Below are 230,686 nucleotides of genomic sequence, written 5' to 3'. Positions count from 1 at the left end.
CCGGACCGTCTCGCAGGAGGCCATCGCCGCGATCATGTCGGCGACCCACGGCGACCCCTTCGCCGTCCTGGGCCCGCATGAGGTGTCGCCCGGTGTCTGGGAGGTGCGCGCGGTCCTTCCCGAGGCGAAATCCGCCACGCTGCTCGTGGGCGGAAACCGGGTGGCCTTCGAGCGCCGGCATTCCGAGGGGTTCTACGTCGCGCGCCTCGAGAGCCAGGGGCGTCCGCTCTACGAAATCGCGTCCCAGACCTGGGACGGCGTCGAGCACAAGCGCCACGACCCCTACGGCTTTGGCTCGTCGTTGCAACAGGCCGACATCGATGCCCTGCGCGAGGTCGGCAGCGACGTCACCTATCGCGTGCTCGGTGCACAGGCCCGTACCGTCGACGGCATCGAGGGGTTCCGCTTCGCGGTCTGGGCGCCCAATGCGCGCCGGGTCAGCGTCGTCGGCGACTTCAACGATTGGGACGGCCGGCGCCATCCCCTGCGCCTCTGGCAGAACGGCGGCGTCTGGGAGCTGTTCGTTCCGGGCCTGAAGGCCGGCGCCCATTACAAATACGAAATGAGTGGCCCCGACGGCGGGTTGCTGCCGCTCAAGGCCGATCCGGTCGCCTTCGCGGCGCAGCAACCGCCCGAGACCGCCTCTGTCCTCCAGGGCACCAGCGAGCCGGCCTGGAGCGACGAGGCCTGGATGACCACCCGCGGCGCCGTCGATCCGCGGCATGCGCCGATCTCGATCTACGAGGTCCACCTGGGCTCGTGGGCGCGGGTGGCCGAGGAGGGCAACCGCTTCCTCACCTACAAGGAACTCGGCGAGCGCCTGATCCCCTACGTCAAGGAGATGGGCTTCACGCATATCGAGATGCTGCCCATCACGGAGTTCCCGTTCGACGGGTCCTGGGGCTACCAGCCGGTGTCGCTGTTCGCACCCACCAGCCGCTTCGGCAGCCCGGACGACTTCGCAGCCTTCGTCGACACCGCCCACAAGGCCGGCATCGGCGTGATGCTCGATTGGGTGCCCGGCCATTTCCCCCTGGACGCCCACGGCCTGGGCCAGTTCGACGGGACGCATCTCTACGAGCATGCCGACCCGCGCCAGGGCTTCCACCAGGACTGGGGCACCTACATCTACAATTTCGGCCGGGTCGAGGTGGCGACCTTCCTCGCCGCCAATGCGCGCTTCTGGCTCGAGCACTATCACCTCGACGGCCTGCGCGTGGATGCCGTCGCCTCGATGCTCTACCTCGACTATTCGCGCCGGCAGGGCGAGTGGATCCCCAACCAGTACGGCGGCAACGAGAACCTCGACGCGATCCATTTCCTGCGCAAGACCAACGAGGCGACCTACGCCAACGCCCCGGGCACCATCACGATCGCCGAAGAATCGACCTCGTGGCCGGGCGTCTCGCACCCGACCTATACCGGTGGGCTCGGTTTCGGCTTCAAGTGGAACATGGGGTGGATGCACGATACCCTGAACTTCGTCTCGAAGGAGACCATCCACCGCCGCTACCACCACCACGACCTCACCTTCGGTCTCCTCTACGCCTTCAGCGAGAACTTCATCCTGCCGCTGTCCCACGACGAGGTTGTGCACGGCAAAGGTTCGTTGCTGGGCAAGATGCCGGGTGACCGCTGGCAGAAGTTCGCGAATTTGCGCGCCTACTTCGGCTTCATGTGGGGGCACCCGGGCAAGAAGCTGCTGTTCATGGGCGGCGAATTCGGCCAGGAGCGGGAGTGGAACCACAACCAGAGCCTGGACTGGCATCTGCTCGACGATTCCCTTCACGCCGGAGTCAAGGACCTCGTCCGCGACCTCAACCAGCTCTACCTGACCACCCCGGCTCTGCACGCCCGGGACACGGAAGCCGCCGGGTTCCAGTGGCTGGTGGCCGACGACCAGGACAACAGCGTCATCGCCTGGGCCCGGAAGGGCCGCGAGCCCGGCGAGGTCGCGGTGGTGGTGTCGAACTTCACGCCGATTCCACGGGACGGCTATCGCATTGGCGTGCCCGAAGCAGGCTTCTACCGCGAGGCGATCAACTCGGACGCGGGCCGCTACGGCGGCTCCAACATCGGCAACATGGGCGGCCTCCAAACGGAAGCCGTCGAAAGCCACGGCCAGCCGTACTCGCTCGTGCTGACGGCGCCGCCGCTGGCGACGACCATCTTCGTGCGCGAGGGGTAAAGACTGACGGCATTAGCCCGTCGTCGGATCGTCGAGGATCCGACGACGGGCTCGTGGCTGTCGCAACGGCGCCAAGTGGCTCGACGCGTCACACCATCCGTGTACGCAGGCTGGAACCGTTGCCCAGCGCGCGCGCGTACAGCGCCGAGTAGTCGACGGCGGCATGGTCCCAGCCGAAGGAACGGGACATGGCGCGCCGCCGCATGGCGTTGAGGCGCTTCTTGGCCCCGAAAGTGTCGAGAGCCCGACGCACCGCCGCGATGAAGGTCTTGGGCGAAGCGTCCCCGAAGGTGAAACCGGTCACTCCATCCTCGACCGTATCGGCAAGCCCGCCGGTGCGGTGCACGATCGGCAGCGAGCCGAACCGCTGGGCGTACATCTGGGCGAGGCCGCATGGCTCGAACCGCGACGGCATCAGCAGGAAGTCGCTGCCCGCGAACATCCTGCGCGCATCCTTCTCGTCGAACCCGACATGGACCCCGACCGCGGAGGGATGCCGCCGCGCGAGCTCGCGCAGCGCGTCCTCGAAGCGGCTCTCGCCCTGACCGATGACCACGAGTTGTCCGCCCTCGGCGACGATCGTCTCGGCCGCCGCCAGGCTGAGATCGATGCCCTTCTGGTGGACCAGCCGCGATACGATGGCGAAGAGTGGTCCGCGCGAGACGGCGAGGCCGAACTGACGGCGGACCATCTCGGCGTTGGCGCGTTTGCCGCGCCAGTCGTCGGCCTCGAACCGCGTCGCGAGATGCGGATCGGTGCGCGGATCCCAGCTCTCGTCGATACCGTTCAGGATGCCGGCGAGCCTGCCTTGCGCGGCGCGGGTGCGCAGCAGCCCGTCGAGGCCGCAGCCGGCCTCCGGCGTCATGATCTCGCGGGCGTAGGTTTGGCTGACCGTGGTGACCTGCGAGGCGTAGAACAGGCCGGCCTTGAGGAAGGACAGGTGGCCGTAGAACTCGACCCCGTCCATCTGGAAGGCGGCATCGGGGACGCCGAGGCGCCCGAGGGCTTCCCTGGCAAACAAGCCCTGGTAGGCCAGGTTGTGAATGGTCAGGACGCTCGGAACCCGGCGCCCGGCCCAGGACAGGTAGGCCGGGGCGAGGGCGGTCTGCCAGTCGTTGAGGTGCAGGAGATCGGCGCTCCAGGCCGGATCGGCGCCCCCGGCGATCTCGGCGGCGGCCAGGCTGAGCCGGCCGAACCGGAGGTCGTTGTCGCGAAAGTCGCCTTGGTCGTCGCCGTAGGGCGACCCGTCGCGCTGGTAGAGATCGGCGCTCAAGAGGACATAGACCTGCAGGCCGTCGCCGGTCTCGACGAGGCCGAGGTCGCAGGGGGGAATGCCGGCCCTGCCTTGCAGCCGCGCCACCACGGGAATGTGGTCGAACCGCTCCACCACCTGCCGGTAGCCGGGAATGAGCACACGGACGTCGTAGTGGCGGCGCAACGCGCGGGGCAGGGCCCCGGCCACTTCACCGAGCCCGCCCGTCTTGACGAAATCCGCCATCTCGGGCGTCGCGTAGAGGATGCGCGGCCGTAGCGAACGCCCGGTATCCCTCATGAGATCGGCCGCCCCGCCAGAATGGACGGCCTGCTTCAGCCCGGTGCGGTCGATGTCGTCCATCGCTGCCATACCGCTGCTTCGAGGCTGTGCGATCGTGATGGTGCCGGAAAGGATCGGGTTCGACATCGTCTGCCTTCGCGGCTCATCCATCATATCGCAATGCACAATCCAAGCCATCAAGGCGGTTAATGGATCATTGACGCGTTGCGCCGCAGCGACGATTGCATCGCCGCCGTAGAAGGTTGGGCGCAGCCGGGCCGCAGCGCGGCCATAGTTCCGTCTCGCTCCGAGGTCAGCGTGACGCCCGCACGATTCGGCCGACAGCGAGGCACGGGGTTTGCGAACGGCGCCAGCGAGCGGCGTCGCACCGCGACCGACGCCGGACCGACGAGGCGTCCACGCGGACCCACCATGCCGGTGCAAGCGTCCGGAACGATGAACAGCCAGGGGAGCGGGCCGGCTTTTTGGGCTTCCTGCACAGTCCGGCAGCGAAGAGAGGGAATGATACGTGCTGAACGATGTCCTGACCGTACCGGACCGTAGCCGCACCGCGGCCGATGCCGAGCCCGTGGCCGGCATGCCCAAAGCTCCGGCCTGGGCAACGCCCGCGCGGGCCGTCTCCGGCGATCCGGTCATCGATCTGCGCGAGGCGATCCTGGCCAAGCTCGCCTACGTCGTCGGCAAGATGCCGGACATCGCCCGCGAGCGCGATTGGTTCGCCGCCACGGCCCTGGCCCTGCGCGACCGCATCGTCGACGCCTGTATGGCGTCGAACAGCGAAGCGATCCCCAACAAGCGGGTCTACTACCTCTCCCTCGAATTCCTGATCGGGCGTCTTCTCTCGGACGCCATGAACAACCTCGGGCTCGTCGAGACCACGCGGGCGGCGCTCGCCGACCTCGGCATCTCCCTCGACACCGTCGAGGGGGCCGAGCCCGACGCGGCCCTGGGCAACGGCGGCCTCGGACGCCTGGCCGCCTGCTTCATGGAGAGCATGGCGAGCCTGTCGATCCCCGCCATCGGCTACGGCATCCGCTACGACCACGGCCTGTTCCGGCAATCCCTCGAGGACGGCTGGCAGAAGGAGGCACCGGAGACCTGGCTCGCCGAGGGCAACCCCTGGGAGTTCGCCCGGCCTGACGCCACCTACACCATCGGGTTCGGCGGCCACGTCACCATGTCGTCGATCGGCGAGGGCGTGATCCGCCGCCATTGGCAGCCGGCCGAGACCGTGCGGGCCGTGGCGCACGACGTGCCGGTGGTCGGCTGGCGCGGCTGCCACGTGAACACCCTGCGCCTGTGGAAGGCGGAGGCCGAGTCGCCGATCGACCTCGGCCGCTTCAACGGCGGCGATCACGTCGGCGCGGTGTCCGACCGGTCGCGGGTCGAGGCGATCTCGCGGGTGCTCTATCCCAGCGACTCGTCGGATTCCGGCCAGGAACTGCGGCTGCGCCAGGAATACTTCTTCACCTCCGCCTCGCTCCAGGACCTGGTGCGCCGCCATGTGGCCGAGCGTGGCGACCTGCGCTCGCTGCCCGACCACGCCGCGATCCAGCTCAACGACACCCACCCGGCGATCGCGGTGCCGGAGCTGATGCGCCTCCTCCTCGAGGACCACGGCTTCACGTGGGAGGACGCCTGGCACGTCACCACCAACACGCTGGGCTACACCAACCACACCCTCCTGCCGGAAGCCCTCGAGACCTGGCCGGTGGGCCTGATGGAGCGGCTGCTGCCGCGCCACATGCAGATCATCTACCTCATCAACTGGATGCATCTCGAGGAGCAGGGCAAGCACGGTCATTCCGACGCCGCCCATCTCGCCTCGGTGTCCCTGATCGAGGAGACCCACGGCAAGCGCGTGCGCATGGGCCATCTCGCCTTCCTGGGCGCCCGCCGGGTCAACGGCGTCTCGGCCCTGCACACCGACCTGATGCGCTCGACGGTGTTCAAGGACCTCCACGCCCTCGACACCGACAAGATCGTCAACAAGACGAACGGCATCACCTTCCGGCGCTGGCTGCACAACGCCAATCCGGAGTTGACCAAACTCGCCGTCGAGATCGTCGGCGACCGTGTGCTCGACGACCCGTCCGCCCTGATGGACCTCGCGGGCCATGCCGAGGATTCCACCTTCCAGTCCCGCTACGCCGCGATGCGGCTGGCCCGGAAGGAGGCGCTCGCCCGCGTCGTCGCCGACCGCACCGGCATCGTGATCGACCCGACCGCACTGTTCGACGTGCAGATCAAGCGCATCCACGAGTACAAGCGCCAGCTCCTCAACGTCATCGAGACGGTGGCGCTGTATCAGGCCATCAAGGCCGAACCGAACCGCGACTGGACGCCGAGGGTCAAGATGTTCGGCGGCAAGGCGGCGCCGAGCTACGTGCAGGCCAAGCTCATCATCAAGCTCGCCTGCGACGTCGCCAAGGTCGTCAACGACGATCCCGACGTCGCCGGCCGGCTCAAGGTGGCGTTCCTGCCGAACTATTCCGTGAGCCTCGCCGAAGCGATCATCCCCGCCGCCGACCTGTCCGAGCAGATCTCCACCGCCGGCATGGAGGCTTCGGGCACCGGCAACATGAAGCTCGCCCTCAACGGCGCCCTGACGATCGGGACCCTCGACGGCGCCAACATCGAGATTCGCGACCACGTCGGGGCGGACAACATCTTCATCTTCGGCCTCGACGCCGCCGGTGTCGCGGAGCGGATGACCGAGGTGAACTATCCGGCCAAGGCGATCGCCGCCTCGCCGCGTCTGGCCGCGGCCCTCGATCTCATCGGGTCGGGCGGCTTCTCGCCGGACGACCGCAGCCGCTTCCGGCCGCTGGTGGACGACCTGCGCCACAACGACCGCTACCTGCTCACCGTCGATTTCGACGACTATTGGCGGGTTCAACGCGAGATCGACGCCGCCTGGGGCGACCCGAAAGCGTGGTGGAAATCGGCGATCCTGAATACCTCGCGGATGGCGTGGTTCTCCTCCGACCGCTCGATGCGCGAATACGCCGAGGAGATCTGGCGCGTGAAGGTCGCCTGAAGCGAGGGATCCCGCCCTAACGAAAGAAGAAGGCCCGGCGCTCGAAAAGCGCCGGGCCTTCTCTTTCTTGGTCGGCAGGCCTCTGACTGCAGACCTTGGACTTACGGAGCGAGCAGGACGGGATAGCAGCGGGCGCCGGCCGCCGCGGCCAGGACTTCGACCGCACCCACCGTCGAGGCATCGCCGACCACGTGGACCACGTCGGTGGTGCGCAGGGGAGGCAGGTGCGCACTCAACGGGCCCGGGCGCACGTCCGGCGGGCGCTGGCGCGAACGGTCGGCCACCAGGACGATACGGCCGATGCCGGTGGCCCTCAGCCAGTCGAGGGAAGGGCGCATGTAGAGGTCGAGGGGGTCGCGAGCGCCGGCGACCAGCACCACGTCGCGCGCCGGCTCGATGTAGCGTGCCGCCCTGGCGATGGACCAGATCGGCGCGAAGCCGGTTTCTGCGGCGACCAGGACAAGACGGCCGCCGCCGGGGCGGTAGAAGCCGCGTCCGACCGGCCCCTTGATCTTCACGTCCGTGCCCCGGGGCACCGTCTCGCCGAGGGCCGAGGCGAGGCAGGCTTCGCCCGGGTGCAGGGACAGGTGGAAAACGAGTTCGTTGAGCTCCGCCGCGCCGTCGATCCGCAGGGTCGGACTGAGGGTCAGGGGCTCGTGGCCGTGGATCGTCACCACGACCTGATGGCCGGGCTGGATGTCGAGACGTCGCGTGACGGTCACCACCATCTCGACCACGTGCGGTCCGAGCGGACGGATGTCGGTGATCGTTCCGCTGCGCCGCACCGGCGCGCCGGCCTGCAGGGCAGGGGTGGCGCAGAGGGTCGGCGCCGTCCGCGGCAGGGAGGGGACGAGGCTCTCGGCCCGATGGCCACGGGGTTTCGCCCGGCGCGCCGCCGGCCCGCCGCCCTGGCCGAACGCCGCCGCTCCGTTCAGTCCGGAACCGATCATGCCCTCGGCCAAAGCCGCCTCCACCGGGGTCTCGCCGGTGGAGATGCGTACGGCCTTGCCGTTGACGACGAGCGAGCAGCGGGCGCTCATGGCCGTCTCCCGATGACGTGTAAGGGCGATGAAGCGTCAGCACGCACGGGAGGCCCGACCTCCTGTCGCCGCTCGCTGCGGTCGCAGGACGATGGGCGAAGCCCGGATATCCGGGCTCGCGCTACGTGTCCCCTCGTGGAGACGATCAACGCGGCTGGCGCAGAAGCTGATCGACCAGGATGGCCCAGCGATCGCGCACCAGGCGGACTTCCTCGCCGGTATTCCCGCGCGCGCTCATCTGCGAGCGCAATGTCTCGTTCTCGGTGCGCTCGGCCTTTAGGACCGCCTTCATCAGCGTGACCTCCGTCTGCAGCCGCATGACGTCGGAGGTGTCGACCTCGTCCGTCTCGTCATCGTCGCGATCGACTGCCGCTACGGCCACCATCGGGATGATGGTGGCGCCGACGGAACCGCTCGGCTCACGCAAGCGAAGCTGACGCGCCACGACCCGCCGGACGATGTCGGTCTCGGTCTCCGCCTGCACCTGCCACGCCGCTTGCGCCATCGCACCCGTCCCCCGTCCGGTATCCGGCCGCTCCGTGCAGCCGATCGAACCCGGAGATGACGATGCAAGATCATGGTTAAGGGAGGTTTAAGTACGGCCGCGATCCCGACCCCGATGTCCGCGCTCAGGCGGCTTCCGGTGCCGCCCCGACCAATTGGCGCGCCTGGAGCATCGACATCGGCTCGCCGAAGGCGAAGCCCTGCGCGTAGTCGCAGCCGAGTTCGGCCAGGGCCTGGGCGTCGGCTTCGCTCTCGGCACCCTCCGCGACGATGGCGAGGCCCAGTTCCTGGGCCATCTTCACGATGGATCGCAGGATCACGGTACGGCCCGTCGCGATCTGGCGCACGAAGGACCGGTCGATCTTGATGGTGTCGAAGGGGAACCGCTGCAGGTAGGACAGGGCCGAATAGCCGGTCCCGAAATCGTCGAGGGACAGGCCCGCGCCGAGGTCGTGGATGCGGGTGAGCATCTGGGCGGCGTATTCCGGGTTCTCCATCACCAGGCCCTCGGTGAGTTCGAGCTTGAGCGAACCCGGCAGTACGCCGGACCGGGCCAGCACCGTCTTAACGTCGTGCAGGAGGTCATGGCGCAGGAGCTGGCGCGAGGAGACGTTGACCGAGGCGAAGATCGGCGGGTCGACATCGAGGGAACGCTGCCAGGCGGCGAGTTCGAGGGCGGTCCGCTCCATCACGAAGTTGCCGAGGTTGACGATGAAGCCGGTCTCTTCCGCGATGGGGAGGAAGGTGGCGGGCGATAGCCGTCCGAGCTTGGGATGGTCCCAGCGCAGCAGGGCCTCGAATCCGGCCACCGTCCGATCTTCGAGGCGCACGATCGGCTGGAACAGGACCTTCATCTCGTTGCGGTCGAGGGAGCGGCGCAGATCGCCCTCCAGCAGCAGCCGGTCGCCGCGCTCATTGCGCATGGTCGCGCGGAACACCTCCGACCGGTCGCCGCCCTGGCGCTTGGCCTGGATCATGGCGATCTCGGCGTTCTTGAACACCTCCTCGCGCTTCTGGTTGCCGCCCGCCTCGTGGAGGGCGATGCCGACGGAGACGGTGAGGAAGATCTCGCGCTCGGCATAGGTGATCGGTGTGGCGATCGCCTTCCGGATCATCTCGGCGAACGCCAGGATCCGGTCCGGCTCCCGCTCCGAAAGCAGGATCAGGCCGAATTCGTCGCCGGCGATGCGCGCCAGGGTGTCCTGCGGCCGCAGGCGCCGCCCGAGCCGGCGCGACAACGTCAGCAGGATGGAATCGCCGGCCGAAAGGCCGATGGCGTCGTTGATCGCCTTGAAACCGTCGATGTCGAGCAGGATGATCGTCGGCTTCAGGCGCAGGTCCTGGCTGGCGAAGGCGAGGGCCGCGTCGAGCCGGTCGTGGAACAGTTCCCGGTTGGGCAGGCCCGTCAGGCTGTCGTGCACGGCGTCGTGCAGCAGGCGTTCCTCGGCGGCCTTCAGCTCCGTGACGTCGGCGATGGTGCCGACGATTCGCACGACCTCGCCGTCGCTGCCGATCACCGGACGGGCCTTGAGTCGGTACCAGTAGTAGGGGCCGACGTGCGAACGCAGACGGAAATCGTGCAGGATGCGGCCGCGGCGTTCTTCGATCACACCGTCGAGGGCGGCCGAATAGCGGTCGACGTCGAAGGGATGCAGCAGTCCCAGCCAGTTCGAGGCGGGGCCTTCGAGGGTGCCGCGCTTGAGGCCGAGCTGCGACTCGATCTCCGGACCGGCGAAGACCCGGTCGCCCGGCACGTCCCAGTCGAACACCACGTCGCCGGCCCCGGTCAGGGCCAGCGCCCGGCGCTCGGTGTCCGAGACCAGGGCGTGGGTGAGGCCGCCGCCCGCAAAGGCGTGCTGCATCACCGTGAAGCCGATCAACATGACGATGAGGACGAGGCCGCCGATCAGGGCCGGCTGGACGAGGTCGCTGCCGATCTGCCCCGTGATGGCGAAGCCCGCCGCCACCACCCAGATCAGCAGCAGGACCCAGGTCGGCACCAGCAGGATGGCGCGGTCGTAGCCGTTGTGGGCGGCCAGGTACACGATCAGGAGGAGGCCGACGCCGGCCACCGCGGCGATGGAGATGCGGGCGACGCCCGCCGCCACCGGCGGGTCGAACACGGCGAGACCCACGAGGCCCGCCAGGAAGGCGAGCCAGAAGAAGGCGACGTGGCTGTAGCGCACGTGCCACCGGCTGAGATTGAGATAGGCGAACAGGAACACGAGGAGGGTGGCGGCCAGCACCGCCTCTGCCGAGGCCCGGTAGACCCGTTCCGCGACCTCCGTGAGGGGAAACACCCTCTGCAGGAAGCCGAAGTCGATGCAGGCATAGGCGAGCACCGACCATGCCAGCGCCGCGGCGGCGGGGAAGATGATCGCCCCCTTCACCACGAAGATGATCGTGAGGAACAGCGCCAGTAGGCCCGCGATGCCGATGATGATGCCCTTGTAGAGCGTCAGACCGGTGGATTTCTTGCGGTAGGCTTCCTGGTCCCACAGGTAGACCTGCGGGATGTTCGGCCCCCTCAGCTCGGCGACGAAGGTCACGGTGGAGCCCGGGTCGACCGTGATCATGAACTGATCGGCCTCGGGGTTGTCCTCCCGGTCGGGCCTGATGCCCTGGCTCGCCGTGATCGCGGCGATGCGCGACCCGCCCAGGTCCGGCCAGATCACGCCCGACCCCACGAGCCGGAAGTGCGGCGCGACGAGGAGGCGGTCGATCTGTTCGTCGGTGTCGTTGGTGAGCGCGAACACCATCCAGTCCGGCCGCGCGCCGGTGTCGCGTGCCTTGACGACGATGCGCCGGACGATGCCGTCCTTGCCCGGGGCCGTCGAGATCTGGATCAGGTCGCCGTCCGAACGGTAGCGCTCGATCATCGGCGTCAGGTCGATGGCCGGCGCGTCGAGGGTCAGGCGCACGGCTTCCACGGCCGCGGCCGGGCGCGGCATGGCCATGGCGGTGAGGAAAGCCGTCAGGACAGCGGCCAGGACGAGGGTGGTTATACGCAACGGGCGAGTGTTCCGGCCGGAGGGCGCATCCCGGCATCTACGGCTCAGGTTGATCCAAGTCGTACCGATGGGGCAGGGCGCGGGCAAGGTGCGCGGCGACGGTGCGGGCCGAGACCCACCGCAACGTGACAAGGCCCGGCCACACGTTCGATTGCGCCGCTTTGCGGCCAAAACAAGCCGCCGGGCGCGAAAGCCACGGCATCGGCGGTGGGCGCCTCGCTTCGGCGTAACGTTCCGCCCGTCAGGCCGCCTGCAGCACCTGTCGCACGTGATCGAGCGACGGCAACGTCTTGATCGGTCCGATCGCCGCCAGGGTGGGGGCGCCCGAAAGGAGCTTGCGGCCGGCCGCACGAACGTCGTCGACGGTGACCGCGTCGACCTTGGCGATGACGTCCGCCGCCGGGATCACCCGGCCCCAGGCGAGGAGTTGGCGGGCGTTGCGCTCGATGCGCCCGCCGGGGGTCTCCAGGGCGGAGAGCAGCGCGACCTTCAGCTGCGCCTTGGCGCGGACGATCTCGACGGTGTCGAGGTCGCGCACCGCCTTGACCGTCTCGGCCAGGGTCACGTCCACGAGTTGCGCGAGATCGGAGCCGGACGTTCCGGCGCCGATGCCGAACAGGCCGCAATCGGAGAACGGCCAGTGGAAGGACTGGATCTCGTAGGCGAGGCCGCGGGTCTCGCGGACCTCGTGCCAGAGCCGCGAGGTCAGGCCGCCACCGAGGATCTGCGCGAACATGTGCAGGGCATAATAGCCGTCGTCCCGGAAGGAGAGGCCGGGCAGGCCGATCACCACGTTGGCCTGCTCGAGCTTCTTCTTCATGCGGCGCTCGCCGCCGCCGTAGACGCCCGGTACGGTCGGGGGTGCCTCTGTGGCCTTCAGACCTCCGAAGTGCCGCTGGGCCGCCGCGACGATGGCGTCGTGGCCGACCGCACCGGCGGCCGCCAGGACGATGCGGTCGGGCGTGTACTCGCGGGCGATGTAGCCCTCGATCGCGGTACGGTCGAAACTCTTGATGGTGCTGGGCGTGCCGATGATCGGGCGGCCGATCGGCTGGTCGGGGAAGGCGGCCTCGGTGAAGGCCTCGTAGACCACGTCGTCGGGCGTGTCCTCGATGGCGGCGTATTCCTGGAGGATCACGCCCTTCTCGCGGGCGAGTTCACCGGCGTCGAACAGCGAGTTCGTGAGGATGTCGCCGATGACGTCGAGGGCGACGCCGACATCCTCGCCCAGCACGCGGGCGCTGTAGCTCGTACCCTCGGCGCTGGTGGCCGCGTTGATGTCGCCACCGACGTCCTCGATCTCCTCGGCGATCCGCCGCGCGGTGCGGGTCGCGGTGCCCTTGAAGGCCATGTGCTCGATGAGGTGGGAGAGCCCGTGCTCGTCGGGCCGCTCGTGGCGCGAGCCAGCCCCGATCCAGACGCCCAGGGTGGCGGTCGCCACCCCCGGCATCGCCTCGGTCACCACCGTCAGCCCGTTGTCGAGCCGCGTGACCTTGAGGTCGGGAGAGGCGCCGTGCGTGGCGAAATGCTGGTTCATCGGGGTGATCTTTCCGGGCCGCGTCTCGACCCCGTTCCCATCCAAATGAGGGGGCGCCGCCGCATCATGGGGCCGCTTCCCTTCACGCGTCAGGCGCCCCGCGTGATGCGGGCATGCTCGCGCACGAAGCGCTCGACCGCGCCCTGGTCGTTGGCGACCCGCGAGAACAGCTCCTTGCGGTCCATGAGATCGGCCAGATGCGGCGGCAGGGCCGGGCGAAGTCCGCCGGTGGCCTGCGCCACCGCATCCGGGAACTTCGCCGGGTGGGCGGTGGCCAGGGCCACCACCGGAGTGCGCGGGTCCGTCTCCAGCAGGCGGCGCCCGGCATGGACGCCGATGGCGGTGTGCGGGTCGAGGATCTGCCCGGTCTCGGAGTGGGTGCGGGCGATCTCGGCCATCACCGCGTCCTCCGGCACGCAGGTCGCATCGAACTCGTCGCGCACGCTCGCCAGCACCGCCGGGTCGAGGCTGAACCCGCCCGACTGCTTGAGGCCTGCCATCAGGCGGCCCAGGCCGGAGGAATCGCGGCCCAGGGCCTCGAACAGCAGACGCTCGAAGTTCGACGAGATCTGGATGTCCATGGACGGCGAGGTGGTCGGCTGGACGCCGCGAACCTCGTAGGTGCCGTGTTCGAGGGTGCGCGCCAGGATGTCGTTGGCGTTGGTGCCGATCATCAGGCGGCCGATCGGCAGGCCCATGCGCTTGGCGACCCAGCCGGCCAGGATGTCGCCGAAGTTGCCGGTGGGCACCGCGAAGGACACCGGGCGGTGGGGGGCACCCAGGGCCACCGAGCTGGTGAAGTAATACACCGCCTGCGCCGCCACCCGCGCCCAATTGATGGAATTGACCCCCGACAGGCGGACCTCGTCGGCGAAGTCGCCATGCTGGAACATCGCTTTGACGATGTTCTGGCAATCGTCGAAATTGCCATCGATGGCGATGGCATGGACGTTGTCGGCGCCCACCGACGTCATCTGCCGGCGCTGGACCTCCGAGACGCGCCCCTCCGGAAACAGGATGAAGACGTCGACCCGGTCGAGCCCGCGGAACGCCTCGACCGCGGCGCTGCCGGTATCGCCCGAGGTGGCGCCGACGATGGTTGCGCGTGCGCCGCGCGCGCGCAGCACATGGTCCATCAACCGCCCGAGGAGCTGCATCGCCACGTCCTTGAACGCCAGCGTCGGCCCGTGGAAGAGTTCGAGCAGGAACAGGTTGTCGTCCAGCTGCACCAGCGGGCAGACCGCCTTGTGCCGGAAGGTGGCGTAGGATTCCTCGATCATCGCATCGAGGGCCGCATCCGCGATTTCCCCATCGATCAGCGGGCGCAACACCTGCTTGGCCGCATCGGCATAGGGCACGCCCGCCAGGGCCGCGATGGTCTCGCGCGAGAGCTGCGGCCAGGTTTGGGGCACGTAGAGGCCCCCGTCGCGGGCGAGGCCGGCGAGGAGCGCGTCAGAAAAGCTGAGGGGCGCCGCGGCGCCGCGGGTCGAAACGTGTAGCAAAGGGGCCTCCGGGAAGGCGCTCCGTCTACACGATGTGGGTGGGCGTGTCGAAAAGAGGTTTCGTGCGGCGGTCTCCGGCCGCTCGGCCGTTCCGCCATGCCATCTCAGGCATTACTACCCGGCGCCTTGACCAGGCGACAGCCGTTGATCCGCCATTCCCCGTCGGACTGCTTCTCGAGGGTGTAGAGCGCCATCCAGTCGACGCCGTCCTCGTCCTGCAGCTTCACGCCCAGCGCCATCCCGCCGTCGCCGGCGTCCTCGATCCGGTCCACGCTGAAGCTGCGGGCACGGGAGACCGCCGCGTAACCCTTCCTGACCATCGCCAGGAAGGTCTCGGGGGATGGGAACATCGTCTGGATCGCAGGCGCCGCCTGGGCGTAGGCGGTGGAGGCATCACCCTTCCGGAAGGCCTCGATCTGCCGCTCCACCGTGGCGCGGGCCTGGGATCGGGCGGCCTCGTCGGCGGAAGAAGCCGGGCCGGTGAGCAGGGCGAGGGCGGAATGTCCGAGGACAAAGGCAGCAGTAACGGCGCGCATCAGGACACTCCGCAGCAAGGTCGGCCATGACCCTCATTCCAGAGTAGCGCGGCCGACGCTTGAGACAAGCGCAAGACTCTGGACAAGCGCAAGACTCTGGACAAACCAAGTCTCTTGCCGAGCGGCCGAGAGCGGGACTTTTGCCGAGCGCCGTCCTGTCGCTCATACTGGGCGCGAAGCGCGCGCTTACGCCCCGGTCACCTCACGAAACCGCTTCCAGGCGAACACGCCGAACACGCCGATCAGGCAGCCCGCGATGCCGAACCACGTGAAGGCGTATTGGAGGTGGTTGTTCGGCAGGTCGACCCGCAACTGCCCGCCCTTGGGCCAGCCGCCCGGATTGGCGGTGGCGTCGGCCTCCACCAGGAAGGGCGGGACGTCCACCAGATCCTTGGCGGCGGCGATGCCGGCGATGTCGCGGTTGTACCACTCGCCCCGCGCCGGATCGGGCGCCGGGACGAACATCGTGCGCGGTTCCGACCCCCGCAGCATCCCCGTCACCGTCGTCTCGCCGGCGATCTGGCCCGCGGCCCGTCGTGCAGGATCCCTGAGATCGGTGGGGACGAAGCCGCGGTTGACCAGCACCGTTCCACCGTCGTTCCGCGCCAGGGGCGTCACCACATAGAAGCCCTGCAGCGCCCGGCCGGGCACCGCACCGGCTGCGAGCCCGTGGACCAGGGTCTCCTTGTCGTGGAGGAAGCGTCCGGCGACCCGCACCCGTCGAAATTCGTCAGCGGCGGGATCCCAGTCCTGAGGACGCGGCAGGCCGGCCGGCGGCTCGACCTGGGAGCGTGCGATGATCTGAGCGATCAACGCTTCCTTCTCCGCCTTGCGGCGCAGCTGCCAGACGCCGAGCCCGAGGAGGATCGCGAGAACCACGGCCGCCGAGATTCCCGGGATCAGGAGCGACCGCCACCCGCCCCGCGATGCCGCAGCCGTGGTCACCGAAAGCGCCCCTGCTCGGCCTTGTTCACGAACTGCAAGGCCGCCAGCACGCCTTTCAGCGGCCGTACCAGCAGGAGGCTGAGACCGATCGTGAGCCCGCCTCCAACGATCCCATGCACCCACATCGGTGGTTCGTAGGTCACCTCGAGCCACAGGGCGATGCCGACGACCACGAACCCGACGATCGACATGACGAAGAAGGCGGGGCCGTCACCCGCGTTGAAGGCGTCGTAGCTGAGGCCGCAGGCCTCGCAGGACGGCCGGAAGGTCAGGAAGCCGTCGAACATGTGGCCCTGTCCGCACCGCGGACAGCGGCCGCGCAGGCCGGTGGCGATCGGCTCGGGCGTCGTGCGGGGCTCGCTCAAAGCGGTAGTCTCCTCGGCCGCGGGATCGGGCCACTGGGATCCATATGGGGAGGCAAACGGGTGTCCGACGCGAAAAGGGCGGCTTTCGCCGCCCTTTTCCTGAATTCCAACCGTGGCGGCGATTGGCCGCCGGTTATCAGTGTGCCGAAGCGCCGGCACCCCAGACGTAAATCGATGCGAACAGGAACAGCCACACCACGTCGACGAAGTGCCAGTACCAGGCGGCGAACTCGAACCCGAGGTGCTGCTTGGTCGTCATCTGGCCGAGGTAGATCCGGTAGAGACAGATCGCCAGGAAGACCGTGCCGATGATGACGTGGGCGCCGTGGAAGCCCGTCGCCATGAAGAAGGTCGAGGAATAGATGCTGCCGGCGAAGCCGAAGTGGGCGTGGCTGTACTCGTAGGCCTGGCAGGCGGTGAACAGCACGCCGAGGATCACGGTCAGCCAAAGGCCGTACTTCACGCCCTTGCGGTCACCGTGAAGCAGGGCGTGGTGCGCCCAGGTGATGGTGGTGCCGGAGGTGAGAAGGATCAGCGTGTTGAGCAGCGGCAGGTGCCAGGGATCGAACGCCTCGATGCCCTTGGGCGGCCATGTGCCGCCGGTGAAGGCGAGGCGCGAGGCCTGGATCGGATCGGCGGTGTAGAGAGCCGCCTCGAAATAGGCCCAGAACCAGGCGGCGAAGAACATCACCTCGGAGGCGATGAACATGATCATGCCGTAGCGGTGGTGGAGCTGCACCACGCGGGTATGGTCGCCGGTGTTCGCCTCGTGGACCACGTCGCGCCACCAGGCAAGCATCGTGTAGAGGACGCCGAGCGTACCGGCACCGAAGATGTAGGGACCGACGGCCAGGGTGCCGATGGTGAGGCTCTTCATCCAGAAGACGGCGCCGAAAGCCATCAGGAAGCCCGAGAAGGCACCGATCAGCGGCCAAGGACTCGGGCTCAGGATATGGTAATCGTGATTCTTGGCGTGCGCCTCGGCCATCGAAACTACTCTCCTCGCCCCCGACCCTGTGCCGTCCCGGCATCGGGCTCTTGATCGTCTGAGGAACCGGACGACGCCCGGCTCCGCTGTTCGAACCCATAATGCGAGCGGCGCGACCTTGTCACGCCGAACCCGTCAGAAATTCGTCTTCGTCCCCGCCCCCGCGGGTGTCGCGATCGCAGCCGTGGGCTGACCGTTCTTCGACGCGAAGTAGGTGTAGGACAGCGTCATCTCGGTGAGATGGTCGGTGTTCGAATCCTTGCGCACGGCGGGATCGATATAAAACACCACCGGAAAATCCATCGTCTCGCCCGGCTGCAACGTCTGCTCGTTGAAGCAGAAGCACTGGATCTTGAAGAAATATCCCCCCATCAGCGCGGGCTGGACGTTGAAGGTCGCGATCCCGGTGGAAGGGGTGGAAGCGGTGTTCTTGACGCGGAAGAACACCGTCTTGGTCTCGCCGAGTTTCGCCGTGATCTCCCGGGTCTCGACTTGGAACTTCCACGGCAGCGAGGCGGCGACGTTGGTGTCGAACCGGACGAGCATGCTGTCGTCTTCGACGGCCGTCATCCCGACGCCGCGGCGGGGCGTTCCATCGAACCCGGTCGCTTTGCAGAACATGTCGTAGAGCGGCGCCGACGCGAAGGCGAGGCCGGTCATCGTCAGGACGAGGGCCAGACAGGCGAAGGCAGTGCGTGCGGCGCCCGTGTTCCTGGCCGCACCGTGGCGGTTGTCGCGGCCTGCATCCGACATACGGTCCATTCCTCAGATCGGTCGATTGAGAATCTGCGGTCCGAGCTTGGCGATCGTCAGGACATAGAAGATCAGGACGAGGGCGCCGAGAACGAAGGCGATGGCCATCGACCGCTTGCGGCGACGCTCGGCCTGCACGGCGTCGAGGGATTTGGGCACGACGTCGCCGCCGTCCGTCTCGCGGCTCACGTTAGGACCCCGCCGAGGGAAACACCACGGTAGAGGCCCAGGCCCTGTTCGGCCAGCAAGGCCGAGAACAGCAGGAACAGGTACAGGATCGAAAAGCCGAACATCCCGAGGGCTGCGCGCTTCTCGGCCTCGCCCTCGCGGTTGCGCATCACATGGACGCTGAAGGCGATCATGCCGAGGCCTCCGACAAGGCCGGTGATGCCATAGAGCAAGCCGCCGAAGCCCAGCGCCACCGGCGCCAGCCCCACCGGGAACAGGAGCAGGGAATATCCCACGATCTGGCGACGGGTGGAGGCCGGGCCGGCCACGTTGGGCATCATCGGGATACCGGCCTTGGCGTATTCGCCAGCCTTGATGAGCGCGAGCGCCCAAAAGTGCGGTGGCGTCCAGATGAAGATGATCAGGAACAGGACGATCGACTCGATCCCGACCGTACCGGAGACCGCCGCCTGGCCGATGATCGGGGGGAGGGCGCCCGCCGCGCCGCCGATCACGATGTTCTGTGGCGTCGCGCGCTTCAGCCACATCGAGTAGATCACGGCATAGAACACGATGGTGAAGGCGAGCAGCGCCGCGGCCAGCCAGTTGGCGGCGAGCCCGAGAATCATCACGGACCCCGCCGACAGCACGAGGCCGAAGGCCAGGGCCTCGCCGGGCTGGATGCGCCCGTCCGGGATCGGGCGCTTGGCGGTACGGGACATCACCGCGTCGATGTCGGCGTCCCACCACATGTTCAGGCACCCCGAGGCACCGGCACCGACCGCGATCATCAGAAGGGAGATGGTCGCCACCACCGGCTGGACGTGGACCTGCGAGACGACCATGCCGACGAGCGCCGTGAAGATGACCAGCACCATCACCCGCGGCTTGAGCAGCGCGAAAAAGTCGGAGACCTCGCCCTGGCCGGCGACCGACGGGAAGGTCTGCGGCTCGGCGCCAGCGGGAAAGCTGTTCGACAGGCTCGTCATGGCCACCATGCTTGGATTCGACGGTCGGAAGATCGGTCGCGCCGGTTGGCGTCGCCCCTTGCCGGATTTCCCCAAGGCGAAGGGGAGATCCGGGAAAGAGCGAGGACCGCCGGAGCGGTCCTCGCAACCCTTGTTCGAAGTCGGAAGAGCCTCAGTGGGCCGGCTCTTCGACGATGGTGGGCAGGGTCTCGAACTGGTGGAAGGGCGGGGGGGACGAGAGCGTCCACTCCAGTGTGGTCGCGCCGGGACCCCACGGATTGTCGGCAGCGCGGGTCTTCGAGCGGAAGGCGAGGACGACGCCGATGACGAACACCACCATGCCGAGGGCGAAGACGTGCCCGCCCCAGGTCGAGACCTTGTGCCAGCCGGCGAAGGCTTCCGGGTAGTCGGCGTAGCGCCGCGGCATGCCGGCGAGACCCAGGAAGTGCATCGGGAAGAACAGGATGTTCGCGCCGATGAAGGCCAGCCAGAAATGCAGCTTGCCGGCCCATTCCGGGATGACGTGACCGGTCATCTTCGGGAACCAGTAGTAGACACCGGCGAAGATGATGAACACCGCGCCAAGCGACAGCACGTAGTGGAAGTGCGCCACCACGTAGTAGGTGTCGTGCAGGTACTTATCGACGGCGGCATTCGCCAGGACCACGCCGGTGACCCCACCGACGGTGAACAGGAAGATGAAGCCCACGGCCCAGTGCATGGCGGCGGTGAAGCGGATCGAACCGCCCCACATGGTCGCGATCCAGGAGAAGATCTTCACGCCGGTCGGCACCGCGATGACCATGGTCGCGAAGACGAAGTACGACTGCGTCTGCAGGGACAGGCCGACGGTGTACATGTGGTGCGCCCACACGACGAACCCGACGACGCCGATGGCGACCATGGCGTAGGCCATGGCGAGGTAACCGAACACCGGCTTCTTCGAGAAGGTCGAGATGATGTGGGAGACGATGCCGAAGGCCGGCAGGATCATGATGTAGACTTCGGGGTGGCCGAAGAACCAGAACAGGTGCTGGTAGAGCACCGGATCACCACCACCGGCCGGATCGAAGAAGGTCGTGCCGAAGTTGCGGTCGGTGAGCAGCATCGTGATCGCGCCGGCGAGGACCGGGAGCGACAGGAGCAGCAGGAACGCGGTCACCAGCATCGACCAGGCGAACAACGGCATCTTGTGCAGGGTCATGCCCGGCGCGCGCATGTTCAGGATGGTGGTGATGAAGTTGATGGCGCCGAGGATCGAGCCGGCACCGGAGAGATGCAGCGCGAAGATCGCAAAATCGACGGACGGACCAGGGTGCCCGCTCGTGGAGAGCGGCGGGTACACCGTCCAGCCGGTGCCGGCACCGGCGGCGCCGGGGGCGCCTTCGACGAACAGCGAGCAGACCAGGCTGAGAAAGCCGGCCACCGTCAGCCAGAACGAGATGTTGTTCATGCGCGGAAACGCCATGTCCGGCGCGCCGATCATCAGGGGCACGAACCAGTTGCCGAACCCGCCGATCAGCGCGGGCATCACCATGAAGAACACCATGATGAGGCCGTGGCCGGTGACGAAGACGTTGTAGGTCTGCGGGTTGGCGAAATACTGAAGGCCGGGCTCTTCCATCTCCATGCGGATGCCGAAGGAGAGGAACGCGCCGATCATCCCCGCGCAGAACGCGAACAGGAGGTAGAGGGAGCCGATGTCCTTGTGGTTCGTCGACAGGAACCAGCGAGAGAAGAACGACGGCGTGTGAGATGCGTGGGCGTCGTGCCCGGTGTGTGCTGCGGCGGTAGCCATGCGATGCAGACCTTGGTTCAGGTGCCTGATGATCTCGTGTGGTTCTGGCGGTCCAGGACCCGGTTCAGCGCCGGGCGTCGGCGAACTTGGCGCCGTCGTCGATGGCAGCGAACTTCGTCTTTCCTTCGACGAGCCACTGCGCATAGGCCTCGTCGCTCACCACGCGGACGGTGATCGGCATGTAGGCGTGGCGTGTGCCGCAGAGCTCGGAGCACTGCCCGTGGAAGACGCCCTCGCGGTCGGCCTTGAACCAGAACTGGTTCAGGCGGCCCGGAACGGCGTCGATCTTGAAGCCGAACGACGGCATCGCCCAAGAGTGCATGACGTCGGCAGCGGTGACCTGGATCTTCACGATCTTGTTCACCGGCACGACCATCTCGTTGTCGACGTTCAGGAGCTTGGGAGCCTTCTCCTCGTCGAGGTTCGCGTCGAACTTGAAGCCGCCGCCGTTCTCCACCGCCGGATATTCGTAGGCCCAGTACCAGGCATGGCCGGTCACCTTGACGATCACGTCGGCCTTGGGATCGGAGAGCTGGGTCCGCAGCAGGCGGAACGACGGGATCGCCACCGCCACCAGGATCAGCACCGGGACGATCGTCCAGGCAACTTCGATCATGGTGTTGTGGGTGGTCTTCGACGGCGTCGGGTTGGCCTTCTCGTTGAAGCGGAAGACGCAATACAGGATCAGGCCCAGCACGAACAACGAGATGACGAAGGAGAGCCAATGAAGGCCGACCTCGAACGACAGGATCTCCCGCGCGTTCTCCGTCACGGGGATCTGCCGAGCCATCTGCCAGGGCTCGGGCTGACCGAGGCCGGCGGCGAGTCCCGACGACGACATTGCGAGGAGCGTGCCGAAGGCGCCGATCATCCCCATTGGAAGGTATTGCGTCCGCGTCCTGCGCATCTGCCTCTCGTGGCTCCGCTCGAATTTCATGGCCGGTGTCTCGGCCGGTCGCGCCCGCTTTAACGCCTGCTGCGCGATGCGCAATCCAGATGCCGCGAACGCCGCAACGGCTGCGTTGACCCGCAGCCTTGTTCTGTGTCGGCGTGTCAGACCACAATGGAGTTGACGGCGCAACCGCAACAGCGTCGCACAGGCGGGCCGAACGACCCTGTGGACAGTCCTCGGCGGTACTGGCCTCGTTCTGCGTTCGGGCTGCGAAAATCTCTCCGTTCGCACCCCACGACGTGCGAGGGACTGGCGCCACCGCCAACGCCGGTGGAGGAGACGCTTGGCTGAGGTGCTGCGCATCGTGACCGGTGCGGGCGCGGGCCAGGATGGCGTTGTCCGGGCGGGGCGGCGGAACGAGGAGCGGGTACCTGCGGTGATCGAGCGACTGGAATTCATCCTCGCGCTGGCGCGGGAGCGCCACTTCGGGCGGGCGGCCCAGTTCTGCAACGTCTCGCAGCAGACGCTCTCGGCCGGCGTCAAGCAACTGGAGGAGCGGCTCGGGGTGATGCTGGTCCAGCGCGGCTCGCGTTTCCAGGGGTTCACGCCCGAAGGCGACCGCGTGCTCGAATGGGCGCGGCGGATCGTGGCCGATGCCCGCGCCATGCGCCAGGAAGTCGCGAGCCTACGCCGCGGCCTCACCGGCATGCTCAGGCTCGCGGCGATCCCCACGGCGACGCCGGTGGTCGCCCTGTTGACCACGCCGTTCCGCGGCCGCCACCCCGACGTCTGCTTCTCCGTGCAATCGACGACCTCCACCGAGATCGGCCGCCTGATCGCCGACCGCGAGATCGATGCCGGCATCACCTACCTCGAGAACGAACCCCTGGGCCGCGTGACGACGGTCCCGCTCTACCGAGAACGCTACAAGCTTCTCACCGCGCTCGACGGCACCCATGGCGCCCGGGACGCCGTCACCTGGGACGAAGTCGGCCGCCTGCCCCTGTGCCTGCTGACGCCGGACATGCAGAATCGCCGGATCGTCGACGCGCACCTGAACCCGGACGGGCGGCCGACGGCGCCGCTGCTCGAATCGAACTCGATGATCGTGCTCCTCAGCCACGTGCGGACGGCGAAATGGGCCAGCGTGATGCCGGCGGTGCTCGCCGACAGCTTCAGGCTGGGCGACCGGGTGCGGGCCGTGCCCATCGTCGAGCCAGACGTCAGCCACGTCGTCGGTCTGGTCATGCCCGAGCAGGAGCCGATGACGCCGCTGTGCGCTTCCCTCCTGGTGGAGGCCCGCGCTGCCGCACCGACCATCGCGGATTCCATTGCTTCGCTCTGACTTTTTGCAGCGCAACATGAAGTTTTGACAAAAATGCCTTGTCGACCAACGGAACCGCGCGATTGATTCAGGAGTGGTGATATACGACTTAGAGCGAGACCAAACTGCAACGGGTTGGAACAATGGTGCCGCAAGAGCCCTGGAGCGCGACCCGCGCCGCGGGAATTATCGCCGAACACACCCACCTCGAAGGGGCGACGCTGCCGATCCTGCACGCGCTCCAAGAGACGTTCGGCTATGTCGACGAGGGCGCGGTGCCGCTGATCGCTGACGCGCTGAATCTGTCGCGGGCCGAGGTTCACGGCTGCATCACCTTCTACCACGACTTTCGCCGTCATCCCGCCGGGCGCCATCAGGTCAAGCTGTGTCGCGCCGAGGCGTGCCAGGCGATGGGGTCCGACGCCCTTCACGCCGAGATCCTCGGGCGCCTCGGCGTCGATTGGCACGGGACCACGTCCGACGGCCGCGTCACCGTCGAGCCGGTCTATTGCCTCGGCCTCTGTGCCAACGGCCCGGGCGCCCTCGTCGACGACCTGCCGGTGGCGCGCCTCACCGCCGATGGTCTCGAATCCGCCCTGACGGAGGTCGCCTCGTGAGCGTCACCCTTTACGTTCCCCGCGACGCCGTCGCCCTCGGGCTCGGGGCCAACCGCGTCGCCAAGGCCATCGCCGCCGGCGCCGAGCGGCGCGGCCTCGCGGTCGAGATCGTCCGCACCGGCTCGCGCGGCATGCTCTGGCTGGAGCCGATGGTCGAAGTGGCCACCCCGGACGGGCGCATCGCCTACGGGCCGGTGACGCCCGGCGACGTCGAGGCGCTGCTCGATGCCGGCCTCGCCGAAGGCGGCGCCCATCCGCTCCGCCTCGGCAGGCCCGAGGACATGCCCTATTTCGCCCGCCAGCACCGCCTGACCTTCCAGCGCTGCGGCGTGGTCGATCCGGTGTCCGTGCTCGATTACCGCGAGCACGGAGGCTACCGCGGCCTCGAAGCCGCGCTCAAGCTCGATGCCGAGGGTATCGTGGCCCAGGTGCGCGAGTCCGGCCTGCGCGGTCGCGGCGGCGCCGGCTTCCCGGCCGGCATCAAGTGGAACACCGTGATGCTCGCCAAGAGCGAGCAGAAATACGTCGTGTGCAATGCCGATGAGGGCGACTCCGGCACCTTCGCCGACCGGATGATGATGGAGGGTGACCCCTTCAACCTCATCGAGGGCATGACCATCGCGGCGATCGCCACTGGGGCGACGCGGGGCTACATCTACCTGCGCTCCGAATATCCGCAGGCCTTCGCGACGCTCAAGGAAGCGATCGCCAATGCCGAGAAGGCGGGCTTCCTGGGCGCCGATGTGATGGGCTCAGGTAAGGCGTTCCATCTCGAAGTCCGGCTGGGAGCGGGCGCCTACATCTGCGGCGAGGAGACTTCGCTGCTCGAGAGCCTCGAGGGCAAGCGCGGCATCGTCCGGGCCAAGCCCCCGATCCCCGCGCTAAAGGGCTTCCTCGGCCAGCCCACCCTCGTGAACAACGTGATGACGTTCACGGCCGTGCCCTACATCCTGGAGCACGGCGCCAAGTCCTATGCCGACTACGGCATGGGCCGGTCGCTGGGCACCCTGGCGATCCAGCTCGCCGGCAACATCAAGCACGGCGGCCTCATCGAATACGCCTTCGGCATCACGCTTCGCGAGATCATCGAGGATTTCGGCGGCGGTACGCAGAGCGGTCGTCCGGTTCGTGCGGTCCAGGTCGGCGGCCCGCTCGGCGCCTACTTCCCCGACCACCTCCTCGACACGCCCCTGGATTACGAGGCGATGGCCGCCAACAAGGGCCTCGTCGGCCACGGCGGCATCGTGGTGTTCGACGATACGGTCGACATGGCGAAGCAGGCCCGCTTCGCCTTCGAGTTCTGCGCCGTCGAATCCTGCGGCAAGTGCACCCCTTGCCGCATCGGCGCGACCCGCGGCGTCGAGACCATGGACAAGGTCATCGCCGGTACCGATACGAAGCGCAATCTGAGCATCATCGCCGACCTTTGCGACGTCATGACCGATGGGTCGCTCTGCGCCATGGGCGGGCTGACGCCCATGCCCGTCATGAGCGCGATCACCCATTTCCCCGAGGATTTCGAGCGTGGCGGACAGATGTCCGTCGCCGCCGAGTAAGGAGGCGCGACCCATGGCCCTCATCAAAGAGATCGACTACGGCACCCCGATCCGGGTTTCGGAGCAGACCGTCACCCTCACCATCGACGGCATGAGCGTCACCGTGCCCGCCGGCACGTCGGTGATGGCGGCATCGATGCACGCGGGAACGCAGATCCCGAAGCTCTGCGCCACCGATTCGCTGGAAGCCTTCGGCTCCTGTCGCCTGTGCATCGTGGAGATCGAGGGCCGCCGCGGCACGCCCGCCTCCTGCACCACCCCGGCCGAGAACGGCATGGTCGTCTCGACCCAGACGGACAAGCTCGCCAAGCTCCGCAAGGGCGTGATGGAGCTCTACATCTCCGATCACCCCCTCGACTGCCTGACCTGTGCGGCCAATGGCGACTGCGAGCTTCAGGACATGGCCGGCGCGGTGGGCCTGCGCGACGTGCGCTACGGCTACGACGGCGCCAACCACGTCAAGCCGACGTCGGACCAGTACCTGCCGAAGGACACGTCCAACCCGTATTTCACCTACGACCCGTCGAAGTGCATCGTCTGCAATCGTTGCGTGCGCGCGTGTGAGGAGGTGCAGGGCACCTTCGCGCTGACCATCGAGGGTCGCGGCTTCGACAGTCGCGTCGCCGCCGGTCCGACCAACTTCATGGAGTCCGAGTGCGTGTCCTGCGGCGCCTGCGTGCAGGCCTGCCCGACGGCGACGCTCCAGGAAAAGTCGATCATCGAGCACGGCCAGCCCGATCACTCCGAGATCACCACCTGTGCCTATTGCGGCGTCGGCTGCTCGTTCAAGGCCGAGATGCAGGGCACCCGCATCGTGCGCATGGTCCCCTACAAGGGCGGCAAGGCGAACGAGGGCCACAGCTGCGTCAAGGGCCGCTTCGCCTACGGCTACGCCACTCACGCGGACCGCATCACCAAACCGATGATCCGCGACAAGATCACCGACCCCTGGCAGGAGGTGACCTGGGAGGTCGCCATCGATCGGGCGGCGTCCGAGTTCAAGCGCATCCAGGCCAAGTACGGCAAGGATTCGGTCGGCGGCATCACCTCGTCGCGCTGCACCAACGAGGAGGCCTACCTCGTCCAGAAGCTCGTGCGCGCCGCCTTCGGCAACAACAACGTCGATACCTGCGCCCGCGTCTGCCATTCGCCCACGGGCTACGGCCTGATGTCGACGCTGGGCACTTCGGCCGGCACTCAGGACTTTGCCTCGGTGGCGCATTCCGATGTGATCCTGGTCATCGGTGCCAACCCCACCGACGGCCACCCGGTCTTCGCGTCGCGCATGAAGAAGCGCCTGCGCGAGGGTGCCAAGCTCATCGTCGCCGACCCGCGCAAGATCGACCTCGTGAAGTCGCCTCACATCGAGGCCGATTTCCACCTGCCCCTGAAGCCCGGCTCCAACGTCGCTTTCATCAACGCGATGGCGCACGTCATCGTCACGGAAGGACTCGTCGACGAGGCCTACGTTCGCGAGCGCTGCGATCTCGCCGATTTCGAATCCTGGGCCCGGTTCGTCGCCGACGAGCGGCATTCGCCCGAGGCGCAGGAGCGCTTCACCGGCATCGATCCGGCCGAGCTTCGCGGTGCCGCCCGCCTCTACGCCAAGGGTGGAGCCGCCGGCATCTACTACGGTCTCGGCGTCACCGAGCACAGCCAGGGCTCGACCATGGTGATGGGCATGGCCAACCTCGCCATGGCCACCGGCAACATCGGCATGCTGGGTGCCGGCGTGAACCCGCTGCGCGGCCAGAACAACGTCCAGGGCTCGTGCGACATGGGCTCGTTCCCGCACGAGCTTCCGGGCTACCGGCACGTGTCGGACGACGCCACCCGCGAAACCTTCGAGTCGCTCTGGGGCGTGTCCCTCGACAAGGACCCGGGCCTGCGCATCACCAACATGCTCGACGAGGCCGTCGATGGTTCCTTTAAGGGCATGTACATCCAGGGCGAGGACATTGCCCAGTCCGATCCCGATACGCACCATGTCACCGCTGGCCTGATGGCGATGGAGTGTATCGTCATTCAGGACATCTTCCTGAACGAGACCGCGAAATACGCCCACGTCTTCCTGCCGGGCGCCTCGTTCCTCGAGAAGGACGGCACCTTCACCAATGCCGAGCGCCGCATCTCCCGCGTCCGCAAGGTGATGCCGCCGCTGGCCGGCATCGGCGACTGGGAGGGCACGGTGCTGCTCTCCAATGCGCTGGGCTACCCGATGAACTACAGCCATCCGTCCGAGATCATGGACGAGATCGCCTCGCTGACCCCGAGCTTCTCCGGCGTCAGCTTCGACAAGCTCGACGAACTCGGCTCGATCCAGTGGCCGTGCAACGAGGCCGCCCCGCGCGGTACCCCGATGATGCACGTCGACCGCTTCGTTCGCGGCCTCGGCAAGTTCATGATCACCGAATACGTGCCGACCGAGGAGCGTACCGGGCCGCGCTTCCCGCTCATCCTCACCACCGGCCGTATCCTGTCGCAGTACAACGTCGGCGCCCAGACGCGCCGCACCGAGAACTCGCGCTGGCACGAGGAGGACGTGCTCGAGATCCATCCGTTCGACGCGGAGGTCCGCGGGATCGTCGATGGCGACCTCGTCGCCCTCGAGAGCCGGTCCGGCGACATCGCCCTCAAGGCGATCGTCTCCGAGCGGATGCAGCCGGGCGTGGTCTACACGACCTTCCACCATGCCAAGACCGGCGCCAACGTCATCACCACCGACTACTCGGACTGGGCCACCAACTGCCCCGAGTACAAGGTGACGGCGGTGCAGGTCCGGCGCACCAACCGGCCGTCGGATTGGCAGGCGAGGTTCTTCGAGGAGGACTTCTCGCTGACCCGGATCGCGACGCAGCTGAATGCCGCCGAATAGCGAGCCTTCGAACGCGGCGGCGGAGACGGTCCGCCGCGTTCCCACCCTGGTGGTGGCCTACGACGATCCGCAGGCGCGGGTCGGCGAGCGGCCCCTCGCGGTGGAGATGCCGGTCAACCTCGTCTACGGCAGCGTTCCCTACGCGGTCATGATGACGACGCCGGCCGATCTCGAGGACTTCGCCTATGGCTTCAGCCTGACCGAGGGCATCGTCGCGTCGTCGGACGAGATCCGAGGCGTCTCGGTGGAGGATGGCGAGGGTGGCCTGCGCCTTCTCGTCGACCTGGTTCCGGGGCGGTTGCGCGAACATCTCGCCCGCAAGCGCGCCATCAGCGGCAGGACCGGCTGCGGCGTCTGCGGCATCGACGATCTCGCCGCCCTTCCCAAGGCCGAGCCCCGGACAGGACGGGAGCAGACCGTGACGGTCGGAGCGGTGCAGCGGGCGTTGACGGCACTCGGCGAGGCGCAGGTGCTCAATCACGAAACCCGTGCCGTCCACGCCGCTGCCTGGGCCAACCGCGACGGTACGCTCGTCGCCGTTCGTGAGGACGTCGGGCGCCACAACGGGCTCGACAAGCTGATCGGCGCCCTGATCCGGACGAACACCGACCCCGCCGAGGGGTTCGTCGTGATCACGAGCCGTTGTTCGTTCGAGATGGTGGAGAAGACGGCCTCGTTCGGTGCGTCCGTGCTGGTGGCGATCTCGGCTCCGACGTCGCTCGCCATCGAGCGGGCCCGCCTTCACGATATGACCCTCTGCGCCATCGCGCGGTCGGATACCCTGACGCTGTTCACCGGCCGCGAACGGCTCGTCCTCGCGGAGCCGTCGGTGTCCGGCCAAGGCGTCGACCCCGTATCGGCGCTTTAACCGTCCCTCGATACCAGACCCGTCTCACGTCATCGAAAGCCCGAGCCATGAGCGCCCTCACCACCGACCAGAAGCTCGTCCGCATGGCGAACCAGATCGCCGGCTTCTTTCGTTCGTATCCCGATGAGGAGGCGGTGGCGGGCATCCACAAGCACATCGTGGCGTTCTGGACGCCGAAGATGCGCCACGCGCTGCACGCCTATGGCCCGAAGCCCGAGAGCGGCCTCGATCCGCTGGCATTGCAGGCGATCACGAGCGAGCCGGAAGGCGAAAGCCCCATCCGCGCCGCCACCCACGACCCGCAGCTCCAGGGAGCCGGCGCCAGCGACGCCGGCTGACGCGACTTTCGCGCACCGTCCTCATCGCGGAGCGATCCCGTCGATCGATGACGTCGGGGCGTCAGTCCTGGGTCGCAGGAGACTTGTCCCCGGCGCCGGGAACCACCGTCGCGCCGTCGATCACGCGGACCGGCCGCTTGGCGTCGGCGGGAGGGTCCTGCCAAGACGGGGCGCCAGACTTGGTGTCGCTCGTCGCGGGCGTGACACTTTGGGCCGGCGGCTGGACGGCGGCCGGCGTCGTGGGCGTAACGGCGGCAACCGGGGCCTCCGGCTTGGTGGCCGGAACCTCGGCGGGCCGTAGCGTCGGGGCCGGTGCCGCCGGCGTCGCGCGGACGGCCGGTGTCGTTCCGGCGGCATTGGGGCTGCGATCCCGCCCCCTGGCCTCGGTGGGCCGTGCCGGCGGGTTCAGGCGGCTGGTCCTGCGGGCAGGGTCAGCGTTGCGCCTGGCCGCATCGGGGTTGAGACCGAGCGCATTGGGATCGCCGGGTTCCACCCGCCTCGGTACGTCCGAGCGCAAGGGGACGCCGGGCAGGGGAGGGCCGAGATCGGCCCGCCTTTGCCGATCCGGGGTCCGCCCATAGGGGATATCGCCGGGGGGAATCGTCCGTTCGGCCTCGCGGCGGCGCGGCGCCACGTCCTCTTCCGTCCAACCGTAGGGACCCCGCGGCCGGTCGACGCGGAGCGGCGGCGGGACAAGCGGCTCCGACAGCCGGACGCGCCCGAGGACGGCCCCGTCGCGCGGGTCGAGGATCAGCCGTACTCGCCCGCCGTTCGGGCTTTCGGCCTCGACCACATAGGCGCGTCCGTCGAAGCGCGGCCGGGTGACGTCCGTGAAACCGCGGTCGTTGAGGCGCCAGACCACCGCGCGCGGCGGCATCACGTCGTCGAAAGGGTCGAAATACTGCGCGTGGGCCGAGCTTGCGCCGATCGTCACGGCGGCAACGAGCCCGAGCGCGAGGCAACGAAGAGGGGAAGATGAGCGCACAAGCGCCCTGCGACTCGTCGGCATGGGCTCGTTCATCCAATCATGGAAACCGGTGATCCGGAGGCCCGCTGTTGGCTCGGGTCCTCCGGCTCGGTCGGCGCGAGGTCCCGCGCCGCATTCCCGCCGTCTGTGCTCGGCGTGTCATGGTAGAGCGTCGGATTGGGGCAGCAATGCGGGACGATCCTGGCAACATCGCGCCACCGCTCCCGGGAGGAGGGAGGCAATCTTCCATACGCGCCCTTTCCGGCCTGCGGCGATGTCACGCCCATCCAGTGGAGACTTCGGGCCGGAAAAGCAGACGTCGCCCGCCTCGGAACCCTTGCTGGAATCGTGAAAATCTGTCATCCCGACGTTAGGACAGCATGGCTGTCCCATTTCGTCGTGAGCATCGTGGTCGAACCGCCCCATCCGACGATCGTTCGGAGTCCGGGCGAGACGTGGAGCCGGGCGCGTCAGCGGGACGGGTCGCGGCTCGCAGCGATGACCGGTACGGTGTCCGTCGGTATCGGATCGCATCCCGACCGGTGCCCGTCCGCGATCACGCGAAGATCGGTGCCGGACCACCCTGCCATCCGATGGTGGCAGGGCACGAAACATGCTCGTCGAGCGGGCAGACCTTTGACAGACGGGGGATGGTGAGCGTGACCGCATCTGCTGATTTCGGAACCCGCCAGGCGTCCATTCCCGCCACCCGCGACGGCGGCAAGCCGTTGACCGTCCGCGACGGCGCGCTTCCGCTCGCTCAGGGTCTCTACGATCCCGCCCGCGAGAAGGACGCCTGCGGTGTCGGCTTCGTCGCCGACATGCACGACCGGCGCAGCCATGGCATCGTCGCGCAGGGCCTGTTGATCCTGGAAAACCTCGACCATCGCGGTGCCGTCGGCGCCGACCCGAAGATGGGCGACGGTTGCGGCATCCTCACCCAGATCCCGCACGACTTCTTCAAGGCTGAATGCGAGGCCCTCGGCTTCGCGCTGCCGGAGCCCGGCCACTACGGCGTCGGCATGTTCTTCCTGCCCAAGGACGAGGACGGCCGCCGCATCGTCGAGGACATCGTGGCGCAGGTGCTCGCCGACGAGGGTCTGCCGCTGCTCGGCTGGCGCGACGTGCCGGTGGATTCCCAGGATCTCGGCGTGCGCGTCAAGGAGACCGAGCCGCATCACCGCCAGGTCTTCATCGGCCGCCCGGCTTCGGTGACGGAGGAGGATGCCTTCGAGCGCCGTCTGTTCACCGCCCGAAAGGTCATCTCGAGCAAGGTCTACGGGCTCAACGAGCCGCGGGTGAAAGCCTATTACCCGGTGTCGTTGTCGACCCGCACCATCGTCTACAAGGGCATGGTGTTGGTGACGCAGCTCGGCCGGTACTACCGCGACCTGCAGGACGAGCGCTTCGTCTCGGGCCTCGCTCTGGTCCACCAGCGCTTCGCCACCAACACCTTCCCCACCTGGCAGCTGTCGCACCCCTACCGGATGGTCGCCCACAACGGCGAGATCAACACGCTGCGCGGCAACGTCAACTGGATGGCCGCGCGCCAGGCGAGCGTCGATTCCGAGCTGTTCGGGAACGACATCTCGAAGCTGTGGCCGATCTCCTACGAGGGCCAGTCGGATACCGCCTGCTTCGACAACGCCCTCGAGTTCCTGGTGCAGGGCGGCTACTCGCTCGCCCACGCCATGATGATGCTGATCCCGGAGGCCTGGGCCGGCAATCCGCTCATGAACGACGAGCGCAAGGCGTTCTACGAGTACCACGCCGCCCTGATGGAGCCGTGGGACGGCCCGGCGGCCGTGTGCTTCACAGATGGACGCCAGATCGGCGCGACCCTCGACCGCAACGGCCTGCGTCCCGCGCGCTACCTCGTCACCGACGACGGCCTCGTCGTGCTCGCCTCCGAGATGGGCGTGCTGCCGATCCCCGACGAGAAGATTGTCGAGTCCTGGCGCCTGCAGCCGGGCAAGATGCTGCTGATCGACCTGCAGAAGGGCCGCATCGTCTCCGACGAGGAGATCAAGAGCGAGCTCGCCGCGGCGCATCCCTATGCGCAGTGGGTCAAGAACACCCAGATCGTTCTCGAAGACCTCAAGCCGGTCATTCCGCGCGCCTCGCGCTCCGACGTCTCGCTGCTCGATCGCCAGCAGGCGTTCGGCTACAGCCAGGAAGACCTCAAGCTCCTGATGGCGCCCATGGCCGTGACCGGCCAGGAGGCGGTGGGCTCGATGGGCACCGACACGCCGCTCTCGGCGCTCTCGGACAAGCCGAAGTCGCTCTACACCTACTTCAAGCAGAACTTCGCGCAGGTGACCAACCCGCCGATCGACCCGATCCGTGAGGAGGCCGTGATGAGCCTCGTCTCGTTCATCGGGCCGCGGCCGAACCTGCTCGACATGGAGGGCGCCTCCCGCAAGAAGCGCCTCGAAGTGCGCCAGCCGATCCTCACCAACGGCGATCTCGAGAAGATCCGTTCGATCAGCCATTTCGAGGACCGCTTCGACACCAAGACCCTCGACATCACCTTCCCGGCCGAAGCCGGGGCGGCCGCCATGGAGGGCGCCCTCGATCGCCTCTGCGACCGGGCCGAGGTGGCCGTGCGCGGCGGCTACAACATCATCATCCTGTCCGATCGCGGCCTCGGGCCCGATCGGATCGCGATCCCCGCGCTGCTGGCCACCGCGGCCGTCCACAACTACTTGATCCGCAAGGGGCTTCGGACCTCGGTCGGGCTCGTGGTGGAATCGGGCGAGCCGCGCGAGGTGCACCACTTCGCGTGCCTGGCCGGGTATGGCGCGGAAGCCATCAACCCCTACCTCGCCTTCGAGACGCTGATCGCGATGAAGGACGAGTTCCCGCCGGACCTCACCGACGACGAGATCGTCTACCGCTACATCAAGTCGATCGATAAGGGCCTGCTCAAGGTGATGTCCAAGATGGGCATCTCGACCTACCAGTCCTATTGCGGCGCGCAGATCTTCGATGCGATCGGCCTCAACTCGGCCTTCGTCGCCCGCGACTTCTTCGGCACCGCGACGACCATCGAGGGCATCGGCATGGCCGAGGTCGCCGAGGAAACCGCACGGCGCCACGCCGACGCCTTCGGCGACGCGCCCGTCTATCGCCACGCGCTCGATATCGGCGGCGAATACGCCTACCGCCTGCGCGGCGAGAGCCATACCTGGACGCCCGACAGCGTCGCCACGCTCCAGCACGCGGTGCGCCTCGGCCTTCCCGAGCGCTATCGCGAGTACGCCCGGCTCGTGAACGAGCAGGAGAACCACCTCAAGACGATCCGCGGCCTGTTCCGCATCCGCCAGGCGGCCGAGCTCGGCCGCGCGCCGGTCGACATCTCCGCCGTCGAGCCGGCGGCCGACATCGTCAAGCGGTTCGCCACCGGCGCCATGTCCTACGGGTCGATCTCGAAGGAGGCGCACGAGACGCTGGCGATCGCCGTCAACTCGTTCGGCGGTCGCTCGAACTCGGGCGAGGGCGGCGAGGAGGTCGAGCGCTTCAAGCCGATGGCGGACGGGCGCTCGCGCCGCTCGGCGATCAAGCAGGTGGCGTCGGGCCGCTTCGGTGTCACCACCGAGTACCTCGTCAACGCCGACATGATGCAGATCAAGGTGGCCCAGGGCGCCAAGCCCGGCGAGGGCGGCCAGCTGCCCGGCCACAAGGTCGACGCCAAGATCGCCAAGGTCCGCTACGCCACCCCCGGCGTCGGCCTGATCTCGCCGCCGCCGCACCACGACATCTACTCGATCGAGGATCTCGCCCAGCTGATCTTCGACTTGAAGAACGTCAATCCGGCCGCCGACGTCTCGGTCAAGCTCGTGTCGGAGGTGGGCGTCGGCACCGTGGCGACGGGTGTCGCCAAGGCGCGCGCCGACCACATCACCATCTCGGGCTTCGACGGCGGCACCGGTGCCGCACCGCTCACCTCGATCAAGCACGCCGGCGGGCCCTGGGAGACCGGACTCGCCGAGACGCAGCAGACGCTGGTGCTCAGCCACCTGCGCGGACGCGTCGTGCTCCAGGCGGACGGCGGCATCCGCACCGGGCGCGACGTGCTCGTGGCGGCACTGCTCGGCGCCGATCAGTTCGGCTTCTCCACCGCGCCGCTGATCGCGGCGGGCTGCATCATGATGCGCAAGTGCCACCTCAACACCTGCCCGGTGGGCGTCGCCACCCAGGACCCGGTGCTGCGCAAGCGGTTCAAGGGCACGCCCGAGCACGTGGTGAACTACTTCTTCTACGTGGCCGAGGAGTTGCGCGAGCTGATGGCCGGCATGGGCTTCACCAAGCTCGAAGACCTCATCGGCCGGGCGGACTTCCTCGATACCCTCGAGGTCATCGCGCATTGGAAAGCCAAGGGGCTCGACTTCTCGAAGCTGTTCCACCGCCCCGACGTCGGTCCCGAGGTGGCGATCCGGCACATGGAGAAGCAGAAGCACCCCATCGACGAGGTGCTCGACCGCCGCCTGATCGCCAAGGCCGGGCCGTCCCTCGAGTCCGGTGAGGCCGTGGTCATCGAGGACGTCATCCGGAACTCGGACCGCACGGCGGGCGCGATGCTCTCGGGTGCGGTGGCCAAGCTCTACGGCCACGAGGGCCTGCCCGACGACACCATCGTCGTGAACCTGTCCGGCACCGCCGGCCAGAGCTTCGGCGCCTGGCTCGCGGCCGGCGTCACCGTGAAGCTCACCGGGCACGCCAACGATTACGTCGGCAAGGGCCTGTCCGGCGGTAAGCTGATCATCCGGCCCTCCGACGCGTTGAAGGCGCCTGCCCATCACACCATCATGGCCGGCAACACCGTGCTGTACGGGGCGATCGCGGGCGAATGCTACATCCGGGGTTCCGCCGGCGAGCGGTTCGCCGTGCGCAACTCGGGCGCCATCGCGGTGGTCGAGGGCATGGGCGACCATGGCTGCGAGTACATGACCGGCGGCGTCGTGGTCTCGATCGGCGAGACCGGACGCAACTTCGCGGCGGGCATGTCGGGCGGCATCGCCTATGTGCTCGATGCCGACGGCTCGTTCGCGGCCCGCTGCAACCTGTCGATGGTCGATCTCGAACCGGTGGAGGAGGAGGACGACGTGATGCGGCGCTTCCATCAGGACGGCGACCTGGAGACCAAGGGCCGCGTCGACATCCTCGCAGACATGTCGGGCCACGACGAAGAGCGCCTGAGCCAGCTCATCACCAACCACCTGAAGTACACGGGAAGCCCGCGTGCCAAGGCGATCCTCGACGATTGGGCCGGCTACCGCACCAAGTTCGTCAAGGTGATGCCGGTGGAGTATCGTCGGGCCTTGCGCGAGATGGAGATGGCGCGGATGCCGGTGGCGGCGGAGTGATGTCGACCGGATCGTAGCTGGGCTCCCGGCGGGGAGGGCACCTACGATCCGGGCAGGTGCGATGGGACGGCGGTGGCATGCAGAGGCGGTCCCTCGCTTCCCACCGGGGTCCTTGCGGAAAGGGGGGGGGGCTCCTTGTGCCACCGGTGAAAGGGCGGCGAGGTACCCTTCATCGTCGACAGCGCGTTTGTCGCGCACGACCCAGGGATGCGGACGCCGGATTCGGTCTTACTTCGCGCCCGGAGATCCGGGGTTGGCTCACCGGTTGCACCGTTGACCTCCGGGCGGGGCGGACCGGCGCTGCCACTGACTTCACATCGGTGATGCGCCGATCATAGACGACACGGGCTACTTGAGCGGCGGCGGCCCTGCGCCCTGCCTCTCGACGGATCAGACAGACGCGCGAAAGACGGGCACGATGGGCAAGGTCACTGGGTTTCTCGAATTCGACCGGCAGGAGCAGAAGTACCAGCTCGCCGCCGACCGCGTTCGCCACTTCCGCGAGTTCACGCTGCCGCTCGACGAGCACGACCTGAAGAAGCAGGCGGCGCGCTGCATGGATTGCGGCATCCCCTTCTGCCACGGCGACACCGGCTGCCCGGTCCACAACCAGATTCCGGACTGGAACGAGCTCGTCTTCCAGACCGATTGGGAGGAGGCGGCGCGCAACCTGCACTCCACCAACAACTTCCCCGAATTCACGGGCCGCATCTGCCCGGCGCCCTGCGAGGAGGCATGCACGCTCAACCTCGAGAACCAGCCGGTCGCCATCAAGACGATCGAGCAGGCTATCGCCGATCGCGCCTGGAACATGGGCTGGGTCAAGCCCGAGCCCGCCGAGATCCGGACCGGCAGGAAGGTGGCGGTGATCGGCTCGGGCCCCGCCGGGATGGCGGCGGCCCAGCAGCTCGCCAGGGTCGGCCACGAAGTCCATGTGTTCGAGCGTGAGCCCAAGGCCGGCGGTCTGCTCCGCTACGGCATTCCCGACTTCAAGATGGAGAAGCGGCACATCGACCGGCGCGTGACGCAGATGGAAGCCGAGGGGGTCAGATTCCACTACGGCGTCAATGTCGGCGTGACCAAGCCCCTCGACGAACTCACCGCCGAGTTCGACGCGGTGCTCTTCGCCGGCGGTGCGGAGGATCCGCGCAATCCGCAGCTTCCCGGTCAAGAGCTCGCCGGGGTGCATTACGCGATGCCGTTCCTCGTCCAGTCGAACCGCCGCGTCGGTGCCGAGCCGATGCCGGGCAATGGCGAGCCGCCGATCCTGGCGGCGGGCAAGAACGTCGTCGTCATCGGCGGCGGCGACACCGCATCCGATTGCGTCGGCACCTCCTTCCGCCAGGGTGCCCTGTCGGTGACGCAGCTCGACATCCGGCCGCGTCCGCCGGAGCGCGAGGACAAGCTCAGCGTCTGGCCGTACTGGCCGACCAAGATGCGGACCTCGTCGAGTCAGGCCGAAGGCGCCGAGCGGGAATTCCAGGCGGCGACGCTGCGGCTCGAGGGCAAGAAGGGCAGGCTCACGGGTGTCGTCTGCACCCGCGTCGACGAGAAGCGCCAGCCGGTGCCGGGCGGCGAGTTCGTGCTTCCCGCCGATCTCGTATTCCTGGCGATCGGTTTTGCCGGGTCCGTCCGCAAGGGCCTGCTGGAGGAATCCGGCGTCGTGATGGACAAGCGCGGCAACGTCACCGCCAACGAGCGCGACTATCGGACCTCGCACGAAAAGATCTACGCCGCCGGCGACATGCGGCGCGGCCAGTCCCTCGTGGTCTGGGCGATCCGCGAGGGCCGTCAGGCAGCGCGCTCGATCGACGAGGCCCTGATGGGAGCCAGCGTCCTTCCCCGCTGAGGCCGCTTCAGCTCGGCGGCCAGCGGAAGTCGTCGGCCCGGCCGGGCTGGGGCGGCGGTGCCGCCCCGCGCTGGAGGGTGCGCTCCACCGTTCCGCTGGCATCGGGTTCGCGCGGCCTGCCGTTCATCAGGGCGCCGCCCGGGGAGATCTCGGCGCGGCTCAGCGGCACCACCGGCCCCGCCGCCGGCTTGACCGGCAGGGCGGGGATGCCGGGCGGTTCGGGCAGGCTCGGCAGCATCGCCGTGATCAGCTTGTCGATCGCGGCGGTGTCGTCGAGCTTGGGCGGGTCGGCGTTCAGGGCCGGGCCAGACGGTGTTGTCGCGATCGCGGCGGCGGGCTGCTCCGACAGCGGCGTGCCGGCTCCCATCATCCGCTTCAGTTCCACATCCGCGAAATGCGCCACCTTGCGGGAGCCCGCACCGGTGAAGTGGACTCCGTCGGCGGTGCGCAACTTGGCCGGCTGTCCCTCGAGGTCCGGGCCGGTCGCCGCGTAGCGGTTGCGCTCGTCGACGAAGCCCGGCCAGATATCGACGTAGGTTCCGCCCGCCCTTGCCACCCGCTCGCGATAGATGTCGTTGAGAGTGGTGAGGTCCTTGGTCAGGCTGTCGCTGCGCATCGGCGGCGTGCCGACCCAGATCAAGGGGATCTTGCGATCCGCGAACACCTTCACGAGGGCGTCGACCCGGTCACGGTAGATGTCCCGCCAACGCTCGCTCAGGACCTCGACGGTCTGGTCGCCCTCGCGAATCGGCTGGCGATCGTTGGCGCCCAGCATGACGAGGGCGTAGGCCGGCTTGGGCCCGGTCTTCAGATACTCCTCGGCGACCTTGGGCCAATCGACCACGTCCTTGCGCACGAGGCCGCTGTCGGCCTTCGAGCGATCGACGACCTCGACATCGGCATTGTCCTCGAAGACGTCGTCGAGGCCGCGACCGAGGTAGCTCGCCAGGGAATCGCCGAAGACGGCGAGCCGCGTGGTGGGCTCGACCTTGGGTGCGGTCGGCTTGGGTTGCGCCGCCACCGCTGGCGCCGGTCGGGGGCGTCGGGCCGCGGGTGAGGCCGGCGCACGCCGGTCGTCGCTGTAGGTGCTCGGGGGCGGGGCGCTACGCGGCCGGGTCGGCCGTGCCGACGGGACCGGCGCCGGCTGCGCCTGCTGCGGCCTGTCCTCCCAGGGCCAGAAGAACTGCCGGGGCGCCTCCTGCGGCTGAGGGGCATAGCGGCGTCCGGTCTGGCGGCCACCGCCGCCATAGCCCCCGTCGTCCCGGTAGTAATCAGGGGCGCGGCGTCGCGGCACGTCGTCGTAATCGCCCCATTGCGCGAGGGCCGGAGACACGATCCCCATGAAGCCCGTGGCCACGATCGCGCACAGGACGATGCGTCCGTGCCGATGGGCCGTGGTCGCGCGAAACGTCGTGGCTGTCATCGGCACGCGGTCCCATCGTCGCGGGTCCGTGGACGCGGCCCGACTTCGTCAGGGCGGCAGTATAGGCGGCATCCGGCGGGGCGGCGAATCCCTCGTGTGTCAGTGGGCTGCCTTCAGGTGCGCCAGCAGGCTCGCGCTCGCGTAGCCGTCGGCGACGAGGCCGGCGCTGATCTGATAGCGCCGCACCGCCTCGCGCAGCTTCGGCCCGGCCCGGCCGTCGGCATTGCCATCGTAGAAACCCTTCGCGGCGAGCGCCTCCTGCAGCGCCTGAAGGCCCGTCTTGTCGAGACGGGTCGCCGCATTCGGCCAGGGCGCCGACAGGGCAGGTCCGCCAGCCAGCCGGTCGGCGAGATGACCGATGGCGAGGGCGTAGGAATCGGAGGTGTTGTAGCCGCGGATGACCTCGAAATTGCCGGTGACGAGGAAGACCGGCCCCCCCGCACCGCCGGGCAGGAACAGGCTGGCCTCGCCGCTGCGCGGCAGGTCGCGGCCGTCGACGCGCCGGACGCCGCGGGCGCCGAAATCCGCCAGGTCGCCGCGATATCGCGCGAGATCGTACCCGGGCGGCAGCGTGACGGCGTAGCCCCAGGAGAGGGCGGGGTTCCAGCCGAGGCTGCGCAGGAAGGCGGCGATCGAGGCCAGCGCATCGGCGGGCGACGTCCAGATGTCGCGCCTGCCGTCGCCGTCGAAGTCGACGGCGTGCTTGAGGTAGTTCGAGGGCAGGAACTGCACCTGTCCCATGGCGCCCGCCCAGGAGCCTTTCATGGCTTGGGGGGTGATGTCGCCCTGTTCGAGGATGGCCAGCGCCGCCAGCAGTTCGTCTCGAAACAGGGTGCCACGGTGCTTCGCCTGCGCCAGGGTCGCGAGGGAGCGGACCACCGGCAGCGTCCCGCCGCTGGCGCCGAAATCCGATTCGACGCCCCAGATCGCCAGGATCACCCAGCGCGGCACGCCCGAGTCGGCTTCGATGCGCGCCAGCGCGGCGTCGAGCCGCGCCGCCTCGGCGCGCCCACGCGCGATCCGACCGGGCGAGACGGCGCCCACGAGATAGTCCCACACCGGGCGTCCGAACTCGCCCTGCGCCTTCGTCCGCGCGAGGACGGACGGGTCGGGTTCGCGCACGTCGGCGAAGGCCCTGTCGAAGGTCGCATCGGAGATGCCGCGGCTGCGGGCGTCCGGCCTCAGGGTATCGAGGAAAGCGCGGAACGCCAGGGCCCCGGCCTGCACCGACTCCGCGGGGGACGCGGGGGCCGCCTCGACGCGACCCGCCGCCATGACGGCGAGCGCGATCGCCAGGATCGGGGCGGACGGGCCGATCACGTCCGGTTACGCCTGGTCAGGGCGTCCTCCCAGGCCAGTGCCTGGGTGACGATGCCCGTGAGATCGTCGTGGCGCGGCCTCCAGCCGAGCCGGTCGCGGATCCGGTCCGCCCCGGCGACGATGCAGGCGGGATCGCCGGCCCGTCGCGGCGACAGGCGCACGGGGAAGTCGACGCCCGAGACGCGCCTGACCACGTCGATCACCTCCAGCACCGAATAGCCGCGCCCGTAGCCGCAATTGAGCGTCAGGCTCTCGCCGCCGGCCCTCAGGTGGTCGAGGGCGAGGCGATGGGCCTCCGCCAGGTCCGACACCTGGATGTAGTCGCGCAGGCACGATCCGTCCGGGGTCGGATAATCGGTGCCGAACACCTCGAGGTGCGAACGCTGCCCGAGGGCGGCCTGCGTCGCGACCTTGATGAGGTGGGTGGCGTTGGGCGTCGACTGTCCGGTGCGTCCGCGCGGGTCGGCGCCCGCGACGTTGAAGTAGCGCAGGATGACGTAGCTGAAGCCATGCGCCTTGGCCGCGTCTGCGATCATCCATTCGCTCATCAGCTTGGAGCGACCGTAGGGATTGATCGGCGAGGGACCGAGGTCTTCGGGCACCGGCACCGTCTCCGGCTCGCCGTAGACCGCGGCGGTGGAGGAGAAAATGACGTGTTTCACGCCCTGCGCGACCGCGGTCTCGATGAGGGCGCGGGTCTTGACGGTGTTGGCGAGGTAGTAGCCGAGCGGGTCGGCGACCGAATCCGGCACCACGATCCGTGCCGCGAAATGCGCCACCGCGTCGACGCCGTGGCGGCGGATCACGTCGGCGACCAGGGCCTGGTCGGCCACATCGCCCACCACCAGCCGCACTTCCGGCGGTAGCGCCCAGTCGAACCCGGTGGAAAGGTCGTCGAGGACGACGATGTCGTCATGGCCCGCGTCGATCAGCGCGAGGACCATGTGGCTGCCGATGTAGCCGGCGCCCCCCGTCACCAGAACCGCCATGTGGAACTGCCTTTCGATATCGCCGCGTGACCGCCCGGAGCGAGCCCTCCGCGACGAACCCGGGAAAGGGCAGGCGACTTATCCTGCCGGACAAGCGGACGTTATATCGAAAATGCACCACATCGTTTATGCCGCATGAGGGATCGTGATGGCAGGCAGGGCTGGTCCATCCGAGACGACACGTCCACCGTCCGCCTTTCCACCTCTCCGCACCGGGTTCCGCTCGATGAAACCGATTCGCAAGGCCGTCCTTCCTGTCGCGGGCCTCGGCACCCGCTTTCTTCCTGCGACGAAGGCCGTCCCCAAGGAGATGCTGACGGTGGTCGACCGGCCGGTCGTCCAGCACGTGGTCGACGAGGCGCGCGAAGCGGGCATCGAGCACTTCATATTCGTGACGGGCCGCAACAAGGCGGTGATCGAGGATCATTTCGACATCGCCTTCGAACTCGACCAGATGCTGCGCGAGCGCGGCAAACAGGCGGCCTACGAGGATTTGAAGCGCGACCTGCCCAAGGCCGGCCAGGTCAGCTTCACCCGCCAGCAGGCGCCGCTCGGCCTCGGCCACGCCGTCTGGTGCGCCCGCGAGATCGTCGGCGACGAGCCCTTCGCCGTTCTCCTCCCCGACATGCTCAGCCGCGGCTGCATGGGCCAGATGCTCGCCGCCTACGAGCGCCACGGCGGCAACGTGATCGCCGTCGAGGAGGTCGCCCCCGAGGAAACGCATCAATACGGCATCGTCGGCGTCGGGGAGACCTTCGGCCAGACCTTCGAGATCAACGGCATGGTCGAGAAGCCCAAGGCCGGCACCGCGCCCTCGAACTTCATCATTTCCGGCCGCTACATCCTCCAGCCCGAGATCTTCTCGATCCTGGAGCGTGGCGAGAAGGGGGCCGGTGGCGAGATCCAGCTCACCGACGCCATGATCGCCCTGTCCCAGCAGCAGAGTTTCTACGGCATGCATTACGAGGGGCGGACCTACGACACCGGCTCCAAGATCGGCTTTCTCGCCGCCAACATCGCCTACGCCCTCGAGCGACAGGATCTCGCCGGCCCGCTCAAGGCCGAGATCGCGCGGCTTCTGCGCGAAGACTGAGTGCGTCCCTGTGCGAGAGGAGTGCCGGACTCGCTGCCATGACCGGCACCCCGATGGGGGCCGGGCAGGCACGAGCCGAACGACCGACATCGTCCCGCTCGACCTCGATGGGGATCGCTGCGCTTAACGCGGCGGGGGCATGCGCACAGCGCAGCCGGAATGTGCGAAACGGCTCTTGTGTTTTGTGCGACGCAAATTAATTATTGCATTGCGAGATCGCGATGGCGTCGCGGTCTGGCAGCCCTTCTTGGGCGTTTCCTCCCTAGACTTCGGGCCGCTCTTCGGAGCGGCCTTTTTTGTTGGGCGCACGCCTTGTCGAGGCGATGTCCTGCTCCGGGCGCGCGCGAGGCGCTCGGCTCTCGTCCCGCCGGGACGCGGCCCTATTCGGCGGCGATGCGGCGAGGCGCGAGGTCCGTGATCTCGGCGGCCACCGCGACGACCATGCCCCGCAGTTGCCAGACGAGGTCGGAGAACCGGCCGGTCACCGCCAGCGACGCCTCGTTCATGTAGAGGCCCCGGTTGATCTCGATCTGGAGGGCATGACGGCCGATGCCGGGCTCGCCGTAGTGCTCGGTGATGAAACCGCCGGCATAGGGCTTGTTGCGAAGGACCTTGAAGCCGCAGGCGCGCAGGTGGTGCTCCACCAGCCCCGTGAGCAGGGGCGAGCAACTCGTGCCGAAGCGGTCGCCCAGCACGATGTCGGCCCGGCCGGCCTCCTCCCGCCCGAGGCTCGACGAGGGCATCGAGTGGCAATCGATCAGGATGGCATGGCCGAACTGCCGCGCGGTGCGCTGGATCAGGCCGCGCAGGGTGCGGTGATAGGGCTTGTAGAGGCCTTCGATGCGGGCGATCGCCTCCTCCACGGGCAGGCGCCCGCGGTAGATCTCCTGCCCGTCCGCGACGACCCGCGGCACGGTCCCGAGCCCGCCGGCTACCCGCATCGACCGGGTGTTGGCGAACGGCGGCAGCCGGCCCTCGAACATGCGCGGGTCGAGCTCGTAGGGCTCGCGGTTCACGTCGAGATAGGCCCGCGGGAAGTGCGCGCGCATCAGCGGCGCGCCGAGATCGACCACCGGTGCGAACAGGCGGTCCACATGCGCGTCCTCGGAGCGGCGAAGCGCCAGCGCGTCGAGGCGCGAGGCGGTCAGGAACGGACGGGGATAGACCGAGCCGGAGTGGGGCGTGTTGAAGACGAACGGGAGGGTATGCGTCCCCGGCTCGTCCACGACGAAGGGCGGGTCGAAGGCGATCGCGGACGGGGTCTGGTTCGAAAAGGGCTCGGTCATCGCGCTGTCGACGGGAGAACGCACGCCCTCACTTTGCTGGCTCCCACCGTCACTGTCCACTCAAGATCGTCGCGTGCGAGATGCAGGGCCCGCGCCGTCTCAGGATGTGCCCCGTCGCACCGGCCGTGGCGCGGATCTCAACACCTTGTTTACCAAGTCGACGCTTTATGGGAGGAACACACCGATTCGAAGGGTATGGGACGCCGCGCAATGAAGATTCTTCTGGCGGAAGACGACAACGACATGCGCCGCTTTCTCGCCAAGGCGTTGCAGAACGCCGGCTACGAGGTGCTGTCCTTCGACAACGGCCTGTCGGCCTACAACCGTCTGCGCGAAGAACCGTTCGAGCTGCTTCTGACCGACATCGTGATGCCGGAGATGGACGGGATCGAACTGGCGCGTCGCGCCACCGAGCTCGACCCCGACATCAAGGTGATGTTCATCACCGGTTTTGCCGCGGTGGCTCTCAATCCGGATTCGAAGGCTCCCAAGGACGCCAAAGTCCTCTCGAAGCCGTTCCACCTGCGCGACTTGGTCAACGAGGTCGAGAAGCTGCTCGCCGCCTGACGCGGCACGCCCCGTTCGCGAGAAGCGCCCGATGACGGCTTTCGCCGACATCGGGCCTGACGCGGGCGACTTCGTTCGACCCTCCGGATCATGGCCAGGCGCTCCCGTCCACGTCGCTTCCGGCTTCGCCGCCAGTACCGGCGCCGTTAGAAGGCAGTGCGGCTGCGGATGGCGGCCGAGAGCGTCCCCTCGTCGAGATAATCGAGTTCTCCCCCCACGGGGACGCCATGGGCGAGCCGCGTCGTCGTCAAGCCGAGATGGGACAGCGACTGGGTGACGTAATGAGCGGTGGTCTGGCCGTCGACGGTGGCGTTCAGGGCCAGGATGATCTCCTTCACCGCCGGATCGCTCGCCCGCTCCACCAGACTCTGAAGGTTGAGGTGCTCGGGCCGCACCCCGTCGAGCGCGGACAGCACGCCGCCGAGTACGTGGTAGCGTGCGCTCACCGCCCCCGACCGCTCCAGCGCCCATAGATCCGAGACGTCCTCCACCACCACCAGGGTCGCGGGGTCGCGGTTCGCGTCCGCGCAGACGGTGCAGGGATCGCAGGTATCGACGTTGCCGCAGTTGCCGCACACGACGATGCGCTCGACGGCCACGCGCATGGCCTCGGACAGCGGCCCGAGCAACGTGTCCCGCTTCTTGATCAACGTCAGCGCGGCGCGCCTCGCCGAACGGGGGCCGAGTCCCGGTAGCCGTGCGAGGAGTTGGATGAGGCGCTCGATCTCGGGACCGGCGACGGCTTGGCGCATGGGACTTCCGTGTTGGGATGATGAAGGGCCGCAGCCCTCGACATAGGGCATCCGGCGGCGGTCTGCCGCTTCGTTCGGCATCCCGAGGGCGATCGATCGGCGTTGAACCGGGCGGCTGACAATCCTCGGCAGACGTCTCCCGTCCTCCTCCCGGATCGGTTGACGACCCTTCTTTGCGGTTTATGCCAGACAGGACCAAGCGACGACGCGGTGAACCTGCGCGCGGCGGACCTGACCGACCGCGCGGACGCATCGTCGATACGGATCGCGGCGCCACGGCGGTGCCACGACCCTCCGGACAGCGGCGCGATCAGGGGCTCGAGGAGAGACACGTGAACGACATCGGTGACATCGACGCGGGCCCCTTCAACAGGGACCACGGGGCCGAGGCGATCGGCCTGCGCAACCTGAAGGCCGTGCACTGGAACCTGGAGGCACCGCGGCTCTACGAGGAATCCCTTGCCCGCGGCGAGTCCAAGCTCGCTCGTGGAGGCGCCCTCGTGGCCACCACCGGCAGCCATACAGGCCGCTCGCCCAAGGACAAGTTCGTGGTGCGTGACGCCGGCACCGAAAACGAGGTCTGGTGGGAGAACAACGGCGCCATCACGCCCGAGCAGTTCGACACGCTGCTGTCCGACTTCCTGGCCCACGCCGAGGGTCGCGAACTCTTCGCGCAGGATCTCTACGGCGGCGCCGACCCGGCCCACCGGGTCCAGGCCCGGGTGTTCACCGAACTCGCCTGGCACTCCCTGTTCATTCGCAACCTGCTGATCCGGCCCGAGCGGGACGCGCTGGCCTCCTTCGTGCCCGACCTCACCATCATCGACCTGCCGAGCTTCGAGGCCCAGCCGCACCGCCACGGCTGCCGGTCGAAGACGGTGATCGCCATGGATCTCACGCGCCGGATCGTCCTCATCGGCGGCAGCGCCTATGCCGGCGAGATGAAGAAATCGGTCTTCACCTACCTCAACTACGTGCTGCCCGAGGCCGGGGTGATGCCGATGCATTGCTCGGCCAACGCCGGCCTCGACGCGACCGGCGATTCAGCCCTGTTCTTCGGCCTGTCGGGCACCGGCAAGACCACCCTCTCCAACGATTCCTCGCGCCAGCTCCTGGGCGACGACGAGCACGGCTGGGCCGGGGACGGGATCTTCAATTTCGAGGGCGGCTGCTACGCCAAGACCATCCGCCTCTCGCGCAACGCCGAGCCCGAGATCTACGCCACCACCGAGCGGTTCGGGACGGTGATGGAGAACGTGGTGATCGATCCCGAGACCCGGGTACCGGACTTCGACGACGCCTCGCTCACCGAGAACACGCGCTGCGCCTACCCGCTCGACTTCATCGCCAATGCCAGCGCCACCGGGCGGGCGGGGCACCCCAAGAACATCGTCATGCTGACCTGCGACGCCTTCGGGGTGATGCCGCCCATCGCCAGGCTCACCGGGGCCGAGGCGATGTACCACTTTCTGTCTGGCTACACCGCCAAGGTAGCGGGCACCGAGCGCGGCCTGACCGCGCCGGAGGCGACCTTCTCCACCTGCTTCGGCGCACCCTTCATGCCGCGCCACCCGAGCACCTACGGCAACCTGCTGCGCGACCTCATCGCCCGGCACGAGGTCGACTGCTGGCTCGTCAACACAGGCTGGACGGGCGGCGGCGTCGGCACCGGCCGGCGCATGCCGATCCGCGTGACGCGGCGCCTGCTGAGCGCGGCCCTCGACGGGTCGTTGGCCAAGGTCCCGTTCCGCAAGGACCCCTATTTCGGGTTCGCGGTGCCGACCGCCGTGTCGGGCGTCGAGACGCATGTGCTCTCGCCTGTGGACACCTGGAACAACAAGGCCGCCTTCGCCGAGACCGCGACCCGCCTCGTCGGCATGTTCCGGGAGAACTTCAAGCGGTTCGAGGCGCATGTGGACGCCGACGTCCGCGCGGCCGAGCCGGTGCCGCGGGTGATCGCGGCCTGAACGGCCGGTGGGCGGCTGGATTTCGATCAGGCCGCCCGGTCCATGATGGCCTGCCGCACCTTGGTCGCCAGTTGCTCGAGGGTGTAGGGCTTGCCCAGCAGCCGCACGTCCGCATCGACGATGCCGTTGTGGACGATGGCGTTTCGCGAATAGCCCGACGTGTAGAGGACCCGCAGATCGGGACGCTTGCGCCGGGCCGCTTCCGCCAACCGGCGACCGTCGAGATCGGGCATGACCACGTCGGTGAACAGCAGCGACACGGTCGGATGGCTGTCGAGCAACGTCAGGGCGCCGGCCGCGCAATCGGCGTGGATCACCGTGTAGTTGAGGTCGCGCAGGGCCTCGACGGCGACGCGCCGCACATCGTCCTCGTCCTCCACCACCAGGATGATCTCCTGCGGCGAGCCCGCGGGCAGGGGCGCCGCGGCGTTGGCCATCGGATCCGGACCGTCGCGGTCGAGCCCGACGAGCCGCGGCAGATAGATCTTCACCGTCGTGCCGTAGCCGGCCTCCGAGTAGATCTTCAGGTGCCCGCCCGATTGCTTGACGAAGCCGTAGACCTGGCTGAGCCCGAGCCCGGTCCCGCGCCCCACCGCCTTGGTCGTGAAGAACGGATCGACGGCGCGGTCCGCCACCTCGGGGTCCATGCCCGAGCCGTCGTCCGTCACCGCGATGAGGACGTACTGTCCGGGCGCCACATCGGTGTGGCTTTGGGCATAGGCCTCGTCGAGGTGGGCGTTGGCGGTCTCGATGGTCAGCCGCCCGCCCTCGGGCATGGCATCGCGGGCGTTGACCGTGAGGTTGACGATCGCGCTCTCCAATTGGCTGGCATCTGCCATCGTCTGCCAGAGGCCGCCGGCGAGCACCGTCTCGATGTGGATGGTCTCGCCGAGGCTGCCCCGCACCAGTTCGGCCAGGGTCGCGATCAGGCGGTTGCAGGCTAGCGGCTCGGGTTGGAGCGGCTGGCGGCGGGCAAAGGCCAGGAGACGGCGCGTCAGGGTCGCGGCCCGTTCCGCCCCCTCCAGGGCGTGATCGATGTAGCGCTCGATCCGGATCTCACCGCCTTCGACCCGGCGCCGCATCAGGCACAGGTTGCCGATCACGATGGCGAGCATGTTGTTGAAGTCGTGGGCCATGCCACCGGTGAGCTGCCCCAGCGCCTCCATCTTCTGCGCTTGCCGCAACTGCTCTTCGAGCACGTCGCGCCTGGCGGCGGTGGAAACGAGGGCGCGGTTGGCCTGCGCGAGGGCAGCCTGAGCCTGGGCCATGCTCCGTTGCCGGCGCCGGGCCTCCGACAGGACGAAAGCGCCCAGCAGGACGACGAGGACGATGGCGGCGGCCACCGTCGCTTGTAGCCAGGCGGCGGCGGAACCCGCAGTCCTCTGCCGGTCGACGGCGATCTGGTCGTTGGCGGCATACAGGCGATCGCTCGAGGAACGGATCTCGTCCATCACCGCCTTGCCGCGGTCGGTCCGCACCAGGTCGAGGGCGTCGCCGATCCGACCGTCGGCGTACAGCCCCACCGACTCCCTCAGTTCTGCGAGCTTGGCGTCCGCCAGCGCGGAGAGGCGCGCGACGTCCGGACGCATCGGTGCATCGACGGCGCCCGAGATCGACGCGAGGCGCCGGCCGATGCCGCCGATCGCCTGCTCGTAGGGGGTCAGGTAGGCGGGGTTGCCCGTCAGGAGATACCCGCGCTGCCCGGTCTCGGCATCCTGGAGACCGGAGAACACATCGGTCAGATCACGCCTCAGATCGATGACCCGTCGCAGCTCGGCGGAGTTGCGGGCCTGCCCCGACACCAGGGCCGCGGTGGTGACGACGACGGCGACGAGCAACCCGAGGATGGCCACGACCGGAGCGACCCCACGCAGCCTCGATTCGTGGGGGACCGCCCCGATCGCTTCGACCGGGGGCAGCGTATCGTCGTGTGTCATGACAGGGGTCAGGTGGCGCTGTGGTGAGCCACCGTTTCACCCGGACGTCGCGACGGCAACATGCCGACGCCAACGGACGTCGATCTTCCGAAACTTTACAAATGATCGTGTGATCGGATCCACAGGTGCCGGCCCCGGCCTCGTCGGAGCAAGGGCCGGGGAGCCGACGCCGTTCAGAACAGCTTCATCCCCGGCGGGATCGGCAGGCCCTGGGTGAGTTCGGCCATGCGCTCCTGCATGGTCGCGTCCGCCTTGGCGCGGCCGTCGTTGAGCGCAGCCACGAGGAGATCCTCCAGGATCTCGCGCTCGTCGGGCTTCATCAAATCCGGGTCGAGAGCCACGGCCTTGACCGCGCCCTTGGCCGTCATGGTGACACGCACCGCCCCGCCGCCGGAGGCGCCGGAGACCTCGATACGGTCGAGCTCTTCCTGCAGCGATGCCATCTTCTCCTGCATGGCCTGAGCCTGCTTCATGATCCCCATGAGGTCGCGCATGTCTCGAATCCCGGCGTTGGTGACGGTGACGGTGGAGCGGATGTAGGTCGGGCCGATGTCGCGCGCTACGGCTCGTCGCCCTCGGTCTCGGCATCGCCAGAGGGAGCGGGCGCCACGGGCGCTTCGACGGCCTTGTCGCGGACGTCGACGATCTGGGCACCGGGAAAGCGCGACAGTACCTCGCGCACCAGCGGGTGTGCGGCGGCGTCCTGATGACGGGCTTCGAGAGCCACGCGGGTCCGGGCCTCAACCGTGGCCTCGCCCGCCTCCTTGGAAAGGGCGACGATCCAGCGCCGCCCGGTCCAGGTGTCGAGGGCGCGGGCCAGGTCGTTGGCGATGCTCTGGCGCCCGCCATCGGCGAGGCGGAATTCGATATGGCCCTCCTCGAACCGCACGAGGTGCACCGAGCGTTCGAGCGCCATCTTGAGGCCGATGTCACGCCGGGCCTCGGCCATGGCGATCACGTCCTCGAACCGGGTCAGGCGCGGCCCCTCGGGGGCGGTCGCACGCGCCACCGCCGGCACCGCAGCGGCTTCCGGTCGGGGCGTGGAGACCATGGCGACGTGGGCGGTGCGTGGTCCGCCGCCGCTCGCCAAAGCCAGCGGCGGCCTGCCGGGAGCCATCTCAGGTGCTGTCGGATGTGGTGCCGGAGCAGCGTCGAGGGCGTCGGCCTTGAGCCTGCGCAGGGCCTCGTCGGGCGTCGGAAGATCGGCGGCGTAGGCGAGGCGCACCAGCGCCATCTCGGCGGCTGCGAGGGGGCGGGCTGCGGCCTGGACCTCTGGGATCGCCTTGAGCAGGATCTGCCAGGTGCGCGACAGGACGCGGATCGAGAGGCGCCGGGCGAAATCGCCTCCGCGGACGCGTTCCGCCTCGCTCAGCGTCGGATCGGCGGCGGCGGCCTCGGGGACAAGCTTGAGGCGGGTGACCAGATGCGTGAAGCCCGCCAGGTCCGACATCACCACCGCCGGATCGGCACCGGACTCGTATTGCGAGCGCAGTTCGGAAAAACAGGCCGGGATGTCGCCGCGCATCGCCGCCTCGAACAGGTCGACGATGCGGCCGCGGTCGGCCAGCCCCAGCATGTCGCGCACGCTGGCGCTGCCCACGAGGCCGGCGCCATGGGCGATGGCCTGATCCAATAGCGAGAGCGCATCGCGCACCGAGCCTTCCGCGGCCCTGGTGATGGCAGCGAGCGCCTCGGCCTCGGCCTCGACGCCCTCGGCGGCGCAGATCTTCGAGAGGTGGGCGGAGAGCACATCCGCCTCCACCCGGCGCAGGTCGAACCGCTGGCAGCGCGAGAGGATCGTCACCGGGACCTTCCGGATCTCGGTGGTCGCGAAGACGAACTTGGCGTGGGGCGGCGGCTCTTCCAGCGTCTTCAGGAACGCATTGAAGGCGTTCGTCGAGAGCATGTGCACTTCGTCGACGATGTAGACCTTGTAGCGGGCCGACACCGGCGAATAGCGGATGCCGTCGACGATGGCGCGGATGTCGTCGACGCCGGTGTGGGAGGCGGCGTCCATCTCCAGCACGTCCATGTGCCGGGATTCCATGATCGCCTGACAATGGCGACCGAGTTCCGGCATGTGGATCGTCGGGCCGGTGTCGGGATGGCCGTCGCGGACGTAGTTGAGGCCGCGGGCCAGGATGCGGGCGGTGGTGGTCTTGCCGACCCCGCGCACGCCGGTCAGCATCCAGGCCTGCGGGATACGGTTGGCGGAAAAGGCGTTGGCCAGGGTCCGCACCATGGCGCCCTGGCCGATCAGGTCGTCGAAATCCTTGGGCCGGTACTTGCGCGCCAGCACCCTGTAGGGCGCCGCAGCGGCAGATGGCGGTTCCAGGCCCGCAAGGCCCGGCGCGTCGCTCTGAGGACCGGAAGTCGCGTCCATGCCGTCCTGATCACGCCGCCTTGATGATGGTTGCGCGTCCCCGATGGGGAGGCCCGACGCAGGACGGTGCCGAGGTGGGAGGCTGGACGAAGACCCGCTCGGTCTCGTTAGGGCTGCTTCCTTCCGGACCTGACCCGGTTGGCGAGTGAAACGTCCCTCGCCAACCTCCCGAGCGCTATATGGCGGGCGCGCTTCGCGAACGCAAGCGCGCCGTCCGGCGTGGCGCTATTCGGCCTTGCGCTTGGTGATGGCGTAGGTCTTGGGGTCGAGCTCGATGTCGAACTGCTTGCCGTTGGCGTCGATGGCGTCGTCGATCTCGATCTCGTCGTCCTCGACCTCGATCTTCTTCCACTTGGTGAAGCCTTCCTTCTTCAGGACGGCTTCGATCTTGGTCAGTTCCTCGGGGGTCGGCTCGCGGTCAGCGAAGGCGGCGCCGGTGAAGGCGAAGCCGAGGGCGGCGGCGAGAAGGCCGGTGGTCTTGATCGACATGGAAAAAGCTCCTTGAGGTCGAAACGTCGTCTCGTGACGCCCTGCGAACGATTGCCGCCCCAACCGGGTTCCACGCCAGCTTCCGGCGCGATGCACGCCGGAGTTGTCTCCGCCGGAGCTGCGCCTTAGGCTGGAACCCAGGGCACCGGCTCGGAGGAACCATGGTCACGCGCGTCGCTACCGTCGCCTTCGAGGGAATCGAGGCGCGCGCCGTCGACGTGCAGGTCCAGATCGCCAACGGGGCCGTCGCCTTCATGGTGGTGGGTCTCGCCGACAAGGCGGTGGCGGAATCGCGCGAGCGGGTGCGCTCGGCCCTCATCGCCTCGGGCCTGGCCCTGCCGGCCAAGCGCATCACCGTCAATCTCGCGCCGGCCGACCTGCCCAAGGAGGGCTCGCACTACGACCTGCCGATCGCATTGGCGGTGATGGGCGCCATCGGCGCCCTGCCGGCCGATGCGCTCGCGGGCTATTGCGTCCTGGGCGAACTGGCCCTCGACGGCACCATCACCGCCGTCTCCGGGGTGCTGCCCGCCGCCATGGCCGCTGGCGCCCGCGGTCTCGGCCTGATCTGCCCGGCGGCGACCGGACCGGAGGCCGCCTGGGCGGGCGGGGACATCGACGTGCTGGCGCCACGCTCGCTCGTACAACTCGCCAACCACTTCAAGGGCAGCCAGGTGATGGCGCGGCCGGAGCCGGCCATGGCCGCGCCGCCCTCCAACCTGCCGGACCTGCGCGACATCAAGGGCCAGGAGGGCGCCAAGCGCGCCCTGGAGATCGCCGCGGCCGGCGGCCACAATTTCCTGATGAACGGCCCGCCCGGGGCCGGCAAGTCGATGCTCGCGGCCCGGCTGCCGTCGATCCTGCCGCCGCTCAGTCCCCGCGAACTCCTCGAAGTCTCGATGATCCAGTCGGTGGCGGGCGAGTTGAAGGGCGGTGCCCTCTCGAACCGGCGCCCGTTCCGGCAGCCGCATCATTCGGCCTCGATGGCCGCCCTGGTCGGCGGCGGCCTCAACGCGCGCCCCGGCGAGGCCTCGCTGGCCCACGGCGGCGTGCTCTTCCTCGACGAGTTGCCGGAGTTCACGCCCCAGGTGCTCGATTCGCTGCGCCAGCCGATGGAGACCGGTGAGGTCATGATCGCGCGGGCCAACCACCGCGTGACCTATCCCGCCCGCTTCCAGCTCGTGGCCGCGATGAATCCTTGCCGTTGCGGACAGGCGCTCGAGCCCGGCTACGCCTGCCGGCGCGGGCCCAACGACCGTTGCGTCGCCCAGTACGGAGCCCGCATCTCCGGGCCGCTCCTCGACCGGATCGACCTGCGCATCGAGGTCGGCGCGGTCACCGCCGCCGACCTGATCCTGCCGCCGCCCGCTGAGGGATCGGCCGAATGCGCCGCCCGTGTCGCCGCCGCCCGGCTCATCCAGACGGAGCGCTTCGCCGCCCGCGGGCTCACCGGCGTGATGACCAACGCCACCTGCCCGGCGACGGTGATCGAGGAGGTCGCCGCCCCCGATGCCGAGGGGGCGACGCTGATCCGCGAAGCGGCCGAGGCCATGCGCCTGTCGGCGCGAGGCTTTCACCGGGTGTTGCGGGTGGCGCGCACCCTGGCCGACCTCGACGGCGAGGCGAGGGTGCGGCGCCTCCACCTGGCGGAGGCGCTGTCCTACCGCGGCCGGTCGGAACGGGCCGTCGCCGCCGCCTGAACGTTCCTGCGGCGGTGGCCTATTCCGCCGCCTGCCGCGAAGCGTAGCCGAGGCGCTCGTTGAGTTCGCCGAGCAGCTTGATTGCCGCATCCGCGATCACCGTTCCGGGCGGGAAGATCGCCGAGGCGCCGGCGGCATGCAGGGCCGGGTAGTCGCCGGGTGGAATGACGCCGCCGATGACGATCATCACGTCGCCGCGTCCGGCCTCGTCGAGGGCGGCCTTGAGCTCCGGCACCAGGGTGAGGTGGCCGGCGGCCAGCGACGACACGCCGACGATGTGCACGTCGTTCTCCACCGCCTGGCGCGCCGCCTCGGCCGGGGTGGCGAACAGCGGCCCGATATCGACGTCGAAGCCGAGGTCGGCGAAAGCCGAGGCGATCACCTTCTGGCCGCGGTCGTGCCCGTCCTGGCCCATCTTGGCCACCAGGATGCGGGGGCGGCGCCCATCCGATTCCTCGAAGGCTTCCACGAGCTTCCTCACCGTCTCGACCACCGGCGACATGCCACCCACCTCCCGCTTGTAGACGCCCGAGATCGAGCGGATCTCGGCCCGGTGCCGGCCCCAGGCCTTTTCCAGCGCCTCGGAAATCTCGCCCACCGTCGCCTTGGCGCGGCCGGCCTGCACCGCGAGCTCCAAGAGGTTGCCTTCGCCGGTGGCGGCTTTCGTGAGGGCCGCCAGTGCCGCGTCGACGTCGGCCTGGTTGCGCTCGGCGCGCAGGCGCTTGAGCTTGTCGATCTGGAGGGTGCGGACGTTGCCGTTGTCGACCCGCAGCAAGTCGATGGCACGCTCGTCGTCCGGCTTGAACTTGTTGACGCCGACGATGGTCTGGCGGCCGGAATCGATCCGCGCCTGGGCGCGGGCGGCGGCTTCCTCGATGCGCAGCTTGGGGATGCCGGCCTCGATCGCCTTGGCCATGCCGCCGAGTTCGTTGACCTCGCGGATGTGCTCCCAGGCGCGGGCCACGATGTCCTGCGTCAGCTTCTCGACGTAGTAGGAGCCGCCCCAGGGGTCGACGACGCGGGTGGTGCCGCTCTCCTGCTGCAGGAAGAGCTGGGTGTTGCGCGCGATACGCGCCGAGAAGTCGGTGGGAAGAGCCAGTGCCTCGTCCAGCGCGTTGGTGTGGAGGGACTGGGTGCCGCCTTGCGTCGCCGCCATCGCCTCGATGCAGGTGCGGGTGACGTTGTTGAACACGTCCTGCGCGGTCAGGGACCAGCCCGAGGTCTGGCTGTGAGTGCGCAAGGGCAGCGACTTGTCGGATTTCGGATCGAACTCCTTGACGAGGCCGGCCCAGATCAGGCGCGCGGCCCGCATCTTGGCGATCTCCATGAAGAAGTTCATCCCGATCGCCCAGAAGAACGATAGGCGCGGCGCGAACTGGTCGATGGTCAGGCCGGCGCCCAGGCCCGCCTTGATGTATTCGACGCCATCGGCGAGCGTGTAGGCGAGCTCGAGGTCCTGCGTCGCCCCGGCCTCCTGCATGTGATAGCCGGAGATGGAAATGGAATTGAACTTCGGCATGTTCTTCGAGGTATAGGCGAAGATGTCGCCGATGATCCGCATCGACCCCTTCGGGGGATAGATGTAGGTGTTGCGGACCATGAACTCCTTGAGGATGTCGTTCTGGATCGTGCCGGCGAGCTTTTCGGGCGGCACGCCCTGCTCCTCGGCCGCGACGATGTAGAGGGCGAGGATCGGCAGCACCGCGCCGTTCATCGTCATCGACACGGTCATCTCGTCCAGCGGAATGCCCGAGAACAGCGTGCGCATGTCGTAGATCGAATCGATCGCCACGCCGGCCATGCCGACGTCGCCCGAGACGCGCGGATGATCGGAATCGTAGCCGCGGTGGGTGGCGAGATCGAAGGCCACCGACAGGCCCTTTTGCCCGGCCGCCAGGTTGCGGCGGTAGAAAGCGTTCGAATCCTCGGCCGTGGAGAAGCCGGCGTACTGGCGGATGGTCCAGGGCTGGGTGACGTACATCGTCGGGTAGGGCCCGCGCAGGTAGGGCGCCACGCCGGGATAGGTCTTGAGGAAGGTGACGCCCTCGCGGTCGGCCGGGCCGTAGTGGCCCTTCACGGGAATGCCCTCGGGCGTCATCCACGGCTCGCCCGTCGGCGGCGCCGGCGCCGGGATGGCGTCGGCCGCGTAGGGGACGGTCGCGAAGTCGGGGATGCGGGACGTCATGGGCGGGTGCTCGTGCGGCGACAGGTTGTGCGGCATTATAAGCAAGGCCGCCCTGCGGGCTACTCCCATCGGCGTCGGCGCGCTCGCGCCCGGTCCCGATCCGGCGCGCGGCACGGTGCCGGGCCGTCGCGGGACGCGAGCCAACGTACGCGTTCGTCGATCAGCCCCGTCAGACGCTCGCGCCGGGCATTGCGCCGGCCGCAATCGCCGGGGCAGTCGCTGCCGCCGCCGGGATCGCACTGGACGATCGCCAGCACCAGGACGGCCAGCGCCAGAACGCCGAGGACCACCATCGGCAAGGCCACCCCGAGACCGACGAGGGCAGCCAAGACGAGTTTTCCGCCGAGCGAACCGGCGACCTTCAGCTTCACCATGAGGGCGAAGCTCCCGCCGGCACCGGCGAGCCCCCTCGCGACCCGTGCGATCCAGGTGCGCATCCTCCTGCGACGGGCCAGAGCCTCCAGGCGGGCGAGTTCGCGCCGGATGCGCCGGACGGCGGTATCGTCGTCACCGAGACTGACCTGATGCGGCAAACGGCAGCGCCCTCCACGAACCCGGAAGCGGAATCGATCATGAGGAGCTTAGGGAAGAACGGGGCCGACCTGAACCCGCGGCGCGTGACGGTCCGCCGGACGGCCGCGAGGGGGCGCGGCCTCGATCCGTCGCAATTTTTCGGATCCCGTTGAGCAAACCTGAAGGGGTTGAGCCGTACCGTGGTCTCCGGAAACCGAAGGAGACCGACCCATGAGCGATTCCATTGCAGGCCTCGCCACGTCGATCATGGCCGACAAGGCCTCGGCCCTGCGCGTATCTTTCCAGACAGCGGCCCTGCGTCAGCAGGGCGACAGCGAGAGGGCGATCGCGGGCCTGATCCAGGAGAGCGCCGAGACGCAGAGGGCCGCGCTGCCTGCAGGTCAGGGCAAGGTGGTCGACATCCTTGCCTGATGGCAGGGACGGACCCTCTCGCGCGACGTGCCGGTCACGGGTCGGCCCCCGACCGAAGCGACGCGCCGGTCACGGGTCGGCCCCCGACCGAAGCGACGCGCCAAACCCGCAAGGGGCGGTTGGCGGGGCTCGATCGAGGGGGAGGTCTGCGGCGATCGTAGTGCGGGCGCGCGGGTCGGCGCGCACCGGCCTGGCGGCGGTGGAGCCGTCGATCAGTTGAGGTAGGTGCGGATCCAGTTCGGGGAGAGGATCTCGCCCTCTTCCGTAATGATCCAGGGCTGCTTGGCCGGGTCGGTGAGGGCGCCGGCGGCGGCTTCGATGGCCTCGCGCAGGGTGTCGAAGCGGGCCGGCTGCGCGACGGGGGAGGCGGCCGGCGCGGTGCGCCAGATCGTCAGGTCCGCCGGGCGTTCGAGGGCTTCGGTTTCCATGGTCTTCAGGGTCCTTGTTGGGGGCTGGCCGTTGCGGGCCCGCCGGGTTCGTTGAAGGGTGAGCCCCGGCGTCGCGAGGCATGTGTCGGGGATGATGGAAGCATCTGTGAGGCGATTTCACGATCAATTGGGGCCGTTCGGCCACGATCGTCGCGTCATCCCCGGTTTCGCTCATCATGAATTCACCACGATGCTCGAAACCGTCGCCCCGGACCGCTCCTCTTGTTCGTCTGATCGCAGAATGATCAGAAGCCGTGTCCAATTCGTTACCGCCGATGACGCCGTGACACGGTGCGTGGACGCACAGTCGTCGATCGGCGCCACCTCACCGGGCCATGTTCCCCTGGTTGAAGGAATCGCGGTGAACGACCAGTTAACGAAGCGTGGCCGCGAAGGCACAGGGCCCCGCTGACCGAAGGAGTTGAGACGTGCCGGACCGGTTCGTGCGGGTCGCCTGGACCGCCGCCCTCTGCCTTTTGGCGCTGTACGTCCTGCAGCCCTACGTCAGCGGCTTCCTCTATTCGGCCGACCGGCCCCGGGCCGTCCTGGCGCGTGGCGACCTCGCCCCGGCCGAGACCTCGACGGTCGACCTGTTCGCCCGTGCCAGCCCCTCGGTGGTGCACGTCTTCGCGCAATCGGCGGCACAGGGGCGCGCGCTGATGGAGCCCGACCCTCAGGACGGCCAGGGCAGCGGCCAGCAGACCGGAACCGGCTTCGTCTGGGACGCGGCGGGACACGTCGTCACCAACAACCACGTGGTGGCCGGGGCGACGCAGCGCGGCGGTTCGATCTCCGTGCGGCTGTCGTCCGGAGACGTCGTGTCGGCGAGCGTCGTCGGCACCGCACCGAACTACGATCTGGCCGTCCTTCGCCTCGGCCGGACCACCACCATGCCGCCGGCGCTCGCCATCGGCACCTCGGCGGACCTCAAGGTCGGCCAGTCCACCTTCGCCATCGGCAACCCCTTCGGCCTCGACAGCACGTTGACCACGGGCGTGGTCAGCGCGCTTCAGCGGCGCCTGCCCACCGGCGAGGGCCGCGAGCTGTCGGGCGTGATCCAGACCGACGCGGCGATCAACCCCGGCAACTCGGGCGGTCCGCTGCTGGATTCCGCCGGGCGGCTCATCGGCGTCAACACCGCCATCTATTCGCCCTCCGGCGCCAGCGCAGGCATCGGTTTTGCCATCCCCGTCGACGTCGTGAACCGGGTGGTGCCCGAGCTCATCAAGAATGGGCGCACCCGCAATCCCGGCATCGGCATCATCGCCGGGCAGGAGGCCACGGCCGCCCGGCTCGGGATCGACGGCGTCGTGATCGTGCGCGTGATCCCCGGCTCCCCGGCCGCCGCCGCCGGCCTGCGCGGCGTCGACATGCAGACCGGCGACATCGGCGACGTCATCGTGGGCGCCGGCGGCAAGCCGGTGAACCGCCTCGCCGATCTCACCGCCGCCCTCGAGGCCGCCGGAATGGACGCGCCGGTGGACCTGGTGATCGAGCGCGACGGCCGCACCCGCAGGGTGCGGGTGACGACCGCCGACATCGCCCAGGCCCGCCTGTGATGTTCGCGGGCGCTCGACGCCCGAGGCCGCGTCACCCTCCGCAGGCAGTCCGCGCCTGACCGGCGTCGCGGACCGATCCCGGGTGAGGGATGCTACAACGGCCGGACCACCGCCTGGCCAAGACGACCATCAGGACGATCTCCCGCCCATGCCTCCGTTCCACAGATGACCCTGCTCTTCGGCGCCCTCTCCCTCCTCGGCCTGTGGTGGTGGGGAGGGAGCCTCCTGCGCCTCGCACCGGCGCTGCGCGCGAAGGTGATCGCGCGGATCGCGGCCTTCGGCGCCCTGGCGCTGGCCGCCCTGTTCCTCGTCAAGGGACGGTTCGATCTGGCGCTGGTGTTCGGGCTCGGCGGGGCCTGGGCGCTCGACGGCGCTCCGGCCCTGGCCCTGCGGGCCCGCAGGGTCTTCGATCGTACCCGGCGCTGGCGCCCGACGGTCTCGGCCGGAGTGGTCCGCCCGGTGATCGGCGCAGACGGATCGATCGTCGACGGCACCGTGATGGCCGGGCCGGATGCCGGCCGTACCCTCTCGACGCTGCCGCGGGATTCCCTCGTCGCCCTGATGGCCGCCTGCCGCAGGCGCGATCCGCGCAGCGCCGACCTGCTAGAGGCGTATCTCGACCGCCGGCACGCCGGCTGGCGTGTAGACGCTGAGCGCGACTCCGACCCGCGGCCGGGCCGTCCGCCGGACCCAGGGGCGATGACGCAGGAGGAGGCCTATCAGATCCTGGGGCTTGAGCGCGGGGCGACCCTGGACGAGGTCCGCACCGCCCACCGGACGCTGATGAAGCGGTTCCACCCCGACCAGGGCGGAACCGTCGAGGGTGCGGCGCGCATCAATGCGGCCAGGGACAGGCTGACGAACCGACATCGCTGATACTCCACGCGCGTTGCCAGGGGGACATTCGGAACGGATCGTTCGGGCAGGTCGTATCGCGCACGCACGGGCGCCGTTCGCGTCCGTGCGCCTGACGAGATCGCGCGAAGGCAGGCGCGGGGTCGCGCCTGGACTTCAGCTACGGGTGGCGAAGCAGTTGAAGCCGTTGCGCTTCAGGGTGTTGCAGGCGTCCTGCGCCGCATCCTGCTCGGAGAATCCCGAGAACCGCGCCCGGTACAGCGTGGCGCCGCCGTGCTCGACCTTCACCGTGTAGGGGGAGGCCTTGGCGAGCGCTCCGCCGCCCCGCGAGCGGGCGGCGCTTAGCATGGACTTCGCCTTGTCCTCGTCGTCCATGGCACCGAGCTGGATGACCCAGGCGGTGGGGGTGACGCGCGGCAGGGCGGCGGATTTCGTGTCGGACCGCGCCTCGGCGCGGGCCGGCGCGTCGACGGAGGCGAGGCGGGCCTCCACCTTCCCGGAATTGGGGAAGGCCGGCTGGCTCGGGATCGCGGCGTAGGCCTGGGCGCTGGCGGTGGCGCCCAGGCGCGCCTTCGGGGCGGCGCTTCCGGGGGTGGTCGTGCGGCCGGGGCTGATGTCGAGGGGCTCGTCGGCGTTGGTCGAGGCCGTGGTGTCGACATCCTCGTCGTCGGCGGCGGAGGCGAACTGGGTGCGGGTGCGGGCGGCGGCATCCGCCACCACCGCCGGGCGGGCGCGTTCCGCGACCTCGACGATCGCCGGCGCCTGGCGGCTGCCGGCGTAGGCGCGCGGCAGGCTCTGGCGCACGAGGTCGGCCATGATCCGGTCGCGGCTCGCGCCCGACTTGCCACCGAGGACGATCGCCACGATCTGGCGGTCGTCGAGCTTGGCCGCGGTCATCAGGTTGAAGCCGGAATCGCGGGTGTATCCGGTCTTGATGCCGTCGACCCCCTCCACCGTGCCGAGCAGCCGGTTGTGGTTGCCGATGGTGCGGCCGTGGAAAGCGAAGGAGCGGGTCTGGAAGTAGCGGTAGTAGCGGGGGAAGCGGTCCTGGATCGCGCGGGCCAGGATCGCGAGGTCGCGGGCGGTGGTGATCTGGTCGGAATCGGGCAGGCCGGAGGCGTTGACGAAGTTCGTCCGGGTCATGCCCAGCGAGCGGGCCTTGCGGGTCATCATCTCGCCGAACCGGCTCTCGGACCCGGCGATGTTCTCGCCGATGGCGCAGGCGACATCGTTGGCGGACTTGGTGACGATGGCCTTGATCGCGTCCTCGACCTCGATGGTGCCGCCGGCACGGAAGCCGAGCTTGGACGGCGCGCGCGCCGCGGCGAAGGCCGAGACGGTGAGCGGCGACTCGAGCGTATAGCGACCGCGCTCGAGCTGCTCGAACAGCATGTAGAGGGTCATCACCTTGGTGATGGACGCCGGATGCCGCAGCGCATCCTCGTTGACCGCGTGCAGGGTGCGCCCGGTCTTCACGTCGACCACGATGGCGGCGTAGGGCGGGTTGTAGCCGCCCGCAGGGCGGTGATGCCGGCTGCGGCGAGCTTCGGCCGAATCGGTCGTCACGGCGACGATGGCGGTGGCGGCCAGAAGGGCGGCAAGGGTCCGCGACGGCCGGGTTCGGTTGGGAACGCTACGCATCACGACACACTGTCCTCGGGCCCTGTCGGCACGGGGCCGACCGGCGACGCAAACCGACTGGAGCGGGACGCGGCCCTGCGGCCGTCTCCCTGCAACATCTGTCAATCAGGCTAGGAGGATGCGGTTACGGGCGGGTTAATGCAGCGCCCGCAAATTGCTCGCACATATTGCGACGCAGCATGAGCCTTGACGGGAAATGGTGCGGTGCACATAAATCGTGCGCGGGGCGACCCCTGCCGGATCGCCGGTGGCGCCTGCGCGTCTTTCTCGACTCAAGAAGGCATGCCCGCGAGGGCATGACGACCCCATGATGACCAACCCCCTCGACAAGGCCGCCTTCGACACGCTCCGTGAGACGGGCCATGGCGGCATCGGCGCGATGCTCAAGGCCGTCGGTACGTTCTCCCGGACCGCCCAGACCATGGGCATCGAATCCGTGGATTACGCCAAGCAGTCGATGATCTACGCCAATGAAACGATGAAGGCGCTGGCCAAGGCGCAGACCCCTCAGGCGGCCGTGGAGATCCAGACCACATACCTGAAGGGCTCCTACGAGCGGCTGATGGCTCAGGCCAAGCTGATGGCCGACCTCTACCAGGGTCTCGCGAAGGACCTGACCAAGCCCGTCGAAGGCCGGGTCCGGGGCGGGCTCCCCGCGGCGGTTTGAAGAAGGCATCGATCCAGCCGTCACATCAGGTCGTTCGGAGGGCGCCGTGGTGCCCTCCTTTCCGTCGTGGAGGCGAGTGGCACGGGCGGGAGGCGTAACGCCCTCGGGGCCGCCGATCCGGACAAGTGCGCGCAGCCGACTGGCGCAGGGCGCGGACGCTCTATAGATTGACGGCGAAGCGAGCGCGCCTCGCCGGCGCGACCCGCGGACCAGCAGCTTCACGAGCAGCATGCCGCACGAACGGGTCGATTCGAGTCAGATGGTTCACGTCCTGCCGCCGGGCGACGGCCCCTTGCGCCCCCACTCGGGCGCCGACCTGTCCGAGCCTCGCGCTTCGGACCCGCGCGATCCGGGCGGCAGCGACGACGGCCGCTCGGGCACCGCCATCATCACCCGAACCAAGACGCGGACCAAGCGCCCGAGCCTCTATCGGGTGCTGCTGCTCAACGACGACTACACGCCGATGGAGTTCGTGGTCCACGTCGTCGAAAAGTTCTTCAACAAGTCGCAGGAGGACGCCTACCAGATCATGATGCACGTGCATCATAATGGCGTGGGCGAGTGCGGGGTGTTCACCTACGAGGTCGCCGAGACCAAGGTGACGCAGGTCATGGACTTCGCACGCAAACATCAACATCCTCTCCAGTGCGTCATGGAAAAGAAATAGGCATCCCACTCAGAGGCCCCGCTTTGCCCAGCTTCTCTCGCAGCCTAGAACAAGCTCTCCACCGCGCCCTCGCGCTCGCCGGCGAGCGCCGGCACGAATACGCGACGCTGGAGCATCTCCTGCTCGCCCTGGTCGACGACCAGGACGCGGCGGCTGTCATGCGGGCCTGCAACGTCGAGGTCGACACCCTCAAGCGCAGCCTCGTCGAATACGTCGACACCGAGTTGTCGAACCTGATCGGCGACGGCCGCCAGGACGCCAAGCCCACCGCCGGCTTCCAGCGGGTGATCCAGCGCGCGGTGATCCACGTGCAATCCTCCGGCCGCGAGGAGGTGACCGGGGCCAACGTCCTGGTGGCGATCTTCGCAGAGCGCGAGAGCCATGCCGCCTACTTCCTGCAGGAGCAGGACATGACCCGTTACGACGCGGTCAACTACATCAGCCACGGCATCGCCAAGCGTCCGGGGGCGTCGGAGGCCAAGCCGGTGCGCGGCGCCGAGGAGGAATCCGCGGCCGAGCGGCCGAGCGGCGAGGAGGGCGAGCGCACGAAGAAGAAGGGCGACGCCCTCGACGCCTATTGCGTCAACCTCAACAAGAAGGCTCGCGACGGCAAGGTCGACCCGCTGATCGGCCGCGAGACCGAGGTTTCCCGCACGATCCAGATCCTGTGCCGGCGCCAGAAGAACAACCCGCTGCTGGTGGGCGACCCCGGCGTCGGCAAGACCGCCATCGCCGAAGGTCTGGCCCGGAAGATCATTCACGGCGAGGTGCCGGAGGTTCTGCTCGACGCGACCGTGTTCTCCCTCGACATGGGGACCCTGCTCGCCGGGACCCGCTATCGCGGCGACTTCGAGGAGCGTCTCAAGCAGGTGATGAAGGAGATCGAGGCGCACCCCAACGCGGTGCTCTTCATCGACGAGATCCACACCGTCATCGGGGCCGGAGCGACGTCGGGCGGGGCGATGGACGCCTCGAACCTCCTGAAGCCGGCACTCGCGAACGGTAGCTTACGCTGCATCGGCTCGACGACCTACAAGGAGTACCGGCAGTACTTCGAGAAGGATCGCGCCCTGGTGCGCAGGTTCCAGAAGATCGACGTCAAGGAGCCCTCGATCCCCGACGCGATCGAGATCGTAAAGGGCCTCAAGCCGTATTTCGAGGAGTTCCACAAGCTCAAGTACACCACCGAGGCGGTGAAGGCCGCGGTGGAACTGTCGGCGCGCTACATCAACGACCGCAAGCTGCCCGATAAGGCGATCGACGTGATCGACGAAACCGGCGCCTCGCAGATGCTGCTCCCGGAATCTCGCCGCAAGCGCACCATCGGCGTCAAGGAAATCGAGGCGACCATCGCCACGATGGCCCGCATTCCCCCGAAGACCGTGTCGAAGGACGATGCGGTGGTGCTCAAGAACCTCACGGAGAACCTGGGCCGCGTCGTCTATGGCCAGTCCAACGCCATCGAGGCGTTGACCTCGGCGATCAAGCTGGCGCGTGCCGGCCTGCGCGATCCCGACAAGCCGATCGGCTCCTACCTCTTCGCCGGCCCCACCGGCGTCGGCAAGACGGAGGCGGCCAAGCAACTCGCCGCCAGTCTCGGCGTCGAGATGATCCGGTTCGACATGTCGGAATACATGGAGCGTCACACGGTGAGCCGCCTCATCGGCGCACCCCCCGGCTACGTCGGCTTCGACCAGGGTGGTCTGCTCACCGACGGCATCGACCAGAACCCGCACTGCGTGCTGCTGCTGGACGAGATCGAGAAGGCTCATCCGGACCTGTTCAATATCCTGTTGCAGGTGATGGACCACGGCAAGCTCACCGATCACAACGGCAAGCAGGTCGATTTCCGCAACGTCATCATCATTATGACCTCGAACGCCGGGGCCGCCGACATGGCACGTTCGGCCTACGGGTTCACGCAGACGAAGCGGACGGGCGACGACGTCGAGGCGATCAACAAGTTGTTCGCGCCGGAATTCCGCAACCGGCTCGATGCGATCATCTCGTTCGGTCATCTGCCGAAGGAAGTCGTGGCCAAGGTGGTGGACAAGTTCGTCCTCCAGCTCGAGGCGCAACTCGCCGACCGCAACGTCACCATCGAACTCTCCGACGAGGCCCGCGACTGGTTGGTGGAGCACGGCTACGACGACGCCATGGGCGCCCGCCCGATGGCGCGTCTGATCCAGTCGACCATCAAGACGCCGCTGGCCGACGAGGTACTGTTCGGGAAGCTGAAGGACGGCGGCGCGGTGCGCGTGGTCGTCAAGCCGCCGGTCGAGGGCGAAAAGGACGGGCTCGGCTTCGACTTCCCGGCCGGCCCCGTGACCCCGAAGCCCGAGAAGGACGTGGCCAACGCCGCCAAGCGCCACAAGAGGGTCAAATCGCGCACGGTGGTCCGCAAGAAGGACGACGGCAAGGACAAGGGCGGCGGTTCCGGCAGCGTTCGCACGGTGCCCAAGGTCCCGCTGGTCAAGGCCTGAGTCGACATCTCCGCCGACGGCGATTAGCAAGCGCCGGGATGCGCCCCCGCGAGGGCGCATCCGATGGTGGCGAGGATGGTTTCGCCTCGTCGGATGGCAAACGAAAGGGATGACTGATGAGCGACTTGCATGAGGGTCCCCTCACGCCCGTCTCCGTCGCTCCCTCGCAGGCCCTCACCGCGCGGGAAAAGCGCCGCCGACGCCGCACCCAGCGTCATCGGTTCGAGGAAATCCTGGGCTGGATTGTCGTCCCCTTCATCCTCTACGGGATCTACTGGGGCGTCAGCGCTGGGTTCGACGTGCTCGGCACGACCCCGGGAACGGTCTGGGACCAGATGATGCAGGTCAAGCAGATTATGGAGAAGCGCGGCTGAGGCCGCGTTTCGAGTCCGTCGCTTTGCGCGGTCGTGGCGCGCTCAGCGCCTCCTGAGGGCGTGGACGGAAAACAACGCGTCGGCGTCGGTCCAGACGCTGACCGGCTCCCAGCCGGCCTCTGCCGCCAAATCGCGAAACGTCGCGACGGTGTACTTGTAGCTGTTCTCGGTGTGGATCGACTCGCCTTTCGTAAAGGAGAACGTCTGGCCGCCGATGGCGACGGATTGGTCGTCCAGGCTGACGAGATGCATCTCGATGCGGGAGGCCCGCGGGTTGAAGAAGGTCCGGTGCGCGAAGCGAGCGACCGCGAAGTCGGCTCCGAGTTCCCGATTGATCCGGGTCAACAGGTTGAGGTTGAACGCTGCCGTCACGCCGGCCGTGTCGTCGTAGGCCGCCTCCAGAATGTCGACGTCCTTGACGAGGTCGACGCCCACGATCAGCGTCGCACCACGCCCCAGCACGCGCCCGAAATGCGCCAGGAGGTCGGCTGCCTGAGGCGGTTCGAAGTTTCCGATCGTCGAGCCGGGGAAGAAGCCGGCGACCGACTGGCCGCACAGGCCGTCGGGCAAGGTGAAGGGCCGCGTGAAATCGGCCGCCACGGGCTCGATGCCGAGATGCGGGAAGTCGATCGCCAGGGCGTCGGCCTCGCTGCGCAGGAAGCTCTCGGAGACGTCCACCGGCACATAGGCCGCCAGGTCCGGCAGGTGCCTGAGGAGCCGGCGGACCTTGACGGTGGACCCGCTCCCGAACTCGACGAGATCGGCCCGCCGCGGCAAGGCGGAGGCGATCGCCGGCCCGTCGGCGTCGAGGATGCCGAGCTCCGTCCGGGTCGGATAGTACTCCGGCTGGCGCGTGATCGCCTCGAACAGGTCCGATCCGGCAGCATCGTAGAAGTATTTGGCCGACAGGTACTTCTGCCGCGCCGAGAGTCCCTCGACGACGTCGGCGAGGAACTGGCGTTCGGGATCGACGGACGCGAGAGGGCTCGCGTTGGTGAAGACGGGGTTGATGGTCACGGCTCGTCTCCAAGAACGCGAGGACAAAAAGAACGCGGGGCCGGAAGGAACGCGAGAATGAACGCTGGGGGCTAGATCAGGCGTTGGCGTCGGCGAGCCGAAGCCCGGTGAACTGCCAGCGCTGGTGCGGATAGAAGAAGTTGCGATACCCGGTACGCGCATGGCCCAGCGGCGTCGCCACCGAGGAGCCACGCAACACGAACTGGTTCGACATGAACTTGCCGTTGTACTCGCCGAGCGCACCCGCGACCGGGCGATAGCCCGGGTAGGCCGTGTAGGCGCTGCGGGTCCATTGCCAGACCGACCCGAAGGCGTCGGCGAGCAGGCCTTCGCGGGCGGCGACTTCCCATTCGAACTCGGTGGGCAGGTCGCGCCCGGCCCAGCGGGCATAGGCATCGGCCTCGTAGTAGCTGACGTGCGTGACCGGCAGGGTCGGCTCGATCGGCCGGCGGCCGGCCAGCGTCATGCTCGACCACCCCTCTTCCCCGTGCTGCCAATAGCCCGGGGCCTCCCACCCTTCCGATTGCGCCATGATCCAGCCGTCGGACAGCCAGAGTTCGGGACGGGCATAGCCGCCGTCCGCCATGAACGCCTGCCACTGAACATTGGTCACGAGGGCGCGGTCGATGGTGCAGGGCAGGATCAGGGTGTCGTGGCGCGGCGATTCGTTGTCGAAGGAGAAGCCATCGCCCTCGTGGCCGATCCGGGTGACGCCTCCCGGCAGCGCGACCGTGCCGGCGACGGCCTCCGGGGCGGGAAAGCGCCAGGTCTCATCGTAGGCCGGGTTGAGCGGGTTCTGCCCGAAGGCGTGCAGGATATCGGTGATCAGCAGTTCCTGGTGCTGCTGCTCATGATACAGGCCGATCTCCAAGACGGGCAGCACCGACGCGAGCACCGCGTCGGTCGCCTGCGTGATCAGGTGTTCGACCGCCCGGTCGACATGGGTACGGTAGGCGCGGACCTCCTCGGCGTTAGGCCGGGTGATGAGACCCCGCATGATCCGCGGCTGGCGCGGGCCGGCGGCGACATAGTACGAATTGAAGAGGTAGTGCAGGCGCTCGTCGTAGACGGAGAAGTCCGGCAGGTTGTCCCGCAGCAGGAACTGCTCGAAGAACCAGGTCGTATGCGCCCGGTGCCACTTCGTCGGGCTCGCATCCGCCATCGACTGGATCTGCTGGTCCTCTGCCGACAGAGGAGCGGCCCGACGCTCGGTCTCGTCGCGGACGTGCCGAAACGCGGCGATCCAGGCCGCTCGATCGATCGGGCGGGCGGCCGGGGAGGGCGGCGGAAACGTCGGACGCGAGAGAGGAGCGTCGCGGAATGCGGCCGTGGCTGCCATGTGGGATGTCCCTTGGTCGCGGTGGGACACCACATATGTGTCGGCCCCGTTTCGACAACCGCCACCCCGCGATCCGGTTCGTCGCGGACCGATCGGACGCCTTTTTCTCGCCGTGGTGAGATGTCCTTAACCCCATTTCGCGGACACTCCTCCGTCATCGGGTGTCGCGCGAGAGTCCCATGCCGATCGATCTCATGGCCGGAACAGCGACATCCGCCGTCGTGACCGCCTCGACGCCCGAACCGACGATCCTCGTGTTCGATTCCGGGCTCGGCGGTCTCACCGTGTTCGAGCAGGTGCGCCGGGTCCGTCCGGACGCCACCTATCTCTACGCCGCCGACGATGCCGCCTTTCCCTACGGCGGGCTGCCCGAGCCCGTCCTTGTGGCGCGGGTGCTGGCGGTGATGGACCGGCTCATCGGCCGCCATCGCCCCGACCTCGTGGTGGTGGCCTGCAACACCGCCTCGACGCTGGTGCTGCCGTCCCTGCGGGCGCGCTTCGGCACGCCCTTCGTCGGTGTGGTGCCGCCGATCAAGCCCGCCGCTGCGGCGACGCGCTCCGGCATGATCTCGTTGCTGGCGACCCCCGGCACCGTGGCACGGGCCTATACCCACGACCTCATCGCCACCTATGCCGGCGCCTGCGACGTCACCCTCGTCGGAGCTCCCAACCTCGCGAACTTCGCGGAGGCCGAACTCGCCGGCCAGCCCGTGGACGATGCGGCGCTCGCCGCCGAAATCGCCCGCTGCTTCGTGACCGCCGCGGACGGGCGGCGCACCGATGTCGTGTGCCTCGCCTGCACCCACTACCCGCTGCTGCTGGCGCGGTTCGAGCGACTGGCGCCATGGCCGGTGACCTGGATCGACCCCTCGCCGGCGATCGCCCGGCGCGTCCTCCAGCTTCTCGGGCCGGCCCCTCAGGACGCCGACCGGATGCGGATGCCGGTGCGGGCGATCTTCACCGGCGGCGGGAGCGTGACCACGCCCCTGCGCCATTCGCTCGCCAGCCGGGGCCTGCGGGAGGTGATGATCGACGCGATGCCGTTGTGCGTGAACGACGCGTCGGCGGATTGACCGGAGCCGGCTTCTGACCTAAGGACGCGACTGCAGCGGGGCTCCGACGAGGGGCCCCGTCGCGTTTTCTAGCGCACCCGTGAGCGGCTCTGTCCGCTCTGTCGTCCCGCCCGCGCCGTATGGCCGCTCGGGAAGAGGAGGGCGCGTTCCTCACCTCTATCTCACCCGCTGAGAGGAACCGCGATGTCGAAACGCATTCAGGCGAAGCACAAGCTCGATCGCCGCATGGGCCAGAACATCTGGGGCCGGCCCAAGAGCCCCGTCAACCGCCGCGAGTACGGCCCCGGCCAGCACGGCCAGCGCCGCAAGGGCAAGATGTCCGACTTCGGCACGCAGCTGCGCGCCAAGCAGAAGCTGAAGGGCTACTACGCCAACATCACCGAGAAGCAGTTCCGCCGCTACTACGCCGAGGCGATCCGCCTGCGTGGCGATTCGGGCGAGAACCTGATCGGTCTGCTCGAGCGCCGCCTCGACGCCGTCGTCTACCGCGCCAAGTTCGTTCCGACCCCGTTCGCGGCCCGTCAGTTCGTCAACCACGGCCACGTCAAGGTCAACGGGCAGCGGGTCAACATCGCCAGCTACCTCGTGAAGCCGGGCGACCTGATCGAGGTCAAGGATTCCTCCAAGCAGCTCGAGATCGTGGTCGTAGCGGTGCAGCTCGCCGAGCGCGACGTGCCCGACTACATCGAGGTGGATCACTCCAAGATGACCGCCCGCGTCACCCGCGTTCCCGGTCTCGGCGAGGTTCCCTACCCCGTCCAGATGGAACCCAACCTCGTGATCGAGTTCTACTCGCGCTGATATCTCCGCCAGCGACCTCCGGGTCGCCGGCGCACTCGAAGGAAAGGCCGCCCCTCGGGGCGGCCTTTCTCGTTTCCGCGACGGTCGCGTCCCGGCGGGGAGAGACGGCCTAACGGAGCAGGGACGGCCCAGCCTTGGGTGCCGCCTTCATCGTCCGCGCCGCGTTCGCGGCGCTGGGCGGAAGCGCCGTGGCGTTCGAAGGCGGCGCGCCGGGCGTCACGACCGGGGCGGGGGAGGTCGCCTCGGACGTGTCCTTCCCGAAGGCGTAGCCTGCATTCACACCGGCGTAGAAGCCCGTGAAGTCCTCGGCGCTTGCCGCCGGTTCGGCGAGGCTTGCCGCCGAGGCGACGAGGACGGCGGCGAAGGTCGAGACGCGCATGCCTTGGCTCACGGTGATCCTGAACGACGAACGGCGGCCTCGCGGCCGCCGTTCAATCCATCGTCGATCGATCCGACGGAATCGGGGCGAACCCCGACCCTAGGATAAAATCAATCGTCGACCTGGACGCTCTGGGCCTCGCGGCCCTTCTGTCCCTCGACAACACCCAGGACGACCTGCTGGCCTTCCGCGAGCGACTCGAGACCGGCCCGCGACAGGGCGGAGCGATGGACGAACACGTCCTTCCCACCGTCGTTGACGGAAACGAAGCCGAAGCCCTTCGCCGGATCGTACCACTTGACCGTGCCGGTCATCTCGGTGGACGGGCCGCTGGCGAAACGTCCGCCACCGCCGCCACCACCGGGGCTGCCGTAGCGGTCGCCGCCACCGCCGCCGTAACCGCCGCCGGCGCTGGCGTAGCGATCACCGCCGCCGAAACCGCCGGTCCGCGGCGGGCGAGCCTCGCGGGCCGGAGGGGCCGCCTCGGCCGTGGAGGTGTCGACGCTGGTCACGTCGGTGACCTGCGGGCCCTTCTGGCCCTGAGCGGTGTGAACCGTCAGGCGCGTTCCGGGGAGGAGGTCGGCATGGCCCGCGGCCTCGACGGCGCGGATGTGGAGGAAGGCGTCGCCCGAACCATCGGCGAGTTCGACGAAGCCGAAGCCCTTCTCCTTGTTGAACCACTTGACCGTCGCGTCACGCTCCGGTCCGGAGGGGGCTGCCGCCGCGCGCGACGGGCCACGGTCGAAACCGCCGCCGCCGAAGCCACCGCCGAAGCCACCGCTCGGGGGAGCCTGATCCGGCCACCGGGGCTCGGCTCCACCCTCATCGAAGCCGCGCTTCTGCGGCCCCCTGAAATCACGACCACGTCCCATCGAAAGCTCGCCAAAAACCGTCCGCCGTCCATTAGTCTCCGACACCGTGTGCGCGCCGTCCCAGACAGCCCACGCAGCACAGAATCGTCATCCCCGGCAGCGGTAACCAAGAATAACGCCCTAGTCCTGACCGAAAGCTGCCGCAATCGCAAGACGCATCTCGGCTTTCGCCATTCGGTTCCGCAACTTTCCGAGCAAGGGCCCCACTTTTTTGTCGCAGGCGACACCGGGAGGACTCGCCGGGCTCGGCTCGCTGGCTGAATGGGACGCAGGCGCGCCAGGGCGGTCCATGGCAATCGCCGCGTTGCATTAGGGAAGAAAAAAGGCCGTTCGCCGTAACGTCCCGCGCAAGCGCGCTTCGCGCCGGGATGCAAGCCGCCACGCGATGATCGCAACTCCGTCGTTTCCGGATCTCTCGGCCCTCGTCGTCGACGAGAGCCTGTACATCCGCCGAATCGTCCGGGACATGCTGATGCGGGTCGGCATCAAGCGTGTCCTGGAGGCGCCGGACGGCGCCGAGGCCCTCGGCGTGCTCGCCGAGAGCAAGCCCGACATCACCATCATCGACTGGGATCTGGCGATCCTGTCGGGCGAGGAGTTCATCCGCCTCGCCCGCACGCCGATGACGTCGCCCTCGCCGACGGTGCCGATCATCCTGATGCTGGCCCAGCCCCGCCGCAACGTCGTCGACCGGGCCATCGCCATCGGCGTCAACGAGATCATCGCCAAGCCGTTCTCGCCCAAGACGCTGTGGTCGCGCCTCGACGAGGTGATCAACCGGCCCCGCCCGTTCTCCCAGGTCAAGAGCCTGCTACGGCCGGTGCCGCGCATGACCGCCGCCGGCAAGGCCTGACCGGGCCCGCCTGCCGCTCGCCACCATCGCCCCGATGTGGTCAATGGGCGGCGCATCCGGCGACCGTCCCACCGAACGAGCACCCATGATCCGTCGCCTGTACGAGTGGATCCTCGCCCTGGCGGGAAAACCCGCCGCTCCCTGGGCGCTGGGTGCGGTGTCGTTCGCGGAGAGCTCGTTCTTCCCGGTCCCGCCCGACGTGATGCTGGTGCCGATGGCGGTGAGCCGGCCGGACCGAATCTGGTTGTATGCCCTCGTCACCACCCTGGCCTCGGTGGCCGGCGGCCTGCTCGGCTACGCCATCGGCGCCCTGCTGTTCGATTCGATCGGACAGTGGCTGTTCAGAGTCTACGGGCTGTCCGACAAGGCGGCGACCTTCCAGGCCTCCTACGCGCAATACGGCCATTGGGTGATCCTGCTGAAGGGCCTCACCCCGATTCCGTTCAAGCTCGTGACCATCACGTCGGGCTTTGCCCATTACGATCTGTTCTGGTTCATGGTGCTGTCGCTGATCACCCGCGGCGCGCGGTTCTTCGTGCTCGCCGGCCTGCTCGGACGCTACGGCGTCCAGATCCGCGAGGTGCTCGATCGGCATCTCAACCTCGTCGCCGCCCTGGCCGTGGCGGCGATCGTCCTCGGGTTCGTCTTGTTCAAGGTTCTGCTGTGATGGATGACCGTGCTCTTCTCAGGCTGCGCCAGGCGGCCCTCGTCCTGGTGCTGGGCTCGGGGCTGACGCTCGCCGGAGCGTTCTACTTCGAGTTCGTCCTCGGCTACGCCCCGTGCAAGCTCTGCCTCACCGAGCGCCTGCCCCATTACGCGGCGATCCCCCTCGGCCTCCTCGGCCTCGCGGCACCCGAGCGCGCGACGCGCCTCCTGCTCGGCCTCGCCGCCGCCGGCCTGCTCTACGGGGCCGGTCTCAGCGTCTACCATGCCGGCGCGGAGTGGGCGTTCTGGCCGGGTCCCTCCGATTGCGGCGGGGGAACGGGAGCCGCGCCCGCGGCCATCGGCGATTTCCTGAACGCCCTCGAAAAGACCCGCGTGGTGGATTGCGCCACCGCCGCCTGGCGGCTCTTCGGGATTTCGCTGGCGGGCTGGAACGGGCTCGTCTCGTTCGTCCTCGCGTCGGTCGCGGGCACGGCGGCCCTGCGGCGCTAGAGCGCCCGACCGGCCGAGATGTCCGGTCCGGCGCTCTAGCTCGTTGTCTTTGCATCGGATTTTTCCGAAAAGCGGGTCCACTTTCCGGTCCGATGCTCTCATCAGTTGCGGTCGTCGGGCGCGATCGGCAGGGGCGCCACGGCGATCCCTTCCTCGATGAGGTCGCGGGCCTCCTGCGGGCTCGCCTCGCCGTAGATCGGACGACTGTCGACCTCGCCGTAATGGATGCGGCGGGCTTCCTCCGGAAAGCGGTCGCCGACATCGTCGGCGGTCTTCACCACGTGCTCGCGGATGGCGCGCATCATCGCGCGCAAGCGCCGGTCCGGTTCCGCGCTCAGGGCGACCGGCCCGGCCTGGGGTTGCATCGGGACCGCAGCCGCCGGAACTTCGGACGGTGGCGTCGCGCGGCCGCCGCGGGCGATCGCCGGCGCCATCATGCCCTTGCCGACCTCCGCCGACCCGCACAGCGGGCAGGTCACGAGGCCGCGCGCCACCTGCTCGTCGTAGGCCTCGCTCGACGGGAACCAGCTCTCGAAGCCGTGCCCGGCCTCGCAGGCGAGGGTGTAGCGGATCATGAGCGGGGCCTGCCCTCGGGGTCAGGCAGAGCGCCCGACCCTCTCCACCGTGAAGGGCCTGGCGTGTTCGAGGGTCGGGATGCGGGCCCGCGCGTCGGTCACGCGGGAAAGGTCGATCTCCGCCAGGATGACGCCGGGGGCGTCGTTGCCGGCATCGGCCAGCACCTTGCCCCACGGGTCGACGATCAGCGAATGCCCGTAGGTCTCGCGTCCGTCCTCGTGGCGGCCGCCCTGCGCGGCCGAGATCATGAACGACCCCGTCTCGATCGCGCGGGCCCGGTGCAGCACGTGCCAATGAGCCTGCCCGGTCTGGCGGGTGAAGCAGGCGGGGGCCGTGAGGATCGTCGCACCGGCTTCCGCCAGGGCCCGATAGAGGGCGGGAAACCGCAGATCGTAACAGATGGCGAGGCCGATGGGTGCCCACGGCGTCTCGGCCACCACCGCGCAGGCGCCGCCGGTGTAGATCGCCGATTCCCGCCAGCGTTCGCCGTTGGGCAGGTCGACGTCGTAGAGATGGAGCTTGTCGTAGGCTGCGGTGATGTCCCCCTGCGCGTCGATCAGGAAGGCGCGGTTGGCGACCTTGTCGCCGTTGAGGATCGCCAGCGACCCGATCTGCACCACGATGCCCAGGGTGCGGGCGGCCTCGCGGCAGGCGGCCAGGGTCTCGTCCTCGTCCTGCGGGCGCACCTTGGCGAAGAGGTTCTCGCGCCCGCGCTCCACCAGGGAGGTCATCTCCGGCGTCTGGACGAAATCGGCGCCGGCGGCCGCGGCTTCGCGCAGGCCGGCCACCACCGCGTCGCGATTGGCGGCGGGATCGCGCCCGGAGCGCATCTGGACGCAAGCGGCGGTGAAGCGAGTCTCGGACATCGGAGCGCTCATGCCGCGGACAAGAGGGGGTCGAGCTTGCCGGCCCGTTCGAGGGCGTGGAGATCGTCGCAGCCGCCGACGTGGGTGTCGCCGACGAAGATCTGTGGCACGCTGGTGCGCCCGCCGGCTCGTTGCATCATCGCCGCGCGGGCGCCCGCCGTCTTCTCCACGTCGATCTCGGTGAAAGCGACACTCTTGTCGCGCAGCAGCACCTTGGCGGCCGCGCAATAGGGACACCACGACGTCGTATAGATGGTCACCGGCTGCGACATGGGGCTGAACGATTCCGGGGCGATGCATCGGCGCGATGCGACCGTGAATTCGCCTTGTACGCGCCAATCGCCGTTGCCGAAAGCACCCGTCCGTCGGTGACCTGGCTCGCCGCCGGTGGAAGCAGAAACGAAAAAAGCCGCCCGGTCACGGGCGGCTTTGCTGCTCGGCCGGGCGGTGACGCCCGATCCGTCTACTTGATCTTGGATTCCTTGAACTCGACGTGCTTGCGCGCGACCGGGTCGTACTTCTTCATGGACAGCTTGTCGGTCTGCGTCCGCGAGTTCTTCTTGGTGACGTAGAAATAGCCCGTGTCCGCGGTGGAGACGAGGCGGATCTTGATGGTGACGGCCTTGGCCATGACGTGACGCTCCTGGAGATTGCGGCATTCCGCATGAGCGAAACGCAAAATGGCCGGGAGGGCCCGGCGGAATACGAGGCGGGAAATGCCCGATCAGGCGCCGCGCGTCAAGACGGGGCGCCGGGCCGGAGGCGCCACGTCACCAGGAGCGCATAGGCGAGAAACAGCCCGCACAGGGCATGGGCGAAGCCCTGGGGCGGCATCAGGTCCATACCGCCGCCGATGAGCGGCGGCCCCAGCATCAGGCCGACGTTGTAGAGCACGACGAAGGCGGCGTTGGCGCCCGCCAACTCCCGTCCCCTGACGCTGGCGCCGAGGTGGGCGAGACCGACCGTGTAGAGCGTCCCGGCGAGTCCCCCCCAGACGACGAGGAGGATGGCCAGGGCCGGGAACGAGGTCGATGCCAGCGGGATCAGCGCCGCACCGACGGCGCCGCCGATCGCCGAGGCGAGGAGCACGTAGCGACGGTCGAACCGGTCGGACAGCCAGCCGAACGGGATCTGGAACATCACGTTGCCCACCGCCATGAGGCTCACGAGGCCCGCCGCCATGGCCGGCTCGTATCCGATGCGAAGGCCGTAGAGGGGAAGGATCGCGAAGCCCCCGGTCTCCACCGCGCCGTAGACCAACGCCGCGAAGGTCGCGGCCGGGGCCAACCGAAGGTACGCGAGGAACGGCAGGCCCCGGCCCCGGTCCATATGCGGTGACAGGCCACTGGCGAGCACGAGCGGCGCCATGCCGAGCACGAACAGGCCCGCACCCGCGAGGTAGGGCGCGTAGCCCTCGGTGCCGAGGAGGGCGAGCAGCGTCGGCCCGATGGCGAAGCCCAGCGCCAGCACGGTGGCGTAGATGCCCATGACGAGCCCGCGGCGGGCCGGCGGTGCCGCCTCGTTGATCCAGAATTCGGAGAGGACGAACAGCACTCCGAGGCTCATCGAGAAGACGAAACGCAGGACGAACCACCAGCCGAGTTCCGGCAGCACCTTGAACCCCACCAGGGTCACCGCGCCGAGCGCGATGGCCAGGAGGAGCAGGCGCACGACGCCGACCCGCGCGGCCAGGCCCGGCACGAACGGCACCGTCACGATGCTGGCGAGACCCGCCACGGCGGTGTTGATGCCGATCATGGTGCTCGAGGCGCCCATCCGCGACATTTCGAGCGACAGGAGCGGGATCGACAGGCTCAGGCCGATGCCCACCACCGCGACGCAGGTGATCGCTGCCGCGATGGCCGCGAAGCGGTCGCGGTCGAGGCTGGGGGTCGGCGTTGTGTCGAGCATGGCAGAGAGATGGGGTCCGACCGGCGGGGGCGCACCCTCTGGGCCGGATCGGGCCCCGCCGCAACCTCGGCCCGGGCGCCCCTACCGCGCCGACGCCTGCTTGGGCGGCGCCTGCGCCGGGGGAGGGGGCGCGGCGCGCTCCATCGTCTGGCCGTCGCGCAGGTCCACCGGCGGGCTCAGGACGATCTGCTCGGACCCGTCCAATCCCTCGCTCAGTTCGATGACGGTCCCGCGATCGCGGCCGATCCTGATGCTGCGCCATTGCACCGTGCCGTCGTCGCGGGAGATCGCGACCTGCGGCCCGCGCTGGTTGAAGACCAGGGCCTCGGCCGGGATCGTCACCGCCGGCGCGGTGCGGGGAATCTTGAGCGTCACGTAGACGTAGAGCCCGGCGCGCAGGGCGCCGTCGCGGTTGGCCACGTCGACCTGCGTCGTCAGGGTGCGCGAAGCCGTGAGCAGGGCGACCGAGCTGCGCTCCACCACCCCCGAGAAGGTCCGGTCGGGCATCTGCGGCACCTTGATGGCGGCGGCGACCCCGGGCTGGACGCCGATGGCCACGGCTTGCGGCACGTTGACCGAAATGCGCAGGATGTCGTCGCGGTCCATGGTCAGGAGGGCCGTGCCGGTGCCGTCCGCATGGACGAGGTCGCCGACGTCGACGCTGCGGGTGGTGACGACGCCGTCGAAGGGCGCGGTGACGTCCTTGAAGCCGGCGAGCGCCTTGAGCCGGTTCACGGTGGCGAGCTGCGCCTTGATGTTGGCCTCGGCCACCTTCACCCCGGCCTGGGCCGAGGCGAGGGTCGCGCCCTGGCTCAGGACCGTGGCCTGGGAGTTGTCGGCGTTCTGCTTCGAGGCCCAGCCCTGGCCTGCGAGCGTCGAGGTGCGGTCGTTGGTGGCGTTGGCGAGGTTCACGTTCGCCTTGGCCTGATCGACCAGGGCCTTGGCCTGGAGGAGTTGCGCTTCCTGCTGGCCCACCTGCGCCTCCGCCTGGGCCAGCTGCTGGTCGAGGTCGGGGGCTGCGATGCGCAGGAGGACGTCGCCCTTCTTGACGCGGGAGCCGATGTCGACCCTGCGCTCGGCGATGTAGCCGGTGGCACGGGCAAAGAGGGCCGCCCTGGCGAAGGCGTCGGTCTGCCCCGGCAGCGTCAGCTCGATCGGCTTGTCGGTCCGCTGGACGGAGGCTGTGCGCAGCTTGGGCACGAAGGAATTGATCTTGCGCTGCGTCTCGGCGGCCGCGGCGCGCTGCTGCCACTGGCCGTATCCACCCCAGCCGAGCAGGCCGATGGCCGCCAGCGCCACGAGGACGAAGGGCGTCTTGCGCGGTGGCGGCGGGATGTCGCCGGGGTCGCGCTTGTGGCTATGCCCCGTCACGAGCGTCCCGCCCCTATCGTCGCCGGCCTCATGCGTAATCCTCCAGCGGCCGCACTTCGGCCCGACGCAGCACCGTGTAGAGGAACGGCACGAACAGCAGCGTCGCGGGCGTCCCCAGCGCGATGCCGCCCATCACGGCGCGTGCCACGGCGGCGTTCTGTTCCGCGCCCTCGCCGTGGCCGAGCGCCATCGGGATGAGCCCGAGGAACATCGCGCCGGCCGTCATCAGCACCGGCCTCAGCCGGGTCTCCCCGGCAAGGATCGCCGCCTCCAGGGCACTGCATCCGGTGGCCTCGCGGTGTTCCTTGGCGAAGGTGACGAGCAGGATCGAGTTCGCGGACGCGATGCCCACCGACATGATCGCCCCGAACAGTGACGGAATCGAGAAGGTGGTGCCGGTGATGAACAGGCTTGCGACGATACCGCAGAAGGCCAGCGGCAGGGCGGCCAGCACCACGAAGGGATCGCCCCAGCTCTGGAAGTTGACCGCCATCAGGAGATAGACCGCCACCAGCGCGATCGAGAGCCCGATTCCCATACGGAAGAAGGCCGATTGCATGTTCTCGATCTGGCCGCGCACGGTGATCTTGTCGGGCGCCGGCAGGGTCTTCTGCTCCTCCTCCACGATCTGGCGGATCTCGCGCGCCACCGAGCCGAGGTCCGAATCCTGGACGGCGGCGTAGATGTTGAAGGTCGGCTGCGTGTTGACGTGGTTGATGACCGTTTGCGAGCCCTCGCGGCGCATCGTCGAGACGCTGGACAGGAGGGTGAGCACGCCGGGCGCGTCGCCGTTGGCGGCGACCTGGAGGGGCGTGTTCTGCAGGGCGGTGAGGGAATCGTTGCGGTACTCGGGGGTCTGGACCCAGAGCTGATAGGGGATGCCGGTCTTGGGGTCGGTCCAGAAGTTCGGCGTCACCTGGAAGGAGCCCGACAGGGAGACGTTCAGGGCCTGCCCGACCTGCTGCTGGGTGAGGCCGATCTCGGCGGCGAGCTGCCGGTCGACATCCACGAAGAACTGCGGCGTGCCGACGATTTGGTGCAGGCGCACGTCCACCGCGCCGCGGGTCTCCTTCAGGCGCCGGACGATGGCCTGGGCCGCCGCGAGATCCTTCTCGGTGTTGCGGCCGGAGACCTGGATGTCGATCTGCGCGATGGTCCCGAAGTTGAGGATCTGCGTGATGATGTCGGAGGGCTGGAAGTAGGCCACCACGTCGGGGAAACGCTCCCGCAGGACCTCGCGCAGGCGCTTGGTGTACTCCGCCACCGGGCCGTGGCCCTTCTTGAGGTTGATCAGCATCTGGCCGTCGTTGTAGGCGACGAAGGAGCCGTCCGAGAACGCGAAGTTGTAGTTGTTGGCCGGCAGGCCGAGGTTGATCAGGATCTGGTCGACCTCGCCTTCGGGGACGACCTCGCGCACCGTCGCCTCGACCGCCGCGAAGACCTGTTCGGCCGCCTCGATGCGCATGCCCGGGCGGGTGCGCAGGTGCAGCGTCATCTGGCTCGATTCGACCTGCGGGAAGTAGTCCTGGCCCACCACCGTGAAGAGGCCGGCGGTGCCGGCGAACAGGGCCGCGACCACCGCCAGCGTCGCGATCCGCCGGGCGAGCACGACGTGCAGCAGCCCGATGTAGCCGCGATGGAAGCGGGCGAACCAGGCCTCGAACCCTTGGCGGAAGCGACCGGCCAGGCGCAGGAGCGGGCCGAACACGACGCCGAGCGCCCTGGCGATTCGGCCCTGGCGCGGCAGGTCGCCCGCCTGCCCGTAGCGCTCGGCGAATTCGCGCGCCACCAGCACGTCGATGAGCACCGGCACGAGGGTCCGCGACAGCACGTAGGAGGTCAGCATCGCGAAGACGACTGCCAGCGCCTGGGGCGTGAACAGGTACTTGGGCGTATCGGCGAGCGCGAAGACCGAGACGAAGGCGACGCAGATCGACAGCGTCGAGATCAGCGCGGGCTTGGCGATGCCGGCCGCGCCCTCCACCACCGACTTGCGGAAGGGTTCGCCCTCCTCGAACATCCGGTGGGTGTTCTCGATGGCCACCGTGGCATCGTCGACGAGGATGCCGACGGCGAGCGCGAGCCCGCCCAGGGTCATGACGTTGATGGTCTCGCCCAGCGACGCCAGGATGGCGAGGGAGGTCAGGATCGAGAGCGGGATCGAGACCAGGACGACCAGGGTCGAGCGCCAGGAGCCGAGGAACAGGAGGATCGTCAGGCCGGTGAGGCTGGCCGCGATCACCGCCTCGTGGATCACGCCCTCGATCGCCGCTGAGACGAAGACCGACTGGTCGAACAATTCGCGCAGGGACATGCCCTCGGGGGCGGCCGCGCGGATGTCGGGCAGGGCCTTCTTGACGTTGTTGACGACATCCAGCGTCGAGGCGGTGCCGTTCTTGAAGACCCGCATCAGCACCGATTGGGCGCCGTCGGCCCGCACGACGTTGACCTGCGGCGGCCCGCCGTCGCGCACGAAAGCGACATCGCGCACCAGCACCGGCTGGCCCGACACCACCTTGATCGGGATGAGGTTGAGGGCGTCGATGGTATCGGGCGAGGCGTTGAGCTGGATCGGGTACTGCTGCTCGCCGATCTTGGCGAGGCCGGAGGGGATCGTGAGGTTCTGCGCGGTGATCGCGTTGGTGACGTCGACCGCGGTGAGACCGAGCGCCTGGAGCGCCTGCAGGTCGAGGTCGACCATCACCTGGCGCGGGGCGCCGCCGAAGGGGGAGGGCAGGGTCGAGCCCGGCACCTGGGTCAGGCGCTGGCGGATGCGGAACTGCGCGTAGTCGTTGACCTTGTTCAGACTGTCCTTGTCCGAGGTCAGCGACAGCTGGATCACCGGCACGGTGGAGGCCGAGAACCGTAGGACGATGGGTGGCTGCACCCCGGGCGGCATCGTCGAGCGGATGGAGTTCATCGCCGAGACGACCTGCGCGATGGCCAGATCGATGCTCACCGCCTGATCGAAGTACACCTTCTGGATCGCCGTACCCTGAAGGGTGGTCGATTCCATCCGGGCGATGTTGTTGACGTTGTTGGAGAGCGAAAACTCGGCGTAGGTGGTGATCCGCCGTTCCATCTCCGATGTGGAGAGGCCGTTGTAGGTCCACACCACCACCACCACCGGAATGTCGACGGTGGGTAGAACGTCCTTGGGCGCGACCACGACCGCCGCGGCCCCGCCGAGCATCATCAGCACGGCCAGGACGTAGATCGTGATGCGGAACTTCAGGGCGTACTGGACGAGGCCCATGGTATCCTCAGGGATCGCACGAGGGTCGGTGTTCGCATGGGAGCCCCGCCGATACAGCCCTGACGCGAGGTCGCAGGGGATGGACTATCACGTCATGGTTGTTCTTGCGCAAGCGAAATACCTGCACGTGAATAACCTATGGATACAAAATAAAAAATGATCCGAGATCGATAATACGGCGTGGTGTGCTCTGGCTGCCGTCGTCGTTTCAACGCACTTCGGTATATCGGTGGCGCAGGCGTGAGCACGATGTGCTGTGCAGTCCGCGTTCAACCCCCGTGCCGCGATGCGATCGTATTCCTCACGTCTTGTCCTCGCGATAGGGATTGCCTTGTCGTCGCTCGACGTTTCTCTCGCCCTGGCCGGCCCGAACCGGAAGCCGGAAGCGGGACAGGGGACATCGTCGGCCCAGAAGGGTGACGCCGCCGCCGGCGGTGAGAAGGACGTCGACACCGAGCACCTCTTCGGCTTCACGGAGGGTGCCGACGCGGGCGAGAAGGGCCAGCAGGAGGTCGTCGTCGACACCGTCGGCCGCATCGGCAAGCGGCGCTCCGATGCTGGCCCGTCGACCTACCGCGCCTTCAATACCCGCCTCGGATACCAGTTCGACCCCATCGATCGGCTGAGCATCGAGGTCAGCGCCTTCGGCGACGTGCGGCGGGTGCGCAATATCCTGGACCTCGACGACAAGTCCGCCGGTAGCTTCGACGGCGTCGGGATCGACGTGAAGTATCAGCTCCTCAAAGGCTCGGCCGACCAGCCCGTCGGGGTCGCCCTCGAAGTGAGGCCGCGCTTCGCCCGGGTCCTGCCGATCGAGGGCCGGGGCGCGGACATCTTCGATATCGAGACCCTGCTCGCCCTCGACGTGCAGATCGTGCCCAAGAAACTCTGGTACGGGACCAACATCAGTTTCGAGCCGGCGGTGGGACGGGAGCGCGGCACGAAGGACGGGTACCGTTCGTCGACCTTCCTGTGGTCCAACGCCCTGGTCGGGGAGGTCGCCCCCGACACGTTCCTCGGACCGGAGGTCCGGTACCTGCGCGGCTACGAGGGTGCCTTCCTCAATCGGCTGGAGACCGAGGTCGTCACCGTCGGGCCGGCCCTCCACCATCGCTTCACCGAGAAGGTCTGGGTGACGCTGGCCTACGCGGCGCAGGTGTGGGGCCGCGACACCGACCCCAGCCTGAAGGGACGCGCATCGGGCCTGAACCAGTTCGAACGGCACAACCTGCGCATCAAGTTCGGAATGGAGTTCTGAAGGCCGTCGCCTCGTCAGCAGCAGCGGAACCCGCCCGTGTTGCCGACGCCGAAGCGGGCGTTCTCCCGGTTGCGGAAGAACTCCTTCTGCGTCATCGGCGCCATGTCGGGGTGGGTGCGCCTGATGTGGGCGGCATAGGATTCGTAGTCGCCCTGGCCGACCATCAGGCGGGCGCCGTCGCAGACGCATTTCGAGAAGGTCTTGAGCCGCTCCCGCAATTCGGACGAGGACAGGGCCATGGCCTCACTCCGCCGCCGCCGGGACGGGCCCGGTCTCGAGGGCGGTCCAGCGGTCGGCGCGGTAGGCCTTGACGCAGGCCATGATGCCGAAGCTCACGATGGCGATGACGAGGCCGACGAACATCACCGCCAGCACCGCGTCGATCCGGTCGTTGAAGATGATCTGGTTCATTTGGTCGACGGTCTTGGCCGGCGCCAGCAGCTTGCCCTCCTGGAGGGCGGCGCTGAAGCGGTCGGCGTGGGCCAGGAAGCCGATGCGCGGATCGGCCGAGAAGATCTTCTGCCAGCCTGCGGTCAGGGTGCAGAGGCACAGCCAGGCCGTGGGCACGATGGTGATGATCGCGTAGCGGTGACGCTTCATCTTGAAGATCACCACGGTGGCGAGGGTGAGCGCCACGGCGGCCAGCATCTGGTTCGAGATGCCGAACAGCGGCCACAGGGTGTTGATGCCGCCGAGCGGATCGGTGACGCCCTGGTAGAGGAAGTAGCCCCAGGCCGCGACGCAGAGCGCGGTGGCCAGGATGCTCGGGACCCAGGCGGTGGTGTCCTTGAAGCGCGGCGAGGCGAGGCCGAGGAGATCCTGCAGCATGAAGCGCCCGGCCCGGGTGCCGGCGTCCACCGCGGTGAGGATGAACAGGGCCTCGAACAGGATCGCGAAATGGTACCAGAAGGCCATCATCGCCTTGCCGCCGATGGCCGAGGAGATGATGTGGGCCATGCCCACCGCGAGAGTCGGGGCGCCGCCGGCCCGCGAGACGATGGAGGTCTCGCCGACGTCCTTGGCGGTCTGGGTGATCGTCTCTGACGTGATCGGGAAGCCGAGGGCGGTCACCGCGGCGGCCGCGCTCTCGGAGGTCGTGCCGACCAGGGCGGTGGGGGCGTTCATCGTGAAGTAGACGCCCGGGTCGATCACCGAGGCCGAGACCAGGGCCATCACCGCGACGAAGCTCTCCATGAGCATGCCACCGTAGCCGATGAAGCGCACGTCGCGCTCGTTCTCGATGAGCTTCGGGGTGGTGCCCGACGAGATCAGGGCGTGGAAGCCGGAGACCGCGCCGCAGGCGATGGTGATGAACAGGAACGGGAACAGCTGGCCGGACCAGACCGGGCCGGTGCCGTCCACGAACTTCGTCACCGCCGGCATCTGGAGCTGGGGCGCCACCCAGGCGATGCCGATGGCGAGACCGACGATGGTGCCGATCTTGAGGAAGGTGGAGAGATAGTCGCGCGGCGCCAGCAGCAGCCACACGGGGAGGATCGAGGCGAAGAAGCCGTAGCCGATCAACATCCAGCACAGCTGCGGGCCGGTGAACGTGAAGGCCGGGCCCCAGGTCGGATGCTCGGCGACGCTGCCGCCGTAGACGATGGCGAGCATGAGCAGCACGAAGCCGATGATCGAGACCTCGCCGACCTTGCCCGGCCGGATGAAGCGCGAATAGACGCCCATCAGGAGCGCGATCGGGATCGTCGCCATGACGGTGAAGGTGCCCCAGGGGCTGCCGGCCAGCGCCTTGACGACGATGAGGGCCAGCACGGCGAGCAGGATCACCATGATCAGGAAGGTGCCGAACAGGGCGATGATCCCCGGAACCAGACCGAGCTCGGCCCGGATCAACTCTCCGAGCGAGCGTCCGTCGCGGCGCATCGAGACGAACAGGATCATCGCGTCCTGCACCGCGCCGGCAAACACGACGCCGGCCAGGATCCAGAGGAGGCCGGGCAGGTAGCCCATCTGCGCGGCGAGCACCGGACCGACCAGGGGACCCGCTCCGGCAATGGCCGCGAAATGGTGACCGAACAGGACGTTGCGGTTGGTCGGGACGTAATCGAGCCCGTCGTTGAGGCGATAGGCCGGCGTCTGGCGCCGGGGGTCGAGCCGCATCACGTGCTCGGCGATGTAGAGCGAGTAGTAGCGGTAGGCGATCAGGTAGACGCAGACCGCCGCCACCACGATCCACAGGGCGTTGATCGTCTCGCCGCGGGTGGTCGCCACCACGGCCAGCGCGGCCGCGCCCAGCGCGCCGACGAGGGCCCACGGCCCGTGTTTCCCGATCGCACCCATCGACGTCCCGCTCCGGCGACCCGTCTCGCCGGCGGGCCGTGAAACGGCGTTGTCGCCCACATTCGTAGGGAAGGCCAGACGTCCCGGACACCGGTCGCGACAGCCGGTCCGCCGTTGTCAGTCCGAGACGATCACCCGGTTCGGCAGTTCGTCGCCATCGCCGGGCGCCGCCGGCAGATCGGTGGCGAGAATGACGCCGACCCGTTCCACGGCGGCCGCGAGGCCCGCTCCGAGGGTGCCGCGGCCGGCCGCGGAGGACAGGTCCGCCACCACGCCGTGCCAGGTTCCCGGCGGTACGGCTATGCCGGTATCGGCGACGATCTCGGCATGCCGCTCGGCCAGGGAGACGTAGAGGAGGACGCCGGTCCGGGCCCGTGTCGCAGCCAGCCCACGGGTCCGGAACTCCCGCATCGCCGCCTCGCGCACCCGTCCCCGACGGATGGCGCGCGGCATGATCCACAGGCGTACACGTTCGTCGAAGGTGGCGAGCAGGATCGCAAGGGCGACGCCGACCTGGACCAGGGCGATCGAGGAGGCACTGAGGGCGGTGAAGGCGATCAGCGGCCACGGCACGCAAAGGGCACCGAGCAAGGCGAGCGCCGGAGCCAACGAGCGATAGAGGCCGGCGCGGGCGCAGAGCATCACGACGATCTCGCCGCTGGTGGCGGCCTCGGCCCGTGCGATCGCCTCGGCGATGCAACGCCGGTCGGTCTCCGAGAGGGGGGCTCGAAGGGGGGTATGCCGGCTACCAGTCACCCGAAGCCCCTCCACCGCCGGACGACCCGCCGCCACCCGAGAAGCCGCCGCCCGAGAATCCCCCGCCTCCGGAGAAGCCGCCGCTCCAGCCGCCCGAGGACGGCGTCGGGAAGATCATGATCCCGCCGGGGCCGCGCCCTCGCGGTCCGCCGGGGCGGTTGTTCATGCGCCAGACCACGAAGACGATCCCGAGGATGAGAACGATCCAGAACACGACATCGCCGGCACCCACCGTATCATCGCGGACCTGCGGAGCGCGGCGCTGCCACTGCTCGGCGTCGCCGCTCAGGATCGAGAGCATGGCGTCGACGCCCGCCTCGATGCCGCCGGCAAAATCGCCCTGCTTGAACTTGGGTGTGATCGCGGTGGCGATGATGACCTTGGAGAGCGCGTCCGTCAGCGCCCCCTCGAGGCCGTATCCGACCTCGATGCGGACCTTGCGGTCGTTGGGTGCCACGATGAGGAGAGCGCCGTTGTCGGTCTTGACCTGTCCGATCTTCCAGTGTCGGAACAAGCGGTTGGCGTAATCCTCCACGGTGAGCCCGTCGAGGCCGGCCACCGTGGCGACCACGACCTGATCGGAGGTCTTGTCCTCGTAGGCCTTGAGCTTGGCCTCGATGCCGGCCTTGGCCTCCGGTGCGAGGATGCCGGCGGCGTCCACGACCCGGCCGGAGAGGGCGGGGAAATTGGGCCCGGGGGCCTGCGCGGAACCGGGGGCCTGCGCGGAACCGAGGGAGCCGACGAACAGGACGCCGATCAGCGCCAGGACCGGCGCGAGCCCGACCCGGATCCCCTGCCGCGTGAAGCCGCGCATCGGCGCGCTAGAACTTCACGGACGGCGGCTTTTCGGCGTTCGGGGTCGCCGCGAAAGTCTCCATGGGCTTGGACTCCGGGTAGAACCAGGAGGCGATCCAGCGTCCGGGAATGGTGCGGATCTCGGTGTTGTAGGCCTGGACCGCGCCGATGTAGTCGCGTCGCGCGACCGCGATGCGGTTCTCGGTGCCCTCCAGCTGCGACTGCAGCGCGAGGAAGTTCTGGTTCGACTTGATGTCGGGATAGCGCTCCACGGTCACGAGCAGGCGGCCCAGGGCGCCCGAAAGCTGATTCTGCGCATCCTGGAATTCCTTGAACTTGGCGGGGTCGCTGATGGTGGAGGCATCCACCTTGACGCTCGAGGCCTTGGCCCGCGCCTCGGTGACGCCGACGAGGACGTCCTTTTCCTGCTGCGCGTAGCCCTTCACGGTCTCGACGAGGTTCGGGATCAGGTCGGCACGGCGCTGGTATTGGTTCTGGACCTCGCTCCAGGAGGATTTCGCGCTCTCCTCCAGGGTCGGAACCCGGTTGATCGCACCGCAGCCCGAGAGGCCCGTCGCGAGCGTGAAGAGGGCCAGAGCGGCGCAGACCCGCGCCAGCGGCGAACGCCCGCTCGTCAAACGGAACGGGCGGGAAAGACCGAGCGCGCCTGGACGCATGGATGACACTCCTACGAGGCGCTGCGGCGCCGCCGTCATCACAGATGGGGCTGCGGCGGCCCGCCGCAACCGTTCGATCCCGGAAACCTGGACCGGTTGACAATCGCAGGCCGTTCGGTGCGCTGTGCCGGCCATGGATGAGACTCCTCCATCTCCGAAGGCCGAGAAGCCGCGGGTCGCCATCGTCTACTGTACGCAGTGCCAATGGCTGTTGCGGGCGGCCTGGATGGCGCAGGAACTCCTGTCGACCTTTCGCGACGAAATCGGCGAGGTCGCCCTGGTCCCGGCATCGGGCGGCGCCTTCGTCATCACCTGCGCCGGCGAGCCGATCTGGGACCGGACGACAGACGGCGGCTTTCCCGACGTCAAGACGCTCAAGCAGAGGGTGCGCGACCGCCTCGCACCGGGGCGAGACCTCGGCCATGTCGACAGGGCCGCTCCGGCTCCCGGGACCCAAGGGGAAGCGCCGGGAGACCGACCATGACCTCGGGTGCCGATCCCTCGGCCACCCCTCCCTTCGTGCCGCCCCGGCGGCGCTGGACGCGGGCGGCGTTGGGCGAAACCGCCGAGCGGGTCCGCCGGCGGGGATTCTCGACGCAGGTCTACCTCATCCTGCTGGTGATCGCCCTGATCGGGCCGGGCCTGCTGTTCACCGCAATCCTGCTGGTGCGATACGCCGCCACCGAACGGGCGCGTTTCGAGCAGGATGCTCGGGAGAACGTGCGCAGCATCGCCCTCTCGGTCGACCGCGACACCGCCGGCCTCGTCTCGGTCCTGCAGACGTTGGCGACCTCGCAGCGCCTGCGCGACGGCAACTTCGACAGCTTCGACGCGCAGGCGCGGCTCGTGCGCGACGCCGTCGGCCTCGAGATCCTACTGCGCCGGCCCGATGGGCAGCAGGTCGTCAACACCGCCGTGCGCCGCGGCGCGCCGATGCCGTCGAGCGCCCTGCCGTTCGACCGGGAGGTCGCCGCCGGCAGCCAACGCGCCGTTGTCTCGGGCGTGATCCCGGGGCCGATGCCCGGCGAGGCGACCTATGCCGTGGCGGTGCCCGTGCACAACGAGGGCGAGATCGGGTTCATTCTCAGTTTCGCCGTGCCCGCCGGGCGTCTTCAATCCATCATCGCCCGCGAAGCCGTCGAGGGCTGGATGACCGGCATCTCGGACCGCGAAGGCATCGTCCTCGCGCGCATTCCGGATCCGGAATCCATCGTCGGGCGCGCCCGCCTGTCCACGCTGCGCCAGAACCAGACCGAGACCCCCGGGGTGTGGGAGGGCAAGGATCGGCGCATGAAGCCCGTCACCGTCGTCGAGGCGCGCTCGCGCCTCACCGGCTGGAATGTCAGCACCGTGATCCCCCAGGCCCTGGTGGAGGCGCGCCTGCGCAACTGGATCTGGGCCTTCGGGGGGTTCGGCCTCCTCGTGCTGGCGACCTCCTCGATCCTGGCCGTCCACCTGTGGTCGCGGGTGGCGCGCCCGTTGAGGCGGCTCGCCGCCACCGGGCCGGCGCTGGCCCGCGGCGAGGCGATCCCGCGCATCACGTCCCCGATCCAGGAGATCCGCCGCCTCGGCGACGTGCTGGCGGATGCCTCGCTGCGCCTGCGCACCCGCGAGGACGAACGCGACCGCGCCCTCGCCGAGACCCAGCGGGGCCTCAGCGCACTGAAGGAGAGCGAAGCCCGCTTCCGTCACATGGCGGATTCGGCCCCGGCCCTGATCTGGATGACCGACGAGCGGGCCGAGATCAATTTCGCCAACATGCATTTCGACCACCTGTTCGGGCAGCCCGCCTCCGCCCTGAGCGAGGAGGGCTGGAACCGGATCGTCCATCCCGACGACCAGCCCGGCTTCGCGGCACTGTTCTCGGAGGCCTTCGCGAGCCGGCAACCGTTCCGGGCCGAAGTCCGGGTGCTCGACCGCGACGGCATCGTGCGCTGGCTGCGCTGCGAGGGCGTGCCGCGCCTCGACGATACCGGCGCCTTCCTCGGCTACACCGGCTGCAACGTCGACATCACCGACGCCAAGAGGGCCGAGGAGCACCTCCTCCTCCTGATCCACGAATTGAACCACCGGGTGAAGAACACCCTGGCGACGGTGCAGTCGATCGCCACGCAGTCCCTGCGCCGCCTCGACGGCCCGGAGGCCTCGGCCGCCCGGGAGGCTTTCGAGGCGCGCCTCTTGGCGTTGGCGCGGGTCCACGACGTCCTGACCCGCGAGAACTGGGACGGGGCCGAACTGCGCGCCGTGGTGGCGGATGCGATCGCGCCGCTGCATGCCGGCGACGGACAGAGGGCCCGCTTCGTCGTCGACGGCCCCACCCTGCGCCTGCCACCGCGGCTGGCCCTCTCCATCGCCATGGCCCTGCACGAACTCGGGACCAACGCCGTCAAATATGGGGCGCTCTCCAACGAGCAGGGCACGGTGTCGATCACCTGGACCGTCGACCGCCATCCCGAGACCCGCCTGAACCTGCGCTGGGCGGAGAGCGGCGGCCCGCCCGTCGCGCCGCCGACCCGCACCGGCTTCGGCTCGCGCCTGATCGAACGCAGCCTCGCGCGCGAACTGGCGGGCGATGTGCAACTCACCTTCGCGCAGGGCGGGGTCGTCTGCTCGATCGTCGTGCCGATCCCGCCGCCCACCGCCATGGACCGGCGCATGCGCGGCCTGCCGCTTCCCACGGAGACGCCGCTGCCGCTCTCGGCTTGACCGACGGTCGTACAGATCGGGCAGTCCCGCCGCCTCGGGGCGCGAACGATTTCGCGCGAGACGCGCGGTTCGGCGGGAACGGAGAGAAAGCTTGACCGTTCACGGTGCGATGCTTGCCCGACGCAGGGATCGCGACGAGACCTGCGACCCACCGAACGCCGAACAGCGTGAAACGTCGGCGCGCCGACGCGAACCTGCACGGGCCGGGCTGGACCCGACCACCCGCTAGACGATCCCTTCTTCGATCCGGGCTCAAGGAATGCCGATGCCGATCAAGTTTGTTCTCGCTGCCGCCCTCGCGCTCGCCCTCACCGGGGGCGCCGAGGCGCAGGGTCTGGTTCGCGGCGCCGAACAGGGCGCTGCCGCGGGCCGGGCCACCGGCGGCCCCATCGGGGAGATCGTCGGCGGCGCCATCGGCGCCGCGGCCGGTACCGTCAACGGCATCCTCGGCATCGACGATCGGCCCCGCTTCCGCACCTATGTGCAGGGCGAGCGCCGGAGGTCGTACGTCTACGATGGCGACGTCAGGGTCGGCACCGTCCTGCCGTCCGATGGCGTGAGCTACTACGACGTCCCCGACGACTACGGTGCCCGCGGCTATCGCTACACCATCGTCAACGACCGCACCGTCCTCGTGGAGCGCGGCACCGGCCGCATCGTCGACGTCATCGACTGACGCCGACCGGCTCCCGCGGTCTCAACCGGGGCCGCGGGCGCTCACAGGGAAGGGCGATGTGCCACCGGGCCGGAGCCTTTCCGGTCCGTCGCAGCCGGCACGATCGCGAGGCGGCCATCAGCCGCGGCGCAGCGCCTCGAGCACCTTCGCCCCGGGGCGGCCGGTGGCGGGCATGCCGAGACTGCGCTCGACCTCCTTGATGGCGTCGCGTGTCTTGGAGCCGACCTTGCCGTCCGGCTCGCCGACGTCGTAGCCGCGCTTGGTCAGGCGGACCTGAAGGTCGCGGCGCTCGGCGCGCGACAGCGGCGGATCGTCGGTGGGCCATTCGGCCTGGATTCCGCCGCGTCCGCGCAGGCGATCGGACAGCACCGCGATGGCGAGGCCGTAGGATTCGGCGGCGTTGTAGGAATAGAGCGCGTCGAAGTTCCTGGTCACCAGGAACGCCGGACCGTCGACGCCCGCGGGCAGCAGGATTCCGGCCGGGCCTTCTCCGGCGAGTGGCTTGCCGTCGATGCGGGTGACCCCGAGGGAGGCCCAATGGCCGATCGGCTTCTTGTTCTTGCGCCCGGCCGCCCCGGCGTTGAAGCCCCGCGGCACGCGGACCTCGTAGCCCCAGGGCTGGCCGTTGTTCCACTTGGCCACGCGCAGGAAGTTCGCCGTCGAGGCGACGGCGTCGGGCACCGAATCGACGAGGTCGCGCCGCCCGTCGCCGTCACCGTCGACGGCGAGGCGCTGGAAGGTGGTGGGCATGAACTGGGTCTGGCCGAAGGCGCCGGCCCAGGACCCGTTGAGGCGCGAGGGATCGATGTCGCCGCGCTCGATGATCTTCAAGGTGGCCATCAGCTCGCCCTTGAAGAAGTCGCGCCGGCGGTGGTTGGCGCAGATCAGGGTGGCGAAGGATTGCACCAGCGGCATCTTGCCGAGGTTCTTGCCGAAGTTGGATTCGACGCCCCACACCGCCGCGATGGTGAAGCGGTCGACGCCGTAGCGGGCCTCGGCATTGGCCAGCGCCTGGGCGTGCTGGCGCATCGCCGCCTTGCCGTCGTCGACCCGCTCCTCGTCCACCAGCGCCGCCATGTAGTCCCAGATCGGCGTCTTGAACTCCGGCTGGGCCTGGGAGAGCTCGAGGACCTTCGGATCGTGCGCGATGCCGGCGGTCGCAGCGCGAAACGTCTGGGCCGAGATGCCCTGCGCGGCGGCCTGGGATTGGAGGCCGGCGAGGCAATCCTGGAAATCGGCACGGGCCGCCGGCGCGGTGCCGGCGCCCGCGAGACAGAGGAGGGCGGTCAGTGTCGCGCGCGGCGTCATGGGGCTGTCTCCGGAGCGGATGCGGGTTTGCCCACCGTTAAGGCGTGCCCATGGTAAACGAACCGTGAGCACGACCGATCTCACGCCCAGCCGCGGGCGGCGATCGTTTCCTCGTAGGCATCGATGGCCGGGGCCCGCTTGAGCGTCAGCCCGATCTCGTCGAGGCCGTTGAGGAGGCTCTCCTTGCGGCCCGGGTCGATGTCGAAACGCAGGGTTCCGCCGTCCGGTCCCTTGATGGTCTGAGCCTCCAGATCCACCGACAGGGTGGCGTTGGCGCCGCGCTCGGCATCCTCGAACAGCTTTTCCAGGTCTTCGGGCGAGACCACGATCGCCAGGATGCCGTTCTTGGCGCAGTTGTTGAAGAAGATGTCGGCAAAGCTCGTGGAGATCACGCAGCGGATACCGAAGTCGGTCAACGCCCACGGCGCGTGCTCGCGGGACGAGCCGCAGCCGAAATTGTCGCCGACGACGAGGATCTTGGCGTTCCGGTAGGCCGGCTGGTTGAGGACGAAGTCGGGATTCTCGGAGCCGTCGTCGCGATAGCGCATCTCGGAAAACAGGCCCTTGCCGAGCCCGGTGCGCTTGATCGTCTTGAGATACTGCTTGGGGATGATCCGGTCGGTATCGACGTTGATGATCCGCATGGGTGCCGCGACACCCTCCAGCGTGGTAAACTTGTCCATCGGTCGCTCGCGCCATCGGAGGAGCCGTCCGGGCTCCCGGGTGCGGCGGGTTCTAAGCGGGTTCCGTAAAAGAGCCCAGGGGTTTTGCGATCCGACCCCGTGGCGGCGCTTTTCTCGAAGCGCGGGGGACGGAACCGGGCGGCAAGCACAGGCCCCGTCTCGCCGTCGTCGTCGCCAAGCCCTATGGTCGGTGGCGCGCAGCCAAACGCAGGGGGATGCGATGACCGACAGCAGCAGCCAGTTCAAGAAGGCGCCCAAGCGCAAGAAGGAGAAGACGCGGGTCGTGTCCGTGTCGCCCGAGATGCGTCAGGCCTATGCCGACCTCATCAAGGAGCGGGAGGCCCGCGAGGATTACGCCAAACACCTGCCGGCCTCCGACCGCGGCCGGTGAGCCAAGGGCGTCCGAGAGCGGGCGCCACAAAAACGGCCGAATGACACCGGACTTGACGAGGGCGGCAACGACGGCGCCGCGACCATTCCGTCGTCCTTGCCGTGAGGAAGCCCCGCCCCGGTCACCCTGCCGTTCCGTCCTCGTCCGAGGATCCGAGTGGAGACCGAGAGAGGGATCGTCGCGTCCCGCGGGAGCGTCAGGAAAGCCAAGCGATGAGTCTGGACGAGGTCAAGCAGGACGAGCGGGTCCGCCAAGTCGTCGACATCGAGAGCGAGCGGAGGCCCGACCTGCAGCGTGACGCGCAGGTGGTGACCCCGATCGTCGATCGTCGGCTGCCGGCGCTGCTGCGCAGGGCACGCGACCGCCTCGACTGGTCGCGGATCCCGCGCCTGCCGGAGCCGTCGACCAAACCGGTCAACATCGGACGCTCGCTGCTCAAGCAGTTCGGGCTGTTCGTGCTCCTGCCCACCGCCATCATCGCGCTCTATCTCTTCGCGATCGCGTCCGACCAGTACGTCGCCGAAGCGCGCTTCGCCATTCGTGGCAACGTCGAGCCGATGGGTGACGTCGCGCTGGGCGAGTTCACGACCCTGATCAAGAAGCACAACAGCCAGGACAGCTTCATCGTCAAGGACTTCATCGGCAGCCAGAATTTGGTGGAACAGCTGGAGAAGTCGCTCTCCCTCTCGCAGTTGTACTCGCGGCCCGAGGCGGATTTCTGGGCCCGCTACTGGGGGTATTCGGCGATCGAGTACCTGACCCGTTACTGGAACCGGCAGGTGGCGGCGCATATCGACGTGATCTCGGGCGTCATCACCCTGACGGTGCGCGCCTTCACGCCCCAGGACGCGCTCACCATCTCGAAGGCGGTACTCACTCGCTCCGAACAGCTGATCAACGACATCTCCCAGCGTGCCCAGGCCGACATGCTCAAGCAGGCCGAGATCGAGACCGGCAAGGTCCAGGCGCGGCTGCGCAAGGCCTACATCGGCCTCCAGGAGTTCCGGAACCGCTGGGGAATCATCGATCCGGTCAAGTCCGCCGAGGCGACGGCGACCACCCTGCTGTCCCTGCGCCGCGACAAGCTGAAGGCGGAATCCGACATTCAGGTCCTGCGCGGATCGAACCTCGACGAGAAGTCGCGGAGCATCCAGACCCTGGCCGCGACCATCACCGCCATCGACCAGCAGATCCGTCAGCTGCAGGAACAGCTCACCACCGACGGCCTCACCGCCGGCGCATCCACCAACATGACCCAGGCCCTCCTGGAATACGAAGGGCTCATGGTCGAGCGCACCATCGCGGAAAAGCTCAACGAATCGGCCAACTTCATCCTCGACAAGGCGCGAGTCGAGGCGAGCAAGCAGCACGTCTTCCTGGCGACCTTCGTGGAGCCGTCGCTGCCCGACGCCTCGCTCTATCCCCGCCGGCCCTACACGGTGATCGTCGCGTTCTTCTGCTTCCTGGTGGTGTGGTCGTCGTGCGCCCTCATCATCGGCGGCCTCAAGGACCAGCGCCTCTAGGGTTTTGGTCGAAGCCGAGACTCATGTGTCACCGCGGCATCGGAGCAGCCACCGCTCCGATCGCGACGCGAGGGGAGCCCACCGCCGGCCATGTCCGATTTCACCGATCTCGTCGCCCGTGCGGTCAACCCGTCGATGTCGCGCGAGGAGCGCGACGACGTCTACCGCGTCGTCAAGCAAGCGCTCCTGCGCCTCCAGGAGCGGGAGGGGCTCGACCCGGCCGATCCGCGGACCGCGCTGCAACAGCACCTCGTCGAGGAAACCATCCGCGACGTGGAGGCCGACATCGGCAAGATTCTCTCGATGCAGAAGCTGGAGCGCGCCTTCGCGGCACAGAACGCGAGCAACGACGCGGGGCTCTGAGCCGCGACCTGCGGGTCGCCTCTCTCCCTGACGGCGTGGCGCGACCCCGGGGCGGGATCGGCGTCGCGTTTGCCGCCGGCGGTCTCCAACCCGTGGGCGGAGTACGTGCCCTCAGCCGTAGGCTGCCATGCGCACTCCGCCCGGCTCGGCGACGGGAAGGCCGGCGTCGCCGTATTCGTTGAGCTTGTTGCGCAGGGTCCGGATTGAGATCCCGAGGATCTTGGCCGCATGGGTGCGGTTGCCCAGGCAATGGTCGAGGGTATCGAGGATGAGCTCGCATTCGACCTGCGCCACCGTGCGCCCGACGAGGCCGCGGGTGGCGGCCTCCGCCACCTGGGCGGCGCGTTCCACCGGACCGATCGGGGCCGCGGCGAGGGATTCCCCCTCCGGCGTGAGGATGGCGTCGGGTCCGATCTCGGACCCGCTGGCGAGCAGGACCGCCCGGTGCAGGGTGTTCTCGAGTTCGCGCACGTTGCCCCGCCACGGGTTCTCCCGGACGAGTCCTTGCGCCTCGCGGCTCAGGGGCCGCACCGGCAGGCCGTTCACCTCCGCGTACTTGCGGGCGAAATGGCCCGCGAGTTCGAGGATGTCGGCCGGACGCTCGCGCAGCGGCGGCAGGCGCAGGTGCACGACGTTGAGCCGGTAGAACAGGTCCTCGCGAAAGGTGCCCTTCCTGACCTCGTCGAGGAGGTTGCGGTTCGAGGTGGCGAGCACCCGGATGTCGACCTTGACCGGGGCCGAGCCGCCGACGCGGTCGATCACCCGCTCCTGCAGGGCGCGCAGCAGCTTGGATTGCAGCCGCACGTCCATCTCCGAGATCTCGTCGAGGAGGAGGGTGCCGCCGTGGGCCTCCTCGAAACGGCCGATCCGGCGGGCGACGGCGCCGGTGAAGGCGCCCTTCTCGTGGCCGAACAGCTCGGATTCGAGCAGCGCCTCGGGGATCGCGGCGCAGTTGACCGACACGAAGGGGCGCGCGCGCCGGTTCGAGGTCTGGTGGACGTGGCGGGCCAGCACCTCCTTTCCGGTGCCGCTCTCGCCGGTGATGAGCACCGAGGCCTCAGAGCGGGCGACCTGCTCGGCGAGGCGCACCACTTTCTCCATCGAGGCGTCGCGCCAGACGAAGGCGCGGCCGTCCTCGGAGACGGCCTGCAGCACCGCCGCGATCAGTTCGGGGTCGGGGGGGAGGGGGATGTACTCCTTGGCGCCGGCCTGGATCGCCGCCACCGCCGCCTTGGCGTCCGTGGCGACGCCGCAGGCGACGACCGGCGTGCGGATGCGCTCGTCGGCGAGTGCCGCCACGAGGTCGCGGATGCTCAAGGAGACGTCGATCATCACGAGGTCGGCGCCCTTGGCGCGCAGCACCGCCAACCCCTGCTCGATGCCGTCGGCGTGAGTCACCGCCGCGCCCCGGTTCATGGCGATCTTGGAGGCGGTGACGAGCTCGCCGTTGAGCCGTCCGATGATCAGAAGCCGCATGGCGGTCTATCCTTGGTCGAGGGCCTGGAGCGGCCGTCTGCGCGATGGTCGGAGCGTCGAGCGGTCAGTCGTCGCTCTTGATGATCTCGGTCATGGTGACGCCCAGGCGCTCCTCGACCAGCACGACCTCGCCGCGGGCGACGAGGCGGTTGTTCACGAAGATGTCGATGGCCTCGCCGACCTTGCGGTCGAGTTCGAGCACGGCGCCGGGCTGGAGCCGCAGGAGGTCGCCGATCGGCATCCGCGAGGACCCCAGCACCGCCGAGACCACCACGGGCACGTCGAAGACCTGCTCCAGGTCCGAAGCGCTCTTGGGCGTGGTGGGCGCGTCGCGGATCGACTCGGTGCCGAGACCGTCGAAGGAGGCGTCGCCGCCATTGAGCTGAGGCAGGCTGAAATCGTCGGCGGACATGGGGGCTCGCGGGTGTGTCAGACGGGAGGGGAGGGGCTGGGCTGGCCGAGGGATTCGAGGACGGCGGCTTCGATGCGGGCGCGATCGCGCACCACGCCGCCGTCGGCCCATTCCATGCGGGCGTCGCCGGGTGCCATGTGCGGCTCGCCGAGGACGACGAGCCGGCCCTCGAAGCCGCGCTCGCGCGCGAGGCGCTTCACCAGGGCCTCGGCCTCGTCGAGCAGGCTGTCGTGGACCCGCACCACGAGGTGGGGAACGCCGCGCAGGTGCTGGAGGGCGGCGCGGGCCGCATCGGCGATCGCCTCGAGCGGCTGGGAATCGAGGGCGTCGCCGGCGATCTTGCGCGCCAGCGCCATGGCGAAGGCGATCGCCTCGGCCTCGCGCTCGGCGTCGCGGGCATCGGCTTGGCCGAGGAGCCCGGCGGCGGCGAGGCCGAGGCGGGTGAGGGCGTCGGCCATCCGCGCCTGCGCCTGCCGCTCGGCCTGGGCGCGCCCCTCCTGGACGCCGCGGGCATGGGCCTGCGCCACGGCCTGCGCCAGGGCGGCGGCCTCCTTCTCGGCGGCGGCGCCGCTGTCGGGCCGGCGGAAGTCGTTGTCGAACAGGAAGCGATGGGCGTTCAATAGACCAGCTCCTCTTCGCCGCTCGACTTGGCGATCATGATCTCGCCCTTCTCGGCGAGCTCCTTGGCGAGCTCGGTCATCTTGGCCTGCGCCTCGTCGACGTCCTTGAGGCGGATGGGACCGAGGGAGCCCATCTCGTCGGTGATGTTCTTGGCCGCGCGGGTGGACATGTTGCCGAGGAAGAAGCTGCGCACGCGCTCGTCGGCGCCCTTGAGGGCGCGGCAGAGGGTGTCGTTGTCGACCTTGCGCAGCAGCGTCTGGACGCTGCCCGGATCGAGCTTGAGCAGATCCTCGAAGGTGAACATGAGCTGGCGGATCTTCTTGGCCGCCCCCCGGTTCGCCTGGTCGAGGGCCGAGAGGAACCGTCCTTCGGTCTGGCGGTCGAAGGCGTTGAAGACGTCGGCCATGAGTTCGTGGGCGTCGCGCCGGGTGGTCTGGGCGATGGTGGAGACGAACTCCACCCGCAGCGTCTCCTCGATGTGGCGCAGCGCCTCCTTCTGCACCGTCTCCATCCGCAGCATGCGGTTGAGGACGTCGATGGCGAAGTCCTCCGGCAGGATGGTGAGCACCTTGGCGGCGTATTCCGCCCGGACCTTCGAGAGCACCACGGCCACGGTCTGGGGGTATTCGTTGCGCAGGAACGAGGCCAGGATCTCGGGATCGATCTGGGTGATGCTGCCCCAGACCCGCTTGGCGCTGGCGCCCTTGATCTCCGCCATGATCGAGGAGACCTGGTCCTGCGGGAAGATCTTGAGCAGGAGCGACTCGGTCCGCTCGAAGTTCGAGGTGATGCCGCCGCCCGAGGACAGCCGCGACACGAAGTCGACGATGAGCTTCTCCACCGTCTCGGCCTCGAGGGAGCCGAGCTGGACCATGGCGTGCGAGACCTTCTTGATCTCGTCCTCCTCCAGCATCTGCCAGATCGGCGCGCCTTCGGTGTCGCCGAGCAGCAGCAGGAGTGCCGCGGCGCGCTGGGCGCCGGGCATGTTGGCAAAGCCGTCGCCGCCGAGCTGGGCGAGTTCCTTGGCGACGTTCAAACCCGAGGCCATACCATCAACTCCAGGAACTCATGACGGACATCGTCGACAGAGTGGGCACCACCGCGTTCAATTCTCCTGAATCCAGTTGCGGATGACCTCGACGGTCTCGCCGGGGCTGGCACGCACCATGTCGACCACCCGCTGGACGGTCTCGGCCTGGACCTTGCCGTTGAGCTGGGCGAAATCGACGAGCTGCGCGGTCTTGTTCTCGCGCGAGACCATCGCTTCGCCCTCGGGGCCGGGAAGGCCGCCGGCGAGCACGAGGCGGGCCGGCAGGGGTTCCGGGGTCAGAACCCGGCGCACCAGCGGCCGCACCACGGCCAGGAGAACCACCAGGGTGAGCATGGCGAGCACGGCGAGCTCGACGATGCGCAGCACGTCTTCCTTCGTGGGGGAGAGGAACGACTGCACCAGGGAGGGCTCGATGAACTCGGGCGTGGCCGGCGTCTCGGCAAAGCGCAGGTTGACCACCTCGACCTGGTCGCCGCGGCCCTTGTCGAAGCCGATCGCCGACCGCACCAGGGCGGCGATGCGGTCCATCTCGGCTGCCGGCCGCGGCTGGTAGCTCGGCCTGCCGTCGGCACCGGGCACGTAGGCGCCGTCCACCACGACGGCCACCGAAAGGCGCTTGATGCGGCCGCCTTCCAGGAGCTCGGTCTTGGTGACGCGCGAGATCTCGTAGTTGGTGGTCTCCTCGTTCTTGTTGGAGGCGTCCCTGGGCCCCGGCACCGCGCCGGGCTTCTCGGCCCCGGGCAGCTCGTTGCCCACGGTGGTGGCGCCCTCGGCGGCGCTGGTCTGCGAGGTCTCGCTGCGGGTCTGGGTGGAGCGCACCACCCGGCTCTCGGGATCGAAGGTCTCCGAGCGGCTCTCGATGCGCTGGGTATCGAGCTGGGCGTTCACCTGGATGCGGGCGCGGCCCTGGCCGACGATGCCCGCCACGATCTCCTCGATCTGCGAGCGCAGGCGGCGCTCGATCCCGGTCTGCTTCTCCTCCATGCCGGCACCGGTCTCGGCCTCGGCGCCACGGGCGCCATCGGCCAGCAGGCGTCCGCGCTCGTCGACGATGGAGATGCGCTCGGGCTTGAGCCCCTCCACGGCGGAAGCCGCCAGGTGCCGGATCGCCCGCACCTGAGAGGCGTCGAGGTCGCCCATCAGCTTCAGGATGATCGACGCGCTCGGGGCTTCCCGGTCGCGCTCGAACAGGCGCCGCTCGGGCATGACGAGGTGGACGCGGGCGGCCTGGACCCGGCCGATGGCGCGGATCGAGCGCGACAGCTCCCCTTCGAGCGCGCGCAGATGGTTCACGTTCTGGACGAAGTTGGTGGACGAGAAGGCATCGCCCTTGTCGAAGATCTCGTAGCCGACGCCGGTGGCGCTCGGCAGGCCCTTGCCGGCGAGATCCATGCGCAGGCGCGGCAGGTCGGCGCGCGGGGCCATGATCGTCTGCCCGGCATCGCCCTTGGTCTCGTAGCGGATGCCGCGCGTGTCGAGGTCGCGGATGACGGCGCTGGAATCCTGCATCGAGAGGTCGGCGAACAGGACGCCCATGTCGGGCTTGGAGACCCGCAGGATCACGAAGGCGAAGAAGCCGACCAGCGTCAGGGTGACGGCCGCCATGGCGGCGAGGCGCGCCGGCCCCAGCTTGGTCACCAGTTCGAGGACCGATTTCACGACGCGACCAACCCACCCGTCCGAGCCTGGCGGCTCACCCGCCCGGCTCGGCAAAATTTGCCCAGGCCGTGGTTAGCGTGTGGTTAACGAATGGGCGGATCGCGGCCGGGCAGCCGCGAAATCGGCCGATACGGTTGCCCGGCGGTTCGGCCGAACCCGAAAAGAGCGGACCTGCCACAGGACGGCCCCTTGGTCGCCCGCAGGTCACGCTCCCCACGAGGCCGTTAGGCGCAGGCGAGGAGCGCCGGCCCGCATCCCGAATCTCGGCTCGGCGCCACCTCCCGCCGGGTCGCAGCAAAAAGGCCTCCGACCGTGTGGTCGAAGGCCTCGGTAGGCGATGCGCCGTTCGACCCGCTCAGCGCTTGAGCGGGCCTGCCTCGATCACGTCCTCGAGGGTGCGCAGGCCGGCGCGCGGCGCGTTGACCAGGCAGGCCATGTTGCCCGGCGGGTGCTGGTTCTTCCACATCTTGGTGTGGGCGTGGGGAATCTTGTCCCACGGGAACACCTCGCTCATGCACGGGTCGATGCGCTGGTCGAGCACGAACTGGTTGGCCGCCGAGGCCTGCTTGAGGTGTGCGAAATGCGACCCCTGGATGCGCTTCTGGCGCATCCAGACGTAGCGGGCGTCGAACGTGATGTTGAAGCCGGTGGTGCCGGCGCAGAACACCACCATGCCGCCGCGCTTCACCACGAGGGCCGAGACCGGGAAGGTCGCCTCGCCCGGGTGCTCAAACACGATGTCGACGTCGTTGCCCTTGCCGGTGATGTCCCAGATCGCCTTGCCGAACTTGCGCGCTTCCTTGGTCCAGGCGTGGAACTCGGGGCTGTTCACCTTGGGCAGCTGGCCCCAGCAGTCGAAGTCCTTGCGGTTGATGACGCCCTTGGCACCCAGGCTCATGACGTAGTCGCGCTTCGACTCGTCCGAGATCACCGCGATGGCGTTGGCTCCGCTGGCCGCGCAGAGCTGCACGCCGAACACGCCGAGGCCGCCGGAGGCGCCCCAGATGAGCACGTTCTGGCCGGGCCGGACGGTGTGGGGGGCGTGGCCGAACAGCATGCGGTAGGCGGTGGCGAGGGTGAGCGTGTAGCAGGCGCCTTCCTCCCAGGTCAGGTGCTGGGGCCGCTTCATGAGCTGGCGCGACTGCACCCGGCAGAACTGCGCGAAGGAGCCGTCCCCGGTCTCGTAGCCCCAGATCCGCTGCGAGGGCGAGAACATCGGGTCGCCGCCGTTGCACTCCTCGTCGTCGCCGTCGTCCTGGTTGCAGTGGATGATGACCTCGTCGCCGACCTTCCAGCGCTTGACCTTGGAGCCCACCGCCCAGACGATGCCCGAGGCGTCGGACCCCGCGATGTGGTACTCCGTCTTGTGCACGTCGAAGGGCGAGATCGGCTCGCCGAGGCCGGCCCAGACGCCGTTGTAGTTGATGCCCGCGGCCATGACGTAGACCAGCACCTCGTCGTCGCCGATGTCCCAGACCGGCAGGACCTCGACCTGGAACGACTCCTCCGGAGGCCCGTGGCGCTCGCGTCGGATCGCCCAGGCGTACATCTTGGCCGGCACGTGCCCGAGCGGCGGGATCTCGCCGAGCTCGTAGAGGTCCTTGACCTCGCCCTGTTTCACCTGCGCCCCTGCCGACATCCTGGCTCTCCCTGATTGTTCTCTGCCGCCCCTATATCGGCGAACCGTAGCCGCTCCAAGGCCCCCAAAACGCTCGGAAGCGGTCCCATCCCAGGTAAAACGCGGCCTCAGACGTCCCGAAGGGCCTGGTATGCAGTATTAATGGCGTTCCCCGCCTTGCAACGACCGATCGGTTTCAAATCGCTTCATGGTGGCGTGAACAATTTTTCAGACGCTCGCGCCGCGTCGCCTCGCCGGTTTCACCCACCGGCAGATGACGGGCGCCCGCGGCTTGGCTAGGGTGCCGCTCAGAAAGCGGCACGGGCCGCGCCGAACGACAAGAGACGGAGCCACGTGGAATGAGCGCGAACGCGACCATCGCCGAGGTCAAGCGCGACAAACCCTGGATCATCCGGACCTATGCCGGGCACTCCAACGCCAAGGAATCGAACGCGCTCTACCGGGGCAACCTCGCCAAGGGCCAGACCGGCCTCTCGGTGGCCTTCGACCTGCCGACCCAGACCGGCTACGACCCGGACCACGAACTCGCCCGCGGCGAAGTCGGCAAGGTCGGTGTCTCGATCGCGCACCTGGGCGACATGCGGACCCTGTTCGCCGACATCCCGCTCAGCCAGATGAACACCTCGATGACGATTAACGCCACGGCGCCGTGGCTGCTGTCGCTCTATCTCGCGGTGGCCGAGGAGCAGGGCGTGCCGCTCAGCGGGCTGCAGGGGACGACGCAGAACGACATCATCAAGGAATACCTGTCGCGCGGCACCTACGTGTTTCCGCCCGCACCCTCCCTTCGGCTGACCAAGGACGTGATCCTGTTCACGACCAAGGAAGTACCGAAGTGGAACCCGATGAACGTCTGCTCCTACCACCTGCAGGAAGCGGGGGCGACGCCGGTCCAGGAGCTGTCCTACGCCCTCGCCATCGCCATCGCGGTGCTCGACACCGTGCGCGACGACCCCGATTTCGACGAGGCGAGCTTCGCCGACGTGTTCAGCCGCATCTCGTTCTTCGTGAACGCCGGCATGCGGTTCGTCACCGAGATCTGCAAGATGCGGGCGTTCTCCGAACTCTGGGACGAGATCGCCCAGGAGCGCTACGGCATCACCGACCCGAAGAAGCGCATCTTTCGCTACGGCGTCCAGGTGAATTCGCTCGGCCTCACGGAGCAGCAGCCCGAGAACAACGTCCACCGCATCCTCATCGAGATGCTGGCCGTGACGCTCTCCAAGCGCGCCCGTGCGCGGGCCGTGCAGCTGCCGGCCTGGAACGAGGCCCTGGGCCTGCCGCGCCCGTGGGACCAGCAGTGGTCCATGCGCATGCAGCAGATCCTCGCCTTCGAGACCGACCTCCTCGAATACGACGACATCTTCGACGGCTCCAAGGTCATCGACGCCAAGGTCGAGGACCTCAAGGCGCAGACCCGCGCGGCGCTGGAGCAGATCGGCGGCATCGGCGGTGCCGTGGCGGCGGTGGAGACCGGGGCCCTCAAGCGGGCGCTGGTGGAATCCAACGCCAAGCGCATCTCGGCCATCGAGGCCGGCGACCAGATCGTGGTCGGCGTCAACAAGTTCCAGGCCGGCGAGCCCTCCCCCCTCACGGCCGGGGAGGGGGCGATCTTCACGGTCTCCGAGACCGTGGAGATGGAGGCCGAGCAGGGCATCCGCGCCTGGCGGGCCAAGCGCGACCAGAAGGCGGTGGACAAGGCCCTCGACGAGCTCGAGGCGGCAGCGCGCTCGGGCGCCAACATCATGCCGGTCTCCATCGCCGCCGCGAAGGCGGGGGTCACCACCGGCGAGTGGGGCGGGCGCCTGCGCGAGGTCTTCGGCGAGTACCGCGCACCCACCGGCGTGACGCTGGAGACGGTGTCGTCGGGCGCGGCCGAGGAGGCCAAGCTCCTCATCGCCGACCTCGGCGAGCGGCTCGGCGAGCAGCCGCGGATGGTGGTGGGCAAGCCCGGGCTCGACGGCCATTCCAACGGCGCCGAGCAGATCGCGCTGCGCGCCCGCGACGTGGGCTTCGACGTGACCTACGACGGCATCCGCCAGACCCCGGCGGAGATCGTGGCCAAGGCGCGCGAGACCGGCGCCCATGTGGTCGGCCTGTCGATCCTGTCGGGCAGCCACGTGCCCCTGGTGCGCGACGTCAAGGCGAAGATGCGGGAGGCCGGCCTCGACCACGTGCCGCTGGTGGTGGGCGGCATCATCTCCCCCGACGACGAACTCGTGCTCAAGAACATGGGCGTGACCGCCGTCTACACGCCCAAGGACTACATCCTCGACACGATCATGATCGGCATCGCCAAGGTCGTCGGGCGCGCGCTGGACAAGCAGGCCGCCGAACGGGCGGACGCGGCGGCCGGCGTGGCGGGGTCCGCGCCGCGCGACGGCGCCGAGAAGGTGTTCTGAGGGCCGCCCGGCGCGACACGGCCTGCCTGTCCCGATGACCTTCGCGCCCCTCGTCGCCGTTCCCCTTGCCGCCGGGTTGAGCGCCGGGCTCGTGATCGCCCTGCGTCCCCTCCTCGTTCGCTATGCCCTGGCCCGGCCGAACGCGCGCTCGAGCCACAGTGTGCCGACGCCCCAGGGCGGCGGCATCGCGGTGATCGTCGCGGCCATCGCGGCGACGGGTCTCCTGGTCGCCGGGCAGGCCGACGACCTGGCGGTCATCGAGGTCGTCGTCCTCGGCCTCGCCGCCACCGCCCTCGCCATCGTCGGCGCCGTGGACGACATCCGGCCGCTGCCGGCCTCTTTGCGGCTCGTCCTACAGGGCCTCGTGGTCGCCGGGCTGGTCGCCGCGGTGGGCGGACGGCTCCTGCCCGCGATCCCGCTGCCGCTCGAGCGGGGGCTCGCCATCCTCGCCGGGCTCTGGTTCGTGAACCTTACCAACTTCATGGACGGGGTCGACTGGATGACGGTGGCCGAGATGGTGCCGCTGTGCGCGGCGCTCGCCCTCCTCGGCCTGGCCGGCGGCCTCGATCCGCTTCCGGTGCTCGTGGCGGCGTCCCTACTCGGGGCGCTCCTGGGCTTCGCGCCCTTCAACCGCCCGGTGGCGCGGCTCTTCCTCGGCGATGTCGGCTCGCTGCCGATCGGACTCGCCGTCGCCTGGCTGCTCTACCGCCTCGCCCTTGATGGCGGCCTCGCCTCAGCGATCCTCCTGCCGCTCTATTATCTGGCGGATGCGACGATCACCCTGGTCCGCAGGGCGGCCCGCGGCGAACGGGTGTGGGAGGCGCACCGCAGCCACTACTACCAGCGCGCCACCGTCAACGGGCTGTCGGTGATGGGCGTGGTGACCCGGGTCTTCGTCCTGAACCTCGGGCTCGCGGCCCTGGCCGGGCTCACCTTGCTTTGGCCGTCCTGGCCCGTCACGCTTAGCGCGCTGGCGCTCGGAGCGGGCGCGGTCGCCTGGGTGCTGCGCGGCTTCTCGCATCCCCGCCCGAAGATGGGATGAGGACCGAACGCGTGGGCGGACCGCTGATCGCGCTGACCGGCGCCACAGGCTTCATCGGGCGCCATCTCCTGCGCAGCCTGTCCGCCCGCGGCTTTCGCGTGCGCGTGCTGCTGCGCCGGCCGGTGTCGGTGCCGGACGGGGCGAGCGGCGCCGTCGTCGGCGACCTCACCCGGCCGATGAACATGGCCGCGGCCCTCGCCGGCGTCGATGCCGTCGTCCATTCCGCCGGGCTGGCGCATGCGATGTCGGGTGCGCCGGAAGACGACTACCGCGCCTCCAACACCGAGGCGACGCGCCGGCTCGGGGAGGCCGCGGCGCGGGCGCGGGTGCGCCGGTTCGTGTTCCTGTCCTCGATCCGGGCCCAGACCGGGTGGAGCGCGCCGGGCGTCGTGCGCGACACCGACGAACCGGCTCCCACCGACGCCTACGGCCGTTCCAAACGCGATGCCGAGGTGGCGCTGTCGCGACTCGACATCGACTGGGTCGCCCTGCGCCCGGTGCTGGTCTACGGCGCCGGCATGAAGGGCAACATGGCATCGCTCATGGCACTGGCGCGCTCGCCCTATCCGCTGCCGCTCGCCAGCCTCGGGGGACGTCGCTCCCTCGTCTCGCTGGAGAGCCTGTCCGACGCGGTGATGACGGCCCTGGACGCGCCGGCTCCCCTGCGCCGATCCCTCGTCGTGGCCGAGCCCGATCCGCTGACGCTGCCCGAGATGATCGCGGCGTTCCGTGAGGGGCTCGGCCGCCGGGCCGGCCTGCTGCCGTGCCCGCCGGCGCTGCTGGAACTCGCCTGCCGCCTCGGCGGGCGCAGCGAGGCCTTCGCCCGGGTCGCCTCCGACCTGGTGGCGGATTCGGCCGGCTTGTCGGCCCTCGGCTGGGTTCCGCGCACGACGAGTCGCGCCGGTCTCGCCGCTTTGGCGCGTTCGACCGCCGAGGCGGACGGCCCGTCCACATAATCGAGACCTCCGAGCCTCCTCGATCAGCCCTGGAGGGCGAGGCTCGCGGTCACGGACGCGGCGGCGTCATGGGAGGGAGCCGGCACGTCGACGCTCGCCGACGCTGCCACGCGGTGACGGAAATCCGGGATCGCCTCCTCGAACACCGCCTCGGCCGCCGCCCTGTCGCCCGCCGTCACCGCCGCCTGAAGACGGACGATCCAGCCGTCGAGGATCCTACGGTCGGCGAAGATCGGCTTGGCCGCCATCACGCCGTCGATCCCGTCGAGGCTGACGCGGGGTTCCTCGCGGGCGAACAGGATCTCGTTGAGGCGCTCGCCGGGCCTTGCGCCGGTGACCGCGATCTCGATGTCCTCGCCGGGCTCGAAGCCGGCGAGCCGGATCATGCGCTCGGCGAGATCGCGGATGCGCACCGGCTGGCCCATCTTGAGGACGTAGACCGCCGCGCGCTGGTCGGTGGCGGCATCGGGGGCAGCCCGTCCCTCGCGGTCGGCGTGGGAGGCGGCGGTGAGGACGAGGTCTGCGGCCTCGCGCACCGTCATGAAGTAGCGCACCATGTCGGGGTGGGTCACGGTGACGGGACCGCCGCGGGCGATCTGCGCCTTGAACACCGGCACCACCGAGCCGACAGAGCCCAGTACGTTGCCGAAGCGCACCGCGATCAGCCGGGTCGGGCAGCGCGCGCCGCCGGCCGCCTGCTCGGCGTCGTGGGCCTGCGCCACCATCTCGGCGAGGCGCTTGGTGACGCCGAGCTGCGACACCGGCTCGATCGCCTTGTCGGTGGAGATCATCACCATGGCCCGGGCGCCCGTGGCCAGGGTCGCCTCGGCGACGTTGATCGAGCCGAAGACGTTGGTCTTGATGCCCTCGGTCCAGTCGCGCTCCAGATAGGGCACCTGCTTGAGCGCGGCCGCGTGGAACACGTAGTCGGGCCGGAACGCCGCGAAGACCTCGCGCAGGCGCGTGCCGTCGCGGATGTCGGCGAGCGCGCCGCTGACTTCGGCCTGCGCATCCTGGAGCGCCGGCTGGTTGAGGACGCCGTGGAGCGCGGGCTCGGAACTCTCCACCACCAGGACGGCGCTGGCTCCGAAGGCCACCGCGCGCGCGCAGATCTCGGCGCCGATCGACCCGCCGCCGCCGGTGACGATCACCCGCGACCCGTGCAGGAAGCGCTCGAGCCGCGGCCGGTCGATCGACACGGTCGGGCGCAGCAGCAGGTCCTCGATCTCGAGGGGCGCGAGTTCGGTGTCGCGCATCCCGTCGCCCAGGCTCGTCGCCCGCGACAGCGGCAGGCCGAGGCGGCGGGCGCGCGCGATGAGGTCGTCGGGCTCGGATTCCGGCGCCAGGGCGCTCGGGGTCGCCACGAGGCGCCGCACCGGCGTGCCCCGCTCGGCCAGTCCCGCGATGACCGCTTCGAGGTCGGAAAAGCCGCCGAGCACGGGCACGCCGCGCATGGTCTGGCCGGCTTCGTCGGCGCGGGGCGACAGGATGCCCTTGGGAGAGAGGCGGCGGATCGATCCCGCCTCGATCGCCCTCAGCACGATCTCGATGTCCGACCCGCGGCCGAGCAGGAGCGTCGGCGTCGAGGCGTTGCGGGCCTGGGTCTGGCGCGAGCGGGCGTATTTGACGTAGCGGAACGCCAGCCGCATGCCGCCGAGCAGGAACACCTGCAGCACCCAGTACAGCCCAATGGCGATCTTTCCGAAGAAATAGAACCCGTACATCGTCGAGGAGACGAGCACGTAGTCGAGCACCAGCAGCGTCAGGGCCAGGACGCTGGCGGCCCGCACGATGCCGGCGAGATCGGGCAGCGAGGCGAAGCGCCACTTGGTGCGGTAGAGCCTGAACCGGGCGTAGACGAAGCCGGCGAACAGCACGAACGGCGGCAGCAGGAGCGGAAGCGCGTGCAATCGCTCGGCGAGGAGGGCGCCGTCGAACCGGAACACGAAGGTGAGGATCACGGCCAGCGCGGTCGCCACGAGATCGTGGGCAACCATCACCGCCAGTTTGTATGTGCGCTGCTGCATGGGCCGCCCGGCCGGCGGTATCGGCGCGGGCCCGCGCGATGTCAACGCGGGCGCGCCGCCGCCTGCGCCTACTCGGCCTCCCGCTGCGGCTTACCGGCCAGCGCCACGTAGAAGCCGAGCCCGTCGCCCGCCGGCAGCGGGTGGAGACGGTCGACGAAGCCCTTGCGCTTGGCCTCCAGCAGCATCCGCCCGACGGGTTGGAACAGGGTCTCGCCGCCGCCCTCCGGGGGAGGCGCGAGGCGGATCGCCACGGTCTTGCCGCGCGAGAAGCGGCTGCGCTCGATCATCTCCTTGAGCGAAGCCTCGGCGGTGGGCCTGTTGGTCTCGCGCAGGTCGAGAACCGATTCGGCGTCGGTGACGCCGAGGGAGCCGCGCAGCTTGTCGGCATTGACGTCTTCGAAATGGGGCAAGGCGGGTCCTGGGTCGGGCGTTCGGGGCGGCGGGTCAGAACACGATGCCGGTGTACACGTCGCGCACCGCGACCGCACCGCCGAGTTCGGGCAGGTCGATCGCGGCGTCGAGGCCGAGCACCGTCCGGTCCCACTCCCCGGGACCGCTGCGCCGGAACACCTCGATGCGGGCCTCGTCCTGATAGACGATCAGGATGTGCCGGAGCGTCTCCACCGTCTGGTAGAAATCGACCTTGCGGCCGCGATCGGTCGACAGCGTCGAGGGCGAGAGGACTTCGGCCACGAGCAGCGGATCGGGCGCATAGCCGTCGGGGAGCAGCGGCCCGCATCGCACCACCACGTCGGGGATCGGCGCGAAATCGTCCATCGCCTCGCTGAGGATGGCGAGGCCGGGCAGGGCGCGGCAGCCCTTGTCTCGCGCCACTGGTGAGAGAGCCACGATTAGATTGGCGACGATTCCCTGATGCCGTTCGCGCGGGGGCGACATCAAGATCGGCACGCCGTCGAGCAGCTCCCAGCGCTCCCAATCGGGCTTGGCCTCGACCCAGGTGCGGAACTCGGCGACGGTCATATGGGTGTAGCGTCGCGCCGCGACGGCCATGGCACGCCCTCCCGATGGAAGCGGCGATGGTAGCACCCCGCCGGAGCGCCGCAACACCGCAGCCGCCTCGTCAGAACGTCACGCGCGCGTAGATGTCGCCGACGGCCAGCGAACCGCCGAGTTCGGGCAGCTCGATCACCCCGCCGAGACCGAGGCCATGCATGCTCCAACCGTCGCCGCGACTCCAGAGTTCGACCCTGGGCTGGTCCTGGTCGACGATCAGGAAGGTGCGCAGGCTCTGCACGGAGCGATGGAAACCGGTGTTGCGGCCGAGATCGTCGGTCATGGTCGACGGGGACAGCACCTCGGCCACGAGCACCGGATCATGGGTGTAACCGTCCGGCGGCAGCGGCCCGCAGATGACCACGACGTCGGGGATCGGCCCGACATCGTCCATCGCCGCGCTGAGGACGCCGAGGCCGGGCAACGCGTTGCGACCGCGCCGCTCGGCAAGGCGATCGAGATGCCGGCCCAACTTCATGACGATGCGCTGATGTCGCGCGTTCGGCGGCGACATCAGCTCGGGCTCTCCGTCCAGCAACTTCCAACGCTCGTCGTCCGGGCGGTCCGCGACCCAGGTCCGATACTCGGCGACGCTCATCCCGGTTTCACGCCGAACCGCGACTGCCATGGCTGATCCTTCGTTCGGAGGATCACCGTAGCCGCCGCCAGGCCGTCCGCCACGGTGCGAACGGCCGAGGTGCCGGTCAGCCGTGAACGAGCACGTTGCGGAACTGCCAGGGGTCGCTCTCGTCGATGTCCTCAGGGAACAGGCCGGGGCGGCCGGTAAGCGGGGTCCAGTCGGTGTAGACGCCCACGACCGGGCCGAGATACGGCATCTGGACTTCGAGGCAGCGGCGGAAGTCCATCTCGTCGGCCTCGACGATGCCCGCCTCCGGGTTTTCCAGCGCCCAGACCATGCCCGCGAGCACGGCGGAGGTCACCTGAAGGCCGGTGGCATTCTGGTAGGGCGCGATGCGGCGCGTCTCCTCGATGGAGAGCTGCGAGCCGAACCAGTAAGCGTTCTTGGCGTGGCCGTAGAGCAGCACGCCGAGCTCGTCGATGCCGTCGACGATCTCGGTCTCGTCGAGGATGTGGTGCTTCTCCTGCACGGCGGCGGCCTTGCCGAACATCTCGTGCAGCGACAGCACGGCGTCGTCGGCCGGATGATAGGCATAGTGACAGGTCGGGCGGTAGGCAGCGCGGCTCCCCTCCATCACCGTGTAGTAGTCGGAGATCGAGACCGCCTCGTTGTGGGTTACGAGGAAGCCGAACTGCGCCTGGGCGGTGGGGGTCCACGAGCGCACGCGGGTGTCGGCGCCGGGCTGCAGCAGGTAGATGGCGCAGCGCGAGCCCTTCTCCTGGTCGCGGGCGTTGTCGGGGCGCCAGGTCTCGTGGGTGCCCCAGCCGAGCTCGGCCGGCTGGTTGCCCTCGGAGACGAAGCCCTCCACCGACCAGGTGTTCACGAACACACCCCGGGGCTTGGGGGTCTTGGCGCGCTGGGTGTCGCGCTCGGCGATGTGGATGCCCTTGACGCCGACCTCGCGCATGAGCTTGCCCCATTCGGCGCGGGTCTTGGGCTCGAGCGCCGAAAGGCCGAGGTCGGCCGCCACGTTGAGGAGGCCCTGCTTGACGAACCAGGACACCATGCCGGGGTTGGCACCGCAGCAGGAGACGGCCGTGGTGCCGCCGGGCGCGGCGGCCCGGGCGGCGAGGATGTCCTCGCGCAGGGCGTAGTTGGTGCGGTCGCCCTGGCTCTTCGACTTGTCGAAGTAGAAGCCCGGCCAGGGCTCGGCGACGGTGTCGATGTAGAGGCAGCCGAGCTCGCGGCACAGTTCCATGATGGCGCGGGACGAGGTGTCGACCGAGACGTTGACGCAGAAGCCCTGGCCACCGCCCTCGGTGAGGAGCGGGGTGAGGACGTCGCGATAGTTCTCGCGGGTCAGCGCCACCTGCTCGAAGCGCAGGCCGTGCCGGTCCGCCAGAGCCTTGTGGGCGTCGGAGGGCTCGATGACGGTGAAGCGGGCCTTGTCGTACTCGAAGTGGCGCTCGATCAGCGGGAGCGTGCCGCGGCCGATCGAACCGAAGCCGATCATCACGATGGGGCCGCTGATGCGCCCGTGCACGGGCCAGGAGGAGGGGGAGTCGGTCATGGCGCGGACGATCCTTCTGGTTCGCTCCGGAATCGGGAGTGTCCCGATCCCGGAGTTTGCCGGCTTAACCGGCGGGAATGACGAATGAGCGACGGGTTCAGTGGAGGCGCAGGCCGGAGCGGTCAACAGCGGCGGCGTCGATCGCGCCGGAATCGCGGCCGGCGCATGAGGCCCCTGCATGGCCGTCCCGGCGTGACGGCCGGTTGCGGCAACGACGGGGGAGGGCTGATATTGCACTGCAACAAAGCGGGTTCCACCACTCTCCGCTTCAGGAGCCGACCATGCTGGTTTTTCTCGCCACCACCCTGCCGCAGCCGGCCGAGGACGTCCTCGACCGCGATCCGGGCATCCTCACCCTCGCCGCCGCCCTGGTGAACGCCTGGCAGCGCCGCCTCGGCCGCCACCGGGACAACGCGGCCTGAACCGGGTCCGCGCGTGGCCTTGGCGGTTCGCCGTTCTGGGTCTGCGACAAATCGAGATCCGCGCCGGCCGAGGCGTTGGCCCGCCCGCGCGAACCTGCTTAACCATCCCGCATGATGGATGTGTCCCGAGCCCACCGCGTGCTCCCGCCTTCGTGGCGGGCGACGATCCTCGCCGCCGTCCTGCTGCTCGCTGCGGGCCCGCCCGTGGCACGCGCGCAATGGCAGGGCCACGGCGGGCCGGTGCGGGCCCTGGCGGTGGCGCCCGACGGCGGGCTCGCCATCTCCGGCAGCTTCGACCACTCGGCGATCCTCTGGGCGATCGAGCCCGGTGCGGCCTTGCGGGTGCTGCGCGTCCACGAGGGCGCGGTCAACGCCGCGGTCGCGGCGGGCGGCGGGCGTTTCCTCACCGGCGGCGAGGACGGTCGCATCGCCCTGTGGCAAGTCGGATCGCCCGAGCCGGTCACGGTCTTCACCGACCACCAGGGTCCGGTGGCCGGCCTCGCCCTGTCGCCCGACGGGAGCCTCCTCGCCTCCGCCTCCTGGGACGGCACCGCCCGGATCCGCTCGACCGGCGGCGGCGCGGTGCGGACGCTGGCGGGCCACACCGGCCCGGTCAACGCGGTGGCCTTCCTCGGTGACGGCCGCCTGGTCTCGGCGGGCTACGACGGCACCCTGCGGATCTGGCCGGCCGAGGGCGAGGCACCGCCCGCGGTGATCACCCTGGGCACGCCGCTCAACACCGTGGCCGTGGCCGCGGACGGTGAGATCGTGACGGCGGGTGCAGACAGCGTCGTGCGAGTCCTATCGGCCCAGGGGCAGCTCAGGGCCGACGTCGAACTGGCCCCGAACCCCGTCATCGCGCTGGCGCTCTCCCCCGACGGGACGCGGATCGCCGCCGCCACGGTGGCGGGCACCGTGGCGATGATCGCGCGGGCGGAGGCAAAGGTGCTGTTCAACCTCGTCGGACCCGGCCTGCCGGTGTGGTCGCTGGCCTTCCGGCCGGACGGGGCCGAACTGCTCACCGGCGGCGGCGACCGGCTGGTGCGGCGCTGGAACGCCGCCACGGGCGAGCCCATCGGCGCCCTCGCGATGGCCCGCCCGGCCGATGCGCTCGCGGCCTACAAGGGCGAGCGCGGCGCCGAGGTGTTTCGCGCCTGCGTCGCCTGCCACACCCTGTCGCCCGACGAGGGCCCGCGCGCCGGCCCTACCCTGAGCGGCATCTTCGGTCGCCGCATCGCCAGCGCGCCGGGCTACCGGTTCTCCGAACCGCTCAGGCACCTCGATATCGTCTGGGATGCGCGCACCATCGCCGAACTCTTCGAGGTCGGTCCCTCGCGCTACACGCCTGGCACCAAGATGCCCGAACAGACGATCCGCGATCGCGGCGACCGCGAGGCGCTGGTGCGCTTCCTCGAGAAGGCGACCCGGGCGAACTGATCGCTCCGGATCAGGCGAGGGGATCGCCGCGCTCGGCCCGCTCGCGCAGATAATCCTCGCTCGTGCGGGGCCGGGGGCGCTCGGGCGCCGTATGCGGGTCGAAGCCGGTGTTGGTGGCGACCTCGATCCGGCAGGTGTCGCACATCATCAGCGTGCGCAGGCGCTCCTCGCCCGCACTGCCGGCGAACATCCAGTGGCGATCCTTGAGTTTGGCCATGACGCGCTCGATCGTGCTGCGGGTGCCGAACGGCTTGCCGCAGGCGACGCAGTCGAACGGCTCCTCCTCCTTCACCACGCGGCGCGGCGCGGCCCAGGCCTCGAAATCGATCTGCGGCTTGAGCGTGATGACCCGCTCCGGGCAGGTCGCGGCGCACAGGCCGCATTGCACGCACAGGCTCTCGTCGAAAGCCAGCAGCGGCCGGTCCTGGCTGTCGCCCAGCGCATGGGTGGGGCACGCGCTCACGCAGGACAGGCAGAGCGTGCAGCCCTCGACATCGATGTCGAGGCCACCGAACGGCGCGTCCGCCGCCAGAGGCACCACCGCGACCGGAGCGGGGGCGGCCACGTGCAATTCGCGGAACGCGAACCGAAGGACGTCGCGTTTCGGGCCGACCGGCATGAAGGCGGCGGGCGAGGGTGCCGCCGTTCCCAGCGGCATCGCCGCGAGCGCCGCCGACAGGGCGTCGGGATCGTCCGTCTCTATGAGGCCGACCACGGTGCCGCCGCCCGCCGGGCCGTAGCCGAGCGCCCGGACGACGGTATCGGTGAGCGCGGCGAGGCGGTGGACCGTCTCGATATCGTGCCGGGGCTTGGCACGCACCAGCAGCCGGACGCCGACGGCGCCGTAGGCGAACAGCGCCGCCACCGCCTCGGGGCCGATCTGGGTCAGTTCGTTGACGGCGACAGGCAGCACGTTCGCCGGCAGGCCGTCGCCGTAGCGAGCCAGCGCCTGGATCAGCGGCGTACCGTGCTCGTCGTCGTGGAACAGCACCACGCCGTCGCGGCCGCTGGCCGCGTGATAGGCCCGCATCAGGGTGCGCAACCGGCGCATCAGGGCGTCGGCGGCGGGAAGGGTGTAGGCGGCGGCCCCCGTGGGGCAGACCGAGGCGCAGGAGCCGCAGCCGGCACAGACATGGGGGTCGATCGCCACGTGCTCGCCGGCCGGCGCGATGGCACCGGTCGGGCACACGTCGAGGCAGCGGGTGCAGCCGGTGATGCGCGAGCGCGAATGCGCGCACAGTTCGGCGTGGAAATCGATGAACCGGCTCTTCTCGAAGGTGCCGACGAGGTGCGAGACCGAGAACAGGGCGGCCTCCACGGCGGTGGGATCGCGCGGGTCGGCGCGGACATAGCCGCTTCTGAGGTCGTGGGCCGGGAACAGCGGCGTTCCGCCGGTGAGATCGAGGACGAGATCGCAGGTCGAGGTCGCCCCGTTGCGCGCCTCGCCGAACAGCAGCGAGCCGCGCGAGGCGGGGGAGGGGACGGCGTAGTCGTCGATCCGCAGCGAGAACGCCCCGAGGTGTCCCGAGGCGCCGGCGATGGTGCCCTTCAGGACGGGAAAGTCGTTGCGCCGCGGCGGGGCGACGTCGCCGGGCCGGCTCAGCAGCACCGTGACGTCGAGGTGGTCCGCGAGCCTTCGTCCGGCCTCCACCGCGACCTCGTCGCGGCCGTAGACCAGGACGACGCCCTGGCTCTCCATGGTGAGGATCTGCGGCGCGGCGGCGACCTCGGCGGCCGAGGCCAGAAGCGCGGCGATCTTGGGGCCGGCGGCGGCCCCTTGCGAGGACCAGCCGGCGCTCTCGCGGATGTCGATGCAGGTCAGGCGATCCTCGGCCCAGATCTCGGCCGCGTGTTCGGAAAAGAGCGGCGCCTGCATGCTGCAGGAGACCGTCACCTCGGCGCCCGACTCGAGGCTGGCCACCAGCCGCTCGATCTCGCGGCCGCAGAGCTCGGTCGCCGTCTCGAGGCGCCCGCCGCAGGCCGGAGCGATGGCGGCGGCATCGAGGGGGACGGTACCCTCGCAGGAACAGGCGAACACGACGCGGTCGGACACAGGGACAGGCTTTCGGCGGCGAGGACAACGGGTCGAGGGGGATGCCGAAGGGGCGCGGGCGGCGGCCCTTCGCGTTCCCGTATCGGCGCCTTATACTCGAACCGTTCGAAAGAAGGGACCCGGCCCGTTGGCGCAGGGATATCGAGGGCGCCGGACCGATGACGGGCACGACATGACGATCCCTCCCGACACGCAGAGGGGGCGCCGGCTCGCGCTTCCGCCGGCGTTCTCGCCGGTGGTGCTGCCGTTCGATTCCGACGGCGCATTCGCCCATGCCTGCCGCATCGCCGCCGACATGCCGGACGGGGCCGCGCCGCTGGTCTGGGCCGGCCCGGCCGAGACCTTCGACATCGCCGTGGTGCTGGTGCCGGAGGAGCCCCTGCGCACGGCCCGCAGGGCGTTCCTTGCCGGCATGGTCGCCCTGGCGGCGGCGGTGGGCGCCCATGCGCCGCCCGAGATGCCCGTGGAGATCGCCTGGCCCGACACCCTGCTTTTCGACGGCGCCCGCATCGGCGGTGGCCGCCTCGCCTGGCCGCCGGGCTGCGGCGAGGACGAGGTGCCCGATTGGCTGGTGGTCTCCGGCATGCTGATCGTGTCCAAGGCCTATGCCGGCGACCCCGGCCTGACCCCGGCCTCGACGTCCCTGGACGAGCAGGGGTTCGGCCACGACGACCAGGAGAGCCTGGTGGAGGGCTTTGCGCGCAACCTCATGAAGACATTCGAGGTCTGGGCCGAGGACGGGTTCGATGCGGTGGGGCGTCGCTACCTCGCTCATCTGCCGGCCGGAAAGGGGGACGTGCGACTCGCGCTGACCGAGACCGGCGACCTGTCGGACGGAACGACCAGGCCACTGATGCCCGCTCTGGCGGTGCCGGCCTGGCTCGATCCGGCGACGGGCCGGGTGCGCCTGTGAGCGGCCTCAAGCTGCCGCGCACCCTGCGGCTCGACCCCTCCGACACCTTCGTCTTCGAGCGTCCGGCCGAACCCGGCGAATGGGCGGTCACCGGCTCGTTCCTGTTCTTCGACGTCGCCCCCGAGACGCTGGCACCGAAGGCGCGGGCGGCCTTCCGCTCCGGCTTCGTCGGCGTCGCGTCGCTTGGGTTCTCGACCCTGGTCGTGGTGTCCGAGGCCACGGAGGGCGAGCGCGACGCGGCGGTCTCGGCGCTGGCGCGGCACATCCACGACACCCTCGGTGCCCCCGACCTCGCGACCGCCGAGGCGGCGGCCCGCGAGGAGATCGAGACCGCCGCCTCCCTGTGCGCGCCCGCCGTCGGTACGGTGCTCGCCCTGCATCGCACCAGCGAGGACGGTGGGATCCGCGAGCGGTTCCGCACCCTCAACGCCCGGCCGCCGGGCCTGCCCGGTGCCGACCGAATGCACGCGCACGCCCGTGCGTTCACCTTCGTCGAGACCGACGACGAGCTCGAGGAGGTCGCCGACCTGATCGGGCTGATGGAGAATCCTGCACGATGACCGAGTTCTGGGTCTCCAGCGGCCATCACCTGGCCGGACGGACGGAGGGCGGCGGGCTCGCCGTCACCGACGAACTGCTGCTCGCCTATCTCGCGCGTCCCGAACTCCTGCCGCCGGAAGAGGCCTGCGAGGCCGAGCGCGACCTTCACGCCAGGCTGATGGAAGCGCCGCGTCTCGCGGTTCCTCCCCGGGCGGTGGCCGCGATGGCCGATGCCGACGCCCGCGAGAACTGGGAGATGATGCTCGCCTTCCGTGACCGGCTCCTGGCGGCGCGCTCCGTGGAGGCCGCCTACCTCGATCTCGTGCGCAACGGCCTGCGCGGCACGCCGCCGATCTTCCTCAATCAGCTCGTCCACCTCATCCTTCGCAACGCCCTCGACGGCTGCGAGGACCCCTACGTCCTGAGGGCGGCCGAGCTGTTCTTCCGGCCGCAGAAGGTCTCGCTGCACGAGGGCCGGGTTCTCCTGGCCGATGCCGAGGTGATCGAGGCGCGCGAGAGCACCAACGCCGCCTCGCCGCTGGTGGCGATGCTCGGCAAGGAGCCGGCGAACGAGCTCGACGTCATGGTCGACGACAACGCCTGGACCTACTGGAGCCGGTCGGACGCCTTCACCATGGCGCTCGATCTCGGTACCAACCCTCGGAGCCGCGACGGCCTCGCCCGCGCCATCGAGGCCTGGATCGGCCATCTCCTCCATGCGGGCGTAACGGTATCGCCGATTCCGACGATGGAGGATGCCGACTGGCGCTGGTTCGTCGGCCTCGACGCCGAGGCCACCCGGATCGGCAACGCCCTGTGGAACGGGCAGGCCCTCGACGCCGAGACCGGCCGCCGGGTGCTCGCCCTGTTCAGCCTCGTCTTCGAGGACGCCGCCCGGGTCGCCCCCCAGGTCGGCGACCGGCCGGTCTACCTGATCCTAGCGATGGGCGGCGACGGGCGGTTGACCCTCAAGCCGCAGAACCTCGTCGCCGGCCTGCCCCTCATCCAACCCGCCGAGGTCCTATGATGGAGACCGCTTCGCCGGTATCCGCCGGTTCGCCCGAACACCGCTTCGCGGTCGGCATCATCGTGGTCCGGCGCAAGCTGAAGGGCATCTGGGCGAGCCATGCCTGGCTCCCCGTGGCCGCCCTGCCGGCGATCCCCGCCACCGCCCCCTGGACCCGGCTGGCGGTGAGCGAGGAGGAGGAGACCTTCTATGCCGGCGCCTACGAGGTCGCCCTGCACCCGAGCGAGACCTCGCACTACCGGGACAACCTCGTTTCCGGTCGCCCGTCGCTGTGGGTGGCGCTGCGGCAGGTCGCAGAGGATTCCTACGAGGTCGCGGCCGTCACGGCCGACCCCTACGAGGGAGAATCCATGGCCGAGGGTATCGGCGAAGTGGTCGAGGCCGTGCCGATGCCGGCCGAGATCCAAGCCAAGCTCGCACAGTTCTTCGAGGCCTTCCACGTCGAGCGGGTGTTCCACAAGCGCAAGCGCGACCGCGCCGACCCGGAGGCCCTGGCCCGCCAGGACACCGGGCGCCGTCGCAAGGGAGACACCTGATGGCCGGGGACGATTTCCTGTCGCGCTGGTCCCGCCGCAAGCGCGAGATCGTGCGCGAGGAGTTGCCGCCCGAGCTCCCGACGCCCGACTCGTCGGAGCGCGAGGCGCCGCCCGGGCCGGGAGACGAACCGCTTGCCGCGGCATCTGCCGATGACGAGGCCCATGCCGGCATTGGTGACATGGGCGACATGGCCGGCATCGACGAAGACGCCGTCGCCGCGCTGCCGTCCCTCGATTCGCTGACCGCCGACTCCGACCTCGCGCCGTTCCTCAAGGCCGGGGTGCCGCAGGTCCTGCGCAACGCGGCGATGCGCCGGATGTGGTCCCTCGATCCCGGCATCCGCGACTACCTCGGCGAGGCGCGCGAATACGCCTTCGACTGGCACATCCCCGGCGCGGTGCCGGGCACCGGGCCGATGCTGCCGACCGACGACATTGCCGGGATGGTCCGGCAGATCTTCGCAGGGTCTAAGCCCCGCGTCGAGGTGGAGGCCGAGGCCGAAGTCGAGGTTCTCCCGAACGACGCCGACGCAGACGCGGTATCGCCGGTGGATGCGGACGCGCCCGTGCAAACGACGCCGGCGGCGATCGCGCCTCCCGCGCCGCCGCCCGCGATGGAGCCGGAGCGTCCGGGGCCCGAGCTCGCCTCGCAGCGGGAGCCCGAGCGGGAGAAAGGCCCGTCCCAGGCCCGGCTGCGGCGCCATGGCGGAGCTTTGCCGATTTGATCCATTAAAAACTAGATTGCGGGCGTCTCAAACGGCATTAAGATGGCCTGCATACAAGGGCGGCATCGGCGGGTACGGCCGAGGCGCGGGGACGGACATGCGTTCGGGTGACACGGTGCAGGACAGGGTGGGCGACGTCGCCGGCCGTGATGCCGCGTTCGGCGTCATCGGCGACGTGAGCCCGGTGATCGACGAGATCGATCGGTCCCGCGCCGATCAGTACGACCTCCTCGCCGTGCTGCTCGGGCGCTCCCCGTCTCCCGACCTGCTCTCGGCGCTCGCCGGCCTGCGGGGCGACGCGACGCCCCTCGGGCGTGCGGTGACGGATCTCGCCAAGGCGGCGGGAGAGGCCGACCTCAGGGCCGTTCAGCGCGAGTACTTCGATCTCTTCGTCGGCGTCGGGCGCGGGGAACTCGTCCCCTTCGCGTCCTACTACCTCACCGGGTTCCTGAACGAGCGGCCGCTCGCCCGCCTGCGCGAGGATCTCCGTCGCCTCGGCGTCGAGCCGACCGGGGGCATGAGCGAGCCCGAGGACCACATCGCCATCGTGATGGAGATCATGGCGGGCCTGTGCGGCGGACGGCTCGGTGACGAGGCCGGTGCGGACCGGGACTTCTTCGCCCGCCACGTCGAACCGTGGGCGGCCCGCTTCTTCCGCGACGTCGCGCAGGCGCAGGCGTCGCGTTTCTACCGCGCCGTGGGCACCCTCGGCGCCACCTACATCGACATCGAAGCGGAGGCCTTCGGCCTCGACGGCGCGTCGTGACCCCGTCACGCGTGCCCGACCGGATGGATTTTGGAGCGACGGACATGGACGAAGACCGCAAGGGCGCGCTCGGGCGCCGCCAGTTCTTCCGGGCCCTCGGCGGTGGCTCCGTCGCGGTCGCCGCAGCGGCCGTCGGCCAGCCGATGATGGCCACGCCCGCCCAGGCCTACGACCCGGGGACGGAGGAGACCAAGGCCCGCTATCGCGAGAGCGACGAGGTCAAGGCCTTCTACCGGACCAACGGCTACGAGACATTGAAGAAGTAGAGGGCGCCATGCTGATCAAGCGCAAGACCGGCGGCCAGGGCCGCGCACAACCCGAACTCTCCGCCGCCCCCGCCGCCGTCGATCGCCGCACCTTCCTGCGCCGCTCCGGCCTCGTCGCCGGCGGCCTCGCCGCGGCCGGCTCGCTCCAGCTCGGCGCCGTGCGCAAGGCACAGGCCGCCGGCTCGTCGGTGAGCGGCCCCGAGGTGGCGATCAAGAAGAACATCTGCACCCACTGCTCGGTGGGCTGCACGGTGACGGCCGAGGTGGTCAACGGCGTCTGGGTCGGCCAGGAGCCGTCCTATGCCAGCCCGATCAACCGCGGCACCCATTGCGCCAAGGGCGCGGCCCTTCGCGAACTTGTGTCGAGCGACCGCCGGCTCAAGTACCCGATGAAGATCGTCAACGGCGAGTGGACCCGCATCTCCTGGCAGCAGGCGATCGACGAGATCGGCGACAAGGTCACCGCCTTGCGCGAGACCCACGGATCGGATTCCGTCTACTGGCTCGGCTCGGCCAAGTTCACCAACGAGGCGGCCTACATCTTCCGCAAGCTCGGCGCCTTCGCCGGCACCAACTCGGTCGACCACCAGGCCCGCATCTGCCACTCGACCACGGTGGCGGGCGTCGCCAACACCTGGGGCTACGGCGCCCAGACCAATTCCTACAACGACATCCGCAACGCCAAGACCATGATCATCCTCGGCGGCAACCCGGCCGAGGCGCACCCGATCTCCATGCAGCACGTGCTGTCGGGCAAGGAGATCAACCGCGCCAACATGATCGTCATCGATCCGCGCTTCACCCGCACGGCCGCGCACGCCACCGACTACGTGCGCATCCGCTCGGGCACCGACATCCCGGTGGTCTGGGGTATCCTCTGGCATGTGTTCGAGAACGGCTGGGAGGACAAGGAATTCATCCGGCAGCGCGTCTACGCCATGGAGGACGTCCGCAAGGAGGTCGCCAAATGGACGCCCGACGAGGTCGAGCGGGTCTCCGGCGTGCCCGGCGAGCAGCTCAAGCGCGTCGCCAAGATGTTCGCCACCGAGAAGCCCTCGACGCTGATCTGGTGCATGGGCGCCACCCAGCACACGGTGGGCACCGCCAACGTGCGGGCGCTGTGCATCCTGTGCCTGGCCACCGGCAACATCGGCAAGCCGGGGACCGGCGCGAACATCTTCCGCGGCCATACCAACGTGCAGGGCGCCACCGATCTCGGCCTCGATGTCACGACGCTGCCGCTCTACTACGGCCTCGTCGAGGGCGCCTGGAAGCACTGGGCCCGCGTGTGGGACGTGGAATACGACTGGCTGCAGTCCCGTTTCGATGAAGTCCCCGCCAAGGGCGGCCGCAAGGCCAAGACCCGCAAGGACAGCATGGAAACGCCGGGCATGACCTCGACCCGGTGGTTCGACGGCGTCAACCTGCCCGAAGAGCAGATCGACCAGCGCAGCACCATCAAGGCGATGATGGTGTTCGGCCACGGCGGCAACACCGTCACCCGCCTGCCCGAGGCGATCGAGGGCCTGACCAAGCTCGACCTCCTGGTCGTGGCCGATCCGCACCCCACCACCTTCGCGGCCCTGAACGCCCGCAAGGAGAACACATACCTGCTGCCGATCTGCACCTCCCTGGAGATGGACGGCAGCCGCACCGCCTCGAACCGCTCGATCCAGTGGGGCGAGCAGATCGTGAAGCCCGCCTTCGAGTCGAAGAGCGACTACGAGGTGATCTACCTCCTGTCGAAGAAGCTCGGTTTCGCCGACAAGATGTTCAAGAACATCAAGGTCGAGAACGACGCTCCGGTCGCCGAGGACATCCTGCGCGAGATCAACCGCGGTGGATGGTCGACGGGCTATTGCGGCCAGAGCCCCGAGCGGCTGAAGGCGCACATGCGCAACCAGCACAAGTTCGATCTCGTCACCCTGCGTGCGCCCAAGGACGACCCGGAGGTCGGCGGCGACTACTACGGCCTGCCCTGGCCGTGCTGGGGCAAGCCCGAGCTCAAGCACCCGGGCACGCACATCCTCTACAACACCAACCTCCACATCAAGGAAGGCGGCGGCACGTTCCGCGCACGCTTCGGCGTGGAGCGCAACGGCCAGACCCTGCTGGCCGAGGATTCGTTCGCGAAGGGCTCCGACCTGACGGACGGCTACCCCGAGTTCACGATGGCCGTGTTCAAGAAGCTCGGCTGGGACAAGGACCTGACGGCGGCGGAGATGGCGAGCATCACCAAGACGGGTGGTGCCAACATCGATGCCGTGAGCTGGGCCACCGATCTCTCGGGCGGCATCCAGCGGGTCTGCCTCGACCACGGCGTGACGCCCTACGGAAACGGCAAGGCACGGGCGAACGCCTGGAACCTGCCCGACCCGGTGCCCGTCCACCGCGAGCCGATCTACACGCCGCGTCCCGACCTCGTGGCGAAGTACCCGACCCGTCCCGACGAGCGCCAGCTGCGCATGCCCAACATCGGCTTCTCGGTGCAGAAGGCGGCGGTGGACAAGAACATCGCCAAGGACTTCCCGATCATCCTCACCTCCGGGCGCCTCGTGGAATACGAGGGCGGCGGCGAGGAAACCCGGTCGAACCCGTGGCTGGCCGAACTGCAACAGGACATGTTCGTCGAGGTGAACACCACCGATGCCGCCGATCGCGGGATCAAGGACGGTCAGTTCGTCTGGGTCACGGGGCCCGAAAACGGTGTCAAGTCGAAGATGAAGGCCCTGGTGACCGACCGCGTCGGCAAGGGCGTGGCCTTCATGCCGTTCCACTTCTCCGGGTGGTACCAGGGCGAGGACATGCGCCGGTTCTACCCCACCGGGACCGATCCGGTCGTGCTCGGCGAGAGCTCGAACAACGGCACGACCTATGGCTACGATCCTGTGACGGGCATGCAGGAAACGAAGTGTACCCTGTGTCAGATCCGGGCCGCGTGAGGAGAGACCACTATGGCTCGCATGAAATTCCTGTGTGATGCGGACCGCTGCATCGAGTGCAACGCCTGCGTCACGGCCTGCAAGAACGAGCACGAGGTGCCCTGGGGCATCAACCGTCGCCGCGTCGTCACCCTGAACGACGGCAAGCCGGGCGAACGCTCGGTCTCGATGGCGTGCATGCATTGCACCGACGCACCCTGCGCCGCCGTCTGCCCGGTGAACTGCTTCTACACCACGGCCGATGCCGTGGTGTTGCACTCCAAGGACCTGTGCATCGGCTGCGGGTATTGCTTCTACGCCTGCCCGTTCGGCGCGCCGCAGTATCCGCGGGTCGGCAACTTCGGTTCGCGCGGCAAGATGGACAAGTGCACCTATTGCGCCGGCGGCCCGGAAGCGGATTTCTCGACGATCGAATACGAGAAGTACGGCTCCAACCGGCTTGCCGAAGGCAAGCTGCCGCTCTGCGCCGAGATGTGCTCGACCAAGGCCCTGCTTGCCGGCGATGGCGAGATGATCGCCCAGATCTACAAGGAGCGGGTGATCAAGCGCGGCTACGGCTCGGGTGCCTGGGGCTGGAAGACCGCCTACCGCGAGACCGTGGCGATCTGATCGCGAAACGAGCCCGAGCGGGCCAACTGTCGAGAGGGGAACGCCGATGCGGCGGGGATTGACGCTTTTCAGGACGATCGTCGTGGCTGCAGCTCTCGCCGCGTCCGCGCCGGCGATGGCGCAGCAGACGAAGGACGGCCTCAACCCGACCGGGCAGAACCCGACGGCGGATTCGGTCAACGAGGAGTTCCTGTTCAAGCAGGACCCCAAGATCGTCGGCCGCGTCACGATCCCGGACGGCAAGGCCGCGAGCCTGATCCAGCCCCAGGGTCGAGACTACCGTGCGTTCCGCGAGAGCTGGCTGCCCTGGATCGGCGGGCTCGCCGTGCTCGGGGCCATCGCCCTGCTCGCCGGCTTCTACCTCTGGCGAGGCCGGATCAAGCTCGAGCGGGGCCCCGATTCCGGCAAGAAGATCCTGCGCTTCGGCACCTTCGAGCGGGTGACGCACTGGATGACGTCGAGCTGCTTCATCATCCTGTCCCTGTCGGGCCTGAACTACATCTTCGGCAAGCGTTTGCTCGCCCCGGTGATCGGGCCGGACGCCTTCGCGGTGGTGTCGCAATACGCGAAATACGCGCACATCTATCTCGCCTGGCCGTTCATGCTCGGCATCGCGCTGATGTTCGTGGTCTGGCTGAAGGACAACATCCCCAACCGGATCGACTGGCACTGGATCAAGGCCGGCGGCGGCCTCATCGGTAACGGCCATCCCCACGCCGAACGGTTCAACGCCGGCCAGAAGATGGTGTTCTGGATGGTGGTGGGCTTCGGCACGGCGATGAGCGTGACCGGCCTGATGATGATCTTCCCCTTCGTGCTCACGGACATCACCGGCATGCAGGTGATGCAGGTGGTCCACTCGCTGATCGGCGTCGTCTTCATCGCCGGCATCCTGGCCCACATCTACATCGGCAGCGTCGGCATGGAGGGCGCCTACGATGCCATGGGCAGCGGCAAGGTCGATCTCGGCTGGGCCCGGTCGCACCACGACCTCTGGGTCGAGAAGGAAATCGGCAAGGTCGACCACGGTACGCGCCGGCCGGTGCGTCCGGTCCCCGCAGAATAGACGGCGTGCCGGGGCGTCCCGCCCCGGCCGCGAGCAGGCTATGCGAGCCCGGCCCCGGCCCGGTTCGGTGAGAGAGGGTGACATGAAAGCGTTTGCCGTGGCCGTGATCGCCGCGATCGGTTTGGGCCTGGCGGCCGCCTACGTCATGGATAGCAACCGGGTGCTCGCCTACCAGGCGTTCTCCACGTCCGGTGCGCGCGTCTCGCATCCCGGTACGAACCTCGTCGGTCCCCAGTGGTCCGGCGACACCCCGATGCCGTCGGGTCACAAGCCCCACGGCGCCTGATCCGAGCAGCGCCGGGCGCGTCCGTCACGATGCCGCGGCCATCGCCTCGAACACGAGGGCGTGGCGTCCGGCCAGGGCATCGATGTCGGTGGTGTAGCCGCCGCCGATGACGGCGACGAGCGGGATGCGGCGCCGCCGAACCTCTCGAACGACATAACCGTCGCGGCGGGCCAGCCCCTCGTCGCTGAGCGAGAGACGACCGAGGCGGTCGTCCCGGTGCGAATCGACGCCTGCGTTGTAGAACACGAGGTCGGGGGCGAGCCGGTCGAGGAGGTCCGGCAAGCAGCCCGTCAGGACCGACAGGTAGCCGGCATCGTCGATGCCGTCCGGGAGTCCGATATCGCGGTCGCCGGGAATCTTGCAGATCGGGTAGTTCTTCTCCCCGTGCACGGAGAGGGTGAACAGGTCCGGCGAGCGGCCGAGGCAGTCGGCCGTGCCGTCGCCCTGGTGCACGTCGAGGTCCACGACCAACGCCCGCGCGATCGATCCGTCTGCCTGGAGGGCGCGGGCCGCCACCGCCACGTCGTTGAACACGCAGAAGCCCGCCCCGCTTTCGCGGCGGGCGTGATGGCTGCCGCCGGCGGCGCTGCCGGCGAGCCCGCCCGCAAGCGCGAGCCGCGCGGCGGCGAGCGTTCCCCCCGCCGACGCGCAGGCACGGGCGACGACGCCGGCATCCACCGGCAATCCGATCTCCCGTTCGACGGCCGGAGGCAGGCGAAGGCCGAGGGCGGCCTCGACATAGGCTCGCTCGTGGGCCAGCGCGAGGAGGTCGGGGCCGGCCGGTTCCGGGCGGACGAATCCGTTCGGGACGAGGCCCTTCGCGGTCAGCACCTCGGCGAGGCGTCCGTACTTGCGCATCGGAAAACGGTGACCGGGCGGCAGGACCGCCTCGTAGGCGGGATGGAACACGATGGGAGGCGGCATCAGGCCGCCGGGTCCGTCAGGTCCGCGACGATGCGCGCGGCCAACGCCGATCCGCTGTCGAAGGCAGCCTCGATGCGCGGCCCGAGGCACCAGTCGCCGCAAGCGCCGAGGCGCAGCGCGGGGTCGTAGAGGCAGTCCTGGCCGATCGCGGTCTCCACGAGGGCGTAGCGCCAGCGATGGGCGCTCGCAAAGGTGGGCGTGAGCGGCCTGCCGAGGCGCTCGGCCAGCGCGTCGAGCAGCCGCCCGGTCACGGACTCTCGGGTCTCCTCCAGGTGCCGGCGCGACCACTCGGGACCGGCATGGACCAGGAGGCGCGTACCCGCCGCCCGCCCGGGGCGCGACTCCTCGCGGACGATGGCGGCGATGGCGCCCTCGGCAAAACGGCGATCGGCCTCGGGAAACGGTGCCGGGCCGTCGAGGGCGACCATCAGGGACCAGCACGGCGCGTAGGCCGCCGACTCCGGCCCGGTGAGGGTGAGACCGCTTGCGTCGATGAGGCGCGTCGTCTGGACGGATGGAAATCCGATCGCCACGGCCGAGAAGGTTTCCGCGACGGCGCCTTCGGCGACCGACACGCGCCAGCCCGCGGGTTCGCGAACCAACGACGTCACCGTGACTCCGGTGCGGACGTCGAGACCGACAAGGAGGTCGCGCACCGGCGCCGTCATGGCGGGGGTCCCGACGTAGCGGTCGTGCCCGCCCCAGGGGGCGACGACACCGCGCGCCAGCCAGTCCGCCACCTGCGCCCGGAAAGCCGGACCGCGGGCGCGCAGGAACTGGGCGCCGTGATCGAACGAGAGGTCGCTGTCCGCCACCCGCCGGGTCGCCATCCGTCCCCCGACCCCGCGGCCCTTGTCGAGGACGACGACGGTGAAGCCGGCCCGGGTCAGGGCCCGCGCCGCAGCCGCGCCGGAGATCCCGGCCCCCAGGACCGCCACGCGCATTCCCATCCCCGCCTCCGACCGCCGCCGCGGCCTTTGTCATACGGTTGAAACAGGCCGGCTGTTAGGCCCCCTCGCCAGTGGTACGGCGCCTCACCGGCGATCCCTGCCGGAGGAGGAGACGGCGATGACGGGCAGTGTCGAGGCCGGCGAGGTCGAGATCGGCATGGTCGTCGCCCTGTCGCTGTGTGCGCTGCTCACCCTCGTCAACCTCGTCAGCCTGGCAATGGCGGCCCGGCGCCTCGGCCGATCCGACGGGCGTTCGACCTTCCCGGTCGGAGCGCCGGTTTCCCTGGTGCGGCCCGTCTGCGGGATCGAGGCCTTCAGCGAGGAGATGCTGACGCGCGGGTTCAAGCTCGACTATCCCGATTACGAGCTGATCTTCTGCGTCGCCGATGCCGACGATCCGATCGTGCCGCTGCTGCATCGCCTGATGGCGGCCCATCCGCGGGTACCGTCCCGGCTCATCGTCGGCGACGAGCGGGCGAGCGACAACCCCAAGCTCAACAACTGCGTGCGCGGCTGGGAGGCGGCCCGGCACGAGTGGGTGGTGCTGGCCGATTCCAACGTGCTGATGCCGCCGGACTACCTGCAGCGGCTCCAGGCCTCCTGGCGGGAGGACACCGGCCTCGTCTGCTCGACCCCGGTGGGGGCGCGGCCGCACGGATTCTGCGCCGAGCTCGAATGCGCCTTCCTCAACACCCTGCAGGCGCGCTGGCAATATGCCGGCGAGAGCGTCGGTCTCGGCTTCGCCCAGGGCAAGAGCATGCTGTGGAACAAGCCGTTCCTGGAGGCCCACGGCGGCATCCGGGCACTGGCGGCCGAGATCGCCGAGGACGCCGCGGCGACCAAGCTCGTGCGCGCGGCCGGAAAGCGGGTCCACCTCGTCGCCTCGCCGTTCGAGCAGCCCCTCGGGCGGCGGTCCTTCGGGGAGATCTGGTCGCGCCAGCAGCGCTGGGCGCGGCTGCGGCGTGTCACCTTCCCGCTGTTCTTCGCCCCGGAGATCGGCACCGGGCCGCTGCTGCCGTTCACCCTCGCCGTCGCCATCGTGCCGACGCCCGAGGTGGCCGGTGCGGTCCTCGGCATGGCGGCGGCCTGGTATGCCGGCGAGTACGCCCTCGCCGCCCGTGCGGGCTGGTATCGCCGGCCGCGGACGATCCTCGCCTTCCTCGTGCGCGATGCGGTATTCCCGGCGATCTGGGCCAGCGCCTGGATGCAGAGCGCCATCGTCTGGCGCGGCAACACCATGGACATCCGCGCCAAGGAGCCGGGCCGCCTGCGCGCGGGCGAGAGCGCCGCCTGACGCCCCGTTGATCCGGCAGCGATCTTGCGAGACCTTCAGGCAGACCGGATCCGGTCGATTGAGGGTGACGGAATGGCAAGCGCGGGACCCGGCCTCGACAAGAGCCTCAACGCCTTTCACCTCTGGGGCATCGCCGTCGGCCTCGTCATCTCCGGCGAGTATTTTGGCTGGAGCTACGGCTGGGCCAGTGCCGGCACCCTCGGCTTCCTCGTCACCACCACCGTCATCGCGGCGATGTACGTCGCCTTCATCTTCAGCTTCACCGAACTCACGACCGCGATCCCGCAGGCGGGCGGCCCGTTCGCCTACAGCTACCGCGCCTTCGGCCCCACCGGCGGCTGCATCGCAGGCTTTGCGACGCTGATCGAGTTCGTGTTCGCGCCGCCCGCCATCGCGCTGGCCATCGGCGCCTACCTCAACGTTCAGTTTCCCGGTCTCGACCCGAAGCACGCGGCGCTCGGCGCCTACCTCCTGTTCATGACCCTCAACATCGTCGGCGTTCAGATCGCGGCGACCTTCGAACTGTTCGTGACCATCCTGGCGGTGGGCGAACTCCTCGTGTTCATGGGCGTCGTCGCCCCCGCCTTCACCTGGTCGAACTTCGCGGTGGACGGTTGGGCCGGCAGCAGCACGTTCGGATGGCCGGCCATCGGCGGCATGCTGGCGGCGATCCCCTTCGCCATCTGGTTCTTCCTCGCCATCGAAGGCGTCGCCATGGCCGCCGAGGAGGCCAAGGACCCCAAGCGCACCATCCCCATCGCCTACATCACCGGGGTGCTGACCCTGACCGTGCTGGCCTTCGGGGTGATGATCTTCGCGGGCGGGGCGGGCGACTGGAAGGCCCTGAGCAACCTCAACGACCCGCTTCCCCAGGCGATGAAGGGCGTGGTGGGCGAATCGAGCGGCTGGCTGCACATGCTGGTCTGGCTCGGCCTGTTCGGCCTCGTGGCCTCCTTCCACGGCATCATCATGGGCTACTCGCGCCAGATCTTCGCGCTCGCGCGCGCCGGGTACCTGCCGCGGGTGCTGGCCACCGTGCATCCGCGCTTCCAGACGCCCCATATCGCCACCCTGGTCGGGGGCGCCATCGGCATCGCGGCGATCTACAGCGACAACCTCGTCGTCATCGCAGGCCAGTCGCTCACCGCCAGCATCGTCACCATGGCGGTGTTCGGGGCGCTCGTGATGTACGGAATGAGCATGGCGAGCCTGTTCAAGCTGCGCCGCTCCGAGCCGACCCTCGCCCGTCCCTATCGCGCGCCGTTCTATCCGGCCGCACCCGCCTTCGCGCTCGCCATGGCGGGCGTCTGCTTCGTCGCCCTCGTCGTGTTCAATCCGGTGATCTTCGCGATCTTCGCCGCGACCATGGCGGTGGCGGTGATCGCCTCGCGCGTCCTGGGAAGGAGCACGGTGTCCGCGCCGGCATTCGACCCGGCGATCTGACCGGGCCGGATGCGACATCGACGCATCCGCTAGTGGCATTCGACGTCGCGACGAAGTCGCCCACCCTGGCCATCCGACGGCAAACCCCCTAAATGCGGGCGAACGGGCCGCGGTCCGGCAAAAGCTCGGGACCGACCTCGTCCGCCCCTCGGGGAGATGGCGTGGCCCCCCGGCGGAGGCGGACGCCGACGATATGAACTTTGCGGGACAGCAGAAAACGCTTGCCGACGCTAAGACGGTGGAAACGCCGGTCGTCGCGGACCCTGCCGCCCCGGCCAACCCGCGCAGCCGCTTCGGAGGCCGCTATGCGTGGCTCGGAACCGCCGCCAGCATAGGGATCTTCGCAGCCTCGATCTTCGTCGTCTGGAAACTCGCCCAGACCGTCACCTGGGCGGAACTCCATGCCGCCTTCACGGCCGCGACGCCGGGGCAACTCGGCCTCGCCTTCCTGTTCGTGGCGATCAGCTACCTGTTTTTGACCTGCTACGACGCGTTGGCGCTGCGCCAGCTCCAGCTGAAGGTGCCCTACCGCACCACCGCGCTCGCCTCCTTCACGAGCTACGCCGTCAGCTTCACCCTCGGTTTCCCCCTCCTGACCGCGGGGACGATCCGCTACTGGATCTACTCCGAGCGCGGTCTCAGCCCGGCCAAGATCGCGGCCCTCACGGTGATCGCCGGCTTCACCTTCTGGCTCGGGATGGGCGTGGTGCTCGGCCTCAGCCTGATCGTCGAGGCCGGGCAGCTGGCGGCCCTCACGCTGACCAGCATCCGGATCAACCAGGCGGTCGGGCTGGCCGCCCTCGTCGCCGTGGTGAGCTATCTCGCCTGGGTCTCGTTCAAGCGGCGCAGCGTCAAGGTGAAGGGCTGGCGCCTCGAGCTTCCGGGGGCGTCGGTGTCGCTCAGCCAGATGATCGTCGGCATCGGCGACGTCTGCGCGGCGGCGGCCACCCTTTACGTCCTGCTGCCGGCGGACCTGAACTTCGGCTTCACCACCTTCCTGGCGATCTACGTACTCGCTGCGATGCTGGGCATCGCTTCGAACGCCCCCGGGGGCCTCGGCGTGTTCGAGGCGACGATTCTCATCGCCCTGTCGAGCCTGCCGCGCGACCAGGTGCTGGGCGCGCTGCTGCTGTTCCGGGTCTGCTACTACCTCGTTCCCTTCGCCATCGCCCTGGCGGCGCTCGGGGCCTACGAGTTCCTGCGCCGCGCCCGGCGCGCGCGGGCCGCCGCCTGACGGGGCCGTCGCCGCGGCCTCGCGCGGGTCCGGCGACCAAGCCCACGGATGTCTCGACGAAGGCCTGCCGAAGGAGGACCGAGCCATGGCCCGTGGCGCCCGCAGATCCGCCTGGACCGGTGCCGGTGTAGCCGTCGCGGTTCTGACCGGCGCCGGATGGACGAGGGGAAGCCTCGACGCCGGGGACGTCGCCGCTGCGGTGCTCGCCGTCGCAGTGGGCGGCCTCATCGGAGGACTGCGGCGATCCCCCGTGGTCGCGCCGCCCGAGTCCACCGCCGCCGAGCGGCATTCGATCGCCGAGGCCCTGCTCGCGAACATCCCCGATCCGGTCATCCTGGTCGATCGCCGTTCGGTGGTGATCGAGGTCAACCCCGCCGCCCGCGCCCTGCTGCCGACCCTCAAGCTGCGCCACCCGCTCTCCTTCGCCCTGCGGGCGCCCGAGATCCTCGACGGAATCGAGGAGGTGCTGCGCACTGGCCAGCCGCTCAAGACCCTCTACGCCACCCGCGTGCCGACGGAACGGGCCTTCGAAGTCCAGATCGGCGCCCTGCCGATGCCGGACGGGCCGATGGGGGGGCAGCCCAACGTGGTGCTGTTCCTGCGCGACCTCACCTCGGCGCGACGCCTGGAGGCGATGCGCGTCGATTTCGTCGCCAACGCCAGCCACGAACTGCGCACGCCGCTGGCCTCCCTGCTGGGCTTCATCGAGACCCTGCAGGGGCCGGCGCGTGCCGATGCGCCGGCTCGGGAGCGGTTTCTCGGCATCATGAAGACGCAGGCACTGCGGATGACGCGGTTGATCGACGACCTGTTGTCGCTGTCGCGGATCGAGCTGCGCGAGCACGTCGCCCCGACCCAGGACGTCGACCTCGGCCAGATCGTGCGGCAGATGGTCGACACGCAGGGGCCGCTCGCCCGCGACCGCGGCGTCGCGCTGGCCGTCTCGGCGCCCGATGCGCCCTATCCCATCCTCGGGGACCGCGACGAACTCCTGAGGGTCGTCGAGAACCTCGTGGAGAACGCCGTGAAATACGGCGGCGGCGGAACCGTCACCATCGCGCTCGGCCGCGAGACGCCGGCCAACCCGAGGAAGCCGCGGATCGTCCTGGAGGTGCGCGACGAAGGGCCGGGTATCGCGCCGGAACACATCCCGCGCCTCACCGAACGGTTCTACCGGGTCGACGTCGCCTCGAGCCGCGCCCAGGGTGGGACCGGACTGGGGCTCGCCATCGTCAAGCACATCGTCAACCGCCACCGCGGGCGGCTCGTCATCGAGAGTGCGCCGGGCAAGGGCACCAGCGTGCGCGCCCTGCTGCCCGAGCATGGCAGCGAGACCCTGCACTGACGGCATCCGCACCGGCGCGGCACCATATGAACGGCATGATCAACCCTCCCTCCGCCGACCCGTCTTCGCCCGAGCGTGCCATCGTCGTGGCCGTCGAGGGCATGACCTGCGCGTCCTGCGTCGGTCGGGTCGAGCGGGCGATCGCGGCCGTTCCCGGCGTCTCGGCGGTGTCGGTCAACCTCGCCACGTCGCGTGCCAGCCTGCGCATCGCTACCGATGGTGCCGTCGCCGGGGTGATCGAGGCGATCGATCAGGCGGGCTATCGCGTCCCGCCGGGCGAGACCACGGTGGCGGTCGGGGGCATGACCTGCGCCTCCTGCGTCGGCCGCGTCGAGCGGGCGCTCGCCGCCGTCCCGGGCGTCACATCGGCCTCGGTCAATCTCGCCACGGGCCGCGCCACCGTCCACCACCCCGAAGGCGTGGTGACGCGCCGGGATCTCGAAGGCGCGATCGAGGCCGCGGGCTACGAACCCGGACCCGTCACCTCGGATGCGCGGACGCTGCAGGCGGTGCGCCAGGAAGCCGAGGCGTCGAGCCTGCGCCGCGACGTCGCCGTGGCCCTCGCCCTGTCGCTGCCGGTGGTCGCCCTCGACATGGGCGGGCACCTGGTGCCGGGGCTGGGACAAGCCCTGCATCATGGGCTAGGCCTGCGCGGGCTCGGGCTGATCGAGGGCGCCTTCGCGACCCTGGTCCTGGCCGGGCCGGGCCGGCGATTCTTCGCCCTCGGCATCCCGGCGCTCCTGCGCGGGCATCCCGACATGAACGCCCTCGTCGCCCTCGGGGCGGGGGCGGCCTACCTCTACTCGGCGGTCGCGACCCTGGCCCCTTCGATCCTGCCGCCCGGAACGGCGCACCTCTACTTCGAGGCCGCCGTTCTCATCGTCACGCTGATCCTGGTCGGGCGCAGTCTCGAGGCCCGGGCGCGCGGGCGGACGAGTTCGGCCATCGCCCGCCTCGTCGACCTTTCGCCCAAGACCGCGCGGCGCCTGGCGGGCGGGACGGAAACGGACGTCGCAGTGGCGGAGCTGCGCGTCGGCGACGTCGTGCGCATGCGCCCCGGCGAGCGTATCGCCGTCGACGGCACCGTGGTGGCCGGATCGAGCTTCGTCGACGAGAGCATGGTCACCGGCGAGCCCGCACCGCGTCTGCGCGAGGCCGGCGCGGCGGTGGTCGGCGGCACGCTCAACGGGCGCGGCAGCCTCGACGTCAGGGTCGATACCGTGGGGAGCGACACGCTGCTCGCGCGGATCGTGGCGATGGTGGAGGCGGCGCAGGGCGCCAAGCTGCCGATCCAGGCCATGGTCGACCGGGTGACGGCCCGGTTCGTGCCGGCGGTGATGCTGGCATCCGCCGCGACCTTCCTCGCCTGGCTCGCCTTCGGCCCGAGCCCCGCGCTGGGGTTCGCCCTCGTCAACGCCATCGCCGTCCTCATCATCGCCTGCCCCTGCGCCATGGGCCTGGCCACCCCGACCTCGATCATGGTCGGGACGGGACGGGCTGCCGAATCGGGCGTGCTGTTCCGGAACGGCACCGCCCTGCAGGCCCTGCGCGACGTGACGGTCGTGGCCTTCGACAAGACCGGGACGCTCACCCTCGGCCAGCCGACCCTGACCGACCTCGCGGCGGCCCCCGGCGTCTCGCCCGATGCCGTCCTGGCCTTGGCGGCAAGCCTCGAGGCCCATTCCGAGCACCCGATCGGGCGGGCGCTGGCGAAGGCCGCCGAGGCCAAGGGCCTGGCCCTCGGCGAGGTCGAGGGGTTCGAGGCGGTGCCCGGCCACGGCGTTGCCGGGCGGATCGGCGGCCGAACGGTGGCGGTGGGATCGCGTCGCTACATGGATCGGCTCGTCATCCCCATCGCGGCGATGGCGGAGGAGGCCGAGCGCCTGGAGGCCGGCGGACGTAGCCCGCTGCACGTGGCCGTGGACGGCCGCCTCGCCGCCGTGTTCGCGGTGTCCGATCCGGTCCGGCCGGAAGCGGCGGCCGCGGTGGCCGCGCTCAAGGGGCAAGGCCTCGTCGTCGCGATGATCACCGGCGACGATGGCGCCACGGCTAAGCGCATCGCCACCGCCCTCGGCATCGCGCACGTCGAGGCGCAGGTCCTGCCGGAGGGCAAGGTCGATGCGTTGCGCCGCCTGCGTGGCGCCCACGGACCCATCGCCTTCGTCGGCGACGGCATCAACGACGCCCCGGCCCTGGCCGAGGCCGATGTCGGGATCGCCATCGGCACCGGCACCGACATCGCCGTGGAGAGCGCCGACGTGGTGCTGATGTCCGGCGACGTCTCGGGCGTCGTCACCGCCCTGGCCCTGTCGCGTGCCGTCATGCGCAACATCGGCCAGAACCTGTTCTGGGCCTTCGCCTACAACGTCGCGCTGATCCCGGTGGCGGCCGGAGCGCTGTTTCCCTTCGGCGGCCCGCTCCTCTCTCCGGTCCTGGCCGCGGCCGCCATGGCCCTGTCGAGCGTCTTCGTGCTGGCCAATGCCCTGCGCCTGCGTCGCGCCGGCGTTGGAGGGGGGTGAATCACGCGGATTGGCCCCTTGCTTGCTGCACCGGCCTGCGCCTTCATGGGTGTCCGCCTCCCCGAAAGATCAGTCCCATGCCTGTCCTCGACCGGATCGCCGCTTTCGCGGACGAGATCACCGCTTGGCGGCAGGACCTGCATGCCCACCCCGAGCTTCTCTACGAGGTCCACCGCACGGCGGGCTTCGTGGCCGACAAGCTCAGGGCCTTCGGCTGCGACGAGGTCGCCACCGGCATCGGCCGCACCGGCGTCGTCGGCGTCATCCGCGGCAGGGCGCACGGCTCGAACCGGGCGATCGGCCTGCGCGCCGACATGGACGCCCTCCCGATCCGCGAGGTCCGCGACCTGCCCTACCGCTCGACGGTGGAGGGGCGGATGCACGCCTGCGGCCACGACGGCCATACCGCGATGCTGCTCGGGGCCGCCCGTTATCTCGCCGAAACCCGCGATTTCGACGGTACCGCCGTGCTCATCTTCCAGCCGGCGGAGGAGGGCGGCGGCGGCGGCGAGGCGATGGTGCGCGACGGGCTGATGGAGCGCTTCGGCATCGACACCGTCTACGGCATGCACAACATCCCGGGCCTGGCGCTGGGGTCCTTCGCGATCCGGCCGGGCCCGATCATGGCCTCCACCGACCGCTTCACCATCACCATCGACGGCCGCGGCGGGCATGCGGCCCTGCCTCACCTCGCCATCGATTCCGTGCTGGTGGCGAGCCATATCATCGTCGCCTTGCAATCGATCGTCTCGCGCTCGGTCGATCCGTTGGAGGGGGCTGTGGTGTCGGTCTGTGCGATGGAGGCCGGCGAGGCCTTCAACGTGTTGCCGCACCGCGTCACCATGCGCGGCACCATGCGTGCGCTGGCAAAGCCGGTGCGGGCGGTGATGCAGGAGCGGATCGGCGTCCTCGTCACCCATGTGGCCGCTGGCTTCGGCGCCACCGCCAGGGTCGACTACAGCGGCGGCTATCCGGTGACCGAGAACCACCCGGTCGAGACCGGTTTCATGGCGGACGTGGCAGCGGGCATCGTCGGCGAGGACCGGGTCGACCGCGACGTGGCGCCGATGATGGCGGCGGAGGATTTCTCCTACATGCTGGAGAATCGCCCCGGCGCCTACATCTTCCTCGGCAACGGCGATTCGGCCGGCCTGCACCACCCCGACTACGATTTCTGCGATGCAGCCGCGCCCTACGGCGCTTCGCTCTGGGCGCGGCTGGTGGAAACCGGCTTGCCGGTCCGCGGATGAGCTACTGGCCCGCGGCGCGGCGCGACAGCGAGACCGCGTAGGCCGGCGAGCGGACCGCGAACATCGGGTCGTCGGTCGGACCGGCGATTCCGGCGGGCAGATCGACCACGGGGTCGAAGGTGTTGGCGTCACAGGTGGCGTTCGGCTCCAGAGCGGTGATCGCCAGGGTGCCGAGCTTGACGCTCTTGCGATTCTCCTCGGGCCACATCGCGGTGGGATCGCCGGTGGGGTCGCCGGCTTCGCTAAGGATGGCCACGAGGTCGAAGCTCGCCGGACCCTTGGCGAAGCGCTCCTTCAGTTCGTCGGCATAGAAGCTGTCGGGCTTCGCCTTGAGGTCCTCGTCCGAGAGGCCGAGCTGCCCGGCGGTGGCCACCGTCTTGAGCTTGACGACCGTGTTGTCGCCCTTGGCATTGGTCAGCGTGTAGGCATGGACGCCCCAGTAATCGACGCCGGCATAGCTCGCCGGGACCGGACGGGCGTTCAGCCAGGCGCTCTGCTTGGTCGTCTCGGGGTTGGCGGCGGCGAACGCCTTGATCTTGTCGGCGTCCGGCTTGCCGTCGGGCCCCGGGATGCGGACGGTGGCGAAGTCGAGCAGTTGCTTGGGCGTCTTGGCCGAGAATACCGGCGCCGAGATGATCACGAACACGAGGTCGCCGGTGGTGTCGGACAGGCGCATGGCGAAGCCCCGGGTCACGGGCTTGGCCTTGTCCGAGATCTTGGCGTTGCTGCCGCCCATCGAGAACCGGGCGGTCACCGGGACCGTCTTGGCGAAATGAGGGGCCTTTGTCAGGCTCGGCGCCTCGGTCGACGGGGTGAACGTGCCCTTGACGCAGACGCCCTTGGCGCCGCTGGCGCGCACGCCCTTCTGGTTTCCGGCCGTCGCGAATTGCGCGTCGACGATGGCCTGCGGCTCGGCGTCCTGGCCGAGCGCGGAGGTCGCCAGAAGGCAGGTGACGGCGAGCGCGCTGCCGCGTCCGATGAGTGCGAATGACATGATGTGGATCTCCCGATGGATCGGCGTGCCGTGCGGGCCGCATCACCGGGCCGCATCGGCGCCGGCGACGAATCGTAATTCGCCGCCCCGCTACCGGACGTTACCTTGGCAGGAGATCGATGGCGCGCAACTCACTTGCCCGTGTTTGAACCGATTCCAAGGATGAAACCGGGTCACTGCCCGGTCACGCGGAGCGGTTCGAGGTCCCGCCGAGGTTGAACACCCGGTGCGGCACCAACTCGCCGCGCTCGACGTCGCCCACTGCGACAAGGATCCCGCCGCAGGTGGCGAAGGCTTTGCCCTCCATCGGCGCGTCTCGTCCGCGCAGGATGACGGGCTGGCCCCGCATCAGGCGCAGGGCCATGTCGCGCGAGACGGGAACCGAGGGTACCGCGTCGAGGGCCGTCTCGACACCGTGGAGATGGGCGCCGTTGCCGTCGGGTCCACCGGCCTCCAGGGTCGCGACGACGCAGGATTCGGCTTCCGTGAAGGGACCGACGCGGGTACGGCGCAGGGCCGAGACGTGGCCACAGCAACCGAGCACGCGCCCGAGGTCGCGAGCGAGCGCCCGGACATAGGTGCCCTTGCCGCATTCGGCCTCGATGACCGTGCGATCCGGCGCGTGGTCGACGACCGCGAGGCGATCGATCTGCACGGACCGGGCGACGAGTTCCACGATCTCGCCGTCGCGGGCGAGGTCGTAGGCGCGCTCGCCCGCGATCTTGATGGCGGAATAGCGCGGCGGCACCTGCTCGATGGCGCCCGTGAAGGTCGGCAGCGCCGCCTCCACCGCCTCGCGGGTCGGCCGCGTGTCGCTGGTGGCGACGGGGCGCCCCTCCGCATCGTCGGTATCGGTCTCGATGCCCCAGGTGACGGTGAAGACGTAGGCCTTGCGCCCGTCCATCACGAAGGGAACGGTCTTGGTCGCCTCGCCGAGCGCGATCGGCAGGATGCCGGAGGCCAGCGGATCAAGGGTGCCGGCGTGGCCCGCCTTCTTGGCGTTGAACGCGCGTTTGACCACCGCCACCGCGTGGGTCGAGGTCATGCCCACGCCCTTGTCGAGGATGACCCATCCGTTGACGTCGCGCTTCTTCGGCCGGTTCGGATCGGGCGCCCCGCGACCCTGCCGCCGCCCGCCACGCTGCGGCTCGCGCATCGGCGTATCGGAGGGGAGGGCGGGCGGCTCGATCAGGGGGTCGTCGATCATGCTATCCTCGAAGCGGGGAACGGAACGCGGCCTGCGCGGCGGGCATCGATGGCCCGCGGGTGCCTGCGACCGGTCCCGGTCTGTGATTGTCGCGGTCGGGCCGGCGGTCAGGCCGGCTCCGAGTCGGGGTCCGGGCTCGCACCCGATTCGAGATCGCGCCTCACCTTCTCCGAACGCAGCAGGGCGTCGATGCGGCCGTATTCGTCGAAGGTCTCGTCGCGTAGGAAGCGCAGGTCGGGAGCGAACTTCAGGTTCACGCGCCGCGCCACTTCCTGGCGCAATACCTTCTTGTTGCGCTCGAGCGCGGCGATGACCGGCGCCTCGTCCTTGCCGCCGAGCGGCATGATGTAGGCCGTGGCGATCTTGAGGTCGGGCGACATCCGGACCTCGGGCACGGTGATGACGTGGGAACTCAGGGTCGGGTCCTGGACGTCGCCGCGCTGGAGCACCTCGGCCAGGGCGTGGCGGACCAGTTCGGCGACGCGCTGCTGGCGCTGCGAGGGGCCTGTCGGAGTGGGTTTCTGGGCCATGGTCAATCTTCAAAAGGAAACGGCGGCCGCAGCAGGGCTGCAGCCGCCGCAACGTTGATGCCCCAAGCCGTCAGAGCGTGCGGCGGACCTCTTCGACCCGGTAGCACTCGATAACGTCGCCGGCGCGCATGTCCTGGAAGTTCTCGAAGGACATACCGCACTCGTAGCCGGAGATGACCTCCTTGGCGTCGTCCTTCAGGCGCTTGAGCTGCGAGAGTTTGCCCTCGTGGATCACTACCTCGTCGCGGATCAGGCGGACATGGGCACCGCGCTGCACGACACCGTCGGTGACGCGGCAACCGGCGATCTTGCCGACCTTCGACACGTCGAAGATCTGCAGGATCTGCGCTTCGCCCAGGCGCTCCTCGCGGAGCGTCGGCGGGAGCATGCCCGACATCGTCGCTTTGATGTCGTCCACGAGGTCGTAGATGATGTTGTAGTAGCGGATCTCGACGCCGTTGCGCTCGGCCGACTCGCGGGCTTCCTTGTGGGCCCGCACGTTGAAGCCGATGACGACGGCCTTGGAGGCCTCCGCCAGCGTAATGTCGGACTCGGTGATGCCGCCGACACCCGCGAGCAGGATGCGGGCCGAGACCTCGTCGTTGCCGAGCTTCTCGAGGGCGCCGTTGATGGCCTCCACCGAGCCCTGCACGTCGCCCTTGACCACGAGCGCCAGTTCCTTGCGGCCGGCACCCTCCTTGAGGTCGCGCATCATGTCGACCAGCGAGCGATTGGCGCCGCCGGTCCGCGCGGCCAGACGCTCGCGCTTCTGGCGGGCACGGTACTCGGTGACCTCGCGGGCACGGGCCTCGCTCGGCACCACCGCGACGCGGTCTCCGGCATCGGGCGTACCGTTGAAGCCGAGCACCTCCACCGGCACCGACGGGCCGGCATAGGAAACGTTCTCGCCCTTGTCGTCGATGAGGGCGCGCACGCGGCCCCATTCGGCACCGGCCACGACGATGTCGCCGGTAAACAGGGTGCCGCGCTGGACGAGCACGGTGGCCACGGGGCCGCGGCCGCGATCGAGCTTGGCCTCGATCACCGTGCCCTCGCCGTCGCGGGTCTCGTTGGCGCGCAGGTTCAGGATCTCGGCCTGGAGCTGCAGACCTTCGAGGAGGTCGGGCAGGCCGTCGCCGGTCTTGGCCGAGACCTCGAATTCGAGCGTCTCGCCGCCCATCGATTCGACCTGGATGTCGTGCTGCAACAGCTCGGTGCGGACCCGCTGCGGATTCGCCTCGGGCTTGTCGATCTTGTTGATCGCCACGATGAGCGGCACGCCGGCCGCCTTGGCGTGGCTGATCGCCTCCACGGTCTGGGGCATGACGCCGTCGTCGGCCGCCACCACCAGCACCACGACGTCGGTCACCTTGGCGCCACGGGCGCGCATCGAGGTGAAGGCGGCGTGGCCGGGGGTGTCGATGAAGGTGATCATCTCGCCCGAGGGCGAAGCGACCTGATAGGCGCCGATGTGCTGCGTGATGCCGCCGGCCTCGCCCGAGACGACGGTGGTCTTGCGGATCGCGTCGAGCAGCGAGGTCTTGCCGTGGTCGACGTGGCCCATGATCGTGACGACCGGGGGACGGGGATCGAGATCCTCCTCCAGGTCCGGCTCGTCGTTGAACAGGCCTTCCTCGACGTCGGACTCGGCAACGCGACGGACGGTGTGGCCGAGCTCTTCCGCGATGATCTGCGCCGAATCCGAATCGATCACGTCGGTGATCTTGTGGATCTGGCCCTGCTTCATGAGCAGACGGATCACGTCCACGGCTCGCTCCGACATGCGGTTGGCGAGTTCCTGGATGGTGATCGTCTCGGGAATGGTCACCTCGCGAGACAGCTTTTCCTTCTGCTCGACGTGGCGGTTTCCACTCATGCGCTGCTGGCGCCGCCGGAAGGAGGCGACGGAGCGCGTGCGCTCGTCCTCTCCCGAGGTCGCCGTCGCGATGGTGAGACGGCCGCGATTGCGGTCGCCGCCCGGCTGCTTGGGGGTCTTGGGCGGCGTGATGATCTTGAGCGGCATGCCCGGACGACGGATCACGCGCTTCTGCTCGCTCTCCTCCTCGGCGGCCTGCGGGCGGCCCGGAACGCGGGCCGTGGTGGCAGCGGCGCCGGCCGGACGCGTGGCGGTGGCGGCCGTCGGGGTCGCCTCCGGCTCGGGCGCCGGGGCGGGGCGTGCCATGAAGTTCAGGTCGCGGGGCTTGCGCGTATCGGCCGTGATGGTCTTGCGCGGCTCGGCCGGGGTCGGCCTGGCGGTCAAGGGCGGCCGTGCCGCGGGTGCGGCGGGACGGGCAGGCGCCGCCGGTGCGGCGGGAGCCGGAGCCGCTGCGGCCGGGCGGGCCGGAGGTGCCGGCGCGACACGCACGCTGGTCGGCGCCTGCGGCATCGGCGTCGTCGCCTTGGTCGGCGCGGCGGCCGGCGTCGTGGCGGTCACCTCGGCACTGCGGGCGGCCTCCTCGCTGGCGAGCTTGCGCGCCTCCTCGGCGGCGCGACGCTTCTCTTCCTCTTCGAGGCGGCGGCGCTCTTCCTCTTCACGCTTGCGCGCAGCGGCGGCGTCACGCTCGCGCTGTTCGGCGGCTTCCTGCTCGCGGCGCTGGGCGGCCTCCTGCTCGGCGATGCGGCGGGACTCCTGCTCGCGACGCTGGGCGTCGGCCAGGGCGGCGGCGCGGGCATCCCGCTCCTGCTCGCTCAGGGTCCGCAGCACCACGCCGGAGGCGGCACGCTGCGCCGGGCGCGTCGGCGCCGGGGCGGCCGGCGGAACCGTACGCGACGGGGCCGCCGGGACCGTTTCCCGCGGCGGCGTGGCGGGCGCCGGAGACGCCCCGATGACGCGGCGCTTCACCGTCTCGACCACGACCTGCTTGGTGCGGCCGTGGGAGAAGCTCTGGCGAACCGTGCCCTGCTCGATCGGACGCTTCAACGACAGCGGCTTCGCGGGAGGTCTCGTCTGCGTCTTGTCGCCCGGATTGTTCGTATCGCTCATTCAGTCCAAACCCTGAGGGTTTCCATCGTCCCGTGAACCGGCAAACTGCTGTGCGCCGGGCAAATCCGTCTGGTCGTCGTCTTGCAGATCGGAGGCGGTTCGCCCAACGCGGGTCGTACCGGCCTCGTCGGCCGTCGTGGCAGCGCCCTCGAAAAAGCGAAGCCTACGCCAACGCGCAAGGCAGCCGGTACTCCCGACTCCTGCGACGAGTGCCGCATGTATCACATGATCCCGGCCCAAGGCCATGTCCAATTCTTCACTGGACAGATCATCGATCACCGGGACGCTGAATATGGCATCGCCGAAGCGCCGGTGCAATGCCGCCGCGATCTTACGGCGGCCGTCCGCACTCCCGTCGGAGGCCTGGATCACCCCGGCGATGCCGGCCTTGTCGCCGATCGCCGACTCGACCTTGGCAAAGCCCGCCACGACGCACCCCGCCTTGTTGGCGAGCGACAGAGACTGGCGCAGGTCCGCCCGCAGGCCGGCCGCGACCTGATCGGCGAGATCCGCCGCGACCGTCGCGTCCTTCGTCTTGAAGGCGCGCAGGAACAGCTTGCGCTTGACGGCGGTCTCCACCGCCTCCCGGCTCACGGTGAGCCAGGCCCCGCGCCCGGGAAGCTTCGCCCGCAGGTCGGCCACCACGGACCCGTCGGGCGCCAGGACGAACCGGACCAGCCGGCGCGGATTCTGCGCCACCCGCGTGACGATGCAGGTGCGCTCGGCGTCGGCCCGGCCGCGGCCGAGACCCGGATCGAGCAGGTCGGCCTCGGTGTCGTCGGTGGGTTCGGCCGTCATGCGGTGATGCCGCCGTTGAATGGGATGTGGATGACGCGAGCGTGCGAAAGGAGTTTTCTCCCTTCGCGGGGAGGAACCGTATGTGGGGGTGGCCGGGCCCGCATGGCGCGGACGCGAACACCCCGGCCCCCGTCTCCGCAAGGAGAGGGGAGCGGCCGCTACACCGGCTGCGCTTCGGCGTCGTCCTCCGTCGCCTCGGGCTCGGGCAGCGCCTCGATCCAGCCGGCATGGAGGCGGGCAGCCATGATCATGCCCTCGGCCTCGGCGCGGGAGACTTCGAAGCCGTCGAGGTAGCCGGCGTGCTTTACGGCCTCCGGCCCGCGGCCTTCCGTGTAGCCGACGAGATCGTCGGTGGCGCAGCCGGCGAGGTCCTCGACCGACTTCACGTCGTTCTCGCCCAGCGCCACCAGCATCGGCGTGGTGATGCCGTCGATCTCGCGAAGGTCGTCGGCGACGCCGAGCTCGAGACGCTTGGCGTCGAACTCCGATTCGACCCGGGCGAGGTGATCCTGGGCGCGAGCCTGGATCTCGGTGCCGCTCTCCTCGTCCAGCCCCTGGATGTTGCCGAGTTCGCCCGGCTCCACGTAGGCGATCTCCTCGACGGTGCGGAACCCTTCGGCGGCCAGCAGCTGGCCGACCGTCTCGTCGACGTCCAGCGCCTCCATGAACACGGCGGTCCGCTCGGCGAACTCCTTCTGCCGGCGCTCGGATTCCTCGGCTTCCGTCAGGATGTCGATGTCCCAGCCGGTAAGCTGGCTGGCCAGCCGCACGTTCTGGCCGCGACGACCGATGGCCAGCGAGAGCTGGTCGTCGGGCACCACCACCTCGATGCGGTCGGCCTCCTCGTCGAGCACCACCTTGACGACTTCCGCCGGCTGCAGCGCGTTGACGATGAAGGTCGCCTGGTCCTCGGACCACGGGATGATGTCGATCTTCTCGCCCTGCAACTCACCGACCACCGCCTGGACGCGGGAGCCCCGCATGCCGACGCAGGCGCCGACGGGATCGATCGACCCATCGCGAGAAATCACCGCGATCTTGGCGCGCGAACCCGGATCGCGGGCGACCGCCTTCACCTCGACGATGCCGTCGTAGATCTCCGGCACTTCCTGGCCGAACAGCTTGGCCATGAACTGCGGGTGCGAGCGGCTGAGGAAGATCTGCGGCCCGCGCACCTCGCGGCGCACGTCGAACAGGTAGGAGCGGATGCGGTCGCCCGGCCGGAAGGTCTCGCGGGGGATCATCTCGTCGCGGCGCACGATGCCTTCGCCGCGCCCGAGGTCGACGATGACGTTGCCGTATTCGACCCGCTTGACGAGGCCGTTCACGATCTCGCCGATGCGGTCCTTGTACTCGTCGAACTGGCGGTCGCGCTCGGCGTCGCGGACCTTCTGCACGATGACCTGCTTGGCCGACTGCGCGGCGACGCGCCCGAAATCGAACGGCGGCAGGGTATCGGAGATGACGTCGCCCACCAGCGCACCGGGGTTGAACCGCCGGGCCTGGTCGAGGGTGACCTCGCGGGCGTCGTTCTCGACCTGATCCACCACCACGAGGTGGCGCGACAGGCGCAACGCCCCGGTCTTCGGGTCGATCTCGGCGTGCACGTCGGTCTCGGCGCCGTAGCGCGAGCGGGCGGCCTTGGCGATGGCCTCCTCCATGGCGTCGATGACGATGGAACGGTCGATCACCTTCTCGCGCGCGACTGCTTCGGCGATCTGCAGGAGTTCGAGCCTGTTGGCGCTGACGACGGCCATCGGTTTTCGTCCTTCTCTTCGTCGGTGAGACGTATTCGCCGCCCCGCATTGATGCGGGGCGACGGAAAAAATCAGTGGAGCTTGCCGTCGTCCTTCACCCGCACAGCCTTGGTGCGGACGGGCTTGGCCTTGTTCCTGGCCTTGGCGGCGAGGCTCGCTTGCGTTTCGACCTTGTCCGGCTTCGGCTTGGCCGAGGCCTTGGGCTTGAGCGGGCGCGAGACCGTCTTCTTGGGGGGCGCCGGTTCGGGCACCGCCTCGATCTCGTCGGCGTCCACGTCGTCGTCCTCGTCATCGTCGAGGACGGGTGGACCGCCGCGGCGCAGGGATTCGCGCACGAGATCGTCCGTGAGCACGAGATAGGCGTCGCCGAGGTCCCGAAGCGGCAGGTCGATCCGGCTCGGCAGCCCCTCCTTCACGTCGGGCAGATCGATCGGCACCGTCCGCCCGTCGGGGTTGGGCACGCCGATGATCCCGCGAAAACGCTTGCGGCCGTCCAGCGGTACGGCCAGTTCGACCTTGGCCTCGTAGCCCGCCCAGCGTGCGAAATCGCAGGCCCGCACCAGCGGCCGGTCGATCCCGGGAGACGAGATCTCGAGGTAGTACGGCTTGCCGATGGGGTCGTCGAGGTCGAGCAGCGGCGAGATCGCGCGGCTCACGATCTCGCAATCGCCCACCGACATGGTGCCGTCCGGCCGCTCGGCCATGATCTGGACGGTGCAGCCGTTGGCGCTCGACACCCGCACCCGCACGACACGGAAGCCAAGGCCCTCGATCGAGGCCTCGATGACCTGCACCACCCGCGCGGCGACGCCCGTCTCGGTGATAAGCCGCTTCTCGGTGGGGTCCGTGTCTGGAATATCCGCCATGCTGCGCTTTGAGGTCCGGCCCTACGGGACGTTCCGGCCCGGAAGGCGTTGCGGCAATAAAAAAGAGCGGACCCGGTGGGGCCCACTCCCGAACCGCAGCCTTACGACTGCAACCAGAACTGATCCCGTTTTGTACGCGCCCCGGCGCCTGGTTTCAAGCGGTTTTCCCGTGGCCGCCGTCCGCGATCATCATCTCGCCGCGTCGGCCCCCGATGCACCGGGCCGGAGCGAGCCCGAGGAGGAAGTGGACGATGACGGCAGACCCGCGATTCGGCCCCGACCCGGACTGCCTCCATCCGATCCCCGGGCACCGGCGTGTGACGTTCATCCGCAATCTCGACCTGCCGGCCAACGTCACGGTCGGGGCCTATACCGACTACGACGATCCGGCCGGGCGGCAGGCCTTCCTCGACGCGATTCTCTACCATTTCGCCTTCCTCGGCGACCGCCTCCGGATCGGCCGGTTCTGCGCCATCGCGGCGAGCACGCGCTTCCTGATGAACGGCGGCAACCACCGGCTCGACGCGCTCTCGACCTATCCCTTCGTCATCTTCGGCGGCGCCTGGGCCGGACGTTTCTCAAACGAGGCGGCCTTCCCCCCCATCGCGGCGACACGGTGATCGGCAACGACGTGTGGCTCGGCTTCGAAAGCACCGTCCTGCCCGGGATCACCATCGGCGACGGCGCGATCGTGGCGGCCAAGTCCGTCGTCACCCGCGACGTACCGCCCTACGCCATCGTCGCCGGTAGTCCGGCGACGCTCGTCCGCATGCGCTTTCCGCCGGAGATCGCCGAGCGCCTGCAGGCGGTGGCGTGGTGGGATTGGGACGTCGCGCGGATCACGCGGTGCCTGCCAGCGATCAGCGGTGGGGACGTGGCGGCGTTGGAGATGGAGGCGGCCGGAGATCTGAGTGTTAGGTAGGCAGCCCCGTGCGACGACAAACGCCCGATCGTCGTCTTGGGCTTCGGTAAACCCACCGCTGCAGGCCCTTGGGCACAAACCGCCGATGGTGCTCCTCGATCTAGCCAACGCCTTCGAGCGGAAACGCATTTCGCTGCCAATGCGGCTCCAACGGGCTCCCGACGAGGTTTTCCGCCTCCCATTGCGCCAGGAGGGAACAGAGCGCGGCGCGGTCCCCGGAGCGCAGCGGCTGATCCAGGGCGCGAAGGCGGTCGTACACGCGTTCTTCCGCCGGGTTCTCCGCAGGTTGCCCCCCGACACGATGAGCTTTCAACTCAGACAGGAGTTCTCGCGCTCTTTCGATCTCACCGAGCGCGAGGCAAGCGCCCAGATGCCAGTAGTGATTCAAGTAACCGCTTCGCTGCGGGTCGTCGCGCTGGAACTCCAGACACCCGCGCGTCGTGTCCAGGGAGCGGAACAGCGGCAGAACATCCCCCTCGATGCGATCGACAAAATCCCCGTTGATCGTTGGATCGGACCAGATCCAGCCCCATCCGCCCGGGAATCGCTTGGACCGGCCGACGCGATCGCCGCAACGCCCCAGACTGGACCAGGATGTCGTCTCGGGCATGAAGTACGCGACGATATGCCAGCTAATGGCACAGCTGTCGGGATCGGATGTCCGATCGATCAGGATCAACCGCCCGACGTGATCGATCGGTGTGAGCCACAGGCTGTTCTTTCCGGCGGCCACGAGATCGGGATTGCGTGCAAGAAGCGGCGCCGAGAGCTCCTTGATCTGGCGAGCGGTCGTCATGGTTGTGGGCGGACCTGAATCATGATGATGCCTCTCGATGTCGGGAAATGCCGCTTTGCGGTTCTGGCCAGGACGAGGGCTCGATCGTAGCTGAGGCCTTCTTGGCCGGTCTTGGGATCGTATACGCAGACCATCTGGTCCGGCGTCAGCTCGGAGATGTCGAGCCGCGTCGAGTTTCTCGCGCCGTAACGTATTTCGTTTCCGGTTGTCTTGTCCAGTGAATATTCAGTCCTGATCTCGGGATAGTTTCTAGCTTTGAATGTCTTTTGAACATCTAAATGAATGAGACTTCCAAGTCTCGTCTTGTCGAGATTTCAGTTCGCTGCCGTCAGGCGTCGCGTCGCCTCGTCGGTCACGGCCTAGACCTCCTCGCTATGCGGGCAGAATTGGTGGAGGGTGGATAGATCGACCGGTCCGACCCACACCTTCGAATACTTCTCGCCCTCGTCCGGTTCGAAATCGTACCGCAGGGCAATCGAGCCCCGTTCCTTGCCGAGGCCGGCGGATCGCGCCGCGAGAACCGTCAGCAACATCGCCCCGGCTTCGAGCGTCGCGGCAAGGGCGGGCGCGACGAATGGCAGGGCCGGCAGGAAGGCCGGCCGCACCGTCGCTTCCGGCGCGGTGCCATCGGTCGCGAAGGTCGAGCGCGACAGAATTTCGCCGGTCTGCCCATCCCGAATGGTCTGGGTCTCGCCGGAGTTCTCGAAGATTCGGCTGTCTCCGTCGGGGGTGACGACCGTGTGGTGTTCGTCCCATTCGTCACGCCCGAACCGGATGCGGAGGGTGAGAACCTCGCCGCCGTCCAGCATCGTCCGGTGCTCGGTCGTCTCGCCCGAAATCGGAGCGTCAGGACCCGCCTGTCGACCCCCTCCGGAGCCGCCGTCCGACGTCCAGCGGCCGCCGTCGCTCTGGCCCGCCGGAGCGCGGGGCTGATCGGGGCTGTACTTGCGGCTCAGGGAGCGGCGGAGGCGGACCAGCTTGGTCTCGGTCTTCAGCACCGCGAGGAGCAGGCGCAGGTCACGCGCCTCGGTGGCTGGTCCAGACAAACCCCGACGTTGGATCTCTGACACGGCGATCTCCAAGTTCATGTTTTGTTCTCACTTTTGCGAGTTTATAATAGGAAATAAATAGATGGTAATGTGCCGTCCACCGACTGTCCCGCCCAACGAAAAACGCCGCCCCGCGAACGGGACGGCGTCACCGGAGACCGGATCGATCCCCGTGCCCCCAGGGGGGCACAAGGGGGTCGCCGACGTCAAGCAGCTTGCTTGGACGCACCCAGGAGCTTGCGGTTGATCAGCATCTCGGCGATCTGCACGGTGTTTAGCGCCGCGCCCTTGCGCAGGTTGTCCGAGACGCACCAGAACGACAGGCCGTTGTCGACCGTCGAATCGGCACGGATGCGCGAGACGTAGGTGGCGTCTTCGCCCGCCGCCTCGTGGGGGGTCATGTAGCCGCCGGGTTCGCGCTTATCGACCACGAGGATGCCCGGCGCCGAGCGCAGGATGGCGGTGGCTTCCTCGGGCGAGATCGGGTGCTCGAACTCGACGTTCACCGCCTCGGAGTGGCCGATGAACACCGGCACCCGCACGCAGGTGGCCGTGAGCTTGATCTTGGGATCGAGCATCTTCTTGGTCTCGGCGACCATCTTCCACTCTTCCTTGGTGGAACCGTCGTCGAGGAAGACGTCGATCTGCGGGATGACGTTGAAGGCGATCCGCTTGGGGAACTTCTCCATGGTCATCTGGCCGGCGGTGAACACCGACCGGGTCTGCTGGAACAGCTCGTCCATGGCGTCCTTGCCGGCGCCGGAGACCGACTGGTAGGTCGAGACCACCACGCGCAGGATCTTGGCGACGTCGTGCAGGGGCTTGAGGGCCACCACGAGCTGGGCCGTCGAGCAGTTCGGGTTGGCGATGATGTTCATCTTCGTGAAACCCGAGATCGCGTCCGGGTTCACCTCGGGCACGATCAGCGGCACGTCCGGGTGGTAGCGGAACGCCGAGGAGTTATCGATCACGACGCAGCCGGCCTGGCCGATACGGGGCGACCATTCCTTCGAGATCTCGCCGCCCGCCGACATCAGGCAGATGTCGGTGTCGGAAAAATCGTAGTCGTCGAGCGCCTTCACCTTCAGGATCTTGTCGCCGAAGGAGACCTCCTGGCCCATGGAGCGGCGCGAGGCGATGGCCACGACCTCGTCCGCCGGGAAGGCGCGCTCGGCGAGGATGTCCAGCATCTCGCGTCCGACATTGCCCGTCGCACCGACGACGGCGACCTTGTAACCCATCTCGTTCACTCCGTTTCCTGAGGATGCCCGGCGACCGGACCGCGGCGATGCCGCGGCTCCCGGACGTGTCGTCGCGTCCCCGCATTCGGTCGCCCACCGCGCCACGTACCCGGCTCGCTGTCACGCGACCCGGCTCGGGTCCACGCCGCCGGCTATCGAGACGTGCGAACGTCTCCGCACGGGACGCGGGGCGGACATCGGCCCAACCAAGACGCCGTGCTCCGGTGGCTGTCAAGGGACGTCGGGTGCCTGCGAAGGAAGCGTTCACCGCGATGCGGGAAAGATGGTGTCTCGAATGCCCGGTGAAACCCGATGGCATCCGCGGGGGCGCCATACCGCGAGGCCGAGGACGACACGCACGTCGTCGGCGAGAGCCAGCCCGCGAGACAGATGACCCCACGCGCCGCATCCCCGCTCGTCCCCGAACGCGGCCTTTCGGCGCCTCGCCGCGGATTGCCGTGGCGCTCCGTGAGACGGGCGGGCGTCGCCGTGGCGCTGGTCGCCGTCCTCAGTGCCTTGGCCGTCGAGCGGGAGGTATCCCGGTCGACCGATGCCCAGCCCCAGGCAGGGGTGGCGCAGGCGTACACGCCCTGGGCCGCCGTCCCCGCGCGTGCCGCCATCCCAGACGCACCCTCGCGATTCAGCCTCGACGAGGCCGACCCCACGGCCCCCTCCCGGCTCGATCCGGCCCGGCGCGACCCGGCGACGGGACGGCGCGAGGACGGCCTCAGCCAGGGCTCCTTTGCAGACCACGAGACGCCGTACCTGCGCCTCGTGGTCGTGGACGGTCCTGCCGACGAGGCGCCGGCGCTGTTCGTGACGATGGTCCGGCGCGCGGCGGACGGCCCGTCGCTCTTCGTCTCCCGCACCGGCGAGCGCGGGCGCATCGACAGCCGATCCGGCCCCCTGGAGACCCTCGAGGCGAAGCTGACCGCGCTGCCTGACGGCGACGGCAGCCGGACCTGCACCGGATTCACCACCCGGCCGCCGGCCGCGATCCGGATCGAGGGGTGGCTGTGCGCGCCCCTCGGTCAGGCACCCGAGCCGAGCGCGATCGCCTGCGCCCTCGACAAGCTGGTTCGGAACGGCCAAGCTTCGATCGCACGAGGCGACGTGGCGGGGATCGTGGCGCGGGCCACACCCCGGGAAGGGACGGATTGCGGCGCGCCGCCCGCCGCCACCGCCCACACCGGATCGATCGGCCGGCCCGCTAAGCGCAATGAGGCAAGAGTGCGGCGAAATGCGCAAGCGAGGCCTTAAGTTGCAAACCTGGGCCTTAAGCTCGGAACAACGATCGTCCTGATACGTCTTTCTCCCATGATCGGGCGGCGAGGCCCAAGGCCCCTCCGCTCACCGACTTCCAGACACGAGGTGCTTCCATGCGCGTTGCCGCTCTCGCCCTGATGGGCGCTCTCACCGTCGCCGGGTCGATCGCCGGCCTCGGTACCGTCACCCCGGCCCAGGCCCAGTCGCGCGGCTACACCGTCGAGCGCGTCGGCCCGGCCCTGCCGATCCGCATCCGTCCGCGCAGCTGGCTCGATGGCAGCAACGTGGTGGAGCCCGGCAACGGCTCGGTGAGCAACCCGGCCACCAACCCGCAGTTCATCACCGCCAGCTACCTGAACACGCCGCCCTACGGCCGCAATGACCGCTTCGGCGCCGGCAACATCTCCGATCCGATCACCAACGGTCCGTTCGTGGGCGCCCGCTCCAGCGCGATCCGCGGGGTCGACTTCTCGGCTATCGACGTGATCGACCCGACCTCCTACGCGGCGCGCTACGGCAGCCCGTACTGACCCTGACGCAACGTTCCACGACGTGCCGTGAAGGCGTCGGCCCCAGCGGGCCGGCGCCATTTCTTCGTTGCCGTCAGCGCAGGCGCGCCGCCAGCGCGTCGGCGACGGCCTTGCCCATGGCGGCCGTGCCGATAGCGGCGATCCCCTCGCCGGCGATGTCAGCCGTCCTGGCGCCCGAGGCGAGGGTGTCGGTGATGGCGCGGTCGACGAGATCGGCGGCCTCGCCGAGGCCGAACGAGTAGCGCAGCGCCATGGCCAGGGATCCGATCATGGCGATGGGGTTGGCGATGTCGCGGCCGGCGATGTCGGGGGCCGAACCATGGACCGGCTCGTACAGCGCCTTGCGGCTGCCCTTTCCGTCGACGGCGCCCAGGGAGGCCGAGGGCAGCATCCCGAGGGAGCCGGTGAGCATCGCCGCCACGTCCGAGAGCACGTCGCCGAACAGGTTGTCGGTCACCAGCACGTCGAACTGCTTGGGGCGCCGCACGAGCTGCATCGCGCAATTGTCGGCCAGCACGTGCTCGAGCGTCAGGTCGGCATGGTGCTCGGCGTGGACGCGGGTGACCACCTCCTTCCACAGCACGCCCGACTTCATGACGTTGTGCTTCTCGGCCGAGGAGACCCGGCCCGATCGCTTGCGTGCGAGGTCGAAGGCCACATGCGCGATCCGCTCGATCTCGGCGGTGGTGTAGACCTGGGTATCGACGGCACGCTTGGAGCCGTCCGGCAGCGTGGTGATCTCCTTGGGCTCGCCGAAGTAGACGCCTCCGGTCAACTCGCGCACGATCATGATGTCGAGGCCCTCGACGAGGTCGCGCTTAAGCGCCGAGGCATCGGCCAGCGCCGGGTAGCAGATCGCCGGGCGCAGGTTGGCGAAGAGGCCGAGGTCCTTGCGCAGGCGCAGCAGGCCGGCCTCGGGACGGATCTCGTAGGCCACGGTCGCCCATTTCGGCCCGCCGACGGCGCCGAGCAGGATCGCGTCGGCCGCATCGGCCCTGGCCAGCGTCGCATCGGCGAGCGGGACGCCGTGGGCATCGATCGCCGACCCGCCGACGAGGTCGCGCTCGATCTCGAAGCGCGCGAGACCGGCGCCGCTCAGCACGCCGAGCACCACCTCCACCTGGGCCATCACCTCGGGGCCGATTCCGTCGCCGGGCAGGAGGAGGAGCTTGTAGCTGGTCATGGCGGGGCACTCGCTGACGGGATGATCACGGCACCGCGCGGCTGTAGCGAGACCGTCCGGCCGTTGGCAAGGGAGTGGGCGCTCCCCCGCCGCCCGTGACCCGAGGGTCCGCCGTCCCGAACGATCAATGGCCGCCGCGGGTCAGCGTCGCGCCGGGCTTGTCGTGACGGCCGACGCGGTCGACCAGACTGGCCGTTGCCTCGTTCATGCCGACGATCTCCACCGGCACGCCCTGATGACGGAACTTGAGCACGACGCGGTCGAGGGCGTCGATGCTGCTGATGTCCCAGAAGTGTGAGGCGGTCAGGTCGATCGCCACGGCGGCGAGGTCTGTTTCGCGAAAGTCGAAGGCGGCATGGAACGCCTCCGCCGTGGCGAAGAAGATCTGGCCCGTCACGACGTAGCGCCGCCGGTTCGACGCCTCGTCGCGGTGCGCGGTGACGGAGAAGAACCGCGTCACCTTGTGGGCGAAGAACAGGCCGCTCAGGACGACGCCGAACAGCACGCCCTTGGCGAGGTCGTGGGTGACCACCACCACGACGACGGTGCCGAGCATGACGAAGCTGGAGCTCTTGGGGTGGGTGAGCAGCGTGCGCACCGACTTCCATTGGAAGGTGTTGATCGACACCATGATCATCACCGCAACGAGGGCCGCCATGGGGATCCGCGCCACATAGGGTCCGAGCACCACGATGAGGAAGAGCAGGAACGCGCCCGCCCAGAGGGTGGAGAGCCGGCCCCGCCCGCCCGAGGAGACGTTGATCACCGATTGGCCGATCATGGCGCAGCCGGCCATGCCGCCGAAGAAGCCGGCGGTGACGTTGGCGAGGCCCTGGCCGGCGCACTCGCGGTTCTTGTCGGAGGTGGTGTCGGTCATCTCGTCGAGGATCGCCGCCGTCATCAGGCTCTCCAGCAGGCCGACCATGGCGAGCGTGAGGGCGTAGGGCAGGATGATCCGCAGGGTCTCCAGGGTGAGAGGCACCTGCGGCAGGGCGAACCACGGCAGCTCGTCGGGAAGCGCGCCCATGTTGCCGACGGTGCGCAGATCGAGCCCGAACCACATCGAAACGCCGGTGAGCAGGACGATGGTGACGAGGGGGGAGGGGACGGCTTTCGTCAGGTAGGGAAGGCCGTAGATGAGGCCGAGGCCGACCGCCGTCATCACGTAGACACCGGTGCCGCGCCCGATCAGCTCCGGCATCTGCGCGAGGAAGATCAGGATCGCCAGGGCGTTGACGAAGCCGGTGACCACCGAGCGCGACACGAAGCGCATGAGGTCGCCCAGGCGAAGCAGGCTCGCACCGACCTGGATGAGGCCGGTGAGGATGGTCGCGGCGAACAGGTAGCCGAGGCCGTGGTCCTTCACGAGAGTGACCATCAGGAGGGACATCGCCCCCGTGGCCGCCGAGATCATCGCCGGCCGCCCCCCGGCGAAGGCGGTGACGACGGCGATGCAGAACGAGGCATAGAGCCCGACCTTGGGGTCGACGCCGGCGATGATCGAGAAGGCGATGGCCTCCGGGATCAACGCCAGGGCGACGACGGTGCCCGCCAGGATTTCACGCGTGACGTTGGGAGCCCACTCGCTCCGGAGGTGCTGGATCGACATCGGAATAAACGGCTTTCGAGAGCCCCGCGCGCATCGCGCCGGCAGGGGCCAGGCATCACGGACCCGGCCGCCGCTGGCGGGCCGGGCGAACGACTTCAGACGACGCGGCCGCTACGGCGGCGTCAGCCCCAGGAAGTCGATGAACCGTTTGAGATGCATGGCGCTCCCATACCACGCCCTTGCCGCGACGCAACATCGCCGGGCGTGGCGGGAGTCCGCGTCAGACCGTCCGCATCACCGTGAAGCGCGCTGCCTGACGCAGGGTCTCGGCCTTCTCGCCCCAGGAGACGACGGCCGCGTCGCAGACATCCACCAGCCGGTCGCATTCGGCCCGTGCGCCGTCCAGGCCGAGCCGGTCCACCAGCGTCGCCTTGCCGGCGTCCTTGTCCTTGCCGGTGGCCTTGCCCATCGCCTCGGGCGAGGCCTCGCGGTCGAGGATGTCGTCGGCGATCTGGAAGGCCTGGCCCAGGGCCAGACCGTAGCGCAGCAGCGCCGCGCGCTGGTCCGAGGTCGCGCCGCCCACCAGGGCGCCGGCGTCCACCGAAAACGCCAGGATCGCGCCGGTCTTCATGGCCTGGAGCTGGAGCGTGTCCTCGACGGTGAGCGACACCGGCCCGAACCGGCCCTCGGCGCCGAGGTCGAGGATCTGGCCTCCGACCATCCCGCCGAGGCCCGAAGCCCTGGCCAGACCGAGCACGAGGTCGGCCCGGATGGCCGCCTGGGGCTGCCACGTCGGGTCGGCCAGGATCTCGAAGGCGAGGGTCTGGAGCGCATCGCCGACGAGGATCGCGGTGGCGTCGTCGTAGGCCTTGTGGACGGTGGGCTTGCCGCGGCGCAGGTCGTCGTCGTCCATGGCCGGCATGTCGTCGTGGACCAGGGAATAGCAGTGGACGAGCTCGATCGCCGATCCGGCGGCCAGGGCGCCGGCCTCGTCGCCGCCGAGCATGCGTGCGGTCTCCACCGCCAGGAACGGGCGCAGGCGCTTGCCGCCGCCCAATACAGCATGGCGCATCGCCTCCATCAGCCGCGCCGGACGGACGATCTCGCCGGTCTGGGTCGCGTCGCCGAGGCGTTCGGCGAGGAAGGCCTCGACGGCGTCGGCCGTCGCGCCGAGCTTGTGGGTAAAGGCCTGCGTCGCGGCATCCACCTTGACCGAAGCGTGCGATGGTTGCGTTGAACTCATGGTCGGTCTTTCGACGGTGGCGGCGAGGCGAGCGGGTGTTGCGTGTGGTGAGACGCGATCAGGACGACGAGGAGGACATGGGGCGCACCCTCGAGCGGGCCGGGCGCCGGAGCGGGGGATTGCGGCGCATGGTCGGCGTGGTCATGCTGCTCCCTCTCCTCCTGCTGGTGTCCGTCGTCGGCCTCGCGCTCGTCTATAGCGCGGTGACGCCGCCCTCAACCCTGATGCTGGGGCGATGGTTGACGCTCCAGCCCGTGGCGCGCGACGCCGTGGGCCTCGACGCGATCTCGCCCCTGCTCGTCCAGGCGGTGATCGCATCGGAGGACCAGCGTTTCTGCCAGCACGGCGGCGTCGACTGGGGCGCCCTGCGCGACGTGGTCGACGACGAGGAAGGCCCGAGCCGGGGCGCCTCCACGATTTCGATGCAGACGGTCAAGAACGTCTTCCTCTGGCCGGGCCGCTCTGTCGTCCGCAAGGCCCTGGAAATTCCTCTGGCCATGGTTGTCGACACGCTTTGGGGTAAGGTCCGCGTCCTGGAAGTCTATCTCAACGTCGCCGAGTGGGGGGAGGGGGTGTTCGGGGCGGAGGCCGCCGCCCAGCGTTGGTTCGGCAAGCCCGCCCGCGCGCTCACCCGCGGCGAGGCCGCGCTGCTGGCCGCCGTTCTGCCCAACCCGATCCTGCGCAATCCGGCCCTGCCGTCGCGGGGCGTGCGGGCGCAGGCCGCGCGCATCCAGGCGCGAATGAATGCAGTCTCCGGCCTGATGGGCTGCTTGAAACGCTGACGGTTTTGACGGGACGGGCACTGGTGCACCGCTCGGCGATCGGCGATACGGCCAACCTGCCTGTTCCGGATCGCGTCTCCCCATGCTCTGTCGCCCCCGCGTCGCCCTCGCGCTCGCCTTGTGTGCCGCCCTGAACGCCCCGCAGGCGCTCGCTAACGACAGTGCCGCCGAACTCGATGCCGGTGGCCTCGTCCTGGTGAAAGACCCCGAGGTCGCCCTCGTTCGCGAGGATCTCACCATCGGCCTCGACCGGATCACCGTGCGCTACGTCTTCCGCAATCGCTCGGCGGCCGCGCGCACCCTCAAGGTGGCGTTCCCGCTTCCGCCCATCGATGGCGCGGAACTGACCAGTTCCGCGCAGAGCCTGCCGGACGAATCGAGCCCCAACTTCGTCGGGTTCACCGTGACGGTGGACGGTCAGGCGCTCACGCCGCAACTCGAGGAACGCGCCTTCCTGGGAGCCCGCGAGGTCAGCGATCTCCTGCGCAAGCACGCCGTTCCCCTCAATCCCATGCGCCGGGACGCCTATGGAGCGGCGGTGGCCAAGCTCACGCCGACGGCGAAGGCCGAACTCGCCGCCGCGGGGCTGATCCCAGAGGACGAGGGCCCCGATGGCGGGCAATGGCGCAGCGAGGCCAAGTTTTATTGGGATCAGACCTTTCCGGCCGGGCGCGATCTCGTCATCGAGCATGCCTACCGACCGGTGAAGGGCAGCATCCTCATCGGACGCAGCGACCTCGACGACCGCGCCTTCCGCCAGCGCTACTGCCTCGATGATGCCGGCGTCGCGGGCGTGCGTCGGTTTCTCGCCGAAAAGGGCAAGGACGATGCGGTGCGGGGCGTCGTGGTCCCCTACATCGTCACCACGGCGCGCAACTGGGCCGGGACCATCGGTACCTTCGCGCTGACCATCGACAAGGGGCATCCGAAGACCCTCGTGAGCCTGTGCCGGAACGGTCTCGTCAAGACCGGGCCCAGTACCTTCTCCTTCACCGCCACGAACTTCGTGCCCGATGCCGACCTACGGGTCCTCTACGTCTCCCAGGATGCGGAGGCTCTCGGTATCCGATAGAGCCAAGCTGGAATGCTTCTCGAAAGACCCCCGATGCCCGAACCGACACCGACCGAGCCGACCGTTGATCTCACTCTCGAGCGCATCGCGCTGATCCGCCGGATGGTGGTGGCATGGAACCCCGAGGGCGTGGGTGCCCCGATCGTCCATCCCGACGCGCCTTACGGCAGCGCCGACCGTGACGGCGACATCGCCAATGTCACCGGCGACGACGACGGCGCCGACGAGGAACACCGGGCGCTCGGCGATGCGCTGGCGGTGTTCGTCATACACGCCGTCCTCAAGCCCGGCCGCTACGCCTATCACAACACCCTGGCCAAGCTCGCCTCGGACGACGTCGGCGACGTGTTCCGCGACGAGGACACCGGGGAAACGCCCGAGCACATCACCTTCGACGTGACGGCCGAGCACCTGGCGCTGATCCCGGCCCTGGGAATCGTCTGGGACGAAGGCCGCGACATCCCGGCGGTCGATACGGATGCGCCCTACGGCGCCGCGCGAGACGTTCCCGGCCTCGGTCCGCTCCATCACGAGATGCAGCCGGCCCTGCAGATCTTCCTGCGGTACGCCGACCTCGGCCCCGGGTTGTTTCCGGCCAGACCGCTCGCGTGATGTGAAAGCCGGCGTCGGCCTCCAGCTTTCGCTCCGGGGGCGTCCGGGACTGACCGGGCGCCGGCCTCTTCGGTCCGGCGCGTTTATGCCCCCAGCACCTTCTTGCGCTGCGCCAGGGTCCGCAGCCGCAGCGCGTTTAGCTTGATGAACCCGGCCGCGTCGCGATGGTCGTAGGCGACCGCGCCCTCTTCGAAGGTGACGAGGTCCTGGTCGTAGAGCGAGTTCGGGCTCGACCGGCCGATGACGTGGATGCCGCCCTTGTAGAGCTTCAGCCGCACCTCGCCGGTGACCATCTCCTGGCTCTTGTCGATGAGGGCCTGGAGCATCTCGCGCTCAGGCGAGAACCAGAAGCCGTTGTAGATCAGCTCGGCGTACTGCGGCATGATCTGGTCCTTGAGGTGCGCGGCACCCCGGTCCAGCGTGATCGACTCGATGGCGCGGTGGGCCGGCAGCAGGATGGTGCCGCCCGGCGTCTCGTACATGCCGCGGCTCTTCATCCCGACGAAGCGGTTCTCCACGAGATCGAGGCGGCCGATGCCGTTGTCGTGGCCGAGCTGGTTGAGCTTGGCCAGCAGGGTGGCCGGAGACATCGCCACCCCGTCGATGGAGACCGCGTCGCCCTTCTCGAAGCCGATGGTGACCACGGTGGGGGTATCGGGCGCGTCCTCCGGCGAGAGGGTGCGCGAGTAGACGTAGTCCGGAACCTCGTCGGCGGGATCTTCCAGCACCTTGCCCTCGGAGGAGGCGTGCAGGAGGTTGGCATCCACCGAGAATGGGCTCTCGCCGCGCTTGTCCTTCGAGATCGGGATCTGGTGCGCCTCCGCGAAGGCGATCAGGGCTTCGCGCGAGCGCATGTCCCACTCGCGCCAGGGGGCGATGACGGTGACGTCGGGCTTGAGGGCGTAGTAGCCGAGTTCGAACCGGACCTGGTCGTTGCCCTTGCCGGTGGCGCCGTGACAGACCGCATCGGCCCCGACCCTCTCGGCGATCTCGATCTGCTTCTTGGCGATGAGCGGCCGGGCGATCGAGGTGCCCAGCAGGTAGACGCCCTCGTAGACCGCATTGGCGCGGAACATCGGAAACACGTAGTCGCGCACGAACTCTTCGCGCAGGTCCTCGATGAAGATGTTCTCGGGCTTGATCCCGAGGAGTTCGGCCTTGCGGCGAGCCGGCTCCAACTCCTCGCCCTGGCCGAGGTCGGCGGTGAACGTCACCACCTCGCAGCCGTATGTGGTCTGCAGCCACTTGAGGATGATCGAGGTGTCGAGACCGCCGGAATAGGCGAGGACGACCTTCTTGACGGTCTTGGGAAGCTCGGCCTGGGGAGTCTCGGACGTCATGGGTCTCGCTTCGCTCGACGGGTCGTGATCGGGGTCTCTTGGGCTTACCAGCCGGGCGATACGCCGTGCAACCGCCATGCCGCCCGTGCGTTCGCCCCCCCGAGACCGGTGACGCGCCGCCGCCTTGCGGCATAGGGTGCGTCACGCCACGGTACTTCCCGACCAACCACCCTGGAGAGGCGACGAATGGCGCGGCGGCCGACCCTGGAATTCTGGTACGAATTCGCGTCCACCTACTCATATCTGGCGGCGATGCGCGTGGAGGCGGCGGCGGCGGCGGCCGGCGTCGAGATCCGCTGGCGACCCTTCCTGCTCGGTCCGATCTTCGCGGCCCAGGGCTGGAATTCCTCCCCCTTCAACCTCTTCCCGGCCAAGGGCAAGGCGATGTGGCGCGACGTCGAGCGCGAGGCCGCCCGGCTGGCGCTGCCGCCGCTGACGCGGCCCAACCCCTTCCCCCAAAACAGCCTGAGCGCCACCCGAGCGGCCACCTACGGCATGGACCACGACTGGCTGGTGCCGTTCTCCAAGGCGGTGTTCGAGAGCGTGTTCGCGAAGGGCCAATCCATCGCGGAGCCTTCGGCGGTGGTGGCGCTCCTCGACGGCCTCGGCCTCGACGGCACGGTGATCCTCAAGGCCGCCGCCCTGGAGGCCAACAAGGGCCGCCTGCGGGTGAACGGCGAGGAAGCCCGCTCGCGCGGCATCTTCGGCGCCCCCACCTTCCTCACCGAGGACGGCGAATTGTTCTGGGGCAACGACCGCCTCGATCAGGCGCTGGCCTGGTCGGTGGGAGACCGCCCCGGCACGCTGCGCTGAGGCGCTCCCACCGGATCACGCGGGTCGCGCCTGCGCGGACCATGCAGGCGACCACCCCGGCCAAATGCCTGTCCGGGGCGTCGTGGTTCGAGGGATCGCACGGTTCGTTCGGCATTTGCCGCGAGGTCGCATCTGCGCAAGGCGGGGCCGGCAATCGCGCCGGCGGCCACGACCGCGGCGGTCCCGGGATCCGTGCCGCCTCGGCAGTCGGCGTCGACGCAGAGCAGCGAAGAAACGCGGGGCCGAGTCCGGTCGGCACGATCCGGCCGTGGCGTCACGGCGCACAACTCTCCGACAAGGACAATTTTTACTTCTGATATCATTTATTTTTTAAACCATCGCCAGACCGACAACGCTTGGCAATCTGAATACCTCTTGAAAAACAGATTTTTTACATGCGCGACATTTCCGAAAAACTGTCGTATGGTTCAGCTCCCGACATTTGAATGCCATGCCGTTCTTGGGTCACGATGCCCTGTGGATGTCGATGAGACGTCGCGCGGTCCGGTCGATCGACCGCCCCTCGGCGGCGCCGGATCCGCCAATGCGCATCTCGCGGCTGGCATGAGGAGACGATCGACATGAGAGCCAGTCCACCGACGTGCACCACATGGACCCCTCGGCATCTGCGGCTGGCCATCGACGCCGCCGGTGTCGCCCTGTGGTCCTGGAACGTCGACGACGACACGTTCACAATGGACGAGTACGGACACACGCTCTGGGACCTCCCGATGAGCGAGCGCGTCAGCTTCGAGGATCTCTCCTCGCGCATCCATCCCGCCGACAAGGACCGGGTGAGGGCGGCGTTCTCCGCGACCCGGGCCATCCTCGGTCCCTACGAGACCGACTTCCGCGTCCTCCATGGCACCGACGTCCGCTGGATCTCCGCCCGGGGCCAGGGCGACGACCACGGCATCGTCGGGGCGATCATGTTCGGCATCTTCCTCGACGCCACCGGACGCAAGCAGGCCGAGGAAGGCCAGGAGCTGCTGGCGGGCGAGATGAGCCATCGCGTCAAGAACCTGCTGGCGATCGCGGCTTCGCTGACAGCGATCACCTCGCGTTCCACCTCCACCACCACCGACATGGCGCGCGAGCTCACCCAGCGCCTCACCGCCCTCGGGCGGGCGCACGACCTCGTCCGTCCGCTGCCCGGCGGCCAGGGAAAGGCCGCCCTTCTCGGCGACCTGCTGTCGATCCTGCTGGCGCCCTACGACGACATGGGCGCCTTCAGCGGACGTATCCGCGTCTCGGTGCCCAGGATGGGAGTGGGGGAGGCGGCGGCGACGACGCTGGCGCTCGTCATCCACGAGCTGGCGACCAACTCGCTCAAGTACGGCGCCCTCTCGGTCGCCACGGGCACCCTCGACATCTCCTGCCCCGTGCAAGAGGACACCGTGGTGATCACCTGGACGGAAAGAGGCGGCCCGCGGGTATCGGCTCCCACGGGGCCCGGCGGCTACGGCAGCAAGCTCCTGAACCGGGCCATGACCCAACAGCTCGATGGCGCGGTGGAACGGACCTGGGACGAGGCCGGCGTGGTGGTCACCTTGCAGATGAACAAGGCCTACCTGGTGGCGTGAGGTCCGGCCTCGGCCGACGCGAGACGTCGAGAGCCGTGGCGGCGGCCGTGAGCGACAGGGATGCGAACGATCCGTGTCCCAACGCGCCGGCGGGCCCGGGCCCCGCCCACGCCCGGCTGTCGGTTCTATGAACGGGGGCGACGCACCGTCGAAGCGTCATGGGTCTTCGGGACGGTCGGACATCGAGCACCGCCGTTCTGCACGGCGGCATCGGTCGTCTGGCCGGTCCGGCGGGGGCGCGGTGACGGCGTTGCCGCCGCTTGAAGGATGATGCGATGACCGCTGACCGGGTCCAATATGACCATGGGAAGGCTCCTTGCCACAGACAATCGGAGCGCGACCGCATGGCTAAGGTAAAGTGACGACACAATTTTTTGTTCCGAATATCTTATGACGAATCCTTATTCCATTTTCTTTTCGTCTTGATTTCGAACTGAACCCGCTCGGTCATTTGTGTTTTTCCGCTGTCAATCTATTTCGTTGCTATCGCTGGTCGCAAATCGAGGGCGTCGGCGCCTGTGAGTAGGATGTGCTCCCGCCTGATCGTCGCGGAGAGACACTCGGCACCCACTGACATGGGCTGTCGCATGCCGTATCCGAACGGGATGATCGCAGCCGCGATAGCCTGCGGGTGGCCCGCGCCGGAGCCCTGCGGCCTCACGTCTCGGCGCCCCCAAGTCGCCGTGAGTTAGGTATCTTCCTGATTGAAGGCAGATATCGGCAAAAGCCGTCGCGTGAATCCGAACAATATTTTGATCTTCGCTCCGCACCGCCAAGGCCAAGCGAAACTTTTCCCGTTCGAAAGGGTTTCCGATTGTCGACAGTCGGGGTCGGCGTGCGCGTCGCACCCGAGTAAAAGCGCCTCGTCGCACGAACGACATCCGCGAATCGCCCGGACGTCGTGGCCACCGTCGGCTCACCAAGGCAATACATGAAACTCCGTCACGGCCTACCGGCCGCCCTCCGCGGCGGCGCGTTCCCAACTACTCGCGCCCTGGCCGAATGCCGGATCGCCGGTGCCACGTCGGAACAGGCGATCCTTCCTACGTCGGTGTCGGCGCGCTCTCCTCGGGCCTGCGGGCGGACCGGATCATCGGAGCCGAGGCTTGCGGTTCGGCCGACAGGATCGCCGGCATGGTCAGGAACGCCGTCTTCGCGCCGACGGGCCGGCGCATCGACGCGGTCATGGACTCGGGCGGCTTCTTCAGCCCGGGCGAGGAGGGCATCGTCGTGCCGATACGGGCGTTGAAGGTGTCGCATGAGCGCGACAGTGTCATCCCGCCGTTCTTCCGCGCCGAGGTGAGGGGGATCCCCCCTATGGCGGACCGGGACTACAAGTGGCCCTCGAACGACGCCTGGCGCGCCCGCAAGGACGCCTTGTTCGGCCGGCCCTCCGGAGCGAGCACCGAGAGATTGTGAGGAAACCGATTTGAGCGACCGCGACGCGTCCATGCCTCCGCACGAGGTCCCGCGGGAGGACCAGCCGATGCACCGGGAAGCCGCGCTCGAAGCCGAGATCGCGCGTCTGAGGCGGGCCCTCGACGAGGCGGTGCAGCGCCTGGCCGAGGAGAGCCCCTCTGCGCGGGCCCAGGACGAGCGCGAGATCGCCGAGGGCCGAGCCGCCCTCGCGCTCGAACGGGAGCGTGCGGCCGAACTCGAACGGGCCCTGGCGGACCTGAAGGCGCGCTCGATGGTGCTCGCGGCCAGCGAGGCCCGGTATCGCCTCGCCGTCGAGAGCGCGAAGGATTACGCGATCTTCACCATCGACCTCACCGGCCGCATCACCGGCTGGAACACGGGGGCGGAAAACCTGCTCGGGTGGGCGGAGGACGAGGCGGTCGGCCGCCCCGTGAACGTCATCTTCACACCCGACGACAACCGGGAAGCCATTGCCGAGGAGGAGATGCGGCTCGCGGTCACCGACGGCCGGGCCGACGACAACCGCTGGCACCTGCGCAAGGACGGCGTGCAGTTCTGGGCCAACGGCCTGATGATGCCGATGCGCGACGACGCGGGCGGCCTGACCGGCTTCTTGAAGATCCTGAGGGATCTCACCGAGGCGCAGCTCGCCAGCGAGCATCAGCAACTCCTCATCCACGAGCTCAATCACCGGGTGAAGAACACCCTCTCCACGGTCCAGGCCTTCACGACCCAGTCGCTGCGCACGGCCGCCTCGCTGCACGACGCCCGGGAGGCGATCACGGCACGGCTCATCGCCCTGGCCAAGGCCCACGACGTCCTCACCGCCGAGAAATGGGAGAGCGCCGAGCTCACCCGGCTCGTCGACGACGCGCTTAACCTCCACAACACCGACCGGCAACGCTGTCGCTGGCAGGGCGACGCCGTCCGGGTGGTGCCCCGCACCGCGCTCGCCCTTTCGATGATGCTGCACGAACTGGCGACGAACGCGACCAAGTACGGGGCCCTGTCGAACGACGTCGGCACCGTGACTGTATCGTGGGCCATCCTCGACCGGGAGAACGGCTCGGAGGAGGCGAGGCCGCGTCTCACTCTGCGATGGCAGGAACGGAAGGGCCCGAGCGTGACGACGCCGACCCGGCGCGGGTTCGGCACGCGGATGATCGAGCGGGGCCTTGCCAGCGAACTCGGAGGCAAGGTGCAGATTGACTACGAGCCGGCAGGGGTCGTGTGCACCATCGACATCCCCCTCGAAGCGGTGTGAGCCGCGAGGTTGGATCGATCGTGTAGACGGCGGCTGAGGAAGGTCCCGACGATGAGTGTTCGCGTTTCCATGATCGATCTCGGGTTCCACCTCGTTCGCGATCGGGCGACCGCCGCGTGGCCGTGCCGGGCGCCGCTGCGCAGCCCGCCAGCCCGGGCCGTCCCGTGAGCGTCATCGTGATCGATTCTTCTCTCCTGGCCGGAAAGGGCGCCGAGCCATGGGCGTCCACCTTTCCGGGGGGCGGGGAGGCGGGCGCACTGATGCGGGCCCACGACTGGAGCGCGTCGGAACTCGGCGAACCGGCGACGTGGCCCCCGCCGCTGATGACCCTGGTCACGGTGCTCCTGGGCTCGCGCCAGCCGATGTTCGTGGCCTGGGGCGAGCACCGCATCCTCCTCTACAACGACGCCTACGCCCCCATGCTGGCGGCGCGCCACCCCACCGCCATGGGACGCCGGTTCTTCGCGGTCTGGCCGGAGGTCAGCGAGTCGGTCGGTGCCCTGATGGACCGGGTCTTCGCGGGCGAACCCGTCCATATGGACGACCTCGAACTCACGCTGCATCGCAACGGCTACCCCGAAGAGACGCATTTCGCCTTCTCCTACACGCCGGTGCCGGGCGAGGGCGGTGTCATCGCGGGTCTGTTCTGCGCCTGCACCGAAACGACGTTCCAGGTCCAGGCCGAGCGGCATGCGGCGGGCGAGCGCAGGCGCCAGCGCCAGCTCCTGCAGCAGATGCCGGGCTTCGTCGCCGTCCTCGCCGGTCCGGACCACGTCTTCGAACACGTCAACGACGCCTATATCGCCCTTTCGGGTCCGCGCGCCTTCGTGGGGCGGAAGGTGCGCGACGTCTTTCCCGAGATCGAGGTACAGGGATTCCTCGTCCTGCTCGACGAGGTCTATCGCACCGGGCTGCCCTTCTCGGCGCAGGCGATGCCGATCCAGCTCGCGGGCGACCCCCACACGCGCTTCATCGACTTCCTCTACCAGCCGATCCGGGACGACCAGGGAACGGTCACCGGCATCTTCGCCGGCGGCTACGACGTCACCGAGCGGGTCAGAGCCGAGGAGGCGCTACGGACCACCGAGCGCCGGCAAGCGTTCATGCTCGCCCTCGGGGACGGCCTGCGCGGGCAGGCGGACCCGCGCGCGGCCATGCAGGCGGCGGTCGACGCCCTCGGTCGCCACATCGGCGCGGATCGGGTCGGCTACGGCCTGATCGAGCCCGACGGCGACACCGTCACCCTCGAAACCGAATATCTCGACGGGGTGGGGCCTCTGGTGGGCACCTATCCCCTGGACGCATTCGGTCCGGGCAACATCGCCAACCTCCGGGCGGGGCGGACGTCGGTGTATACGGACGTCGAGGCCGATCCGGGCACGGCCGGTCTGGGGCTTGGCGACTACGGCATCGCCGCCCTGATCGCGGTGCCCCTGGTGCGGTCGGGCGAGCTGCGCTCGGCGCTCTACGTCAACCAGCGGGTGCGCAGGGCCTGGACGCAGGACGAGGTCGAGCTCGTCGAGGAGGTGGCGGCGCGGGTCTGGGACGCGGTCGAACGGGCCAGGGCCGATGCGGCCAGGCGCGAGAGCGAAGAGCAGTTCCGCGTCTTCGCCCAGGTGATGCCCAACCAGGTCTGGGCCGCGTCCGCAGACGGGCTCCTGTATTGGTTCAACGACCAGGTCTACGCCTATTGCGCGGCCGAGCCGGGCGAACTCGACGGCACGACCTGGACGAACATCGTCCACCCCGACGACATCGAGGCGGCGGGGCTGACCTGGGCCGCCTCCGTCGCCACCGGGGAGGTCTACGAGGCCGAGTTCCGCATCCGCCGGTTCGACGACGCCTATCGCTGGTTCCTCGTGCGCGCCGAGCCGATCCTCGGCGCGTCCGGCGAGGTGCTGCGGTGGGTCGGCACCAATACGGACATCGAGGACCAGAAGCGCATCTCGGCCGAGCTGCGCCATCTCAACGAGACGCTGGAGCAGCGTGTCGAGGAGCGCACGCGCGAACTCGGACTGGCGGAGGATGCCCTGCGCCAGGCCCAGAAGATGGAGGCGGTCGGGCAGCTGACCGGGGGAGTCGCGCACGACTTCAACAATCTCCTGACGGTCATCAAGTCGTCCACCGACCTCCTGAAACGTCCCGACCTGCCCGAGGAACGGCGGCAGCGCTACGTCGGCGCGATCTCCGACACGGTGGCCCGGGCGGCCAAGCTCACCGGGCAGCTCCTCGCCTTCGCCCGGCGCCAGGCCCTCAAGCCGGAGGTGTTCGATGTCGGGCGCAGCGTCACGGGGGTCGCCGACATGGTCGGCACGCTCACCGGTGCGCGTATCCGCATCGTCACCCGGCTGGCCGAGACGGCCTGCTACATCGACGCCGATCCGAGCCAGTTCGATACGGCCATCGTGAACATGGCGGTCAACGCCCGCGACGCCATGGAAGGCGAGGGCGTCCTCACGATCGCGGTGGCGGCGACGTCGCAGGTGCCGGCCATGCGCTCCCATCCCGCGCGGTCCGGGAACTTCGTCGCGGTCTCGATCGCGGACACCGGCGCCGGTATCGCCCCCGAGGACATCGAGCGCATCTTCGAGCCGTTCTTCACCACCAAGGGCGTCGGCCAGGGGACCGGCCTCGGCCTGTCGCAGGTGTTCGGCTTCGCCAAGCAGTCGGGCGGCGAGATCGAGGTTCGGAGCACCCCCGGCCTCGGTACGACCTTCACGCTCTATCTCCCGCAGGTCCCTCCTGGCGGGATCGCCCAGACGACAGCGCCCGACGACGAACCGTCGAGCGACGGCCACGGCATGCGGATCCTCGTGGTCGAGGACAACATGGACGTCGGCACCTTCGCCACCCAGACCCTCGCCGAACTCGGCTATGCCACGGTCTGGGCCACCAACGCCGACGAGGCCCTCGCGGAGCTCTCCGGAAACGCGACGCGCTTCGATGTCGTCTTCACCGACGTCGTGATGCCGGGCATGAACGGCATCGAGCTCGCCCACGAGATCCGCCGCCTCCACGGGGACCTGCCGATCCTGCTCGCGAGCGGCTACAGCCACGTGCTCGCCCGCAACGGGACCGACGGCTTCGATCTCCTCCACAAGCCCTATTCGGTCGAGCAGCTCTCGCGGACCCTGCGCAAGGTCGCCGCGCGTCGCAGGCGCGGCGGCGGGTCGGCCGCCTCGTGAACACATGCGCCCACGGACCGTCGTCTCCCGCACACCGTCGCGGATCGCGATCGCCGCGCTTTGCACGCTCGGGCGCACGATGCTTGGATGGTGGCCTGCCGCCGCGTCCCTGAGGGTCGCGGGCGATGCCCTGTCGCCGGCAGCGCGAGGAGGGAAGCCAAGATGATCGCCAAGAACACGATCTGCCTCTGGTACGACAAGGACGCCGAGATCGCGGCCCGCTTCTACGTCGAGACATTCCCGCAGAGCACCATGGGCGCCGTCCACCGGGCGCCGGCCGACTACCCGTCGGGACAGGCCGGCGACGTGCTGACCGTCGCGTTCACGGTAGCGGGGATCCCCTGCATCGGCCTCAACGGCGGCCCGGCCTTCCGGCACAGCGAGGCCTTCTCCTTCCAGATCGCCACCGACGATCAGGCCGAGACGGATCGCCTGTGGAACGCCATCGTGGACAACGGGGGCCAGGAAAGCGCCTGCGGCTGGTGCAGGGATCGCTGGGGCATCTCGTGGCAGATCACGCCGCGCGTCCTCACCTCCGCGCTGGCGGCCGGCGGCGTGGCGGCGCAACGGGCGTTCTCGGCCATGATGGCCATGCGCAGGATCGACGTCGCGGCGATCGAGGCGGCCATGGAGACCTGACGGCACCTCGGCTGCGCCGCCCGCCCGGGCACGAGGATCCCTTCGCGACCCGAGACGGCCGGGCGGCACGGGTCGGGCCGACATCTGGGACGCTCAGACACGTCGCGCGACGGACGGCCGGTGTCCCCCATGGTAGTCCTGCGCAACCAGACGCGGTGGGGCAGCGTGGCGGACAGTCGAGGCCATCGTCGTGACGAATCGGCGTTCGAAACGCTTGTGGCCTCCGGGCAAAGCCCCCGGCCGGGCAGCCTCGAACGGGAGGGCGCCCGGGTGCATCCCGGGTCGGCGCTCCTGGAGGCCCTCGGCCGGCTGGGGTGCGGCACCGTGATCCTGAATCACCTCGGCGCGGTCCAGGCCATGAATGCGCAGGGCCGGGCCGTGCTGGGGCAGGAAACCGCCCTCGTCGGCGAGGCAGCTGCCGACGATGGCGCGATCGCCGGCGCGGTCAGCGCCCTCCTGGCGCGCGGGGCGCGGCGATTGGGCCTCGGGGTCGACGACTGGACGGTCGTCGCACGCGAAGGCCGCCGGCCGCTCCTTCTGCATGCGGTGCCGATCGCACAGGCGGGGGGCGAGCGCAGCGATACCGCCCTGCTCCTGATCGATCTCGACCGGCCGGTGGCGCCCGACCGTTTCGCGATGGAGCAGGTCTTCGACCTCACTCCCGCCGAAGCGCGTCTCACCATCCTCCTCACGGGCGGCGCGAGCCCGTCCGAGGCTGCCGCGGCGCAGGGCGTGAGCCTTGCCACGGTCCGCAAACAACTTGTGTCGATCTTCGGCAAGACCAGGACGCGCGGTCAGGTCGAGCTCGTTGCATTGGCATCGCGCCTGGCGGGCCTGCCTTGACGATCGTGCAAGCCGCCCCGGATCGAGCGATCGCTGCCTACCTTATAACATGTGTTGGTATTCGACTGAACGTCGACCGCCTCGACTATCGAGATACTGCCGCAGATTGGCCACAGTTAATCAAAGCCGGTGAATGCTCGCTAACGTTTAAGGCGCATCATCCATATGGATGATGCGCCGGCCGCGCCGGCCCACTATGCCACTGTGCGAGAACGCGCCCGTGCGACCGCGAGACGGACAGTCTCTCGCGGTCGTGGTGAGGCGTGCAGATCACCGCGAACAAGAAGGACCGACGACGCCTCCCGATCGGAGGGGGATCGCCGGGGCCGGGGGCCATGTCATGTCGCAGTCCGTCAGCAACACCCAGCCGTCGCTCGTGGTGAAGTCCTACATCACGACCCAAGGGCTCTATCCCACGGCCGGCAGCGGCGGCCCCGGCACGGCCCCACAGAACGACGACGAATACATGGGCGTCATCCGGCTGACCGCCGCGTCCTACGCGCCGGGCGTGGACGTCAGCGGCCAGACCTTGAACATCAGGGGTAACGAGGCGCTCTACTCGATACTCGGAACGCGTTACGGCGGCGATGGCCGGACGACCTTCAAGCTGCCCGACTTCATGGGCGACGTGTCGGTCGGTGTCGGCGGCGGCTTCCTGACCGGCCTCGGACAGCACGGCGGGACCACCGCGACGGCCCTGACCACCGCCAACCTGCCGGCCAACCTCGGCGGACAGGGCCAGACCTTCGACAACCACCAGTCCTCGGAGGCCGCCAACTACTTGATCTCGGTCAATGGATTCTTCGGCACCTATCGGGCCGGGACTCTGATGCAGACGGCATTCGACATCGTACCGGAGGGCTTCCTCCCGGCCGACGGACGCCTGCTGAACAGCGCGGATTATCCACTTCTCTACGCCGCGCTCGGCACGGCCTACGGCGGCGACGGGACCACGTTCCGCCTGCCCGACCTCACGGGACGGGCGGTCATGGGCGACGACGCATCGACGGTGATCGGCCAGCAGGTCGGCTCCGCCACCGTCTCGCTGACGAACGCCAACGCCCCGGCGTCGGCTGGCGGATCCGGCCAGGCCTTCGCCAATGGCCAGCCGGCCCTCGTCATGACCTACCTGATCGCGGTCCAGGGGCTCTACCCGGACCGTGACGGAGGGCGCGGCGCGTACTCGGAGCCTTACATCGGCGAGCTGTTCGCCTATGCGGGCACCGACGTCAGCGACGCGAACCTGCCGGAAGGCTACCTGCGCGCCGAAGGTCAGCTGCTTCCGATCAATCAGTATCAAGCGCTGTATACACTGATCGGAGCAACCTACGGTGGCGACGGAATCAGTGTCTTTCGATTGCCGGACCTGCGCGGCCGGGTCGCCGTGGACGACGGGACTGACCGCCCCCTCGGTCAGACCTTCGGCCAGGCGGGCGAGACCCTCGACGCCAACGAGATCCCGGCGCCGGCCGCTCCGGTGATCACCGGCCCGGCCAACGGCGCGACGACCACCGACGACACGCCCGACATCAGCGGCACGGCGAGTCCCAACAGCATCGTCACCGTCGTCATCGACGGCGCGACCGTGGGCACGACCAGGGCCAACGCCTCGGGCGCGTGGACCTTCACGCCGACCGTCAAGCTCTCGGACGCCGCCCATAGCGTCACGGCGGCGGCCAGCTATGGCGGCGATCAGAGCCCGGCCTCGACCGCCCGGACCTTCGCGGTGGACGTCAACGACGCGCCGGCCCTGACCGGCCCGCAGACGGCGCTCGCCGCCGGCAGCGAGGACACCGCCTACACCGTGACGGCGGCCCAGCTCCTCCAGGGCTGGACCGATGCGGACTTCACCACCCTTGCGGTGACGGGGCTGATCACCTCCAGCGGCTCGGTCACATCCGACGGCAACGGCACCTACACCGTCACGCCGGCGGCGAACGCCAACGGCCCGGTGACGCTGAGCTACCAGGTGAGCGACGGCGTCAACGCGGTCAGCGCCACCCGCACCTTCACGCTGGCCGCCATCAACGACGCCCCTCAGCTCACCGGCCCGCAGGCGACACTGCCGGCCGGTACGGAGGACACCGCCTTCACCGTGACGAGCGCTCAGTTGCTCCAGGGTTTCTCCGATCCCGAGGGCACGACGCTCGTGGTCTCGAGCCTCAGCGTCGACCACGGCACGGTCGTCAGCGACGGCGCGGGCGGCTACACGATCACGCCCGAGGCGAATTACAACGGGCCGCTCACGATCAGCTATTCGGTCGGCGACGGCACCGCCTCGCTCCCCGCGACCCTGAGCACGACGCTCGCGGCGGTGAACGACGCCCCGCGCCTCACCGGCACCCAGGCGACGCTCGTGGTTGGCACGGAAGACACCGCCTTCACGGTGACGAGCGCACACCTGCTCCAGGGCTTTTCGGACCCCGACGGCACGACGCCCGTGGTCTTGAACCTCAGCGTCGACCACGGCACGGTCGTCAGCGACGGCGCGGGCGGCTACACGATCACTCCGACCGCGAACTACAACGGGCCGCTCACGATCAGCTANAGCCTCAGCGTCGACCACGGCACGGTCGTCAGCGACGGCGCGGGCGGCTACACGATCACTCCGACCGCGAACTACAACGGGCCGCTCACGATCAGCTACAGCGTGGGCGACGGCACCGCGTCGACCCCCGCGACCCTGAGCACCGCGATCACGGCGGTGAACGACGCCCCGCGCCTCACCGACACCCAGGCGACGCTGGCGGACGGCACGGAAGACACCGCCTTCACGGTGACGAGCGCACAGCTGCTCCAGGGCTTTTCGGACCCCGACGGCACGACGCTCGTAGTCTCGAGCCTCAGCGTCGACCACGGCACGGTCGTCAGCGACGGCGCGGGCGGCTACACGATCACTCCGACCGCGAACTACAACGGGCCGCTCACGATCAGCTATTCGGTCGGCGACGGCACCGCCTCGATCCCTGCGACCCTGAGCACGACGCTCGCGGCGGTGAACGACGCGCCGCGCCTCACCGGCGCGCAGGCGACGCTGGCGGACGGCACCGAAGACACCACCTTCACGGTGACGAGCGCCCAGCTGCTGCAGGGCTTCACCGACCCCGACGGCACGACGCCCGTTCTCTCGAACCTCAGCGTCGACCACGGCACGGTCGTCAGCGACGGCGCGGGCGGCTACACGATCACTCCGACCGCGAACTACAACGGGCCGATTACGATCAGCTACGACGTCGGCGACGGCGTCTCCTCGGTCGCCGCGACGCGCGATGTGACCATCGACGCCGTCGACGACGCGCCTGTGCTGGCTGAGCCCGGCACCGTCACGCTGTCGGAGAGCGCCGCCCCCGGGACGACGGTCGCGACGCTGTCGGCGACCGACCCGGACGGCGCCGGCGTGCTGACCTATGCGATCCAGGGCGGGAACCAGGCCGGCCTGTTCACCATCGATGCCACCACCGGCGTGATCGCGCTAGCCGCCGGCAGAAGCGTCGACGCGCAGACCACGGCCCGGCACGTGCTCGGCGTGCGGGCCACCGACGGCAGCGGCCTCGTCGACGACCGGAGCCTCACCATCGACGTGCTCGACGTCGACCGGGCGGGGGTCCTGACCCTGACGGGCCTGACCGGCGGCAATGCCCGCGAGGGCACGCCGATCGTCGCGCTGCTGGCGGATGCCGACGAGGCGACGGGGGCGATCACCTACACCTTCACCGACGTGAGCGATCCGCAGGCCCCGAGGGTGCTGTTGACCGGATCGTCGGCGAGCTACACGCCTGACTACACCGCGGCGGGGCAGGCGATTGCGGTGACCGTCTCCTACACCGACGACCAGGGCCACACCGGCCTGGCCTCGGCCTCGGCCGGCGTGGTCGGGAACGTCGACGTCGCGCCGCCGCAGACGCAGCTCGTCTCGGGGCCGGCCGCCGTCACCCGCGCGACGAGTGCCACCTTCACCTTCTCGGGCAGCGACGATATCGCCGTCGATCACTACGAGGTCAGCCTCGACGGCGGCGGCTACGTCAGGACGACGAGCCCCTACACGGTGACCGGGCTGGCCGACGGCGTGCACAGCTTCGCCGTGCGGGCGGTGGATGCGGCCGGCAATGCCGACCTCACGCCCGAGTCCACCCTCTGGACGGTGGATACCCAGGCGCCCACGGTCTCCGGCGTCTCGCTGTCCGGTCCGGGGATCGTCAGGGGCTCCGGCACCCTGACGGTGGGCCAGAGCGTGATCATCTCGGTGGCTCTCTCCGAGCCCGTCACCCTGACCGATGCCGGCGGCCTGCGCCTCCAGCTCAGCGACGGCGGCGTGGCGGCCTACGACGCCGCGGCCTCCGATGCCTCGCACCTGGTCTTCACCCACACCGTCGTCGTCGATGCGGTCAGCGCCGATCTCGCGATCACCGGGCTGACCCTGGGGAGCGCGACGATCCTCGACGCGGCGGGCAACGTCGCCTCGCTCGCGGGCGCGGCCACCAATCCCGCCGGCGCCCTGCGCATCGACGGCTATACCGGCACGGCCGCCGCCGAGACCTTCCACGGCACCCCCGGCGCGGAAACCTTCAAGGGGCAGGGCGGCAACGACACCTATCTCGTCGACAACGTCGGCGACCGGGTGATCGAGGCGACCGGCGGCGGCAGCGACAGCGTGATCGCCAGCGTCAGCTACCGGTTGGCGGCGGGGCAGGAGATCGAGAGCCTCGCCCTGTCCACCTCCACCGGCGGCACGGCGTTGACCCTCACCGGCAACGAGTTCGCCAACATCCTCACCGGCAATGACGGCGACAACACCCTCAACGGCGGTCTGGGTGCCGACACGATGACCGGCGGGGCCGGGTCGGACTTCTACGTGGTCGACGATGCCGGCGATCGCGCCATCGAGTTCGCCGGCCTCGGCACGGATCTCGTCTACGCGACGGTGTCCTACTCGCTCGGCGGGTCGCAGCTCGAGAACCTGACCCTCGCCGGCACCGACAACCTCACCGGCCTCGGCAACTCGCTCGCCAACGTCATCTCCGGCAACGGCGGCGACAACGTCATCAACGGCCTGGGCGGTGCCGACCGGATGAGCGGCGGGGCGGGGTCCGACACCTACTACGTCGACAACCTCGACGACAAAGTCATCGAGGCCACCGGCGCCGTCGGCACCGACCTCGTCTACGCCTCGGTCTCGTATAGCCTCGCGGGTTCGCACCTGGAGAACCTGACCCTGACCGGAGCCGGCAACCTCACCGCCACCGGCAACTCGCTGGCCAACGTCCTCACCGGCAACAGCGGCGCCAACGTCCTCGACGGCCTGGGAGGCGCCGACACCATGTCCGGTGGGGCGGGCTCCGACACCTACTACGTCGACACCGTCGATGACCGCGTCCTCGAGGCGACCGGCGCCGTCGGCACCGACCTCGTCTACGCCTCGGTGTCGTACTCGCTCGCCGGGGCGCACCTTGAGAACCTGACCCTCACCGGGGCCGGCAACCTCACCGCCACCGGCAACTCGCTGGCCAACGTGATCACCGGCACTCGCGGCGCCAACATCCTCGACGGCCAGGGTGGCGACGACATCCTGACCGGCGGTGCCGGTGCCGACACCTTCGTGTTCAAGACCGCGCTCGGTTCGGGCAACGTCGACCACATCACCGACTTCGTGGCCTCGACCGCGGCGGTACACGATACGGTGCAATTGGCCCGCAGCGTCTTTGCGACCCTGGCCGCGGGCCAGCTCACCGAGGCCGCGTTCAAGGACTCGGGCAACGTCGACCACATCACCGACTTCGTGGCCTCGACCGCGGCGGTACACGATACGGTGCAATTGGCCCGCAGCGTCTTTGCGACCCTGGCCGCGGGCCAGCTCACCGARGCCGCGTTCAAGGACCTCGGCGTGAGCGCCGCCGACGCCAGCGACCGCATCCTCTACGACAAGGGCACGGGCGGGCTGTTCTACGATGCCGACGGCAGCGGCTCGGCTGCCACGGCGGTGCAGTTCGCGGTGATCGACACCAAGGTCACGCTCAGCCACCACGACTTCTTCGTCGTGTGAGCGGCTCGACCCCGCTTGCGGATGGACCCCTCTACGACAAGGGCACGGGCGGGCTGTTCTACGATGCCGACGGCAGCGGCTCGGCTGCCACGGCGGTGCAGTTCGCGGTGATCGACACCAAGGTCACGCTCAGCCACCACGACTTCTTCGTCGTGTGAGCGGCTCGACCCCGCTTGCGGATGGACCCCGCCGGCTGTCGGCGCCGGCCTCGATCGGCGCCGACAGGCCGGGGCAAACACGGCCTCGGTCGCCGCATTCGGGGTATTGATCGGGACCGACGAAAAACCCGGTGCGGTTCGGTGTCGTATCGGTCGGCCTCACCGCCGCTCCGGCCGACCGGTCGCCGCCGACAGGGCCGTCATGAGGTCGCCCTCGAACAGCAGGGCCGAGCCGTAGTGGAACTCCAGGTCGAAGGGCCGGCGCGAATTCATCGACAGCGAGGCGCTCTGCATCGCGATCAGGTGCCCGCCCTCGTCGAACAATCCAGAGCCGGAACCGCCGAATCCGTCGTTGCAGTCGTGGCGGACCCGGCGCGCGCCGGCCTCGCTCGGCGGGTCGACCTGTCGGATGAAGCAGGTCTCGAGACTGCTCGGCCCGCGGTAGTTGCCGTGGCCGCCGGGCGACACCATGACGATCGCCATCGTCGTCGGTCCCGTGGCGAGGCCTGAGACCCGCGGCATCGGTTGCGGGCGCACTCCCTCGGCGGGCTGGGTCAGGCGCAGGATCGCCCAATCGTCGGTGATGTGCAGCCCGGCGGCGTTCGTGGGCGCCCCCAGTTGCAGGCTCGCTGGCACGAAGTCGTAGTTGCGCCCGCCGATCTGGAAGAAGCAATCCGCGACCTCGCGGGTGGTCTCCATCCGCCGGTTGCGAAAGTTGTGAGCGTTCAGGACGACCACGGACGGGTCGCCGATGAGCCATGCGGCGGACGCCTTGCGGGGGATGCCGTCCGGGCCGTGGCAGTACAGCACCCCGGCACCCGGATAGCGGTCGACGTCGGCACCGGTCATGTCCCTGCGGCGGTCGACCGGATAGAGGGCCGCGACCCGAGCCGGGGAGGCGGGCGCCACGGGAACGGCGAGGCAGGCCATGAACAGTCCGGCGGCGGCCGAACGGGCCGAGCGCCGAACGGATATACCGGGCGCGGGCGGAAGTCCGGACCGGTGCGGTCGCCAGATCCCTCGCGTCATCCCGCTCCTGCCTCCACCGATGGCGTCGCGACGATCCGGTCTCTCACCGCTAGTCCGCCGCGTCCTTCTTCACGGATACGCAGATCTTGACCGCCTGCTCGAGCTTGATGTCGCCGGGATTGCCGATATTGGCGGTCTCTTCCAGGCACTTGATGAAGTAGTTCATGTCGAGTTCCGGTGACAGGCTCGAGAACGCCCGTCCCATGCGGGTGGCGAAATCGACCTTCTCGCCCGTGGTGGCGCGCGGCCAGCGGGCGACCTTATCGTCCAGCGTCAGTTTGGCCGCCTGCGCCGGAGGAGCCAGGCAGACCAGGGACAATAAGAATACCCTCAGTGTCTTCACCGCCATCGATCACCGCCTGTCCTGCTAGGGTGCGATGATTGTAGCGGTTGCGGCACCCGAGTAAAGGCTCGCCGCCGCCGAGATCCGATATCACGTCTTCTTTGTCTGCCGGGTATGGCCGAAACACCTGAGCGAATGCGCAATAGAAACGCTTCTATTGCCACTTTGTCCCGCCGTAAAATGACGAATTGGCTGAAGACATTGTCTCAAGACGATGTTTATATGTCGAGCCAGCGGATCAGTAATAAGTTTCTTATAAGACGCCAATTGCTTATGTGAATCTTATGAATACGCAGAGTCGATCCTGTTTTTCCGATGCTCTGCTCTGATCCGATGAAACGAAAGGCCGCGGTGGGCTTCGAGCATCCGCACGCGGCGCATAGGGCAGGAGAGTTCAGGATGAACAGGTTTCTTTACTCCGTCTCGGCGATGGCGGTCGTCGCCTTCGCCCCGATCGGGGCATCGACCCTCGCGACGGCCAACGACAAGCTGATCGAGCTGTCGAAGAACGACGCCAACTGGGTCATGCCGGGCAAGAACTACGATTCGGACAACTACAGCGCGCTCAAGCAGATCAACGCCTCGAACGTGAAGGACCTGAAGGTCTCCTGGACGTTCTCCACCGGACTGCTCAACGGCCACGAGGGGGCGCCGGTCGTCGTCGACGGCAAGATGTTCATCCACACCTCGTTCCCCAACAACACCTTCGCGCTCGGGCTCGACGATCCGGGCCGGATCCTGTGGCAGGACAAGCCCAAGCAGAACCCGGCCGCCCGCGCGGTCGCCTGCTGCGATCTCGTGAACCGCGGGCTCGCCTACTGGCCGGGCGACGGCAAGACCCCGTCGCTGATCCTCAAGACGCTGCTCGACGGCAACGTCATGGCGCTCAACGCCGAGACGGGCGAGACCGTGTGGAAGGTCGAGAACTCCGACATCAAGGTCGGCTCGACGCTCACGATCGCGCCCTACGTGGTCAAGGACAAGGTCATCATCGGGTCCTCGGGGGCCGAGCTCGGCGTGCGCGGCTACCTCACCGCCTACGACGTGAAGACCGGAGCCCAGGTCTGGCGCGCCTACGCCACCGGCCCGGACAAGGACCTGCTGCTGGCCTCCGACTTCAACATCAAGAACGCGCACTACGGGCAGAAGGGCCTGGGCACCTCCACCTGGGAGGGCGACGCCTGGAAGATCGGCGGCGGCACCAACTGGGGCTGGTACGCCTACGATCCGGGCACCAACCTGATCTATTTCGGCACCGGCAACCCGGCGCCGTGGAACGAGACGATGCGCCCGGGCGACAACAAGTGGACGATGACGATCTTCGGCCGTGACGCCGACACGGGCGAGGCCAAGTTCGGCTACCAGAAGACCCCGCACGACGAATGGGATTACGCCGGCGTCAACGTGATGATGCTGTCCAACCAGAAGGACAAGGACGGCAAGGACCGCAAGCTCCTGACCCATCCCGACCGCAACGGCATCGTCTACACCCTCGACCGCACGGACGGCTCGCTGGTCTCGGCCAACAAGATCGACGACACCGTCAACGTCTTCAAGTCGGTGGATCTCAAGACCGGCCAGCCGGTGCGCGACCCCGAGTACGGCACCCGGATGGACCACCTCGCCAAGGACATCTGCCCCTCGGCGATGGGCTACCACAACCAGGGCCACGACTCCTACGATCCGGAGCGCAAGGCCTTCTTCATGGGCATCAACCACATCTGCATGGATTGGGAGCCCTTCATGCTGCCCTACCGTGCCGGCCAGTTCTTCGTGGGCGCCACGCTGAACATGTACCCCGGCCCGAAGGGTGACCGCCAGAACTACGAAGGTCTCGGCCAGATCAAGAGCTACAACGCGATCACCGGTGCTTTCCAGTGGGAGAAGATGGAGCGGTTCGCCGTCTGGGGCGGCACCACGGCCACGGCCGGTGGGCTGGTGTTCTACGGAACGCTCGACGGCTACATCAAGGCGCGCAACTCGGACAACGGAGACCTTCTCTGGAAGTTCAAGATGCCGTCTGGCGCGATCGGCTACCCGATCACCTACACCCACAAGGGTGATCAATACGTCGCCATCTACTACGGCGTCGGCGGCTGGCCGGGGGTCGGCCTCGTGTTCGACCTCCAGGACCCGACCGCAGGCCTCGGCGCGGTGGGCGCGTTCAAGAAGCTCGCCAACTACACCCAGATGGGCGGCGGCGTGATGGTGTTCTCGCTCAACGGCAAGGGCCCCTACGACGATCCGAACGTCGGCGAGTACCAGACGGCGGCCGCCAAATAAGGCTCTCCCTCGGTGATCAGACTCCGCCGGCTCAGGCCGGCGGGGTCCTCCCCTCGCCGCACGTCACGCGCCCGCGGCAAACGACGCCATCGAGACATCTCACGCGACGGCCGCTCCGGACACGCCATGTTCCTCGCAACGCCACCTCCCTCGCCGCGCCATCCCGACCTTTCAAGAAAAAACGGACCCGCTCCCATGTCGCTCGTCACCGGACGCCGCTCAGCGGCGACATCGGCCGCTGCCCTCCTGGCCCTCGGCTGTCTTTCCGTCGCCCATGCCGCCTCGCCGGACTCCGGCGCGAAAGCCACTGGCGCGACGGCGGCTTCCGCGGACGCCGGCATCCTGCGCGTCTGCGCGGCGCAGCAGCCGCCGCTGTCACTGAAGGACGGCTCCGGGCTCGAGAACCGCATCGCCGTCGCGGTGGCGCAGGCCATGGGGCGCAAGGCGCAGTTCGTGTGGCTCGACAAGGCCGCGATCTACCTGGTGCGCGACAGCCTCGACAAGAACCTCTGCGACGTGGTCGTGGGCGTCGACAGCGACGACCAGCGCGTGCTGACGACGAAGCCGTACTATCGCAGCGGCTACGTCTTCATCACCCGCGCCGACAAGGATCTCGACGTGAAGTCGTGGTCGGACCCGCGCCTCAAGACCATCGGCCACATGGTGGTGGGCTTCGGCACTCCGGCCGAGGCGATGCTCAAGGACATCGGCCGCTACGAGGAGGACATGGCCTACCTCTACTCGCTGGTGAACTTCCGCGCACCGCGCAACCAGTACACCCAGATCGACCCGGCCCGGATGGTGACGGAGGTCGCCACCGACAAGGCCGACGTGGCGGTGGCGTTCGGGCCGGACGTGGCCCGCTACGTCAAGGATTCCAGCCAACCCCTGCGCATGACCCTGGTACCAAACGATACCGTCCGCAGCGACGGCCAGCGGATGCCCCAGAGCTTCGACCAGTCCATGGGCGTGCGTCGCGGCGACGAGGCCCTGAGGCGGGAGCTCGATGCCGCCATCGTCAAGGCCAAGCCGCAGATCGACGCCCTCCTCAAGCAGGAAGGCGTGCCCCTCGCCCCACCCTCGAACTGACGTCCCCACCGCATCCCGGCGGCGCCCATCGGCTGGGTCGCCGCGACACACTCCGGCGCGTGATCGACGGCCGGAGGCACCAGAGCGAAGTCATGCAGTCCAACAAGCGTATCGCACTCAAGCGGATCGTCGGCGGTGCCCTGGGGCTCGTCGCCCTCTCGGCGGCCGTCGCGGCCATCGCCCAGCCGGCGGCGGGACCGCAAAGCGGTTTCGTCTTCCGCAACACCGTTACCGGCGAGCAGCTCGACGTCTCCCAGGGCAAGGAAGGCGGGCGTGACACCCCCGCCGTCAAACAGTTCCTGCAGACCGGCAAGAACGCCTACATCGACGACAAGTCCTGCCTTAGGAACGGCGAGTCCCTCTACTCGACCTCCTGCTCGGGCTGTCATGGCCACCTCGCCGAGGGCAAGCTCGGGCCGGGCCTCAACGACAATTATTGGACCTACCCGTCCAACACCGAGGACACGGGGCTGTTCGCCACCATCTTCGGCGGCGCCAACGGCATGATGGGCCCGCACAACGAGAACCTGACGCCCGACGAGATGCTGCAGGTCATCACCTGGATCAGGCACCTCTATACCGGGCCGGTCAAGGATGCGGTCTGGCTGAACGACGAGCAGAAGAAAGCTTACAAGCCCTACAAGGAGGGTGAGACCTTCCCCAAGGACGCCGCAGGACAGTGCAAGCCGCTGGATTGAGCGACCGAGGAAGTCACGCCGCGCTGCCGGCGCGGTGAACGATGGGCGACGACACGCCTCATCAACCATCAACGGAGGAGACGACCATGCGGACATTCATCCTTGCGGCGACGATCGGTGCGAGCGCCCTTCTGGCCCTTCCGGCCCTCGCCTACGACGGCACCAAGTGCAAGGCGCCGGGCAACTGCTGGGAGCCCAAGCCCGGCTTCCCCGAGAAGATCGCCGGCTCGAAGTACGATCCCAAGCACGACCCGAAAGAGTTGAACAAACAGTCGGAGTCGATCCGGGCCATGGAAGAGCGCAACGCCAAGCGCATCGAGGCGGCCAAGAAGACCGGCAAGTTCGAATACGACGTGACCAAGATCTCGTCGAACTGAGCGCCACCGCGCTCGGCGTCGGAGTTCGGACGCGGATTCTCCCCTCCCCATCGTGGGGAGGGGTCGGGGGTGGGGGTGGCCCAACCGCGCTCCACAAAGGGTCGCCCTATCACCCCCACCTCCAACTCCTCCCCACAGGGGGGAGGAGAGTCGCCATTGGTCGGACGCGCGGCAACCAATTCGGTCTTTGGTTCAAGGCACATCATGAACGACATCCGCCGCGACGACGCGATGCTCACCGACTGGCGCGAGGCCGCCGGGCGGTTCGAACGGTCGGTGGCCTCGGCCGTGGTCGGGCAGGACCGGGCGATCCGGCTTATCACCATCGCCGTCTTCGCCCGCGGCCACGTGCTGCTCGAAGGCGACGTCGGTGTCGGTAAGACCACCCTGCTGCGGGCGGTCGCCCGCGCGCTGGGCGGGGCCTACGAGCGCGTCGAAGGCACGGTGGACATGATGCCCACCGACCTCGTCTACCACACCTACCTCGCCGACGACGGTCGCCCGCGGGTCGAGCCCGGCCCGGTGCTGCGGCAGGCCGAAGACCTCTCGATCTTCTTCTTCAACGAGATCAACCGCGCCCGACCGCAGGTACACGCCCTGCTGCTGCGCCTGATGGCGGAGCGGACCCTGACCGCCTTCGACCGCGAGTACCGTTTCCCCAACCTTCAGGTCTTCGCCGATCGCAACCGCGTCGAGCGCGAGGAGACCTTCGAACTGCCGGCCGCGGCCCGCGACCGCTTCCTCATGGAGATCGGGATGGAGGCGCCCAGCGATGCGCAGGCCCGGCGCGCCCTGGTGTTCGACCCGCGCTTCCACGACACCGATGCGCTGATCGCCGGGATCGACGGCGCCGTGCTCGACCATGCCGCCATCGCCGGCATCGGCGCCGCGATCCAGCACGGCATCCAGGCGAGCCCGGCGATCGAGACCTACGTGGTGGCCCTGTGGGAGGCCCTGGTGCGTCCGGGACCAGCCGGCATCCGCCTGCCCGGCATCGACATGGCCGCCCTGATCCAGGGCGGGGCCTCGCCGCGCGGGCTCGCCATGCTGGTGCGGGCCGCCAAGGTCAGGGCCTGGCTCGAGGGCCGCGACTGGCTGGTGCCCGAGGACATCCGCGCGGTCTTTCCCGAGGTGATGGCCCACCGCGTCTTCCTCGAACCGGTCTACGAGATGCGCCGCGCCGGCATCGTGCCGGCCCTGTGCCGCGCCGTCTTCGACACGGTGCCGGCGCCATGACCGAGGCCATGACAGGGGCGATGACCGACATCGTCTACCGGCCGCGCGGACGCAGCGCCGGCACGGCCCTCGGCGCCCACCGCGGCCGCGACGCCGGAGGCCTGGGCACCTTCCGCGACCAGGTGCCGTTCCTGCGCATGCCGGACGCCCGGCGCATCGACCTGCGCGCCACCCTGCGCGACCCGTTCGAGGGCACCTATGTCCGCCGTTTCGAGAGTCGTACCGCGATCGAAGTCTGGGCGCTCGTCGACCTCACGGCTTCCATGCGCTTCTGCGGCGAGGCCGACCGGATGGACCTGGTCGCGGCCCTGTGCGGCTCGCTGGCGGCCTCCGCCACTCGCATCGGCGACGCTTTCGGCCTGATCGGCGTCGACGCCGACGTGCGCGAGGACCTGTTCCTGCCCGCATCCCGCCGGCGCGTCCCGGCCAGCGACATCGCCGAACGCCTGTCGCGCACCCAGGCCACGGGAACCCGCGCCGACGGCATGGCTCTCGCGGGCCAGCACCTCGTCGGCCGGCCCAAGGTGGTGTTCGTGATCTCCGATTTCCGCTGGCCCGAGGCGTTGATCGGCGAGGTCTTCGCGAGCCTGTCCCGCCACGACATCGTGCCCGTCGTCCTCGAGGACGCCATGGAGGCCGAGGCGCTGCCGGCCTGGGGCCTGATGGAGCTCGACGACCTCGAAGGCGCGGGACGCCGGGTCGTGTTCATGCGCCCCGCCCTGCGTCGTCGTTGGATCGCCCGGGAGGCGGCGCGGGTCGAGTCCCTGCGCCGCATCGCCACCACCCATGGCCGCCCGCCGTTTCGCCTCGCCGGCCGCTTCGACCCCGAGGCGGTCACCCGCCACCTGCTCGGCACATGAGGGTGAACATGCGCCGCGCCGTCTCGACATCCCTCGTCCCGCTCGTCCTCGCCTCGTCGATGGCAGGGCCCGTGCAGGCGCAGGTGCGCGCCGTCGAGGTCCGGGCCCCGCGGGCGTTCGGCTACATGCTGGGCGACCTCGTGCGGGCCCAGGTCGACATCGTGGTCGAGGACGGGTTCGCGATCCAGGCCGCCTCGCTGCCACAACGCGGCGCGCTCGCCTATTGGCTCGACCTGCGTGACATCGCCGTGTCGCAGGCCGATGCGGGCGATGCCCGGCGCGTGCGCCTCGACCTCACCTACCAGACCTTCTACGCGGCCCTCGACGTCCGCTCCCTTGAGGTGCCCGGCTTCACGGTGAGCTTCGTCAGCCAGGGCGCCAGCGGCGCCACCACGGCCTCGGCCCGGGTGCCGGCCTGGACCTTCACCATCTCGCCCCTGCGCGAGATCCTGCCGCCGGCCAAGGAGAATCCGCAGGACTACATGCGCCCCGACGGGCGCGTCGCCTCCCTCGACCCTCGTCCGACCCTTTTCACCGGCCTCGGCTTTGCCGGGCTGGCCCTGGTTGCGTTCGCTGGGCTGGCCCGCGACCGGACTTGGTGGCCCTTCCGGGTCCGGCGCGGGCGCGCCTTCGCGGCCGCTCGTCGGCGCCTGCGCGGCCTCGGCGGCCGCCCCGACGCCGCGGAGGCCTATCGCGAGGCCTTGCTCGCCCTCCATCGTGGACTCGACGAAACCGATGGGCGCCGGGTGCTCGCCGACGATCTCGACCGGTTCCTCGACCGCCATCCGGCCTATCGCGGGCAGGCGCCCGGCCTCGTCGCCTTCTTCGAGGCCTCGCGCATCGCCTTCTTCGGAAACGACACCGCCCGGGCGCGTGGCCGTCTGGCCAGGCCCAAGATCGCCGCGCTCGCTGCGCGCCTGGCACGGGCCGAGCGCACGGCATGATCGACGCTGTGTCCCGGCTCGGCGTCTCGACACCGTGGGTGCTGTGGCTGCTGCCGCTGGCCCTGGTGCCGCTCGTGGCTTCGAGCCAGCGCGTGACGCCGGTCCCGGCGATCGCGGCGGCTCCGTCCGACGGCGCCTCGCGGATCGTCGGCTGCATGCTGCGCACGTCCGGCATCTTCGCCATCGCGGGGCTGGTCCTGGCCCTGGCCGGCCCCTACCGGCACGGCGAGACCGTCACCCGCATCGGCATCGGGGCCCAGGTCTCCATCCTGGTCGATCGCTCGGGCAGCATGAACGAGACCTTCGCCGGGCGTCAGCCCTCGGGCGAGGAGGAATCCAAGGCCGCGGCCTCGCGCCGGATCCTCGGCGACTTCGTCGGCAGCCGCGCCCACGACCTGTTCGCGGTCACCGCCTTCTCCACCGCGCCGATGCTCGTGGTGCCGATGACCGACCGGCACGAGGCGGTGCGCGCGGCCATCGCCGCCATCGACCGGCCGGGGCTCGACTACACCAACGTGGCGCGGGGCCTCGCGATGGGCCTGTCGCAGTTCGGGGTGCAGGGCGCCTCGGTCTCGCGGGCGCTGCTGCTGGTCTCGGACGGCGCGGCCGTCATCGATCCGCGGGTGCAGGGCGCCCTGCGCGCCGAGTTCGCCCGCATCCGGCCGAACCTCTACTGGCTGTTCCTGCGCACCAAGGGCTCGGCCGGCATCGCCGACAAGCCCACGGGCGAGGACACGCCGCAGGCCGCACCGGAGCGCCACCTCGACCTGTTCTTCAAGAGCCTCGGCACGCCCTACCGCGCCTTCGAGGCCGAAGGGCCGCAGGCGGTCGCCGACGCCATCGCTCAGATCGAGCGCCTGGAGCGCGATCCGATCCCCTACACCGAGCAGCGCCCGCGCCGCGACCTGTCGGGGTTCGCCTACGGGCTGAGTCTGCTGGGGCTCCTGGCGCTGGTGGCGGCCAAGCTGGCCGAAGCCGACTTTCGCCGCGGGCGGGCGCGGGCCCTCTTGCCGCCGGCGACAGAGGCTCCCCAGCGGAGGCTCGCCGCATGAGAGCGAGCTCGAATCCGACCGGGACGCTGGCGCGCCTCCGCCTCTCCCCGGAAGACCTGCACGCGTCGAGAGAAGGGAGCGCACCCGGTTTCCGGCTCGCCGGCGCCTGGCGCCGCATGCGCCCGCATGTCCTCCTCGCCCTACCGGTCTTGGCTCTCCTCGCGGCCATCGGGTTCGGGCTGGCAGGCTGGCGGATCCTGCGCGACGACGACACGATGAAGGCGCTCCAGGCCGGACGGGACGTGCCGGTGGCCGTGGACGCCGCATCCCCGCTGCTCCTCGCGCGGGTCCAGCATCTCGCCCGGCGCGGGGTGACCGAGGAGATCGAGCCGCTGATCGACGCCCTCGACCGGCGGGGCGAGCCCGACCGCTCGGCGCGGGCCCGCTACGCCCTGGCCAATGCCCGCCTGCGGCAGGCGTTCGGCTACCTCGAGCGGGGCGACCTCGACCCGGCCGGCCCTCTGATCACCCTGGCGCGGCAGGACTACCGCCGCGCCCTCCAGGATCGACCGGATTATTGGGACGCCAAGTTCAACCTCGACGTTGCATCGCGGCTCCTGCGCGATTTCCCCGACTTCGACCGCAAGAGCGGCGACGAGTTGAAGGCGGAGCCCAACAAGATCTGGACCGACATCCCCGGCCAGCCCCGGGGCGAGCCGTGAGCGCACCACACCCCATCGCGCGCAACCTGCGCGACCGACGCTTCCAGGGGCTGGCCGCGGCATCCGTGCTGGTGGCCGCCACCTTCCTCGCCCGCCCGCTGCCCCTCACGCGCGACGGCCTCGAAGTGCTGGCGGTCCTCGACATCACCGGCAGCATGAACGTGCGCGACTACGTGAGCGCCGAGGGCAGACCGACGAGCCGCCTGGAGACCGCCAAGGCCGCCCTGCGCGGCCTCGTGGCGGCCATGCCGTGCGGCTCGCGGATGGCGCTGGGGCTATTCACCGAGCGCCGGCCGTTCCTGCTGTTCACGCCCATCGAGGTCTGCGGCGACTTCGCCCCCCTCGACGGGGCGTTGGCGAGCCTCGACTGGCGGATGGCCTGGGAGGGCGACAGCCGCGTCTCGGCGGGGCTGTTCCGGTCGGTGGAGATGGCCGCGAGCCTCGGCACCGACCTCGTCTTCGTCACGGACGGGCAGGAGGCGCCGCCCCTTCCGATCGGGCGCGAACCGGCCTTCGAGGGCAAGCCCGGCGCCGTGCGCGGCCTCATCGTCGGGGCGGGCGCCTACGGCCTCTCGCCGATCCCGCGCTTCGACGACCGTGGCCGCGAGACCGGCTTCTACGGGGCCGGCGACGTGCAGCAGGAGAACCGCTTCGGACCCCCGCCCGCCGACGCTGAGGGCCGCGAGGGCTACAACCCGCGCAACGCCCCCTTCGGCTCCGGTGCCGCGACGGGCACCGAGCATCTCTCCTCCGTGCGCGAGCCTTACCTGAAGTCCCTCGCGGACAGGACCGGCCTCGCCTACGCGCATCTGGACGGGCCCTCGGGCCTCCTCGATCCCCTGCGCGCCGTCGCCACCCCCCGAGCCCTGCCGGGGAGCCTCGACATCCGCCCCTTCCTCGGCGCCGCGGCCCTTCTCCTGCTGCTGGCCGCCTTCGCCGAACCCCGTCTCGGCGTGCTGCGTCTCGGCTTGCCGCGTCCCGGCGCGCGCCCGTTTTTCACCCTGAAGAAAGTCTGATCATGCGTCTTGCGGTACCCGCAGCCCTCCTTGCCCTCGTGGCGACCGCCGCCATCGCCCACGGCCCGACGCCGCAGAAGGTCCACCAGTCGGTGACCATCGCCGCCAAGCCCGAGGCGGTGTGGAAGGTGGTCGGCGATTTCGCCGGTATCGGCACCTGGCATCCCGACGTCGCCAAGGCCGAGGGCACCGACGGCAACACCTCCGGTGGCCGGCGCAAGGTGACGCTCAAGGCCGGCGGCACCCTCGACGAGAGCCTCGACGAGTGGAACGCGCAAGGGCGCACCTATTCCTACCGCCTGTCGGACGCCGACCTGAAGGCGCTGCCGGTCTCGTCCTATTCCGCCACGCTCACGGTCTCACCCGACGGCGAAGGATCGAAGGTGGAATGGCTCGGCCGGTTCTATCGCGGCGACACCGGCAACGAGCCGCCCGAGGAACTGAGCGATGCGGCCGGCAAGGCGGCCATGGTTCGCTACTTCGGCGACGGGCTGAAGGGTCTGAAGGCCAAGGTCGAAGGCGAGGCGGCCGCCGGCACGATGCCGGACGGCAGGGCCAAGCCGTGACCATGCGCCGCTTCGGGCTCGCCTGCCTTTGCCTGGCGCTATCCTGCGGCCGCGGGATCGCCGGGACGGTCTACGTCGCGAGCCAGGAAGCCGGTGCCGTGGCACGGATCGAGGCCGGGACGACCGGGGCCCTGGCGGCGATCGCGGTCGGCGGCGGCCCGGCCCAGGTCGCGGCCGGGCCGGATGGACGCCTCTACCTCACCCAGCCCGACGGCCATGCGGTCACCGTGGTCGACCCCGCTACGAACACCGTGCTGCGGCGCCTTCCCTTCGCGGGCCAGGCCTTCGGCATCGCGGTCTCGGCGGACGGCGCCGGGCTGTTCGTCGGCGACTGGGCGAATGCGCGGGTGGTGCGGCTCTCGGCGGAAACAGGCGCGGTGGAGGGAAGCGTCGCGGTGGGCCGGGAGCCGGCCGGCCTCGTCCTCGACGCGCGGGGTCGCCTCTACGTCGCGGACCGGGAGAGCCGACAGGTCAGCGTGGTCGACACCGCCACCATGACCCGCACCGACACCCTGCCGGTGGGCGAGGCCCCCTTCGCCCTGGCGCTGAGCCCGAAGCAAGATCGACTCTACGTGGCCAACGTCCGCAGCGGCGACCTCAGCGTCCTCGAGACCGGTTCGGCCAGGGTCCTCGCCACGGTCCGTATCGGCGGCATGCCCTACGGCGTCGCCGCCAGCGCCGACGGGCGCCTCGTGCTCGTCACCGACCAGCAGGCCGGACGGGTGGTGGCCCTCGACGCGGCCACGCTCGGCCTACAGGCGACCGTGAGCGTCGGGCGCTACCCCGAGGGAATCGTCGTCGACCGCGAGCGCGCCTACGTGGCGAACTGGTTCTCCGACTCCGTCTCCGTCATCGACCTGGCGACCCTGGCCGAGACCGGGCGTATTCCGGTGGGCGCCGGCCCGCGCAGCCTCGCGGTGGTCCCCGATCCCCCGGCCCGACGCCCTGGTGGTGGACGGCCATGAGGGGAGGGCCCGCGCTGGGCGTCCTCCTCCTGCTCTGCGCCTGCGACCGCGGCGAGGAGGCCGGTGCCTCCAGGGACGAACCGGCCCTGGTGGCGACGCAGGCGGAGGCCGACGTGGCACCCTGGCTCCTGGCCACCGACCCGATGGAGCCCGCCCGCTGGCTCGCCAGCCGCGAGCTCGGCCGGCCCGCCCCGGAGACCGGCGCGCAGGCGGACCACCTGCGCCACAGCCTGGCCCGCGCCAAGGAGGCCTTCATCGAGGACCCGCGCATGGTCGCGAACCGGACGGTCCAGCTTGGCCAGATGCTCGCCGAGGCCGGCAAGGCCGAGCCCTACGCCGACCTGCTCGACGGCCTCGAGGAGGTCGCGGCGGCGACCGCCCGCAAGCAGCTCTACGGCGAGATGTGCCAGCACTATTTCAACACCCGCCAGCAAGGCCTCGACCGGGCCGCCGCGCTCGCCAAGCTCACCGAACGCTACGCCGCCCAGGGTGAGAACCGGGGCCGTTCGGAGACGTCGCCCCTGGCGCGGCCATGATGGCGGTGCCGACATGACCGCGGTCCTGATCGTCGACGACCATCCCGTGGTGCTGAGCGGCTTCCGGCGCCTCATGGAGGACGCCGGCGTCGGCACCGTGCACGAGGCCTCAGACGTGGTCGGCGCCTACCGGCTGTTCCACCGCCTGCGCCCGCCGATGGTCGTCGCCGACCTGACCTTCCAGGGGAAAGGCTTGTCCGGGCTCGCGTTGATCCGGCGCATCCATGCCCTCGATCGCCGGACCCGCATCCTGGCCTTCAGCATGCACAACGACCCGTTCATCGTCTCGCGGGCCTTGGAATGCGGCGCCATCGGCTACGTCTTCAAGGATGTCCGGACGGCGGAGTTGCTGCGGGCCTTCCATGCAGTGCGCGCCGGCGAGGGCTACCTCGACCACGGCCTCGCGATCGCCGTCGCGATCCTGCACGCCGCGCCGCGGCGCTCGCCGGTGGCCGACCTCAACGCCCGCGAAAAGCAGATCCTGTCGCTCCTGAGCAAGGGCACCTCCTACCAGGACATCGCCGAAGCACTCTCGATCAAGTATCGGACCGTGATCAACAGCTGCTCGACCATGCGCCAGAAGCTGGGGGTCGGCACCCTGGCGGAGTTGATCCAGGTCGCGGTTCGGCAGGCCGATGCCACGGAGGCGTCGGGCTGGGCCTGAGCTGCGGCCGGTCCGATACGACCGATTGCGGCCGGAGGTGCGCCGCACGGCCTTGATGCAGGTCAAGGCGGCTGGACGCGCGGGATGGGATGCCGATACTGGTTCGCGCCCACGGAGCCGCGGCATGCTCATCGCCATGACGGCCAGCGTCGTCCTCGTCGTCACCACGATCCTGGTGCTCTACGAGACCCTGCGCCTCACCTCCGAGCATCTCGCGGAGCTGCCGGTGCCGCCGCGGGTCCGTATCCTCGCCGTGGTGCTGATGACCTTCGTCGGGCACACGATCGCGGTGTGGATCTACGCGGGTGCCTATTGGCTGCTGGTTCTCTGGCTCGGCGACGCCGCTTTCGCGGGTACGCCCGTCACGACCTTCCAGGACTGCCTGTACTTCTCGGTAGTCACCTACACGTCGCTGGGCTTCGGCGACCAGGTACCGGCGTCCCACACCCGGATGATCGCCGGGGTCGAGGCCCTGAACGGCCTCCTGCTCATCGGGTGGTCGGCCTCGTTCACCTATCTGGCGATGGAACGGTACTGGCCCCTCCACGCGAAGAACCCGGCGCCGCGGGAGTCCACCGTGGCCGCGGCAGGCGAGGACGCCGAGCCGGCCCGCTCGCGCCTCTTCCCGCCGACGACGGCTCCGTGAGGCCGGTCTTCGATCGCCGCAGGATGCCTCTCCTCAGGATTCCTCTCGCCCGTCGGCGGGTCGACCGCTAAGGCCGCCGCAGCGGGCGGGGCCCGGTCGATCAGCCCACCCGTTCGCGTGCGATCTCCTCGGCCGCATCCCCCGGCTGCAGGATCGAGGCCAGCGCGTGGATGGTATCGGTGATGTGGGTCAGCACCACGCGGATACGCGGGGTGTCGCGGTTGTCCTTATGAACGACGAGGAGGATCTCGGCGCTGGGCGGTTCCGTCGGCACCGGGAGCCGGGTCAGCCGGGGTTCGGCATCGCCACGGAACCGCGCCAGGCAGGCGAGGCCGCCACCGTTGGCGGCCGCCAGAACGGCGGCCTCGTGGCTGCTCGTCTGCAGGACCACGGTGGCGCGCGCGGCCATGTCCGTGATCCAGGTGGATGGGGTCATCTCCTGGGTGTCATCGAGCTGGGTGATGAGGCGGTGGCCGCAGCAGCCGTCGTCGAAATCCAACGCGCCACGATCCCGAAGATACTCGTGGGTGGCATAGACCCCGAAGGCGATGTCGCCGATATGGCGCACGACGAGGTCGTGCTGCTCGGGCTGCCTCAGCCGCAAGGCAATGTCGGCCTCGCGCATGGCGAGGCTGAGCTCGCGCGGATTGGGGATGAGCTCGATCATGATGTCGGGATGCCGCGCATGCAGCTCACCGAAGCTCGGCGCGAGGATCTGCGCGGCCAGCGTCTCGGCGCAGGTGACACGCACGAGGCCGCGAAGCCGGATGTCGCGCCCGGTGACGTCGCGTTCGAGGGCCAGCGCCTCGGCCTCGAGGCATTCGGCTTTCCGGCGCACCTCCTCGCCGGCCAGGGTCGGCACGTAACCCTCCGGGGTGCGGTTGAGGAGACGCACCGCGAGCGTCGCCTCCAGCGAATTCAACCGGCGCCCGACGGTGGATTGCGAAACGTGGAGCACCCTGGCGGCGGCCGAGAGCGTGCCATGCCGGGCGAGCGCCAGGAAAAATCGCAGATCGTCCCAGTCGAGCATCCGTCACCGGCCATCCATTTATGCATGTCCCCTCGTCGGCTTTGATCACCGACATTTCCGGCGGGAAGGATATACTCGATGTCACGCGACCACCACGGCAGACCGACTGCCGACTGTCGCATCGGTCGAGGCCCGATGCTGGTGCGAGGACGACATCCATGGCGTGCCCACCGACCCCATCCTTCGGAATGGCGGTCCGGCTGATCGCCGGACATCGCCGGGACCCGGCGATGGTGCAGGATCGGGCGGTCCCGACCGCCGTCCGGATCCTGCGGGACCGAACCCTGGCGCAGGCTGGTACCTGCCCCCGCCAGCGGTGGCGGAGGACAAACCCGAGGATCTTCCTGCGGCAGGTACCGCCTCGAACGCTTCCGAGGCTCTGCGCCTTGGGCCGGGGCGTACCTCACCGATCGCGATCCGCTCGCCGGAGCGCGACGTCGAGGCCGGTATCGCCGCGGCCCCGATGGGGGCCAGCACGATGCTGTCGTAGGCGTCGACCGTATCCGCGTTTTTGGTGGGATGGACCACGGACGCTCACGCAACGCCCCGGCGGCCATCGTCGGGCAGGCGTTGCTGCGGCCCGAGGCCGTCCACGACGCCGAGGCGATTGCGTTTTCGACTGCGACAAGATCGTCTCAAGGCGAAAGGACAGACCCATGTCGATCCATTCTTTGCCGCTTCGTCGAGCGACACCGGCGCCCGCGCGCGCTCTGCCGTCCTGCCTCGACAGCGGGATTCGCAACGCCCGCCTCGTCAGCCAGTCGACCGCCCTGCCGCTGGCCGAACGGGACGCCCTGGAGCCGCTGAGCCGGCGGATCTCCCTCGACCAGAAGGAAACCCTGTTCGGGCAGGACGAACCGGCCTGTTCGGTGTTCAACGTCACCACAGGCGCGCTTCGCCTGTATCGTATCCTTCCCGACGGACGCCGGCAGGTCACGGGCTTTGCCTTCCCCGGGGACTTCCTCGGCTTGTCGCTCCTCGACCGCTATGCCGTCTCGGCGGACGCCCTCGGGCCGGTGACCGCGTGCCGATTCGAGCGGATCGCCTTCAAGAACCTGCTGCGGGCGCAGCCCGGCCTGCTCATGCACCTGCACGAGATCACCGGCCAGGAACTCTCCCGGGCCAAGGACATGATGATGCTGCTCGGGCGGCGCACCGCCGACGAGAAGGTCGCCGCTTTTCTGACGGGGCTCCAGGCCCGGTACGCCCGGATCGGCCTGTCCGGCGTCACCCTCGAACTGCCCATGGGCCGCCTCGACATCGCCGACCACCTTGGCCTGACCATCGAGACGGTGAGCCGGACCCTGTCGCGCCTCGACCGCGACGGCTGCATCCTGATCGTCCCGGGCGGCGTGCGCATCATCGACCAGACCCGCCTCGACCGCCTGTCGGCCCACTGACGGACGGCGGTGAACATCCCTCGCGTCGCGTGTCCAGTGCGCCGCGCAGGCTTCCGCTGTCGCGCCCGGCAATGGCCAAGGCGTCGATCGCCCGCGCTTCCGGCGAGATCGAGGTCCATCCGATGGCAAGGGGCGGGTCCCGTTCCGAGCGGGAACGGGATTGCGAGCGGCGGCCGACGCGTTCAGCGGAGCGCAACCCACAGGTCCGTCGGCCCCGACGGCATTCCTGTGCAGGCCGGGGCCGAAGACCGGGAGTGCCATCCTCTGGACCGGATCGATCCGGAACCTGCCCGATCGGACCCGTTTCGGCGATACAGCCAGGGTGACGTGACGCGACTCTTCGGCTATCCCGGCGTGCGAGCGTGAGCATGCAGGGCCTGTAGCTCAATGGTTAGAGCCGACCGCTCATAACGGTCTGGTTGCAGGTTCGAGTCCTGCCGGGCCCACCACTCACTCCCAGCGAACCACGGGAGTTCGAGTGCGGCGGGAGACATGCGCAGTCTCAATAACTTAGCAGAAAACAGGCTTTTGGCGGCCCTTTCTCTAAGGTTGTGCTGGGGCGGATCTTTCGGGCGATGTGGGGCGAGTTCTCGCCTGTCGTCGATGCAGCTTCCGCATCATACGCAGCCACGGTGATGGAGACGGGTTCGCAGGCCGACGGAGATCCCGTTCGCTGTTCGCCATGCACTGGCGTGTCGGTCGGTTCCGCGACTTCGGACTGGACTCGAGCCGCGAACGGAGCGGAACTGTCCTGGTCATCGAGGCCGCCGACGCGGTGAGTCCTCCACCCCCTGCCGATCCCTGGTGATCCGCGGGGTTGCGCTGGTGGCAGCAGACCCGCTGCCGGCACCATCGCAAGGTCCACCATGACAATCGACGAGCCCCACCACGCGCTGCTTCAAGCAGCAGCCCAAACCCGCAACCAACTCATCGTCCGGCCCGCCGGGCTGAATTCCCGAGCGGCCAAGCTGCTGTTCGCCAGGCTCTGCAAAACCGCATCGGCGGCCGAGGTCGTGGTCTGCGAGGATGAACCGTACTGGCACAACGACGAGCGCGGTCGGATCGGACTGCGCTTGCCCCCAACCAGCCGGAAGAGGCTCGGACTCGATGGCGATGGCGATGGCTCCGACGCGTCGAAGCTGGTTGCCGATGCGGGGCTCGGTCAGGGTGGGATCGCGCCGAGATCCGGGACGAAGCGGGCGCTGATCGTCGCGATGCTACGGCGCGACCAGGGCGCCACGCTCGTCGAGCTGATGGCCGCCACCGGCTGGCTCGCCCATTCCACCCGTGCCGCCCTGACGGGCTTGCGCAAGCGAGAGCTGCCCCTCACCAAAGCGCGCGATGCCGATGACCGGACCGTGTATCGCCTGATCGACGATGTGACGGCGAAGGCTCGGTGATGGCTGGCGCAATCCCGTCCCCGGCTGCAGGGACATCGTCGCTTGGCGCGATCGGTCCCGAACTCACGCGTGAGATCGAGGGGCTGACCTGCCTCGATCTCGGCGACCTGCGCATCCGCTGGCGACAGCATCTGCGATCGGCTCCGCCGCCGCATCTGTCCCGCACCCTGATGATGCGACTTCTCGCCTATCGTATCCAGGCGAAGGTGCTGGGTGACCTCGATCGCGACAGCGCCCGTTTGCTCGATCGGATCGCAAAAGAACGCCTGCGCCGGCGCGCTGCCGCCGAGCGGGCCGCCAAGCCGAAGGCGGTACCGATCGTCCCGCCGATCCCCGCGCCCGGGCTGCGGCCCGGCACGCTGCTGGTGCGGGAGTTCGCCGGTGAGGTTCACACCGTCACCGTGGTGGCGGGTGGCTTTGCCTGGAAGGAGGCGAGCTTTACCAGCCTGTCGGAGGTCGCCCGCGCGATCACCGGCACCCGCTGGAACGGACCACGCTTCTTCGGTCTGCGCGACAAGGTACCTTCCGGCAACACCGGCGCCGGCACGGCCGCACCTGGGGACGCGGGAGGGGCAGCGTGATGGCATCGCCTTCCAAGCCGCGGCACCCCAGCGCCTCGCATCCCAAGGCCCAGGCTCCCAAGACGCCGGCACTCAAGACGCTGCGCTGCGCGATCTACACCCGCAAATCCACCGAACACGGGCTCGAACAGGCGTTCAACTCGCTCGACAACCAGCGCGAGGCCGCCGAGGCCTACATCAAGAGCCAGGCGCATGAGGGCTGGCGCCTGTTGCCGGAGCCCTACGACGATGGCGGCGTCTCGGGCGGCAGCCTCGACCGTCCGGCCCTGCAGCGGCTGCTTGCCGAGATCGAGGCGGGACGTGTCGATGTGGTGGTGGTCTACAAGGTCGACCGGCTCACCCGCGCCCTGTCGGACTTTGCCAGGCTGGTCGCGCTGTTCGACGCGCACGGCGTCTCCTTCGTCTCGGTCACCCAGGCCTTCAACACCACCAACAGCATGGGACGGCTGACGCTCAACGTCCTGCTGTCGTTCGCCCAGTTCGAGCGCGAGGTCACCGCCGAGCGCATCCGCGACAAGATCGCGGCCTCGAAGCGCAAGGGCATGCGCATGGGCGGACCGGTGCCGCTGGGCTACCGTGTCCACGACAAGAAACTGGTCCCCTGTCCCGACGAGGCAGAGCAGGTGAGGACGATCTTCGAGCACTACCTCGCGCTCGGCTGCCTGAACGGATTGGCGACCGCTCTGCAGAGCCGGGGCATCCTCACCAAGCGATCTCCGCGTCGCGATGGCACGATCCGCGGCGGCATCGCCTTCACCAAGGGGCCGCTGGCCTATCTGCTGCGCAACCGGGTCTACATCGGTGAGGTGATCCACAAGCACCGGCATTATCCCGGTGAGCACGAGGGCATCGTGCCACGCGAGCTGTTCGAGGCGGTCCAGGTCGCGCTGAGCGAGAAGGCGCAGGCGCAAGCAACTGTGCGAGCCAACACCGGCTCGCTGCTGACGGGGCTGCTCTACGACGACTGCGGCAACCGGATGACGCCGAGTTCGGCCAGGAAGGGGGCTCTGCACTACCGCTACTACGTCTCGCGAGCCCTCGAGACCGGGAAGCGCAGCGAGGCAGGCTCGGTCTCGCGGGTGTCCGCACCGGAGATCGAACAGGCGGTGCGGGACGCACTACGAACGGCCTCTCTCGACCTGGCCGTTCTCTCCGACGCGCTGCCGCCAATCGCCCAGGTCAGCCGCATCGTCGTTCATTCGAGCTATCTGGCGATCAGCTTCGTCCAGTCGGACGAGGCCATGGACGACGACAGGATGGGCGGAGCAGGAACTGGAGCGGGAACTCCTGAGCCATCCCAACTCCGTGTGTCGTGGTCGGCCCGACCAAACCGTCGCCGCCGCGAGATCATACGTGCCGAGGGCGATGAAGAGACCCCATCACTGCGGCCGATGCGGACCGAAACCCGAGCCCGGCTCGTGGACGGGATCGCCAAGGCACGCGTCTGGCTCGACGACCTCGTGGCCGGCCGTGTCAGTGACACCCACGCGATCGCCACGGCGGAAGGCTGCAGCGAGCGCTCGGTGCGCATGACCCTCAACCTCGCCTTCCTCGCTCCGTCCATCGTCAAAGCGGCGATCGAAGGCACACTGCCGGAGGGTTGCGGTATCTCGGCGCTGATGAACGCGCCAATGGCCTGGACAAAGACGTCGATTGCCCTGGGCGGCCATGCTGCGTGACAGAGCACTTCCTGCGCTCGACCGGCTGTAGATATCGCCCTGCCTTGGGACGCTCATTGTTATGTCGTTCCGGCAGCAATGCGCCAGGAGCAGACATCAACCCACGGCCCGGCAGCAGACATTCACGTTCTGCTGAACGACCGTCCGGTGTCGAGCCTTCACAGACCCTCGGAAGGTCCGCTTCGCGGCAGTTTGATGGGCGGTGACGTAAGACCGGGTTGGATAGGTTTCTGCTTGTCTGCTTCTGAGTAGATTACTGATAAATTCGACGTCGCTCAGTTATCGCTAGGCTCCATCTAGGATTCTTCAGGTCGCCGAGGTCCAGGGATAGAACGGAAAAATGAGATCAACTTCACCTGCCCTAATGCGGTCCTGTGCGCTCAGGGTCACGTCTGCATAACAACGACGTGTCCGACTTCCTTTGGCCTGGCAGTTCTTTTCGATTAGCCCGGCTCAAAGACAGCCGGTTAGGTCAGGCGTCTAGGTTCAGACAGAAAATCCACTAAGCGGCTCTTGCCCGATTTTGGACCGACCCTTCCAATATAAAACTGCTAGCCGAACCCTCAGCCGAGCAGCGCTCGCTTTTGCGCAGCACCACGAGTATGCGGCAGGTCCGGATCAAAATCTCCGTCGTACCCGTCGTCGACCGAGGCGCCTGCCTTTGCCCACGCTTTCATATTGAGTGGCGTTACCACCATGCCCTGTCCCACTGTCCCAGGTATGCTCGCATGACTCCCTCGGCCTCGCAGATCGAACCGAAACTGCTTCTGAAAAGCCTCCGCGCCTTCCGCAAAGGCGATTTCTCGGTCCGCCTGCCCCTCGACCTCACGGGTATCGACGGGGAGATCGCCGAGGCCTTCAACGACATCGTCGAGCTGAACCAGGGCTTGTCGCGCGAACTCGACCGGGTCGCTCGCGCGGTCGGCAAGGACGGACGCATTGGCGAGCGCGGAAAGCTGCCCGCAGCAACCGGCGGATGGAACGAGTGCGTCGACTCCGTCAACGCTATGATCGGCGATCTCGTCCAACCGACGACAGAAGTGGCACGCGTCATCGGAGCAGTCGCCAAGGGGGACCTCGGCCAGACCATGCAGATCGAGATCGAGGGCCGTCCGCTCAAGGGCGAATTCCTTCGCATCGGCAAGGTCGTCAACACCATGGTGGATCAGCTCAACTCCTTCGCTTCTGAGGTAACCCGCGTTGCCCGCGAAGTAGGATCAGAAGGTAAGCTTGGCGGTCAAGCGCAGGTGAAGGGTGTCGGCGGCACCTGGAAGGACCTCACCGACAACGTGAATCTGATGGCGGAGAACCTCACGGGGCAGGTCCGCAACATCGCCGAGGTCACTACGGCGGTCGCGAATGGCGATTTGTCGAAGAAGATCACTGTCGACGTGAAGGGCGAGATCCTCGATCTCAAATCGACTTTCAACACGATGGTGGACCAGCTCAACTCGTTTGCGTCCGAGGTGACCCGCGTCGCTAAGGAGGTGGGATCGGAGGGTAAGCTCGGCGGTCAGGCGCAGGTGAAGGGTGTCGGCGGTGTCTGGAAGGACCTCACCGACAATGTGAACATGATGGCGGAGAACCTCACCGGTCAAGTTCGCAATATTGCCGAGGTAACAACAGCCGTGGCTCGCGGCGACCTCTCGAAGAAGATCACCGTCGACGTGAAAGGCGAGATCCTCGCCCTCAAGCTCACCATCAATACCATGGTGGATCAGCTCAACTCCTTCGCCTCCGAGGTGACGCGCGTTGCCCGCGAGGTCGGCACAGAGGGCAAGCTCGGCGGCCAGGCCCAGGTTGAGGGTGTTGGCGGGACTTGGAAGGACCTCACCGACAACGTGAACATGATGGCGGCAAACCTCACGGGACAGGTCCGTAATATCGCCGACGTTACCACTGCGGTCGCGAATGGGGATCTGTCCAAGAAGATCACGGTGGATGTGCGCGGCGAGATCCTGGAGCTGAAGAACACCATCAACACCATGGTGGACCAGCTCAACTCGTTCGCCTCCGAGGTGACCCGCGTTGCCAAGGAAGTGGGATCAGAGGGCAAGCTCGGGGGCCAGGCGCAAGTACGGGGGGTGGCCGGCACCTGGGCTGATCTCACCGACAACGTGAACTTGATGGCGGCAAACCTCACGGGACAGGTCCGTAACATCGCCGACGTTACCACCGCGGTCGCGAATGGGGATCTGTCCAAGAAGATTACGGTGGATGTGCGCGGCGAGATCCTGGAGCTGAAGAACACCATCAACACCATGGTGGACCAGCTCAACTCCTTCGCTTCCGAGGTGACCCGCGTTGCCAAGGAAGTGGGATCAGAGGGCAAACTCGGGGGCCAGGCGCGCGTTGAAGGCGTCGCCGGCACCTGGGCCGATTTGACCAACAACGTGAACCTCATGGCCGAGAACCTGACGGGGCAGGTCCGCAACATCGCTGACGTGACGACGGCTGTCGCGAATGGGGATTTGTCAAAGAAGATCACCGTCGACGTGAAGGGCGAGATCCTGGAGCTGAAATCCACCATCAACACCATGGTGGACCAGCTCAACTCCTTTGCTTCCGAGGTGACGCGCGTCGCCCGCGAGGTCGGCACAGAGGGCAAGCTCGGCGGCCAAGCCCAGGTGAAGGGTGTCGGCGGCGTGTGGAAGGGCCTGACCGACAACGTGAACATGATGGCCGCCAACCTCACCGGCCAGGTTCGCAACATCGCTGACGTGACGACGGCGGTCGCGAATGGAGATCTGTCCAAGAAGATCACGGTGGCGGTCGAGGGCGAGATCCTGGAGCTGAAGTCCACCATCAACACCATGGTGGACCAATTGAATTCCTTTGCGAGCGAGGTGGTGCGCGTCGCCCGCGAAGTGGGCATCGAGGGCAAGCTCGGCGGTCAGGCGCAGGTGCGCGGCGTCGGCGGGACCTGGAAGGATCTGACCGACAACGTGAACATGATGGCCGCCAACCTCACCGGCCAGGTTCGCAACATCGCTGACGTGACGACGGCGGTCGCCAATGGGGATCTGTCAAAGAAGATCACCGTCGACGTGAAGGGCGAGATCCTGGAGCTGAAATCCACCATCAACACTATGGTGGATCAATTGAATTCCTTTGCGAGCGAGGTGACCCGCGTTGCCCGCGAGGTGGGATCTGAGGGCAAGCTCGGCGGTCAGGCGCAGGTGCGCGGCGTAGGCGGGACTTGGAAGGATCTGACCGACAACGTGAACATGATGGCCGCCAACCTCACCGGCCAGGTTCGCGGCATCGCCGACGTTGTGACGGCGGTCGCGCAGGGCGACCTGAAGCGGAAGCTTTCGGTGGACGCCAAGGGCGAGATCGCGGCGCTCGCTGACACCGTCAACGAGATGATCGAGACTCTGGCCACCTTCGCCGATCAAGTCACGAACGTCGCCCGCGAGGTTGGCGTCGAGGGAAAGCTCGGCGGCCAAGCCCGGGTGCCGGGTGCAGCGGGCCTGTGGCGCGATCTCACCGACAATGTGAACCAGCTTGCCGCTAACCTGACGACCCAGGTTCGCGCCATCGCCGAGGTAGCCACGGCGGTGACCAAGGGCGATCTCGCCCGCTCGATCGCCGTCGAGGCTTCCGGCGAGGTCGCATCGCTGAAGGACAACATCAACGAGATGATCCGCAACCTGCGGGACACGACGCTCAAGAACGCTGAGCAGGATTGGCTGAAGACCAACCTCGCCAAGTTCACCCGCATGCTGCAGGGCGAGCGCGACCTCGCTACGGTCTCGAACCTGATCCTATCCGAGATCGCCTCCCTGGTGAACGCGCAGCGGGGCGTCTTCTACATGGTCGAGAACGACGGGACGGAACCCGTGCTCGACCTGATGGCGAGCTACGCCTTCACCGAGCGCAAGAACCTGTCGAACCGCTACAGGATGCGCCAGGGCTTGGTCGGACAATGCGCTTACGAAAAGAAGCGCATCCTGCTGACCAACGTGCCGGGCGACTACATCACCATCGGCTCGGCGCTGGGTGAGGCCGCCCCCCTCAACATCATCGTGCTGCCCGTCCTCTTCGAGCAGGAGGTCCGGGCGGTGATCGAGCTGGCCTCGTTCAACCGCTTCAGCGAGACGCACCAGCTCTTCCTCGACCAGCTCACCGAATCCATCGGCATCGTGCTCAACACGATCGCCGCCAACATGCGGACGGAGGGCCTTCTGAAGCAGTCGCAGCTCCTCACGGGCGAGCTGCAGAGCCGCCAGGAAGAGTTGAAAAAGACCAACGACCGCCTCGAACTGCAGGCCGCTTCGCTTCAGCAATCGGAAGACCTGCTCAAGAACCAGCGCGAACGCCTCCAGACGACGAACGAGGAGCTGGAGGAGAAGGCCCGCCTGCTCGAGATCCAGAAGAAGGAGGTCGAGGGTAAAAACCGCGAGGTGTCGGTCGCGAAGACCGCGCTGGAGGAGAAGGCCGAGCAGCTCTCGCTGACCTCCCGCTACAAGTCGCAGTTCCTGGCCAACATGAGCCACGAACTGCGGACCCCGCTCAACAGCCTGCTGATCCTCTCGAAGCTGCTGACCGAGAACCGGGACGGCAACCTGACGGACAAGCAGCGGGAATTCGCCAAGACGATCAACGCGGCCGGCTCCGACCTTCTATCGCTCATCAACGACATCCTCGACCTCTCGAAGATCGAATCCGGAACGGTCTCCCTCGAAGTCGGCGACGTGCCGCTGCAAGACATTGTGGACCACCTCGACCGGACCTTCCGCCAGGTCGCCGAGGAGCGTCATCTCGCCTTCGCGATCAAGGTCGCCCCAGGCCTGCCCCGGGCAGTGCGTACGGATTCGAAGCGGCTACAGCAGGTCCTGCGCAATCTCCTCTCGAACGCCTTCAAGTTCACCGAGAAGGGGAGCGTGACCCTGCGGCTCGGGTCGGCTGAAGGCTCCCCGCTCCGGTCGGGCAGCCAATGGATGGCCCTCTCGGTGACCGACACCGGCATCGGCATTCCGGAGGACAAGCAGCGCATTATCTTCGAGGCCTTCCAGCAGGCCGACGGTACCACCAGCCGGAAGTATGGCGGGACGGGCCTCGGCCTCGCGATCAGCCGTGAAATCGCGCGACTTCTGGGCGGCGAGATCGTTCTGGAGAGCGTGCCCGGCGAGGGCAGCACCTTCACGCTGTTCCTGCCCTTCGAGACTCCCGTGACCTCGGGGGTGAGCCGCCCGATGGAGGTTCACGAGGGCAGCGGGGCCGCCCCGCCGGTGAGCCGGCAACCCTCCGCCGCCATGGCGCTCTCGGCCTCGGCCGACGACCGTCATGCCATCCAGGCCGGCGACCACATCGTGCTCGTCGTCGAGGACGATGCCATGTTCGCCTCCGTCCTGCTCGAACTCGCGCGCGAGCGCGGCTTCAGGGGCCTGATCGCTCAGGACGGGGCAGGGGCGCTCGCGCTCGCCCACCGTTACAAACCCCACGCCATCACCCTCGACATCGGCCTGCCCGACATGGATGGCTGGGCGCTCCTAGACCTCTTGAAGAACGACCTCCGCACCCGGCACATCCCGATCCACGTCATCTCGGTCAACGACGAGAAGAAGCGCGGGCTGAAGGCCGGCGCCTTCGGGTTCCTGGAGAAGCCGGTCGACCGAGAGGGACTGCTGAAGGCCCTCGAACGGTCAAAGGAATTCATCAGCCGGCCCGTTCGCAACCTGCTTCTCGTCGAGGACGACGACAACCAGCGTGCCAGCATCACCGCGCTGCTGAGCGAGGAGGACGTCAAGGTGTTTGGGGTTGGTACGGCCTCCGCCGCCCTCGAAGCCGTGACGGGCGGCCGCTTCGATTGCGCCATCATCGATCTGGGGCTTCCCGACATGGGCGGCTCGGAGTTGATCGAGCAGATTCGGGCCTCCCAGGACGGGGAGGAGCTTCCGATCATCGTCTATACGGGCCGGGAACTGACGGCGGCCGAGGAGCAGCACCTGAAGCAGACGGCGTCCACCATCATCCTCAAAGATCCGCTCTCGTCCGAGAGGCTGCTCGACGAAACCGCCCTGTTCCTCCACCGAGCACTCGGCAACGCACCCGCCGAGGACCCGATCCTGATCGAGCGGAAGGACCCAGCCTCGCTCCAGGGCTGCCGTGTTCTCCTCGTTGACGACGACCTGCGCAACATCTTCTCTCTCACCAGCGCGCTGGAGCAGTACGGGCTAGAGGTCCTCTTCGCAGAGAATGCGCGTGATGGCATCGCGCTTCTGAAGGCCAATCCGAACATCGACGCGATGCTAGTCGACATCATGATGCCGGGGATGGACGGATACGAGACCATGCGCGAGATTCGGACCAACGATGCCTTCCGGACCTTGCCCCTGATCGCCGTCACCGCCAAGGCGATGAAGGGCGATCGCGAGAAGTGCCTCGACGCGGGTGCTTCCGATTACGTGTCGAAGCCCGTCGACATGGATCAACTCCTCGCCGTCCTGCGGGTGCAGCTCGAACGGCGCGGACAAGCCGCCGCCGGCCCGCAGCGCCGTGGGAATGGCGCGGCCGACACTGTTGGGCATGCCCGATGAGGGATTTGCCGCAGCCATCCTCGTGGGACTCAGATCCCGTCGGCGATCCGGGCCGCGCACCGGGGCAGCTTCTGATCCGTGCGAAGATCCTCATCGTCGATGACGACCGCCGTAACCTGTTGGCCGCTTCGGAAGTGCTCGACGAGCCCGGCCTCGAACTTGTGCTGGCGGACACGGCGGAGGAGGCCCTACGTAGAACGTTGCGGGAAGACTTTGCCCTCGTCCTGCTCGACGTGCAGATGCCCCGCATGGACGGCTATGAGGTCGCGTCGCTGATCCGGAGCCGGCCCCGGACTTCCCGTGTGCCGATCCTGTTCCTGACCGCGCACAACAAGGAGGACGTTCACATCTTCCGCGGCTATTCCGCCGGCGCGGTCGACTACGTCTTCAAGCCAATCCAGCCCCTCGTCCTGAAATCGAAGGTCGACGTCTTCGTCGACCTCTATCGCAAGACGGAGGAGATCAAGAGCAAGGCGGCCGCCGAGAAGCAGCTTCTCCTAGAGAACTTGCGGGTGCGCGGCGAAAAGCTCGACGCAGAGCGGGCGCTGCGGCGGAGGGAGGAGCACCAGGCCGCCGTGCTGCGGGGGCTCCCCATCGCCCTCTACACGGCCTCCCTCGGAGAGGCAGACCGAAGCTTGTACTTCACCAATGATAGCATCCAGCGCATCACCGGTTTTCCCTGGGACGCCTTCAAGGCACCGGGGTTCTGGCAGTCACGAATCAATACAGAGGACCGGGTAGAGGTTTTAGACGCCCTCCGGACGGTGGTCGAGACGGGCTCGGCTACGCTCGAATATCGCTGGCGCAACGCGGACGAAGCGGAGAGACACATCCTCGAACAAATCGTCGTCAATGCCGGTGAGGACGGCGCCCCGTCGGAGCTGTTCGGCATGTGGTTCGACGTCTCCGAGCGCAAGGAACTGGAACTCAACCTCCTGCATGCCTCGAAGCTTGAGGCCGTAGGACGCCTGACCGGAGGTATCGCCCACGACTTCAACAACATGCTGAGCATCGTCATCGGTAACCTCGACCTGTTGCTAAGCTCAATGCAGCCAGACGAGAAGACGCGCCGTCGCGTGCAGAACGCTATCGAGGGAGCGCAGCGTTGCGCCGAACTCACCAGCCGCCTTTTAACCTTCTCGCGTCGGTCACCACTGCAGCCCAAGACTTTGAATTTCTCTGATTTTATGCCGGGTCTGATTAAATTGCTAGAACGCACCTTGGGGGAGCGAATAGGCGTCACACTGACCATGGACGAAATTCTTCCCGAAATCTGTGTTGACCACGCTCAACTTGAAGCGGCGCTCATCAACCTCGCCGTTAATGCTCGTGATGCGATGCCGGATGGCGGACATCTCAATATAACGGTTCGACATTCGGACGGGGATACACTGCAGGACGAAAGTACGGGAAGGTCGGTTAAGATCTGCGTTGAAGATACCGGATCAGGAATGTCCCCTTCTGTCCTCGCCCGAGTGTTTGAGCCCTTCTTCACCACCAAAGAGGCGGGCAAAGGTACCGGGCTGGGCCTCAGCATGGTCTATGGTTTTGTTCAGCAAAGCTGCGGAACCATAACCGCCGATAGCATTTTGGGACAGGGAACAAGCATCACGATAATCTTGCCTGCCTCGGTCGAAAGCAGATTTGAGCCATCCGTTCAGACACACACCCATGGTATGACACATCTAAACGGGGCAGGAAGATCTGTTCTCGTTGTCGAGGATGAGGAGGACGTTCGGCAAATTGCCGTTTCGGCTCTAATGGCACTCAAATTCAATGTCATTGATGCAAGAAGCGGCGAAGAGGCTCTTGGGATTTTAGAACAAACCCAAGATATTAAACTTGTTTTTAGTGATGTGAATATGTCAGGTGCTTTGACAGGAATCGAGCTTGGACACATCATTATGCGTCGCTGGCCAAATATACCTGTTCTTCTAACATCAGGTTATATCAGAGAAGATCAAGATACAGCCCCCTTCGACGTTTTGCAAAAACCCTTTCGTGCTTCAGAGATGATAGACAAAATTACTGCGTCATTATCAACTGGTAAGGTGGACGCGTCTGGGTCCGTTACAACAGAAGATTTAAATAAATAATCCCGTCACACATTAATACAAGCATAGTTGTCTCACTCTTTATATTCAGTCCATCGTGATTTAGGCGTTTAGGGCTCGATGTCATTCCGAGCCCGAAATTCAGCTAGCTTTCCGCGTTCCATCAGAACAGCCAGCGAACGACCGCTTTCGTGACTGGCACAGACCGGCATCAAAGACGTGGTTGGGTCGAAAGCCGAACGTCCGCTTCCGGGCGCGACGCCCAGTTCCGTTCACCACCGAGGCTGTGTGAAAACGAAGGCACGCTGCGAGACCGTAGAACAATCCTCTAGTCGGCGGACTTTCCAACCAGCCAAACAGCCATGCTGATGAAGACAAGGCACCCATTCCGATGCTGCCAAGAGCATCTAGGGAAATATACATCTACCTCGACTAACGCCTTCCCCGTTTTCACACAGCCTCCACCCATAGTGGACGTCGGTTTAGACCCGCCGCGTTTGCTGCTTGCCACCTTCGATCATGGAGCGAATGCGTGCTGCCATGGTTTCCATCGCAAATGGCTTCGTCAGCACTGCCATGCCGGGTGCCAGTTGCCCGTTGCCCAAGATTGCGTTCTCCGCGTAGCCGGTGATGAATAACACCCTTAGATCCGGCCGGTTGACGCGTGCAGCATCCGCCATCTGGCGGCCGTTCATGCCGCCCGGTAGGCCAACATCGGTGACCAGAAGATCAATCCGGACGTCCGATTGTAGCACCTTAAGACCTGCGACGCTGTCCCCAGCCTCAATGGCCGTGTAGCCGAGATCTTCCAGGATGTCGGTGACGAGCATGCGCACGGTGGGCTCGTCGTCCACGATCAGCACCGTCTCGCCCTGTTCCGAACGCGGTAGATCAGTGATCGGAATTTTGCCCTCATCGTCCGCGACCTCGCCGTAGTGGCGCGGCAGGTAGATGCACACCGTGGTGCCTTGCCCCACTTCCGAGTAGATCCGCACCTGTCCGCCTGATTGCTGGGCGAAGCCGTAGATCATGGACAGACCGAGGCCCGTGCCCTCGCCAATAGGCTTGGTGGTGAAGAAGGGCTCGAACACACGCGCGATGACCTCCGGCGGCATGCCGGTGCCGGTGTCGGTGACACTCAGAGCAAGGTACTGCCCCTCCGGCATGTCGTGCTGGCGTGCCGCCCGTTCGTCGAGCCACTTGTTGGCGGTCTCGATGGTGATGCGGCCGCCATCCGGCATCGCGTCGCGGGCATTGATGCAGAGGTTGAGAAGCGCGTTCTCCAATTGCGGCGGGTCCACCAGGGCAGGCCAGAGGCTCGCGGTGCCGATCACCTCAACCGGTATGGCAGGGCCTACGGTGCGTTGGATCAACTCCTGCATGCCCGTGGCGAGGCGGTTCACGTCGGTGGGCTTCGGGTCGAGGGTCTGCCGGCGTGAGAAGGCGAGCAGCCGGTGCGTTAGCGCAGCGGCGCGTTTTGCTGCTCCCTGCGCCGCCATCATGTAGCGGTCGACGTCAGTCAGGCGGCCTTGCTGCATCCGAGTCTGCATCAACTCCAGTGAGCCGGAGATGCCTGCGAGCAGGTTGTTGAAGTCGTGGGCGAGCCCACCGGTGAGCTGGCCCACCGCCTCCATCTTCTGGCTCTGGCGCAACGCTTCCTGTGCGGCCGCGAGTTCGGCCGCGGCTTCCTTCTCCGCCGTCACGTCCCGGCCGACCGCGTAGAAGACGTCGCCCTCCGGCACAAGCGTCCAGGAGATCCAGCGCCAACTGCCATCGCCGTGACGGAGCCGGTCCTCGAAGCGAGCAACGCTCTCACCCCGAAGAAGCACCTCCATCACCGCGCGGACGGCATTGTGATCATCCGGGTGGACCTGATCGGGAAAAGGCAGGGACAGCAACGTCGCCGCGTCCCTGCCAAGGGTCGTCTCCCAGGCCGGGTTGATCGCCTTCAGGTGGCCGTCGAATCCCATGATCGCAAAGAGGTCTCGGCTCATCTCCCACACACGATTGCGCTCGGCCGCCTGCTCGGCAACCTTCTGTTCGAGCTGCTCGTTCAGTTCGCGCAGGCGTACCTCGTCGGCCTTGCGCGCGGTCACGTTGATTGCCGTGCCGATCACGCGCACGCAGCGGCCAGTGTTGTCGAAGATGCCTCGCCCCTTGGCCGCCACCCAACGGACGACGCCGTCCTCCTTGCCGATGGTCCGGTACTCGACGTCGTAGAGAGGACGACGATCGGAATCGCTCGCGGCCTCATAAGCCGCACGGATCTTCTCCCGGTCTTTAGGGTGAACGCCGTTGTGGAAGTCGTCCAACGTGACTGGCACGTCCGGCGATATCCCGAACATCGCCTTGATACGCGGCGGCCAGAACATGGCGCCGGTGTCGTTATCGACGTGCCACTGGCCGATCTCGGCTACCTCAAGAGCAAGCCGAAGTCGCTCCTCGCTCAGCGCCAGCCGGTCCTCGGCTTCGCGACGCTCATCGATGTCGATGACCGAGCCGACATAGCCGAGGAACACACCGTCCGGGGTGAACCTCGCGGCAGCCGCGTCGATGGTCCAGCGGTAGACGCCATCGGCGCGGCGCAGGCGAAAATCGACCCGGTAGTCGCGGCGCTCGGCATTGGCCGAGACGAAGGCCTGTTCGGCGGCCGGACGGTCGTCGGGGTGAACGGCGTCAAGCCAGCCTAAGCCTTCGCCCGATCCCGGCGCCTGCCCGGTGAACTCGTACCAGCGCGCGTTGAGGTAGGTGCAGTACCCGCTGGGGTCGGTCACCCACATCATCACCGGCGCGTTGTCGGCCATGTTGCGAAAGCGCGCATCGCTCTCGCGCAACGCCGCCTCGGAGGCGCGCAGCCGGTCGATCACCACTAACTGGCCGCGCGCCAGCTCGTCCCGCCCCTCGGCGTCGCCGCGCAGCCGCACCACCTCGGAAACGTCCTCGACGTGGTGGAGGATCAGGACAACGTCGCCATCCTTGCCGAGAACCGGCTTGTTGACCGGGGTCCACCACCGTTCGACGAAGCGCCCGTCCGATCCTCGCAATGCGTAGCGCTGTACCGCCATCGTATCGGTCGACCGCGTGGCGACCACCCGCTCGAGCGAGGCTGTCAGATTGCGTACCCCGTCCGCCTCAGGGTCATCGGGGTCATCCGGGAAGACGTCGAACAGCCGGCGTCCAATCTGTTCTTCAAGTGTCGTACCTGTCACGCGAAGGTAGGCCTCGTTGGCCGTGACGATGGTCCAGTCGGGCGGGGCCACCACGAGGAAGGGGGTGGGCGAAATGTCGAACAGCGCCTGGAAGACGTCGGACGGACCAACGCCGACGACCGCTTGCGTCAGCCGGCGCCCTAAGGCATTGCGCTCCGCATCGGACAGAGTTTCTATACGGGTCTGCTTGACGATGAGCGCCGACAGATCAGGGTTGCTCAATGCGTCACCGGTTTTTTGGGTTAAGGAGTGTCCGCACTTCCAAGGACCCGCACGAAAGGCTTTGTCGGTGGTGCTTGCTACCTAGCACAGGCAGGCGCCGCGCCCATACGACACGGCCATGACGGCCGCAGCTTTAAGGATTCTGCGGCTGGCAGGACACAAAGGTTGCGGCGAATGACGTCGGGCGAGGTCACGAGCCTGAGCAGCACTGCGGCTATTTCCGGCGCGGCGGCCATCAGCCGGGCATCGGCCAGTCGCTGGAGGCCGGTGGCGATGGGGAGCGGTGCATAACCGAGTGCGAAGGGCCGAGCCTACCGGATCAGGTCGGAAAAGCCGCCCGGCCGATCCTCGGTCGATACTCGCCATCACGCCTCGGATGGGACGGAGGAGGAACTTCGGCTCCGGGGCGGAAGGCCAAGGTCCGGTTGCCACCGAGGCTGTGTGAAAACCCAGTCAGTCCGCGAAACCGGAGATCAATCTTACGCTATTGCCGTTCCAACATTTCATGCGTCGTTTTCGATGGCGCGGAGGGCTGGCGACGGGGTCTGGCTTGCCCGTCCAGGGAAGAAAACTCTACCCTCTCCTGCCGGGCCGGCGTGTTCACACAGCCTCCACCCATTCCGGCTGTAAGGCCGGCCGGCTGCTTTCGACCCTTGTCGAACCTTCAGAGCGTCCGCTTCTGGGCAGCCCGATGACCGGATGCGCCTGACCGGGATGGGTGGTTTTCTGCCTGTCTGCTTTCAGACGGAGATTTGGCGAAGCGGAAGTTGAAATGACTGGCTTCCGAGTGGGCGCCGGTTGCCAATTCACTCTATAGCATGTATTATTTGGATAAGACTAGCCGCATACAGGTTGCCGCGACGTCGACCGGTGCGTAGCTGACAAACGACGTCTGAACTTTTCTGCAGGACAATTTAGCAATCCGATCAAGTCTCGACCGCGCCTCCCTCAAAAACGCGACCTTACCGATTGAAGGATGACGTATGCCGGAGGTGCCTGTGGCCTCAGCCCCGCCGTCGAAGCCTGAGCCGACCTGGTCGAGTTGGCTCTTTCCGGCCTTGTGCGTCGTCTTTGTGCTCGCAGCCGCCTTCCTGGTCTGGCTAATCGCCGGCAACTGGAACCGCTGGACTAGCGCCGCACGCTTCCAGACCAAAGGCGACGCTTTCAAAAAAACTCCATTCGCCACCGATCAATCGCTAGAAACGCGGCTAACCTAAGTGTCTTTCCAGAGACATTTTAAAAAATAAACTTTGCTTGTAATTCATGGAGCTTGTGGGAGCCTCTTTGAAAGTGGACGAAGGCAACCGGAAGCTACTACGATCGGTGCGGTTGGTGTTATTCGAACGATATGATGGTTGGGGAATAGATACTTGTCGCTCCTTTGATCCCAATGGGTAAACGCGGCGGCGAGCGGAACGTGGACCTGTAAGGTTGGCCGAGGTCGATCCTGAACGATCTCTCCGTGTCCGTCGGTCGGGCGAACGCTGAGGTCGGTTCTGCAGACGGCCCCTTTGCGAGGTCGGGCATCTTGCAAAGCTATAGTCTTGTATGGCGAAGCTCCCTGATCAATGCTGCACCGCACCGATCAGAGCGTAGGGGAATCGAAATATGGAAACGATCGGCAGGGACCTGCAGGAAATGCAGCGCGTCCCCCTCGCAGCATCGCATATCGCCGCGCTGCAGGCCGCAGGAGTCGAACGGCATTACCCGGCTGGGACTTTCCTCGCACGCGCTGGCGAACCTGCTGATCGCTTCGTCTATGTCGAAGAAGGCGAAATCGAAGTCGTGAATCCGTTCACGGATGAACGCCACCTTCCGTCCACCCTCGGACCGACGCAGTTCATGGGCGAAATCTCGATCTTGAGCGGTGGCAATTGGTCGATGCCCATGCGGGCGGTCCGGGATACCACCGTCGTCGAGGTGCCGCGCCTGGAGATGCTGCGGCTGATGTCCGAGATTCCTGAGATGTCGGACATCGTCATCACGGTTCTCGCTGCACGGCGGCGGCGGCAGCTCGACTCGCGAGACGGCACATTGGTGCTGATCGGCGAGGATGACGACCGGGCCGTTCGGCGGATCGCGGAGTTCGCGAGCCGCAACCGCTTTCCCTATCGGTCCTACTCGCTCGGCAGCCCGGAGGCCGGAGCCGTCGCGAAAAGCTGCGCGATCGCCTCCGACCGGCCGGCCGTGATCTTCGGACGCGACGTCGTCGTGACGGAGCCGACGCCCGACAAGGTCGCCCATTTGCTGGGCCTCAACTACAACCTCATCGACGACGAGGCTTTCGACGTTCTCATCGTCGGCGGTGGGCCAGCCGGTGTGGCGGCGGGCGTCTACGCAGGCGCGGAGGGCCTACGAGCGCTGGTCGTCGAGGACCTCGCGATCGGCGGCCAGGCCGGCACGTCGAGTCGGATCGAGAACTATATGGGATTTCCGACGGGCATCTCGGGCGCAGACCTCGTCTGGCGCGGCGAGGTCCAGGCAATGAAATTCGGGACGCGGTTCGCGATGCCGCGGCGGGTTGCAAAGCTGGAGCAGCTCGAGGACGGCGCGTTCTGTGCGACGTTCGACAACGGCCAACGCGTTCGCGGGCGTGCCGTCGTCGTCGCGACCGGTGTCCAGTACCGACGCATGCCGATCGACCGGCTTGAGGCGTTCGAGGGCGCGGGTGTCTATTATGCGGCAACGGAAATCGAGGCACGCTACTGCCGGAACGCCGAGACCATCATCATCGGTGGCGGCAACTCGGCAGGCCAGGCGGCGATGTTTCTCAGTCGCTCGGCCAGGCATGTTCGCCTCCTGGTACGCGGTCCCTCACTCGCGGCCTCGATGTCGCGTTACCTTTCGAGCCGTCTGGAAGCCGATCCGGCGATCACCATCGAGTATTGTTCCGAAATTAGCGCTTTGCATGGCGATGATCGCCTCGAAGCGGTAATCATCCGCAGCGTCGTGGATGGGACGGCCCGTACGATCCCAACATGCGCCGTGTTTGTCATGGTCGGGGCTGCGCCCAATACCCAATGGCTCTCGGGGCTCATCGAACTCGACAACCATGGTTTCGTGCTGACCGGGGACGCGATCGGCGCAGGCTCGCCCTATGCAACATCACACCCCGGCATCTTCGCGGTAGGCGATGTCCGCGCTGGCTCCGTCAAGCGTGTTGCATCGTCCGTGGGGGAAGGGTCGGTCGTCATCTCTAAGGTCTGGGACTATGTCCGGCACTGAAAACCCTGCGTCCCCAGTTGAGTGTTGAAAGCCGCTCGCCTAGCAGTGCGACGACAGATGTTCATTGTCGATCAGCCCTGTTGGCTTGAAGATTACCATCGGCTTTCCGCGCAACGGCCATCCTAGCAAGCCTTTCCTCTTAATGCCCGAAATGGGTGGCTTTCTGCCAATCCGCCTTCGTGCACAGGTTTGTTTAAGCGGACAGTGACGTCCGCTCAGTCCTGATCCGTTGCAGATCATCGTATAACTGGCACTGAATGCCGGCTTGAAGGATTTCAGCCAATCTCCTGCGCCTCTCTAGCGTTTCCTCGGATCAAATCACGCCCGGCATAGATGCCGCCAACGGCCTCCATGTCGAGACGCTCGGCGTCGCGGCGGCGGACCTCAGCCATGACTGCCGTGGCTGCCTCTGGCTCGTCGCCGATCGTCAGAAGCGCCTGTTCGCCAAAGGCCAGCGCAGACTCGAACGTCTCGCGAAGCTGGAATGCGACACCAGCATGGATCAGTTCAATCGCGTGCTCACGGTCGCGGGCGCGGGCGAGAACGGGGACAAGCGGGAACTCGGCTTTCGCGATTTCGGCGATGTGCTTGGCTACAGCACGGTCGTCGATACAGATCAGGATCGCGCGTGCGTTCGCTGCCCCAGCGGCGTGCAGGATATCGAGCCGAGCGCCGTCGCCGTAGTAGACTTTGAAGCCGAACGCCTCTGCGACGCGGATATAGGCGGCATTGGTGTCGATAATCGACACGGAGCAGCCACGCGAGATCAGCGGTTGGCTGACGATCTGGCCGAAGCGCCCAAAACCGATGATCAGGGCACTGCCGGCGAGGTTTTCCGGCACATCAGCGCCTTCCATCGAGACGGATGCTTTCGGACCGAAGCGGCCGAAGGCTATCACCATTAGGGGCGTCAGTGCCATCGACAGGATGATCGTCGCCGTAAGGATCGCGTTGGTGGTGCTGTCGATAATCCCGGCGCTGGTTGCAGCGGCGTAGAGCACGAAGGCGAACTCGCCGCCCTGTGCCATCAGGGCCGCTCGCTCCATGGCCTCGGGATGCGAGGCGCGCAGAGCTCGGGCCACCCCGTAGATGACAAGGCTCTTCACGAACATGTAGGAAGCGACGCTTGCAAGGATCAGTGCCCAGTTCGCGCCGATGACGGTTAGATCAAGGGACATGCCGACGCCGAGGAAGAACAGGCCGAGCAGGATGCCCCTGAACGGCTCGACATCCGCTTCGAGCTGATGGCGAAAGCTCGATTCCGAGAGCAGGACACCGGCTAGGAAGGCACCCATTGCCATTGACAGGCCGCCGAGCTGCATGGCGAGCGCCGAGCCAAGTACGACCAGCAGGGCCGCCGCCGTCATGACCTCCCTCGCCTTGGAGGCGGCTAGGAGACGGAACATCGGGTTGAGCAGCCAGCGTCCGGCCGCGATCAGCGCCGCAACGGAGCCTAGGGCGATACCGATGGTGTAGAGGCGATCGACCGTGCTCGTCTCCTGGCCGCCGGGCGCCAGAAAGGTGACGACCGCGAGCAGCGGGACGATGGCAAGATCCTCCAGGAGAAGGATTGCGACGATGCGCTGTCCCTTCGGCGTCGACAGCGAGCCGCGCTCTTCGAGGAGCTGCATGACGATCGCCGTCGAGGTCAGGACGAAGCCGGTGCCGGCTACGAACGACACGGCGATCGGGAACCCCATCGCGACGCCGACGAGGGTGAGGGCCGCCACGCAGGCGCCGACCTGTGTAAGGCCGAGGCCGAAGATCTCGCGCCGCATCCCCCAGAGCCGCGACGGCTCCATCTCCAGCCCGATGATGAAGAGAAACATCACAACGCCGAGTTCGGCGACATGCAGGATCGCATGGGCATCCGAGAAGAGGCTGAGGCCGAAGGGGCCGATGACAAGCCCGGCCACGAGGTAGCCGAGGACGGAACCGAGTCCGATGCGCTTGAACAGCGGGACCGCCACGACGCCCGCGGCGAGCAGGGCCACGACCTGGACGAGTTCGCTCAAGGCGCCGGATGCTTCAACAGCCATTGCATACACCTGTCATTTTTTTTAGAAGCTTGGGGGCGTGGGCGGAGTCCTTGGATAGCGACAGGCCGAGAGCTCACGTCGCTTAGGTCTTGCTCCTTGCCGCCCTTTTTTGAGGTGACCTCTTTGTCGAGGTGCCTCCGGCCATCGTCAGGGGTACCGGACCGGCGGAGGGTTTTCCGGAAGTGGGATGAACTCGGATTCGCCAGGCACGGTGTCGAAGCGAGCTTGCCGCCAGTCTTCCTTGGCTTGTTCGATCCGCTCAAGACGTGAGGAGACGAAGTTCCACCAGAGATGACGTGGGCCATCCATCGGCTCGCCTCCGAGGACCATGAAGCGTGCCGCCTCAGTCGCTCGAACGCTAATGCGGTCGCCTGGACGGAAGACCAGTAGCTGACCGGGGCCGAACCCGTCACCCGCGATCTCGATGGCGCCAGAAATCGTGTAGATCGCTCGCTCGTCGTAGGTTGGGTCGATGGGTAGGACGGCACCCGCTTCGAGCGCCACGTCGGCGTAGACCATTGGACTTGAGGTCCGAACCGGGGATTTGATGCCGAAGGCCTCGCCGGCGATTAACCGGACAGTCTTGCCCTCGCCGGTCAAGACCGGCAGCGCCTCGGCCTCGTAATGCTCGAAGGCCGGAGCGTTCTCCTCGTCCTTGCCGCTGAGCGCGACCCAACTCTGGATGCCGAACAGCTTCGAGCCGCTCTGCCGGAGATCGGACCCCGTGCGCTCCGAATGGGTAATGCCGCGACCCGCGGTCATCCAGTTCAGCTCGCCCGGACGGATCGGCAGCTCCGTACCGAGGCTGTCCCGGTGCATGATCTCGCCGTCGAACAGATAGGTGACGGTCGACAGTCCGATATGGGGATGTGGACGCACGTCCATCCCTTGTCCGAGCAGGAACTCGGATGGGCCCATCTGATCGAAGAAGATGAAGGGACCGACCATCCGGCACTCGGTCGAGGGAAGAGCCCTCCGCACGGCGAACGAACCAAGATCACGCGAACGCGGAACGATCAACGTCTTGATGGCATCACAGGTAAAGTGATCACCGGGGATGGGGTCTTCCGCGCTGTGCCAACTCATTGCCGATCCGCCTCTTGCTTCGTGCGATTGACGACTGAAGCGGATTGCAGAGCAAACCCGGCTACAACGCTCACCGCCATCTTGGCCACCTGTTGGGAGGCGAGCCGGTGTTGAGAGGCGAGCCGGGTTACCCGGCTCGCGGTGACAGCTTCAGCCGCGTGCAAAAGCCAGCAGGTCTGGGTTGATGATGTCGGGATGCGTCGTGCACATCCCGTGCGGAAGGCCCTCATAGGTCTTCAGGGTTCCGTTCTTCAGCAGCGGGTGGGCGAGCAGCGCCGAGTCGGCAATCGGCACGATCTGGTCGTCGGTGCCGTGCATCACCAGCACCGGGACATCGATCGCCTTCAGGTCCTCTGTGAAGTCCGTTTCCGAGAATGCCCTGATGCAATCGTATTGCGCCTTGGCGCCGCCCATCATGCCCTGCCGCCACCAATTATCGACGGCTCCCTGCGAGACCTTCGCACCGTCACGATTGAACCCATAGAACGGGCCTGCCGGAACGTCGCGATAGAACTGAGCACGGTTCGCGATGAGGGCGGCGCGGAAGCCGTCGAACACCTCGATCGGCAGACCGCCCGGGTTGCGCTCGGACTTGACCATCACGGGCGGCACCGCCCCGATCAGCACCGCCTTGTCGACGCGGCCTGCCTCTGCGCGGGCGACGTAGTGAGCAACTTCACCGCCTCCGGTCGAGTGGCCGACATGGATCGCACTCTTCAGGTCGAGAACCCCAACCAACTCGGCGACGTCAGCCGCGTAGGTGTCCATCTCGTTGCCGGCCGCCGTCTGTGACGAGCGGCCATGGCCGCGGCGATCATGTGCGATCACGCGATACCCATGACCAAGGAAGAACATCATCTGGTTGTCCCAGTCGTCGCCGCTAAGCGGCCAACCGTGATGAAAGACGATCGGCTGCGCGTCCTTCGGACCCCAATCCTTGTAAAAGATCTCTGCGCCGTCCTGGGTCGTGAAAGTGGGCATGTCGCTTCTCCGTGTGGTGAAGTGGAAGCGCCTCGTTTGGCGCGGTGTCGAAGCGGTGAACCTCAAGCGGCCGTGGGTGTCTGCGGGATCGCTCCCTTGAAGGCGCTGTAGCTTGTCATCAGGTTGCGGTAATCGGGGATGTGAGCGGCCAGCAGAGTCGCTAGGCCTTCGACGTCGCGGCGCCAGTCACGGTGCAGTTCGCACGCCACGCCGAACCAGTTGATGAGCTGCACCCCGGCCGACGACATCCGGATCCAGGCCGCATCGCGCACGCCCTCATTGAAGGTGCCGGACGCGTCCGTGACCGCGAAGACCTCGTAGCCATCCGCGATCGCCGACAGCGCGACGAAGGCGACGCAGACCTCCGTGACTACTCCGGCCAGGATGATCTGCTTGCGGCCCGTCGCATTGATGGCGGCAACGAAGTCGGGATTGTCCCAGGCGTTGATCTGGCCCGGTCGCGCGATGTAGGGCGCATTGGGAAACTTCGCCTTCAGCTCCGGCATCAGGGGACCATTGGGACCGTCTTCGAAGCTCGTGGTCAGGATCGTCGGAAGCTTGAAGTAGGCGGCGAGATCGGCAACCGCCAGAACGTTGTTTTTGAACTGATCGGGGTTGTAGTCGCGCACGAGCGACATCAACCCGGCCTGATGATCCACGAGGAGGACCACGGCTTGGTCAAGGTCGAGGCGGGTGTAGGGCTTGCTTATCATCGTTTCCATCGATCGAGGTGCGGCGCGTTTGCAGTGCAACAATTATGCGCTTATGTGACAGTCGTAAAACAGAAACGATAGAAACTCACCGTTTCTGGAACATGCCTGATGCGCCTACCTGACTTCGAAGCGTGGGCCATCTTTTCCAAGGTGTTCGAGACCGGCTCGTTCAGTCGGGCTGCCACTGAACTCGGGTTGTAGAAAGCGACGGTCTCGAAGGCCGTCAGTCGCTTGGAGGCACGCATCGGTGCCCGTCTGTTCCATCGCACCTCGCGCAAGCTCGCCCTGACGGAGGCTGGACAGGCCACGAAGGACAGCGCCGCACGAATCTTGTCCGAAGGAGAGGCCGCCGAGGTCCAGGCAATCGCTGGAGCTTTGGAACCTCGTGGTTTAGTGCGGCTTGCCGCGCCGATGTCGTTCGGTGTGATGCATGTCGCGCCGCGACTGCCTCCATTCCTGAGCCAGTACCCGGCCGTGTCGGTCGATCTGCACATAAGTGATGCTTTGGTCGACCTTATCGGAGGGGGCTTTGATATCGGCTTGCGGATCGCGGCTCTGGCAGACTCCTCGTTGCGGGCTCGCCGGCTCTGCGCGATCCGTCGATCGCTGGTGGCGACGCCCGGGGCGAAGATGAGCGGCACGAAAGCCTGAGCCGTGACCGAAGCGCGCTCACGCTTCCAGATTTTGGCATAGCGCCGAACGGCATCGTAGCCGCCCTCGTAGCCGAGCCCGCGCAGCGCCTCGTAGTTTCGGATCAGCNGAAGCGCGCTCACGCTTCCAGATTTTGGCATAGCGCCGAACGGCATCGTAGCCGCCCTCGTAGCCGAGCCCGCGCAGCGCCTCGTAGTTTCGGATCAGCGTCAGCCGCTCGCGGGCGGACTTGCCGGCGTTGGTGGTCAGCATCCGATCGAGATCGTCGCGCCACGGTCCGAGCTTGGGCAGCGGCTGCACTTCGCGCTCGTAGGCGAAGGCGGTGGCCCCCGACCGGATGACCTTCCGGACCGTGTTGCGGAAGACGTGCAGGTCGCGGACGATGTCCTTGATCGCGCGGCCGCGGGTGAAGAACTCGCGCCAGATGCGCGCAATCGTGTCCACGCCCTTCATCCCCCTACACCACCCTTCCGGCCGTACCGGAGAGCAGTCTGCGAGAACGAGCTTAGGGGGTTAGAATTGGACGCCGATCCCCCACCTCACGGGGTCAAAGTTGCACGCCGATACACATCAGGTCCGAGATCGCCCGACGCAGACGCAGGTTCTCAGTCTCCAGAGACTTCAGCCGCTTGACCTGATCACCCTTCAGACCGCCGTACTCGGACCGCCAACTGTGAGACCCTGTTTCATAAGGCTCGGGCGATCCGTCTGACGAGGATCATGGCTGCGGCGAGGACGAAGAAGGCGAGCGCAGAGGACGGAGTAGCCTCGTGGTCGCGGGCCAGCCTGCGGCAGCGGGCGATCCAGCCGAAGCTCCGCTCGATGACCCACCGCCTGGGCTGCACCGCGAAGCCCTTCTGGCCCTCCTTCTGTTCGACGATCTCGACCGGGATGGTCGTGGCCGCGCCAACGCGCTCGCCGCGATAGGCTCGGTCGGCAAAGCAGTGGGCCAGAAAGGGGAACAGTCGACGCGAGGCGCGAAGCAAGGCAATCGCGCCGTGGCTGTCGTGCAGGTCAGCGGGTGAGACCGCAGCCACGAGGAGACGGCCGTCCGTATCCGTCAGCGCGTGGCGTTTGCGCCCGACGACCCGCCGGGCCGGATCGTAACCGCGCTTGCCGGCCATCCCCACGCCCCCTGAGCGGGCAGCTTGCGCATCGACGACGCAGCCGGTCGGGCTTGCCTCGCGTCCGACGCGCTCGCGGTCGGCCATCGTGAGGGCATGGGCGAGACGCTCGAACACGCCTGTCTGCGAGAGGCGCAAGAACCAGCGATGCACCGTGCTCCACGGCGGGAAGTCCAGCGGCAGATGCCGCCACGCGCATCCTGTCCGCAGCACGTACAGGATGCCGTCGAAAACCGCCCGCAGGGGCCGGCGCCATGGGCGGCCTGTGCTGGACGGCGCAGGCAGAAGCGGCGCGAGCACCGCCCACTCGGCCTCGCTGAGGCTGGTTGCGTAAGGCAGGCTCTCGCGCGCAAGCTCGGCGCGGGCGGCGGGCGTCCACATCGGGGTTCCTGGATGAGCGTCAGACACTCTCCCAACGCCCGCGATGCTCGCCGCTCACCCAAAGCTAAGCTGTTCTGCCTGTTATGAAACGGGGTCTCACGACCCAACCCAACCATGCCGACCACCATCAGCACTTTCCCAAAGCGGCCGTTTGTCTGCCCTCCGGCAACTTCGGTTAGGGGTAGATTTCGTTGAAAAACTGGTTCTCGGCCGAGATTGGAGCGTGGGCGGGATGAGAGTTCGTCCTTGGGCCGGGTATCGGAGGCCGGCCAATTGGAGTCTGCGGAGACACACAATGATACAGTCATAGTGCTATTCAAGTCCGATCGCTAGACTTTATCTTGCGCCGGCCGTCGAGCCATGCTCGGGCATCTCTAAAAAATTTCAAAACATTCAATCGGGCGAGGGAGATTTAGGAACATCAGGACGCGTGATTGCAGAACGACGCAAAGCTGGTCATCCTACACGCGGGTGGTTACGGCGGAGGCGCACTGATGGCGCGGAGCGGTGCCGATGATTGGGTTCGGGCCGAGGGTCTGGTGGAGGGCGAGCGGTCGCATGCGCAACGTGATACGCAGCAAGGCTCGTCGTTGCATTACGGGCGTGTCGCTAACCCGTACACGGCCCTGGGCCTCGCTGTCGATCATCTGATGTCGAAGCCGGCCTACGCATCGATCGGCTTCGTGGCCTGGTCGAAGGTGTTAGCGGGACAGATTAACCGCGGCCATTATGTGCTCGTGCTTGATGAGAAGAGCCAGGTCGTCGGCATGTTGGGGTGGGCTTACGCCAATCGGGAAGCGGCTTGGAGCTGGGCTTCTGGCGATGGCGGCTTGGGCGACGGCCGATCAGGCGATTGTATCGTGTTCAACGTTTGGTCGGCCAACAGCCGGGCCGTCAAGGTTCTTCTGCTCAGGGGGGCACGGCGCGCCATCATGGGGAGGCGTGAGATCGTTTATCGCCGCCTCTACCCGGACGGGCGGTTGCGACCGGTGCGGCTGTCCGTGAACGGGTTCGTCGCGAACCATCTGGCCAGACCCGATGAAGCGTCGTCCGCACACGCCTCTCGTTCGAAGGAGCATTCGCATGGCTGACTTCTACGGCACTCAGGGCGCCGACCAAATTACACGGCGCAATCAAGGCTCGGAAATAATCTACGGGCTAGGCGGAAACGATATCATTGATGCCGATAATGGACTTGATACGATATACGGGGGCGATGGCGATGACCTAATCACCGGCGACATTTTTCCCGATGTTTATGGACGGATTGACGCCTACGGCGAAGCGGGTAACGACAAATTCGTGGTTGGCTACGGAGTTACGTTCGATCAGATCGATGGCGGGGGTGACATCGATACTATTGAGCTGCTTTATAACAGCTCCACTGTCTACCTCCCATATAATGGCCGATACGGATACCTCTACCAGTTCTACAATGGGCAATGGACCGAGGGCGTCAGCCTCACCTCGATTGAGAACGTCGTTGGCGGTTACGGCAACGATTACATCTCTGGAAACGGTAGCAACAATGTCATTGAGGGTGGCTTCGGGGCCGATTACATTCTCGGCGAGGCTGGCGCGGACACGCTGAATGGCGACAGCCGCTTTAGCAGTGACTCCGCAATCGATACCGTCAGCTACGAAAGCTCGTCAGCGGGCGTGCAGGTGGGAATCAACGGGCGTGGGCGCGGCGGAGACGCCGAAGGCGACGCACTGTCCGGCTTCGAGAACCTCATCGGCTCGCAGCACGGCGACCAACTCCAAGGCGACCCCTTCGGCAACCGCCTTAGTGGACTCGGTGGGGACGACACGATCAAGGGTTTCGCTGGCGACGACGTGCTCGATGGCGGCGTGGGCGCTGACCTGCTTCAAGGCAGCGTCGGCAACGATGTTTACATCATCGACGAGTTCGACATCGTGGATGAGACGACCCTGAATGCGAACGGCATCGACCGGGTCGAGGCCGCCGTGTCGGTCGACCTGTCGAACGCGTCGCGTTTCAAGGGCAGCATCGAGGATGTCCTACTCACCGGCACGACTGCGGCGAATGTGACGGGCAACGACCTCGCCAACACGATCACCGGCAACGGGGAAAGCAACGTGCTGGCCGGCGGGGGTGGTAGCGACACACTGATCGGCGGAGGCGGCAGAGACATCCTGAGAGGTGGATCGAGCGACGATACCTACGTGGTCGACAGCACGGACGACGTTATCGACGAGGGATTAACCGGTTCAAACGGCCTCGACACCGTCCGCAGCTCGGTCTCGTTCAGCCTCGCGGGTTCAACCACGCTGTTCGGAGACGTCGAGAGCCTTGTCCTCACGGGTACGGAGACCTTGTCCGGCACCGGAAACGGACTTGCCAACGCAATCACCGGCAATGACGGCGCCAATCTTCTGAACGGCGGGGGCGGAAATGACACGCTTTCGGGCGGCGGCGGGATTGACCGGCTTCTCGGCGGAACGGGCGTCGACTGGCTCGATGGCGGCGAGGCGGCCGACATCCTTCAAGGCGGCGCGGGCGACGACACCTATCTGATCGATGCGACCGACGAGGCCGACGAGAGCGTCGCGGGCTCAAGCGGGATCGACACCGTCGTTGCCGACTTTACCGTCTCGCTTACCGGCAATGCCAGGTTGAAGGGCAACATCGAGAACTTACGCCTGGCGGGCACGGGGAACATCGACGGAACGGGCAACGCACTGAACAACGTGATTAACGGCAACCGCGGCGTGAACGCGCTGTTCGGTCTGGACGGCGATGACACGTTTGGCGGCGAGGGTGGCGGCGATAAGCTCTACGGCGGCCGAGGTGACGACACCTACTACCTAAATTCGGACGATACGATTATTGAGAGTGCGGGCGAAGGCAGCGACAGGCTGATCTTCTACTACGGGGGCAACGGCTTCACGCTCGGCGCGGGCGTCAGCGTCGAAGTTATGGAGATGGACCGCTCGGTGACCGCCACCGCCCGCGACCTTACGGGCAATGAGATCGCACAGACGCTGCGCGGTAACGGTTTCGCAAATAGGCTCGACGGTGGTACCGGTGTCGACACCATGTCCGGCGGAGCAGGCTCGGACACCTACTACGTCGACAACGTCGGCGACAAAGCCGTCGAGGTCACCGGCGCTGTCGGTACCGATCTCGTCTACGCCTCGGTGTCGTACTCGCTNGGCTCGGACACCTACTACGTCGACAACGTCGGCGACAAAGCCGTCGAGGTCACCGGCGCTGTCGGTACCGATCTCGTCTACGCCTCGGTGTCGTACTCGCTGGGCGGCTCGGATCTGGAGAGCCTGATCCTGACCGGCACCGGCAATCTCAATGGGACCGGCAACTCCATCGCCAACACCCTTACCGGCAACGGCGGCGCCAACGTCCTCAACGGGCTCGGCGGAGCCGACATAATGATCGGCGGGGCTGGGTCCGACACCTACTACGTCGACAATGCCGGCGACCGTGCCATCGAGGCCGACAGCGCGATCGGCACCGATCTCGTCTACGCCTCGGTATCGTACTCGCTCGCCGGATCGCATCTGGAGAACCTGACGCTCACCGGCACCGGTAGCCTCAATGGGACCGGCAACTCGCTGACCAACGTCATCAACGGCAACGCTGGCGCCAACGTCCTCAACGGGATGGGTGGTGCTGATACAATGTCCGGCGGGGCGGGCTCGGACACCTACTACGTCGACAACGTCGGCGACAAAGCCGTCGAGGTCACCGGCGCTGTCGGTACCGATCTCGTCTACGCCTCGGTGTCGTACTCGCTNGGCTCGGACACCTACTACGTCGACAACGTCGGCGACAAAGCCGTCGAGGTCACCGGCGCTGTCGGTACCGATCTCGTCTACGCCTCGGTGTCGTACTCGCTCGCCGGCTCGGACCTGGAGAGCCTGATCCTGACCGGAACCGGCAATCTCGCTGGGACCGGCAACTCCATCGCCAACACCCTCACCGGCAACGGCGGCGCCAACGTCCTCAACGGGCTCGGCGGAGCCGACATAATGATCGGCGGGGCTGGGTCCGACACCTACTACGTCGACAACGTTGGCGACAAAGCTATCGAGGCCAGCGGCGCCGTTGGCACCGATCTCGTCTACGCCTCGGTGTCGTACTCGCTGGGCGGTTCGGATCTGGAGAGCCTGATCCTGACCGGCACCGGCAATCTCAATGGGACCGGCAACTCCATCGCCAACACGCTCACCGGCAACGGCGGTGCCAACGTCCTGACCGGCGGTTCCGGGGCGGACACCTTCGTGTTCAGGACGGCGCTGGGCCCGAGCAACCTCGACCGCATCACCGACTTCTCGGTCATCGACGACACGGTGCAACTCGCGCGCAGCGTCTTCACGGCGCTGGGAGCCGATCCCCTGGCCGAGGCGGCGTTCAAGGACCTCTCCACCGGATCAGCCGATGCCAGCGACCGCATCCTCTACGATAAGGCGACGGGAGCCTTGTCCTACGACGCCGACGGCAGCGGCCTGGCCTCGGCCGCGGTGCAGTTCGCCACCATCGACACCAAGGCCGCCCTCACCCACCTCGACTTCTTGATCGTATGAGCCAAGCGACATCGCAGCCGGGTCGATCCGAGCCGACCCGGCTGCGGAGCAGAGGAGATGCTTTCGATCTAGGTCGAAAGGGCCATTTTAACGGAGACGTTCCACCACCCGTCAAAGCGGCTCTATCACGTCGTAAAAACGACCGTTTTCCCGACGCTGGTGAGAGGCAGGTACTGAACCCACCAAAACGGCCGCGTTTCTGTCGGGAAAATATGACCGGTATTCTATTGCGGATCAAACGCTCCTGACTCACTACCCCGACATGCTCGTCGGATATGCCCGCGTCTTCACCCTCGATCAGAACCTCGACCTCCAGCGCAATGCGTTGAGCAAAGTCAGCTGATCAAGCGGACATTCAGTTGGATCATAGCCGCTGCTGCAGGCTAGCCCGCAATCACGAGGCCACCGTCTCTTCCGCGCTCGTTTTCATAGTGCACGTTGCAATCATCATCTTGATCACATAGCTAGTCGATGTAATATCGTACAGCATCTAGATTGAATAAACCTATCAAACATTGCGCTTTTTTCCTGAAAGATAAATCAATTTGGTATCTTACATCAAGGCGATGCCGCCAGCCTGTGTATCACCGCTGCCACATAATATTCGCGCATGACGGCGCGGGTGTCGAATTTTTGCCCAAGTGCCATTGCGTGTGGTTATTGACTTTTGGCGAACGCCTTCGTGGGTGATGCGCCTCGTTTCATAAGGCTTCTGCCTTTAACGACGCCGCTGGCGTCACACGCGGATCACATCAATGTCGGTCACGTTCAACAACGCCGTCGACGTCATGACCGGCACTGGTCCCTATTCGGTGACGACGGCGGACGTGAACGGAGACGGCAAGACCGACTTGCTAGTCGCCAACAGCAGCGGCGACACGATCTCGGTGCAGCTGGGCAACGGCGATGGTAGCTTTACCGGCGCCGCTGACGTTGCAACCAGCAGCGTTCCCTATTCGGTGACGACAGCGGATGTGAACGGTGACGGCAAGACTGATCTGATCTTCACCAACTACGATAGCCACACGGTCTCGGTGCGTTTGGGCAACGGCGACGGCAGCTTTACCAGCGCAGACGACGTCGCAACCGGCTTAAACCCGCGCTCCGTGACGACGGCGGACGTGAACGGGGACGGCCGGACCGACCTGCTCGTCGCCAACCAATTTAGCAACACGGTCTCGGTGCGTCTGGGTAACGGCGACGGCAGCTTCACCAGCGCCGCCGACGTCTTCACCGGCAGCCGTCCCTTCTCCGTGACGACGGCGGACGTGAACGGGGACGGCAAGACCGACCTACTCGTTGCCAACGCATTCGGCGATAGGGTCACGGTACGGCTGGGCAACGGTAACGGCAGCTTTACCGCCGCCGCCGACGTCTTCACCGGCAGCCGTCCCTTATCTGTGACGACGGCGGACGTGAACGGGGATGGCAAGACCGACCTGCTCGTCGCCAACCAGGACATCAACACGGTCTCGGTGCGTTTGGGCAACGGCGACGGCAGCTTCACCAGCGCCGCGGACGTCGCAACCGGCAGCGCTCCGCGCTCTATAACGACAGGGGACGTGAACGGAGACGGCAAGACCGACATGCTCGTCGGCAACAGCGGCAGCGACACGGTCTCGGTGCATCTGGGCAACGGCGACGGCAGCTTCAACAACGCCGCCGACGTAGCAACCGGCAGCCGTCCCTTTTCGGTGACGACCGCGGACGTGAATAGAGACGGCAGGATCGACCTGCTCGTCGCCAACTACAACAGCAGTACGGTTTCGGTACTGCTGGGTAGCGAAATCACGGCGGCGACGGAGATTTTGACCAACACGACACAAATTGGCCCACAGAAGGCTGGCGATCAGATCACCTTCACCCTCGTCACCGAAGCTCCGGTAACGGCTTCAGGTAGCCCACGATTGACCCTGAGCAACGGCGCCGTTGCGACCTATTCGGGTGTGGATGCTCAATCGCGACCGCAATTCACCTACACGGTAGCGGCCGATAACGACACGAGCGATCTCGCAGTTACGGGACTCGATCTCAACGGCGGCGCGCTCGGTGTGCAAGGCCAGACCAGCTTCGGCATTGCGTCGAGCATCGCAACTGGCAGCACACCCTACTCCGTCACGACGGCGGACGTGAACGGGGACGGCAAGACCGATTTGCTCGTTGCCAACGCGAACAGCAACACGGTCTCGCTGCAACTGGGAAGCGGCGACGGCAGCTTCATTAGCGCCGCAGACGTCGCAACCGGCGACTCTCCTTTTTCGGTGACGACGGCGGACGTGAACGAGGACGGCAAGACCGACCTGCTCGTTGCCAACGCGGGCAACAATACAGTCTCGGTGCGGCTCGGTAACGGCGACGGCAGCTTCACCAGCGCCGCCGACGTCGCAACTGGCGACATTCCCTATTCGGTGACGACGGCGGACGTAAACGGTGACGGCAAGACCGATTTGCTCGTTGCTAACGCAAACAGCAACACGGTCTCGGTGCGGCTGGGCAACGGCGACGGTAGCTTTACTAATGCCGTCGACGTCGCAGCCGGCAGCGGTCCCATCTCGGTGACGACGGCGGACGTGAATAGGGACGGCAAGACCGACCTCCTCGTCGCCAACTTGAACAGCGACACGGTTTCGGTGAGGCTGGGCAACGGCAACGGCAGCTTCACCAACGCTGTTGACGTCCCGACTGGTGGTATACCTCAATCGGTGACGACGGCGGACGTGAACGGGGACGGCAAGACCGATCTGCTCGTTGCCAGCTTGGGTAGCAACACGGTCTCGGTGCGTCTGGGCAACGGCGATGGCAGCTTCACCAACGCAGCGGACGTTGCAACCGGCAGCGTTCCGCGCTCAGTGACGACGGCGGACGTGAACGGGGACGGTAGGATCGACCTGCTCGTCGCCAACCAGAGCAGCAATACGGTCTCTGTGCGGCTGGGCGACGGTACTGGCAGCTTCACTAGCGACTTCGACGTTTCAGCCGGCGGTAGTCCCTTTTCGGTGTCGACAGCGGACGTGAACGGGGACGGCAAAATTGACCTGCTCATCGCTAACGTCGGCAGCGATACGGTCTCGGTTGTACTCAACACCTCGACCAGATCAGCGTCCTTCGATCCAAACAGCCTCACCACGGCGATCGGCAGTGACACGGGGCTCGATGTCGATACGATTGCTCCGCTCCTGACGGCGGCCCTGGTCACGGATAGCGGGGCCGCCGGAAGCGATGGCCTCACCAACGATGCCACGCTGGCGACCGTGGTCTCGGACACCAACGGCGCCACCCTGAGCTACAAACTCGACGACGCGAGCACCTTCACGTCGAGCTACGACCCGACCACGTTGTCGGATGGGGCGCACACGGTGGTGGTGCGAGCCACCGATGGTGCCGGCAACGTCACCGATGAGACCGTGAGCTTCACCCTCGACCAGACCGGGCCGGTGCTGACGGCGGCTCTGGTCACGGACAGCGGAGCCGCCGGAAGCGACGGCCTCACCAACGATGCCGCGTTGGCGACCACGGTCTCGGACACCAACGGCGCCACCCTGAGCTACAAGCTCGACGACGCCACCACATTTGCGTCGAGCTACGACCCGACCGCGCTGGCGGATGGGGCGCATATGGTGGTGGTGCGCGCCATCGACGGTGCCGGCAACGTCATCGATGCGACCGTGAGCTTCACCCTCGACAAAACGGCGGCCACGGTGGCGTCGGTGACGGCCTCCGCGGTCGGCCTCATGGCGGGGGCGGGCACACTGACGGTCGGCCAGTCCGTGACGTTGACGCTGACGTTGTCCGAACCGGTCACCCTGTCCGACGCCGACGACTTTCGACTGACGCTGAATGACGGCGGTGTCGCCCTCTACGACGCTGCGGCCTCGACCACCACGCAACTCGTCTTCACGCACACGGTCGAGGTCGACCGGATCAGCGCCGACCTCGCGGTTACCGGCGTGGTCCTCGGGACCACCACGATCCGCGACGGGGCCGGCAATGACGCTGACCTTTCCGGCCTCGTCGGCAATCCCGCAGGCACGTTGGTCATCGATGGCTACACCGGCACAGCCGCGGCCGAGACTTTCCTCGGCACCACCGGTGCGGAGACCTTCCGGGGTCGCTCCGGCAACGACACCTACCGGATCGATAACGCCGGCGATGAAGTGATCGAGGCGGCAGGCGAGGGCACCGACACGGTCGAAGCCTCCATCACCTACACGTTGGCCGACAACGTCGAGACCCTGACGCTGACCGGCTCCGACGCCCTGGACGGTACCGGCAACGAACTCGCTAACCGCATCACGGGCAACAGTGCCGCCAACATCCTCGATGGTGGTGCGGGCGACGACGTCATCGAGGGCGGCGAAGGCGCAGACACGTTGATTGGCGGCAACGACAACGACACGTTGACCGGTGATCTGGGCAACGACGTCATCGAAGGTGGTGACGGTCTCGATCAGATCATAGGAGGAGATGGCGACGACATTCTGAGCGAAGGCGGAGCCGCCGGCGGCGTTTTTGGCGGTGCGGGTGACGACCTCATCAAGATTGGCGTCGATGAGTATAACAACGGTTTTTATGTCGATGTAATGGTGGGTGGCGATGGCTACGACACCGTCGAGATTGCTTCGGACTCCGTCGTCGTATTGCAGGGGCTCTATCCCGGCGCCGGCTACGACGGCTGGTTCTCCGAAATTGAGAAAGTGGTATTGGTTGGAACGTCGGGTATCGATGCTTTTGGTCAGACGGAGAACCTTCTGGTCGAAGGCGGCTCTGGCTCAAACTCCATCGGAGGCGGTTCCGGCAACGATACGATCACTGCTGGTTCAGGTGACGATACGCTGGACGGCGGTGCGGGCACCGACGACCTGACGGGCGGACTTGGCGACGACCGCTTCTACGTCGAGAACATCGGCGACCGGGTGATCGAGGTAGCAGGCGAGGGTACCGATCGCGTGCTGACCAGCATCAGCTACACGCTCTCGGCCGGACAGGAGATCGAGCGGCTGGAGGTGCTGGACGCCGCCAGCACCACAGTCGTCAACCTCACCGGCAATGAGTTTGCCAACACCCTGGTGGGCAATGCCGGTGCCAACAGCCTGACCGGCGGGGCCGGCGCTGACGTGATGGAAGGTCGAGCCGGCAACGACGTGTACTCCGTCGAGGACCTTGACGATCAGGTGATCGAGGCCGTTGGCGGTGGCACAGACCGGGTGCTGACCAGCGTCAGTTATACGATCGCCGCTGGTCAGGAGATCGAGAGGCTCGACACCACCAACGACGCGGGCACGAATTCAATCAATCTTACCGGCAACGAGATTGCCAACGTCATCACCGGCAATAGCGGCGCCAACGTCCTCGATGGGCTCCTCGGTGCCGATACGATGTCGGGCGGGGCGGGATCGGACACCTACTACGTCGACGACGTCGGCGACCGCGCCATCGAGGCCAACGGCGCCGCCGGTACCGATCTCGTCTTCTCCTCGGTGTCGTACTCGTTGGGTGGCTCGGAACTAGAGAACTTGATCCTCACCGGGACCGGCAACCTCAACGGCACCGGCAACTCCGTTGCCAACGTGATCACCGGCAATGCCGGCGCCAACGTCCTCAACGGGCTCGGCGGGGCTGACACGATGTCTGGCGGGGCGGGCTCGGACACCTACTACGTCGACAACGTCGGCGACCGCGCCATCGAGGCCAACGGGGCTGCGGGTACCGATCTCGTCTACGCCGCGGTGTCGTACTCCCTGGCTGGATCACATCTCGAGAACCTGACCCTGACCGGGACGGGCAACCTCAGCGGGACCGGCAACGGCCTCGCCAACGTCATCACCGGCAACAGTGGCGCCAACGTCCTCAACGGGCTCGTCGGAGCCGATACGATGTCCGGCGGCGCGGGCTCGGACACCTACTACGTCGACAACGTCGGCGACAAAGTCATCGAGGCCACCGGCGCTGTCGGCACCGACCTCGTCTACGCCTCGGTGTCGTACGGGCTTGGCGGCGCGGATCTGGAGACCCTGATCCTCACCGGCGCCGGCAACCTCAATGGGACCGGCAACGGCCTCGCCAACGTCATCACTGGTAATGCCGGCGCCAACGTCCTCAACGGGCTCGGCGGGGCTGACACGATGTCGGGCGGGGCGGGATCGGACACCTACTACGTCGATAACGTCGGCGACCGCGCTATCGAAGCCACCGGCGCTGCAGGCACCGATCTGGTCTACGCCTCGGTGTCGTACTCGCTCGCCGGGTCGGACCTGGAGAACCTGTCGCTGACCGGCACCGGCAACCTCAATAGCACCGGCAACTCGCTCGCCAACGTCATCACCGGCAATGCCGGCGCCAACGTCCTCAACGGCGGTCTCGGGGCCGACACGATGTCCGGCGGTGCAGGCTCGGACACCTACTACGTCGACAACGTCGGCGACCGCGCTGTCGAAGCCACCGGCGCTGTCGGCACCGATCTCGTCTACGCCTCGGTGTCGTACTCGCTGGCCGGAGCGGAACTGGAGGCACTGATCCTCACCGGCGCCGGGAACCTGAACGGTACCGGCAACTCCATCGCCAACACGCTCACCGGCAACGGCGGCGCCAACGTCCTCGACGGCCAGGGCGGCAACGACCTCCTGACCGGCGGTGCCGGGGCGGACACCTTCGTGTTCAGGACGGCGCTGGGGTCGGGCAACCTCGACCGCATCACCGACTTCTCGGTCATCGACGACACCGTGCACCTCGCGCGCAGCGTGTTCACGGCGCTGGGAGCCGGTCCCCTGGCCGAGGGGGCGTTCAAGGACCTCTCCACCGGAGCGGCCGATGCCAGCGACCGCATCATCTACGATAGGGCGACGGGAGCCTTGTCCTACGACGCCGACGGCAGCGGTATGGCTTCGGCCGCGGTGCAGTTCGCCACCATCGACAACAAGGCCGCCGTCACCCACCTCGACTTCTTCATCGTGTGAGCCACGCCGCGTCGCAGCCGGATTGATCCGAAGCTAACCCGGCTGCGATGCCAATGAGACGCCACCGCCCCACGTCGTATGCATAGGTTGTCCGACGTCAGCACCTGTGGGACAGATTGAGGGTCTTCACGAACGGAGAATGGCTAGTTCATCGTAGCCCCTGAGGAGCGAAGATGAAGCAGACATCCGGACCGGCCAAGAAGCCGGCAGAAGCGGTGATCAAGGACATCCGTCGGGCCACACGTCGGCAGTTCTCGTCCGAGGAGAAGATCCGCGTGGTACTGGAAGGCTTGCGTGGCGAGGACAGCATCGCCGAGTTGTGCCGGCGCGAGGGGATCGCCGCCTCGATGTACTACGGCTGGTCCAAGGAGTTCCTGGAGGCTGGCAAGAAGCGCCTGTCCGGCGACACCGCTCGTGCGGCCACCACGGATGAGGTGCGGGATCTGCGCCGCGAGACGGGGGCGCTCAAAGAGGTCGTGGCTGATCTCGTCCTGGAGAATCGCCTGCTCAAAAAAGCATGAGCGGGGCTGGGGGCGACGAGGCATGAGGTATCCGGCCCCCGAGAAGCTGCAGATCATCCGGCTCGTCGAGCAATCCCACCTGCCGGTGCGTGCCACCCTGGACAAGCTCGGCATCACGCGCTCGACGTTTTACCGCTGGTACGACGCCTACCAGCGCGGCGGCCCCGAGGCGTTGAATGACCATCCCTCGCGGCCGAGCCGGGTCTGGAACCGCCTGCCTGCGGAGATCCGCGAGCAGATCGTGGCCCTGGCCTTGGAGCAGCCTGAACTCATACCAATTCTCATTGATCAGCACCCATGGGCCCATCGGCGCAGTCCGATGGACATGATGCGCCAGGGTTGGGCGATGAGCTTGTTCCAGGCGTCGCANATACCAATTCTCATTGATCAGCACCCATGGGCCCATCGGCGCAGTCCGATGGACATGATGCGCCAGGGTTGGGCGATGAGCTTGTTCCAGGCGTCGCAGCAGTGATCGAGGATGTCGTCGTAGGATTGGAAGATCCGGTTTCCGAGCCAGTTGTCGCGAAGGAACTGCCAGAGGTTCTCGACCGGGTTGAGTTCGGGTGAGCGCGCCGGCAGGGGCAACAGGGTAATGTTGTCGGGAACCGGCAGCTTCCTGGTGGTGTGCCAGCCGGCTTGATCGAGCAGGAGGACGGCGTGGGCGCCAGGAGCCACGGTCGCCGAAATCTCTTCGAGGTGGCGGGCCATGGCCGACGTGGTGCAACGGGGCATGATCAGGCCCGCGCCCACGCCTCTGGCCGGGCAGATCGCCCCGAAGATGTAGGCCGAGGCCGTGCGCTGGTCCTTGGGGGCCGAGGGTCGCGTTCCGCGCTTGGCCCAGCGTCGGGTCAGGGTGTTCTTCTGGCCGACACGGGCCTCGTCGCAGAACCAGACTTCTACCGGCTTGCCGCCGACAGCCTGCGCGATGTCCGCCAGACGGTCGGGGAAGTCTTTTTAAAAACAGCCGTGGCGTCCGGATCCTGGGCGTGATGGCGCGGGCGGGCTGAGAGCTTGCGGTAGCCCATGGCCCGTAAAACTCGGCTCAAGGTCTGCTCGGAGACCGACACGCCGTGATCCTCGGACAGGATCTGGGCCAGATCGCACAACCGCCACCGCACCACACCGTGTGCGGCCGGCGTCGGTCCGTGGTCGACCAGCGCCTTGAGGACATCGCGCTGGTCGGCGTTCAGGCGCGGACGGGCCCCGGGGGCCTTGCCGTCGATCAGCCCGTCCGGTCCATCGGCGTTGAAGGCCACAACCCAGTCGCGCACCGTCTGCAGCCCGACCCCGCCGATCTCGGCCGCCTCCGAGCGCAGACCACCCGCGGCGATCACCGACAGCGCCAACAGGCGGCGGGTCTGCGCCGGATCACGCGAACTCTTGGCCAGACCGCGCAAGGCCTCGGCATCGAAGTCCGATCGCAGCGGCACCGGAGCAGCCATCGCATCCTCCTCAGGCTCCAAACCCAAGGAAGGAATCACGACCGAGATGCTGACGCTACCCCGCGTGAGTCCTGCTCAGCGAGGCTTGGTAT

General features: G+C 68.1%; 180 protein-coding genes, 1 tRNA gene, 1 other RNA gene and 7 pseudogenes (1 of these 189 cut by a window edge). 102 read left to right on the top strand and 87 right to left on the bottom strand.

From position 1 onward, the window contains the following. On the top strand, positions 1-2,188 hold the 3' portion of the coding sequence (glgB, locus tag ASG40_RS09175) for a 1,4-alpha-glucan branching protein GlgB (protein WP_055883969.1). Its footprint begins 95 nt before the window's first position; only the last 2,188 of its 2,283 coding nucleotides appear in the window; its start codon lies off the left edge, out of view; its stop codon occupies positions 2,186-2,188. Between the two features lie 88 nt (positions 2,189-2,276). On the opposite strand, the gene glgA is transcribed toward glgB, so the two are convergent. Then, entirely contained in the window at positions 2,277-3,740 is a 1,464-nt protein-coding gene (gene glgA, locus ASG40_RS09170) for a glycogen synthase GlgA (protein ID WP_244480585.1), read from the bottom strand. Positions 3,741-4,320: 580 nt separating this feature from the next. Here glgA and ASG40_RS09165 point away from each other — a divergent pair. Further along, positions 4,321-6,783, top strand: coding sequence for a glycogen/starch/alpha-glucan phosphorylase (locus tag ASG40_RS09165; protein WP_156387650.1), 2,463 nt, complete (start codon positions 4,321-4,323; stop codon positions 6,781-6,783). A 101-nt stretch (positions 6,784-6,884) separates the two neighbouring features. Here ASG40_RS09165 and ASG40_RS09160 read toward each other — a convergent pair whose 3' ends face one another. The 14 genes from ASG40_RS09160 to coxB all read right to left on the bottom strand — a co-directional run bounded on the left by ASG40_RS09160 (position 6,885) and on the right by coxB (position 21,805). Beyond that, entirely contained in the window at positions 6,885-7,823 is a 939-nt protein-coding gene (locus tag ASG40_RS09160) for a ferredoxin--NAD(+) reductase (protein WP_055883963.1), read from the bottom strand. 145 nt (positions 7,824-7,968) lie between these two features. Then, complete coding sequence (locus ASG40_RS09155; protein WP_055883960.1) at positions 7,969-8,328, bottom strand: hypothetical protein; 360 nt, start codon at positions 8,326-8,328, stop codon at positions 7,969-7,971. Between the two features lie 124 nt (positions 8,329-8,452). Further along, the gene (locus ASG40_RS09150) at positions 8,453-11,284 is read right to left on the bottom strand and encodes a sensor domain-containing phosphodiesterase (RefSeq protein ID WP_082494587.1); all 2,832 of its coding nucleotides are present in this window, start codon (positions 11,282-11,284) and stop codon (positions 8,453-8,455) included. 295 nt (positions 11,285-11,579) lie between these two features. Further along, complete coding sequence (locus ASG40_RS09145) at positions 11,580-12,875, bottom strand: M16 family metallopeptidase (RefSeq protein ID WP_055884701.1); 1,296 nt, start codon at positions 12,873-12,875, stop codon at positions 11,580-11,582. Positions 12,876-12,964: 89 nt separating this feature from the next. Next, entirely contained in the window at positions 12,965-14,377 is a 1,413-nt protein-coding gene (gene thrC / locus ASG40_RS09140) for a threonine synthase (RefSeq protein ID WP_055883955.1), read from the bottom strand. 104 nt (positions 14,378-14,481) lie between these two features. Then, entirely contained in the window at positions 14,482-14,913 is a 432-nt protein-coding gene (locus ASG40_RS09135) for a DUF4864 domain-containing protein (protein ID WP_055883952.1), read from the bottom strand. Positions 14,914-15,099: 186 nt separating this feature from the next. Then, complete coding sequence (locus ASG40_RS09130; protein ID WP_443136598.1) at positions 15,100-15,792, bottom strand: SURF1 family protein; 693 nt, start codon at positions 15,790-15,792, stop codon at positions 15,100-15,102. A gap of 62 nt (positions 15,793-15,854) precedes the next feature. Then, positions 15,855-16,223, bottom strand: a complete 369-nt coding sequence (locus ASG40_RS09125) for a DUF983 domain-containing protein (RefSeq protein WP_055883946.1) — start codon at positions 16,221-16,223, stop codon at positions 15,855-15,857. Positions 16,224-16,359: 136 nt separating this feature from the next. After that, complete coding sequence (locus tag ASG40_RS09120) at positions 16,360-17,211, bottom strand: cytochrome c oxidase subunit 3 (protein WP_055883944.1); 852 nt, start codon at positions 17,209-17,211, stop codon at positions 16,360-16,362. A 135-nt stretch (positions 17,212-17,346) separates the two neighbouring features. Next, the gene (locus ASG40_RS09115) at positions 17,347-17,964 is read right to left on the bottom strand and encodes a cytochrome c oxidase assembly protein (protein ID WP_055883941.1); all 618 of its coding nucleotides are present in this window, start codon (positions 17,962-17,964) and stop codon (positions 17,347-17,349) included. 12 nt (positions 17,965-17,976) lie between these two features. Continuing rightward, on the bottom strand, positions 17,977-18,153 hold the full coding sequence (locus ASG40_RS21150) for a hypothetical protein (RefSeq protein WP_156387634.1): 177 nt from the start codon (positions 18,151-18,153) through the stop codon (positions 17,977-17,979). Further along, positions 18,150-19,121 carry a heme o synthase gene (locus tag ASG40_RS09105; RefSeq protein ID WP_055884693.1) on the bottom strand — a complete coding sequence of 324 codons (972 nt, stop codon included), beginning with the start codon at positions 19,119-19,121 and terminating at the stop codon, positions 18,150-18,152. Before ASG40_RS09105 ends, ASG40_RS21150 begins: the two co-directional genes overlap by 4 nt. A 151-nt stretch (positions 19,122-19,272) precedes the next feature. Further along, positions 19,273-20,898 (bottom strand): cytochrome c oxidase subunit I, encoded by a 1,626-nt coding sequence (gene ctaD, locus ASG40_RS09100; RefSeq protein WP_055883938.1) that lies wholly within the window; start codon positions 20,896-20,898, stop codon positions 19,273-19,275. A gap of 64 nt (positions 20,899-20,962) precedes the next feature. Then, positions 20,963-21,805, bottom strand: coding sequence for a cytochrome c oxidase subunit II (gene coxB / locus ASG40_RS09095; RefSeq protein ID WP_055884690.1), 843 nt, complete (start codon positions 21,803-21,805; stop codon positions 20,963-20,965). Between the two features lie 421 nt (positions 21,806-22,226). Here coxB and ASG40_RS09090 point away from each other — a divergent pair, with 421 nt between their 5' ends. The 6 genes from ASG40_RS09090 to ASG40_RS09065 all read left to right on the top strand — a co-directional run bounded on the left by ASG40_RS09090 (position 22,227) and on the right by ASG40_RS09065 (position 29,368). Beyond that, complete coding sequence (locus tag ASG40_RS09090; RefSeq protein WP_055883935.1) at positions 22,227-23,135, top strand: LysR family transcriptional regulator; 909 nt, start codon at positions 22,227-22,229, stop codon at positions 23,133-23,135. A 122-nt stretch (positions 23,136-23,257) separates the two neighbouring features. Beyond that, on the top strand, positions 23,258-23,731 hold the full coding sequence (locus ASG40_RS09085; RefSeq protein ID WP_055883932.1) for a formate dehydrogenase subunit gamma: 474 nt from the start codon (positions 23,258-23,260) through the stop codon (positions 23,729-23,731). After that, positions 23,728-25,287: a formate dehydrogenase beta subunit gene (locus tag ASG40_RS09080; RefSeq protein ID WP_055883929.1), complete on the top strand. Its 1,560-nt coding sequence runs from the start codon at positions 23,728-23,730 to the stop codon at positions 25,285-25,287. Before ASG40_RS09085 ends, ASG40_RS09080 begins: the two co-directional genes overlap by 4 nt. 13 nt (positions 25,288-25,300) lie before the next feature. Then, complete coding sequence (gene fdhF / locus ASG40_RS09075) at positions 25,301-28,162, top strand: formate dehydrogenase subunit alpha (RefSeq protein WP_055883925.1); 2,862 nt, start codon at positions 25,301-25,303, stop codon at positions 28,160-28,162. Beyond that, positions 28,149-29,030, top strand: a complete 882-nt coding sequence (gene fdhD, locus ASG40_RS09070) for a formate dehydrogenase accessory sulfurtransferase FdhD (protein WP_055883922.1) — start codon at positions 28,149-28,151, stop codon at positions 29,028-29,030. Before fdhF ends, fdhD begins: the two co-directional genes overlap by 14 nt. A 47-nt stretch (positions 29,031-29,077) precedes the next feature. Then, on the top strand, positions 29,078-29,368 hold the full coding sequence (locus ASG40_RS09065) for a formate dehydrogenase subunit delta (RefSeq protein WP_055883919.1): 291 nt from the start codon (positions 29,078-29,080) through the stop codon (positions 29,366-29,368). A 61-nt stretch (positions 29,369-29,429) separates the two neighbouring features. Here ASG40_RS09065 and ASG40_RS09060 read toward each other — a convergent pair whose 3' ends face one another. Beyond that, a complete protein-coding gene (locus ASG40_RS09060; protein ID WP_055883916.1) occupies positions 29,430-30,302 on the bottom strand; it encodes a hypothetical protein in 873 nt (290 codons plus the stop codon). A 683-nt stretch (positions 30,303-30,985) separates the two neighbouring features. Between ASG40_RS09060 and gltB the strand changes: the two genes are divergently transcribed. Further along, complete coding sequence (gene gltB / locus ASG40_RS09055) at positions 30,986-35,701, top strand: glutamate synthase large subunit (RefSeq protein WP_055883913.1); 4,716 nt, start codon at positions 30,986-30,988, stop codon at positions 35,699-35,701. 418 nt (positions 35,702-36,119) lie between these two features. After that, a complete protein-coding gene (locus tag ASG40_RS09050) occupies positions 36,120-37,550 on the top strand; it encodes a glutamate synthase subunit beta (RefSeq protein ID WP_055883910.1) in 1,431 nt (476 codons plus the stop codon). Between the two features lie 7 nt (positions 37,551-37,557). On the opposite strand, the gene ASG40_RS09045 is transcribed toward ASG40_RS09050, so the two are convergent. The 3 genes from ASG40_RS09045 to galE form a co-directional block, all read right to left on the bottom strand. Further along, positions 37,558-38,973, bottom strand: coding sequence for an SGNH/GDSL hydrolase family protein (locus ASG40_RS09045; RefSeq protein WP_055883906.1), 1,416 nt, complete (start codon positions 38,971-38,973; stop codon positions 37,558-37,560). Positions 38,974-39,072: 99 nt separating this feature from the next. After that, positions 39,073-40,248 (bottom strand): lytic murein transglycosylase, encoded by a 1,176-nt coding sequence (locus ASG40_RS09040; protein ID WP_055884687.1) that lies wholly within the window; start codon positions 40,246-40,248, stop codon positions 39,073-39,075. A gap of 41 nt (positions 40,249-40,289) precedes the next feature. Then, positions 40,290-41,282, bottom strand: a complete 993-nt coding sequence (galE, locus tag ASG40_RS09035; RefSeq protein ID WP_055883902.1) for a UDP-glucose 4-epimerase GalE — start codon at positions 41,280-41,282, stop codon at positions 40,290-40,292. 226 nt (positions 41,283-41,508) lie between these two features. On the opposite strand from galE, the gene galU reads away from it, so the two are divergent. After that, entirely contained in the window at positions 41,509-42,375 is an 867-nt protein-coding gene (galU, locus tag ASG40_RS09030) for a UTP--glucose-1-phosphate uridylyltransferase GalU (protein WP_055883899.1), read from the top strand. 380 nt (positions 42,376-42,755) lie between these two features. Here galU and ASG40_RS09025 read toward each other — a convergent pair whose 3' ends face one another. After that, on the bottom strand, positions 42,756-43,661 hold the full coding sequence (locus ASG40_RS09025; RefSeq protein ID WP_055883896.1) for an N-formylglutamate amidohydrolase: 906 nt from the start codon (positions 43,659-43,661) through the stop codon (positions 42,756-42,758). Positions 43,662-43,871: 210 nt separating this feature from the next. On the opposite strand from ASG40_RS09025, the gene cpdR reads away from it, so the two are divergent. Beyond that, positions 43,872-44,228, top strand: a complete 357-nt coding sequence (gene cpdR, locus ASG40_RS09020) for a cell cycle two-component system response regulator CpdR (protein WP_055883891.1) — start codon at positions 43,872-43,874, stop codon at positions 44,226-44,228. A 146-nt stretch (positions 44,229-44,374) separates the two neighbouring features. On the opposite strand, the gene recR is transcribed toward cpdR, so the two are convergent. Beyond that, entirely contained in the window at positions 44,375-44,980 is a 606-nt protein-coding gene (gene recR / locus ASG40_RS09015; RefSeq protein WP_055883886.1) for a recombination mediator RecR, read from the bottom strand. A 350-nt stretch (positions 44,981-45,330) separates the two neighbouring features. Here recR and ASG40_RS09010 point away from each other — a divergent pair, with 350 nt between their 5' ends. Continuing rightward, a complete protein-coding gene (locus ASG40_RS09010; protein ID WP_156387649.1) occupies positions 45,331-46,947 on the top strand; it encodes a phosphoenolpyruvate carboxykinase in 1,617 nt (538 codons plus the stop codon). 26 nt (positions 46,948-46,973) lie between these two features. Here ASG40_RS09010 and ASG40_RS09005 read toward each other — a convergent pair whose 3' ends face one another. From ASG40_RS09005 to ASG40_RS08990, 5 genes are all read right to left on the bottom strand, one after another. Continuing rightward, positions 46,974-48,884: a CHASE3 domain-containing protein gene (locus tag ASG40_RS09005; protein WP_082523985.1), complete on the bottom strand. Its 1,911-nt coding sequence runs from the start codon at positions 48,882-48,884 to the stop codon at positions 46,974-46,976. A 173-nt stretch (positions 48,885-49,057) separates the two neighbouring features. Continuing rightward, positions 49,058-49,378 (bottom strand): YbaB/EbfC family nucleoid-associated protein, encoded by a 321-nt coding sequence (locus tag ASG40_RS09000; protein WP_055883883.1) that lies wholly within the window; start codon positions 49,376-49,378, stop codon positions 49,058-49,060. Positions 49,379-49,443: 65 nt separating this feature from the next. Continuing rightward, positions 49,444-51,267, bottom strand: a complete 1,824-nt coding sequence (locus tag ASG40_RS08995; protein ID WP_055883880.1) for a DNA polymerase III subunit gamma/tau — start codon at positions 51,265-51,267, stop codon at positions 49,444-49,446. Positions 51,268-51,340: 73 nt separating this feature from the next. Then, positions 51,341-51,437, bottom strand: an RNA gene (gene ffs, locus ASG40_RS20435) — signal recognition particle sRNA small type. Between the two features lie 55 nt (positions 51,438-51,492). After that, positions 51,493-51,756, bottom strand: a complete 264-nt coding sequence (locus ASG40_RS08990) for a PepSY domain-containing protein (protein ID WP_055883878.1) — start codon at positions 51,754-51,756, stop codon at positions 51,493-51,495. Between the two features lie 161 nt (positions 51,757-51,917). Between ASG40_RS08990 and ASG40_RS08985 the strand changes: the two genes are divergently transcribed. Continuing rightward, positions 51,918-53,456, top strand: a complete 1,539-nt coding sequence (locus ASG40_RS08985; RefSeq protein ID WP_055883874.1) for a YifB family Mg chelatase-like AAA ATPase — start codon at positions 51,918-51,920, stop codon at positions 53,454-53,456. A gap of 19 nt (positions 53,457-53,475) precedes the next feature. Here ASG40_RS08985 and scpA read toward each other — a convergent pair whose 3' ends face one another. Both scpA and ASG40_RS08975 read right to left on the bottom strand, forming a co-directional pair. Further along, positions 53,476-55,641: a methylmalonyl-CoA mutase gene (gene scpA, locus ASG40_RS08980; RefSeq protein WP_055884680.1), complete on the bottom strand. Its 2,166-nt coding sequence runs from the start codon at positions 55,639-55,641 to the stop codon at positions 53,476-53,478. Positions 55,642-55,700: 59 nt separating this feature from the next. Further along, a complete protein-coding gene (locus ASG40_RS08975; RefSeq protein ID WP_244480576.1) occupies positions 55,701-56,015 on the bottom strand; it encodes a hypothetical protein in 315 nt (104 codons plus the stop codon). 370 nt (positions 56,016-56,385) lie between these two features. Between ASG40_RS08975 and ASG40_RS08970 the strand changes: the two genes are divergently transcribed. Next, the gene (locus ASG40_RS08970) at positions 56,386-56,586 is read left to right on the top strand and encodes a hypothetical protein (RefSeq protein WP_055883869.1); all 201 of its coding nucleotides are present in this window, start codon (positions 56,386-56,388) and stop codon (positions 56,584-56,586) included. 212 nt (positions 56,587-56,798) lie between these two features. Here ASG40_RS08970 and ASG40_RS08965 read toward each other — a convergent pair whose 3' ends face one another. Then, positions 56,799-57,014 (bottom strand): hypothetical protein, encoded by a 216-nt coding sequence (locus ASG40_RS08965; protein WP_055883866.1) that lies wholly within the window; start codon positions 57,012-57,014, stop codon positions 56,799-56,801. Between the two features lie 428 nt (positions 57,015-57,442). On the opposite strand from ASG40_RS08965, the gene ASG40_RS08960 reads away from it, so the two are divergent. Both ASG40_RS08960 and ASG40_RS08955 read left to right on the top strand, forming a co-directional pair. Then, positions 57,443-58,573, top strand: a complete 1,131-nt coding sequence (locus tag ASG40_RS08960) for a S1C family serine protease (RefSeq protein WP_055883861.1) — start codon at positions 57,443-57,445, stop codon at positions 58,571-58,573. 165 nt (positions 58,574-58,738) lie between these two features. After that, positions 58,739-59,449, top strand: a complete 711-nt coding sequence (locus ASG40_RS08955) for a J domain-containing protein (RefSeq protein WP_055883858.1) — start codon at positions 58,739-58,741, stop codon at positions 59,447-59,449. Positions 59,450-59,584: 135 nt separating this feature from the next. Here the strand turns inward: ASG40_RS08955 and ASG40_RS08950 are convergent, their stop codons facing one another. After that, complete coding sequence (locus ASG40_RS08950) at positions 59,585-61,069, bottom strand: SPOR domain-containing protein (protein ID WP_055883853.1); 1,485 nt, start codon at positions 61,067-61,069, stop codon at positions 59,585-59,587. Positions 61,070-61,376: 307 nt separating this feature from the next. On the opposite strand from ASG40_RS08950, the gene ASG40_RS08945 reads away from it, so the two are divergent. From ASG40_RS08945 to ASG40_RS08930, 4 genes are all read left to right on the top strand, one after another. Continuing rightward, positions 61,377-61,736: a phasin family protein gene (locus ASG40_RS08945; protein WP_244480575.1), complete on the top strand. Its 360-nt coding sequence runs from the start codon at positions 61,377-61,379 to the stop codon at positions 61,734-61,736. A gap of 259 nt (positions 61,737-61,995) precedes the next feature. Beyond that, on the top strand, positions 61,996-62,403 hold the full coding sequence (gene clpS / locus ASG40_RS08940; RefSeq protein WP_244475585.1) for an ATP-dependent Clp protease adapter ClpS: 408 nt from the start codon (positions 61,996-61,998) through the stop codon (positions 62,401-62,403). A gap of 23 nt (positions 62,404-62,426) precedes the next feature. Continuing rightward, positions 62,427-64,886: an ATP-dependent Clp protease ATP-binding subunit ClpA gene (gene clpA / locus ASG40_RS08935; protein WP_055883838.1), complete on the top strand. Its 2,460-nt coding sequence runs from the start codon at positions 62,427-62,429 to the stop codon at positions 64,884-64,886. Positions 64,887-64,999: 113 nt separating this feature from the next. Next, positions 65,000-65,260, top strand: coding sequence for a hypothetical protein (locus tag ASG40_RS08930; RefSeq protein ID WP_055883835.1), 261 nt, complete (start codon positions 65,000-65,002; stop codon positions 65,258-65,260). Between the two features lie 42 nt (positions 65,261-65,302). Here ASG40_RS08930 and egtD read toward each other — a convergent pair whose 3' ends face one another. Next, a complete protein-coding gene (egtD, locus tag ASG40_RS08925) occupies positions 65,303-66,277 on the bottom strand; it encodes an L-histidine N(alpha)-methyltransferase (protein ID WP_055883832.1) in 975 nt (324 codons plus the stop codon). A gap of 76 nt (positions 66,278-66,353) precedes the next feature. Beyond that, on the bottom strand, positions 66,354-67,616 hold the full coding sequence (egtB, locus tag ASG40_RS08920) for an ergothioneine biosynthesis protein EgtB (protein WP_055883829.1): 1,263 nt from the start codon (positions 67,614-67,616) through the stop codon (positions 66,354-66,356). A gap of 179 nt (positions 67,617-67,795) precedes the next feature. Here egtB and murI point away from each other — a divergent pair, with 179 nt between their 5' ends. Together murI and rpsD are read left to right on the top strand one after the other, a co-directional pair. Continuing rightward, positions 67,796-68,689, top strand: a complete 894-nt coding sequence (murI, locus tag ASG40_RS08915; protein WP_055883826.1) for a glutamate racemase — start codon at positions 67,796-67,798, stop codon at positions 68,687-68,689. A 183-nt stretch (positions 68,690-68,872) separates the two neighbouring features. Then, on the top strand, positions 68,873-69,490 hold the full coding sequence (gene rpsD, locus ASG40_RS08910; RefSeq protein WP_055883823.1) for a 30S ribosomal protein S4: 618 nt from the start codon (positions 68,873-68,875) through the stop codon (positions 69,488-69,490). Positions 69,491-69,599: 109 nt separating this feature from the next. Here the strand turns inward: rpsD and ASG40_RS08905 are convergent, their stop codons facing one another. Continuing rightward, the gene (locus ASG40_RS08905) at positions 69,600-69,881 is read right to left on the bottom strand and encodes a hypothetical protein (RefSeq protein WP_244480574.1); all 282 of its coding nucleotides are present in this window, start codon (positions 69,879-69,881) and stop codon (positions 69,600-69,602) included. 98 nt (positions 69,882-69,979) lie between these two features. After that, positions 69,980-70,741, bottom strand: a complete 762-nt coding sequence (locus tag ASG40_RS22365) for a cold-shock protein (RefSeq protein ID WP_055883816.1) — start codon at positions 70,739-70,741, stop codon at positions 69,980-69,982. A 385-nt stretch (positions 70,742-71,126) separates the two neighbouring features. On the opposite strand from ASG40_RS22365, the gene ASG40_RS08895 reads away from it, so the two are divergent. The 3 genes from ASG40_RS08895 to ASG40_RS08885 all read left to right on the top strand — a co-directional run bounded on the left by ASG40_RS08895 (position 71,127) and on the right by ASG40_RS08885 (position 72,749). Further along, positions 71,127-71,594 carry a response regulator gene (locus ASG40_RS08895; protein ID WP_055883813.1) on the top strand — a complete coding sequence of 156 codons (468 nt, stop codon included), beginning with the start codon at positions 71,127-71,129 and terminating at the stop codon, positions 71,592-71,594. Positions 71,595-71,679: 85 nt separating this feature from the next. Beyond that, positions 71,680-72,261 (top strand): YqaA family protein, encoded by a 582-nt coding sequence (locus ASG40_RS08890; protein ID WP_055883808.1) that lies wholly within the window; start codon positions 71,680-71,682, stop codon positions 72,259-72,261. Then, the gene (locus ASG40_RS08885) at positions 72,261-72,749 is read left to right on the top strand and encodes a disulfide bond formation protein B (RefSeq protein ID WP_055883805.1); all 489 of its coding nucleotides are present in this window, start codon (positions 72,261-72,263) and stop codon (positions 72,747-72,749) included. The genes ASG40_RS08890 and ASG40_RS08885 overlap by 1 nt, the downstream gene beginning before the upstream one ends. 101 nt (positions 72,750-72,850) lie before the next feature. Here the strand turns inward: ASG40_RS08885 and ASG40_RS08880 are convergent, their stop codons facing one another. The 7 genes from ASG40_RS08880 to ASG40_RS08850 form a co-directional block, all read right to left on the bottom strand. Beyond that, positions 72,851-73,324: a DUF1178 family protein gene (locus ASG40_RS08880; protein WP_055883802.1), complete on the bottom strand. Its 474-nt coding sequence runs from the start codon at positions 73,322-73,324 to the stop codon at positions 72,851-72,853. A 21-nt stretch (positions 73,325-73,345) separates the two neighbouring features. Then, entirely contained in the window at positions 73,346-74,191 is an 846-nt protein-coding gene (locus ASG40_RS08875) for a carbon-nitrogen hydrolase family protein (RefSeq protein ID WP_082523983.1), read from the bottom strand. Positions 74,192-74,199: 8 nt separating this feature from the next. Then, a complete protein-coding gene (gene grxC / locus ASG40_RS08870; protein WP_055883795.1) occupies positions 74,200-74,463 on the bottom strand; it encodes a glutaredoxin 3 in 264 nt (87 codons plus the stop codon). A 191-nt stretch (positions 74,464-74,654) separates the two neighbouring features. Beyond that, positions 74,655-74,822 carry a 50S ribosomal protein L33 gene (rpmG, locus tag ASG40_RS08865; protein ID WP_055883792.1) on the bottom strand — a complete coding sequence of 56 codons (168 nt, stop codon included), beginning with the start codon at positions 74,820-74,822 and terminating at the stop codon, positions 74,655-74,657. Between the two features lie 107 nt (positions 74,823-74,929). Beyond that, positions 74,930-76,102: an MFS transporter gene (locus ASG40_RS08860; protein WP_055883787.1), complete on the bottom strand. Its 1,173-nt coding sequence runs from the start codon at positions 76,100-76,102 to the stop codon at positions 74,930-74,932. An 81-nt stretch (positions 76,103-76,183) separates the two neighbouring features. Continuing rightward, on the bottom strand, positions 76,184-77,473 hold the full coding sequence (locus tag ASG40_RS08855; protein ID WP_055883784.1) for an efflux RND transporter periplasmic adaptor subunit: 1,290 nt from the start codon (positions 77,471-77,473) through the stop codon (positions 76,184-76,186). 28 nt (positions 77,474-77,501) lie between these two features. Further along, positions 77,502-80,729, bottom strand: a complete 3,228-nt coding sequence (locus ASG40_RS08850; RefSeq protein WP_055883781.1) for an efflux RND transporter permease subunit — start codon at positions 80,727-80,729, stop codon at positions 77,502-77,504. A gap of 331 nt (positions 80,730-81,060) precedes the next feature. On the opposite strand from ASG40_RS08850, the gene ASG40_RS08845 reads away from it, so the two are divergent. Continuing rightward, positions 81,061-81,987 (top strand): hypothetical protein, encoded by a 927-nt coding sequence (locus tag ASG40_RS08845; protein ID WP_244480573.1) that lies wholly within the window; start codon positions 81,061-81,063, stop codon positions 81,985-81,987. Positions 81,988-82,001: 14 nt separating this feature from the next. On the opposite strand, the gene ASG40_RS08840 is transcribed toward ASG40_RS08845, so the two are convergent. The 5 genes from ASG40_RS08840 to ASG40_RS08820 all read right to left on the bottom strand — a co-directional run bounded on the left by ASG40_RS08840 (position 82,002) and on the right by ASG40_RS08820 (position 86,516). Continuing rightward, a complete protein-coding gene (locus tag ASG40_RS08840) occupies positions 82,002-82,226 on the bottom strand; it encodes a YbdD/YjiX family protein (protein WP_055883778.1) in 225 nt (74 codons plus the stop codon). Positions 82,227-82,230: 4 nt separating this feature from the next. Next, positions 82,231-84,288 (bottom strand): carbon starvation CstA family protein, encoded by a 2,058-nt coding sequence (locus tag ASG40_RS08835; RefSeq protein WP_055883775.1) that lies wholly within the window; start codon positions 84,286-84,288, stop codon positions 82,231-82,233. Positions 84,289-84,405: 117 nt separating this feature from the next. Further along, complete coding sequence (locus ASG40_RS08830) at positions 84,406-85,044, bottom strand: TPM domain-containing protein (protein ID WP_055884671.1); 639 nt, start codon at positions 85,042-85,044, stop codon at positions 84,406-84,408. Further along, positions 85,034-85,858: a TPM domain-containing protein gene (locus ASG40_RS08825; protein ID WP_082523982.1), complete on the bottom strand. Its 825-nt coding sequence runs from the start codon at positions 85,856-85,858 to the stop codon at positions 85,034-85,036. The genes ASG40_RS08830 and ASG40_RS08825 overlap by 11 nt, the downstream gene beginning before the upstream one ends. A 7-nt stretch (positions 85,859-85,865) precedes the next feature. After that, positions 85,866-86,516: a LemA family protein gene (locus ASG40_RS08820; RefSeq protein ID WP_055883774.1), complete on the bottom strand. Its 651-nt coding sequence runs from the start codon at positions 86,514-86,516 to the stop codon at positions 85,866-85,868. 133 nt (positions 86,517-86,649) lie between these two features. On the opposite strand from ASG40_RS08820, the gene ASG40_RS08815 reads away from it, so the two are divergent. From ASG40_RS08815 to ASG40_RS08805, 3 genes are all read left to right on the top strand, one after another. Then, the gene (locus ASG40_RS08815) at positions 86,650-87,000 is read left to right on the top strand and encodes a SelT/SelW/SelH family protein (RefSeq protein ID WP_055883770.1); all 351 of its coding nucleotides are present in this window, start codon (positions 86,650-86,652) and stop codon (positions 86,998-87,000) included. Then, positions 86,997-89,222, top strand: coding sequence for a sensor histidine kinase (locus tag ASG40_RS08810; RefSeq protein WP_082494581.1), 2,226 nt, complete (start codon positions 86,997-86,999; stop codon positions 89,220-89,222). Before ASG40_RS08815 ends, ASG40_RS08810 begins: the two co-directional genes overlap by 4 nt. A gap of 265 nt (positions 89,223-89,487) precedes the next feature. Next, a complete protein-coding gene (locus tag ASG40_RS08805; RefSeq protein ID WP_055884658.1) occupies positions 89,488-89,898 on the top strand; it encodes a DUF1236 domain-containing protein in 411 nt (136 codons plus the stop codon). A 117-nt stretch (positions 89,899-90,015) separates the two neighbouring features. On the opposite strand, the gene ASG40_RS08800 is transcribed toward ASG40_RS08805, so the two are convergent. Together ASG40_RS08800 and leuD are read right to left on the bottom strand one after the other, a co-directional pair. After that, positions 90,016-91,206 carry a lytic murein transglycosylase gene (locus ASG40_RS08800; protein WP_055883768.1) on the bottom strand — a complete coding sequence of 397 codons (1,191 nt, stop codon included), beginning with the start codon at positions 91,204-91,206 and terminating at the stop codon, positions 90,016-90,018. A gap of 80 nt (positions 91,207-91,286) precedes the next feature. Next, positions 91,287-91,889 (bottom strand): 3-isopropylmalate dehydratase small subunit, encoded by a 603-nt coding sequence (gene leuD, locus ASG40_RS08795; protein WP_055883764.1) that lies wholly within the window; start codon positions 91,887-91,889, stop codon positions 91,287-91,289. 220 nt (positions 91,890-92,109) lie between these two features. Between leuD and ASG40_RS21665 the strand changes: the two genes are divergently transcribed. From ASG40_RS21665 to ASG40_RS08785, 3 genes are all read left to right on the top strand, one after another. Continuing rightward, positions 92,110-92,280, top strand: coding sequence for a hypothetical protein (locus ASG40_RS21665; protein WP_165700238.1), 171 nt, complete (start codon positions 92,110-92,112; stop codon positions 92,278-92,280). A gap of 212 nt (positions 92,281-92,492) precedes the next feature. Then, positions 92,493-93,803 (top strand): hypothetical protein, encoded by a 1,311-nt coding sequence (locus ASG40_RS08790; protein ID WP_055883760.1) that lies wholly within the window; start codon positions 92,493-92,495, stop codon positions 93,801-93,803. A 90-nt stretch (positions 93,804-93,893) separates the two neighbouring features. After that, positions 93,894-94,166 carry a hypothetical protein gene (locus ASG40_RS08785; RefSeq protein ID WP_055883754.1) on the top strand — a complete coding sequence of 91 codons (273 nt, stop codon included), beginning with the start codon at positions 93,894-93,896 and terminating at the stop codon, positions 94,164-94,166. A gap of 111 nt (positions 94,167-94,277) precedes the next feature. Here the strand turns inward: ASG40_RS08785 and flbD are convergent, their stop codons facing one another. From flbD to ccrA, 6 genes are all read right to left on the bottom strand, one after another. Further along, positions 94,278-95,642 carry a sigma-54-dependent transcriptional regulator FlbD gene (gene flbD / locus ASG40_RS08780; protein ID WP_055883751.1) on the bottom strand — a complete coding sequence of 455 codons (1,365 nt, stop codon included), beginning with the start codon at positions 95,640-95,642 and terminating at the stop codon, positions 94,278-94,280. A gap of 64 nt (positions 95,643-95,706) precedes the next feature. Beyond that, positions 95,707-96,054, bottom strand: a complete 348-nt coding sequence (gene fliN / locus ASG40_RS08775) for a flagellar motor switch protein FliN (RefSeq protein ID WP_055883750.1) — start codon at positions 96,052-96,054, stop codon at positions 95,707-95,709. A 17-nt stretch (positions 96,055-96,071) separates the two neighbouring features. After that, positions 96,072-96,674, bottom strand: coding sequence for a FliH/SctL family protein (locus tag ASG40_RS08770; protein ID WP_055883743.1), 603 nt, complete (start codon positions 96,672-96,674; stop codon positions 96,072-96,074). After that, positions 96,671-97,723: a flagellar motor switch protein FliG gene (fliG, locus tag ASG40_RS08765; protein WP_055883739.1), complete on the bottom strand. Its 1,053-nt coding sequence runs from the start codon at positions 97,721-97,723 to the stop codon at positions 96,671-96,673. The genes ASG40_RS08770 and fliG overlap by 4 nt, the downstream gene beginning before the upstream one ends. Positions 97,724-97,780: 57 nt before the next feature. Continuing rightward, positions 97,781-99,385, bottom strand: coding sequence for a flagellar basal-body MS-ring/collar protein FliF (fliF, locus tag ASG40_RS08760; RefSeq protein WP_055883736.1), 1,605 nt, complete (start codon positions 99,383-99,385; stop codon positions 97,781-97,783). 355 nt (positions 99,386-99,740) lie between these two features. Continuing rightward, the gene (gene ccrA / locus ASG40_RS08755) at positions 99,741-101,024 is read right to left on the bottom strand and encodes a crotonyl-CoA carboxylase/reductase (protein ID WP_055883733.1); all 1,284 of its coding nucleotides are present in this window, start codon (positions 101,022-101,024) and stop codon (positions 99,741-99,743) included. 338 nt (positions 101,025-101,362) lie between these two features. Here ccrA and ASG40_RS08750 point away from each other — a divergent pair, with 338 nt between their 5' ends. From ASG40_RS08750 to ASG40_RS08740, 3 genes are read left to right on the top strand one after another with little or no spacing between them, the layout of a single operon-like run. After that, entirely contained in the window at positions 101,363-103,426 is a 2,064-nt protein-coding gene (locus ASG40_RS08750; RefSeq protein WP_055883731.1) for a methylmalonyl-CoA mutase family protein, read from the top strand. Between the two features lie 34 nt (positions 103,427-103,460). Continuing rightward, the gene (locus ASG40_RS08745; protein ID WP_055883728.1) at positions 103,461-104,468 is read left to right on the top strand and encodes a glycosyl transferase; all 1,008 of its coding nucleotides are present in this window, start codon (positions 103,461-103,463) and stop codon (positions 104,466-104,468) included. 11 nt (positions 104,469-104,479) lie between these two features. Then, entirely contained in the window at positions 104,480-105,424 is a 945-nt protein-coding gene (locus ASG40_RS08740; RefSeq protein ID WP_055884654.1) for an NAD-dependent epimerase/dehydratase family protein, read from the top strand. Between the two features lie 23 nt (positions 105,425-105,447). Here the strand turns inward: ASG40_RS08740 and ASG40_RS08735 are convergent, their stop codons facing one another. From ASG40_RS08735 to ASG40_RS08715, 5 genes are all read right to left on the bottom strand, one after another. After that, positions 105,448-107,451 carry a nucleoside-diphosphate sugar epimerase/dehydratase gene (locus ASG40_RS08735; RefSeq protein ID WP_055883725.1) on the bottom strand — a complete coding sequence of 668 codons (2,004 nt, stop codon included), beginning with the start codon at positions 107,449-107,451 and terminating at the stop codon, positions 105,448-105,450. A 68-nt stretch (positions 107,452-107,519) separates the two neighbouring features. Then, complete coding sequence (locus tag ASG40_RS08730) at positions 107,520-107,861, bottom strand: hypothetical protein (protein ID WP_055883722.1); 342 nt, start codon at positions 107,859-107,861, stop codon at positions 107,520-107,522. 34 nt (positions 107,862-107,895) lie between these two features. Then, on the bottom strand, positions 107,896-108,462 hold the full coding sequence (locus tag ASG40_RS08725; protein WP_055883719.1) for a Uma2 family endonuclease: 567 nt from the start codon (positions 108,460-108,462) through the stop codon (positions 107,896-107,898). A gap of 70 nt (positions 108,463-108,532) precedes the next feature. Then, positions 108,533-109,093 (bottom strand): Uma2 family endonuclease, encoded by a 561-nt coding sequence (locus tag ASG40_RS08720; protein ID WP_055883716.1) that lies wholly within the window; start codon positions 109,091-109,093, stop codon positions 108,533-108,535. 76 nt (positions 109,094-109,169) lie between these two features. Next, positions 109,170-110,615, bottom strand: a complete 1,446-nt coding sequence (locus ASG40_RS08715; protein ID WP_055883713.1) for a homospermidine synthase — start codon at positions 110,613-110,615, stop codon at positions 109,170-109,172. Positions 110,616-110,896: 281 nt separating this feature from the next. On the opposite strand from ASG40_RS08715, the gene ASG40_RS21660 reads away from it, so the two are divergent. After that, positions 110,897-111,037: a hypothetical protein gene (locus ASG40_RS21660; protein WP_165700239.1), complete on the top strand. Its 141-nt coding sequence runs from the start codon at positions 110,897-110,899 to the stop codon at positions 111,035-111,037. Between the two features lie 138 nt (positions 111,038-111,175). Continuing rightward, complete coding sequence (locus tag ASG40_RS08710) at positions 111,176-112,474, top strand: c-type cytochrome (protein WP_244480572.1); 1,299 nt, start codon at positions 111,176-111,178, stop codon at positions 112,472-112,474. Between the two features lie 10 nt (positions 112,475-112,484). Here ASG40_RS08710 and ASG40_RS08705 read toward each other — a convergent pair whose 3' ends face one another. Beyond that, positions 112,485-114,527 (bottom strand): 4Fe-4S binding protein, encoded by a 2,043-nt coding sequence (locus ASG40_RS08705; protein ID WP_055883709.1) that lies wholly within the window; start codon positions 114,525-114,527, stop codon positions 112,485-112,487. A 172-nt stretch (positions 114,528-114,699) separates the two neighbouring features. Here ASG40_RS08705 and ASG40_RS08700 point away from each other — a divergent pair, with 172 nt between their 5' ends. The 11 genes from ASG40_RS08700 (at position 114,700) to ASG40_RS08650 (ending at position 124,203) form a co-directional block, all read left to right on the top strand. Continuing rightward, positions 114,700-115,440, top strand: coding sequence for a biotin/lipoate--protein ligase family protein (locus ASG40_RS08700; RefSeq protein WP_055883704.1), 741 nt, complete (start codon positions 114,700-114,702; stop codon positions 115,438-115,440). Next, positions 115,437-116,000 carry a DUF6505 family protein gene (locus tag ASG40_RS08695; RefSeq protein WP_055883701.1) on the top strand — a complete coding sequence of 188 codons (564 nt, stop codon included), beginning with the start codon at positions 115,437-115,439 and terminating at the stop codon, positions 115,998-116,000. Before ASG40_RS08700 ends, ASG40_RS08695 begins: the two co-directional genes overlap by 4 nt. After that, positions 115,997-117,007, top strand: a complete 1,011-nt coding sequence (locus tag ASG40_RS08690; RefSeq protein ID WP_055883698.1) for a DUF6352 family protein — start codon at positions 115,997-115,999, stop codon at positions 117,005-117,007. The genes ASG40_RS08695 and ASG40_RS08690 overlap by 4 nt, the downstream gene beginning before the upstream one ends. After that, complete coding sequence (locus ASG40_RS08685; protein ID WP_055883694.1) at positions 117,007-117,543, top strand: DUF3305 domain-containing protein; 537 nt, start codon at positions 117,007-117,009, stop codon at positions 117,541-117,543. The genes ASG40_RS08690 and ASG40_RS08685 overlap by 1 nt, the downstream gene beginning before the upstream one ends. Beyond that, entirely contained in the window at positions 117,543-118,268 is a 726-nt protein-coding gene (locus ASG40_RS21655; protein ID WP_055883691.1) for a DUF3306 domain-containing protein, read from the top strand. Before ASG40_RS08685 ends, ASG40_RS21655 begins: the two co-directional genes overlap by 1 nt. A gap of 97 nt (positions 118,269-118,365) precedes the next feature. After that, positions 118,366-119,034 (top strand): TorD/DmsD family molecular chaperone, encoded by a 669-nt coding sequence (locus tag ASG40_RS08675; RefSeq protein ID WP_082523980.1) that lies wholly within the window; start codon positions 118,366-118,368, stop codon positions 119,032-119,034. A gap of 44 nt (positions 119,035-119,078) precedes the next feature. Further along, on the top strand, positions 119,079-119,300 hold the full coding sequence (locus ASG40_RS08670) for a hypothetical protein (RefSeq protein WP_055883688.1): 222 nt from the start codon (positions 119,079-119,081) through the stop codon (positions 119,298-119,300). 8 nt (positions 119,301-119,308) lie between these two features. Next, a complete protein-coding gene (locus ASG40_RS08665; protein WP_055883685.1) occupies positions 119,309-122,242 on the top strand; it encodes a formate dehydrogenase subunit alpha in 2,934 nt (977 codons plus the stop codon). 12 nt (positions 122,243-122,254) lie between these two features. Beyond that, positions 122,255-122,851, top strand: coding sequence for a formate dehydrogenase FDH3 subunit beta (fdh3B, locus tag ASG40_RS08660; RefSeq protein WP_055883683.1), 597 nt, complete (start codon positions 122,255-122,257; stop codon positions 122,849-122,851). Between the two features lie 46 nt (positions 122,852-122,897). Then, complete coding sequence (locus ASG40_RS08655) at positions 122,898-123,917, top strand: formate dehydrogenase subunit gamma (protein ID WP_055883680.1); 1,020 nt, start codon at positions 122,898-122,900, stop codon at positions 123,915-123,917. Between the two features lie 82 nt (positions 123,918-123,999). Then, entirely contained in the window at positions 124,000-124,203 is a 204-nt protein-coding gene (locus ASG40_RS08650; protein ID WP_055883678.1) for a hypothetical protein, read from the top strand. A 24-nt stretch (positions 124,204-124,227) separates the two neighbouring features. Here the strand turns inward: ASG40_RS08650 and ASG40_RS08645 are convergent, their stop codons facing one another. Together ASG40_RS08645 and ASG40_RS08640 are read right to left on the bottom strand one after the other, a co-directional pair. After that, positions 124,228-125,127 carry a histone deacetylase family protein gene (locus tag ASG40_RS08645; protein WP_055883676.1) on the bottom strand — a complete coding sequence of 300 codons (900 nt, stop codon included), beginning with the start codon at positions 125,125-125,127 and terminating at the stop codon, positions 124,228-124,230. Further along, positions 125,127-126,071 (bottom strand): NAD(P)/FAD-dependent oxidoreductase, encoded by a 945-nt coding sequence (locus ASG40_RS08640; RefSeq protein ID WP_244480571.1) that lies wholly within the window; start codon positions 126,069-126,071, stop codon positions 125,127-125,129. Before ASG40_RS08640 ends, ASG40_RS08645 begins: the two co-directional genes overlap by 1 nt. A 124-nt stretch (positions 126,072-126,195) precedes the next feature. On the opposite strand from ASG40_RS08640, the gene ASG40_RS08635 reads away from it, so the two are divergent. From ASG40_RS08635 to ASG40_RS08610, 6 genes are all read left to right on the top strand, one after another. Further along, entirely contained in the window at positions 126,196-127,371 is a 1,176-nt protein-coding gene (locus ASG40_RS08635) for a ceramide glucosyltransferase (RefSeq protein WP_055883670.1), read from the top strand. A 72-nt stretch (positions 127,372-127,443) separates the two neighbouring features. After that, the gene (eat, locus tag ASG40_RS08630; RefSeq protein ID WP_055883667.1) at positions 127,444-128,814 is read left to right on the top strand and encodes an ethanolamine permease; all 1,371 of its coding nucleotides are present in this window, start codon (positions 127,444-127,446) and stop codon (positions 128,812-128,814) included. Positions 128,815-129,007: 193 nt separating this feature from the next. Beyond that, positions 129,008-130,048 (top strand): lysylphosphatidylglycerol synthase domain-containing protein, encoded by a 1,041-nt coding sequence (locus ASG40_RS08625; RefSeq protein WP_056285034.1) that lies wholly within the window; start codon positions 129,008-129,010, stop codon positions 130,046-130,048. An 85-nt stretch (positions 130,049-130,133) separates the two neighbouring features. Continuing rightward, a complete protein-coding gene (locus ASG40_RS08620; protein ID WP_055883662.1) occupies positions 130,134-131,393 on the top strand; it encodes an ATP-binding protein in 1,260 nt (419 codons plus the stop codon). 26 nt (positions 131,394-131,419) lie between these two features. After that, positions 131,420-133,912: a heavy metal translocating P-type ATPase gene (locus ASG40_RS08615; RefSeq protein WP_055883660.1), complete on the top strand. Its 2,493-nt coding sequence runs from the start codon at positions 131,420-131,422 to the stop codon at positions 133,910-133,912. Positions 133,913-133,989: 77 nt separating this feature from the next. Then, on the top strand, positions 133,990-135,162 hold the full coding sequence (locus ASG40_RS08610; RefSeq protein WP_055883657.1) for a M20 aminoacylase family protein: 1,173 nt from the start codon (positions 133,990-133,992) through the stop codon (positions 135,160-135,162). Position 135,163: 1 nt separating this feature from the next. Here the strand turns inward: ASG40_RS08610 and ASG40_RS08605 are convergent, their stop codons facing one another. From ASG40_RS08605 to rimP, 7 genes are all read right to left on the bottom strand, one after another. Continuing rightward, positions 135,164-136,156 (bottom strand): catalase family peroxidase, encoded by a 993-nt coding sequence (locus tag ASG40_RS08605; protein ID WP_055883654.1) that lies wholly within the window; start codon positions 136,154-136,156, stop codon positions 135,164-135,166. 184 nt (positions 136,157-136,340) lie between these two features. Then, positions 136,341-137,363, bottom strand: a complete 1,023-nt coding sequence (gene truB / locus ASG40_RS08600) for a tRNA pseudouridine(55) synthase TruB (RefSeq protein WP_055883650.1) — start codon at positions 137,361-137,363, stop codon at positions 136,341-136,343. 107 nt (positions 137,364-137,470) lie between these two features. Further along, positions 137,471-137,893, bottom strand: a complete 423-nt coding sequence (rbfA, locus tag ASG40_RS08595; protein ID WP_055883647.1) for a 30S ribosome-binding factor RbfA — start codon at positions 137,891-137,893, stop codon at positions 137,471-137,473. Positions 137,894-137,963: 70 nt separating this feature from the next. Further along, positions 137,964-140,876, bottom strand: a complete 2,913-nt coding sequence (infB, locus tag ASG40_RS08590; RefSeq protein ID WP_055883644.1) for a translation initiation factor IF-2 — start codon at positions 140,874-140,876, stop codon at positions 137,964-137,966. Beyond that, positions 140,877-141,674 (bottom strand): RNA-binding protein, encoded by a 798-nt coding sequence (locus ASG40_RS08585; protein ID WP_055883641.1) that lies wholly within the window; start codon positions 141,672-141,674, stop codon positions 140,877-140,879. It lies immediately after the preceding gene. Positions 141,675-141,832: 158 nt separating this feature from the next. Beyond that, on the bottom strand, positions 141,833-143,431 hold the full coding sequence (gene nusA, locus ASG40_RS08580; RefSeq protein WP_055883639.1) for a transcription termination factor NusA: 1,599 nt from the start codon (positions 143,429-143,431) through the stop codon (positions 141,833-141,835). Between the two features lie 71 nt (positions 143,432-143,502). Then, positions 143,503-144,297 carry a ribosome maturation factor RimP gene (rimP, locus tag ASG40_RS08575; protein WP_055883635.1) on the bottom strand — a complete coding sequence of 265 codons (795 nt, stop codon included), beginning with the start codon at positions 144,295-144,297 and terminating at the stop codon, positions 143,503-143,505. 251 nt (positions 144,298-144,548) lie between these two features. On the opposite strand from rimP, the pseudogene ASG40_RS22360 reads away from it, so the two are divergent. Then, positions 144,549-145,219 (top strand): annotated as a pseudogene (locus ASG40_RS22360) (CatB-related O-acetyltransferase). A 100-nt stretch (positions 145,220-145,319) separates the two neighbouring features. Here ASG40_RS22360 and ASG40_RS08565 read toward each other — a convergent pair. The 3 genes from ASG40_RS08565 to ASG40_RS08555 all read right to left on the bottom strand — a co-directional run bounded on the left by ASG40_RS08565 (position 145,320) and on the right by ASG40_RS08555 (position 148,305). Beyond that, positions 145,320-146,015, bottom strand: coding sequence for a hypothetical protein (locus ASG40_RS08565; RefSeq protein ID WP_055883632.1), 696 nt, complete (start codon positions 146,013-146,015; stop codon positions 145,320-145,322). A gap of 359 nt (positions 146,016-146,374) precedes the next feature. Further along, the gene (locus ASG40_RS08560; protein WP_156387632.1) at positions 146,375-147,103 is read right to left on the bottom strand and encodes a hypothetical protein; all 729 of its coding nucleotides are present in this window, start codon (positions 147,101-147,103) and stop codon (positions 146,375-146,377) included. Positions 147,104-147,270: 167 nt separating this feature from the next. After that, positions 147,271-148,305 carry an aspartate-semialdehyde dehydrogenase gene (locus ASG40_RS08555; RefSeq protein ID WP_055884641.1) on the bottom strand — a complete coding sequence of 345 codons (1,035 nt, stop codon included), beginning with the start codon at positions 148,303-148,305 and terminating at the stop codon, positions 147,271-147,273. A gap of 468 nt (positions 148,306-148,773) precedes the next feature. Between ASG40_RS08555 and ASG40_RS08550 the strand changes: the two genes are divergently transcribed. Both ASG40_RS08550 and ASG40_RS08545 read left to right on the top strand, forming a co-directional pair. After that, positions 148,774-149,565 (top strand): hypothetical protein, encoded by a 792-nt coding sequence (locus ASG40_RS08550; RefSeq protein ID WP_244480569.1) that lies wholly within the window; start codon positions 148,774-148,776, stop codon positions 149,563-149,565. A gap of 119 nt (positions 149,566-149,684) precedes the next feature. After that, a complete protein-coding gene (locus ASG40_RS08545; protein WP_055883624.1) occupies positions 149,685-150,101 on the top strand; it encodes a hypothetical protein in 417 nt (138 codons plus the stop codon). Positions 150,102-150,174: 73 nt separating this feature from the next. Here ASG40_RS08545 and leuB read toward each other — a convergent pair whose 3' ends face one another. The 3 genes from leuB to ASG40_RS08530 form a co-directional block, all read right to left on the bottom strand. After that, on the bottom strand, positions 150,175-151,284 hold the full coding sequence (gene leuB / locus ASG40_RS08540; protein WP_055883621.1) for a 3-isopropylmalate dehydrogenase: 1,110 nt from the start codon (positions 151,282-151,284) through the stop codon (positions 150,175-150,177). 124 nt (positions 151,285-151,408) lie between these two features. After that, complete coding sequence (locus ASG40_RS08535; protein WP_156387631.1) at positions 151,409-152,893, bottom strand: SulP family inorganic anion transporter; 1,485 nt, start codon at positions 152,891-152,893, stop codon at positions 151,409-151,411. Positions 152,894-153,113: 220 nt separating this feature from the next. Continuing rightward, entirely contained in the window at positions 153,114-154,076 is a 963-nt protein-coding gene (locus ASG40_RS08530; protein ID WP_055883618.1) for a polyprenyl synthetase family protein, read from the bottom strand. Between the two features lie 77 nt (positions 154,077-154,153). On the opposite strand from ASG40_RS08530, the gene mtgA reads away from it, so the two are divergent. The 3 genes from mtgA (at position 154,154) to ASG40_RS08515 (ending at position 156,542) form a co-directional block, all read left to right on the top strand. Further along, positions 154,154-154,858, top strand: a complete 705-nt coding sequence (gene mtgA / locus ASG40_RS08525; RefSeq protein ID WP_200944232.1) for a monofunctional biosynthetic peptidoglycan transglycosylase — start codon at positions 154,154-154,156, stop codon at positions 154,856-154,858. Positions 154,859-154,940: 82 nt separating this feature from the next. Beyond that, positions 154,941-155,930 carry a DUF4424 domain-containing protein gene (locus ASG40_RS08520; RefSeq protein WP_055883612.1) on the top strand — a complete coding sequence of 330 codons (990 nt, stop codon included), beginning with the start codon at positions 154,941-154,943 and terminating at the stop codon, positions 155,928-155,930. A 33-nt stretch (positions 155,931-155,963) separates the two neighbouring features. Then, positions 155,964-156,542, top strand: coding sequence for a hypothetical protein (locus ASG40_RS08515; protein WP_055883609.1), 579 nt, complete (start codon positions 155,964-155,966; stop codon positions 156,540-156,542). Positions 156,543-156,625: 83 nt separating this feature from the next. Here the strand turns inward: ASG40_RS08515 and ASG40_RS08510 are convergent, their stop codons facing one another. After that, positions 156,626-157,882 carry an argininosuccinate synthase gene (locus tag ASG40_RS08510; protein WP_055883607.1) on the bottom strand — a complete coding sequence of 419 codons (1,257 nt, stop codon included), beginning with the start codon at positions 157,880-157,882 and terminating at the stop codon, positions 156,626-156,628. A gap of 186 nt (positions 157,883-158,068) precedes the next feature. On the opposite strand from ASG40_RS08510, the gene ASG40_RS08505 reads away from it, so the two are divergent. From ASG40_RS08505 to ASG40_RS21135, 11 genes and pseudogenes are all read left to right on the top strand, one after another. After that, positions 158,069-158,695, top strand: a complete 627-nt coding sequence (locus ASG40_RS08505) for a 2-hydroxychromene-2-carboxylate isomerase (protein ID WP_055883604.1) — start codon at positions 158,069-158,071, stop codon at positions 158,693-158,695. Positions 158,696-158,736: 41 nt separating this feature from the next. Further along, positions 158,737-159,012 (top strand): hypothetical protein, encoded by a 276-nt coding sequence (locus ASG40_RS21140; protein WP_156387629.1) that lies wholly within the window; start codon positions 158,737-158,739, stop codon positions 159,010-159,012. Positions 159,013-159,276: 264 nt separating this feature from the next. Next, positions 159,277-160,278, top strand: coding sequence for a sensor histidine kinase (locus tag ASG40_RS08500; protein ID WP_055883601.1), 1,002 nt, complete (start codon positions 159,277-159,279; stop codon positions 160,276-160,278). A 1,134-nt stretch (positions 160,279-161,412) separates the two neighbouring features. After that, positions 161,413-161,697 (top strand): hypothetical protein, encoded by a 285-nt coding sequence (locus ASG40_RS08495; RefSeq protein WP_156387628.1) that lies wholly within the window; start codon positions 161,413-161,415, stop codon positions 161,695-161,697. A 67-nt stretch (positions 161,698-161,764) separates the two neighbouring features. Continuing rightward, positions 161,765-162,961 (top strand): sensor histidine kinase, encoded by a 1,197-nt coding sequence (locus ASG40_RS08490; protein WP_055884635.1) that lies wholly within the window; start codon positions 161,765-161,767, stop codon positions 162,959-162,961. A 176-nt stretch (positions 162,962-163,137) separates the two neighbouring features. Continuing rightward, on the top strand, positions 163,138-166,146 hold the full coding sequence (locus ASG40_RS22460) for a PAS domain-containing protein (protein ID WP_156387627.1): 3,009 nt from the start codon (positions 163,138-163,140) through the stop codon (positions 166,144-166,146). Positions 166,147-166,308: 162 nt separating this feature from the next. Next, positions 166,309-166,785, top strand: a complete 477-nt coding sequence (locus tag ASG40_RS08480) for a VOC family protein (protein WP_055883595.1) — start codon at positions 166,309-166,311, stop codon at positions 166,783-166,785. Positions 166,786-166,914: 129 nt separating this feature from the next. After that, positions 166,915-167,628 (top strand): helix-turn-helix transcriptional regulator, encoded by a 714-nt coding sequence (locus ASG40_RS08475; protein WP_156387626.1) that lies wholly within the window; start codon positions 166,915-166,917, stop codon positions 167,626-167,628. Between the two features lie 169 nt (positions 167,629-167,797). Further along, a pseudogene (locus ASG40_RS22535) lies at positions 167,798-170,175 on the top strand (cadherin-like domain-containing protein); the annotation flags it as partial. Position 170,176: 1 nt separating this feature from the next. Further along, a partial coding sequence (locus ASG40_RS21885) for a cadherin-like domain-containing protein (RefSeq protein WP_210168791.1) occupies positions 170,177-173,668 on the top strand: 3,492 nt, incomplete at its 5' end. Then, positions 173,665-173,826 (top strand): hypothetical protein, encoded by a 162-nt coding sequence (locus tag ASG40_RS21135; protein ID WP_156387625.1) that lies wholly within the window; start codon positions 173,665-173,667, stop codon positions 173,824-173,826. The genes ASG40_RS21885 and ASG40_RS21135, both read left to right, overlap by 4 nt. A gap of 159 nt (positions 173,827-173,985) precedes the next feature. On the opposite strand, the gene ASG40_RS08465 is transcribed toward ASG40_RS21135, so the two are convergent. Both ASG40_RS08465 and ASG40_RS08460 read right to left on the bottom strand, forming a co-directional pair. Next, on the bottom strand, positions 173,986-174,756 hold the full coding sequence (locus tag ASG40_RS08465) for a trypsin-like peptidase domain-containing protein (RefSeq protein ID WP_055883583.1): 771 nt from the start codon (positions 174,754-174,756) through the stop codon (positions 173,986-173,988). Positions 174,757-174,904: 148 nt separating this feature from the next. Beyond that, a complete protein-coding gene (locus ASG40_RS08460) occupies positions 174,905-175,204 on the bottom strand; it encodes a hypothetical protein (protein ID WP_244472314.1) in 300 nt (99 codons plus the stop codon). A 393-nt stretch (positions 175,205-175,597) separates the two neighbouring features. Between ASG40_RS08460 and ASG40_RS08455 the strand changes: the two genes are divergently transcribed. The 15 genes from ASG40_RS08455 to ASG40_RS08385 all read left to right on the top strand — a co-directional run bounded on the left by ASG40_RS08455 (position 175,598) and on the right by ASG40_RS08385 (position 188,792). Further along, positions 175,598-177,481 (top strand): methanol/ethanol family PQQ-dependent dehydrogenase, encoded by a 1,884-nt coding sequence (locus ASG40_RS08455; protein ID WP_055883580.1) that lies wholly within the window; start codon positions 175,598-175,600, stop codon positions 177,479-177,481. Between the two features lie 195 nt (positions 177,482-177,676). After that, on the top strand, positions 177,677-178,570 hold the full coding sequence (gene moxJ / locus ASG40_RS08450; RefSeq protein WP_055883575.1) for a methanol oxidation system protein MoxJ: 894 nt from the start codon (positions 177,677-177,679) through the stop codon (positions 178,568-178,570). A gap of 92 nt (positions 178,571-178,662) precedes the next feature. Then, the gene (gene moxG / locus ASG40_RS08445) at positions 178,663-179,268 is read left to right on the top strand and encodes a cytochrome c(L), periplasmic (protein ID WP_055883573.1); all 606 of its coding nucleotides are present in this window, start codon (positions 178,663-178,665) and stop codon (positions 179,266-179,268) included. 86 nt (positions 179,269-179,354) lie between these two features. Next, complete coding sequence (locus ASG40_RS08440; RefSeq protein ID WP_055883570.1) at positions 179,355-179,645, top strand: methanol dehydrogenase [cytochrome c] subunit; 291 nt, start codon at positions 179,355-179,357, stop codon at positions 179,643-179,645. 204 nt (positions 179,646-179,849) lie between these two features. Further along, positions 179,850-180,881, top strand: a complete 1,032-nt coding sequence (locus tag ASG40_RS08435; RefSeq protein ID WP_055883566.1) for an AAA family ATPase — start codon at positions 179,850-179,852, stop codon at positions 180,879-180,881. Next, a complete protein-coding gene (locus ASG40_RS08430) occupies positions 180,878-181,741 on the top strand; it encodes a DUF58 domain-containing protein (RefSeq protein ID WP_055883561.1) in 864 nt (287 codons plus the stop codon). Before ASG40_RS08435 ends, ASG40_RS08430 begins: the two co-directional genes overlap by 4 nt. Before the next feature lie 8 nt (positions 181,742-181,749). After that, a complete protein-coding gene (locus tag ASG40_RS08425) occupies positions 181,750-182,685 on the top strand; it encodes a hypothetical protein (protein WP_055884629.1) in 936 nt (311 codons plus the stop codon). Then, positions 182,682-183,737 carry a vWA domain-containing protein gene (locus ASG40_RS08420; protein WP_055883558.1) on the top strand — a complete coding sequence of 352 codons (1,056 nt, stop codon included), beginning with the start codon at positions 182,682-182,684 and terminating at the stop codon, positions 183,735-183,737. Before ASG40_RS08425 ends, ASG40_RS08420 begins: the two co-directional genes overlap by 4 nt. A 116-nt stretch (positions 183,738-183,853) precedes the next feature. After that, on the top strand, positions 183,854-184,399 hold the full coding sequence (locus ASG40_RS08415; RefSeq protein ID WP_156387641.1) for an MxaK protein: 546 nt from the start codon (positions 183,854-183,856) through the stop codon (positions 184,397-184,399). Further along, positions 184,396-185,415, top strand: coding sequence for a vWA domain-containing protein (locus ASG40_RS08410; protein WP_082523975.1), 1,020 nt, complete (start codon positions 184,396-184,398; stop codon positions 185,413-185,415). Before ASG40_RS08415 ends, ASG40_RS08410 begins: the two co-directional genes overlap by 4 nt. Positions 185,416-185,417: 2 nt before the next feature. Further along, on the top strand, positions 185,418-185,981 hold the full coding sequence (locus tag ASG40_RS08405) for an SRPBCC family protein (protein ID WP_055883554.1): 564 nt from the start codon (positions 185,418-185,420) through the stop codon (positions 185,979-185,981). 2 nt (positions 185,982-185,983) lie between these two features. Beyond that, a complete protein-coding gene (locus ASG40_RS08400) occupies positions 185,984-186,946 on the top strand; it encodes a cytochrome D1 domain-containing protein (protein WP_055883551.1) in 963 nt (320 codons plus the stop codon). After that, positions 186,943-187,482: a hypothetical protein gene (locus ASG40_RS08395; RefSeq protein WP_055883547.1), complete on the top strand. Its 540-nt coding sequence runs from the start codon at positions 186,943-186,945 to the stop codon at positions 187,480-187,482. The genes ASG40_RS08400 and ASG40_RS08395 overlap by 4 nt, the downstream gene beginning before the upstream one ends. Before the next feature lie 13 nt (positions 187,483-187,495). After that, entirely contained in the window at positions 187,496-188,146 is a 651-nt protein-coding gene (locus tag ASG40_RS08390; protein ID WP_055883544.1) for a response regulator transcription factor, read from the top strand. A gap of 124 nt (positions 188,147-188,270) precedes the next feature. Then, entirely contained in the window at positions 188,271-188,792 is a 522-nt protein-coding gene (locus ASG40_RS08385) for a potassium channel family protein (RefSeq protein ID WP_055883540.1), read from the top strand. A gap of 100 nt (positions 188,793-188,892) precedes the next feature. On the opposite strand, the gene ASG40_RS08380 is transcribed toward ASG40_RS08385, so the two are convergent. Beyond that, complete coding sequence (locus ASG40_RS08380) at positions 188,893-189,822, bottom strand: LysR family transcriptional regulator (RefSeq protein WP_055883536.1); 930 nt, start codon at positions 189,820-189,822, stop codon at positions 188,893-188,895. 656 nt (positions 189,823-190,478) lie between these two features. Here ASG40_RS08380 and ASG40_RS08375 point away from each other — a divergent pair. The 7 genes from ASG40_RS08375 (at position 190,479) to ASG40_RS08345 (ending at position 203,520) form a co-directional block, all read left to right on the top strand. After that, the gene (locus tag ASG40_RS08375; protein ID WP_082494433.1) at positions 190,479-191,222 is read left to right on the top strand and encodes a Crp/Fnr family transcriptional regulator; all 744 of its coding nucleotides are present in this window, start codon (positions 190,479-190,481) and stop codon (positions 191,220-191,222) included. A gap of 373 nt (positions 191,223-191,595) precedes the next feature. Further along, positions 191,596-191,671, top strand: a tRNA-Ile gene (locus ASG40_RS08370). Between the two features lie 417 nt (positions 191,672-192,088). Next, entirely contained in the window at positions 192,089-192,622 is a 534-nt protein-coding gene (locus ASG40_RS08365; RefSeq protein WP_055883533.1) for a DUF3489 domain-containing protein, read from the top strand. After that, positions 192,622-193,203 (top strand): DUF2924 domain-containing protein, encoded by a 582-nt coding sequence (locus ASG40_RS08360; protein ID WP_055883530.1) that lies wholly within the window; start codon positions 192,622-192,624, stop codon positions 193,201-193,203. The genes ASG40_RS08365 and ASG40_RS08360 overlap by 1 nt, the downstream gene beginning before the upstream one ends. Then, entirely contained in the window at positions 193,203-194,882 is a 1,680-nt protein-coding gene (locus ASG40_RS08355; protein WP_082523974.1) for a recombinase family protein, read from the top strand. The genes ASG40_RS08360 and ASG40_RS08355 overlap by 1 nt, the downstream gene beginning before the upstream one ends. Before the next feature lie 728 nt (positions 194,883-195,610). After that, positions 195,611-201,424: a HAMP domain-containing protein gene (locus ASG40_RS08350; protein ID WP_055883527.1), complete on the top strand. Its 5,814-nt coding sequence runs from the start codon at positions 195,611-195,613 to the stop codon at positions 201,422-201,424. Continuing rightward, positions 201,421-203,520 (top strand): response regulator, encoded by a 2,100-nt coding sequence (locus ASG40_RS08345; RefSeq protein ID WP_055883524.1) that lies wholly within the window; start codon positions 201,421-201,423, stop codon positions 203,518-203,520. The genes ASG40_RS08350 and ASG40_RS08345 overlap by 4 nt, the downstream gene beginning before the upstream one ends. Before the next feature lie 440 nt (positions 203,521-203,960). Here ASG40_RS08345 and ASG40_RS08340 read toward each other — a convergent pair whose 3' ends face one another. Beyond that, the gene (locus tag ASG40_RS08340) at positions 203,961-206,909 is read right to left on the bottom strand and encodes a PAS domain-containing hybrid sensor histidine kinase/response regulator (protein ID WP_055883521.1); all 2,949 of its coding nucleotides are present in this window, start codon (positions 206,907-206,909) and stop codon (positions 203,961-203,963) included. Between the two features lie 1,608 nt (positions 206,910-208,517). Between ASG40_RS08340 and ASG40_RS08335 the strand changes: the two genes are divergently transcribed. Next, positions 208,518-210,134, top strand: a complete 1,617-nt coding sequence (locus ASG40_RS08335; protein ID WP_055883511.1) for an FAD-dependent oxidoreductase — start codon at positions 208,518-208,520, stop codon at positions 210,132-210,134. A 275-nt stretch (positions 210,135-210,409) separates the two neighbouring features. Here the strand turns inward: ASG40_RS08335 and ASG40_RS08330 are convergent, their stop codons facing one another. The 4 genes from ASG40_RS08330 to ycaC form a co-directional block, all read right to left on the bottom strand. Beyond that, a complete protein-coding gene (locus ASG40_RS08330; protein ID WP_055883508.1) occupies positions 210,410-212,173 on the bottom strand; it encodes a monovalent cation:proton antiporter-2 (CPA2) family protein in 1,764 nt (587 codons plus the stop codon). Between the two features lie 147 nt (positions 212,174-212,320). Then, the gene (locus ASG40_RS08325) at positions 212,321-213,259 is read right to left on the bottom strand and encodes a pirin family protein (RefSeq protein ID WP_055883505.1); all 939 of its coding nucleotides are present in this window, start codon (positions 213,257-213,259) and stop codon (positions 212,321-212,323) included. 150 nt (positions 213,260-213,409) lie between these two features. Continuing rightward, positions 213,410-214,240, bottom strand: a complete 831-nt coding sequence (locus ASG40_RS08320; protein ID WP_055883501.1) for an alpha/beta fold hydrolase — start codon at positions 214,238-214,240, stop codon at positions 213,410-213,412. A gap of 62 nt (positions 214,241-214,302) precedes the next feature. Continuing rightward, positions 214,303-214,953, bottom strand: a complete 651-nt coding sequence (gene ycaC, locus ASG40_RS08315; RefSeq protein ID WP_200938187.1) for an isochorismate family cysteine hydrolase YcaC — start codon at positions 214,951-214,953, stop codon at positions 214,303-214,305. Between the two features lie 108 nt (positions 214,954-215,061). Here ycaC and ASG40_RS08310 point away from each other — a divergent pair. Further along, a pseudogene (locus ASG40_RS08310) lies at positions 215,062-215,574 on the top strand (LysR family transcriptional regulator); the annotation flags it as partial. Positions 215,575-215,713: 139 nt separating this feature from the next. Here ASG40_RS08310 and ASG40_RS08305 read toward each other — a convergent pair. Beyond that, positions 215,714-216,057 (bottom strand): annotated as a pseudogene (locus ASG40_RS08305) (IS21 family transposase); the annotation flags it as partial. Positions 216,058-216,290: 233 nt separating this feature from the next. Then, on the bottom strand, positions 216,291-217,109 hold the full coding sequence (locus ASG40_RS08300) for an IS5 family transposase (protein WP_055883496.1): 819 nt from the start codon (positions 217,107-217,109) through the stop codon (positions 216,291-216,293). Positions 217,110-217,543: 434 nt separating this feature from the next. Here ASG40_RS08300 and ASG40_RS21130 point away from each other — a divergent pair, with 434 nt between their 5' ends. From ASG40_RS21130 to ASG40_RS21650, 6 genes and pseudogenes are all read left to right on the top strand, one after another. Continuing rightward, positions 217,544-218,200: a hypothetical protein gene (locus ASG40_RS21130; protein WP_156387624.1), complete on the top strand. Its 657-nt coding sequence runs from the start codon at positions 217,544-217,546 to the stop codon at positions 218,198-218,200. Continuing rightward, positions 218,148-220,285, top strand: a pseudogene (locus tag ASG40_RS22530) (beta strand repeat-containing protein); the annotation flags it as partial. The gene ASG40_RS21130 and the pseudogene ASG40_RS22530, both read left to right, overlap by 53 nt. Positions 220,286-220,373: 88 nt before the next feature. Beyond that, positions 220,374-220,885, top strand: a pseudogene (locus tag ASG40_RS22525) (calcium-binding protein); the annotation flags it as partial. Position 220,886: 1 nt separating this feature from the next. Then, on the top strand, positions 220,887-221,675 hold a 789-nt coding region (locus tag ASG40_RS21850), incomplete at its 5' end, for a calcium-binding protein (RefSeq protein ID WP_210168790.1). A gap of 755 nt (positions 221,676-222,430) precedes the next feature. Further along, a complete protein-coding gene (locus tag ASG40_RS08285) occupies positions 222,431-228,628 on the top strand; it encodes an FG-GAP-like repeat-containing protein (protein WP_055883483.1) in 6,198 nt (2,065 codons plus the stop codon). A 173-nt stretch (positions 228,629-228,801) separates the two neighbouring features. After that, positions 228,802-229,426 (top strand): annotated as a pseudogene (locus ASG40_RS21650) (helix-turn-helix domain-containing protein); the annotation flags it as partial. 110 nt (positions 229,427-229,536) lie between these two features. On the opposite strand, the gene ASG40_RS20420 reads toward ASG40_RS21650, so the two are convergent. Further along, a protein-coding gene (locus tag ASG40_RS20420) for an IS630 family transposase (protein WP_156387622.1) occupies positions 229,537-230,633 on the bottom strand; the annotation gives its coding sequence in 2 pieces (ribosomal slippage) (positions 229,537-230,102 and positions 230,102-230,633; 1,098 coding nt in all). Positions 230,634-230,686: the final 53 nt, after the last annotated feature.

Source organism: Methylobacterium sp. Leaf399, from assembly GCF_001424525.1.
Lineage (GTDB): Bacteria > Pseudomonadota > Alphaproteobacteria > Rhizobiales > Beijerinckiaceae > Methylobacterium.
This window is presented reverse-complemented; position numbering and strand designations above follow the sequence as displayed.

Excerpts from the sequence above, each read along its gene's own strand:
- ASG40_RS08360 (WP_055883530.1), top strand. The coding sequence starts at position 192,622 with ATGGCTGGCGCAATCCCGTCCCCGGCTGCAGGGACATCGTCGCTTGGC.
- galU (WP_055883899.1), top strand. The coding sequence starts at position 41,509 with ATGAAACCGATTCGCAAGGCCGTCCTTCCTGTCGCGGGCCTCGGCACC.
- ASG40_RS08635 (WP_055883670.1), top strand. The coding sequence starts at position 126,196 with ATGACGGGCAGTGTCGAGGCCGGCGAGGTCGAGATCGGCATGGTCGTC.
- rpsD (WP_055883823.1), top strand. The coding sequence starts at position 68,873 with ATGTCGAAACGCATTCAGGCGAAGCACAAGCTCGATCGCCGCATGGGC.
- ASG40_RS08665 (WP_055883685.1), top strand. The coding sequence starts at position 119,309 with ATGCTGATCAAGCGCAAGACCGGCGGCCAGGGCCGCGCACAACCCGAA.
- ASG40_RS08840 (WP_055883778.1), bottom strand. The coding sequence starts at position 82,226 with ATGGCCCTGTCCTCGTCCGAATTGCGGGAGCGGCTCAAGACCTTCTCG.
- ASG40_RS08675 (WP_082523980.1), top strand. The coding sequence starts at position 118,366 with ATGCGTTCGGGTGACACGGTGCAGGACAGGGTGGGCGACGTCGCCGGC.
- ASG40_RS08555 (WP_055884641.1), bottom strand. The coding sequence starts at position 148,305 with ATGGGTTACAAGGTCGCCGTCGTCGGTGCGACGGGCAATGTCGGACGC.
- ASG40_RS08395 (WP_055883547.1), top strand. The coding sequence starts at position 186,943 with ATGAGGGGAGGGCCCGCGCTGGGCGTCCTCCTCCTGCTCTGCGCCTGC.
- ASG40_RS08725 (WP_055883719.1), bottom strand. The coding sequence starts at position 108,462 with ATGGCCGTCGCGGCGCGACGCTACACCCATATGACCGTCGCCGAGTTC.
- ASG40_RS08790 (WP_055883760.1), top strand. The coding sequence starts at position 92,493 with ATGAGTCTGGACGAGGTCAAGCAGGACGAGCGGGTCCGCCAAGTCGTC.
- ASG40_RS09115 (WP_055883941.1), bottom strand. The coding sequence starts at position 17,964 with ATGTCGGATGCAGGCCGCGACAACCGCCACGGTGCGGCCAGGAACACG.
- galE (WP_055883902.1), bottom strand. The coding sequence starts at position 41,282 with ATGGCGGTTCTGGTGACGGGGGGCGCCGGCTACATCGGCAGCCACATG.
- ASG40_RS08440 (WP_055883570.1), top strand. The coding sequence starts at position 179,355 with ATGCGGACATTCATCCTTGCGGCGACGATCGGTGCGAGCGCCCTTCTG.
- ASG40_RS08430 (WP_055883561.1), top strand. The coding sequence starts at position 180,878 with ATGACCGAGGCCATGACAGGGGCGATGACCGACATCGTCTACCGGCCG.
- leuB (WP_055883621.1), bottom strand. The coding sequence starts at position 151,284 with ATGACCAGCTACAAGCTCCTCCTCCTGCCCGGCGACGGAATCGGCCCC.
- ASG40_RS08990 (WP_055883878.1), bottom strand. The coding sequence starts at position 51,756 with ATGTCGATCAAGACCACCGGCCTTCTCGCCGCCGCCCTCGGCTTCGCC.
- ASG40_RS08800 (WP_055883768.1), bottom strand. The coding sequence starts at position 91,206 with ATGACGCCGCGCGCGACACTGACCGCCCTCCTCTGTCTCGCGGGCGCC.
- ASG40_RS08365 (WP_055883533.1), top strand. The coding sequence starts at position 192,089 with ATGACAATCGACGAGCCCCACCACGCGCTGCTTCAAGCAGCAGCCCAA.
- ASG40_RS08350 (WP_055883527.1), top strand. The coding sequence starts at position 195,611 with ATGACTCCCTCGGCCTCGCAGATCGAACCGAAACTGCTTCTGAAAAGC.
- ASG40_RS09000 (WP_055883883.1), bottom strand. The coding sequence starts at position 49,378 with ATGCGCGACCTCATGGGGATCATGAAGCAGGCTCAGGCCATGCAGGAG.
- ASG40_RS08890 (WP_055883808.1), top strand. The coding sequence starts at position 71,680 with ATGATCCGTCGCCTGTACGAGTGGATCCTCGCCCTGGCGGGAAAACCC.
- fliG (WP_055883739.1), bottom strand. The coding sequence starts at position 97,723 with ATGGCCTCGGGTTTGAACGTCGCCAAGGAACTCGCCCAGCTCGGCGGC.
- ASG40_RS09085 (WP_055883932.1), top strand. The coding sequence starts at position 23,258 with ATGGTGCCGCAAGAGCCCTGGAGCGCGACCCGCGCCGCGGGAATTATC.
- ASG40_RS08490 (WP_055884635.1), top strand. The coding sequence starts at position 161,765 with ATGCACCGGGAAGCCGCGCTCGAAGCCGAGATCGCGCGTCTGAGGCGG.
- ASG40_RS08825 (WP_082523982.1), bottom strand. The coding sequence starts at position 85,858 with ATGCGCGGCTTCACGCGGCAGGGGATCCGGGTCGGGCTCGCGCCGGTC.
- ASG40_RS08435 (WP_055883566.1), top strand. The coding sequence starts at position 179,850 with ATGAACGACATCCGCCGCGACGACGCGATGCTCACCGACTGGCGCGAG.
- ASG40_RS08355 (WP_082523974.1), top strand. The coding sequence starts at position 193,203 with ATGGCATCGCCTTCCAAGCCGCGGCACCCCAGCGCCTCGCATCCCAAG.
- ASG40_RS08460 (WP_244472314.1), bottom strand. The coding sequence starts at position 175,204 with ATGGCGGTGAAGACACTGAGGGTATTCTTATTGTCCCTGGTCTGCCTG.
- ASG40_RS08700 (WP_055883704.1), top strand. The coding sequence starts at position 114,700 with ATGACGATCCCTCCCGACACGCAGAGGGGGCGCCGGCTCGCGCTTCCG.
- ASG40_RS08480 (WP_055883595.1), top strand. The coding sequence starts at position 166,309 with ATGATCGCCAAGAACACGATCTGCCTCTGGTACGACAAGGACGCCGAG.
- ASG40_RS08455 (WP_055883580.1), top strand. The coding sequence starts at position 175,598 with ATGAACAGGTTTCTTTACTCCGTCTCGGCGATGGCGGTCGTCGCCTTC.
- ASG40_RS08500 (WP_055883601.1), top strand. The coding sequence starts at position 159,277 with ATGAGAGCCAGTCCACCGACGTGCACCACATGGACCCCTCGGCATCTG.
- truB (WP_055883650.1), bottom strand. The coding sequence starts at position 137,363 with ATGATCGACGACCCCCTGATCGAGCCGCCCGCCCTCCCCTCCGATACG.
- ASG40_RS08625 (WP_056285034.1), top strand. The coding sequence starts at position 129,008 with ATGAACTTTGCGGGACAGCAGAAAACGCTTGCCGACGCTAAGACGGTG.
- ASG40_RS08655 (WP_055883680.1), top strand. The coding sequence starts at position 122,898 with ATGCGGCGGGGATTGACGCTTTTCAGGACGATCGTCGTGGCTGCAGCT.
- ASG40_RS08545 (WP_055883624.1), top strand. The coding sequence starts at position 149,685 with ATGCGCGTTGCCGCTCTCGCCCTGATGGGCGCTCTCACCGTCGCCGGG.
- ASG40_RS08475 (WP_156387626.1), top strand. The coding sequence starts at position 166,915 with ATGGTAGTCCTGCGCAACCAGACGCGGTGGGGCAGCGTGGCGGACAGT.
- egtB (WP_055883829.1), bottom strand. The coding sequence starts at position 67,616 with ATGGCAGCCACGGCCGCATTCCGCGACGCTCCTCTCTCGCGTCCGACG.
- ASG40_RS08880 (WP_055883802.1), bottom strand. The coding sequence starts at position 73,324 with ATGATCCGCTACACCCTCGCCTGCGAGGCCGGGCACGGCTTCGAGAGC.
- ASG40_RS08950 (WP_055883853.1), bottom strand. The coding sequence starts at position 61,069 with ATGCGTAGCGTTCCCAACCGAACCCGGCCGTCGCGGACCCTTGCCGCC.
- ASG40_RS08405 (WP_055883554.1), top strand. The coding sequence starts at position 185,418 with ATGCGTCTTGCGGTACCCGCAGCCCTCCTTGCCCTCGTGGCGACCGCC.
- ASG40_RS09045 (WP_055883906.1), bottom strand. The coding sequence starts at position 38,973 with ATGACAGCCACGACGTTTCGCGCGACCACGGCCCATCGGCACGGACGC.
- ASG40_RS08670 (WP_055883688.1), top strand. The coding sequence starts at position 119,079 with ATGGACGAAGACCGCAAGGGCGCGCTCGGGCGCCGCCAGTTCTTCCGG.
- ASG40_RS08860 (WP_055883787.1), bottom strand. The coding sequence starts at position 76,102 with ATGCTCGACACAACGCCGACCCCCAGCCTCGACCGCGACCGCTTCGCG.
- ASG40_RS08645 (WP_055883676.1), bottom strand. The coding sequence starts at position 125,127 with ATGCCGCCTCCCATCGTGTTCCATCCCGCCTACGAGGCGGTCCTGCCG.
- fdhF (WP_055883925.1), top strand. The coding sequence starts at position 25,301 with ATGGCCCTCATCAAAGAGATCGACTACGGCACCCCGATCCGGGTTTCG.
- ASG40_RS09040 (WP_055884687.1), bottom strand. The coding sequence starts at position 40,248 with ATGGCGGCGGGTCGCGTCGAGGCGGCCCCCGCGTCCCCCGCGGAGTCG.
- ASG40_RS09150 (WP_082494587.1), bottom strand. The coding sequence starts at position 11,284 with ATGGCCATGCCGCGCCCGGCCGCGGCCGTGGAAGCCGTGCGCCTGACC.
- ASG40_RS08345 (WP_055883524.1), top strand. The coding sequence starts at position 201,421 with ATGAGGGATTTGCCGCAGCCATCCTCGTGGGACTCAGATCCCGTCGGC.
- ASG40_RS08965 (WP_055883866.1), bottom strand. The coding sequence starts at position 57,014 with ATGGAAACCGAAGCCCTCGAACGCCCGGCGGACCTGACGATCTGGCGC.
- ASG40_RS09155 (WP_055883960.1), bottom strand. The coding sequence starts at position 8,328 with ATGGCGCAAGCGGCGTGGCAGGTGCAGGCGGAGACCGAGACCGACATC.
- ASG40_RS09025 (WP_055883896.1), bottom strand. The coding sequence starts at position 43,661 with ATGACCGAGCCCTTTTCGAACCAGACCCCGTCCGCGATCGCCTTCGAC.
- ASG40_RS21660 (WP_165700239.1), top strand. The coding sequence starts at position 110,897 with ATGCTGGTTTTTCTCGCCACCACCCTGCCGCAGCCGGCCGAGGACGTC.
- ASG40_RS08685 (WP_055883694.1), top strand. The coding sequence starts at position 117,007 with ATGGAGACCGCTTCGCCGGTATCCGCCGGTTCGCCCGAACACCGCTTC.
- ASG40_RS08385 (WP_055883540.1), top strand. The coding sequence starts at position 188,271 with ATGCTCATCGCCATGACGGCCAGCGTCGTCCTCGTCGTCACCACGATC.
- ASG40_RS08895 (WP_055883813.1), top strand. The coding sequence starts at position 71,127 with ATGATCGCAACTCCGTCGTTTCCGGATCTCTCGGCCCTCGTCGTCGAC.
- ASG40_RS08335 (WP_055883511.1), top strand. The coding sequence starts at position 208,518 with ATGGAAACGATCGGCAGGGACCTGCAGGAAATGCAGCGCGTCCCCCTC.
- ASG40_RS09005 (WP_082523985.1), bottom strand. The coding sequence starts at position 48,884 with ATGACACACGACGATACGCTGCCCCCGGTCGAAGCGATCGGGGCGGTC.
- ASG40_RS08985 (WP_055883874.1), top strand. The coding sequence starts at position 51,918 with ATGGTCACGCGCGTCGCTACCGTCGCCTTCGAGGGAATCGAGGCGCGC.
- ASG40_RS08535 (WP_156387631.1), bottom strand. The coding sequence starts at position 152,893 with ATGTCGATCCAGCACCTCCGGAGCGAGTGGGCTCCCAACGTCACGCGT.
- ASG40_RS08465 (WP_055883583.1), bottom strand. The coding sequence starts at position 174,756 with ATGGCCTGCCTCGCCGTTCCCGTGGCGCCCGCCTCCCCGGCTCGGGTC.
- glgA (WP_244480585.1), bottom strand. The coding sequence starts at position 3,740 with ATGAGGGATACCGGGCGTTCGCTACGGCCGCGCATCCTCTACGCGACG.
- ASG40_RS08735 (WP_055883725.1), bottom strand. The coding sequence starts at position 107,451 with ATGCAGCAGCGCACATACAAACTGGCGGTGATGGTTGCCCACGATCTC.
- ASG40_RS21140 (WP_156387629.1), top strand. The coding sequence starts at position 158,737 with ATGCAGGCGACCACCCCGGCCAAATGCCTGTCCGGGGCGTCGTGGTTC.
- ASG40_RS08425 (WP_055884629.1), top strand. The coding sequence starts at position 181,750 with ATGCGCCGCGCCGTCTCGACATCCCTCGTCCCGCTCGTCCTCGCCTCG.
- ASG40_RS08835 (WP_055883775.1), bottom strand. The coding sequence starts at position 84,288 with ATGGGTGCGATCGGGAAACACGGGCCGTGGGCCCTCGTCGGCGCGCTG.
- rimP (WP_055883635.1), bottom strand. The coding sequence starts at position 144,297 with ATGGCGGATATTCCAGACACGGACCCCACCGAGAAGCGGCTTATCACC.
- ASG40_RS08995 (WP_055883880.1), bottom strand. The coding sequence starts at position 51,267 with ATGGACGCGACTTCCGGTCCTCAGAGCGACGCGCCGGGCCTTGCGGGC.
- ycaC (WP_200938187.1), bottom strand. The coding sequence starts at position 214,953 with ATGATAAGCAAGCCCTACACCCGCCTCGACCTTGACCAAGCCGTGGTC.
- nusA (WP_055883639.1), bottom strand. The coding sequence starts at position 143,431 with ATGGCCGTCGTCAGCGCCAACAGGCTCGAACTCCTGCAGATCGCCGAA.
- ASG40_RS08945 (WP_244480575.1), top strand. The coding sequence starts at position 61,377 with ATGATGACCAACCCCCTCGACAAGGCCGCCTTCGACACGCTCCGTGAG.
- ASG40_RS08610 (WP_055883657.1), top strand. The coding sequence starts at position 133,990 with ATGCCTGTCCTCGACCGGATCGCCGCTTTCGCGGACGAGATCACCGCT.
- ASG40_RS08390 (WP_055883544.1), top strand. The coding sequence starts at position 187,496 with ATGACCGCGGTCCTGATCGTCGACGACCATCCCGTGGTGCTGAGCGGC.
- ASG40_RS08815 (WP_055883770.1), top strand. The coding sequence starts at position 86,650 with ATGGATGAGACTCCTCCATCTCCGAAGGCCGAGAAGCCGCGGGTCGCC.
- cpdR (WP_055883891.1), top strand. The coding sequence starts at position 43,872 with ATGAAGATTCTTCTGGCGGAAGACGACAACGACATGCGCCGCTTTCTC.
- ASG40_RS08970 (WP_055883869.1), top strand. The coding sequence starts at position 56,386 with ATGAGCGATTCCATTGCAGGCCTCGCCACGTCGATCATGGCCGACAAG.
- ASG40_RS08415 (WP_156387641.1), top strand. The coding sequence starts at position 183,854 with ATGCGCCCGCATGTCCTCCTCGCCCTACCGGTCTTGGCTCTCCTCGCG.
- ASG40_RS08330 (WP_055883508.1), bottom strand. The coding sequence starts at position 212,173 with ATGGCTGTTGAAGCATCCGGCGCCTTGAGCGAACTCGTCCAGGTCGTG.
- ASG40_RS09105 (WP_055884693.1), bottom strand. The coding sequence starts at position 19,121 with ATGACGAGCCTGTCGAACAGCTTTCCCGCTGGCGCCGAGCCGCAGACC.
- ASG40_RS21665 (WP_165700238.1), top strand. The coding sequence starts at position 92,110 with ATGACCGACAGCAGCAGCCAGTTCAAGAAGGCGCCCAAGCGCAAGAAG.
- ASG40_RS09145 (WP_055884701.1), bottom strand. The coding sequence starts at position 12,875 with ATGAACCAGCATTTCGCCACGCACGGCGCCTCTCCCGACCTCAAGGTC.
- ASG40_RS08745 (WP_055883728.1), top strand. The coding sequence starts at position 103,461 with ATGACCTTCGCGCCCCTCGTCGCCGTTCCCCTTGCCGCCGGGTTGAGC.
- ASG40_RS08530 (WP_055883618.1), bottom strand. The coding sequence starts at position 154,076 with ATGAGTTCAACGCAACCATCGCACGCTTCGGTCAAGGTGGATGCCGCG.
- ASG40_RS08615 (WP_055883660.1), top strand. The coding sequence starts at position 131,420 with ATGAACGGCATGATCAACCCTCCCTCCGCCGACCCGTCTTCGCCCGAG.
- fdhD (WP_055883922.1), top strand. The coding sequence starts at position 28,149 with ATGCCGCCGAATAGCGAGCCTTCGAACGCGGCGGCGGAGACGGTCCGC.
- ASG40_RS08510 (WP_055883607.1), bottom strand. The coding sequence starts at position 157,882 with ATGACGTCCGAGACTCCCCAGGCCGAGCTTCCCAAGACCGTCAAGAAG.
- ASG40_RS09065 (WP_055883919.1), top strand. The coding sequence starts at position 29,078 with ATGAGCGCCCTCACCACCGACCAGAAGCTCGTCCGCATGGCGAACCAG.
- ASG40_RS08505 (WP_055883604.1), top strand. The coding sequence starts at position 158,069 with ATGGCGCGGCGGCCGACCCTGGAATTCTGGTACGAATTCGCGTCCACC.
- ASG40_RS08805 (WP_055884658.1), top strand. The coding sequence starts at position 89,488 with ATGCCGATCAAGTTTGTTCTCGCTGCCGCCCTCGCGCTCGCCCTCACC.
- ASG40_RS08585 (WP_055883641.1), bottom strand. The coding sequence starts at position 141,674 with ATGACGGCCGAACCCACCGACGACACCGAGGCCGACCTGCTCGATCCG.
- coxB (WP_055884690.1), bottom strand. The coding sequence starts at position 21,805 with ATGCGCAGGACGCGGACGCAATACCTTCCAATGGGGATGATCGGCGCC.
- ASG40_RS08850 (WP_055883781.1), bottom strand. The coding sequence starts at position 80,729 with ATGGGCCTCGTCCAGTACGCCCTGAAGTTCCGCATCACGATCTACGTC.
- mtgA (WP_200944232.1), top strand. The coding sequence starts at position 154,154 with ATGGGGCGCACCCTCGAGCGGGCCGGGCGCCGGAGCGGGGGATTGCGG.
- ASG40_RS22365 (WP_055883816.1), bottom strand. The coding sequence starts at position 70,741 with ATGGGACGTGGTCGTGATTTCAGGGGGCCGCAGAAGCGCGGCTTCGAT.
- ASG40_RS08810 (WP_082494581.1), top strand. The coding sequence starts at position 86,997 with ATGACCTCGGGTGCCGATCCCTCGGCCACCCCTCCCTTCGTGCCGCCC.
- ASG40_RS08380 (WP_055883536.1), bottom strand. The coding sequence starts at position 189,822 with ATGCTCGACTGGGACGATCTGCGATTTTTCCTGGCGCTCGCCCGGCAT.
- fliN (WP_055883750.1), bottom strand. The coding sequence starts at position 96,054 with ATGTCCGCCGACGATTTCAGCCTGCCTCAGCTCAATGGCGGCGACGCC.
- ASG40_RS08750 (WP_055883731.1), top strand. The coding sequence starts at position 101,363 with ATGAGCGCGAACGCGACCATCGCCGAGGTCAAGCGCGACAAACCCTGG.
- ASG40_RS09135 (WP_055883952.1), bottom strand. The coding sequence starts at position 14,913 with ATGCGCGCCGTTACTGCTGCCTTTGTCCTCGGACATTCCGCCCTCGCC.
- eat (WP_055883667.1), top strand. The coding sequence starts at position 127,444 with ATGGCAAGCGCGGGACCCGGCCTCGACAAGAGCCTCAACGCCTTTCAC.
- ASG40_RS08690 (WP_055883698.1), top strand. The coding sequence starts at position 115,997 with ATGACCGAGTTCTGGGTCTCCAGCGGCCATCACCTGGCCGGACGGACG.
- ASG40_RS08375 (WP_082494433.1), top strand. The coding sequence starts at position 190,479 with ATGTCGATCCATTCTTTGCCGCTTCGTCGAGCGACACCGGCGCCCGCG.
- ASG40_RS08885 (WP_055883805.1), top strand. The coding sequence starts at position 72,261 with ATGGATGACCGTGCTCTTCTCAGGCTGCGCCAGGCGGCCCTCGTCCTG.
- ASG40_RS08820 (WP_055883774.1), bottom strand. The coding sequence starts at position 86,516 with ATGCGTCCAGGCGCGCTCGGTCTTTCCCGCCCGTTCCGTTTGACGAGC.
- recR (WP_055883886.1), bottom strand. The coding sequence starts at position 44,980 with ATGCGCCAAGCCGTCGCCGGTCCCGAGATCGAGCGCCTCATCCAACTC.
- ASG40_RS08955 (WP_055883858.1), top strand. The coding sequence starts at position 58,739 with ATGACCCTGCTCTTCGGCGCCCTCTCCCTCCTCGGCCTGTGGTGGTGG.
- clpS (WP_244475585.1), top strand. The coding sequence starts at position 61,996 with ATGGTTCACGTCCTGCCGCCGGGCGACGGCCCCTTGCGCCCCCACTCG.
- ASG40_RS08620 (WP_055883662.1), top strand. The coding sequence starts at position 130,134 with ATGGCCCGTGGCGCCCGCAGATCCGCCTGGACCGGTGCCGGTGTAGCC.
- murI (WP_055883826.1), top strand. The coding sequence starts at position 67,796 with ATGCCGATCGATCTCATGGCCGGAACAGCGACATCCGCCGTCGTGACC.
- ctaD (WP_055883938.1), bottom strand. The coding sequence starts at position 20,898 with ATGGCTACCGCCGCAGCACACACCGGGCACGACGCCCACGCATCTCAC.
- ASG40_RS09050 (WP_055883910.1), top strand. The coding sequence starts at position 36,120 with ATGGGCAAGGTCACTGGGTTTCTCGAATTCGACCGGCAGGAGCAGAAG.
- ASG40_RS08975 (WP_244480576.1), bottom strand. The coding sequence starts at position 56,015 with ATGGTGAAGCTGAAGGTCGCCGGTTCGCTCGGCGGAAAACTCGTCTTG.
- fdh3B (WP_055883683.1), top strand. The coding sequence starts at position 122,255 with ATGGCTCGCATGAAATTCCTGTGTGATGCGGACCGCTGCATCGAGTGC.
- ASG40_RS08565 (WP_055883632.1), bottom strand. The coding sequence starts at position 146,015 with ATGACGACCGCTCGCCAGATCAAGGAGCTCTCGGCGCCGCTTCTTGCA.
- ASG40_RS08650 (WP_055883678.1), top strand. The coding sequence starts at position 124,000 with ATGAAAGCGTTTGCCGTGGCCGTGATCGCCGCGATCGGTTTGGGCCTG.
- moxJ (WP_055883575.1), top strand. The coding sequence starts at position 177,677 with ATGTCGCTCGTCACCGGACGCCGCTCAGCGGCGACATCGGCCGCTGCC.
- scpA (WP_055884680.1), bottom strand. The coding sequence starts at position 55,641 with ATGACGTCCCGCATCCCCGACTTCGCGACCGTCCCCTACGCGGCCGAC.
- ASG40_RS08285 (WP_055883483.1), top strand. The coding sequence starts at position 222,431 with ATGTCGGTCACGTTCAACAACGCCGTCGACGTCATGACCGGCACTGGT.
- ASG40_RS08325 (WP_055883505.1), bottom strand. The coding sequence starts at position 213,259 with ATGAGTTGGCACAGCGCGGAAGACCCCATCCCCGGTGATCACTTTACC.
- ASG40_RS09165 (WP_156387650.1), top strand. The coding sequence starts at position 4,321 with ATGCCCAAAGCTCCGGCCTGGGCAACGCCCGCGCGGGCCGTCTCCGGC.
- ASG40_RS08875 (WP_082523983.1), bottom strand. The coding sequence starts at position 74,191 with ATGTCCGAGACTCGCTTCACCGCCGCTTGCGTCCAGATGCGCTCCGGG.
- ASG40_RS08320 (WP_055883501.1), bottom strand. The coding sequence starts at position 214,240 with ATGCCCACTTTCACGACCCAGGACGGCGCAGAGATCTTTTACAAGGAT.
- rbfA (WP_055883647.1), bottom strand. The coding sequence starts at position 137,893 with ATGGCCCAGAAACCCACTCCGACAGGCCCCTCGCAGCGCCAGCAGCGC.
- ASG40_RS09120 (WP_055883944.1), bottom strand. The coding sequence starts at position 17,211 with ATGGCCGAGGCGCACGCCAAGAATCACGATTACCATATCCTGAGCCCG.
- ASG40_RS08300 (WP_055883496.1), bottom strand. The coding sequence starts at position 217,109 with ATGTGGACGCCCGCCGCCCGCGCCGAGCTTGCGCGCGAGAGCCTGCCT.
- leuD (WP_055883764.1), bottom strand. The coding sequence starts at position 91,889 with ATGGACAAGTTTACCACGCTGGAGGGTGTCGCGGCACCCATGCGGATC.
- grxC (WP_055883795.1), bottom strand. The coding sequence starts at position 74,463 with ATGTCGCAGCCGGTGACCATCTATACGACGTCGTGGTGTCCCTATTGC.
- ASG40_RS08520 (WP_055883612.1), top strand. The coding sequence starts at position 154,941 with ATGCTCTGTCGCCCCCGCGTCGCCCTCGCGCTCGCCTTGTGTGCCGCC.
- ASG40_RS08715 (WP_055883713.1), bottom strand. The coding sequence starts at position 110,615 with ATGACCGACTCCCCCTCCTCCTGGCCCGTGCACGGGCGCATCAGCGGC.
- moxG (WP_055883573.1), top strand. The coding sequence starts at position 178,663 with ATGCAGTCCAACAAGCGTATCGCACTCAAGCGGATCGTCGGCGGTGCC.
- ASG40_RS08400 (WP_055883551.1), top strand. The coding sequence starts at position 185,984 with ATGCGCCGCTTCGGGCTCGCCTGCCTTTGCCTGGCGCTATCCTGCGGC.
- ASG40_RS08420 (WP_055883558.1), top strand. The coding sequence starts at position 182,682 with ATGATCGACGCTGTGTCCCGGCTCGGCGTCTCGACACCGTGGGTGCTG.
- infB (WP_055883644.1), bottom strand. The coding sequence starts at position 140,876 with ATGAGCGATACGAACAATCCGGGCGACAAGACGCAGACGAGACCTCCC.
- ASG40_RS08785 (WP_055883754.1), top strand. The coding sequence starts at position 93,894 with ATGTCCGATTTCACCGATCTCGTCGCCCGTGCGGTCAACCCGTCGATG.
- ASG40_RS21655 (WP_055883691.1), top strand. The coding sequence starts at position 117,543 with ATGGCCGGGGACGATTTCCTGTCGCGCTGGTCCCGCCGCAAGCGCGAG.
- ASG40_RS08640 (WP_244480571.1), bottom strand. The coding sequence starts at position 126,071 with ATGCGCGTGGCGGTCCTGGGGGCCGGGATCTCCGGCGCGGCTGCGGCG.
- ccrA (WP_055883733.1), bottom strand. The coding sequence starts at position 101,024 with ATGTCGGCAGGGGCGCAGGTGAAACAGGGCGAGGTCAAGGACCTCTAC.
- ASG40_RS08720 (WP_055883716.1), bottom strand. The coding sequence starts at position 109,093 with ATGGCAGTCGCGGTTCGGCGTGAAACCGGGATGAGCGTCGCCGAGTAT.
- ASG40_RS08515 (WP_055883609.1), top strand. The coding sequence starts at position 155,964 with ATGCCCGAACCGACACCGACCGAGCCGACCGTTGATCTCACTCTCGAG.
- ASG40_RS08495 (WP_156387628.1), top strand. The coding sequence starts at position 161,413 with ATGGTCAGGAACGCCGTCTTCGCGCCGACGGGCCGGCGCATCGACGCG.
- rpmG (WP_055883792.1), bottom strand. The coding sequence starts at position 74,822 with ATGGCCAAGGCCGTCACCATCAAGATCCGCCTCGTCTCCACCGCGGAC.
- gltB (WP_055883913.1), top strand. The coding sequence starts at position 30,986 with ATGGTGAGCGTGACCGCATCTGCTGATTTCGGAACCCGCCAGGCGTCC.
- flbD (WP_055883751.1), bottom strand. The coding sequence starts at position 95,642 with ATGCGGCTTCTGATCATCGGACGGCTCAACGGCGAGCTCGTCACCGCC.
- ASG40_RS08605 (WP_055883654.1), bottom strand. The coding sequence starts at position 136,156 with ATGTCATTCGCACTCATCGGACGCGGCAGCGCGCTCGCCGTCACCTGC.
- ASG40_RS09160 (WP_055883963.1), bottom strand. The coding sequence starts at position 7,823 with ATGAGCGCCCGCTGCTCGCTCGTCGTCAACGGCAAGGCCGTACGCATC.
- ASG40_RS08560 (WP_156387632.1), bottom strand. The coding sequence starts at position 147,103 with ATGAACTTGGAGATCGCCGTGTCAGAGATCCAACGTCGGGGTTTGTCT.